The organism is Streptomyces sp. NPDC050535, from assembly GCF_044457665.1.
GTDB lineage: Bacteria > Actinomycetota > Actinomycetes > Streptomycetales > Streptomycetaceae > Streptomyces.
This window is the reverse complement of the sequence record NZ_JBITHE010000016.1, coordinates 1-185,193: the sequence shown is the minus strand read 5'-3', so window position 1 is coordinate 185,193 and position 185,193 is coordinate 1. Positions and strand designations below refer to the sequence as shown.

General features: G+C 70.6%; 157 protein-coding genes, 3 tRNA genes and 1 pseudogene. 75 read left to right on the top strand and 86 right to left on the bottom strand.

Annotation, left to right across the window (positions count from 1 at the left end):
• Positions 1–157: 157 nt before the first annotated feature.
• On the bottom strand, positions 158–1,474 hold the full coding sequence (locus ACIBLC_RS30320) for a sensor histidine kinase (RefSeq protein ID WP_399214496.1): 1,317 nt from the start codon (positions 1,472–1,474) through the stop codon (positions 158–160).
• A 160-nt stretch (positions 1,475–1,634) separates the two neighbouring features.
• On the opposite strand from ACIBLC_RS30320, the gene ACIBLC_RS30315 reads away from it, so the two are divergent.
• From ACIBLC_RS30315 to ACIBLC_RS30285, 7 genes are all read left to right on the top strand, one after another.
• A complete protein-coding gene (locus tag ACIBLC_RS30315) occupies positions 1,635–2,504 on the top strand; it encodes a hypothetical protein (RefSeq protein WP_399214495.1) in 870 nt (289 codons plus the stop codon).
• 26 nt (positions 2,505–2,530) lie between these two features.
• A tRNA-Gln gene (locus tag ACIBLC_RS30310) sits at positions 2,531–2,605 on the top strand.
• A gap of 115 nt (positions 2,606–2,720) precedes the next feature.
• Entirely contained in the window at positions 2,721–4,166 is a 1,446-nt protein-coding gene (glmU, locus tag ACIBLC_RS30305) for a bifunctional UDP-N-acetylglucosamine diphosphorylase/glucosamine-1-phosphate N-acetyltransferase GlmU (RefSeq protein ID WP_399214494.1), read from the top strand.
• A 195-nt stretch (positions 4,167–4,361) separates the two neighbouring features.
• Positions 4,362–5,336, top strand: a complete 975-nt coding sequence (locus ACIBLC_RS30300; RefSeq protein WP_399214493.1) for a ribose-phosphate diphosphokinase — start codon at positions 4,362–4,364, stop codon at positions 5,334–5,336.
• Positions 5,337–5,519: 183 nt separating this feature from the next.
• Positions 5,520–6,101 carry a 50S ribosomal protein L25/general stress protein Ctc gene (locus tag ACIBLC_RS30295; RefSeq protein WP_399214492.1) on the top strand — a complete coding sequence of 194 codons (582 nt, stop codon included), beginning with the start codon at positions 5,520–5,522 and terminating at the stop codon, positions 6,099–6,101.
• An 84-nt stretch (positions 6,102–6,185) separates the two neighbouring features.
• Positions 6,186–6,788 carry an aminoacyl-tRNA hydrolase gene (gene pth, locus ACIBLC_RS30290; protein ID WP_399214505.1) on the top strand — a complete coding sequence of 201 codons (603 nt, stop codon included), beginning with the start codon at positions 6,186–6,188 and terminating at the stop codon, positions 6,786–6,788.
• 85 nt (positions 6,789–6,873) lie between these two features.
• On the top strand, positions 6,874–7,383 hold the full coding sequence (locus ACIBLC_RS30285; RefSeq protein ID WP_399214491.1) for a hypothetical protein: 510 nt from the start codon (positions 6,874–6,876) through the stop codon (positions 7,381–7,383).
• Between the two features lie 66 nt (positions 7,384–7,449).
• On the opposite strand, the gene ppc is transcribed toward ACIBLC_RS30285, so the two are convergent.
• Positions 7,450–10,182 carry a phosphoenolpyruvate carboxylase gene (gene ppc / locus ACIBLC_RS30280; protein WP_399214490.1) on the bottom strand — a complete coding sequence of 911 codons (2,733 nt, stop codon included), beginning with the start codon at positions 10,180–10,182 and terminating at the stop codon, positions 7,450–7,452.
• A gap of 427 nt (positions 10,183–10,609) precedes the next feature.
• On the opposite strand from ppc, the gene ACIBLC_RS30275 reads away from it, so the two are divergent.
• On the top strand, positions 10,610–11,623 hold the full coding sequence (locus tag ACIBLC_RS30275; RefSeq protein WP_399214489.1) for an acyl-CoA desaturase: 1,014 nt from the start codon (positions 10,610–10,612) through the stop codon (positions 11,621–11,623).
• Complete coding sequence (locus ACIBLC_RS30270) at positions 11,620–12,300, top strand: TetR family transcriptional regulator (protein WP_399214488.1); 681 nt, start codon at positions 11,620–11,622, stop codon at positions 12,298–12,300. Before ACIBLC_RS30275 ends, ACIBLC_RS30270 begins: the two co-directional genes overlap by 4 nt.
• Before the next feature lie 116 nt (positions 12,301–12,416).
• Here the strand turns inward: ACIBLC_RS30270 and ACIBLC_RS30265 are convergent, their stop codons facing one another.
• Positions 12,417–13,229 (bottom strand): trans-aconitate 2-methyltransferase, encoded by an 813-nt coding sequence (locus ACIBLC_RS30265; protein ID WP_399214487.1) that lies wholly within the window; start codon positions 13,227–13,229, stop codon positions 12,417–12,419.
• Positions 13,230–13,414: 185 nt separating this feature from the next.
• Between ACIBLC_RS30265 and tamR the strand changes: the two genes are divergently transcribed.
• Complete coding sequence (gene tamR, locus ACIBLC_RS30260; RefSeq protein ID WP_399214486.1) at positions 13,415–13,912, top strand: MarR family transcriptional regulator TamR; 498 nt, start codon at positions 13,415–13,417, stop codon at positions 13,910–13,912.
• Here tamR and ACIBLC_RS30255 read toward each other — a convergent pair.
• Complete coding sequence (locus tag ACIBLC_RS30255; protein ID WP_399214485.1) at positions 13,871–14,638, bottom strand: LuxR C-terminal-related transcriptional regulator; 768 nt, start codon at positions 14,636–14,638, stop codon at positions 13,871–13,873. The genes tamR and ACIBLC_RS30255 overlap by 42 nt on opposite strands.
• A 256-nt stretch (positions 14,639–14,894) precedes the next feature.
• Between ACIBLC_RS30255 and ACIBLC_RS30250 the strand changes: the two genes are divergently transcribed.
• A complete protein-coding gene (locus ACIBLC_RS30250) occupies positions 14,895–15,350 on the top strand; it encodes a GNAT family N-acetyltransferase (RefSeq protein ID WP_399214504.1) in 456 nt (151 codons plus the stop codon).
• Positions 15,351–15,560: 210 nt separating this feature from the next.
• Here the strand turns inward: ACIBLC_RS30250 and galK are convergent, their stop codons facing one another.
• Genes galK through galT form a run of 3 tightly spaced genes read right to left on the bottom strand, consistent with a single transcriptional unit; the run spans position 15,561 to position 18,745 of the window.
• Positions 15,561–16,706 carry a galactokinase gene (galK, locus tag ACIBLC_RS30245; RefSeq protein WP_399214484.1) on the bottom strand — a complete coding sequence of 382 codons (1,146 nt, stop codon included), beginning with the start codon at positions 16,704–16,706 and terminating at the stop codon, positions 15,561–15,563.
• A complete protein-coding gene (gene galE, locus ACIBLC_RS30240; RefSeq protein WP_399214483.1) occupies positions 16,707–17,684 on the bottom strand; it encodes a UDP-glucose 4-epimerase GalE in 978 nt (325 codons plus the stop codon). It abuts the gene before it with no gap.
• Positions 17,681–18,745 (bottom strand): galactose-1-phosphate uridylyltransferase, encoded by a 1,065-nt coding sequence (galT, locus tag ACIBLC_RS30235; RefSeq protein WP_399214481.1) that lies wholly within the window; start codon positions 18,743–18,745, stop codon positions 17,681–17,683. Before galT ends, galE begins: the two co-directional genes overlap by 4 nt.
• Before the next feature lie 179 nt (positions 18,746–18,924).
• On the opposite strand from galT, the gene ACIBLC_RS30230 reads away from it, so the two are divergent.
• The 3 genes from ACIBLC_RS30230 to ACIBLC_RS30220 all read left to right on the top strand — a co-directional run bounded on the left by ACIBLC_RS30230 (position 18,925) and on the right by ACIBLC_RS30220 (position 21,959).
• On the top strand, positions 18,925–20,649 hold the full coding sequence (locus ACIBLC_RS30230) for a sodium:solute symporter family protein (RefSeq protein ID WP_399214480.1): 1,725 nt from the start codon (positions 18,925–18,927) through the stop codon (positions 20,647–20,649).
• Positions 20,650–20,670: 21 nt separating this feature from the next.
• Positions 20,671–20,976 (top strand): hypothetical protein, encoded by a 306-nt coding sequence (locus ACIBLC_RS30225; protein WP_399214478.1) that lies wholly within the window; start codon positions 20,671–20,673, stop codon positions 20,974–20,976.
• A 140-nt stretch (positions 20,977–21,116) separates the two neighbouring features.
• Positions 21,117–21,959, top strand: a complete 843-nt coding sequence (locus ACIBLC_RS30220) for an FkbM family methyltransferase (protein ID WP_399214477.1) — start codon at positions 21,117–21,119, stop codon at positions 21,957–21,959.
• Positions 21,960–22,147: 188 nt separating this feature from the next.
• Here the strand turns inward: ACIBLC_RS30220 and ACIBLC_RS30215 are convergent, their stop codons facing one another.
• The 10 genes from ACIBLC_RS30215 to rsmI all read right to left on the bottom strand — a co-directional run bounded on the left by ACIBLC_RS30215 (position 22,148) and on the right by rsmI (position 35,088).
• Entirely contained in the window at positions 22,148–22,852 is a 705-nt protein-coding gene (locus ACIBLC_RS30215; protein ID WP_399214476.1) for a LuxR C-terminal-related transcriptional regulator, read from the bottom strand.
• Between the two features lie 289 nt (positions 22,853–23,141).
• A complete protein-coding gene (locus tag ACIBLC_RS30210) occupies positions 23,142–24,977 on the bottom strand; it encodes a PQQ-binding-like beta-propeller repeat protein (RefSeq protein WP_399214475.1) in 1,836 nt (611 codons plus the stop codon).
• An 82-nt stretch (positions 24,978–25,059) separates the two neighbouring features.
• Entirely contained in the window at positions 25,060–26,928 is a 1,869-nt protein-coding gene (locus ACIBLC_RS30205; RefSeq protein WP_399214474.1) for a PQQ-binding-like beta-propeller repeat protein, read from the bottom strand.
• A 227-nt stretch (positions 26,929–27,155) separates the two neighbouring features.
• On the bottom strand, positions 27,156–28,964 hold the full coding sequence (locus ACIBLC_RS30200; RefSeq protein ID WP_399214473.1) for an ABC-F family ATP-binding cassette domain-containing protein: 1,809 nt from the start codon (positions 28,962–28,964) through the stop codon (positions 27,156–27,158).
• Positions 28,965–29,020: 56 nt separating this feature from the next.
• Complete coding sequence (locus ACIBLC_RS30195) at positions 29,021–29,929, bottom strand: 4-(cytidine 5'-diphospho)-2-C-methyl-D-erythritol kinase (RefSeq protein WP_399214472.1); 909 nt, start codon at positions 29,927–29,929, stop codon at positions 29,021–29,023.
• Positions 29,926–30,885, bottom strand: a complete 960-nt coding sequence (gene rsmA / locus ACIBLC_RS30190; RefSeq protein WP_399214471.1) for a 16S rRNA (adenine(1518)-N(6)/adenine(1519)-N(6))-dimethyltransferase RsmA — start codon at positions 30,883–30,885, stop codon at positions 29,926–29,928. The genes ACIBLC_RS30195 and rsmA overlap by 4 nt, the downstream gene beginning before the upstream one ends.
• 172 nt (positions 30,886–31,057) lie before the next feature.
• A complete protein-coding gene (locus ACIBLC_RS30185) occupies positions 31,058–32,395 on the bottom strand; it encodes a ubiquitin-like domain-containing protein (RefSeq protein WP_399214469.1) in 1,338 nt (445 codons plus the stop codon).
• Positions 32,396–32,543: 148 nt separating this feature from the next.
• A complete protein-coding gene (locus ACIBLC_RS30180) occupies positions 32,544–33,416 on the bottom strand; it encodes a TatD family hydrolase (protein WP_399214468.1) in 873 nt (290 codons plus the stop codon).
• 96 nt (positions 33,417–33,512) lie between these two features.
• A complete protein-coding gene (locus ACIBLC_RS30175) occupies positions 33,513–33,941 on the bottom strand; it encodes a hypothetical protein (protein ID WP_399214467.1) in 429 nt (142 codons plus the stop codon).
• 280 nt (positions 33,942–34,221) lie between these two features.
• Positions 34,222–35,088 carry a 16S rRNA (cytidine(1402)-2'-O)-methyltransferase gene (rsmI, locus tag ACIBLC_RS30170; RefSeq protein WP_399214465.1) on the bottom strand — a complete coding sequence of 289 codons (867 nt, stop codon included), beginning with the start codon at positions 35,086–35,088 and terminating at the stop codon, positions 34,222–34,224.
• A 106-nt stretch (positions 35,089–35,194) separates the two neighbouring features.
• Between rsmI and ACIBLC_RS30165 the strand changes: the two genes are divergently transcribed.
• The 4 genes from ACIBLC_RS30165 (at position 35,195) to ACIBLC_RS30150 (ending at position 41,118) form a co-directional block, all read left to right on the top strand.
• Positions 35,195–36,934 (top strand): dolichyl-phosphate-mannose--protein mannosyltransferase, encoded by a 1,740-nt coding sequence (locus ACIBLC_RS30165; protein WP_399214464.1) that lies wholly within the window; start codon positions 35,195–35,197, stop codon positions 36,932–36,934.
• Between the two features lie 128 nt (positions 36,935–37,062).
• Positions 37,063–38,709 (top strand): penicillin-binding transpeptidase domain-containing protein, encoded by a 1,647-nt coding sequence (locus ACIBLC_RS30160; RefSeq protein ID WP_399214463.1) that lies wholly within the window; start codon positions 37,063–37,065, stop codon positions 38,707–38,709.
• Positions 38,710–38,806: 97 nt separating this feature from the next.
• Complete coding sequence (locus ACIBLC_RS30155) at positions 38,807–40,483, top strand: penicillin-binding transpeptidase domain-containing protein (protein ID WP_399214462.1); 1,677 nt, start codon at positions 38,807–38,809, stop codon at positions 40,481–40,483.
• A gap of 83 nt (positions 40,484–40,566) precedes the next feature.
• Positions 40,567–41,118, top strand: coding sequence for a YbaK/EbsC family protein (locus ACIBLC_RS30150; RefSeq protein ID WP_399214461.1), 552 nt, complete (start codon positions 40,567–40,569; stop codon positions 41,116–41,118).
• Here ACIBLC_RS30150 and ACIBLC_RS30145 read toward each other — a convergent pair.
• The 5 genes from ACIBLC_RS30145 to ACIBLC_RS30125 form a co-directional block, all read right to left on the bottom strand.
• On the bottom strand, positions 41,107–42,264 hold the full coding sequence (locus ACIBLC_RS30145) for a serine hydrolase domain-containing protein (RefSeq protein WP_399214460.1): 1,158 nt from the start codon (positions 42,262–42,264) through the stop codon (positions 41,107–41,109). The two genes, ACIBLC_RS30150 and ACIBLC_RS30145, sit on opposite strands and share 12 nt — an antisense overlap.
• A 64-nt stretch (positions 42,265–42,328) precedes the next feature.
• Entirely contained in the window at positions 42,329–42,775 is a 447-nt protein-coding gene (locus ACIBLC_RS30140) for an organic hydroperoxide resistance protein (protein ID WP_399214459.1), read from the bottom strand.
• A gap of 174 nt (positions 42,776–42,949) precedes the next feature.
• The gene (locus ACIBLC_RS30135) at positions 42,950–43,714 is read right to left on the bottom strand and encodes an energy-coupling factor ABC transporter ATP-binding protein (RefSeq protein ID WP_399214458.1); all 765 of its coding nucleotides are present in this window, start codon (positions 43,712–43,714) and stop codon (positions 42,950–42,952) included.
• Positions 43,702–44,463 (bottom strand): cobalt ECF transporter T component CbiQ, encoded by a 762-nt coding sequence (gene cbiQ, locus ACIBLC_RS30130; RefSeq protein WP_399214457.1) that lies wholly within the window; start codon positions 44,461–44,463, stop codon positions 43,702–43,704. The genes ACIBLC_RS30135 and cbiQ overlap by 13 nt, the downstream gene beginning before the upstream one ends.
• Before the next feature lies 1 nt (position 44,464).
• Positions 44,465–45,508 carry an energy-coupling factor ABC transporter permease gene (locus tag ACIBLC_RS30125; RefSeq protein WP_399214456.1) on the bottom strand — a complete coding sequence of 348 codons (1,044 nt, stop codon included), beginning with the start codon at positions 45,506–45,508 and terminating at the stop codon, positions 44,465–44,467.
• Between the two features lie 221 nt (positions 45,509–45,729).
• Here ACIBLC_RS30125 and ACIBLC_RS30120 point away from each other — a divergent pair, with 221 nt between their 5' ends.
• The gene (locus tag ACIBLC_RS30120) at positions 45,730–46,089 is read left to right on the top strand and encodes an SsgA family sporulation/cell division regulator (RefSeq protein WP_399214455.1); all 360 of its coding nucleotides are present in this window, start codon (positions 45,730–45,732) and stop codon (positions 46,087–46,089) included.
• Positions 46,090–46,105: 16 nt separating this feature from the next.
• Here the strand turns inward: ACIBLC_RS30120 and ACIBLC_RS30115 are convergent, their stop codons facing one another.
• Together ACIBLC_RS30115 and ACIBLC_RS30110 are read right to left on the bottom strand one after the other, a co-directional pair.
• Positions 46,106–46,357, bottom strand: a complete 252-nt coding sequence (locus ACIBLC_RS30115; RefSeq protein ID WP_399214454.1) for a DUF397 domain-containing protein — start codon at positions 46,355–46,357, stop codon at positions 46,106–46,108.
• The gene (locus tag ACIBLC_RS30110; RefSeq protein ID WP_399214453.1) at positions 46,354–47,199 is read right to left on the bottom strand and encodes a helix-turn-helix domain-containing protein; all 846 of its coding nucleotides are present in this window, start codon (positions 47,197–47,199) and stop codon (positions 46,354–46,356) included. Before ACIBLC_RS30110 ends, ACIBLC_RS30115 begins: the two co-directional genes overlap by 4 nt.
• Before the next feature lie 136 nt (positions 47,200–47,335).
• Here ACIBLC_RS30110 and ACIBLC_RS30105 point away from each other — a divergent pair, with 136 nt between their 5' ends.
• On the top strand, positions 47,336–47,815 hold the full coding sequence (locus ACIBLC_RS30105) for an ATP-binding protein (protein ID WP_399214452.1): 480 nt from the start codon (positions 47,336–47,338) through the stop codon (positions 47,813–47,815).
• Positions 47,816–47,879: 64 nt separating this feature from the next.
• Here ACIBLC_RS30105 and ACIBLC_RS30100 read toward each other — a convergent pair whose 3' ends face one another.
• Together ACIBLC_RS30100 and ACIBLC_RS30095 are read right to left on the bottom strand one after the other, a co-directional pair.
• Positions 47,880–50,096, bottom strand: a complete 2,217-nt coding sequence (locus tag ACIBLC_RS30100) for an MMPL family transporter (protein WP_399214450.1) — start codon at positions 50,094–50,096, stop codon at positions 47,880–47,882.
• A gap of 147 nt (positions 50,097–50,243) precedes the next feature.
• Positions 50,244–50,831, bottom strand: coding sequence for a TetR/AcrR family transcriptional regulator (locus ACIBLC_RS30095; RefSeq protein ID WP_399214449.1), 588 nt, complete (start codon positions 50,829–50,831; stop codon positions 50,244–50,246).
• A 222-nt stretch (positions 50,832–51,053) separates the two neighbouring features.
• Between ACIBLC_RS30095 and ACIBLC_RS30090 the strand changes: the two genes are divergently transcribed.
• Positions 51,054–54,602, top strand: coding sequence for a S41 family peptidase (locus ACIBLC_RS30090; protein ID WP_399214448.1), 3,549 nt, complete (start codon positions 51,054–51,056; stop codon positions 54,600–54,602).
• 142 nt (positions 54,603–54,744) lie between these two features.
• Here ACIBLC_RS30090 and ACIBLC_RS30085 read toward each other — a convergent pair whose 3' ends face one another.
• The 4 genes from ACIBLC_RS30085 to ACIBLC_RS30070 form a co-directional block, all read right to left on the bottom strand.
• Positions 54,745–55,008, bottom strand: a complete 264-nt coding sequence (locus ACIBLC_RS30085) for a hypothetical protein (protein ID WP_399214447.1) — start codon at positions 55,006–55,008, stop codon at positions 54,745–54,747.
• 92 nt (positions 55,009–55,100) lie between these two features.
• Complete coding sequence (locus ACIBLC_RS30080; protein ID WP_399214446.1) at positions 55,101–55,985, bottom strand: SDR family oxidoreductase; 885 nt, start codon at positions 55,983–55,985, stop codon at positions 55,101–55,103.
• Positions 55,982–56,899: an alpha/beta fold hydrolase gene (locus ACIBLC_RS30075; protein WP_399214445.1), complete on the bottom strand. Its 918-nt coding sequence runs from the start codon at positions 56,897–56,899 to the stop codon at positions 55,982–55,984. Before ACIBLC_RS30075 ends, ACIBLC_RS30080 begins: the two co-directional genes overlap by 4 nt.
• Positions 56,896–58,422, bottom strand: coding sequence for a flavin-containing monooxygenase (locus ACIBLC_RS30070; RefSeq protein ID WP_399214444.1), 1,527 nt, complete (start codon positions 58,420–58,422; stop codon positions 56,896–56,898). Before ACIBLC_RS30070 ends, ACIBLC_RS30075 begins: the two co-directional genes overlap by 4 nt.
• A gap of 152 nt (positions 58,423–58,574) precedes the next feature.
• On the opposite strand from ACIBLC_RS30070, the gene ACIBLC_RS30065 reads away from it, so the two are divergent.
• Positions 58,575–59,201, top strand: a complete 627-nt coding sequence (locus ACIBLC_RS30065; protein WP_399214503.1) for a MerR family transcriptional regulator — start codon at positions 58,575–58,577, stop codon at positions 59,199–59,201.
• 81 nt (positions 59,202–59,282) lie between these two features.
• On the opposite strand, the gene ACIBLC_RS30060 is transcribed toward ACIBLC_RS30065, so the two are convergent.
• Positions 59,283–60,095, bottom strand: a complete 813-nt coding sequence (locus tag ACIBLC_RS30060) for an exodeoxyribonuclease III (protein ID WP_399214443.1) — start codon at positions 60,093–60,095, stop codon at positions 59,283–59,285.
• Positions 60,096–60,153: 58 nt separating this feature from the next.
• On the opposite strand from ACIBLC_RS30060, the gene ACIBLC_RS30055 reads away from it, so the two are divergent.
• On the top strand, positions 60,154–60,639 hold the full coding sequence (locus ACIBLC_RS30055; protein ID WP_399214442.1) for a GNAT family N-acetyltransferase: 486 nt from the start codon (positions 60,154–60,156) through the stop codon (positions 60,637–60,639).
• Between the two features lie 91 nt (positions 60,640–60,730).
• Here ACIBLC_RS30055 and ACIBLC_RS30050 read toward each other — a convergent pair.
• From ACIBLC_RS30050 to galU, 7 genes are all read right to left on the bottom strand, one after another.
• Positions 60,731–60,804 (bottom strand) — tRNA-Ala (locus ACIBLC_RS30050).
• 95 nt (positions 60,805–60,899) lie between these two features.
• Entirely contained in the window at positions 60,900–62,210 is a 1,311-nt protein-coding gene (glpR, locus tag ACIBLC_RS30045; protein WP_399214441.1) for a gephyrin-like molybdotransferase receptor GlpR, read from the bottom strand.
• A gap of 173 nt (positions 62,211–62,383) precedes the next feature.
• Positions 62,384–63,118, bottom strand: a complete 735-nt coding sequence (locus ACIBLC_RS30040; RefSeq protein ID WP_399214502.1) for a GNAT family N-acetyltransferase — start codon at positions 63,116–63,118, stop codon at positions 62,384–62,386.
• A complete protein-coding gene (locus ACIBLC_RS30035) occupies positions 63,115–63,660 on the bottom strand; it encodes a molybdenum cofactor biosynthesis protein B (RefSeq protein WP_399214440.1) in 546 nt (181 codons plus the stop codon). Before ACIBLC_RS30035 ends, ACIBLC_RS30040 begins: the two co-directional genes overlap by 4 nt.
• Entirely contained in the window at positions 63,657–64,169 is a 513-nt protein-coding gene (gene moaC / locus ACIBLC_RS30030) for a cyclic pyranopterin monophosphate synthase MoaC (protein ID WP_399214438.1), read from the bottom strand. Before moaC ends, ACIBLC_RS30035 begins: the two co-directional genes overlap by 4 nt.
• 61 nt (positions 64,170–64,230) lie before the next feature.
• Positions 64,231–65,553 (bottom strand): gephyrin-like molybdotransferase Glp, encoded by a 1,323-nt coding sequence (glp, locus tag ACIBLC_RS30025; protein ID WP_399214437.1) that lies wholly within the window; start codon positions 65,551–65,553, stop codon positions 64,231–64,233.
• A gap of 4 nt (positions 65,554–65,557) precedes the next feature.
• Positions 65,558–66,463: a UTP--glucose-1-phosphate uridylyltransferase GalU gene (gene galU / locus ACIBLC_RS30020; RefSeq protein WP_399214436.1), complete on the bottom strand. Its 906-nt coding sequence runs from the start codon at positions 66,461–66,463 to the stop codon at positions 65,558–65,560.
• Positions 66,464–66,556: 93 nt separating this feature from the next.
• On the opposite strand from galU, the gene ACIBLC_RS30015 reads away from it, so the two are divergent.
• A complete protein-coding gene (locus tag ACIBLC_RS30015; RefSeq protein WP_399214435.1) occupies positions 66,557–67,171 on the top strand; it encodes a 5-formyltetrahydrofolate cyclo-ligase in 615 nt (204 codons plus the stop codon).
• Positions 67,172–67,244: 73 nt separating this feature from the next.
• Here ACIBLC_RS30015 and ACIBLC_RS30010 read toward each other — a convergent pair whose 3' ends face one another.
• Positions 67,245–70,001 (bottom strand): penicillin acylase family protein, encoded by a 2,757-nt coding sequence (locus ACIBLC_RS30010; RefSeq protein WP_399214433.1) that lies wholly within the window; start codon positions 69,999–70,001, stop codon positions 67,245–67,247.
• A 320-nt stretch (positions 70,002–70,321) separates the two neighbouring features.
• Between ACIBLC_RS30010 and ACIBLC_RS30005 the strand changes: the two genes are divergently transcribed.
• From ACIBLC_RS30005 to mscL, 6 genes are all read left to right on the top strand, one after another.
• Positions 70,322–71,815 (top strand): potassium/proton antiporter, encoded by a 1,494-nt coding sequence (locus ACIBLC_RS30005; protein WP_399214432.1) that lies wholly within the window; start codon positions 70,322–70,324, stop codon positions 71,813–71,815.
• Positions 71,816–72,147: 332 nt separating this feature from the next.
• A complete protein-coding gene (locus ACIBLC_RS30000) occupies positions 72,148–73,419 on the top strand; it encodes an MFS transporter (RefSeq protein WP_399214431.1) in 1,272 nt (423 codons plus the stop codon).
• 69 nt (positions 73,420–73,488) lie between these two features.
• The gene (locus tag ACIBLC_RS29995) at positions 73,489–73,803 is read left to right on the top strand and encodes an FmdB family zinc ribbon protein (protein ID WP_399214430.1); all 315 of its coding nucleotides are present in this window, start codon (positions 73,489–73,491) and stop codon (positions 73,801–73,803) included.
• A gap of 146 nt (positions 73,804–73,949) precedes the next feature.
• Complete coding sequence (locus ACIBLC_RS29990; RefSeq protein ID WP_399214428.1) at positions 73,950–74,828, top strand: S-methyl-5'-thioadenosine phosphorylase; 879 nt, start codon at positions 73,950–73,952, stop codon at positions 74,826–74,828.
• A gap of 307 nt (positions 74,829–75,135) precedes the next feature.
• Complete coding sequence (locus ACIBLC_RS29985) at positions 75,136–75,720, top strand: hypothetical protein (RefSeq protein ID WP_399214427.1); 585 nt, start codon at positions 75,136–75,138, stop codon at positions 75,718–75,720.
• 141 nt (positions 75,721–75,861) lie between these two features.
• Complete coding sequence (gene mscL, locus ACIBLC_RS29980) at positions 75,862–76,341, top strand: large conductance mechanosensitive channel protein MscL (protein WP_399214425.1); 480 nt, start codon at positions 75,862–75,864, stop codon at positions 76,339–76,341.
• A 118-nt stretch (positions 76,342–76,459) separates the two neighbouring features.
• Here the strand turns inward: mscL and ACIBLC_RS29975 are convergent, their stop codons facing one another.
• On the bottom strand, positions 76,460–76,651 hold the full coding sequence (locus ACIBLC_RS29975; RefSeq protein WP_399214424.1) for a hypothetical protein: 192 nt from the start codon (positions 76,649–76,651) through the stop codon (positions 76,460–76,462).
• Between the two features lie 76 nt (positions 76,652–76,727).
• Between ACIBLC_RS29975 and ACIBLC_RS29970 the strand changes: the two genes are divergently transcribed.
• From ACIBLC_RS29970 to ACIBLC_RS29955, 4 genes are all read left to right on the top strand, one after another.
• On the top strand, positions 76,728–77,975 hold the full coding sequence (locus ACIBLC_RS29970; RefSeq protein ID WP_399214423.1) for a low temperature requirement protein A: 1,248 nt from the start codon (positions 76,728–76,730) through the stop codon (positions 77,973–77,975).
• Positions 77,976–77,991: 16 nt separating this feature from the next.
• Positions 77,992–79,032 carry a P1 family peptidase gene (locus ACIBLC_RS29965; protein ID WP_399214422.1) on the top strand — a complete coding sequence of 347 codons (1,041 nt, stop codon included), beginning with the start codon at positions 77,992–77,994 and terminating at the stop codon, positions 79,030–79,032.
• A 192-nt stretch (positions 79,033–79,224) separates the two neighbouring features.
• Positions 79,225–80,442, top strand: coding sequence for an Ig-like domain-containing protein (locus ACIBLC_RS29960; protein ID WP_399214421.1), 1,218 nt, complete (start codon positions 79,225–79,227; stop codon positions 80,440–80,442).
• Between the two features lie 169 nt (positions 80,443–80,611).
• On the top strand, positions 80,612–81,361 hold the full coding sequence (locus tag ACIBLC_RS29955) for a DUF6227 family protein (protein ID WP_399214420.1): 750 nt from the start codon (positions 80,612–80,614) through the stop codon (positions 81,359–81,361).
• A 277-nt stretch (positions 81,362–81,638) separates the two neighbouring features.
• Here the strand turns inward: ACIBLC_RS29955 and ACIBLC_RS29950 are convergent, their stop codons facing one another.
• The 4 genes from ACIBLC_RS29950 to ACIBLC_RS29935 form a co-directional block, all read right to left on the bottom strand.
• A complete protein-coding gene (locus tag ACIBLC_RS29950; protein WP_399214418.1) occupies positions 81,639–83,783 on the bottom strand; it encodes a fructose-specific PTS transporter subunit EIIC in 2,145 nt (714 codons plus the stop codon).
• A 520-nt stretch (positions 83,784–84,303) separates the two neighbouring features.
• A complete protein-coding gene (gene pfkB, locus ACIBLC_RS29945; protein ID WP_399214417.1) occupies positions 84,304–85,257 on the bottom strand; it encodes a 1-phosphofructokinase in 954 nt (317 codons plus the stop codon).
• Between the two features lie 100 nt (positions 85,258–85,357).
• Positions 85,358–86,119: a DeoR/GlpR family DNA-binding transcription regulator gene (locus ACIBLC_RS29940; protein WP_399214416.1), complete on the bottom strand. Its 762-nt coding sequence runs from the start codon at positions 86,117–86,119 to the stop codon at positions 85,358–85,360.
• Between the two features lie 179 nt (positions 86,120–86,298).
• Positions 86,299–87,825: an MFS transporter gene (locus tag ACIBLC_RS29935; protein ID WP_399214415.1), complete on the bottom strand. Its 1,527-nt coding sequence runs from the start codon at positions 87,823–87,825 to the stop codon at positions 86,299–86,301.
• Positions 87,826–87,927: 102 nt separating this feature from the next.
• On the opposite strand from ACIBLC_RS29935, the gene ACIBLC_RS29930 reads away from it, so the two are divergent.
• Entirely contained in the window at positions 87,928–88,917 is a 990-nt protein-coding gene (locus tag ACIBLC_RS29930) for a helix-turn-helix transcriptional regulator (RefSeq protein WP_399214414.1), read from the top strand.
• A 371-nt stretch (positions 88,918–89,288) separates the two neighbouring features.
• On the opposite strand, the gene ACIBLC_RS29925 is transcribed toward ACIBLC_RS29930, so the two are convergent.
• Together ACIBLC_RS29925 and ACIBLC_RS29920 are read right to left on the bottom strand one after the other, a co-directional pair.
• A complete protein-coding gene (locus tag ACIBLC_RS29925) occupies positions 89,289–90,308 on the bottom strand; it encodes a TetR/AcrR family transcriptional regulator (RefSeq protein ID WP_399214413.1) in 1,020 nt (339 codons plus the stop codon).
• A 466-nt stretch (positions 90,309–90,774) separates the two neighbouring features.
• Entirely contained in the window at positions 90,775–91,773 is a 999-nt protein-coding gene (locus tag ACIBLC_RS29920) for an RNA polymerase sigma factor RpoD/SigA (protein ID WP_399214412.1), read from the bottom strand.
• Between the two features lie 172 nt (positions 91,774–91,945).
• Between ACIBLC_RS29920 and ACIBLC_RS29915 the strand changes: the two genes are divergently transcribed.
• On the top strand, positions 91,946–92,464 hold the full coding sequence (locus tag ACIBLC_RS29915; protein ID WP_399214411.1) for a GNAT family N-acetyltransferase: 519 nt from the start codon (positions 91,946–91,948) through the stop codon (positions 92,462–92,464).
• A gap of 33 nt (positions 92,465–92,497) precedes the next feature.
• On the opposite strand, the gene ACIBLC_RS29910 is transcribed toward ACIBLC_RS29915, so the two are convergent.
• Positions 92,498–93,316 carry a dioxygenase gene (locus ACIBLC_RS29910; protein WP_399214410.1) on the bottom strand — a complete coding sequence of 273 codons (819 nt, stop codon included), beginning with the start codon at positions 93,314–93,316 and terminating at the stop codon, positions 92,498–92,500.
• Between the two features lie 159 nt (positions 93,317–93,475).
• Between ACIBLC_RS29910 and ACIBLC_RS29905 the strand changes: the two genes are divergently transcribed.
• Positions 93,476–93,979 (top strand): MarR family winged helix-turn-helix transcriptional regulator, encoded by a 504-nt coding sequence (locus ACIBLC_RS29905; protein WP_399214409.1) that lies wholly within the window; start codon positions 93,476–93,478, stop codon positions 93,977–93,979.
• 239 nt (positions 93,980–94,218) lie between these two features.
• Here ACIBLC_RS29905 and ACIBLC_RS29900 read toward each other — a convergent pair whose 3' ends face one another.
• Positions 94,219–95,766 (bottom strand): MFS transporter, encoded by a 1,548-nt coding sequence (locus ACIBLC_RS29900; RefSeq protein ID WP_399214408.1) that lies wholly within the window; start codon positions 95,764–95,766, stop codon positions 94,219–94,221.
• Positions 95,767–96,025: 259 nt separating this feature from the next.
• Positions 96,026–96,670, bottom strand: coding sequence for a TetR/AcrR family transcriptional regulator (locus ACIBLC_RS29895; RefSeq protein WP_399214406.1), 645 nt, complete (start codon positions 96,668–96,670; stop codon positions 96,026–96,028).
• Positions 96,671–96,963: 293 nt separating this feature from the next.
• Between ACIBLC_RS29895 and ACIBLC_RS29890 the strand changes: the two genes are divergently transcribed.
• Together ACIBLC_RS29890 and ACIBLC_RS29885 are read left to right on the top strand one after the other, a co-directional pair.
• Positions 96,964–98,238, top strand: a complete 1,275-nt coding sequence (locus ACIBLC_RS29890) for a M6 family metalloprotease domain-containing protein (RefSeq protein ID WP_399214405.1) — start codon at positions 96,964–96,966, stop codon at positions 98,236–98,238.
• 322 nt (positions 98,239–98,560) lie between these two features.
• Positions 98,561–100,252, top strand: coding sequence for an IclR family transcriptional regulator C-terminal domain-containing protein (locus ACIBLC_RS29885; RefSeq protein ID WP_399214501.1), 1,692 nt, complete (start codon positions 98,561–98,563; stop codon positions 100,250–100,252).
• Between the two features lie 120 nt (positions 100,253–100,372).
• Here the strand turns inward: ACIBLC_RS29885 and ACIBLC_RS29880 are convergent, their stop codons facing one another.
• Positions 100,373–100,873, bottom strand: coding sequence for a hypothetical protein (locus ACIBLC_RS29880; RefSeq protein WP_399214404.1), 501 nt, complete (start codon positions 100,871–100,873; stop codon positions 100,373–100,375).
• A gap of 39 nt (positions 100,874–100,912) precedes the next feature.
• Positions 100,913–102,028 carry a M20 family metallopeptidase gene (locus ACIBLC_RS29875; RefSeq protein WP_399214500.1) on the bottom strand — a complete coding sequence of 372 codons (1,116 nt, stop codon included), beginning with the start codon at positions 102,026–102,028 and terminating at the stop codon, positions 100,913–100,915.
• A gap of 298 nt (positions 102,029–102,326) precedes the next feature.
• Between ACIBLC_RS29875 and ACIBLC_RS29870 the strand changes: the two genes are divergently transcribed.
• From ACIBLC_RS29870 to ACIBLC_RS29860, 3 genes are all read left to right on the top strand, one after another.
• The gene (locus ACIBLC_RS29870; protein ID WP_399214403.1) at positions 102,327–103,211 is read left to right on the top strand and encodes a LysR family transcriptional regulator; all 885 of its coding nucleotides are present in this window, start codon (positions 102,327–102,329) and stop codon (positions 103,209–103,211) included.
• A gap of 151 nt (positions 103,212–103,362) precedes the next feature.
• Positions 103,363–103,435: transfer RNA gene (locus ACIBLC_RS29865), tRNA-Arg, on the top strand.
• A 560-nt stretch (positions 103,436–103,995) separates the two neighbouring features.
• Entirely contained in the window at positions 103,996–104,601 is a 606-nt protein-coding gene (locus tag ACIBLC_RS29860; RefSeq protein WP_399214402.1) for a hypothetical protein, read from the top strand.
• A gap of 160 nt (positions 104,602–104,761) precedes the next feature.
• Here the strand turns inward: ACIBLC_RS29860 and ACIBLC_RS29855 are convergent, their stop codons facing one another.
• Together ACIBLC_RS29855 and ACIBLC_RS29850 are read right to left on the bottom strand one after the other, a co-directional pair.
• Positions 104,762–105,493 carry a ferritin-like domain-containing protein gene (locus ACIBLC_RS29855; protein WP_399214401.1) on the bottom strand — a complete coding sequence of 244 codons (732 nt, stop codon included), beginning with the start codon at positions 105,491–105,493 and terminating at the stop codon, positions 104,762–104,764.
• A gap of 314 nt (positions 105,494–105,807) precedes the next feature.
• Positions 105,808–106,686, bottom strand: coding sequence for an enoyl-CoA hydratase/isomerase family protein (locus ACIBLC_RS29850; protein ID WP_399214400.1), 879 nt, complete (start codon positions 106,684–106,686; stop codon positions 105,808–105,810).
• Between the two features lie 699 nt (positions 106,687–107,385).
• On the opposite strand from ACIBLC_RS29850, the gene ACIBLC_RS29845 reads away from it, so the two are divergent.
• The 3 genes and pseudogenes from ACIBLC_RS29845 to ACIBLC_RS29835 all read left to right on the top strand — a co-directional run bounded on the left by ACIBLC_RS29845 (position 107,386) and on the right by ACIBLC_RS29835 (position 110,719).
• Entirely contained in the window at positions 107,386–108,309 is a 924-nt protein-coding gene (locus ACIBLC_RS29845; protein WP_399214499.1) for a glycoside hydrolase family 11 protein, read from the top strand.
• A 39-nt stretch (positions 108,310–108,348) separates the two neighbouring features.
• Positions 108,349–109,344 (top strand): annotated as a pseudogene (locus ACIBLC_RS29840) (polysaccharide deacetylase family protein).
• A gap of 448 nt (positions 109,345–109,792) precedes the next feature.
• Positions 109,793–110,719: a pentapeptide repeat-containing protein gene (locus ACIBLC_RS29835; RefSeq protein WP_399214399.1), complete on the top strand. Its 927-nt coding sequence runs from the start codon at positions 109,793–109,795 to the stop codon at positions 110,717–110,719.
• Positions 110,720–110,724: 5 nt separating this feature from the next.
• Here the strand turns inward: ACIBLC_RS29835 and ACIBLC_RS29830 are convergent, their stop codons facing one another.
• From ACIBLC_RS29830 to ACIBLC_RS29820, 3 genes are all read right to left on the bottom strand, one after another.
• Positions 110,725–111,933, bottom strand: a complete 1,209-nt coding sequence (locus ACIBLC_RS29830; protein WP_399214398.1) for a DegT/DnrJ/EryC1/StrS family aminotransferase — start codon at positions 111,931–111,933, stop codon at positions 110,725–110,727.
• Positions 111,934–112,086: 153 nt separating this feature from the next.
• Complete coding sequence (locus ACIBLC_RS29825) at positions 112,087–113,325, bottom strand: GNAT family N-acetyltransferase (RefSeq protein WP_399214397.1); 1,239 nt, start codon at positions 113,323–113,325, stop codon at positions 112,087–112,089.
• Positions 113,326–113,580: 255 nt separating this feature from the next.
• A complete protein-coding gene (locus ACIBLC_RS29820; RefSeq protein WP_399214396.1) occupies positions 113,581–114,129 on the bottom strand; it encodes an isochorismatase family protein in 549 nt (182 codons plus the stop codon).
• A gap of 247 nt (positions 114,130–114,376) precedes the next feature.
• Between ACIBLC_RS29820 and ACIBLC_RS29815 the strand changes: the two genes are divergently transcribed.
• Positions 114,377–116,521 carry an ArnT family glycosyltransferase gene (locus ACIBLC_RS29815; protein ID WP_399214395.1) on the top strand — a complete coding sequence of 715 codons (2,145 nt, stop codon included), beginning with the start codon at positions 114,377–114,379 and terminating at the stop codon, positions 116,519–116,521.
• 61 nt (positions 116,522–116,582) lie between these two features.
• Here ACIBLC_RS29815 and ACIBLC_RS29810 read toward each other — a convergent pair whose 3' ends face one another.
• The 4 genes from ACIBLC_RS29810 to ACIBLC_RS29795 are packed head-to-tail and all read right to left on the bottom strand — an operon-like array spanning position 116,583 to position 122,356.
• Positions 116,583–117,938 carry a DUF4407 domain-containing protein gene (locus ACIBLC_RS29810; protein WP_399214394.1) on the bottom strand — a complete coding sequence of 452 codons (1,356 nt, stop codon included), beginning with the start codon at positions 117,936–117,938 and terminating at the stop codon, positions 116,583–116,585.
• Positions 117,928–119,403 carry a hypothetical protein gene (locus ACIBLC_RS29805; RefSeq protein WP_399214393.1) on the bottom strand — a complete coding sequence of 492 codons (1,476 nt, stop codon included), beginning with the start codon at positions 119,401–119,403 and terminating at the stop codon, positions 117,928–117,930. The genes ACIBLC_RS29810 and ACIBLC_RS29805 overlap by 11 nt, the downstream gene beginning before the upstream one ends.
• Positions 119,404–119,408: 5 nt before the next feature.
• Entirely contained in the window at positions 119,409–121,538 is a 2,130-nt protein-coding gene (locus ACIBLC_RS29800) for a hypothetical protein (protein ID WP_399214392.1), read from the bottom strand.
• Positions 121,539–121,558: 20 nt separating this feature from the next.
• Positions 121,559–122,356, bottom strand: coding sequence for a hypothetical protein (locus ACIBLC_RS29795; protein ID WP_399214390.1), 798 nt, complete (start codon positions 122,354–122,356; stop codon positions 121,559–121,561).
• A gap of 237 nt (positions 122,357–122,593) precedes the next feature.
• Between ACIBLC_RS29795 and ACIBLC_RS29790 the strand changes: the two genes are divergently transcribed.
• Positions 122,594–123,115, top strand: a complete 522-nt coding sequence (locus ACIBLC_RS29790) for a hypothetical protein (RefSeq protein ID WP_399214389.1) — start codon at positions 122,594–122,596, stop codon at positions 123,113–123,115.
• A gap of 29 nt (positions 123,116–123,144) precedes the next feature.
• Here ACIBLC_RS29790 and ACIBLC_RS29785 read toward each other — a convergent pair whose 3' ends face one another.
• On the bottom strand, positions 123,145–123,843 hold the full coding sequence (locus ACIBLC_RS29785; RefSeq protein WP_399214388.1) for a Crp/Fnr family transcriptional regulator: 699 nt from the start codon (positions 123,841–123,843) through the stop codon (positions 123,145–123,147).
• Positions 123,844–124,004: 161 nt separating this feature from the next.
• Here ACIBLC_RS29785 and ACIBLC_RS29780 point away from each other — a divergent pair, with 161 nt between their 5' ends.
• Together ACIBLC_RS29780 and ACIBLC_RS29775 are read left to right on the top strand one after the other, a co-directional pair.
• Complete coding sequence (locus ACIBLC_RS29780; protein WP_399214498.1) at positions 124,005–124,790, top strand: helix-turn-helix domain-containing protein; 786 nt, start codon at positions 124,005–124,007, stop codon at positions 124,788–124,790.
• Positions 124,787–125,029, top strand: a complete 243-nt coding sequence (locus ACIBLC_RS29775) for a DUF397 domain-containing protein (protein ID WP_399214387.1) — start codon at positions 124,787–124,789, stop codon at positions 125,027–125,029. The genes ACIBLC_RS29780 and ACIBLC_RS29775 overlap by 4 nt, the downstream gene beginning before the upstream one ends.
• Here ACIBLC_RS29775 and ACIBLC_RS29770 read toward each other — a convergent pair.
• Complete coding sequence (locus tag ACIBLC_RS29770; protein ID WP_399214386.1) at positions 124,922–126,163, bottom strand: MFS transporter; 1,242 nt, start codon at positions 126,161–126,163, stop codon at positions 124,922–124,924. The two genes, ACIBLC_RS29775 and ACIBLC_RS29770, sit on opposite strands and share 108 nt — an antisense overlap.
• A 92-nt stretch (positions 126,164–126,255) precedes the next feature.
• On the opposite strand from ACIBLC_RS29770, the gene ACIBLC_RS29765 reads away from it, so the two are divergent.
• The 3 genes from ACIBLC_RS29765 (at position 126,256) to ACIBLC_RS29755 (ending at position 128,705) form a co-directional block, all read left to right on the top strand.
• Positions 126,256–127,260, top strand: coding sequence for an ArsR family transcriptional regulator (locus ACIBLC_RS29765; protein WP_399214385.1), 1,005 nt, complete (start codon positions 126,256–126,258; stop codon positions 127,258–127,260).
• Positions 127,261–127,270: 10 nt separating this feature from the next.
• On the top strand, positions 127,271–127,771 hold the full coding sequence (locus ACIBLC_RS29760) for a glutathione peroxidase (RefSeq protein WP_399214384.1): 501 nt from the start codon (positions 127,271–127,273) through the stop codon (positions 127,769–127,771).
• Positions 127,772–127,847: 76 nt separating this feature from the next.
• Positions 127,848–128,705, top strand: a complete 858-nt coding sequence (locus ACIBLC_RS29755) for a MerR family transcriptional regulator (protein ID WP_399214383.1) — start codon at positions 127,848–127,850, stop codon at positions 128,703–128,705.
• Between the two features lie 129 nt (positions 128,706–128,834).
• On the opposite strand, the gene ACIBLC_RS29750 is transcribed toward ACIBLC_RS29755, so the two are convergent.
• Complete coding sequence (locus ACIBLC_RS29750; protein ID WP_399214382.1) at positions 128,835–130,760, bottom strand: MFS transporter; 1,926 nt, start codon at positions 130,758–130,760, stop codon at positions 128,835–128,837.
• Positions 130,761–130,954: 194 nt separating this feature from the next.
• Complete coding sequence (locus ACIBLC_RS29745; protein WP_399214381.1) at positions 130,955–133,021, bottom strand: serine hydrolase; 2,067 nt, start codon at positions 133,019–133,021, stop codon at positions 130,955–130,957.
• 1,181 nt (positions 133,022–134,202) lie between these two features.
• Between ACIBLC_RS29745 and ACIBLC_RS29740 the strand changes: the two genes are divergently transcribed.
• From ACIBLC_RS29740 to ACIBLC_RS29730, 3 genes are all read left to right on the top strand, one after another.
• On the top strand, positions 134,203–134,958 hold the full coding sequence (locus ACIBLC_RS29740; protein ID WP_399214380.1) for a GPP34 family phosphoprotein: 756 nt from the start codon (positions 134,203–134,205) through the stop codon (positions 134,956–134,958).
• A 425-nt stretch (positions 134,959–135,383) separates the two neighbouring features.
• Positions 135,384–136,241, top strand: a complete 858-nt coding sequence (locus ACIBLC_RS29735; RefSeq protein ID WP_399214379.1) for a helix-turn-helix domain-containing protein — start codon at positions 135,384–135,386, stop codon at positions 136,239–136,241.
• Between the two features lie 248 nt (positions 136,242–136,489).
• On the top strand, positions 136,490–136,699 hold the full coding sequence (locus ACIBLC_RS29730; RefSeq protein WP_399214378.1) for a DUF397 domain-containing protein: 210 nt from the start codon (positions 136,490–136,492) through the stop codon (positions 136,697–136,699).
• 147 nt (positions 136,700–136,846) lie between these two features.
• Here the strand turns inward: ACIBLC_RS29730 and ACIBLC_RS29725 are convergent, their stop codons facing one another.
• Entirely contained in the window at positions 136,847–137,686 is an 840-nt protein-coding gene (locus ACIBLC_RS29725) for a hypothetical protein (protein ID WP_399214377.1), read from the bottom strand.
• Positions 137,687–137,767: 81 nt separating this feature from the next.
• On the opposite strand from ACIBLC_RS29725, the gene ACIBLC_RS29720 reads away from it, so the two are divergent.
• The gene (locus tag ACIBLC_RS29720; RefSeq protein ID WP_399214376.1) at positions 137,768–138,556 is read left to right on the top strand and encodes an SDR family oxidoreductase; all 789 of its coding nucleotides are present in this window, start codon (positions 137,768–137,770) and stop codon (positions 138,554–138,556) included.
• Positions 138,557–138,765: 209 nt separating this feature from the next.
• Positions 138,766–140,322, top strand: a complete 1,557-nt coding sequence (locus tag ACIBLC_RS29715) for a sodium:solute symporter family protein (RefSeq protein WP_399214374.1) — start codon at positions 138,766–138,768, stop codon at positions 140,320–140,322.
• Between the two features lie 127 nt (positions 140,323–140,449).
• Here the strand turns inward: ACIBLC_RS29715 and ACIBLC_RS29710 are convergent, their stop codons facing one another.
• A complete protein-coding gene (locus ACIBLC_RS29710) occupies positions 140,450–141,565 on the bottom strand; it encodes an ADP-ribosylglycohydrolase family protein (protein WP_399214373.1) in 1,116 nt (371 codons plus the stop codon).
• Positions 141,566–141,886: 321 nt separating this feature from the next.
• Positions 141,887–144,517, bottom strand: coding sequence for a tetratricopeptide repeat protein (locus ACIBLC_RS29705; RefSeq protein WP_399214372.1), 2,631 nt, complete (start codon positions 144,515–144,517; stop codon positions 141,887–141,889).
• Positions 144,518–144,623: 106 nt separating this feature from the next.
• Here ACIBLC_RS29705 and ACIBLC_RS29700 point away from each other — a divergent pair, with 106 nt between their 5' ends.
• Positions 144,624–145,145: a DUF2165 domain-containing protein gene (locus ACIBLC_RS29700; RefSeq protein ID WP_399214371.1), complete on the top strand. Its 522-nt coding sequence runs from the start codon at positions 144,624–144,626 to the stop codon at positions 145,143–145,145.
• 52 nt (positions 145,146–145,197) lie between these two features.
• On the opposite strand, the gene ACIBLC_RS29695 is transcribed toward ACIBLC_RS29700, so the two are convergent.
• On the bottom strand, positions 145,198–146,148 hold the full coding sequence (locus ACIBLC_RS29695) for a helix-turn-helix domain-containing protein (protein WP_399214370.1): 951 nt from the start codon (positions 146,146–146,148) through the stop codon (positions 145,198–145,200).
• A 70-nt stretch (positions 146,149–146,218) separates the two neighbouring features.
• Between ACIBLC_RS29695 and ACIBLC_RS29690 the strand changes: the two genes are divergently transcribed.
• Positions 146,219–147,259 carry a saccharopine dehydrogenase family protein gene (locus ACIBLC_RS29690; RefSeq protein WP_399214369.1) on the top strand — a complete coding sequence of 347 codons (1,041 nt, stop codon included), beginning with the start codon at positions 146,219–146,221 and terminating at the stop codon, positions 147,257–147,259.
• A gap of 13 nt (positions 147,260–147,272) precedes the next feature.
• Here the strand turns inward: ACIBLC_RS29690 and ACIBLC_RS29685 are convergent, their stop codons facing one another.
• Positions 147,273–149,858 (bottom strand): bifunctional FO biosynthesis protein CofGH, encoded by a 2,586-nt coding sequence (locus ACIBLC_RS29685; RefSeq protein WP_399214368.1) that lies wholly within the window; start codon positions 149,856–149,858, stop codon positions 147,273–147,275.
• Between the two features lie 482 nt (positions 149,859–150,340).
• On the opposite strand from ACIBLC_RS29685, the gene ACIBLC_RS29680 reads away from it, so the two are divergent.
• The 3 genes from ACIBLC_RS29680 (at position 150,341) to ACIBLC_RS29670 (ending at position 152,891) form a co-directional block, all read left to right on the top strand.
• Positions 150,341–151,873 carry a CehA/McbA family metallohydrolase gene (locus ACIBLC_RS29680; RefSeq protein WP_399214367.1) on the top strand — a complete coding sequence of 511 codons (1,533 nt, stop codon included), beginning with the start codon at positions 150,341–150,343 and terminating at the stop codon, positions 151,871–151,873.
• 253 nt (positions 151,874–152,126) lie between these two features.
• Positions 152,127–152,525: a nitroreductase/quinone reductase family protein gene (locus ACIBLC_RS29675; protein WP_399214365.1), complete on the top strand. Its 399-nt coding sequence runs from the start codon at positions 152,127–152,129 to the stop codon at positions 152,523–152,525.
• Between the two features lie 153 nt (positions 152,526–152,678).
• Positions 152,679–152,891, top strand: a complete 213-nt coding sequence (locus ACIBLC_RS29670; RefSeq protein WP_399214364.1) for a DUF4287 domain-containing protein — start codon at positions 152,679–152,681, stop codon at positions 152,889–152,891.
• A 96-nt stretch (positions 152,892–152,987) separates the two neighbouring features.
• Here the strand turns inward: ACIBLC_RS29670 and ACIBLC_RS29665 are convergent, their stop codons facing one another.
• The 9 genes from ACIBLC_RS29665 to ACIBLC_RS29625 form a co-directional block, all read right to left on the bottom strand.
• Complete coding sequence (locus tag ACIBLC_RS29665) at positions 152,988–153,842, bottom strand: aldo/keto reductase (protein ID WP_399214363.1); 855 nt, start codon at positions 153,840–153,842, stop codon at positions 152,988–152,990.
• 22 nt (positions 153,843–153,864) lie between these two features.
• Positions 153,865–154,572 carry a TetR/AcrR family transcriptional regulator gene (locus ACIBLC_RS29660; protein ID WP_399214362.1) on the bottom strand — a complete coding sequence of 236 codons (708 nt, stop codon included), beginning with the start codon at positions 154,570–154,572 and terminating at the stop codon, positions 153,865–153,867.
• A 28-nt stretch (positions 154,573–154,600) separates the two neighbouring features.
• Positions 154,601–155,521, bottom strand: a complete 921-nt coding sequence (locus ACIBLC_RS29655) for an SDR family NAD(P)-dependent oxidoreductase (protein WP_399214361.1) — start codon at positions 155,519–155,521, stop codon at positions 154,601–154,603.
• 34 nt (positions 155,522–155,555) lie between these two features.
• Positions 155,556–156,308, bottom strand: coding sequence for an SDR family oxidoreductase (locus tag ACIBLC_RS29650; protein WP_399214360.1), 753 nt, complete (start codon positions 156,306–156,308; stop codon positions 155,556–155,558).
• 491 nt (positions 156,309–156,799) lie between these two features.
• Positions 156,800–158,260, bottom strand: coding sequence for an aldehyde dehydrogenase family protein (locus ACIBLC_RS29645; protein WP_399214359.1), 1,461 nt, complete (start codon positions 158,258–158,260; stop codon positions 156,800–156,802).
• Positions 158,257–159,990 carry an amidohydrolase family protein gene (locus tag ACIBLC_RS29640; RefSeq protein ID WP_399214358.1) on the bottom strand — a complete coding sequence of 578 codons (1,734 nt, stop codon included), beginning with the start codon at positions 159,988–159,990 and terminating at the stop codon, positions 158,257–158,259. The genes ACIBLC_RS29645 and ACIBLC_RS29640 overlap by 4 nt, the downstream gene beginning before the upstream one ends.
• 14 nt (positions 159,991–160,004) lie before the next feature.
• Positions 160,005–161,126, bottom strand: coding sequence for an LLM class flavin-dependent oxidoreductase (locus ACIBLC_RS29635; protein WP_399214357.1), 1,122 nt, complete (start codon positions 161,124–161,126; stop codon positions 160,005–160,007).
• A 155-nt stretch (positions 161,127–161,281) separates the two neighbouring features.
• Positions 161,282–162,067, bottom strand: coding sequence for an SDR family NAD(P)-dependent oxidoreductase (locus tag ACIBLC_RS29630; protein ID WP_399214356.1), 786 nt, complete (start codon positions 162,065–162,067; stop codon positions 161,282–161,284).
• Positions 162,068–162,076: 9 nt separating this feature from the next.
• The gene (locus ACIBLC_RS29625) at positions 162,077–163,018 is read right to left on the bottom strand and encodes an LLM class F420-dependent oxidoreductase (RefSeq protein WP_399214355.1); all 942 of its coding nucleotides are present in this window, start codon (positions 163,016–163,018) and stop codon (positions 162,077–162,079) included.
• A 239-nt stretch (positions 163,019–163,257) separates the two neighbouring features.
• On the opposite strand from ACIBLC_RS29625, the gene ACIBLC_RS29620 reads away from it, so the two are divergent.
• Positions 163,258–164,190 carry a hypothetical protein gene (locus ACIBLC_RS29620; RefSeq protein WP_399214354.1) on the top strand — a complete coding sequence of 311 codons (933 nt, stop codon included), beginning with the start codon at positions 163,258–163,260 and terminating at the stop codon, positions 164,188–164,190.
• A 94-nt stretch (positions 164,191–164,284) separates the two neighbouring features.
• Here ACIBLC_RS29620 and ACIBLC_RS29615 read toward each other — a convergent pair whose 3' ends face one another.
• On the bottom strand, positions 164,285–165,511 hold the full coding sequence (locus ACIBLC_RS29615) for an amidohydrolase family protein (RefSeq protein WP_399214353.1): 1,227 nt from the start codon (positions 165,509–165,511) through the stop codon (positions 164,285–164,287).
• 202 nt (positions 165,512–165,713) lie between these two features.
• Here ACIBLC_RS29615 and ACIBLC_RS29610 point away from each other — a divergent pair, with 202 nt between their 5' ends.
• Both ACIBLC_RS29610 and ACIBLC_RS29605 read left to right on the top strand, forming a co-directional pair.
• A complete protein-coding gene (locus ACIBLC_RS29610) occupies positions 165,714–168,668 on the top strand; it encodes a BTAD domain-containing putative transcriptional regulator (RefSeq protein ID WP_399214352.1) in 2,955 nt (984 codons plus the stop codon).
• 228 nt (positions 168,669–168,896) lie between these two features.
• Positions 168,897–169,073: a hypothetical protein gene (locus ACIBLC_RS29605; RefSeq protein ID WP_399214351.1), complete on the top strand. Its 177-nt coding sequence runs from the start codon at positions 168,897–168,899 to the stop codon at positions 169,071–169,073.
• A gap of 146 nt (positions 169,074–169,219) precedes the next feature.
• On the opposite strand, the gene ACIBLC_RS29600 is transcribed toward ACIBLC_RS29605, so the two are convergent.
• Positions 169,220–170,827 carry a FadD3 family acyl-CoA ligase gene (locus ACIBLC_RS29600; RefSeq protein WP_399214349.1) on the bottom strand — a complete coding sequence of 536 codons (1,608 nt, stop codon included), beginning with the start codon at positions 170,825–170,827 and terminating at the stop codon, positions 169,220–169,222.
• A 185-nt stretch (positions 170,828–171,012) separates the two neighbouring features.
• On the opposite strand from ACIBLC_RS29600, the gene ACIBLC_RS29595 reads away from it, so the two are divergent.
• Genes ACIBLC_RS29595 through ACIBLC_RS29585 form a run of 3 tightly spaced genes read left to right on the top strand, consistent with a single transcriptional unit; the run spans position 171,013 to position 173,404 of the window.
• A complete protein-coding gene (locus ACIBLC_RS29595; protein WP_399214348.1) occupies positions 171,013–172,167 on the top strand; it encodes a lipid-transfer protein in 1,155 nt (384 codons plus the stop codon).
• Between the two features lie 2 nt (positions 172,168–172,169).
• Positions 172,170–172,628: a Zn-ribbon domain-containing OB-fold protein gene (locus ACIBLC_RS29590; protein ID WP_399214346.1), complete on the top strand. Its 459-nt coding sequence runs from the start codon at positions 172,170–172,172 to the stop codon at positions 172,626–172,628.
• Complete coding sequence (locus ACIBLC_RS29585; protein WP_399214345.1) at positions 172,625–173,404, top strand: enoyl-CoA hydratase/isomerase family protein; 780 nt, start codon at positions 172,625–172,627, stop codon at positions 173,402–173,404. The genes ACIBLC_RS29590 and ACIBLC_RS29585 overlap by 4 nt, the downstream gene beginning before the upstream one ends.
• A gap of 124 nt (positions 173,405–173,528) precedes the next feature.
• On the opposite strand, the gene ACIBLC_RS29580 is transcribed toward ACIBLC_RS29585, so the two are convergent.
• Positions 173,529–175,847, bottom strand: a complete 2,319-nt coding sequence (locus ACIBLC_RS29580; RefSeq protein ID WP_399214344.1) for a PQQ-binding-like beta-propeller repeat protein — start codon at positions 175,845–175,847, stop codon at positions 173,529–173,531.
• A gap of 198 nt (positions 175,848–176,045) precedes the next feature.
• Positions 176,046–176,840 carry a VOC family protein gene (locus ACIBLC_RS29575; protein ID WP_399214343.1) on the bottom strand — a complete coding sequence of 265 codons (795 nt, stop codon included), beginning with the start codon at positions 176,838–176,840 and terminating at the stop codon, positions 176,046–176,048.
• Between the two features lie 215 nt (positions 176,841–177,055).
• Here ACIBLC_RS29575 and ACIBLC_RS29570 point away from each other — a divergent pair, with 215 nt between their 5' ends.
• Positions 177,056–177,691, top strand: coding sequence for a TetR family transcriptional regulator (locus ACIBLC_RS29570; RefSeq protein WP_383678203.1), 636 nt, complete (start codon positions 177,056–177,058; stop codon positions 177,689–177,691).
• A 199-nt stretch (positions 177,692–177,890) separates the two neighbouring features.
• Here ACIBLC_RS29570 and ACIBLC_RS29565 read toward each other — a convergent pair whose 3' ends face one another.
• Both ACIBLC_RS29565 and ACIBLC_RS29560 read right to left on the bottom strand, forming a co-directional pair.
• Entirely contained in the window at positions 177,891–178,424 is a 534-nt protein-coding gene (locus ACIBLC_RS29565) for a nitroreductase family deazaflavin-dependent oxidoreductase (protein WP_399214342.1), read from the bottom strand.
• Entirely contained in the window at positions 178,424–179,713 is a 1,290-nt protein-coding gene (locus ACIBLC_RS29560) for an acyl-CoA dehydrogenase family protein (protein WP_399214341.1), read from the bottom strand. The genes ACIBLC_RS29565 and ACIBLC_RS29560 overlap by 1 nt, the downstream gene beginning before the upstream one ends.
• A 111-nt stretch (positions 179,714–179,824) precedes the next feature.
• On the opposite strand from ACIBLC_RS29560, the gene ACIBLC_RS29555 reads away from it, so the two are divergent.
• From ACIBLC_RS29555 to ACIBLC_RS29545, 3 genes are all read left to right on the top strand, one after another.
• On the top strand, positions 179,825–181,018 hold the full coding sequence (locus ACIBLC_RS29555) for a thiolase C-terminal domain-containing protein (RefSeq protein ID WP_399214340.1): 1,194 nt from the start codon (positions 179,825–179,827) through the stop codon (positions 181,016–181,018).
• Between the two features lie 129 nt (positions 181,019–181,147).
• Positions 181,148–181,456 carry a hypothetical protein gene (locus tag ACIBLC_RS29550; protein WP_399214339.1) on the top strand — a complete coding sequence of 103 codons (309 nt, stop codon included), beginning with the start codon at positions 181,148–181,150 and terminating at the stop codon, positions 181,454–181,456.
• 14 nt (positions 181,457–181,470) lie between these two features.
• A complete protein-coding gene (locus ACIBLC_RS29545; protein WP_399214338.1) occupies positions 181,471–182,013 on the top strand; it encodes a hypothetical protein in 543 nt (180 codons plus the stop codon).
• Here ACIBLC_RS29545 and ACIBLC_RS29540 read toward each other — a convergent pair.
• Positions 181,978–182,574 carry a GtrA family protein gene (locus ACIBLC_RS29540; protein ID WP_399214337.1) on the bottom strand — a complete coding sequence of 199 codons (597 nt, stop codon included), beginning with the start codon at positions 182,572–182,574 and terminating at the stop codon, positions 181,978–181,980. The two genes, ACIBLC_RS29545 and ACIBLC_RS29540, sit on opposite strands and share 36 nt — an antisense overlap.
• A 249-nt stretch (positions 182,575–182,823) precedes the next feature.
• On the opposite strand from ACIBLC_RS29540, the gene ACIBLC_RS29535 reads away from it, so the two are divergent.
• Entirely contained in the window at positions 182,824–183,249 is a 426-nt protein-coding gene (locus ACIBLC_RS29535) for a pyridoxamine 5'-phosphate oxidase family protein (protein WP_399214336.1), read from the top strand.
• Between the two features lie 78 nt (positions 183,250–183,327).
• Here ACIBLC_RS29535 and ACIBLC_RS29530 read toward each other — a convergent pair whose 3' ends face one another.
• Positions 183,328–184,080, bottom strand: a complete 753-nt coding sequence (locus ACIBLC_RS29530; RefSeq protein WP_399214335.1) for a helix-turn-helix domain-containing protein — start codon at positions 184,078–184,080, stop codon at positions 183,328–183,330.
• A 224-nt stretch (positions 184,081–184,304) separates the two neighbouring features.
• Between ACIBLC_RS29530 and ACIBLC_RS29525 the strand changes: the two genes are divergently transcribed.
• Together ACIBLC_RS29525 and ACIBLC_RS29520 are read left to right on the top strand one after the other, a co-directional pair.
• Entirely contained in the window at positions 184,305–184,982 is a 678-nt protein-coding gene (locus ACIBLC_RS29525) for a DUF4097 family beta strand repeat-containing protein (RefSeq protein ID WP_399214334.1), read from the top strand.
• Positions 184,983–185,014: 32 nt separating this feature from the next.
• Positions 185,015–185,193 (top strand): ATP-binding cassette domain-containing protein (locus ACIBLC_RS29520; RefSeq protein ID WP_399214497.1); only part of this gene is annotated, 179 nt, incomplete at its 3' end.

The window sequence follows — 185,193 nt, the reverse complement described above, 5'->3', positions numbered from 1 at the left end:
GGGGGGGGCGGGTAACACCCCGGCCCGGGGGGGCCCCCCCGGCCCCCCCCCCCCGCCCCCCCCCCCCGGGGGGGGGCGCGGGGGGGGGGGGGGGGTTGTCCGGCCCCCGGGCCCCGACCCACCCACCGGCGTCAGCCACCACCCGACCAGGGACCCGTCAGCCACCCCCGGCCGGAATCACCGCAGACACCCGAAACCCCCCGGCATCCGTAGGCCCGGACACAAAAACGCCCCCCAACGCACCGACCCGCTCCTTCATCCCCAGCAACCCGTTCCCCCCACTGGGCAGCCGCACGGACGAAGCCGCCCCCACCTCCGGCGGACACTCGTTCTCCACCTGCATCGCGATCTCCGACACCCGATGCGCCAACCGCACATACGTCTTCGCCCCAGCCGCATGCTTGTGCACGTTGGTCAGCGCCTCCTGCACCACCCGGAACGCCGTCTGCTCGACCTCCGCCGCATACCCCGGCGAGTCCCCCTCGACCGACAGATCCACCACCATCCCCGCCGCCGCGGACTGCCCCACCAGCTCATCGAGCTCGGACAGCGACGGCCCGTCCACGGAGTCACCGGCAACCCGGGACGCCGCGGCAGCGGCCGCGGCGGCGACGGCCACCGCGGCCAACGGCACCGGCTGAACCCGCGCGTCCAGTCCCCCCGTACGCAACACACCCAGCATCTCGCGCAACTCGGTCAGCGCCTGACGCCCCATGTCCCCCACCAGCGCCGCGTTCTTGACCGCCTTCTCGGGATCCTTCCGCGCGACCGCCTGAAGCGCCGCCGCGTGCACGACCATCAGACTCACCCGGTGAGCCACCACATCGTGCATCTCGCGCGCGATCCGCGTCCGCTCCTCATTACGCGCCCACTGCGCCCGCTCCTCCGCCCGCTCCGCGAGCAACTGCAACTCCCGCTCCAGCGAATCCGCCCGCTCCCGCAGGCTCTCCATCAGCCGCCGCCGCGCCCCGACGTACAGCCCGAGCAGTACGGGCGGAGCGGTCATCCCCAGGGCGGTCGACAGGGAGATGAAGGGAACGAACCAGTCCCCCATCGCCACATCCCCGCGCACCACCCCCTGATGCGCCCGCACGAACGTCACGATGAGCATGCCCGCGAAGGACATCCCCGCCAGCGCCCCGATGATCCGCCGCGGCAGCTCGGACGCGGCGAGCGTGTAGAGCCCGACGAGCCCCATCAGGAAGCCCATCTGGGCGGGCGTGATGGCGATCGACACCAGGACGACGGCGATGGGCCACTTCCGCCGCAGCAACAGCGTCAGACCGGCGAGCAGCCCGAACCCCACCCCGACCGGTACCGGCAGCCCCGCGTCGTGCGCGAACCGGATTCCCTCGATGCCGCACTCGGCCGCGGACGCCCCGGCGAGCCCCGCGTCGAGTACCGCGCCGCGCCATCTGACCCACCACCACGGCCCGGTCCCGGCCGCGGTGTGTTCTTCCCCCGTCGTGGTCATGCCTCCAGCCTACGGTCGCCCCCCGCCCCTTTTCCGGTGAGTTTCGGCTACTGGCCTACACCACACCCCTTAATCAAACAGAAGCGAAACCTACCGATATCCCTCGAACTGCTGAATCGATCACCGTTCGACACCGGAAGCCCGCATTCCGCCGGACGGTATGCCTATGGCAAACGCACACGTACGCGGCAAGTACGCGGACTTCGAGGGGCTGCGGGAGCGGGCGGTCGCTCTACGGCGGGCGGGACGGAGCCTGCGACAGATCCGGGACGAGCTCCAGGTCCACAGCAAGGAGGTCCTTCAGCGTCTCGTCGAGGGCGAGCCACCCCCGGAGTGGACGAAGCGCCCCCGCGCGAAGGACGACCTCAGGGACAGGGCTCGCGAGCTGCGGCGCCAAGGCTGGACGTACAACGAGATCCAGGCAGAACTGGAGTGCGCGAAGAGTTCGGTATCACTCTGGGTACGGGATCTGCCCCATCCCGAACCCCGCTGCTCCCCGGAGGAACAGCGAGCGCGGATGAACGCGGGGCTGGCGAGGCTACGCACTTCCCAGGACCGCGAGCGCGAGGAGACCAAGCGGGCGGCGGCGGCAGCGGTCGGGGACCTCTCCGGTCGCGAGCTGTTCCTCGTGGGCGCCGGCCTGTACTGGGCCGAGGGCGGCAAGGACAAGCCCTACAGCCGCCGGGAGCACATCCTCTTCGTCAACAGCGACCCTGGGATGATCTCCGTGTTCCTCGCCTGGCTCGACCTCCTGCAAGTCGAGCGGGACCGCGTGCGCTTCCGCGTGATGATCCACGAGTCCGCCGACGCGGCCGCCGCCGAGCGCTATTGGGCCAGTCACGTCGGGGCCGAGAGCCGCGCTTTCACCAAGACCACGCTGAAGAAGCACAGCCCGAAGACGGTCCGCAAGAACGTAGGCGACACGTACAGAGGCTGCCTCGTGATCTACGTCAGGCAGAGCGCCGATCTGTACCGTCGCGTCGAAGGCACCTGGTACGGCATAGTGTTGGGTGCCACTTCGGCAACCTGACCCAGTGTCCGGTTTAGCCGAGTTATTCCCCCGTGGTGTAATTGGCAGCACTGTGGCTTTTGGTGCCATCTGTCCGGGTTCAAGTCCTGGCGGGGGAGCCATACCCGGTTCGGGCCCTGACAGCCAAGTCAGGGCCCGCTCTCATGTCCCCCCTGAAACCCCCCGGTATCCTGCGGATGTCCACACCCCAGCCATCCGAAGCCGAAGGGCATACCCGTGAGCGCCAACCGCCCGGCAGCCGTCGTCGTCCTCGCAGCGGGTGAGGGCACCCGTATGAAGTCGGCCACACCCAAGGTCCTGCACGACATCTGCGGCCGCTCCCTCGTCGGTCATGTACTCGCCGCCGCACACGAGTTGGACCCGCGGAACCTGGTCGTCGTGGTGGGCCACGCCCGTGAGCAGGTCACCGCGCACCTGGGCGGAACCGACCCCGGCGTACGCACCGCGGTCCAGGCGGAGCAGAACGGCACCGGTCACGCGGTGCGCATGGGCCTGGAGGAGCTCGGCGGCGTCGTCGACGGCACGGTCGTCGTCGTGTGCGGCGACACCCCGCTGCTCACCGGCGAGACGCTGCGGAACCTCGCCGCGGCCCACACCACGGACGGCAACGCGGTCACCGTACTGACCGCCGAGGTCCCGGACGCGACCGGCTACGGCCGCATCGTGCGAGACGCCGGCGGCGCGGTCACCGCGATCGTCGAGCACAAGGACGCCGACGCGTCCCAGCGCGCGATCCGTGAGATCAACTCGGGTGTCTTCGCCTTCGACGGGCAGCTCCTGGCGGACGCTCTCGGGAAGGTGCGTACGGACAACAGCCAGGGCGAGGAGTACCTGACGGACGTCCTCGGCATCCTGCGCGAGGCCGGCCACCGCGTCGGCGCCTCCGTCGCGGGCGACCACCGCGAGATCGCCGGGATCAACAACCGCGTGCAGCTCGCCGAGGCCCGCCGCACCCTGAACGACCGGCTGCTGACCGAGGCCATGCTCGCCGGGGTCACGATCGTCGACCCGGCCTCCACCTGGGTCGACGCCACCGTCACCTTCGAGCGGGACGCGATCGTGCACCCGGGTACGCAGCTCCAGGGCGCCACGCATCTCGCGGAGGGCGCCGAGGTCGGCCCCAACTCCCGTCTGAAGGACACGACGGTGGGAGCGGGGGCCCGTGTCGACAACACCGTGGCCGACGGCGCGGAGGTCGGCCCGCAGGCGAACGTAGGCCCGTTCGCGTATCTCCGCCCCGGGACCCGTATCGGTCTCAGGGCGAAGGTCGGCACGTACGTCGAGACGAAGAACGCGACGATCGGCGAGGGCACGAAGGTCCCGCACCTGTCGTACGTGGGCGACGCGACAATCGGCGACTACTCGAACATCGGTGCCGCCAGCGTGTTCGTGAACTACGACGGGCAGGACAAGCACCACACCACGGTGGGCTCGCACTGCCGTACGGGATCGGACAACATGTTTGTGGCTCCCGTCACTATCGGGGACGGCGCCTACACCGCGGCGGGCTCGGTGATCACCAAGGACGTACCGCCCGGTTCGCTGGCCGTGGCCCGGGGCCAGCAGCGGAATATCGAGGGTTGGGTGGCGCGCAAGCGTCCGGGAAGTGCCGCCGCGAAGGCCGCGGAGACGGCCTCCCGGGAGCCGGACGGCGAAGCCTGACCGGAAACCGCCACGTCCGACACGGCGTACCGTGATAAATACACACCCGCACCCCCAGCTGGGAAGACCTCTCGTAGTGCCCCTCGCGGCAGGCTCGCACGCGCTGACTCGTGTGAGTCGCACGTGGCCTCTGGCCCGCCCGCGGCCGAGAGGCCCTCTCGCACCCTGCTGAGACACCTCTGAGGAGACAGTGCTGTGACCGGGATCAAGACGACCGGCGAGAAGAAGATGATGTTCTTCTCCGGCCGCGCCCACCCCGAGCTTGCCGAGGAGGTCGCCCACAAGCTGGGTGTCGGGGTAGTCCCGACGAAGGCCTTCGACTTCGCCAACGGCGAGATCTACATCCGCTACGAGGAGTCCGCACGCGGCGCCGACTGCTTCCTGATGCAGAGCCACACGGCTCCGATCAACAAGTGGATCATGGAGCAGTTGATCATGATCGACGCTCTGAAGCGGGCCTCCGCGCGGAGCATCACCGTGATCGTGCCCTTCTACGGCTACGCGCGGCAGGACAAGAAGCACCGCGGGCGTGAGCCCATCTCGGCGCGTCTGATCGCCGACCTGATGAAGACCGCCGGTGCCCACCGCATCCTCACGGTCGACCTGCACACCGACCAGATCCAGGGCTTCTTCGACGGCCCGGTCGACCATCTCTTCGCGCTGCCGATCCTCGCGGACTACGTGGGCGCGAAGGTCGACCGCTCCAAGCTGACCGTGGTCTCGCCGGACGCCGGCCGGGTGCGCGTCGCCGACCGCTGGTGCGACCGTCTCGACGCCCCCCTGGCGATCGTGCACAAGCGCCGCGACAAGGACGTCGCCAACCAGGTCACCGTCCACGAGGTCGTCGGTGACGTGAAGGGCCGCGTCTGTGTCCTGGTCGACGACATGATCGACACCGGTGGCACGATCTGCGCCGCGGCGGACGCCCTGTTCGCGCACGGCGCCGAGGACGTCATCGTCACGGCGACGCACGGTGTGCTCTCCGGCCCGGCCGCCGACCGTCTGAAGAACTCCAAGGTCAGCGAGTTCATCTTCACGGACACCCTGCCGACCCCGGGTGAACTGGAGCTCGACAAGATCACGGTGCTGTCGATCGCGCCGACGATCGCGAACGCGGTCCGCGAGGTCTTCGAGGACGGTTCGGTGACGAGCCTCTTCGAGGAGCACTGAGCCCTGCTCGTAGATCGATTTCTGGTACGGCCTTCCCGCCCCGTAAGCTGTCACAGTTGCTCGGCGAGGGAGGCCGTACCGCTGTGAACGCGGGTACGGCGGTCCGTTATCGACGCGCTCTTCGTAGCAGGCCGATGTTCGGCCGGGTGACCCCCTTCCCCATTTGATCTACGAGGAGTGAACATGGCTGACGTCAAGCTCGCCGCCGAGACCCGTACCGAGTTCGGCAAGGGCGCCGCACGCCGTATCCGTCGCGACAACAAGGTTCCGGCCGTTGTCTACGGTCACGGTGCCGAACCCGTCCACGTCACGCTTCCGGGCCACGAGCTTCAGCTCGCCCTGCGTACCGCGAACGTCCTGCTCACCCTGGACATCGACGGCAAGACCGAGCTTGCGATCCCGAAGGCCGTCCAGCGCGACGCGATCAAGGGCTCCCTCGTGCACGTCGACCTGCTCACCGTGCAGAGCGGCGAGAAGGTCACCGTCGAGGTCTACGTCCACACCGAGGGCGAGCTGGCCCCCGGCGCCTACCTGCTCGAGCACGTGCTGAGCACGCTGACGGTCGAGGCCGAGGCCACCCACATCCCCGAGTCGGTCACCGTCTCCATCGCGGGCCTCGAGGCCGGCGCCGCCATCCTCGCCAAGGACATCCCGCTTCCCGAGGGCACCACGCTGGTGATCGACGAGGACGCGGTCGTCCTCCAGGTCCTGGCCGCCCAGGCGGAGGAGGCCTCCGCCGAAGAGGCCGAGACCACCGAGGCCTGATCCTCACCGAGTCATCGTCTGCCGGCCGCCGCTCCCCCGGGAGCGGCGGCTGACGCGTATCAAGGACGGATGGGAGACACGGACGTGACGACGACGACCGACGCAGCCGCCCCCTGGCTGGTCGTGGGGCTCGGCAATCCCGGGCCCGAGTACGCCATGAACCGGCACAACGTGGGCTTCATGGTGGCCGATGTGCTGGCGGGGCGGATCGGCGGGAAGTTCAAGCGGGCGGGCAGGGCGCAGGCCCAGGTGATCGAGGGGCGGATCGGCCCGCCGGGACCGGCGAACCGCCGGGTGGTGCTGGCCAAGCCGATGTCGTACATGAACCTGTCGGGCGGTCCGGTGAACGCGCTGCGCGACTTCTACAAGGTGCCGCTCGCGCATGTGGTCGCGATCCACGACGAGCTGGACATCGACCACGGGGTGCTGCGGCTGAAGCTCGGTGGCGGGGACAACGGCCACAACGGGCTGAAGTCGATGACGAAGGCGATGGGCGCGGACTACCACCGGGTGCGGTTCGGTATCGGGCGTCCTCCTGGGCGTATGCAGGTGGCCGATTTCGTGCTGAAGGACTTCTCGTCGGTGGAGCGCAAGGAGCTCGACTACCTCGTGGACCGCGCGGCGGACGCCGTGGAGTGTCTGGTCATCGAGGGTCTTGAGCGGGCGCAGAGTTCGTACAACTCCTGACCGTCGGCCCTCGCCGGTGTCGAAAGGTTCGTACAACTCGGGACTTGTCCCCCAGCCGAGTTGACCAAGCGCAGGGTCATGGCCAATGATCCCCGCCATGCCCGCCGTCACCTCGGATCAGAGTTCCCGCCGGAGCGCGTACGCGGCGCTGCGGTTCGGGCGGCTCGCGACGATGGGCACGGTCGCGGTGCTGATCCTGGTCGCGGGTGTGTGGGGTTCCTGGGGTTCGGCCCAGCACGTGATGCTGGGCAGGGGCCGGGAGCACGGCACGATGACGGTCACGGCGTGCGGGGCGGACACCTGCACGGGTCCGTACACGCCCAGGTCGGCGGGATCGACCGCGCGGGCCCGCGTCACGATCGAGGAGTCGGTCGCGGTGAAGAAGGGCCGGGTCTACTCGGTGACCGTGAAGCCCGGCAGCGGTGAGGTCGTCCGCTCGGGTCCCGCCGGGCTCCTCTACTCCTGGGTTCCCTTCGGCGGCGCCCTGCTGCTCGCCTCGGTGGTGGTCGCGGGCGGTCTGCGGCTGACGCGGTCGGCGTGGGTGCTCGCGGGGGCGGGGTTCGTGCAGCTGACGGTGACGTTCCTGACCCTGTGAGCTGTGGGTACGTACGACCGTGCCCCCCGTGCCGTGTCGGCATGGGGGGCACGGTCGTACGCGGTCTCAGCCGGTGTTGCGCAGGCCGGCCGCCACGCCGTTGACCGTCAGGAGCAGTGCCCGGGACAGCAGCGGATCGGGTGCGGAGCCGGCCGCCGCCTCGTCGCGCTGGCGCTTGAGGAGGGCGACCTGGAGGTAGGAGATCGGGTCCAGGTAGGCGTCGCGGATGGAGAAGGTCTGCTGGAGGACGGGGTGGGTGTCGAGCAGCTTCTCTCCGCCGGTGATGCGCAGCACCTCGCGGACGGTGAGCTCGTGCTCGGCGCGGATGGCATCGAAGACGTGCTTGAGCTCGTCCGGTACGAGGGTGTCGACGTAGTGGCCGGCGATCCGCAGGTCGGTCTTGGCCAGCGTCATCTCGACGTTGGAGAGGAAGTTGCGGAAGAAGTGCCACTGCTCGTGCATCTCGTCGAGCACGGTGTCGAGGCCGACCTCGCGCAGGGCCTTGAGGCCGGAGCCGACGCCGTACCAGCCGGGGACGATCTGCCGGGACTGGGTCCAGCCGAACACCCACGGGATGGCGCGCAGTCCGTCGAGCGAGACGCCCGAGCCGGGGCGGCGGGAGGGCCGTGAGCCCAGGTGCAGGTCGGCGAGCTGGTCGACCGGCGTGGAGGCGAGGAAGTAGGTCGGCAGGTCGGGGTCCTCGACGAGGCCTCGGTACGCGGTGTGCGCCGCGTCGGAGACGACGTCCATCGCGGCGTCCCAGCGGGCGAGCGCCTCGTCGGACTGGCGCGGGGCGGTGTGCAGCGCGGACGCCTGGAGGGTGGCCGCGACGGTCAGCTCCAGGTTCTCCCTGGCCAGCGACGGCACCAGGTACTTGTCGGAGATGACCTCGCCCTGCTCGGTCACCTTGATCTCGCCCTCGAGCGTGCCCCAGGGCTGCGCGAGGATCGCGTCGTGCGAGGGGCCGCCGCCGCGGCCGACGGTGCCGCCGCGGCCGTGGAAGAGCCGCAGGCGTACGCCGTAGCGGTGGGCGACGTCGCGCAGCCGCCGCTGTGCGCGGTGGATCTCCCACTGCGAGGTGGTGATGCCGCCGAACTTGGAGGAGTCGGAGTAGCCGAGCATGACCTCCTGGACGTCTCCGCGCAGGGCGACGAGGCGCCGGTAGGAGGGGTCGGACAGCATGTCCTCGAGGATGGTGTCGGCGGCCTTGAGCTCGTCCGTGGTCTCCAGGAGCGGCACGATGCCGATCTTCGCCCAGCCGCCGTGCAGGTCGAGCAGTCCGGCCTCGCGGGCCAGGACGGCGGCGGCGAAGACGTCGTCCGCGCCCTGGCACATCGAGATGATGTACGACTCGATGACCTCGGGCCCGAAGATCTTCAGGGCCCGCTTGACCGTCTCGAAGACGCCCAGGGTCTTGTGTCCGGCGGCGTCCAGCGGAGCCGGGGTGGGGGCCAGCGGGCGCCGGGACCTGAGCTCCTTGGCGAGCAGCTTGGTGCGGTAGTCGCGGGGCATGTCCGCGTAACGCCAGGACTCCTCGCCGAGGCGGTCGAAGAGCTGGCCGAGCGCGTGGTGGTGGGCGTCCGCGTGCTCGCGTACGTCCATGGTGGCGAGCTGGAGGCCGAAGGCGGCGAGGGTGCGGATGGTGCGGTTCATCCGGCCGTCGGCGAACAGCGCGCCGCGGTGCTCGCGCAGCGAGGACTGGATCTGCGTCAGGTCGTGGAGGAGCTCGGCGGTGCCGAGGTAGTCGCGTCCGGCCTCGTGCGGGGTGCCCGTGGCCAGCCGCTTCTTGGTGTTCTCCAGCTTCTGGCGGATGCAGGTGGCCTTGAGCCGGTAGGGCTCCTCGGCGTTCAGCCGCTTGTAGCGGGGGCTGATCTCCGGGAGGCGCTCCAGGTCGGTCTGGAGGGAGGTGAGCAGCTCTTCGGTGGCGCCCGTGTAGCGGATGGAGTTGGAGAGGAAGCCGCGGAGTTCGTCGATCAGCTCCAGGGCGTCGTTGATCCCGTGCTCGTGCTGGAGGATCAGGACGTCCCAGGTGACGTCGGGGGTGACGTTCGGGTTGCCGTCGCGGTCGCCGCCGATCCAGGTGCCGAAGGTGAGCGGCCGGGTGTCGTCGGGGAGGGTCACCCCGACGCGCTCCAGCTCGGCGGTGAGGTCCTCGAGTACGTCGCCCACGGCGCCGGCGTGCAGCTCGTCCAGGTAGTAGATGGCGTTGCGGGCCTCGTCGGCGGGCTCGGGGCGTACGACGCGCAGCTCGTCCGTCTGCCACACCAGGTCGATGTTCTCGGCCAGACGGGTGTCGTAGCGGCGTCGGTCGGCCTCGATGACCGGGGTCTCCAGGAGCGCGGCGATGCGGCGCAGCTTGTTGAGGACGGAGCGGCGCGCGGCCTCGGTGGGGTGCGCCGTGAACACCGGGCGGACGTTCAGGTTCTTGACCGTCTCGCGCAGGTGGTCGGGGTCGGCGTCCTTGAGGCGGTCGGCCGTACGGGCGAGGAGGCTGCCCTCGGCGGCGCGCTTGGCCCGCAGTTCGCGGCCGCGGTGCACCTGCTCGGTGACGTTGGCGAGGTGGAAGTAGGTGGAGAAGGCGCGGACCAGCTTGGCGGCGGTCTCCAGTTCGGTTCCGCGCAGCAGCTCGGCGGCGGCCTCGCCGTCCTCGCGGGTCAGTCGGCGGACCTTCTCGACCAGTTCGAGGAGTTCGGGACCCTCCTGGCGGACCAGGGTCTCGCCCAGCAGGTCACCCAACCGGCGGATATCGGCGCGCAGCTCGCTGCTGGTCGTCGTGGTCTGGTCGTCGGCACTGCTCACAGGTGCGGCTCCTTGCAGTGTTGAAGCTCGTCCGAAGAGTGAAAGCTCGTCTGAAGCTCGGCTGGGAGGGAACCCGGGTGGCGACCGCGCGGCGGGTGCCGCTTAGGAGGGTGGCATCCGGGAATCAATCAGAACGGACCGCGCTGTCCGACCGACTCCCAGGATAGTTGTCCACGCGGACGCGCAGGCTCTCGGGCTCTGGCCGCCGGCCTTCGCGCTGCCATACTTACGACGCCGTAGGTTACGGAAGCGTAGGTAATCCCGTCAGAAAGAGGGAGGACCCTGAGCTCCGTATCGCGGTACCGGGAGGGCCGGAGGCTTCAGGGACGTGTTCCCGGGCACTCGGTTCACCGCTCATTCCGGTATCTGGTTCTCTCCTCTCTCCCCGGACTTCTGTCCTCACCCTCGAACCCCACAGGGGACGCCCATGACCACGAGCTCCGATGTGATCGACGACGCCCCGCAGGCGAACAACGACACCCCGCTCCCCTCCGCCACCCTGGGCGGTGAGAAGAAGGGGTCGCTCGAGCAGTTCGCGCTCCTCCTCTTCATCGTCGTCCCGTTCCTCGCACTGGTGGCCGCGGTGCCCCTGGCCTGGAACTGGGGCGGAGTGAGCTGGCTCGACCTCGGCCTGCTGGTCTTCTTCTACTACCTGGGTTGCCACGGCGTCACGATCGGCTACCACCGCTACTTCACCCACGGTGCCTTCAAGGCGAAGCGCCCGCTGCGGATCGCGCTGGCGGTCGCCGGCTCGATGGCGGTCGAAGGGCCGGTGGTCCGGTGGGTCGCCGACCACCGCAAGCACCACAAGTTCTCCGACGCCGAGGGTGACCCGCACTCGCCGTGGCGCTTCGGGGAGACGCTTCCGGCTCTGATGAAGGGCCTGTGGTGGGCGCACATCGGCTGGATGTTCGACGAGGAGCGGACTCCGCAGGACAAGTACGCGCCGGATCTCATCAAGGACCCGGCGATCCGTGCGATTTCGCGCCATTTCCTGTACTACACGATCCTTTCGCTGGCCCTTCCGCCGCTGGTCGGTGGTCTGGTGACGATGTCCTGGTGGGGCGCGTTCACGGCTTTCTTCTGGGGCTCACTCGTTCGAGTGGCGCTGCTGCATCACGTGACCTGGTCGATCAACTCGATCTGCCACGCGGTGGGCAAGCGTCCCTTCAAGTCGCGTGACCGTTCGGGCAACGTGTGGTGGCTGGCCGTGCTCTCCTGCGGCGAGTCCTGGCACAACCTGCACCACGCCGACCCGACCTCGGCGCGGCACGGTGTGGAGCGCGGCCAGCTCGACTCCTCGGCCCGGATCATCCGCTGGTGCGAGCAGCTCGGCTGGGCGTACGACGTGCGCTGGCCGTCACGCTCGCGTATCGATTCCCGCCGGAATACGGACGGGTCCGACTCCCGCCGCCAGACGGAAGCCGCCGACCCGGCATGATTGACGGCGTGGCGACCGACTCCAGCAGCACCCCGAGCAGCAATGAGAAACCGCGGCGCCCACGCCGTACCCGCATGACAGGCGCAGAGCGCCGTCAGCAGCTGCTGGAGATCGGCCGCACCCTCTTCGCGGCCAAGGGTTTCGAGGGCACGTCGGTGGAGGAGATCGCGGCGAAGGCCGGGGTCTCCAAACCGGTGGTCTACGAGCACTTCGGCGGCAAGGAGGGGCTGTACGCGGTGGTGGTCGACCGCGAGATGCGCCGCCTGCTGGACATGGTGACCAGCTCGCTCACGGCGGGTCACCCCCGTGAGCTGTGCGAGCAGGCGGCCTTCGCACTCCTCGACTACATCGAGGAGTACACGGACGGTTTCCGGATCCTCGTCCGCGATTCCCCGATCCCCCAGTCCACGGGTTCCTTCGCGTCCCTGATCTCGGACATCGCGACCCAGGTCGAGGACATCCTGGGCCGCGAGTTCAAGAGCCGCGGCTTCGACTCCAAGCTCGCGCCGCTGTACGCCCAGGCCCTGGTCGGCATGGTCGCGCTCACCGGCCAGTGGTGGCTGGACGTCCGCCGCCCCAAGAAGGCGGAGGTCGCGGCCCACCTGGTGAACCTCGCCTGGCACGGCCTGGACGGCCTGGAGGCGAAGCCCCGCCTGATAGGACACCGCAAGAGCTGAGGCTCCGCGGCGGGCCTCGACACCCTTTGCGACGCCGGTTGCCGGTTCCCGCCGCCACGGTGGGTGCGCAGGGCGGACTCGACATCACCCTGGACGCCCCCAGGAAGCTGTGAGGGTCAGGCCGCCCGGCTCGCCACGGCGAAGACGCGGCGGAAGGGGAACACCGTGCCGTGTTCCGTGGCCGGGTAGGCCTCGCGCAGAGCGGTCCGGTACTCGGCGACGAAGGACTCCGCGTCGGCCTCCCCCAGCTCGGTCAGGACCGGCCGCAGACCCGTGCCCTGCACCCAGTCCAGGATCGGGTCCTCGCCCTCCAGCAGATGCAGGTACGTCGTCTCCCAGACGTCGGCCGCACAGCCGAGGGCGGTGAGGTGTTCGAGGTAGGCGGCCGGGGTGTGCACGGCGTCGTCGTGGCGCAGGGCGTCGGCCAGGCGGTTCTTCCAGCGGGCGGAGTGGGCGAGTTCGCGCATCAGCCGGTGGCTGGGGGCGTCGAAGTTGCCGGGCACCTGGAAGGCGAAGGTGCCGCCGGGGGCCAGGCCCGCCACCCAGGCGGGGAAGGAGTCGGTGTGCCCGGGGACCCACTGGAGAGTCGCGTTGCTGATGATCAGGTCGTACGGCGTCGCGGGCGTCCAGGTCCGGGCGTCGGCGGAGGCGAAGTCGAGGCGGCCGCCGCCGGAGGTGGGGCCGGCGAGCGCCCGCGCCTTGGCCAGCATCTCCGGGGAGTTGTCGTAGCCGGTGATGTGCGCGGCCGGCCAGCGCTCGGCGAGCAGGGTCGTGACGTTGCCGGGACCGCAGCCGAGGTCGACGATACGGGCGGGAGTGCCGGGCAGGTCGGGGACGCGGGCGAGGAGGTCCGCGAACGGGCGGGCGCGGTGGTCGGCATGGCGGAGGTACTGGCTCGGGTCCCAGACGGGGGCGGTCGCGGCGGGCATGGTGGGGCGCCTCCTCGAAGCACGGACAAAGTCGGACGGAACTCGGACGAAGCCTGACGGAAAAGACCAAAACCTCACGGACGAAGTCCCCGACGAGGGGCACTTCGGGCAGGACTCCAGCCTCACACCCCGGGTATCTTGACGTCAAGAGACTTCACGTCGACACAACCACTACACTGATCGTCATGGAGGACGAGGTCGATCGGCTGGTCGCAGCATGGCGCCGGGAGCGCCCTGACCTCGACGTGGAACCGCTCGAAGTGCTCAGCCGGGTCAGCAGACTGGCCCGGCACCTGGACCGCGCCCGCAGGCTGGCGTTCTCCGAGCACAGCCTGGAGCCCTGGGAGTTCGACGTCCTGACCGCGCTCAGGCGAGCGGGGAACCCGTATCAGCTCTCCCCCGGCCAACTGCTCACGCAAACCCTCGTCACCTCCGGCACGATGACGAACCGCATCGACCGGCTGACGAAGAAGGGCCTGGTGGAGCGGCTCCCGGATCCGACCGACCGCCGGGGCGTGCTGGTGCGCCTGACGGACGAGGGCCGCGACCGTGCCGACCAGGCACTGGCGGGCCTGCTGGAGCAGGAGCGGGCGATCCTGGCGGAACTGAGCAGGGCGCAACGTGGAGAACTGGCGGGCCTGCTACGCCAGTTGACCGCCCCGTTCGACAACATCCCTGGTTAGGTCGACGGGCCCGACCCCGGCACGGCGGGCGAGCGCGACGGCGGCGAGGGTGGAGTGCACGCCCAGCTTCCCCAGCACGTTCTGCATATGGGTGCGGACGGTGTGCGGCGAGAGGAAGAGCCGCTCGGCCACGGCCTTCCGCCCGAGCCCGGCGACCATGCACCGCAGCACTTCCCGCTCCCTCGGCGTGAGGGACTCCACCAGCCGTTCGCTCTCGGTGCGGTGCTTGCGGGCCGCGGTGAGTTCCCGCAGCACCCCGGTGAGCAGGGCGGGCGGCAGATGGGTCTCGTCGCGCAGCACACCCCGTATGACGGTGAGCAGCCGCGACAGCGAACAGTCCTTGGCGACCCACCCCGAGGCGCCGGCCTGGAGCGCGAGCGCGGCCCGGCGCGGATCGTCCTTCTCGGCGAGCACGACGGTCCGCACGCTCGGCTGGCCGGACCGGACACCCGCGACGAGCGAGATCCCGTCCACCAGCCCGTCCTCGTTGCTCTCCTGGACGGGCACGGCCGGACGCATACCGGGCAGATTGCCGCCCAGGTCCGCGTCGACGAGCAGTACGTCGAATCTGCGGCCTTCCGCCGCCGCCCGCTCGAGGCAGCGCAGCGCGGCGGGACCACTGCCCGCCGCGGACACGTCGACGTCGGGCTCGGCCGCGAGGGCGGCAGCGAGCGACTCGGCGAAGATGCGGTGGTCGTCGACGACCAGTACTCGGATGCGAACCACTGAAACCCCCACTGTCGGGGGACGACCGGTGCGGGTACGGCGCCCGAAGTACTCCCGAGACCGCGTCTGCGACTCGGGAGGCGGGGTGCCGCAGCCGCACGGCCGCCGCCGTGCGTAACTGCTACCCCCACTTCGGGCGTCGTACCCGACTGTCTCGCCCCCTGAACAGCACCGGCCCCCACCGGTGCTGTTCACAGAGTAAGGCCGGGGGCAGGGAGGGGAAGGCAATTCACAGAACTGATTGGCCGACCCGTTTATGGTGAGCCTTATGTTTCGTATTGAGACAGGAGACGACAAAGAACGTCGCGATCTGCTCCGCAGGCGGCTGTTGGACACCAACACGGCGGCGTCTCCCGTCCTGCGCGCGCTGCGCGGTACCCCGGCGGAACGCGAAGTTCCGCTGCATGTCTGGGCATTGGACGGTACCGGGGCCCTGGCGGGCGGCCTGGTCGGGCACAGCTGGGCGGCGTGGCTGCACGTGACGTACCTCTGGGTGGACGGCCGGCACCGTGGCGCGGGGCTCGGCTCGCGGCTGTTGTCCGAAACCGAGCGTATCGCCCGGGAAGAACGCGGCTGCGGAAGTGCGCGTCTGGAGACCTGGGACTTCCAGGCCCCCGGTTTCTACCGCAAGCAGGGCTACGAGGTGGTGGCCGTCATCCCCGACTATCCGCCGGGGGTCACGGAGTACACATTGACGAAGCGCCTGGGCTGAGCGAAGCGGTTCTCACCCCCTCCGCCCCTTCCCGTCCCGTTCCTGAGGGCTGCCGCCCCCAGACCCCCGCTTCGCGCTGACGCGCTCGTCCTCAAACGCCGGACGGGCTGAGAATCTTCAGCCCTCCGGCGTTTGAGGAGCGGGGGTTCGGGGGCGGAGCCCCCGAGTGACGGGACGGGAAGGGGCGGAGGGGGCGAAAGAAGCTGGTGTTCAGCTCACCCGCCGGGCGCCCGCCGACGGCACCGCCGGGAACACCCGCGGCGCGGTGTAACCCGCGGCGGCGAAGGCCTCCTCGACCGCCTTGGTGACGGTGTCCACGTCGGCGACCTCCACGAGGACGACCGCCGAACCGCCGAACCCACCGCCGGTCATCCGCGCCCCGAGCGCACCCGCGGCATTGGCCGCGGAGACCACGAGGTCCAACTCGTCGCAGGAGATCCGCAGATCGTCCCGCAGGGAAGCGTGCCCCTCGGTGAGGACGGGCCCGATCCCCCGGACGTCACCCGCGTCCAGCAGGCCGATGACCCGCTCCACCCGGTGGTCGTCCGACACGACATGGCGTACGTACCGGCGTACGCGCTCGTCGGACAGGCGCGCGAGGGCGGCGTCGAGCCCCTCGTACGCCACATCCCGCAGATGCGAGACCCCGAGCACCCGCGCGCCCTCCTCGCACCCTTGGCGCCGCTCGGCGTACTCCCCGTCGCCGAGCGCGTGCTTGACGCGTGAGTCGACGACCAGCAGCGAGAGCCCGTGGGAGGCCAGGTCGAAGGGGACCTGGCGGATGGACAGGTCGCGGCAGTCGAGGTGCAGCGCGTGCCCGTCGGTGCAGCACGCGGAGGCGGTCTGGTCCATGATTCCGCAGGGCACGCCGACGAAGTCGTTCTCGGCGCGCTGCGCGAGCCTGGCCAACTCGGGCCGGGAGAGGCCGAGTTCGTAGAGGTCGTTGAGGGCGAGCGCCGTCACGACCTCGAGCGCGGCCGAGGAGGAGAGGCCGGCGCCGGTCGGCACGGTGGAGGCGAGGTGCACGTCCGCGCCGGTGACCGAGGTGTGGCCCGCCTCGCGCAGCGCCCACACGACGCCCGCCGGGTACGCGGCCCAGCTCGTGTTCGCCAGCGGCACCAGGGAGTCCAGGTGCAGCTCGACGACCGGCCCCTCGATGTCCGCCGAGTGGAGCCGGAGCACACCGTCGTCGCGGCGTGACACCGCCGCCACCGCCGTGTGCGGCAGCGCGAGGGGCATCACGAACCCCTCGTTGAAGTCCGTGTACTCGCCGATCAGGTTGACCCGGCCAGGAGCCGCCCAGACACCCTGCGGGGCAGCTCCGTACAGTTCCTCGAAACCCTCGCGAACCCCCACCTACTGCTCCCTTGCACTGTCTTCGATGTGCCGCGCGAACGCCCACGCGTCCGCGACGATCCCCGCGAGATCCGCGCGGGTCGGGTTCCAGCCGAGCCGTTCGCGGGCGGTGGCGGCCGAGGCGACCAGCGCCGCCGGGTCGCCGCCGCGGCGCGGGGCCAGGACCTCGGGGACCGGGTGCCCGGTGACCTGGCGGACGGTCTCGATGACCTGGCGGACGGAGAAGCCCTCTCCGTTGCCGAGGTTGCAGATCAGGTGCTCGCCCGGCGTGGCCGCCGCGACGGCCAGCAGGTGCGCCTCGGCGAGGTCCGCGACGTGGATGTAGTCGCGGACGCAGGTGCCGTCCGGCGTCGGGTAGTCGTCGCCGAAGACGGAGATCGCCTCGCGGCGGCCCTGCGCGACCTGGAGCACCAGCGGGATGAGGTGCGACTCGGGGTCGTGCCGCTCGCCGCAACTGCCGTACGCACCCGCCACGTTGAAGTACCGCAGGGACACCGCGGCCAGTCCGTGCGCCGCCGCCTCGCCGGTGATCATGTGGTCGACGGCGAGCTTGGAGGCGCCGTACGGGTTGGTGGGCCTGGTCGGCGCGGACTCGACGATCGGCACCTCCTCCGGCTCGCCGTAGGTCGCGGCGGTGGAGGAGAAGACGAGCTTGCGGACGCCCGCGTCGCGCATGGCGCCGAGCAGCGCCATCGTGCCGCCGACGTTGTTGTCCCAGTACTTCTCGGGCTTCACGACGGACTCGCCGACCTGCGAGAAGGCGGCGAAGTGCAGGACGCCGTCGTAGGAGGAGTCCAGCCACTTGGCGGCGTCGCGGATGTCGCCCTCGACGAAGGCCGCTCCGGCGGGGACGCCCTCGCGGAAGCCGGTGGAGAGGTTGTCGAGGACCGTCACCTCGTGGCCGGCCTCGATCAGGTGCTGCGTGACGACACTGCCGACATAGCCCGCGCCACCCGTGACCAGGTACTTCCCACTCATGAACTCGCTACCTCTCGCAGTCGCTGAGCCGCGGACTCCGGCTGGATGTCGTTGATGAACACGCTCATCCCCGACTCGGAGCCCGCGAGGAACTTCAGCTTGCCGGAAGTGCGGCGAATGGTGAAAAGCTCCAGATGCAGCGCGAAGTCGTCGCGGTTGACGCCCTCGAACTCCTCCAGCGCGCCGAAGGGCGCCTGGTGCCAGGCGGCGATGTACGGCGTCGCCGGCTCACCCTCGCCGAAGATCCGGTCGAAGCGCCTCAAGAGTTCCAGATAGACCTGGGGGAACTCTGTGCGAGCGGCCTCGTCGAGACCGAGCAGGTCGGGCACGCGACGGCGCGGGTAGAGGTGGACCTCGTAGGGCCAGTGCGCGGCGTACGGCACGAAGGCGACCCAGTGGTCACTCGTGAGGACGACCCGCGAACCGTCCGCCAGTTCCCGGGCGACGACCTCGTCGAACAGGTTCGCCCCGCCGGCCGCCTCCTTGTGCGCCGCGAGGGAGCGCAGCATCAGCGTCGTACGCGGGGTGGTGAAGGGGTAGGCGTAGATCTGCCCGTGCGGATGCCCGAGCGTGACGCCGATCTCGGCACCGCGGTTCTCGAAGCAGAAGACCTGCTCGACGGAGGGGAGGTGGGAGAGCTCGGCCGTCCTGTCCGTCCACGCCTCCAGGACCAGGCCCGCCTGCTCCACCGTCAGGTCGGCGAAGGACGAGTCGTGGTCGGAGGTGAAGCAGACGACCTCGCAGCGGCCGGAGTCGCCGGCCAGCGAGGGGAAACGGTTCTCGAAGACGGCGACGTCGTACGAGGAGTCCGGGATCTCGCTCAGCCGCTCGCCCTGGGAGGGGCACAGCGGGCATTCGTTCGCCGGGGGGTGGTAGATGCGTCCCTGGCGGTGCGAGGCGATCGCGACCGAGTCGCCGAGCAACGGGTCGCGGCGCACCTCGGAGGTGGTGACGGTCGGGTCGAGCGGGCGGCGGTCGACCGCGTCGCGCACCGTGTCGTCGCGTGAGTCGTAGTAGATGAGCTCACGACCGTCGGCCAGCCGGGTCGAGGTCTTCTTCACAGTCGGAACTCTCCATCCGCGCCCATCAAACCTTCAAACAGAACCGAACACAACAAACCACAATGCACCATCGGCGTCAACATCACAATCAAACAAAGAACATCACCCCTTCTGTTCATTTTCTGAAGATGGAGGCGTAGGTTCCGCTCGGATACGTTCACGCGACGAAGCGAGTTCCCATGCAGTCCCCCACATATCAGGCAGCCGGATCGACCGGTGCCTTCAACCACAGCTACCTCGCCGAAGGGCTCCGTCTCCCCACAAACGCGCTCGACTACACGATTCTGGCGATCTACTTCGTCGTCGTCCTCGGCATCGGCCTCGCCGCCCGCCGCTCGGTGAAGACCAGCCTGGACTTCTTCCTGTCCGGGCGTTCACTGCCCGCCTGGGTCACCGGCCTCGCGTTCGTCGCGGCCAACCTGGGCGCGACCGAGATCCTGGGCATGGCGGCGACCGGCGCGCAGTACGGTGTCGCGGTCGTCCACTGGTACTGGATCGGCGCCATCCCGGCGATGGTCTTCCTCGGCCTGGTGATGATGCCGTTCTACTACGGCTCCAAGGTCCGTTCGGTGCCCGAGTTCCTGCTCCAGCGCTTCGACAAGTCCGCACATCTGCTGAGCTCGGTCCTGTTCGCCTTCGCGGCGGTGCTGATCGCGGGCGTCAACCTGTACGCGATGGCCATCGTGGTCGAGGCGCTGCTCGGCTGGCCGCAGTGGGTGGCCATCGTGGTCGCCGGCTTCTTCGTGCTGGCGTACATCACGGTCGGCGGCCTCTCCTCGGCGATCTACAACGAAGTGCTCCAGTTCTTCGTGATCCTCGCCGCGCTCATCCCGATCACGATCCTCGGCCTGAAGAAGGTCGGCGGCTGGGACGGCCTGTCGGACTCCCTGACCAAGTCCCACGGCGACAACTTCCTCTCCGCCTGGGGAGGTACGGGCATCGGCGACGCCAACCCGCTCGGCGCGAACTGGCTGACGATCGTCCTCGGTCTCGGCTTCGTGCTGTCCTTCGGCTACTGGACGACGAACTTCGCCGAGGTCCAGCGCGCCCTGTCGGCCAAGAACCTCTCGGCGGCCCAGCGCACCCCGCTCATCGCCGCGTTCCCGAAGATCTTCATCGTCTTCCTGGTGATGATCCCCGGTCTGGTCGCCGCCGTCCTGGTCCCGAACATCGGCACGGCGAGCTCGGACCTCCAGTACAACGACGCCATCCCGTACCTGATGCAGGAACTGCTCCCGAACGGCGTGCTCGGCATCGCGGTGACGGGCCTGCTCGCCGCCTTCATGGCGGGCATGGCGGCGAACGTCTCGTCCTTCAACACGGTGTTCACCACGGACATCTGGCAGCGGTACGTGGTGACGGACCGCGAGGACGGCTACTACGTGCGGTTCGGCCGCCTGATCACGGCGGTCGGCGTGCTGGCGTCGATCGGCACGGCGTTCATCGCCTCGTCCTTCTCCAACATCATGAGCTACCTCCAGACGCTCTTCTCCTTCTTCAACGTGCCGATGTTCGTGGTCTTCATCATCGGCATGTTCTGGAAGCGGGCGTCCATGAAGTCCGGCGTCTGGGGCCTGCTCGCGGGCACCACGGCCGCGATGGTCAACTACTTCTGGATCTACAAGCAGGGCGTCATCAGCATCCCCAGCGACCAGGGCGCGAACTTCGTCTCGGCGATCGTGGGCTTCGTGGCGGGCGCGGTGGTCATGGTGGCCGTCACCCTCTTCACGGCCCCGAAGCCGGAGGCGGAACTCGCCGGGCTGGTCTACGGCACCCGCTCCCCGGGCATGGAGGAGGCGCCCGCCACGGGCGACGACGCCTGGTACCGCAAGCCGGCGCTGCTCGGCTGGGGCGCGATAGTCCTCGCCGCCCTCTGCTACATCCCCTTCTCCTTCTCCTTCTGACCGATCGGAGGCCGAACCCCCATGTCTGATCTCCAGCGCGAAGTCACCGATCTGGAAAGCAGGTCGGCGACCGCCGCCAGTCTCTTCGACATCCGGCGCATCATCGGCGGCCTGTTCGTCGTCTACGGCGTCATCGTCACGATCGCCGGCATCTCGCCGTCCGACGCCGACCTGAAGAAGGCCGAGGGCGTCAACATCAACCTGTGGACAGGGCTCGCGATGCTCGCCCTCGGGCTGTTCTTCCTGGTCTGGCTGAAGCTGCGGCCAACCGTGCCGCCGGTGGTCGACGGGGACGAGCAGCTGCCGCCGCCGTCGCCGTCGAAGTAACCCCCTCGTACGGGGCCGGAGTTGAGCTCCGGCCCCGTACGGACCGTTTGTGAGCCGGTCACCAGGGTGACCGTTTACGTTCATCTCCTGGGATCCCCGAAGCAGGCGACAGGCCATGGCCACGGCCCTACGATCGCGTAATGCGCCTCTCCGAGCTCGAAGAAGCCAATGCTCGTACGCTGGCCCACTCCATCAACGTCCGGCCGGTCGCGGCGGGTGAGATCATCCGTGACCACCGCAAGAAGCATCCGTTCCGGGGTTACGTCGAGATCGAATCTCCGTACTGTCCGCCCTTCGTCATGTTCTGTGTGAACGACGACGCGGTGGCCCTGGAGACCCTGTGGAACGGCCATTTCGGGTACGAGCCCGGCAGCCTCGCCACCTGGGCACGGCTGGCCGCGAAGAGCGAGACGATCGCCGACGTCGGCGCACACGTCGGGTACTTCTCGATGATCGCCGCGCTCGCCAACCCGGCCGCGAAGGTGCACTCGTTCGAGCCCGTCGACATGATCCACGCCCGCCTCGCGGTGAACGTACGGAGCAACGGCGCCTCGAACGTGAAGCGCTACCAGGCGGGTGTCTCCAGCGAGGCGGGCTGGGCCGACATCAGCGTCCGCTTCTCCGCGAACCTCCTCTCCACCGGCTCGTCCCTGGAGATGGTCCCCGACGGCGCCGAACTCAAGCGCATCCAGCTGCTGAAGCTCGACGAGGTGTTCGCCGACAAGAAGCTGGACCTCATGAAGATCGACGTCGAGGGCCACGAGATGTCGGTCCTCAAGGGCGCCCGGCAGGTGCTCAAGCGCGACCGGCCGCACGTCATCCTCGAGGCCCTGGTCAACGCACCCCTCGACCCGCTCCTCGACGAGTTCGGCCCGCTCGGCTACGACTGCCACTGGATCGCCGAGGCCGACGGGTCACTCGTCCCCTCGACCGCCGGCCGGCCGAAGGGCACCCGGAACCTGCTGTTCGCGCCCCGCGACTAGAGAACCGGGGACGGCCGACAGGACGAGCGGGGCGGCGGACGGCGGGGCTGGAGGCGAACGCCCCGCCGTAGTGCCTCTCCAGGCGAACGCCCTGCCGCCCGCCGTACGGGGACAGCCGGGGAGCGCGGAACGCGCCACCCCGGCAAGGCCCCGCCGGACCTCGGCGACAGTGCCCGCGGACGGCGCGTCTACCGCGGATCCTGCGGGACGTCGGCGAACGACGGCGCCACCGGTCCCGCCCGGTCCAGCAGCCCCGTACGGGCCGCCAGCGCCGCCGCCTCGAGCCGCGACCCCACCCCCAGCTTCATCAGCACCCGCTGGACATGGGTCCGCGCGGTGGACGGCGCGATGCCCATCCCGGCCGCGATGAGCCGGGTGTCCTCACCGTCGGCGACCCGCACCAGGACCTCCACCTCCCGGGGCGTCAGCATCTGGAGCAGCCGCTGGCCCTCGTCGTCGGGCTGCGCCGCCGGGTTGAGCAGTTCGCTGAAGGCGCCCTGGAGCAACTGCGGCGCCACGGCCGCCTCCCCCGCTCTCGCCTTCATGATCGCGCGCTCGACGCCCTCTATGCGCTCGTCGTGGCGGACGTATCCGGAGGCGCCGGCCGCGAACGCGGCGGCGATGCCGCGCGGGTTCGGAACCGGGCCGAGGACCAGGACCGCCACCTGCGGGCGCTCCCTCTTGATCTTCACCACCGGGTCGAATATCCCCGGCTCGGCTGGTGTCGCCGTACCGATCAGGCACACCTCGGGTGCCCTTGTGATCACCAGCTCCGCCGCCCCCGCGGCAGGCGCCGCGGCGGCGAGCACCCGGTGCCCGCGCAGCTTCAAGGCCGAGGCCAGCGCCTCCGCGAGCAGCCGGTGGTCGTCGACCACCATGAGCCGCACTCCCATCGAGCAACCCCCCAGTTCCCCCAAGCATCCCCACTGGTTCCCCGTGGATTAGGAGCCCCCCGGCTCTCCATCCACCGGAAGCTACACGCTTGTTCGACGTTGCGCTTCCCCTACTGGTGAGAAGTGCCCCGGATTACCGAAATTCCTCGCATTCGGGAGTGATGAGGGGTACGTGAACGGTCCCGCCCCTGAGCAGGGACGGGACCGTGTCCGCGGGTTCGGTCAGCGGGGATCGACTGTGATCGTCCCATTGCCGGCCTTTGTCAGCCAGGGCTTTCCATGAAGGTGTTCAGCTCGTGCCGAACACGATCGCCAGGTACTCCTTGTCGTCCGCGCCGGACGGCTTGCGGGCGTAGACCTGGGACATGTAGAGACGGCCGCCGCTGTACATGATCTCGGCGTAGTCCGGAAGCATGCTGGTCTCCGCCTCGCGGACCGCCTCGGTCGCCGGGTTCTCCAGGAGCTTGGTCTCCTTGAACGAGCTGCCGTCGATGCTCACGACCTGGCCACCCTTGTCGTACGGAGGGCGCTTGTACGCGAGGACGTTGGCGCCGTCCATGCGCAGCGGGGTGATGGTGTAGCCGTCACCCGCGTCCGCGCGCTGACCGGTCTGCTTTCCGGTCGCCAGGTCGAAGGCGACGATCTCGTTGGTCCGGCTGTATTCGGCGCTGCCGTCGTGCTCCTCCGTCGGGATGTAGAGCTTGTCGTCGCCGACCGCCAGCAGCGAGCAGGCCTCGATCTTGGTGATGCCGTCGCACTTGGCGGCGTACTTCTTGCCCGGCGCCGAGATCTTGGCGCGCAGCTTGCCGGTCTTGTTGTCGATGGAGAAGAAGTCCGAGATGCCGCTGCCGTCACCGGCGGAGTCGCCGACGTCGGCGGCCACCACGAGCGGATTGGTCGAGACGACACTCGCGTACTCGATACCGCTGGAGATCTCGTACTCGGAGATCACCTTCCCCGACTTCGGGTCGATGGTCTGGATGTGGAGCTGCCGGTTGCTGCCGTACTCACCGCACTTGCGGACCGCGACGAGGGCGTCGCCGCCGCCGTACCCGGAGTCGTAGCAGGTGTCGGCCGGCTTCGGGGCCCACAGGGTCTTGCCGGTGGAGATGTCGAGGCCGGCGCCGCCGCTGGTGCTGCCGACGGCGACCGTGTTCCCGCTCACGGTGACGTTGCCGAGGCTGATCTTCTGGTCACCGGACTTGACGGTCTTGGTCCACAGCTTCTTGCCCGTGCCGAGGTCGAGGGCCGCGACCTCGCTGCAGCCGTGCGAGGGGGCGTCCTTGGTCGGCATGGCCGGCTCGTAGATGATCGCTGTCCGGTCGGCGTCGTTGGTGTGACGACTGGCCTGGCACACCGGGCCGGGGAGCGGGATGGTCCAGAGTTTGGCGCCCGAGGCGGGGTCGTAGCCCACGATCTCGGCATTGCCGCTCTTGGCATACACCTTGTCGGTGAGCCAGGAGCCGACCGTGGCCACGCTGGAGTCGTCCTTCACAGACGGCGCGGGGACCTGGAAGAGGACCTTGGAGCTGGTGTCGGACGGCACCTTCTCCTTGCCTCCGCCGCCGCCCGGGGTGTCCGCGCCCTTGTCGTCCTTGTCGTCCTTGCCCCCGGTGCCGCCCGTCGTGTCCGAGGAGTTGTTCTTGCTGTCGTCGCCGGAGGAGGAGTTCGCGTACAGGACACCGCCGCCCACGATCAGTGCGACGGCCACCACGGCCGCCACGATGATGACGACCGAGCTGTTGAACTTCCGCCCACCGCCGGCGCCTTGGGGCACCGTCGGGTAGGGCGACTGCTGCGGGTAGCCGTACGGGGGCTGCTGCGGGCCCGGGTAGCCGTAGCCCGGCTGGCCGCCTGCCGGGGGCGGGGTCTGCGGGTAGCCGTACGGCTGCTGCGGCGGAGTGGGCGGGGCCGCCTGCGGATAGCCGTAGCCGGGGCCCTGCGCGGGCGGCGGGGGTGTCGGGGCGCCGAAGCCGCCCGGCGGTGGGCTCTGGGGTGCGCCGAAACCGCCCGGGGGCGGGTCCTGGGGTGCGCCGAAGCCGCCCTGCGGGGGCTGGTTCGGAGGCTGGTTCGGAGGCTGGTTCGGGGGCTGGTTCGGGGGCGGCGGGGGCGGCGGCTGGGTCATGACGTGGGCACCTCGGGTGTGAAGGGGACGAGGGCGACGAGGTCGCGGTGGGGCCGGAGCGGGGCGGAGGAGGAGAGGCCGGTCACGGGCCGAAGGCCAGCATCAGCTTCTCCTGCGCGTCGCCCGTGCCCGTCAGCCGGGTGGTGGAGATGTAGAAGCGCCCGTCCACGTAGTCGACCGCCTTGGAGAAGAAGCCGTTCTCGATCTCCGCGGTGCCCTGTGGGTTCTGGAGCAGCTTCGTGGGCTTGTGGTCGCTGCCGGTCGTCGGGATCGACACGACCTGGCCGCCCGCGTCGTACGACGGCTGGACGTAGGCGATGAGGTTCGTGCCGTCCGTCTTCAGCGGCAGCATCGACTCGTCCGCCGGGGACTTGACGCGCCACTTCTCCTTGCCGGTCTCCAGGCTGATCGCGACGATCTCGTTGGCGCCGGTCGTCGCCTCGGTCGGCAGGTAGAGGGTGTTGGCGTCGGAGGCGGTGCCGGTGCAGCCCTGGAGGTCACGGGCGAGGATCGCCCAGCCGCACTCGGGCGCGAAGGTCTCGTCGACGTCGACCTGGGAACGGAGCGTGCCGTTGTTCTTCAGTGTGGAGATGTTCCACTGGTCCTTGTCCTCGTTGGTGAGGTAGAGGACGACGGGGTCGACGGAGTAGGTGCGCGCGACCTTCCAGCCCTTGGGGATCTTCTTGGTCCACCGGGCCTTGCCGGTCGCCGGGTCGAGCTCCTGCACCTCGTCGTGCTCGTTGTCGGTGCTGGCGCCGCAGGAGGCGACGGAGAGCAGTTTGGCGCCGCCCGTGAACGCGGAGGGGTAGCAGGCCTGCCCGTACTTCTTCTTGTCCCAGAGCTTCTTGCCGGTGGTGGCGTCGTACCCGGTGCCCGACATCGACCGGCCGACCATCAGGGTGTCGCCGACGAGGGAGAGTTCGACGGACAGGGCACTGTCGAAGAGCGCGCCGTCGGCGACCTCCGCGGTCCAGCCCTTCGCGCCGGTGGCGAGGTCGATCTCCTGGAGCTGGTTGCACTTGGCGCTGTCGCTCGCACCGCTCATGTAGGCGATGACGATGCTGTCCGCGGACGTCTTCTGCGGGGTGACCGCGCAGATCTTCTGCGGGAAGGTGAGCGCGTCCCAGGCGGGCTGCCCGTCACCGACGTTGTAGGCGAAGACCTGCTTGTACGCCGCCTTCACCGCGACCTTGTCGGTGATCCACTGGCCGGGTGCGTCGGCGCCCGAACCGGGCGCGTCGGGCGCCTCCTTGTACCAGAGCACCTTCGACTCACCGGCCTGGCGGCCGTCGTTGAGGTTCTCCGGGTCGTCGCCGCCGTCGCCGCTGCCGTCACCCGGGTCGACCGGGTCCGCGGAGCCGGTGGCCTTGCCGTCGTCGCTCTTCTGCGCGACCGGTTTCCTGCCCCCGTCGTCATCGCCACTGTTGACGGCGTACACGGTGCCGCCGATGACGAGCAGCGCCGCCACCGCGGCACCGATGATGATCGCGGGCTTGCCCCGGAAGGGGTTCCTGGAGCCACCGGGCGGCGGCGTGCCGGGTCCGCCCGGGTACTGCGCCTGGGGCGGAAAGCCGTATCCGGGCTGCTGACCGTAGGGACCGGGCTGACCGTAGGGACCGGGCTGTCCGTACGGGCCCGGCTGCTGCCGCTGTCCGTAGGGGCCGGGCTGTTGCGGGTATCCGTAACCCGGCTGCGGGGCTCCCGTGGGCGGCCCCTGTGGGGGCGCGGGAGCGTGCGGAGGCTGCGCGGGCGGTGGCGGAGCGCCCTGGGGCGCGCCCTGCGACGGTCCTTGCGGTGGGCCCGGAGGCGTACCCGGGGGCGTGTTCGGGGGCGTGCCGAAGCCGCCCTCCTGCGCCCGTGGGTCCTGCGGCGGGCCGAAGCCCCCTGCCCCCGGCTGGTCCTGCGGTGCTCCGAAACCACCCTGCGGCGGCTGATTCGGCGGCTGACTCATCAGCGCGTCCCCCTGTTCACTGATGCGGCGCCCCACCGGCGACGTTGGATTCCCGCCATATCCGGTGGTTCTCAGACTTTTCTCAGACGGCCCTTTCTATCACTGTGCGGGGTCATGACACCGGGCCGGTGCTCCCCCTGTTCCCAAGGGAGGACCGGCCCGTAATGGGGTCGTTACGCGCCTTCACGGTGCCTTCACGCCCTGCGCGCACGGCGCACGCGCCCGGCTCAGGCGTCTTCGGCCAGTTCCAGCCAGCGCATTTCCAGTTCCTCGCGCTCCCCGGTCAGCCCGCGCAGCTCGGCGTCGAGTTCGGCGACCTTCGCGAAGTCCGTCGCGTTGTCCGCGATCTGGGCGTGCAGCTTGGACTCCTTGTCGGTGACCCTGTCCAACTGCCGCTCGATCTTCTGGAGTTCCTTCTTCGCGGCGCGGGCGTCGGCGGAGGAGGCGGCCTTCGCGGTGGGCGCGGGCGCGGAGGCCAGTACGGCGGCGGCCGCGACCTCCTCCATCTTCTTGCGCCGCTCCAGGTACTCGTCGATCCCGCGCGGCAGCATGCGCAGCGTGGCGTCGCCGAGCAGCGCGTAGACGTTGTCCGTGGTCCGCTCGATGAAGAACCGGTCGTGGGAGATCACGATCATCGACCCGGGCCAGCCGTCGAGCAGGTCCTCGAGCTGGGTGAGGGTCTCGATGTCGAGGTCGTTGGTGGGCTCGTCGAGGAAGAGGACGTTGGGCTCGTCCATCAGCAGGCGCAGCAGTTGGAGCCGCCGGCGCTCACCGCCGGAGAGGTCCCCGACGGGCGTCCACTGCTTGTCCTTGTTGAAGCCGAACATCTCGCAGAGCTGGCCCGCGGTCAGCTCGCGCCCCTTGCCGAGGTCGACCCGGTCGCGTACCGCCTGGACGGCCTGCAACACCCGCCAGGTGGGGTCGAGTTCGGCGACCTCCTGGGAGAGGTAGGCGAGCTTGACGGTCTTGCCGGTGACGATCCGTCCGGCGACGGGCTGCTTGTCGCCGTCGCTGCGGGCGGCCTCGGTCATGGCCCGCAGGAGCGAGGTCTTGCCGGCGCCGTTGACCCCGACCAGGCCGACGCGGTCGCCGGGGCCGAGGTGCCAGGTCAGGTGCTTGAGCAGCACCTTGGGCCCGGCCTGGACGGTGACGTCCTTGAGCTCGAAGACGGTCCTGCCGAGCCGGGTGCTGGCGAACTTCATCAGCTCGGAGGTGTCCCGCGGCGGCGGCACGTCGGCGATCAGTTCGTTGGCGGCCTCGACGCGGAAGCGCGGCTTGGACGTACGGGCGGGGGCGCCGCGGCGCAGCCAGGCCAGCTCCTTGCGCACCAGGTTCTGCCGCTTCACCTCCTCCGTGGCGGCGATCCGCTCCCGCTCGGCGCGCGCGAAGACGTAGTCGGAGTAGCCGCCCTCGTACTCGTACACATCGCCCTTCTGCACGTCCCACATGCGGGTGCAGACCTGGTCGAGGAACCAGCGGTCGTGGGTGACGCAGACGAGGGCCGAGCGGCGCTCGCGCAGGTGCCGGGCGAGCCAGGCGATGCCCTCGACGTCCAGGTGGTTGGTCGGCTCGTCGAGGATGACCAGGTCCTGGTCCTCGATGAGCAGCTTGGCCAGCGCGATGCGGCGGCGCTCGCCACCGGAGAGCGGGCCGATGACGGTGTCGAGCCCCTGCGGGAAGCCGGGCAGGTCGAGCCCGCCGAACAGGCCCGTCAGCACGTCCCTGATCTTGGAGTTGCCCGCCCACTCGTGGTCGGCCATGTCCCGGATGACCTCGTGCCGGACGGTGGCCTCGGGGTCGAGGGAGTCGTACTGCGTCAGTACGCCGAGGGTCAGCCCGCCGGAGTGGGTGACGCGTCCGGAGTCGGCCTCCTCCAGCTTGGCGAGCATCCGGATGAGGGTCGTCTTCCCGTCGCCGTTGCGGCCGACCACGCCGATACGGTCGCCCTCGCTGACGCCGAGGGAGACCCCGTCGAGCAGTGCACGGGTCCCGTACACCTTGCTGACGGACTCGACATTGACGAGGTTGACGGCCATTTCTCTCCTGACAGGGTGGACGACCGACCTTCAAGACTGACGATCGACCTTCAAGACTAGTGCGCGCCCGGCGTGAGCACGGTGGCGCCCGGTGCCGCCCCGGACGCCGTGCGCACCGTCCGGCAGGTGCCGGAGGCCGACAGCGCCCCGGCGATCCCGGCCGCGGACTCCGGATCGCGGGCGAGGAACGCCGTGGTCGGGCCCGAGCCGGAGACGAGTGCGGCGAGGGCTCCGGCGGCGCGGCCGGCGGCCAGGGTGCGGGACAGCTCGGGGAAGAGGGAAAGGGCGGCGGGCTGGAGGTCGTTGGAGACGGCGGCCGCGAGGGCGGCGGCGTCCCCCTTCGCGAGGGCGCCGAGGAGTTCCGGTGAGGCGGCGGGCTCGGGGATCCGCACGCCGTCGTTCATCCGGTCGAACTCCCGGAACACCGCGGGGGTGGACAGCCCGCGGACGGCGGACGCGAACACCCAGTGGAAGGTCCCGCCGACTTCGAGGGTCCGCAGCCGTTCCCCCCGCCCGAGGCCGAGCGCCGCCCCGCCCACCAGGCCGAACGGCACGTCGCTGCCCAACTCGGCGCAGATCTCCAGGAGTTCCTCGCGCGAGGCGTTGGTACCCCACAGGGTGTCGCAGGCGAGCAGGGCGGCGGCTCCGTCGGCGCTGCCGCCCGCCATGCCGCCCGCGACGGGGATGTCCTTGGCGATGTGGATGTGCACGCGGGGCTCCACGCCGTACCGGCGGCCGAGCTCGATCGCGGCCCGGGCGGCGAGGTTCGTCACATCCAGGGGAACCTGGTCGGCGTCGGTGCCCACGCAGGTGACGCTCAGTTCGTCCGCCGGTGTCACCGTGACCTCGTCGTACAGGCCGACGGCGAGGAAGACGTTGGCCAGGTCGTGGAAGCCGTCGGGGCGTGCGCCGCCCACCGAGAGCTGCACGTTGACCTTGGCGGGGGCTCGTACGGTCACGGTCACTTTGCCGTGGACTCCTCGTTCTCGGCGACGGACCCGGTGACACTCTCGGCGGCGTTCTCCGCGCCGGATCCAGCGGCGGATCCAGCGACGTCCCCGGCCGCACGGTTCTCCGCGATCCGGGCGAACTCCTCGACCGTGAGGGACTCGCCGCGGGCCTGCGGGGAGACACCGGCGGCGACGAGCGCGGCCTCGGCGGCGACGGGGGAACCCGCCCACCCGGCGAGGGCGGCACGCAGCGTCTTGCGGCGTTGCGCGAACGCGGCGTCCACCACGGCGAACACCTCGCGCCTGGCGGCGTTGGTCCTGACGGGTTCGGCGCGTCTGGTGAGCGACACCAGCCCGCTGTCGACGTTCGGCGCGGGCCAGAAGACGTTGCGCCCGATGGAACCGGCCCGCTTGACGTCCGCGTACCAGTTCGCCTTCACCGACGGCACGCCGTACACCTTCGAGCCGGGCGGCGCCGCGAGCCGGTCGGCGACCTCGGCCTGCACCATCACCAGCGTGCGCTCGATGGCCGGGAAGGTCTCGAGCATGTGCAGCAGCACGGGAACGGCGACGTTGTACGGGAGGTTCGCGACCAGCGCGGTCGGCGGGGGGCCGGGAAGCTCCCGTACCTGCATCGCGTCGGCGTGCACGAGTGAGAAGCGGCCGGCTCGGTCCGGCATGCGCGCCGCGACGGTCGCGGGGAGCGCCCCGGCGAGTACGTCGTCGATCTCCACGGCGACGACCCGGTCCGCGGCCTCCAGCAGCGCGAGCGTCAGTGAGCCGAGCCCCGGGCCCACCTCGACGACCACATCGTCGGGGCGCACATCGGCGGTACGCACGATGCGGCGCACCGTGTTCGCGTCGATCACGAAGTTCTGGCCGCGCTGCTTGGTGGGCCGCACACCGAGGGCTCCCGCGAGTTCGCGGATCTCGGCGGGTCCCAGGAGGGCGTCGGAGGTGGGGCTGGTCACCAGGCAAGGGTACGGGTGGAACGGGGTGAGGTGGTCCTTCGCCCCCGCCGCCCCTACCCGTAGTCCTCAGCCCGTCCGGCGTTTGAGGACGAGCGCGAAGCGCGAAAGGGGGGTCTGGGGGCGCAGCACCCCAGGAACGGGACGGGAAGGGGCGGAGGGGGCGAAACCCACCTCATCCCTGTAGCCGCGCCCCACAGTGCGGCCAAGGACTCGCCCCCCGGCGTACGTACAGCTTCTTCGCCCGGAAGGTCTGCTCCGCGGCGGGAGCGTCCTGGGGCCGCCCGGCCCCGCCGAGCCCCTGCCACGTCCGGGTGTCGAACTGGTAGAGCCCTCCGTACGTACCGGAGGGATCCACCGCTCCGGGCCGCCCACCCGACTCACAGGCCGCGAGCCCGGACCAGTCGAGATGATCGGCCCCGCCGACAGACGTGGGCATCGCCCTCGTACCGACCTTCACCACCTGCGCCCGCGGCTCCCGCACCACCTCGGAGCCGACCCGCCGCGGCTTCTCCTTGACGCCGTTGACGGTCCGAAGGAAATACGTGACCCGCCGGACTCCCGGCTGCCCCGCCCGCTCGACCACCTCGGTCCCCCGGAACAGCGAGGGATCCCGCGTCCGCTCCACGGCGAACGGAATCGACTCCTCGCGGACCTCCTTGCTCCCGGTGATCCGCATGACGGTGACGGTCTGCCCGTCGCGGGGGAAGCTCCCGGGCGCGACGGAGGTGGTGTCCTGCCCGTGGAGGGTGATCCCGGCCTCGTCGAGAGCCTCCCGCACGCTCGCCGCGTTCGTACGGATCGTCCGCGCCCGCCCGTCCGCCATGATCGTCACGGTGCGCTCGGTGCGGACGTCGAGGGTCAGCCCGGCGCGCCCGATCCGCTGGGAGCGCGAGGTCGACACGTACGCCCCCTCCGCGCGCACCCCGAGCTGTCGGAGCGCCCCGGCCACCGTCTGCTCGGTCGTCCACACCTCACGCGGCTGCCCGTCGAGGGTGAGGCGCACGGGGCGCCCGTAGTGCACGGCGACCTCGTCACCGGTGGCGAGCGGCGTGCCGGGCGCGGGCGCCACCACGTCGTGCGCCCCCACATCGACGCCCTCGGCGGCGAGCAGTTCGGTCACGTCGTCCGCGAAGGTGTGCAGCGTGCGCGGCTTCCCGTCGACGCTGAGCTCGATCGCCTTGTCGTTGGCGACGAACGCGGAGGTCCCGCCGGCCAGGAACGCGACGACCAGCGCCTGCGGGAGCAGCTTCCGCAGGGATTCGGGGCGCTCACCGGTGCCTCTGCGCCGGGCCGCGCGCCGGGCCTCGGCACGGCCGCCGGACGGTACGGCTGCGCCGTCGGAGACGCTCTCGGAGGCGGCCTGCCGGGGCAGCCGGGGCTCGGTGGGAAGGTCGGACTCCGGCACCTGGGACTCGTACGCCTCGTACGCGGGCTCATACGTGTCCGCGTAGCCGTGACCGTACGGCGGCGCGTACGTCGGGGCGTACGGCTCGTACTGCGAGTTGCTCACGACGGCACGCTCCGGAGGGCGGGTGGAGGAAGACGGTGGGCGACCAGAACCTAGCGGAGCGGTCGTCACTCTCCAAAGCGACTCGGCTACCCGGAGTCGCGACACTGCCCTCGGGTGACCCTGAAGGAACCCCCGTCGGCGTTATCCGTCAGTAATCAAACGCACGCGCGGTGTTCGCGGAGATCGAGGTCGCCAGCGCGTCCTCGCCGATCCCCCGCACCGCGGCCATGGCGCGCACCGTGACCGGAATGAGATACGGCGCGTTAGGCCGTCCGCGGTACGGCGCCGGGGTCAGGAAGGGCGCGTCGGTCTCCACCAGGACGAGTTCCAGCGGCGCCACGGCGAGCGCGTCGCGCAGCGGCTGGGCGTTCTTGAAGGTCATGTTGCCTGCGAAGGACATGAAGTACCCGGCGCGGGCGCACACTTCGGCCATCGCCGCGTCACCGGAGTAGCAGTGGAAGACGGTCCGCTCGGGGGCGCCCTCCTCCTTGAGGACGCGCAGCACGTCCGCGTGGGCGTCGCGGTCGTGGATGACCAGCGCCTTTCCGTGCCGTTTGGCGATCTCGATGTGGGCCCGGAAGGACCGCTCCTGGGCGGCCTTGCCCCCGGGGCCGGTGCGGAAGTGGTCGAGCCCGGTCTCGCCGACACCCTTGACCTGCGGCAGCGCGGCCAGCCGGTCGATCTCGGCGAGCGCCTCGTCCAGCGCGGCGTCACCGCCCGGCGGCCGCTCGCCCTGCCGGGACCAGCCGTCGGGGTCGCCGTGGACGATCCGGGGCGCTTCGTTGGGGTGCAGCGCGACCGTCGCGTGGACGGCGTCGTACGCGGCGGCCGTCTTCGCCGCCCAGCGTGAGCCGTTCACGTCGCAGCCGACCTGGACGACCGTCGTCACACCGACCGAGGCGGCCTTGGCGAGGCCCTCGTCCACCGTGCCGGACTGCATGTCGAGGTGGGTGTGCGAGTCGGCGACGGGCACGCGCAACGGCTCGGGGAGGGGCGGGGCTTCGGTCCTGTCGGAGGGCATGCCCCGATCCTACGAAAGGGGCACGCCCGACCTCACCCGAGCCCGGGACCGGGACCGGGACCGGGCACGCTCAGGGACGTCCGGACCCGCCCGGGGTCATCCGGCCTTGCGGTGCGCGAACGGGTGCAGCAGATCCGAGAGGTGCCAGTGGTGCGGCTCCCGGGGCGGGACCGCCTGCGGCTCCCCGAGGATCTCCTCACGCGCCTCTTCGGACTTCCCCCGCTGCTGGGTCCGCTGCAGGCGCTGGATGGAGTCCTGGACGGAGGACACCTGGCCGGCGCGCATGATGCGCACCACGTGGTTGTCGCAGTTCAGACAGGTGGGCCTGCTCAGCGGCGACGGCACGATCTGTCCGTTCGCGACGTACGTCACGAACTCGGTGCCCTCGGCGTTGAGGTGGTGCTCTATCTCGTACGACTGCTCCCACCCGTGCCCGCAGCGCATGCAGGCGAAGGAGTACGACTCGTTGACGACGGCGGTGGCCGCCGCGCCGCGGGGACCGGTCTGTCCTGCGATCTCACTCATGCCAGCTCCTCTGTCCGCTGGACAAGCACCTCCGGCCGGCGGAGGCGGAGGGACGGTGCGTCCCTTCATCCAGTGGACGCTCCTCCCGGCGCGAGTGCACGGGACCTGTCGAGTGTTGGAGCCGTCTTGGCCTTTCCTTGCCACAACACCCCTGGTGGCGGGCCCGCGCTTTGCTTTCCGCCCTCGCGCTTTGCCCGCCTTTGGCGCAGTACCGGCGCCCTGCTCATGGGCGATCGCGAGGCGGGCGTTCCCGGCGCTTCACGGGTGGTTCCGGTGGGGCCTACGGAGCCTGCGACGCACCGGCCCTGGCCGCGTTCTTCGCCGCGACCACCGCGTCGAAGACCTCCCGCTTCGGAAGCCCGGCCTCCGCCGCCACCACCGCGATCGCCTCCTTGCGCCGCTCCCCCGCCTCCTCGCGCACCTGGACCCTGCGCACCAGCTCGGCGGCGTCCAGCTGTTCGGTCTTCTCGGGGGCGCCCTCGACGACGACGGTGATCTCACCGCGTACGCCCTCGGCGGCCCAGGCAGCCAGCTCGCCCAGCGGGCCGCGCTTGACCTCCTCGTACGTCTTCGTCAGCTCGCGGCAGACGGCGGCGCGGCGCACGGTGCCGAAGGCCTCGGCCATCGCGGCGAGGGTGTCGTCCAGGCGGTGCGGTGCCTCGAAATAGACCAACGTCCGGCGCTCGTCGGCGACTTCACGCAGCCGGGACAGCCGCTCGCCCGCCTTCCTCGGCAGGAAGCCCTCGAAGCAGAAGCGGTCGACGGGCAGCCCGGACAGCGCGAGCGCGGTGAGCACGGCGGAGGGGCCCGGTACGGCGGTGACCTTGATGTCCTTCTCCACGGCGGCCGCGACCAGCCGGTACCCGGGGTCCGACACCGAGGGCATCCCGGCGTCGGTCACGAGCACCACCCGCGCCCCGCCGACCAGCGCCTCGACGAGTTCGGGCGTACGGGCCGCCTCGTTCCCCTCGAAGTACGAGACCACCCGCCCGCCGACCTGCACGCCCAGCGCCTGGGTGAGCCGGCGCAGCCGCCGGGTGTCCTCGGCGGCGACGACATCGGCCCCGGCCAGTTCCTGGGCGAGCCGGGGCGGCGCGTCCGAGATGTCACCGATGGGGGTGCCTGCCAACACAAGGATTCCGTTCACCGCCCCATCCTCGCAGGGACCCGCGGGGACCTGCTCATCCGCAAGCAATCCGGCCGGAAGGGCCCGTGCGCGGGACTCCCACAGAAGGGTTCCCTACGATGGCGCGGTGACCAGTACCGCGTCCTCCACGGACACCCGGCAGGGCCAGGCCGCCGAAGACCAGCGGCCGTCGTGGCAGCAGCGGCTGCGCCGCTTCGGATACACGGCAGGGCCGCCCATCGACGTACGCGAGCGGCTGGTGCCGCCGTACGCCGAGCCCAGCCCGCGCATCTGGACGGCGCTCGGGCTGCGCCAGGAGGCCGCCGAGCGCGTGACGCGCTGGTCGGCGTGGGTGGGGCCGCTCCTGGTGACGCTGGTCGCCGGGCTGATGCGGTTCTGGAACCTGGGCAGCCCCAAGGCGGTGATATTCGACGAGACGTACTACGCCAAGGACGCCTGGGCGCTGTTCAACCGCGGCTACGAGGTCAACTGGGCGAAGGACGCCAACGACCTGATCCTCCAGGGCGACGGCAACGTCCGGATCCCGACCGACCCGGCCTATGTCGTGCACCCGCCGGTCGGCAAGTACGTCATCGGGCTCGGCGAGTGGATGTTCGGGTTCAACCCCTTCGGCTGGCGCTTCATGACCGCGCTGCTCGGCACGCTGTCGGTGCTGCTGCTGTGCCGGATCGGGCGCCGCCTGTTCCGCTCGACCTTCCTCGGCTGCCTGGCCGGCGCGCTGATGGCGGTCGACGGCCTGCACTTCGTGATGAGCCGCACCTCGCTGCTCGACGGGGTGCTCATGTTCTTCGTCCTCGCCGCCTTCGGCTGCCTGGTCGTCGACCGCGACAAGTCCCGCGCCAGACTGGCCGCCGCGCTCCCACCGGACGAGAACGGCTTCGCACGCCCCGACGCACACATCGCGAAGACCACCCGGCTGGGCTGGCGCCCGTGGCGCTGGGGGGCAGGCCTCATGCTCGGCCTGGCCTTCGGCACCAAGTGGAACGCGCTCTACATCATGATCGCGTTCGGCATGATGGCCTTCCTCTGGGACGTCGCCGCCCGCCGCGTGGCCGGCGCCCGGTACCCGCACCTGGTGGCCCTCAGGCGCGACGCGTTCATCACGTTCGTGGCCACGGTCCCGGTCGTCTTCGCCACCTACCTGATCTCCTGGACCGGCTGGATCCTCTCGCCCGACAACGGCAAGGGCGGCTACTACCGCAACTGGGCCGTGACCGACGGCAGGGCGGGCAGCTCGAGCCTGGTCCCCGACTGGCTGCGCAGCCTGTGGCACTACGAGAACGAGGTCTACGCGTTCCACGTCGGCCTCTCCTCCCCGCACACCTACCAGTCGAACCCGTGGAGCTGGCTCGTGCTGGGCCGCCCGGTCTCCTACTTCTACGAGTCCCCGGCCCCCGGCACCGACGGCTGCCCCACGGACGCGGGCGAGAAGTGCGCCCGCGAGGTGCTGGCGCTCGGCACCCCGCTCCTGTGGTGGGCGGCCTGCTTCGCGATCCTGTACATCCTGTGGCGCTGGGCGTTCCGCCGCGACTGGCGCGCGGGCGCGATCATCTGCGGCATCGCGGCCGGCTACCTCCCCTGGTTCATGTACCAGCAGCGCACGATCTTCTTCTTCTACGCCATCGTCTTCGTGCCCTTCCTCTGCCTGGCCGTCGCGATGATGATCGGCGCGATCATCGGCCCCCCGGGCTCCACCGAACGCCGCCGAGTGGCGGGAGCCACCGCGGCAGGCGTCCTGGTCCTCCTGATCGCCTGGAACTTCATCTATTTCTGGCCGATCTATACCGGCCAGGCGATCCCCATCGACAGTTGGCGGTCGCGGATGTGGCTGGACACCTGGGTTTGAAGGCCCGGTCTAACGATCGGGGAACACCGCTCCCACGGGTCACTGCTCGCGCATAGAGTGCGAGGAGACGACCTTTTCTGAACGCGTTCATAAGTTCGGGAAGGAGTCCACGGGGAGGGGATCGCGCGATGCGCAAGGGGGCGAAGACCGTCATCGTCGGCGGGGTGTTCGCGGTGATGGTGGGGGGTGCCGGGTACGGCGCCTACACCGTGGTGAGCACGGTGAGCGGGGACGACGGGAGCACCGGGTCGTCGGGGCCCGGCCCGGTGAAGACCGGGCCTCCGAGCGCCGACGAGGTCACGGAGGCGTCGGAGGGGTTCTTCGCGGCCTGGGAGAAGGGCAACGCGGCCTCGGCGGCGCAGTACACGAACAACGACGCGGACGCCGTACCGGTGCTGACCAGCTACGGCGAGGCCGGGCACATCACCGGGGTGCGGATCACGCCGGGCACGCCGTCCGGTGCGTCCGTGCCGTTCTCGGTCAAGGCGACGGTGTCGTTCGACGGGAAGAGCAAGCCGCTCTCGTACGACTCCGAACTGACCGTCGTACGCGGGCGCACCACCGGGAAGGCGCTGGTCGACTGGCAGCCGTCCGTCGTCCATCCCGAGCTGGAGAAGGGCGACACGTTGGTCACGGGCGAGGCGGCGGACCCGCCGATCGAGGCCGTGGACCGGAACAACGTTGTCCTGACCGCGAAGAAGTACCCGTCCCTGGGCCCGGTCCTGGACGAACTGCGCGGCAAGTACGGCGAGTCCGCGGGCGGCACGGCCGGTGTCGAGCTGGCGATCAGGCACGCGGACGGGAACGCGGGCGACACGACACTCCTGACCCTCGCCAAGGGCGAGCCGGGCAGGCTGAGGACGACGCTCAGCGCGACCGCGCAGGCGGCGGCCGAGAAGGCGGTCAAGGAGTACGACCAGTCGTCCGTGGTCGCCGTGAAGCCGAGCACCGGTGAGGTGCTGGCAGTCGCCAACAACCGCAAGGACGCCTTCAACGCGGCGTTCCTCGGCAAGGTGGCCCCCGGCTCCACGATGAAGATCATCACCGCGTCGATGTTCATCGACAACGGCGTGACCTCGATGAACGCCCCGGCGCCCTGTACGCCGACCGCCGTCTGGAAGAGCCAGACCTTCAAGAACCTCACGGGCATGGAGCCCAACGAGAACGCGAGCCTCGCCAACAGCTTCACGCGGTCCTGCAACACCGCCTTCATCAATCTCATCGACGGCACCGAGGCGCACCCGCTCACCGACGAGTCGCTGACGACCGAGGCGCAGACCCGGTTCGGCCTGGGCCAGGACAACTGGAAGACCGGCATCGCGTCCTTCGACGGCAGTGTCCCCGCCTCCGGCGGCCCGGACCGCGCGGCGAACGCGATCGGCCAGGGCCAGGTCCAGATGAACCCGCTGAACCTCGCCTCGGTCACGGCGACCGCCATCACCGGCACCTTCCGGCAGCCGGTCGTCGTGTCGCCCGAGCTCGACGACCGCCAACTGGCCACCGCCAAGGGGCTGCCCTCGAACACGGTCTCGCAGCTCCGCTCGATGATGAACGCCACCGCGGTCAGCGGCACCGCCGCCAAGGCCATGGCCGGGCTCGGCGGCAGCATCGGCGCCAAGACCGGTTCCGCCGAGATCGACGGAAAGGCGGTGTCCGACAGCTGGTTCACCGGCTACCGCGACGACATCGCGGCGGCCGCGCTGGTCCAGGGCGGCGGCCACGGAGGCGACGCGGCCGGTCCGATCGTCGCAGGTGTGCTACGAAGCGGTGGCTGAAGTCACTCCTCACAGGGCGGGACCCTAGGGTGGTGCCTCTCGTTGAGGAACGTGTGGGCACGGGGGCACCAGGGGATCCAGCGGAGGACATGTAGCTGTGGGCAACAGAAGACGCGTCGCCGAGCGCAAGAGCATCAAGGCGAAGCCGGTCGTCCTGGGCGGAGTGATCGCCGTGGTCGTCGTCGGTGGGGCGTTCGGCGCCTACAGCCTGTACGGCGGTGACGCGGCGGCCGAGGACAGGACGTCCACGGCCGCCGACCGCAAGGACGTCAAGACAGGCCCGCTGTCCGCCGTCGAGGTGACCACCGCGGCCACGAAGTTCCTCACCGCCTGGCAGAGCGGTGCCGTCGCCGGCGCGGCAGCGGCCACCGACGACCCGGCCGCCGCGAAGACGCTGCTGGCCGGCTACACCAAGGACGCGCACATCACCGGCGTGACCCTGACGAGCGGCACACGGTCGGGAGCCACCCTCCCGTTCTCCGTCAAGGGCACCGTCACGTACAAGGGCACCAGCAAGCCGCTCTCGTACGAGTCGAAGCTGACGGTCGTACGCCGGGCCGAGGACGGTGTTCCGCTGGTGAGCTGGAAGCCGTCCGTGGTGCACCCGGACCTCCAGGACGGCGACAGGCTGGTCACCGACGAGTCCGGTACGCCCCCGGTCACCGCCCTCGACAAGCACGGCGGCAAGCTGACCACGGCCAAGTACCCGTCCCTGGGCACGGTGTTGGACGGGCTGCGCGAGAAGTACGGCAAGACGGCCGGCGGCAAGGCGGGCATCGAGCTCCAGGTGATCCGCAAGGCCGCGGCGAAGGGCGGGGAGAAGACCCCGGACAAGACGCTGCTGACGCTCAGCGAGGGCACCCCGGGGACGGTGAAGACGACGCTCAGCCCCACCCTCCAGGCCGCCGCCGAGGAGCAGGTGGCCAAGAAGGCCAAGTCGTCGGTGGTCCTGATGGTCCCGTCGACCGGCGAGATCCTCGCGGTCGCGAACCAGAGCCACGGCTTCAACACCGCCTTCCAGGGCTCCCTCGCCCCCGGCTCCACGATGAAGGTCATCACCGCCTCGCTGCTCATCGACCAGGACCTCGCCTCGGCCGACGAGCAGCACCCGTGCCCCAAGACGTTCACGTACGGCAACTGGAAGTTCCACAACGACGACGACTTCCAGATCAAGAACGGCACGTTCAAGGCGAGTTTCGCGCGCTCCTGCAACACCGCCTTCATCAGCCAGGCGGGCGACCTGGAGAACGACAGCCTCACCAAGCAGGCCCAGCAGGTGTTCGGCCTGGGCCTGAACAACTGGGCGATCGGCGTCTCGTCCTTCGACGGCTCGGTGCCCGTGCAGTCGGCGGCGCAGATGGCGGCCTCGCTGATCGGCCAGGGCGGGGTCCGCATGAACCCGCTGAACATGGCGTCGGTCGCCGCCACGGTCAAGTCGGGCACCTTCCACCAGCCGTACCTGGTCGCCCCGTCCGTGGACAAGCGCACGCTCGCCACGGCCTCCCGCACGCTGTCCGCGGACACCCTCTCCCAGCTCCGCGAACTCATGCGGTACACCGCCGCGTACGGCACCGCCGCCGAGGCGATGTCCGGCCTCGGCGGCGACTTCGGCGCGAAGACCGGCTCCGCCGAGGTCGACGGCCAGAAGAAGCCGAACGGCTGGTTCACCGCGTACAAGGGCGACTTGGCCGCGGCGGGCGTCGTCCAGCAGGGCGGCCACGGCGGCGACACGGCGGGGCCGATCGTGGCGGCGCTGCTGAAGGCGGCGAGCTAGGCGTCCTGGTGGCCGTGGGTGACGGGATCCGTTCCCCGGAACCCGTTCGCCTGCCCGGTACGCCGACGGCTAACGTGCCGGTCATGAGCGCCGCCGAAGAGAACACCACCGATGAGAACACCACCGCGAACGCACCCGAAGAGTCCGCCGCACACCCCCGGTTCGCCGAGGCGCTGCGGGAGTTGGGGCTCGGTGACCTGATCCCGCGGGTCCAGCGCTTCCCGGACGCGACCCGCACCGCCGCCGAGGCCGCCGCGGCCGTCGGCTGTGAACTGAGCCAGATCTGCAAGTCGTTGATCTTCGCGGCGGACGGGGTGCCGGTCCTCGTCCTCATGGACGGCGCCTCCCGGGTCGATGTGGACCTCGTACGGCGGGAGTTGGGCGCGGCGAAGGTGACACGGGCCAAAGTCGAGCTGGTACGGGAGACGACGGGGTACGCCATCGGCGGCGTACCGCCCTTCGGGCACCGCTCGAAGACCCGTGTCCTGGCGGACCGTTCACTGCTCGACCACGAAACGGTGTGGGCCGCCGCCGGCACCCCCTACGCCGTCTTCCCGATGGACCCCAAGACCCTGATCGCCCACGCGGGCGGCACCCTGGTGGACGTACGCGAGCAGTCAGCGTCAGGACAGTGAGGCTCGTACCGCCGCCACCAGCGCCTGGGCCCGCGCGTCCGCCGTCACGCTCTTGCGGAAGCCGTTCGTGACGTAGCCGAGGGCGATGCCCGACTCGGGGTCGGCGAAGCCGAGGGCGCCGCCGCGGCCGGGGTGTCCGAAGGAGCCCGGGGAGAGCAGGGGCGAGGCGGTGCCGTGGAGCATGTAGCCGAGCCCGAAACGGGTGTTGACGACCAGGACGCGGTCCGGCCCGGCGGACTGTTCCGCGCGGGCCGCCGAGACGGTCGCCGGGGAGAACAGCCGTACTCCGTCCACCGGACCGATCAGCGCGGCGTAGAAGCGGGCGAGGCCCTCCGCCGTGGCGATGCCGTTGGAGGCGGGCAGGGCGGCGGCCCGGTACGCGGCGTCGTTCTCGTCCGGCAGCGGGGTGATCGCGGCGAAGGCGCGGCGGGTGAGCGACGCGGGGTCCGCGTAGGCCTCGGAGACCGACCGCTTGGGCCGGGTCCGCAGCCCGCCCGGCGCCACCGGGGCGTCGATCTGCCCGACCCGCCCCACCCGCCCCGCCTCGGAGGCCGGCAGCCCGACCCACAGGTCCAGGCCCAGCGGCCCGGCGATCTCGTCGGCGATCCAGTCACCGATCGAGCGTCCGCTGACCCGCCGTACCAGCTCCCCCGTCAGCCAGCTGTATGTCTGCGCGTGATATCCGTGGTCCGCGCCCGGCTCCCACACGGGCGCCTGCGCGGCCACCGCCGCGGCCCCGGCATCGGGATCCGCCGCCTCGGCGGGCGTCAGCGGCCGGTCCAGGACGGGCACCCCGGCCCGGTGCGCGAGCACATGCCGTACGAAGGTGCGTTCCTTGCCCCGCGCCTTGTACTGGGGCCAGTACGCGCCGACCGGGGCGTCGAGGTCCAGCAGGCCGCGCTCGGTCAGCATGAGCAGTACGGCGGCGGCGACGCCCTTCGTCGCGGAGCGCACGATCTGCGCGGTGCCCGGCTCCCAGGGCGCGCCGCCGTCGACGTCCCGCGTGCCGCCCCACAGGTCGACGACCTTGTGCCCGTCGCGGTACACGGCGACGGCCGCGCCCCGGTCCCCGAGCGCGTCGAAGTTCGCGGCGAACGCCTTCCTGACCGGCTCGAAGCCCTCGGCCACTGTGCCGTTCACGTCCACGTCCGCACTCCTGTCCCACTCGCCGGCAGCGATGGAGGCAACATCCGTCGACCACCCGCGATTCCTACCCCAGCAGGATCGTGACCTCGATGTTGCCGCGGGTGGCGTTGGAGTAGGGACAGACGTCGTGGGCCTCGTCGACGAGCTTGGCCGCGACGTCCGCGTCGACGACGGGCAGCGAGACGCTCAGGGCGACCGCGAGGCCGTACCCGCGCTGCCGGTTGGGGCCGATGCCGACCTTCGCGGCGACCGTGGAGCCGGAGAGGTCGAAGCCCGAGCGACGGCCCACCATGACCAGCGCGTTGTGGAAGCACGAGCTGTAGCCCGCCGCGAAGAGCTGCTCCGGGTTCGTACCGTTGCCGTCCCCGCCGAGCGCCGGCGGCATCGCGACCTTCAGGCCGAGCTGGCCGTCCTGGCTGGTGACATAGCCGTCCCGGCCACCGTGCGCGGTCGCCTCGGCGACGTACATGATCTTCGTCGGGCGGGTGTCGACAGCGGTGCCGTCGATCATGGCGGGACCTCCCCCGGAGCGGGCGCCGAAAAAGCGGGCGATTGCATCGTGCACACATTATCGAGTGACACGAGACACCGGTTACCAGGGGGTAGCAACGAAGGGCGGCCGCGGGTCAGGAGGAGGCCGCGGTCATGGTCGTGGTCGTGGTCGTGGTCGTGGTCGTGGCCATGGTCACGCGCCCGTCGTCACGGAGCGCGGGTCGAACCCGAAGGGCAACTCCAGACGGTGGCTGCGCATCAGCTCGTCGTCGGAGAGCAGTTCGCCGGTCTTCCCGTCGGCCGCGATCACGCCGTCGCTGAGGACGAGGGCGCGGGGGCACAGTTCGAGGGCGTACGGCAGGTCGTGCGTGACCATGAGGACGGTCACGTCCAACGACCGCAGGATGTCGGCGAGTTCGCGCCGCGAGGCGGGGTCGAGGTTGGAGGACGGCTCGTCCAGGACGAGGATCTCCGGCTCCATCGCGAGGACGGTCGCCACGGCCACCCGGCGTCGCTGTCCGAAGGAGAGGTGGTGCGGCGGCCGGTCGGCGAACTCGGCCATGCCGACCTGCTCCAGGGCCCCCCGGACACGCTCTTCCAGCTCGGCGCCCTTCATCCCCGCCGCGGCCGGACCGAACGCGACGTCCTCGCGCACGCTCGGCATGAACAACTGGTCGTCCGGATCCTGGAAGACGATGCCGACCTTGCGCCGGATCTCCGCCATGTGCCGCTTGCCGACCGGGAGTCCGGCCACGGTCACGGTCCCGGTGCCGCCGCTCAGGATGCCGTTGAGGTGCAGCACGAGGGTGGTCTTGCCGGCGCCGTTCGGCCCGAGCAGCGCGACGCGCTCGCCGCGTCCGACGGTGAAGTCGACGCCGAAGAGGGCCTGATGCCCGTCGGGGTAGGCGAAGGCCAGTCCGGCGACTTCCAGCGAGGGAGACAGGGTCACAGGGTCCATCCCAACAGACATACGACGAGCGCGGCGAACGGAAGGGCGAAGGCGTACCTCCACTGTGCCCGGGACGCGGTCACCTCGTCGATGACCGGCATCGAACCGGTGTATCCCCGGCTCACCATGGCGAGGTGCACGCGCTCCCCGCGCTCGTAGGAGCGGATGAACAGCGCGCCCGCCGACTTCGCGAGCACCCCCCAGTGCTTGACCCCGCTCGCCTCGAAGCCGCGCGACTCACGCGCGATCCGCATCCGCCGCATCTCGTCCGCGATGACATCGCCGTACCGGATCATGAAGGACGCGATCTGTACGAGCAGCGGCGGGAGCTTCAGCCGCTGGAGGCCCAGGAGCAGTTCGCGCAGTTCGGTGGTCGAGGCCAGGAGTACGGAGGCGGCGACGCCCAGCGTTCCCTTGGCGAGGACGTTCCAGGCGCCCCACAGGCCGTTCACGCTCAGCGACATGCCGAGCACGTCGACCCGCTCGCCCTGTGCCACGAACGGCATGAGCACCGCGAAGGCGACGAACGGGACCTCGATGAGCAGCCGCTTCAGCAGGACGAGGGCGGGCACCCGCGCCTGGTAGGCGACGCCCGCGAGGAGCACGGCGTACAGCGCGAACGCCCACATCGCCTCGCGCGGGGTGGAGACCACCACGACCACGAAGGCGAAGGTGGCCGCGAGTTTGGTGTGCGGCGGCAGGGCGTGCACGGGCGAGTGGCCATGCCGGTAGAGCTTGTGGGCGTGGCCGGAACCCATCTCAGGCGACCTGGGTGGGCGACGCTTCGGCGGTACGGCGCCTGCGGACCGCCCAGAAGACGCCGGTGCCCGCGACGGCGGTGACGCCCACGCCGATCACGCCCGCGAGGCCGCCGGAGAGCCGGCTGTCGGAGATGTCCTTCACCCCGTAGTCGGCGAGCGGGGAGTCCGCCGCGGCGTGCTCCTCGGCCTTCCTGTCGATGCCCTTGTCGGTGGCGACCTTCTCCAGGCCGTCGGGGTCGGCGGAGGCGTAGAAGCTGACGAACCCGGCGAGGACGAGGGAGGTGACCAGGCCGGTGATCCACACCTTGCGGTGCGAGGTGCGGGCGGCGACGGGCGCCGGTTCGGCCGCGGGCGCGTCGACCAGCTCGCCGTCGACGCGCAGCTTGAGCCGCGGCGTGAGGCCACGCGCGCCGTACACGAGATCCGGTCGTACGGCGATGACGGCACCGACCGTGAGCGCGGTGATCGCGGCCTCGCCGATGCCGATGAGGATGTGGACGCCGACCATGGCGGTGGCGACCTTCTCGATCGCGACGTCCGTGGTGCCGCCGAGCGCGTAGAGGAGGGTGAAGGCGACAGCGGCGGCCGGCACCGACAGGAGCGCGGAGACGAAGGCGGCGGCGGTGATGGAGCGGCGTCCTCGCGGGAGCACCTTCACCAGGCCCCGGAAGACGGCGTACGCGACGACGGTCGTGACGATCGCCATGTCCGTGATGTTCACGCCGAGCGCGGTGAGGCCGCCGTCCGCGAAGAGGATGCCCTGCATCAGCAGCACCACGGAGACGCAGAGGACCCCTGTGTAGGGGCCGACGAGTATCGCCGCCAGCGCACCCCCCAGCAGATGTCCGCTGGTCCCGGCGGCGACCGGGAAGTTCAGCATCTGGACGGCGAAGATGAAGGCGGCGACCAGGCCGGCGAGCGGCGCGGTCCGCTCGTCGAGCTCGCGGCGGGCCCCCTTGAGGCTCACGGCGATGGCACCGGCGGCGACCACACCGGTGACCGCGGAGACTGGGGCGTCTATGAATCCGTCAGGCACATGCACCGTACGAGAATAGCGCCTTGTTGCGAACGTATCGCAAGAGCAAGGCAGCCATGAATAACCGAGCGGGCGTCGGGCAGGAGACATAGCCCCGCGGGCGTCGGGCAGAAGACATGGAGGAGGCCGGTCGTGCGCCCGGGGGCGGATCTCGCGGAGTGTGCGACATTGGAGAGGTGCCGGATTCACAGATTCCGCACAGGTTACGCAGCGTAAGGAGTCGGTTCATGTCCGCCGTCGAACAGTACGCACGCGCCCATATCGTCACCGACACCGCGGACACCGCCGCCGACGAACACCGGGCCGTACCCGTCGCCCTTCGCTACGACCCCGACACCGACCCGCGCCAGGTGCAGGTCACGCTGCCCGGCCCCCACGAGTGGGTCCTCGCCCGCGAACTCCTCGAACAGGGCCTGCGCTCCCCCGTCACCAGCGGCGACATCCGCGTCTGGCCGTGCGGACGCGTCCAGGCCGTCATGGAGTTCCACTCCCCCCAGGGCGTCGCGGTCGTCCAGTTCGAGTCGAAGACGCTGGTGCGGTTCCTGCGGCGGACGTACATGGCGACGGCCACGCCGGTGGGTCGCTGACCCGCGTCGGCAGGGCTCACATCCCCGACGCGTACGCCACGAAGTCCGTCCACGTGGCGGGGTCCACGGTGAGGCGGGGGCCTTGGGTGCGCTTCGAGTCACGGACGTGGATGGCGGCGGGGGCCACGGCTATCTCGACGCAGTCGCCGGGTTCACCGCTGCTGCTGTAGCTGCTCTTGAACCAGTCGAGCGCCACCTCTACGCAGTCGCCGGCCTCGCTGCTGCTGCTGTAACTGCTCTTGAACCAGCGGAGTTCCGTGGTGCTCATAGTCTCCCCAGCACTTGTTCGATGAAGACTTGCGACTCCCTCGGCGTGAGGGCCTGCGCCCGGATCATGCCATAGCGAAGTTCAAGGAGCCGAAGATCCCTGGGACTTGAGACCGGGCGGCCGTTGAAAGCCCCGTCGCAACGCCCGACCGCCGTGCCGTCCTGGAACTTCAGTACCTCGATCAGGCCGTCCATCCCCGCGTGGTCCTCCCGGTCCGTCGGCATGACCTGAAGCATGACGTTCCGCAACCGCGCCACCTCCAGCAGGTGTTCGAGCTGTCGACGCAACACCATTTTCCCTCCGATGGGGCGCTCCAGCGTCACCTGTTCCTGGACAAAACCGAGTGTCGGTGCGGGCTCCCGTTCGAAGATCACCTTTCGGGCCACGCGAGCGTCGGTCTCCCGAGCGATCACGTCTGCCGAGTACGCGGGCTGTCGCGTCTCGAACAGCGCCTTCGTGTACTCCGGTGTCTGCAACAACCCATGGATGTTGTGGTTGCTGTAGAGCAGCAACTCAACCGCCCGCGCCTCCAGCTGAGCCAACTCCCGAACCTTCTTCGGGTACCGGGCCTTCTCCGTGTGCACCCGCAGCGCGGCAACCGCCCCGCTCGCATTGAGCACTTCGTCCGCCTGGTAAAGGAACTCCAGCCGGGGGATCCGCGCCCCGCGCTCGATCTTGCGGATCATGTCCTCGCCGTACCCCATGGCCTCCCCGAAGTCGGCCGCGCTCATCCCCGCGGCCTCCCGGTGGAACCTGATCACGCCGCCGACGACCTCGATCATCGGCGCCATCTCGTCACCGGGTTCGATGCCCCAGCCGGCCTCGTCCACGCTCTCGCTCATCGCCCACCTCCAACGCGCACCCGTACCCGTACGGCACGGGGACAGCCGAGACAGGCCGGGACAAACGCCGGACAGTAACGGTACGTACACGCGCCGCGACTCCTCACCGTACGCAGAGTCGGCCACGCTGAGTGATGTGAATCAAGAAACCGCCGCCCCACGCCCTCAACTCGGCGACCCCATCCGCAACTTCAGCGTCCTTCTGTCCCCCACGCTCCGCGGCGCCCGCCTGGCCAGGCTGCTCGCCGTCGAGCAACTCCGTGGCTGGGAGCTCCCGTTGGAGGCGGCGAGCCAGATCGTCGCCGAGCTGGCGGCCAACGCCGCGACCCATGGGCGGATCCCGGGCCGCGACTTCCGGCTGACGCTGTACGTGGTCGGCGACACCCTCCGCATCGAGGTCACGGACACCCGCGGCGACCGCCTCCCACGGCTCAACCGGGCGGAGCCGCATGCGGATTCGGGGCGCGGCCTCCTGATCGTGGACGCGCTGGCGGACCGCTGGGGCGTGACCTCGGGACTGCCGCCACGCAAGACGGTCTGGGCGGAGCTGGCCGTGGACAGAGCCCCTCGTCCAGACCGCGCGGCGAGTACCTCCTCGGCGTCGAGGCGCGGGTGAGGGCGGACGACGACGGGGCGTCCCACGTGAAACGTGGGACGCCCCGCCAACCGTCGAGCGAGCCTCAGGCGCCGACCAGCTCCCGGTCCTCGCCCCGGCCCCGTCGCTCCTCGTCGAGCTTGCGCAGCCCCTCGCCCTCGACGTCGACGTTGGGGAGGGCGCGGTCGAGCCACTTCGGCAGCCACCAGGCCTTCTTGCCGAGGAGGGCGAGTACCGCGGGGACGATCGCCATGCGGACCACGAACGCGTCGAAGAAGACCGCGATGGCGAGGCCGAAGCCGATCATTTTGATCATGGACTCGGTGGAGCCGATGAAGCCGCCGAAGACGGCCATCATGATGACGGCGGCCGCGGTGACCACGCGGGCACCGTGGTTGAAGCCGGTCACGATCGCCTGGCTGGGCTTCTCGCCGTGGACGTACGCCTCGCGCATCCGGGTCACGAGGAAGACCTCGTAGTCCATCGCGAGTCCGAAGACGACGCCCACCATGAAGATCGGCATCATCGACATGATCGGGCCGGTCTCCTCGACGCCCAGCAGACCGGCGAACCAGCCCCACTGGAAGACCGCGACGACGGCGCCGAGCGCGGCCATCACCGAGAGCAGGAACCCGAGGGCCGCCTTCAGCGGGACCAGGATCGAGCGGAAGACCACGATCAGCAGGAGGAAGGCCAGGCCGACGACCAGCGCCAGATACGGCAGCAGCGCGTCGTTGAGCTTCTGCGAGAAGTCGATGTTCATCGCCGTCGTGCCGGTGACCAGCACCTGCGCGCCGGTGTCCGCCTTGATGTCGCCGGCCTCGCCGCGAATGGCGTGCACCAGGTCCTCGGTGGTGACCGAGGAGGGCTTGGAGTCGGGGATCACGGAGATCGTGGCGGTGTCCCTGGCCTCGTTGAGCGGGGAGGGTGTCACCGACACGACGTCGTCGAGGGCCTTGATCCGGTCGGTCACCGTGGTGACGGCGGCGTCCGGGTCGTCGCTCGCCTTCACGTCCGTGACGATCATCAGCGGACCGTTGAAGCCGGGCCCGAAGCCGTCGGACAGCAGGTCGTACGCCCGGCGCTGGGTCGTGGAGGTCGGCTGCGAACCGTCGTCGCCCAGGCCCAGTTCCATCGAGGAGGCCGGGATCGCGGCGGCGCCCAGGGCGACGACACCGAAGAGGAGGACGGCGACCGGACGGCGTACGACGAAGCTCGCCCAGCGGGTGCCCATGTTGGGCCTGCCCTCCTTCTTGGCGGCCCTGCCCCCGCCGAGCAGCCTGCTCTTCTTGCCCGCGGGCTGGACCCGCTTGCCGGCGTAGCCGAGCAGCGCCGGAATCATCGTGAGGGCGATCAGCACCGCGATCACGACCGTGCCGGCCGCGGCGACACCCATCTTCGTCAGCATCGGGATGTTCACGACCGACAGGCCGACCAGGGCGATGACCACGGTGAGACCGGCGAAGACGACCGCCGAGCCCGCCGTGCCGACGGCCCGCCCGGCCGCTTCCTCGCGTTCGCGGCCCTCGGCCAGCTCGGCCCGGTAGCGCGAGACGATGAACAGCGCGTAGTCGATGCCGACCGCGAGACCGATCATCATCGCGAGCGTGGAGGTGGTGGTGCCGAGGTCGAGCGCGTTCGCCAGCGCGGTGATCGTCGAGACACCGATGCCGACGCCGATCAGCGCGGTCAGCAGCGGCAGTCCGGCCGCGATCAGCGAGCCGAAGGTGATGACGAGGACGACCGCGGCGACCGCGATACCGATGATCTCGGTGGACCCGGTCTCGGGCGTCGCCTGGAGCGCGTCACCGCCGATCTCGACGGTCAGCCCACCGGCCCGCGCCTCCTGTGCCGAATCCTCCAGGGCCTCCTTCGAGGAGTCCTGCAGCTCCATGCCGGAGACCTTGTACGAGACCTGCGCGTACGCGACCGTCCCGTCGTCGGAGATCGACTTCTCCTTGTACGGGTCGGTCACGGAGGTGACTTCGGAACCGTCGCCGAGCGCCTCGACGGCCTTCTCGACGGTCGCCTTGTTGTCCGCGTCCGCCATCTTCTCGCCGCTGGGCGCCTTGAAGACGACACGGGCGGTGGCTCCGTCGGCGCTCATGCCGGGGTTGCGCTGTTCCAGCAGGTCGAAGGCCTTCTGGGCCTCGGTGCCGGGAATCGAGAACGAACTGGTGCCCGCCGCGGGGGCACTTGCCGCGCCGACGCCCGCGAGGGTGAGCAGCGCGACCCAGATCAGCGCGGCGAAGTGCCGTCGCCTGAAGGCGAGTCGGCCGAGTTTATAGAGAAACGTAGCCACGAGGGCGTACTCCCGGTCAGGTCGTGGGATGGCAGGGGCTGGTGCGATCACCCGAGTGGGGGCAGCGGGGATCAGCCCGACGACGTGAGCGACGCGTCAAGGGCAACTGGGGGAAGTGGAGAGGGAATTGCTGGGAGGGGTGAGGAATCAGGCGCCGAGGGCAGGGAGGACCACGGCGTCGATGTACGAGGTGAGATAGGCCTGCGTCGGCGGCAGTTCGTCGATCATGGTGCGGGCGGCGAAACCGCCGATCATCATGTGCACCACGTAGTCCATCGCGGGGTTGTCCGGCCGGATCTCGCCCCGGTCGACGGCTCGCTGCAGCACGCGCCGCATTTCCGCCAGTTCCGGTTCGATGATCAACTCCCGGAAGGCGCGCAGGAGATCGGGATTCCCGTGGATCGCCATGGCCAGACCCCGCATCAGCGCGGAGTTCTGCTCCATCTGGCAGTCGTCGCTATGGGTGACCATCGCGTAGAAGTCGCCCCGCAGGGAGCCGGTGTCCACATCGGCGTGTCCCCGCTTCTGGTGCCCCATCGCCCTGGCCACGAGCTCGGCCTTGCCCCCCCACTGGCGGTAGAGGGTGGCCTTGCTGGACTTGGTCCGGGCGGCGACGGCGTCCATCGTCAGGGCGTCGTAACCGACCTCCCGGAGCAGATCGAGCACGGCCGTGTAGAGCTCGGCCTCGCGCTCGGGCGTGATCCGACTGCGTCGCACCGTTGCGGCTTCAGTCATCGCACTCACCTTCTCCTGCTCCGACAGACTCGACAGACTTTGTCAGACTCCTCAGTGCACCGGACTCGTGAATGCACCTTCGTACGACTCTGAAGATACCCTGAGAGTCAGCGAAACGAAACCGTTTCGTACGTGTCCTGTGTCACGCGTCCGGCACTCAACCCTCTTGTCGACCCGCTCGCACGAGTTGCCGAGGCCCTCCGAGCGGAAAAGCATGGGGAGGTGAGCGACGAGTACGAGAACGCGACCACCGGGGCGAACGCCGCCGGATACCTGCGCTTCCCGCACCTCAGCGGCGACCTGCTGTGCTTCGCGGCCGAGGACGACCTGTGGGTGGCCCCCCTCGACACCCCGGGCCGCGCCTGGCGGCTCACCGTCGACCGCACCAAGGTAGGCCACCCCCGCTTCTCCCCCGACGGCCGCCACATCGCGTACACGAGCTGGCGCAGCCTCGTCCCGGAGATCCATCTCGCGCCGGTGGACGGCGGCCCCGGCCGCCGGCTCACCTACTGGGGCAGCCCCGACACCCAGGTCTGCGGCTGGTCCCCCGACGGCGACATCCTCGCCGTCGCCTCGCACGGCCAGCCCTTCTCCTACTTCACCTGGGCCTACAGCGTCCCCACCGACGGCGCCCCCGGCGGCCGGCTCCCCTGGGGCCCGGTCTCCGACATCGCGGTCGCCGACATCGACGGGGAACGCCAGACCCTGCTGCTCACCGGCACCCCGCCGCACGAGCCGGCCGCCTGGAAGCGCTACCGGGGCGGCGCGACCGGACGCCTGTGGCTGCACGGCAGCCGCCTGCTCGCCGGCCTCGAGGGCCACCTCGACACCCCCATGTTCGTCGGCGGCCGGATCGCCTTCCTCTCCGACCACGAGGGCGTCGGGAACCTGTACTCGTGCGCGTACGACGGCTCCGGCCTGCGCCGCCACACCGACCACGCCGCGTACTACGCCCGGCACGCCTCCAGCGACGGCAGCCGGGTCGTCTACCAGTGCGCCGGCGACCTGTGGATCGTCGACGACCTCTCCCCGGATTCGGTCCCGCGCCGGCTCGACGTACGCCTGGGCGGTCCGCGCGCCGGACGCCGTACGTACCAGGTGCCGGCCGCCCAGCACGTCGACGGCATCTCCGTGGACGAGACGGGCCGGGCCAGCGCCGTCGTCGTACGCGGCAGCCTGTACTGGCTCACCCACCGCGACGGCCCCGCGCGCACCATCGCCGACACCCCGGGCGTACGGGTCCGGCTCCCCGAGATGCTCGGCTCCGGCGGCCAGGTCGCCTACGTCACCGACGCGGAGGGCGAGGACGCCGTCGAGATCGCCTACCTCCCGCGCGCGAGCGGCGCACGCGAGCCGCGCCGCCTCGCCTCCGGCGCACTGGGCCGCGTACAGGAGATGGTGTCGGACCCGCGGGGCCAACGGCTCGCGATCGCGTCGCACGACGGACGGCTGCTGCTGCTCGACGCGAGCGAGGAGTCGGAGGACGCCGCTGGAACCGAGCCCGGGTCTGGGGCGGAGTCCGGGTCTGAGCCCGGGTCCGGGTCCGGGTCCGGGTCCGGGGCGGAGTCCGGGTCCGGGTCCGGGTCCGGGTCCGGGGCGGAGTCCGGGTCCGGGGCGGAGTCCGGGTCCGGGGCGGAGTCCGGGTCCGGGGCGGAGTCCGGGTCCGGGGCGGAGTCCGGGTCCGGGTCCGGGTCCGGGGCGGAGTCCGGGGACGCCTCCGGAACCGGGGCCGGTGGAGGCGAGGTCAGCGGGGCCGGCGGAGGCGGGGTCACCGAGCTCATCCGGTCGGTCAACGGGCCGGTGCGCGATCTGGTCTTCTCGCCGGACGGCGCCTGGCTGACCTGGTCGCACCCCGGGATCGGCCGCTCGCTGCGCCAGATCAAGATGGCGCGGATGAAGGACCGTCTGATCGTCGACGTCACGAACGGCCGCTTCGAGGACGAGAACCCGGTGTTCACCCGGGACGGCCGCTATCTGGCGTTCCTGTCCTGGCGCGGCTTCGACCCGGTGTACGACGTGCACACCGGGGACCTCTCCTTCCCGCTCGGCTGCCGCCCCTACCTGGTGCCGCTGTCCTCCGCGACCCCCTCCCCCTTCGCGCTCAACCCCGACGGCCGCCCGGTCGCCGGCGGTCTGGACCCGGTCGAGGACGAGGCGGGCGACGGCAGCACGGTCATCGTGGAGACCGAGGGCCTGGAGAGCCGGGTGACGCCGTTCCCGGTGCCCGCCTCCAAGTACTCGGCGCTCTACCCGGTCGCGGGCGGCGGCCTGGTCTGGCTGCGCTGGCCGATCTCGGGCGCGCTCGGCGAGACCTTCGCCAACCCCGACGACACCTCCGGCCGTCCCACCCTCGAGTACTTCAACATCGCCAAGGCGAAGAAGTCCGAACTCGTCGAGCATCTCGACTGGTTCGCGGTCAGCGGCGACGGCAGCCGGCTCGTGGTGGTCGACGAGAGCGACCTGCGCGCCGTCCCCTCCACCGAGTCCGGCGACGGCGACTCCACCGTCTGGATCGACCTGCGCCGCATCCTGCACGAGGTGGACCCGCCCGCCGAGTGGCGCCAGGCGTACGAGGAGGCCGGCCGCGTCATCCGCGCCTACTACTGGGATCCGCACATGTGCGGCATCGACTGGGACGCGGTCCTCGCGCAGTACCGCCCGCTGGTCGAACGGGTAGCGTCCCCCGACGAGTTCGCGGACCTGCTCCGGGAGGTGCTCGGCGAACTGGCCACCTCGCACGCGTACGTCTCCGCGGCCCGCCGCAACGAGGGCCCGGCGCACTACCAGCGGTGGCAGGGCCTCCTCGGCGCCAACTTCGTTCGCAGGGAGGATAATTGGATGCTCAAGCGGATCCTCCCCGGCGACTCCTCGGACTCCAAGGCCCGTTCACCGCTCGCCGGTACGGGGATCCGCGAGGGCGCGGTGCTCACCCATGTCGACGGCCGGCCGGTGGACCCGGTCACGGGCCCGTATCCGCTGCTGGCGGGCGCGGGCGGTACGACGGTGGAGCTGACGTTCACCCCGGCGCGGGGCGAGGGACGGTCGCGCCGGGTCGCCGTGGTCCCGCTCATCGACGAACGGCCGCTGCGCTACCAGGACTGGGTGGCCAAACGCCGCGCTGTCGTGCGGGAGTTGAGCGGCGGACACTGCGGCTATCTGCACATCCCCGACATGGGCGGCTCGGGCTGGGCCCAGTTCAACCGCGACCTGCGCCTGGAGGTGTCCCGGCCCGCGCTCATCGTCGACGTGCGCGGCAACGCGGGCGGCAACATCAGCGAGCTGGTCATCGAGAAACTGACCCGCAAGATCCTGGGCTGGGACGTGACACGCGACGCCCAGCCGGTGTCGTACGCCTCCAACGCCCCGCGCGGTCCGGTGGTCGCGCTGGCGGACGAGGCGACCTCCTCCGACGGCGACATGATCACCGCGGCCTTCAAGCTGCTGAAGCTGGGCCCGGTCGTCGGCCAGCGCACCTGGGGCGGAGTCGTCGGCATGACCGGCCGGCACCGCCTCGGCGACGGCACGGTGATCACGGTCCCGATGAACGCCGGCTGGTTCGACGCGTACGGCTGGTCCGTCGAGAACAGGGGTGTCGACCCCGACCTCGAGATCCTCCGTACGCCGCTGGACTGGGCGGAGGGTCGGCACGCCCAGCTGGACGACGCGGTCCAACTGGCCCTGGACCTGCTGCGGATGCGCCCGGCGGCCTCCCCGCCGGACCACTCGGACGTGCCGGACCGGACGAGGCCGAAGCTGCCGCCACGAGGCTGAACGCCTTCGCGGGGCCGAAAGCCAGGCCGCCTTCGCGGAGCTGAACACGGGAGCAGGGGAAACGCGAAAGCGGGCAACGCCGAAGCGGGGCACCCTCGTTGAAGAGGGCGCCCCGCTCGGTAAGGCTCGTGCCGCTCAACGATCAGATGTCGTAGTCCTGGTCGAAGCGGTCCTGAGACTCCTGCTGCGCGCGCTCGGTGTCCGGACGGCCGGGCTCACGGTCCTGCCCACCGCGCTCACGGTCCGGACGGCCCGGCTCACGGTCCTGCTGACCACGCTCACGGTCCGGGCGGCCCGGCTCACGCTGCTGCGAGGAACGCTCGCTCGCCTCGTCCCGGTTCTCGCCCATCTTCTTCTTGGCCTGCTGCTTCATCTCTTCGGCCTTGTCCTGGAACTGGTCCTTCATACCCATGAGTTTTCACTCCCGTTTGTGGGTGAGGGGGTCAAGCCTCGACCAGACTTACACGGGGGCACAAAGCACGCATTTCGATCAATTACTCACGGTGAGGTTCCCTGCCGCTCCTGCTCGTCCGCCACCCCGCCCGCGCCCACGAGCCCCGTGCCCACGCTCTTGAGCCGCGGCTCGAACCGCCGCATCTCCCGCTGCCCGACCGCCGCGATGATGCCGGGGAGGTAGCCGCGGACGCCCTGCATGCCCCGTAGCCACCACTGCGCGTACACATGGCTCGACCGCCGCTCGATCCCGGCGACGATCCGGTCGACGGCGGGACCCAGCGGATACGTCTTGTTGGCCGGCCACGGCAGCCGCTGCCGCAGTTCGCGCATGACGTCGTCCTGGTCGGCCCCGCGCACCATGTCGGTGTCGGTCCAGGACAGGTAGGCGACCCCGACCCGCACCCCCTTGTACGCGACCTCGGCCCGCAGACTGTGCGCGTACGCCTCCACGCCCGACTTGGACGCGGTGTACGCCGTCATCATCGGGGCCGGCGTGATCGCGGCGAGCGAGGCGATCTGGAGCAGATAGCCGCGGCTCTCCATGAGCGCCGGCATGAAGGCGCGGCCCGTCACCGCCGACCCGATGAGGTTGACCTCGATCACGCGCCGCCAGGCCACCGGGTCGGACTCGGCGAAGGGACCGCCGTTGGCCACGCCCGCGTTCGCGACGACGATGTCCACCTTCCCGAACCGTTCCCTCACCTCCTCCGCGACCCGCGCCATCGCCTCGTGGTCGGTGACGTCGGCATACCAGTGCGCGCTCTCGCTGTGCAGCCGCTCCGAGACCTGCTTGAGCTCGTCCGCCTCCAGACCGACGAGCGCGATCCTCGCGCCGCGTGCGGAGAGCTTGCGGGCGAGGAGTTCACCCACACCCCGCGCGGCCCCCGTGACGACCGCGACCTGTCCTTCGAGGCTCACCCTGCTCATGCGCCCTCCTTGATCTGTGCGTAGGTGGTGACCAGTTCGCGTATCCGGGAGGAGACCAGTTCGGGTGCCTCCACCGGCGTCATGTGCCCGAGCCCCGCCAGTTCGGTGATCCCGACGCAGTTCGGCAGCGTGGCGACCAGGGAACGGGCGTGCACGGGGGGTGTCATCCGGTCCGCCGTACCGACCAGCACAGCGGTCGGTACCGCCAACTGCCGTACGCCGTCGTCGAGATCGAGCACATCGAGGACCACCGACCAGGCGTACCGCACCCGCCGCGGACACGCGTGCACGATCCGCGCGCACGCCTCGATCATGACCGGGGACGAACCGGCGCCCATGGTCGCGTACTTGAGGATCCGCCGGGCGAGCGGCGTGACCGGCCCGAGCGGCGCCCGCGAACCGAGGACCGATTTGGTGAGCCGGGTCCGCAGCCGTCCGGCGGGTATCGGCACCACCCGCGACTCGGCGACCAGCCTCGAACTGCCCGTGCTGCACAGCAGAACGGCCGCCGCGTGCTCCCGGAACCGCGACCGCGCCGAGGCCGCCATCAGCGTCATCCCGCCCATGGAGTGCCCCGCCAGCACGGCCTTCTCACCCGGCGCGAGGGTCGCCGCGAGCACCGCCTCCAGGTCGTCGGCGAGCGCGTCCGTACCGCACGCGTCACTCACGGGGCTGCGCCCGTGCCCGCGCTGGTCGTACGCGATGACCCGGTGGTCGACGGCCAGGTCCCGGATCTGCGCCGCCCAGAAGGCGGTTGAGCAGGTCCAGCCGTGCGCGAGGACGACCGCGGGCGCACCCTCGCGGCCGTGCACCTCGACGTGCAGCCGCGCCCCGTCGGCGGAGACGGCGGTCAGCTCGCGCGCGGGAGCGGGAGGGGCGTAGGGCCCTTGGGCCACGTGCGTCAGTCGGCTCATGCTCCGGCCCCCGCCTTCTTCTTCGTGAGTTCCTGGTGTGCGGCTTCCCCCGTCGGCGCGCGCAGCACCTCGTACTCCGCCAGATCGACCCGCCGGGTGGCCCTGCGGAACTCGGTCGTGGTCCCCGGCCAGACGGTCGTGTTGACCCCGTTGGCGTCGAGGTACCAGCTGTCGCAGCCGCCGGTGTTCCAGACCGTGCGCCGCATGCGCTCCTGGACCTGGCGGTTCCAGGCGGTCACGGCATCGGGGCGCGCTTCGAGGGCGACGCGTCCGCCGAGCACGTCCAACTGCCGTACGTAGTCGGCCATGTAGTTGAGCTGGGACTCGATCATCAGGATCATGCTGGAGTTCCCGAGGCCGGTGTTGGGGCCGATGATCGTCATCCAGTTGGGGAACCCGGCGGCGGTGGCGCCGCGCAGCGACTGCATGCCGCCCTTCCAGGACTCGGCGAGCGTGCGGCCGTCCGCGCCGACGACCCGCTCGGCGATCGGCATGTCGGTGACGTGGAATCCCGTACCGAAGACGATCGCGTCCACCTCCGCCTCGCTGCCGTCGGCCGCGACGAGGGTGGAGCCCCTGATCTCGCTGAGGCCGCCGGTCACCAGGTCCACGTTGGGCTGGCCGAGCGCCGGATAGTAGGTGTTGGAGAGCAGGATCCGCTTGCAGCCGATGCGGTAGTCCGGGGTCAGCCGGGCGCGCACCTCGGGATCCTTGATGCCACGGGCGATGTTGTGCCGGGCCAGCCGCTCCACCAGCCCCAGTTCCTCCGGCCGCTTGGTGAACGCCTGGACCTGCAACTCCCTTATCCCCCACAGGAGTCCACGCCTGGCCCGGGCCGTGAACGGCAACCGCCGGTGCAGCCACCGCTCGGCGCCGCTGATGGCACGGTCGACCCGCGGCATCACCCACGGCGGGGTGCGCTGGAAGAGCGTGAGGCGCGCGACCTCCGGCTGGATGGCCGGCACGATCTGAATGGCCGAGGCCCCGGTGCCGATCATGGCGACGCGCTTGCCGCGCAGGTCGTAGTCATGGTCCCAGCGGGCGGAGTGGAAGACCTTGCCGGGGAAGGTGTCGATCCCCGCGATGTCCGGGATCTTGGGATCGGACAGCGGCCCGGTCGCGGACACGACGACGTCGGCGGTCAGGTACCCGCTGCTGGTCTCGATCCCCCACCGCAGCTTCTCCGCGTCCCAGGTCATCATCTTCACCTCGGAGTCGAACCGAAGATGCGGCCGCAGCCGGAAGACATCCGTGACGTGCTCCAGGTAGGCCCGGATGTGCTCCTGCCCGGAGAAGGTGCGCGGCCAGTCGGGATGGGGCGCGAACGAGAACGAGTACAGATGGGACGGCACGTCGCAGGCGCACCCGGGGTAGCTGTTGTCCCGCCAGGTGCCGCCCACGCTGCCGGCCCGTTCCAGGACGACGAAGTCGGTGACTCCCTCACGGCGCAGCCGTACAGCCGCCCCCAGGCCGCCGAACCCCGACCCGATCACCGCCACCCGCACATGCTCGTGCTCGGTCATCCCGAAGCCTCCCTAGCCGCAACCATGCCAGTGAACACTGGCGTAATGGGGAGAGTAGGGCAGGTTCGTACTCATGGGTAGGGGTCGCGGCAGGGAAAGTTACCCACGGTACGACGTAGGGTGCCGACGTGACGGAGAAGCGCGAGTACCGGATGGCGGAACTGGCCAAGGAGGCCGGCATCACCGTGCGCACCCTGCGCTTCTACCGCGAGCGCAAACTGATACCGCCGCCCCGCCGCGAGGGCCGTATCGCGTGGTACGACGACACCCACCTGGCCCGCCTGCGCACGATCTCGGCGCTCCTGGAACGCGGCCACACCCTGAACGGCATCGCGGAGCTCGCGGAAGCCTTCGACCACGGCCGCGACGTGGGTGAACTGCTGGGCCTCGGTGAGCCCACCGAGGAGACCCCGGTCCGCCTCTCCCCCGAGGAACTGGCCGACGTCTTCGCCGGCCAGGCCACCCCGGAGAACCTCGCCGCCTCACTCGACCTCGGCTACCTCGGCACCGACGGCGGCGAGATCGTGCACGTCAGCCGCCGCCTGCTCGAGGCCTCGGCGGCGCTGGTCCGCGAGGGCATCCCCCTGGCGGACGTCCTCTCCACGGCCCGCCGCGTACGCGACCACGCCGACAGCCTCGCCGACCTCTTCATCGGCCTGGTCCTCACCGGGAACCGCACCCCGGAGGACCTCAAACGCCTGCGCCCCCTGGCCAAGAGCGTGGTGGAGGCGGAACTCTCGATGGCCCTGGACCGACGACTACGGGAGCTGCGGCCGTAGCCCTACGGGGCCTGGGTCTACGAGGCCTGATCTACGGGATCTGGGGATCTACGGGATCCCCCGGGTCACCTGATCGACCGATCACCCGATCACCTGGTCGTAGACCACCGTCACCGGCGCGTGGTCCGACCACCGCTCGTCGTGCGTGGCCGCCCGCTCCACGAACCCCTTGACGGCCTTGTCCGCGAGCCCCGGCGTCGACACCTGGCAGTCGATCCTCCACCCCGCGTCGTTGTCGAAAGCCCGCCCCCGGTACGACCACCACGAGTACGGCCCCTCGACGTCGGGGTGCAGCGCGCGCACGACATCGACGTACCCGCCGTCGGACGGGTCGAAGACGCGGCTCAGCCACTCCCGTTCCTCGGGCAGGAACCCGGAGTTCTTCCTGTTGGACTTCCAGTTCCTGAGGTCGGCCTCCTGGTGGGCGATGTTCCAGTCGCCGCAGACCACGACCTCGCGCCCGTCGGCGGCGGCGCGCTCGCGCAGCCCCTTCAGGTAGGCGAGGAACTCGCCCATGAAGCGGACCTTCTCGTCCTGCCGCTCGGTGCCGACCTCACCCGAGGGCAGGTACAGGCTGGCGACGGTGACGCCGGGCAGGTCGGCCTCGACGTACCGCCCACTGGCGTCGAACTCCTCGGACCCGAAGCCGATCCGCACCCGGTCGGGCTCGCGCCGCGTGTAGAGGGACACCCCCGCACGCCCCTTGGCGACGGCGGGCGCGTGCACGACGTGCCAGCCGTCGGGCGCGCGGACCTCGTCGGGGAGCTGCTGCGGCTCGGCCCGCACCTCCTGGAGGCACAGCACGTCCGCCGAGGTCCCGGCGAGCCACTCCACGAAGCCCTTCTTCGCGGCGGCCCGGAGTCCGTTCACGTTCACAGATGTAATAGTCAGCACCCAGGCACGATACTTAATCCATCCAGCCCACCCTACGCATAGAAGTACGATGGTCCGCATGAATATCCGTCCACTCCCCTTCGACCACCCCGACGCGGTCAAGCTCAACGACCAGGTGCAGGCCGAATACGCGGCGCGCTACGGCGACGAGGGCGATGTCACGCCGCTCGACGCGTCGATGTTCGACCCGCCGCTCGGCCGCTACCTCATCGCGTACGACGACCTGGACCGTCCGGTGGCCACCGGGGGCTGGCGCACCCAGGACGAGAACGACGAGGGGTACGCGGACGGCGACGCCGAGCTCAAGCGCATGTACGTGATCCCGGAGGCCCGCGGCCTCGGCCTGGCCCGCCGCATCCTGGCCGCACTGGAGACGGACGCCCGCGCGGCCGGCCGCACCCGCATGGTCCTGGAGACAGGCACCGAACAGCCCGAGGCGATAGCCCTGTACGAGTCGAGCGGCTACGCCCCGTGCACCAAGTTCGGCCACTACCGCGACTCCCCCATGAGCCGCTGCTTCGCGAAGCCACTGCACTCGACGTAGCCGCCGGACAAACAGAAATCCCGCCCAGTTCACTGAACTGGGCGGGATTCCAAGATCCGTTGACGAGCTGACTCATCAACAGGTCGCAGTGTGGACCTGTGGGGATTTGAACCCCAGACCCCCTCGATGCGAACGAGGTGCGCTACCAGACTGCGCCACAGGCCCTTGCAACGAGAGAAACTCTAGCATCCCCATCAGGGTGCCCGGAAATCCGTTCCTGGCTGGTCAGCCAGCGGCCCGGAGTACCCGTCGCGGCACCGTCACTCGTTGGCCGCGCGCGGCCGGTCCCCGTCCTCGTACTGGTCGAACAGCGGGGTGCGACCGCGCTCGCGGGCGCGCTTGGCGGACGCGGCGCGACGGGCGTCACTGCGGCCGTCGTCGGGGCAGTCCGCGCCGTCGACGCCCCCGTCGTCCTCGCACTCCTCCTCGGCACCACGCTCCGCCTCCGGCGCACTCGGCTCGACGGCGCTGGACCGCGCGGAACTCCACGCGTCCGGCGCCCCCAGGTCGACGCTGGAGGTGGCTCGCGGCGCGACCGGCGCGGTCACATACGTCGGCAGCGGAACCGGCACCGGGTCCCAGCTGTCCCCCCGGCCGGGGCCACGCTGACGCTCGCGCTGCTGGTCCACCCACTCCGCGTGGTCGGTCTGCTCGACGAGCGCGCGGCGGTCGGCGGCGAGCGCCGAGAGGCCGGGGTCGGTCTCCGGCTCCGGCACCTCGTCCTGCTCGTCGGCCCCGGTCTCGGCGGACGGCCGCCGTCGCGGCTGCCGCTCCCGCAGCCGCTGCGCCGCGGCCTCGGCCCGGCGACGGTCCATCGTGTAGGTGAAGCGGCGCTTCTCCTGGGCGCGCAGATACACGATGTACCCGCTCAGCATCACCGCCGGAACTCCGGGCGCCCACAGGAAGGCGAGCCCCCCGACGGCCGCCACGATCGCACCGAGCGAAAAGGCGATAAAGATCATCATCGTCGTACGCCGCCGGCGCGCGAGCACCTTCATGCGCCGGGCGCGCGCCGCGGCCTCCGCCGGCGAGGCACGCCGCGCGGCAGAAGCCTGCCGGGGCACGGGACCGGGCTGGGATTGGGACTGATGCTCGGAGTTGGGCCTGGCCGACTGCCGCGGTACGGGTCTGGAGGCGGCCGGCGCCGAGTGCGGCGCGCGCGCCGGTTCCTGCGGCGCCGACTCCGGCTCCGGCTGAACCGAAGGCTGTTCCTGGCGCTCCTGGCGCTCCTGGACCCGCTCCCGTACTTGTGGACGGGGCTGGGCCTGCGCCGCCGGCCGCTGCTGGGCCGGCGCCTGGGTCGGAGGCATGGCGAAGGCCCGGACGTCCACCGAGTCGGTGACGCCGCCCGTATCGGCGCTGGGCTCCCCCTCTTCGGCGGAGCGCGCCCGCAGGTCCTTGGCGTATCGGCGCTCCATGCCCGCCCGTCCGGACAGCAGCCGGATGGCGGTGCTGAAGCGTTCCGTCGGACGGGCTTCGTTCAGCTCGTCCTGCCTACGGAGCCACATCGGCACCAAGTAGGCGGCCCAGGCCCCGACGATGACTGCGTAGATGAGGCCGCTGCTGCTCACGCCTCACACGGTAGAGGGGTTTGCGTGAGGCCATCTGCCAATTGAGTCGGTGTGTCGCACGATCTGGCTGATATTTCGAGCTTTTTTTGTGACCGATGCGATCAGCAGGCCGCCGGGACCGCGAATTTAATGCCCCGAGTCGATCGGTGAGCGATCAATTTCGAACACCTATTTCATTTACTGGCGTTGCCGGGCTTGCTCGGATTCTGCGCTCCCGACTGACCGGGTCCCACCTGTTCGTGTCCTGCCTGTCCGGGTCTGGTCTGGTCCAACCGTGCCTGTTCGGAGCGCATCCGCTCCGCGCGCGCCCGCTGCCAGCGCCCGAGCAACCCCTCGGGGACCTCTTCGGCGGTGAGTGCGAAGACGAGATGGTCCCGCCAGGCTCCGTCGATGTGGAGATAACGTGGCCGAAGCCCTTCCTCGCGGAATCCGAGTTTCTCCACGACCCTGCGACTGGGCCCGTTCTCGGGGCGAATACAGACTTCGACGCGATGCAGTCCGACGGTGCGGAAGCAGTGGTCGGTCGCGAGCGCAACGGCTGTCGGCATCACGCCGCGCCCGGCCACCGACTGGTCCACCCAGTAGCCGACGTGCCCGGAGCACATCGAGCCCCAGGTGATCCCGGCGACGGTGAGCTGCCCGACGAGCCGCCCCTGGTACTCGATCACGAAGGGCAGCATCCGGCCCGCGTTGGCCTCGGCGCGCAGGTGCCGGACCATCTGCCGGTAGGTCGGCCGGTGTGCGATGGGACCGGTGGGCGTGGGCGGCGGAATGGTCGCTTCCCAGGGCCGCAGCCAGTCCCGGTTGCGCCGGTTGACCTCGCGCCAGGTCCGCTGGTCGCGCACCCTTATCGGCCGGAGGACGACATCGCCGTCCACCAGCTCGACGGGCCAGGATGGGGTGTTCAGCTCGCACCCCCGCTGCCGCTGGGTCTGGAGTGGTCGCCGCCGCGGATCTGGTCGACGGCGTGGGTCAGCAGGGGCTCCAGGACGGCCAGTCCGTCCTTCACCCCTCCGGTGGAACCCGGCAGGTTGACGATCAGCGTCCCGCCCGCGACTCCGGCGAGCCCCCGGGACAGCGCCGCCGTCGGCACCTTGTCCCGGCCGAACGCCCTGATCGCCTCGGCGATGCCCGGGATCTCGTGGTCGAGAACGGCGCGCGTGGCCTCCGGGGTCCGGTCGGTGGGCGAGATCCCGGTGCCGCCGGTGGTGACGATGACGTCGTAACCGGCGTCGGCACCGGCGCGCAGGGCGTGCTCGACCGGGTCTCCGTCCGGAACGACCCACGGCCCGTCGACGGCGAAGCCGAAGGACGTGAGCCCGGCCACGACGAGCGGCCCGCCCCTGTCCTCGTAGACACCGGCCGCGGCGCGGTTGGAGGCCGTGACGACCAGGGCGCTGTACGGGGCGACGAGGGCACCGCCGGCCGGCGGCTGGGTCTGGTCCGTCATGCCCGGCTCCAGTCGCCCGACTTGCCGCCCGTCTTCTCCTCCACGCGTACGTCCGTGATGACCGCTCCCTTGTCGACCGCCTTGACCATGTCGATCACGGTGAGGGCCGCCACACTGACCGCGGTGAGGGCCTCCATCTCGACGCCCGTACGGTCCGTGGTCTTCACGGTGGCGAGGATCTCGACGGCGTCGTCCGCGACCGACAGATCAAGTTTGACACCCGACACCGACAGCGGGTGGCACAGCGGGATCAGATCGGGGGTGCGCTTGGCTCCCATGATGCCCGCGATGCGTGCGGTCGCGAGGGCGTCGCCCTTGGGGACCCCCTCGCCGCGCAGCAGCTCGATCACGCGGGGCGAGACCAGGACGCGGCCGCTGGCGCGGGCGGTGCGCGCGGTGACGTCCTTCGCGGACACGTCGACCATGCGGGCGGCGCCTGCCTCGTCGAGGTGCGTGAGGTGGTCCTGTGCAGGGGGTCCGGGGGTCTCCCCCCGGGACGGAACTGTCATGTGCTGCGGCGCTCCCGGTCGGGCCTGTTGTGCGCGACACGGTACCGCCAACCCGGGCCGCTCAGCCGAGCAGGACCACGTCGACCTCGGTGCCGGGCTCGACGGAGGTGTCGTTCTCGGGGACGACGATCAGACAGTCGGCCTGTGCGAGGGCCGCGACCAGGTGGGATCCGGCGCCTCCGACGGGCGTCACCCGGCCGTCCGCGTACGTCCCGCGCAGGAACTGCCGGCGTCCCGCGGGCGAGGTCAGCGCCTTGTCGGTCGCCAGCACCGCCCGCACCGACGGACGGTGGACGTCCTCCAGGCCCATCAGGGTGCGGATCGCGGGGCGCACGAAGAGTTCGAAGGAGACGTACGAGGACACGGGGTTGCCCGGGAGGGCGAGCAGCGGGGTGTGCTCGGGGCCGATGGTGCCGAAGCCCTGGGGCTTGCCGGGCTGCATGGCGAGTTTGCGGAACTCGATGCCGCTGCCCGCCTCGTCCTCGTCGCCGACGGAGGAGAGGGCCTCCTTGACGACGTCGTAGGCGCCGACGCTCACTCCGCCCGTGGTGACCACCAGGTCCGCGCGGATGAGCTGGTCCTCGATGGTGGCGCGGAGCGTCTCGGCGTCGTCGGCGACGGCGCCGACCCGGTAGGCGATGGCTCCGGCGTCGCGGGCGGCGGCGCACAGGGCGAAGCTGTTGGAGTCGTAGATCTGGCCGGTGCCCAACTTCTCTTCGGGCTGGACGAGTTCGCTGCCGGTGGACATGACGACCACGCGCGCGCGGGGGCGTACGCGGACGGTGCCGCGGCCGATCGCGGCGAGCAGGCCGATCTGCGGGGGGCCCAGGACGGTGCCGGCGTCGAGGGCGCGGTCTCCGGCCTTCACGTCGCTGCCCTTGGCGCGCACGTGCGCGCGTGCCTGGGCCGGGCGGTGGACCCGCACCTGTCCGAAGGCGCCCTCGGGGGCGGTGCTGTGGGCTCGCATCCCGGAGACCGGGCCCTCGCCCAGGCCGCCGTCGGTCCACTCCACGGGGACGACGGCCTCGGCGCCGGGCGGCAGCGGGGCGCCGGTCATGATGCGGGCGGCCTGGCCGGGGCCCACGTGGAGCAGCTCGGCCTGGCCCGCCGCGACATCGCCGACGACCGTCAGAACGGCCGGGAACTCCTCGCTCGCGCCCGCGACATCAGCGACCCGCACCGCGTACCCGTCCATCGAGCTGTTGTCGAACGGCGGCAGGGACACAGGCACCGTGACGTCCTCGACCAGCACGCAGCCCTGGGCGTCGAGGAGTTGCAGCTCGATGGGTTCGAGGGGGCGCACGGTCGCGAGGATGTCCTCCAGGTGCTCGGTCACCGACCAGAGGTGATCCTGGCCGGTGACGCGGGTCGCGGCGGTGCTCAAGTCGCTACATCTCCTCGGCTACGTAACTGCGAAGCCAGGTCCGGAAGTCCGGGCCCAGGTCCTCACGTTCGCATGCGAGTCTGACAATGGCACGCAGGTAGTCGCCGCGGTCCCCGGTGTCATAGCGGCGGCCCCGGAAGACGACGCCGTGCACGGGGCCGCCGACCTTCTCGTCGGTGGCGAGCTGCTGGAGGGCGTCGGTGAGCTGGATCTCGCCGCCGCGGCCGGGCTCGGTCTTGCGCAGTATGTCGAAGACGTGCGGGTCGAGGACGTAGCGTCCGATGATCGCGTAGTTGCTGGGCGCGTCGGCCGGGTCCGGCTTCTCGACCAGTCCTGTCACCTTCACGAGGTCGCCCTCGTCGGTGGTCTCGACGGCGGCACACCCGTAGAGGTGGATCTGCTCGGGCGCGACCTCCATGAGCGCGATGACGCTGCCGCCGTGCCGCTCCTGGACCTCGACCATGCGCGCGAGGAGGGGGTCGCGGGGGTCGATCAGGTCGTCTCCGAGGAGCACCGCGAAGGGTTCGTCGCCGACGTGCGGAGCCGCGCACAGGACGGCGTGACCGAGTCCCTTGGGGTCGCCCTGGCGCACGTAGTGCATGGTGGCGAGGTCGCTGGACTCCTGGACCCTGGCGAGCCGGTCGGCGTCGCCCTTCTTCTGGAGGGCCGATTCGAGCTCGTAGTTACGGTCGAAGTGGTCCTCGAGGGGTCGCTTGTTGCGGCCTGTGATCATCAGGACGTCGTCAAGACCCGCCGCCGCGGCCTCTTCGACCACGTACTGGATCGCCGGCTTGTCGACGACCGGCAGCATCTCCTTGGGAGTGGCTTTGGTGGCCGGCAGGAACCGGGTGCCCAGGCCTGCTGCGGGGATGACAGCCTTGCTGATCCTTGGGGGGTGTGACTCAGTCATGTCCGCAACCATATCCGGTGGCTATGTGCGGAATCTGTAGCTCCGGTTAATTCACTCTCATATGAGCGTATTAGGAAGTTACAGGAGCGACCTGTGCGTCACAGCAGTTCTGGTTCTGAGCCTGACAAGCGTACGTTGCGGCGGGAATTCCTCACGGTGAGAAACAGGTTGACGGCCGATGACGTACAGGCGACAACCGTAGCTCTCGCCGCCCGCGCCCTTGAGCTGCCCGAGCTGACGCACGCGCGCACGGTGGCAGCTTACGTCTCGGTGGGGAGCGAGCCCGGAACCCTCGCGCTCCTGGACGCGCTCCGCGCGCGGGGCGTGCGGGTGCTGCTTCCGGTCCTGCTGGCGGACAACGACCTGGACTGGGGTGTGTACGCCGGAGAGAGCTCCCTCGTCCGCGTCCGACACGGCGGAAAGATGGCCCTCTTGGAGCCCGCGGGGGCGCGGCTGGGGCCGGAGGCCGTCCAGCGGGCGGACGCCGTCCTGCTGCCCGGTCTCGCCGTCGACGCCCGCGGGATGCGCCTGGGGCGCGGCGGGGGCTCGTACGACCGCGTACTGGCCCGTCTGGAGCGCGCGGGGGCCGATCCCGCGCTGGTGGTGCTTCTGTACGCCTCGGAGGTCGTCGAGCGGGTGCCCGGGGAACCGCACGACCGGCCCGTCCACGCGGTGGTGACCCCGGCGGGCGTAAGCCGTTTCCGCTGACGTCCTCGGCTGACGCGATGACGTCGAAAGGGCCCTCCACGCGCGCGTGGAGGGCCCTTTCGACGTCATCGCGTCACGACGGTTTCAGGACCAGCGTGTCGTTCGTGCTGTTCTCGACGGCCTTCTCCGAGAAGGACCAATCCAGCAGTTGTCCCTCGGCCCAGATGTCCGTCTGGTCGGTGTAGTGGGCGCTGTAGGCGTGCCCGGAGGCGCCGGTGAGGTTGATCCACTTGGACTTGTCGAGGTCCCCGAGGTTGACCACCATCCGCATGGACGGCACCCAGACGACGCTGTAGCCGCCCGCCGCGTTCCAGCCGGTCGCGTTGACCGTCGCCTCGCCGCCGCTGAGCTTCCAGGGGCCGCGGTTGAGCATGTATTTGAGGAAGCCGGGGCCTTCGGTACCCAGGGTCTGGTTCTTCAGGAAGAGGCGGTGCAGCCGTCCCCAGCTCCAGGTGTCGATGTCCTTGCCGAGCTTGGCGGTCAGCTCCCAGCGGGCGTCGGCCATGGCCCGGGAGAACAGCTCGTCACGGGTGTCGGTGGCGCCGTCGGTCCGCGTCGCGGGCGTCTTCCACCAGTCGTTGTCCTCGTCGTCGATGATGTTGCGCACCACCTCGAACCAGCGGTCGCCACCGTCAGGCTGCGCCTGGTCCGCGGCGCGCTGGCCGCACTCGAGGACCGTCCGGTCCTCGTCGGCGGGCCCGGTGGTGTCGACCGGGGCCACGTTCAGGCACTGGCCCTCGACCCGCAGCTCCTTGGGCAGCTTGTTGCCGAAGGCGAGCTTGAGGATGTTGCGCCAGACCGAGTTGAAGTAGGCGGCCGCGGCGGAGTCGGCATCCTGGGTGTAGTCCCAGCCCTCCAGGAGCTTCTGCGCCTCGCGGACGTCCTTGTCGTCGACGTCGATCTTGAGCAGCTTGGGCACCAGCAGCTTGGCGATCTCGCTGCTGTTGTCGAGCTGCATCTGGCGCATGTCCTCGGTCGAGATCTTGCCGCCGCCCTTGAGCTTCGACTCGATCAGGTCGGTGATCCGCTGGCTGCGCGTTCCGTAGCCCCAGTCCGTGGTGAGCGTGTAGGGGTACTTGTCCTTGTCGACGACGGCCTGATTGGCGGTGACGATGTAGCCGCGCTTGGGGTTGTACTCGTAGGGCAGCTCGGCCTGCTTGATGTAGTCGCCGGTCCAGTCGTACTTGGAGTCCCAGCCCGGCGCCGGGAGCGAGCCGTCGTAGCCGTCGGGGCGGATCGGGATGCTGCCGGGCAGCTGGTAGCCGATGTTGCCCTCGGTGTCGGCGTAGATCAGGTTCTGCGAGGGGACGTCGAAGGACGCGGACGCGTTGCGGAACTCGCTCCAGTCGGAGGCCTTGTCCAGCTCGAAGACGGCGTCCATGGAGTTGCCGGGTTCCAGCGCCGTCCAGCGCAGCGAGATGCCGTAGCCGTCGCCGCGGTCGGGCGCCGCGGTGTCCACGGTGGCCTTCTGGCCGACCTTGACGAGTTCGTCGTCGCGGTCGGACAGCAGGGGTCCGTTGTCGGTCTCCCGGACGACGATCGTCTTGGACTTGCCGCCCGCGACCTTGATGGTCTCCTTGCGGGTGGTGAAGGGCTTCACCTTGTCGTCGACCTGGTAGCCGTCCCCGGTGAGCTTCTCCAGGTAGAGGTCGGTGACATCGACGCCCGAGTTGGTCATGCCCCAGGCGATGTCCTGGTTGTGGCCGATGACCACTCCGGGCATGCCCGCGAAGGTGTAGCCGGAGACGTCGTACTGGCACGTCGCGGAGATCTTGGTGCAGTGCAGGCCCATCTGGTACCAGACCGAGGGCAGCGAGGCCGACAGGTGCGGGTCGTTGGCCAGCAGCGGCTTGCCGGTGATGGTGTGCGCGCCCGAGACGACCCAGGAGTTGGAGCCGATGCCGTCGCCGTTCACTCCGACGGCGGTCGGCAGGTCGTCGAGAACCTCGTAGAGCCCCGAGAGCTGGCTCTCCAGCCCCGTCGGCGCCTCGGTGTCACCCGCCAGCCCGGTGCCCGCCGCGGAGCCCGTCGTCGAGGTGCCGCCCTGGACGTACGCCTGGGTGGCGCTGTCGTACTGGCCCTCCTGGACGATCGTCTCGTTGCGGCTGTACGGGTACTCCGGGTACAGGTCCTTGATCTGCTGCGGGCCGAGACGGCTGGTCATCAGGGAGCGGTCGATCTCCTCCTGCATGTTGCCGCGCAGGTCCCAGGCCATCGCCTTGAGCCAGGCCACCGAGTCGACCGGGGTCCACTCCTGGGGCTGGTAGTCGTTGCTGAAGCCGAGGGCCGCGTACTCCAGGGAGATGTCCTTGCCGTCCTTGCCCTTCAGGTAGGCGTTGACTCCCTTGGCGTACGCCTGGAGGTACTTCTTCGTGGAGTCCGACAGCTTGGTGTCGTACTCCTCCTTCGCGACCCGGTCCCAGCCCAGGGTGCGCAGGAACTCGTCGTTCTCGACCTGCCCCGAGCCGAACATCTCGGACAGCCGGCCCGAGGTCATGTGCCGGCGTACGTCCATCTCGTAGAACCGGTCCTGCGCCTGGACGAAGCCCTGCGCCATGAAGAGGTCCTCGTCGGAGGAGGCGTAGATCTGCGGGATCCCGTAGCTGTCGCGCTTGACGTCCACGGGTCCTGACAGGCCGTCGAGCGTCGTCTCGCCCGTGGTCTGCGGGAAGGAGGCGCGCACCGTGCTGACGCTCCAGTACGCGCCGAAGGCGACGCCTCCGATGATGGCCAGAACCAGGACGATCAAGAACAGTCGGGCTTTGCGCCCCTTCTTCCTGCCGGACTTGCCGGGCTTTTGGCCGGAAGAGGCGGTGGTGTTGGGGGGCATCGCTGTCCTTGCTGTCCTAACGCGAGCGGCAGGCGGGGCTGTGCATTTGACTGAGCGCTGGAGCAACCATAGGCGCAGGGCCCGCCACGCCTTGACGCGGTGTCGGTTACCCGAACGGACGGGCGTTCGATCTTGCCGACGGGAACGTCAAGAAAGCGTCAAGAGTTAGGTAAGGTAATGAAGTACTTGCACTGAAGTGCCCGGGTTCCGGTGTGGTGATCAGAGGGTTCCGATCCGCGTCCGCCGATCCGGGCCCTGCGATCCGTACCGGATCGACGAGGAAGGAACGGCCGCTGACTGTCCACCACCTCAACCAGCTCATGCTCGTGTGCTCGCTCGTTCTGCTCGTCGCGGTGGCAGCGGTTCGGATCTCCTCGCGCAGCGGGCTCCCGACCCTGCTCGTCTACCTGGGTATCGGCGTCGCGATGGGCCAGGACGGCGTCGGCGACATCCATTTCAACAACACCGAGCTGACACAGGTCATCGGGTACGCGGCCCTGGTCGTCATCCTCGCCGAGGGCGGCCTCAGCACGAAGTGGAAGGAGATCAAGCCGGCCCTTCCCGCCGCCACCTCGCTGGCCCTGGTCGGTGTCGCGGTGAGCGTCGCGGTCACGGCCACGGCCGCCCACCTCATGATCGGCCTGGACTGGCGTCAGGCGTTCATCATCGGGGCGGTGGTGTCCTCGACGGACGCGGCGGCGGTCTTCTCGGTGCTGCGCAAAATCCCCCTCCCCACGCGCGTGACGGGCGTCCTGGAGGCCGAGTCGGGCTTCAACGACGCCCCGGTGGTCATCCTGGTCGTCGCGTTCTGCACGGCGGGCCCGGTGGAGCACTGGTACCTGCTGATCGGCGAGATAGCGCTGGAACTGGCCATCGGCGCGGCCATCGGCATCGCCGTGGGCTGGCTCGGCTCCCTCGGACTGCGGCACGTGGCACTGCCCGCCTCCGGTCTCTACCCGATCGCCGTGATGGCCATCGCCGTCGTGGCGTACGCCGCCGGGGCGCTCGCCCACGGCAGCGGCTTCCTCGCCGTGTACCTCGCGTCGATGGCACTGGGCAACGCGAAGCTGCCGCACTCTCCCGCCACCCGCGGTTTCGCCGAAGGGCTCGGCTGGATCGCCCAGATCGGCATGTTCGTGCTGCTCGGCCTACTGGTCACACCGCACGAGATGGGCGACGACATCTGGCCGGCCCTCGTCATAGGCCTGGTGCTGACGATGGTGGCCCGACCGCTCAGCGTCGTACTGAGCCTGCTGCCGTTCCGCATACCGTGGCAGGAACAGACCCTGATGTCCTGGGCCGGGCTGCGCGGCGCCGTGCCCATCATCCTGGCGACCATCCCGATGGTGAGCGGCATCGAGGAAAGCCGTCGCATCTTCAACATCGTGTTCGTACTGGTCGTCGTCTACACCCTCATCCAGGGACCCACGCTGCCCTGGCTGGCCCGCAAGCTGCGCCTCGGCGAGTCCGGGGGCCCCGCCGACCTGGGCATCGAATCGGCGCCTCTGGAGCGGCTGCGCGGACACCTGCTGTCCGTGAACATCCCCCCGGCATCGCGCATGCACGGCGTCGAGGTGGCCGAACTGCGGCTCCCCGCGGGTGCCGCCGTCACCCTCGTCGTCCGCGACGAGAAGTCCTTCGTGCCCCTGCCCACGACCGTGCTGCGACGCGGTGACGAACTTCTCGTGGTCACGACCGATCCCGTCCGGGACGCGGCCGAGCGACGGCTCCGCGCGGTGGGCCAGGGCGGCAAGCTGGCCGACTGGCTGGGACCTGTCGATGACGGCACCGACCGCCGACAGGGAACCCGCTGAGACGGACGTCGGGGCCGCGGAAACAGATCAATGAGGCATCGGGGCGAACGCCGTACGGGACACCAAGGCGAACCGCACCTTAACGGTGGATATTCATTCACAGGCGAACAGCGCCGTGGTGCTCGCTTTCACAGGCGCTGGGCCGATCATCCCTGTATGATGAAGGCATTCTTTGATCGAACCAACTCTGCCTGACGCAGAGCTGGCGCGACCGTATGGCGGCCGCGGTGCCCTCGCAGTGGGCAGCCGGTATCTACCGCAGTTCCGCGCAAGAGGACAGCTCTCGGCGCCCCCCGCACGGGCGCGCTACCAGGTGGCAGAAAGGCACGGCCGTGGCATCCACGGTCACCTCCCGCCCCGGGTACGGACAGCTGCTGCGCACGCGCGGCGCCTGGACGTTCCTGCTCCCCGGCTTCGCCGCACGCCAGCCGTTCGCGATGCTGACCATCTCCATCGTGCTGCTCGTGCAGCACACCACCGGTTCCTTCGGAGCCGCCGGCGCCGTCGCCGCCGCGACCGGTGTCTCCATGGCCCTGTTCGCGCCCTTCACAGGGCGTCTCGCCGACCGGCTGGGTCAGCGGGCGGTACTGCTCCCCGGCGTACTCGTGCACACCCTGTCAGGCCTCTCCCTGACCGCGCTCGCTCTGTCGGACGCACCCCTGTGGGCGCTTTTCGCCGCCGCCGTGCCGACCGGCGCCTCGGTTCCGCAGATCGGCCCGATGGTGCGTGCCCGGTGGGGCGTGAAGCTCCAGGGTTCGCCCCTGCGGACCACCGCGGCGGCCTTCGAGTCCGTCACCGACGAGCTGACCTTCGTGTTCGGGCCCCTGATGGCGACCGCCCTGTGCACCGCTGTGGACCCGGCCGCGGGCCTGCTGACCGAGGCCGCTCTGACCCTGGTGGGCGGCCTCCTGTTCGCCGCGCAGAAGAGCACACAGCCCTCCGTCACCTCAGTCACCCCTGGCGGACACGCGCGCGTGGAGCACGTTTCCGCGCTGCGTGTCCCCGGGGTGCGCGTTCTGATCGTGGCCTTCCTGGGCATCGGATCCGTCTTCGGCGGCATGCAGGTCTCCCTCGCCGCGTTCAGCGAGTCCATCGGCGAGCCCGGCCTGAACGGCGTCCTGTACGGCGTCTTCGCCGCGGGCAACATGCTCTCCGGGGTCGTCTGCGGTGCCGTCGCCTGGAAGGTGGCCCCGCAGCGGCGCCTCGTCCTCGGGTACGCGGCGCTCGCGCTCACCGCCTCCGGGCTGTGGGCCGCCCACTCCGTGGTCGTGCTCGCCGGAATCGGCCTGCTGGTCGGCATGTGCGTCGCTCCGGCCCTGATAACCGGCTACACGCTGGTCGAGGGCCTGGTGCCCGCCGGCGCCCGCACCGAGGCCTTCACCTGGCTGACGGGCGCCGTCGCGCTCGGCCAGGCGGCGGCCGTCACGGTCTCCGGACAGCTGGAGGACCGCTTCTGGGACGGCGCGGGTTTCGTGGTGCCGATGGCCGGAACGGTACTGGCTCTGATAACCCTTGTGGCTCTGCGATCACGGCTGTCGACGCGGCCCGCGAGCCGCACCGTCGCACGTGGCGTCGGTCACCGAGTGCCGGTGGCGGTGGACTGATCTCGCGGAATACGTCACTATGGACCGTCGTTAGCACTCATTGAGTGAGAGTGCCAGGAGGAAGAGCCAGTGCCGACCTACCAGTACCAGTGCACCGAGTGTGGCGAGGGCCTCGAGGCGGTGCAGAAGTTCACCGACGATGCCCTGACCGAGTGCCCCAACTGCGGTGGCCGCCTGAAGAAGGTGTTCTCGGCCGTCGGCATTGTCTTCAAGGGCTCCGGCTTCTACCGCAATGACAGCCGCGGTTCGTCGTCGAGCACCTCGCCGGCGTCGACGCCCACACCCGCTGCCAAGCCGTCGTCCACACCCTCGACCTCTTCGTCGTCCTCCTCGGACTCGAAGTCGTCCGGAACCGGCTCGTCCAGCAGCAGTTCCGCCGCGTAAGGCTTGTTTCTTACGGGACCCTGTCGTCTTAGGACGGCGGGGTCTTCGGCGTTTTCCGGCCGGGCCAGGGCCTGGCCGACGGTTCCCGTCGTCGCCCGGAGGGCGAGGCGGACGGGAATCGTCGGACAGGCTCTAGGGTGCGGTCCATGGCGAACACGGAGAACGCGCAGAGCCCTGCCGGAGAGCGGGCGGCGGACAGGGCCGAGATCGGGGTCATCGGTGGCTCGGGGTTCTACTCCTTCCTCGACGACGTCACCGAGATCCACGTGGACACCCCCTACGGGCCGCCCAGCGACTCCCTGTTCCTCGGCGAGATCGCCGGGCGGCGGGTCGCCTTCCTCCCCCGGCACGGCCGTGGCCACCATCTGCCGCCGCACCGCATCAACTACCGGGCCAACCTGTGGGCGCTGCGTTCCGTCGGCGCCCGGCAGATCCTCGGTCCCTGCGCGGTGGGCGGTCTGCGGCCGGAGTACGGGCCGGGGACACTGCTCGTGCCTGACCAGTTCGTGGACCGTACGAAGTCGCGGGCGCAGTCGTACTTCGACGGGCTCCCCCTGCCCGACGGCGCGGTGCCGAACGTGGTGCACGTGTCGCTGGCGGACCCGTACTGCCCCGTCGGGCGTAAGGCCGCCCTCGAAGCGGCGCGCGGACGGGACTGGGAGCCGGTCGACGGCGGCACCCTCGTCGTCATAGAGGGACCGCGGTTCTCCACCCGTGCCGAGTCGCTGTGGCACCAGGCGCAGGGCTGGTCCGTGGTGGGCATGACCGGCCACCCCGAGGCGGCACTCGCACGCGAACTGGAGCTCTGCTACACGTCGTTGACCCTCGTCACCGACCTCGACGCCGGAGCCGAGACCGGCGAGGGCGTCTCGCACGACGAGGTGTTGAGGGTGTTCGCCGCGAACGTGGACCGGCTGCGGGGCGTGCTCTTCGACGCGGTCGCGGGACTGCCGGCGGACGGGGCGCGGGACTGCCTGTGCACGAAGGCGCTGGGCGGAATGGATCCGGGGTTCGCGCTGCCGTAGCGGGGAGGGTGGCGGTGCGAGGCGGGTGGGGGCGCGGGGAGCTGGGGGCGCATGGGGCTGGGAGCCGTGTGGTGAGCCGGCGGCCTTGCGGTGAACTGGGGCGTTGCGGTGACCGGTGGCGGGTGCCGTGAGCCGGGGGGCCGGTGCGGTGAGCCGGGGGCCGGTGCCGTGAGCCGGGGGCGGAACTTCCCGTTCGGGTGAGGGAGTTGTCCACAACCCGTCGGTGGTCCACGGGCTCCGGCGGGCTCGGCCGCGAAGCCTCATCGTGGGATCACAAGCCGATCTCTCGTCACAGGTGGTGGTCACCATGGCACAGCACTCTCCCCTCCCCGCCCTCACTCCACTCGCCCCTCCGGTACGGCCGCCGGGCGCGGACGCTCCTCCGACCTGCGAGGTGCCGCACTTCGCTCCGGTCCGTGTACGCGGCGGGCGATACCAACTGCGGCGCCTCACCCGGCACAAGCGGCGGGCCGTGGCCGCGGGGCTGGCGGTCACGGCGGCCGCGCTCATCGCGGCGGGCCCTCGTGACACCGAGCGGGCGCGCGGGCATCCGGGGAACACCGCGAATTCGGCCTCCAACTCCGCGTCTGCCTCTACTTCCGCGGCCACGCCCGTACGCGGGCGGCGTGCGGTCGAGATGGTGACGGCGCCGGTGCGGATCGCCGACGCGGCCACGGTGCGGTTGTTGCGGCCGGGCGACCGGGTCGATGTCATCGCGGCGGACAGCGGCGGCGACGCACAGGTGGTCGCGTCCGGCGTGCGGGTGACGGAGGTGCCGCGGGTCGACGCCGACGAGACCGGGGCACTGGTCGTCCTCTCGGTCCCACGGAACACGGCGGCGCGACTGGCTGGAGCGAGCACGACCTCACGGCTGGCGGTGACGCTGTGCTGAACAAAGCGACGGTCGGTGACTCCACAGGTGACGAATCGGCGTCAAGTCCCCCCTTCGAGCTACCTGATTGGACAGGCCGGGCACACCCTGACGTAGGTTGCGGAGCTGTTTGTTCCACAACTTGTGCAGAGGGGCCCCTCGGTGAGCGAAGAGAAGAAACCCAGTGTCCTGGAGGGCTTCAAGGCCTTTCTGATGCGAGGGAACGTCGTCGACCTGGCAGTCGCGGTGGTCATCGGCGCGGCCTTCACCAGCATCGTCAACTCGGTGGTGAAGGGAGTCATCAACCCGCTGGTGGGCGCGTTCGGCACCAAGGACCTCGACCAGTACAGCTCCTGTCTCCAGTCGCCCTGCAAGTTCGACGAGGCGACGGGCACGGCCACGAGCGGCATCCCGATCATGTGGGGCACGGTCCTCAGCGCCACCCTCACCTTCCTGATCACCGCGGCCGTCGTCTACTTCCTGATGGTCCTGCCCATGTCCAAGTACCTGGCCAGGCAGGCGGCCCGCCAGAAGGCGAAGGAGGACACGAAGGAGGTCATCGAGGTGACCGAACTGGAGCTCCTGAGGGACATCCGCGACGCCTTGGTCGCACAGCGCGGTCCGGGGCAGAACGACAACTAGCGTCGCCAGGACTCTGGGCCGGGCGCGGATCCCGGAGGCGGTGGGGCGAGGCCCGGAAGAAGCGGTGGCCCGGGACTCAGAGGTCGCGGGGCGCGACTCGGAGGTGGTGGGGCGGGGCTCAGAGGTGGTGGGGCGGCTTCTCGTCGAGGAAGCGCTTGAGGTCCGCCGCGCTGTCGCCGTCGCCGCCCGGCCGCTCACCCCACCCATGGTCCGAGTCGTCCGAGGACTGCCGGCTCAGCGGGTCGTCGAAGACCAGCGCGGCGGGCTTGGGGTCGCGTGGTTCGGGGGCGGGGGCGGGGGCGGCACTCATGCCCTCAGGGTACGCCCCACCCTCTTGTGAACGCATTCACAAGAATTGCCGGGGCTTTTCTGCTGTCCTTGGCCGTATGACGTCCCGTCCCAGTTCCAGTTCCAGTTCCGGTCCCGCATCCACATCCGCTCCGACGCCACAGGCCGCCGGCCGAGGGCCGTTGCGCAGAATGACCGCCCGTGGCCGCGACGAGGCACACCGGGTCGCGTCACCGCTGGAGCTCTTCTTCGACCTGTGTTTCGTCGTGGCCATCGCCCAGGCCGGGGTCCAGCTGGTGCACGCCGTGGCCGAGGGGCACGCGGGCGAGGGCATCCTCAACTACGCGATGATCTTCTTCGCCATCTGGTGGGCCTGGATGAACTTCACCTGGTTCGCCTCGGCGTACGACAACGACGACGCGCTCTACCGGATCGTCACCCTGGTACAGATCGCCGGCGTCCTCGTCCTGGCCGCCGGAGTGACCCGGGCGGTCGAGGACCACGACTTCCTGTTCGTCTGGCTCGGCTACGTGATCATGCGGTCCGCGATGATCACACAGTGGCTGCGGGCGGCCCGCTCGGCCACGGGACCCGAGAGAACCATGGCGCTGCGGTACGCGGGCGGCGTGCTGCTGTGCCTGATCGGCTGGCTGGGTCTGCTGGTCCTGCCGGAGTCCGGCCGGCCCTGGGTGTTCCTGGTGATGGCGGTCGCCGAGTTGTGCGTCCCGCTCTTCGCCGAGAAGGACTTCACGACGCCGTGGCATCCGCACCACATCTCCGAGCGGTACGGCCTGTTCACGATCATCGTGCTGGGCGAGACGATCGCCGCGGCCACGGTCGCCGTGAAGTCGGGTGCCGACGAGAACGACGCGCTGGGCGAGCTGCTGCCGATCGCCGCGGGCGGGCTGCTGATCGTCTTCTCCGCCTGGTGGATCTACTTCGTGGTGCCCATCCACGGGCATCTGCGCTCCAGCAGACAGTCGTTCCTCTGGGGCTACGGCCACTACCTGATCTTCGCGTCGGCGGCCGCGATCGGCGCGGGTCTGGAGGTCGTGGTCGAGCAGGCGGTCGGCAAGGCCCACATCTCGACGCTCTCCGCGTCCGCCGCGGTGACACTGCCGACGGCGCTGTATCTCCTCGCCGTGTGGGTGCTGCACGCGCGCTACTTCAAGGTGGGGATCGCCCAGCAGGCGGTCCTGCCGACCGCAGCTCTGTTGGTCATCGTGTGCACGTTCCTGGGTGACTGGGCGGTGCTCGCGGCGGGCATCGTGTCGGCGCTCGCGGTGGCGGTCGGGGTGATGCTGACAGCGCGGACGGTCACGCGGGAGGAGGCGGTGGCCGCGTAACGGGAAGACTGGGGCCATGACAGTTGACGCTCTGACGGATGTCGCGGGTCTGCGGGTGGGGCACGCGACGCGTACCGGCGAAGGTTGGCTCACCGGCACCACGGTCGTACTCGCCCCGCCGGGCGGCGCCACCGCGGCTGTGGACGTGCGGGGTGGCGGGCCGGGTACCAAGGAGACCGACGCGCTCGACCCACGCAACCTGGTGCAGAAGGTCGAGGCGGTCGTACTGACCGGCGGCAGTGCGTACGGGCTGGATTCGGCGTCCGGTGTGATGGCCTGGCTGGAGGAACGCGGGCGCGGGGTGCGGGTGGGCGCCGACCCGGCTCAGGTCGTGCCGGTCGTTCCCGCCGCCTCGGTCTTCGACCTGGGACGCGGCGGCGACTTCCGGGCCCGGCCGGACGCGTCGACGGGCCGCGCGGCGGTCGAGGCGGCCGACGCGAGCGAGCCCGGCGCCCCGGTGCCGGAGGGCTGTGTGGGCGCCGGCACAGGAGCGGTCGCCGGGATGATCAAGGGCGGGATCGGCACCGCGAGCACCATGCTCGACTCGGGGATCACGGTGGCCGCGCTGGTGGTGGTCAACGCGGCAGGGTCGGTGATGCAACCGGAAACGGGGGCGCTGTACGGGGAGTTGCTGCAGGGGCGAACGCCGTATCCGTCGGTCGAGGTGCACGAGGCGGCGCTGCGGAAGCTGGCCGAAGCCACCGCGAAGAACGGCCCTCCACCGCTGCACACCACGCTCGCGGTGGTGGCCACCGACGCCGACATCACGCGGGCACAGGCGCAGAAGCTCGCGGGGACAGCGCACGACGGCATCGCGCGCGCCGTGCGTCCGGTGCACCTGCTGAGCGACGGGGACACGGTGTTCACCCTGGCCACCGGCGCCCGCCCACTCGCCGACGAAAACCCCCTCGCGCTCAACGACATCCTCGCGGCGGGCGCGGACGTGGTGACGCGGGCGATCGTACGAGCGGTGCGGGCGGCGGAGTCGGTGGACGGAGCGGGCGGAGTGTGGCCGTCGTACGGGGAGTTGTACGGGGGGCGTGGGGGGCGGGGGTAGTTCCCGCGGGGATGGGGAGGCGGGGGGCGGGGGCGGGGGGGGGAGCCCCCCACCCGGGGAGATCGGGGGATTGTCCCGGTTCTGTCACGTAACGGTGTTCACCGCGGGCTGAGGGAACCCTCCTCCTCCCCGCTCGCTCTTTCTCGGCGTACTGGAGCGGATGACGCGCATCACGAGAAACTGGAGCAGCCCGTGGCAACGCCGGACATGACAGCGCGGCGCGCACTGGGGGCCTGTGCCGCCCTGATGGTCGGCGCCCTCACCCTCACCGGCTGCGGTGGCAGCGCGAAGGCGGACAGCAAGAGCAGCAAGGGCGGTGGGAGCGGGGCGAGTTCGGCCAACACGTCGACGGCGAAGCTCACGATCTCGGCCAAGGACGGTTCGACGGCCGCGTCCATCAACGCGACCGGCGTGCGGGTCAGCGGCGGCAAGCTCACCGATGTGAGGATGACGGTGTCCGGGACCGGGGCGGCGGTGGCCGGGGCGATATCCGCGGACGGCACGTCCTGGAAGCCCGCGGAGCAGCTGGAGCGTGGCACGAAGTACCAGATATCGGCCGAGGCGAAGGATGCGAGCGGACGCACGGCGGCCGCCAACTCCATTTTCACCACGGTCACTTCCGGCAACAGTTTCATCGGGACGTACACGCCCGACAACGGCACCACGGTCGGGGTCGGGATGCCGGTCTCCTTCAACTTCGACAAGGTGATCAGCGATAAGAAGGCCGTGCGGTCGCACATCACGGTGTCCTCCAGCAGTGGCCAGCGGGTGGAGGGGCACTGGTTCGGGGCGCAGCGGCTCGACTTCCGGCCCGAGGAGTACTGGAAGGCCGGTTCCAAGGTCACGATGAAGATCGATCTGGACGGGGTCGAGGGCGCGAACGGCGTCTACGGGGTGCAGAAGAAGACCGTCACCTTCACGATCGGGCGCTCGCAGGTGTCGACGGTCGACGTCAACACGCAGACCATGACGGTCATGCGGGACGGAACGGTCCTGAAGAAGGTCCCGATCTCGGCCGGCAGCCCGGAGCACACCACGTACAACGGGCAGATGGTGATCTCGGAGAAGTTCGTCCAGACGCGGATGAACGGGTCGACGGTCGGTTATGGCGGGGAGTACGACATCCCGGATGTGCCGCACGCGATGCGGCTGACGAGTTCGGGGACGTTCATCCACGGCAACTACTGGTACAACAAGGGCAATCCGCCTTTCGGTCGGGAGGGCACCAGCCACGGCTGTGTGGGACTCGCCGACGCGCAGGGCGCAAATGCGGACACGAGCGCCAAGTGGTTCTACGACAACTCCCTCATCGGGGATGTCGTGACCGTCAAGAACTCCCCCGACAAGACCGTCGCGCCGGACAACGGGCTCAACGGCTGGAACATGTCGTGGAGTGCGTGGACCGCGTGAAGTGCCTTCTGACGAGGGCTTTTTGACGATCGGACGGGCCGCGCGGGAACTTTCCGGGCGGCCTGCCCGTTTTCCAGGCGTACGTTTTCTCGGTTCGCGGACATGATGTCCGACCGAGGGGCTACGGTATGCACCCACAAGGTGACATGCAGCAACGCCGGGAGAAACCTTGAGCGTTCCGTACGAGACAGCAGCGTACGAACCACCCGAGTCGCCCGAGTCTCCGGAGGAGCATCTCGCGCGACTCCTCGGTCGTGCCCTGAACTCCTTCGAACTGCCGGACGAGACGATACGGCGGCTCGACTGTGCGCTGGCGCACGACAGTTCGCTGCACTCCGCGCACCACAGCGCGGGGCTGCACCGCGAGACATACCGGCACACGTGGCTGCTCGCCGACGGCTCGGCGGTCACGCTGTGGGAGCTCGTGCACAACACGGCGCCCGGTAGCGATCCGCAGCACGAGGTGTACGTCGACGACGAGGAGTTGCTCGCCGCCACGGGCCGGCTGCCGTTACCCGTCGACACACCGGATTTCGAACTGGCGGTACTCGTGCATCTGACGCCGTTTCCCGAGCCGCGGCACGAGTACGTGCCCGATGACTCGGCGGATCACGCGCGGCGGTTGCTGCGCCGGGCGGAGAACCCGGACCGGCCGACGGCCGGGATCGGGAGCCTGCTGATGCGCGAGGCCTTCGCGCACCAGATCACCCAGGCCTTCGGCCGCCCCTGCCGCACGGGCCGGCCAGGGATGTCCTTCTCGCTCTACGAGCACGCGTTCCTGCTGCGTGACGGGCAGGAGATCTCCCTCTGGGAGGTCGAGCACACGGCGACGCCGGACCGGCGGCACATGTGCGAGGTGTACGCCACGGAGGACGCGGCACGCGACGCGATGGAGCGGCGCGCGGCCCGGCTCGCCTGACACGAACCGGCAGCGATCGACTCGGCCGACACCAATCGGCAGCGGTCGACTCGGCCGGCAACGGTCGGCAGGGAACAAAACAGCGGGTGGCGGGCAGCAGTAGCCAGCGCGGCGCATGCTCGGCACGCGCCCCCGTAACGGCCACGGCCCGGGACTTCCGTCCCGGACCGTGACATATCCTGCGGATCTGGCGGATGCGGCGAGCGGTTCGCGGATACCCGGCAGACACCCAAGTGGGCAGGCGGTCGGCGTTCCAGGCAGCCGCCACCGGCTCCGTTCAGGCAGCCGCCACCGGCTCCTTTCGCTCGGTCCTCGCCGATATCGGAGCGCCGGCGGCACCCGCACCCGTGCCCTCCGGGGTCTGCTTGCGCATGCCCTTCAAGATGACGACCAGGGCGGTGGTGACGCAGACGCCCGCGGCGATGGCGACCAGGTAGAGGAACGGGTTGCCGATCAGCGGGACCACGAAGATGCCGCCGTGCGGGGCGCGCAGGGTGGCACCGAAGGCCATCGACAGGGCGCCGGTGACCGCGCCGCCCACCATGGACGACGGGATGACGCGCAGCGGGTCCGCCGCGGCGAACGGGATCGCGCCCTCCGAGATGAAGGAAGCGCCGAGGACCCAGGCGGCCTTGCCGTTCTCGCGCTCGGTCTGGGTGAAGAGCTTGCCGCGGACGGTGGTGGCCAGGGCCATGGCGAGCGGCGGGACCATTCCGGCCGCCATCACCGCGGCCATGATCTTCATCGCCGAGTCGCTGGGGCTCGCCACCGCGATGCCCGCCGTGGCGAAGGTGTAGGCGACCTTGTTGACCGGGCCGCCAAGGTCGAAGCACATCATCAGGCCGAGCAGGGTGCCCAGCAGGATGGCGTTGGTGCCGGTGAGGCCGTTGAGCCAGTCGGTCATGCCCTTCTGCGCGGAGGCGATGGGTTTGCCGATGACCACGAACATCAGGAACCCGACGATCGCCGCGGAGATCAGCGGGATCACCACCACCGGCATGATGCCGCGCAGCGCCTTCGGGATGTTGACCTTCTGGATCGCGATCACCACGGCACCGGCGATGAGACCGGCGGCCAGACCGCCGAGGAAGCCCGCGTTGATGGTGAGGGAGATGGCGCCGCCGACGAATCCGGGGACGAGACCTGGCCGGTCCGCCATGCCGTAGGCGATGTAGCCGGCGAGGACCGGGACGAGGAAGCCGAAGGCCACGCCGCCGATCTGGAAGAACAGCGCACCCCAGCTGTCCGCCTGCAGCCACATGAAGTGGTCCATGACGGACGGTGCCTTGTTGACCTCGTAGCCGCCGATCGCAAAGCCGAGGGCGATCAGCAGACCGCCCGCGGCGACGAACGGCACCATGTAACTCACGCCGCTCATCAGCCATTTGCGGAGCTTGCTGCCGTAGCCCTCGCCGGATTCGCCGCCGCGTTCCACCGGCGTACCGGGCGCGGAGCCCGCGGAGACCTCGCCGCGCCCGGCCTTGCCGCGGACCTCGGAGATCAGCTCGGCGGGGCGGTTGATGCCCGCCTTCACGCCGACGTCGACGGTCGGCTTCCCGGCGAAGCGGTCCTTGTCGCGTACGGGCACGTCGTGCGCGAAGATCACACCGTCCGCCGCCGCGATGACCGCCGGGTCGAGCCGGGTGAAGCCGGCCGAGCCCTGTGTCTCGACGACGAGTTCGACGCCGCTCTCGCGTCCCGCGTTCTCCAGCGACTCGGCCGCCATGTAGGTGTGCGCGATGCCGGTGGGGCAGGAGGTGACGGCGACGATACGGAACGGTCGCTCGCCGGAGGTGTCCGGGCTGTGGGAGGTGTCCGGGCTGTCGGTGGCGCCCGGCGCCGGGGCGGGTCCGTCGTCGACGGTCGCACCCGGTGCCGGGGCCACGCTGTCCGTGGCGGTGCCGGCGGAGGCCGCCGCGTTCGACTCCGCCACGGAGTCATGGGAGGCGGCGGAGTCACCGGAGGCGGCGGCCGCGGCGGGTTCGTCGCCGCGGATGAGCGCGGCCGCTGCCGCCGCGTCGTCCACGGACCGCAGGGCGGTGGTGAACTCGGTGTTCATCAGGTGCCGGGCCAGGGACGACAGGATCGTGAGGTGGGCGTCGTCGGCGCCCGCCGGGGCGGCGATCAGGAAGATCAGGTCGGCTGGTCCGTCCGGTGCGCCGAAGTCGACCCCGGCCGCGCTGCGCCCGAAGGCGAGGGTCGGTTCGGTGACGTGTTCGCTCCGGCAGTGCGGGATGCCGATGCCGCCGTCGAGGCCGGTGGGCATCTGGGCCTCGCGGGCGGCCACGTCGGCGAGGAAGCCGTCGAGGTCGGTCACCCGGCCCAGGGCCACCATGCGTTCGGCGAGGGCTCGGGCCGCCGCTTCCTTCGTATCGGCGGACAGGTCGAGATCGACCAGGTCCGCGGTGATCATCTCGCTCATCGCGGGCTCCTTCGCACGCGTATCGCCCGGGGGAAGTCGTGGGCGGGGGCGGGGGTGAGGGTGAGTACGGGGATGGGGACGGGAGTGGTGACGGGGGTGGGTACGGGAGTGGTGACGGGGGTGAAGCGAGGTGCCGGACGGGTGGCGGAGGCGGGACCGGGCAGGTCCCGCCTCCCCTCGGCGACGGGACCGGGCAAGCCCCGCCGCCGTATGGCCGCGGCGAGGAAGGGGAGACCTCGCCGCTTCAGGGCCGGTTCAGGAGGTTCGGGGGGCCGGGAAGATCCAGAGGGCCCAGGAGGTCCGAGAGGTTCGGGGGACCCGGAAGGACCAGGCGGACCAAGCCGACCAGGCGAATCAGAGGGTTCGGGAGGTCCAGGCGGTTCCGGGCCGCCGGCCCCGAGACCGGCAAGGCAGCCTGCAAGGCGGTCGGCAAGGGCGCGCCCCCGGCCGGATCGAGGACCGGCCGACCGTACGGGCCGCCCGGCACCGCGCCCAGCACAGCGCCCCGCACCACGCCCGGTCATGACACCGGCTCCGTCAGTACGCGATCCGTCGGGATCTGCGAGGTGACCGTCACGGCGGAGGGGTCGAGGTCGGCCGGGCCCGGCATCACGCTGCCGGGGAGTTGGACGGCCGCGGCGCCATGGGCGACGGCGGAGGCCAACGCCTTCGGGCCGCTGCCGCCGGCGATCAGGAACCCGGCGAGTGAGGAGTCACCGGCGCCCACGTTGCTGCGTACGCTGTCCACTCGTGCGCTCGCGAACCAGGCGCCCGCGTCGTCCACGAGCAACTGGCCGTCGGCGCCCAGGCTCGCGAGCACGGCGCGGGCGCCCAGCTCGCGCAACTCCTCGGCCGCCTTGACCGCGTCGCCCACCGTGGCGAGGGGGCGTCCGACGGCTTCCGCGAGTTCCTCGGCGTTCGGCTTCACCACGTCGGGCCGCTCGCGCAGGGCCGCGAGCAGCGCCGGTCCTGAGGTGTCCAGCGCGATCCGGGCGCCCGCGGCGTGTGCCCGGGCGACGAGGTCGGCGTACCAGGAAGGTGCGAGTCCGCGCGGCAGGCTGCCGCAGCAGGTGATCCAGTGGGTTTCGCCGGAGCGGTACTGGGCGCGGACGGTCTCCAGGAGGAGTTCGGCCTCGGTGGCGGAGAGTTCGGGGCCGGGGGCGTTGATCTTCGTCAGGGTGCCGTCGGGTTCGGCGACCGAGATGTTCGAGCGGGTGGCGCCGGCGATCGGGACCGGTGCGACCGATATGCCCTGGGCGTCGAGCAGGTCGGCGACGAGCGCGCCGGGCGCGCCGCCCAGGGGCAGTACGGCGATGGTGCGCTGTCCGGCGGCGGCGACCGCGCGCGAGACGTTCACGCCCTTGCCGCCCGGGTCCATGCGTTCGCCGGTGGCCCGGATGACCTCGCCGCGGTCGAGCGACGGGACCTCGTACGTACGGTCGAGGGAGGGGTTGGGGGTGACGGTGAGGATCATGCGCACTCGTTTCTCAGCACACAGCGGTGGCTTGCCACTTGCCGCTGTTCACAGACGGCGTCTCGGGATGCGGGCGCTCGGCTCACGCCCGCGCGGCGCCCTAGACGCACAGCACTTCGGTGCCGCCGCGTTCGATGGCGACGGCGTTTTCCGGGCTCAGCCCGCGGTCGGTGATCAGCAGGTCCACATCGCTCAGGTCGCCGAAGCGGGCGAAGTGCTCCTGGCCGTGTTTGGAGGAGTCCGCGAGCAGCACGACGCGGCGCGCGGCGCGCATGGTCGCGCGTTTGACGGCGGCCTCGGCGAGGTCGGGGGTGGTGAGTCCGTACGGGACGGAGAAGCCGTTGGCCGCGACGAAGAGGACGTCGGCGCGGATCTCGCTGTAGGCGCGGAGCGCCCAGGCGTCCACGGCGGCGCGCGTACGGTGCCGTACTCGCCCTCCGACGAGGTGGAGTTGGATGCCGGGGTGGTCCGCGAGGCGGGCGGCGATCGGCAGGCTGTGGGTGACGACGGTGAGGGTCGCCTCCAGCGGGACGGCTCCGGCGAGCCGGGCGATGGTCGATCCGGCGTCCAGGATCACCGTGCCGTCGTGCGGGAGTTCGGCGACGGCGGCCTGGGCGACGCGGTCCTTCTCGTCGGCCGCCGTGTACTCGCGCTCGGCGAGGTCGGGCTCGAAGTCCAGGCGCCCGGCCGGTATCGCGCCGCCGTGCACCCGGCGTACGAGACCGGCGCGGTCCAGGGTCTTCAGGTCGCGGCGGATGGTCTCCGCGGTGACCTGGAACTCCTCGGCGAGTGACACCACGTCCACCCGGCCGCCGTCACGGGCGAGCCGGAGGATCTCCTGCTGCCGCTCCGGTGCGTACATGTCCGTTCGCCTCCGACTGATGCCCGAATTTGTGGTTTCAATCGGAGGCTACGCCCGGGTTTCCAGAAAGTAAACAGGTTCGGGCATGATCCGGGCGTGAACGGACTTCAGTTGCCGAGGGCAACCCAAAAGGGCCCGACACCTGAGGTGTCGGGCCCCTTCAGTCCTCCAGTCCTCGCTCACGAAACGAGCTCGGCCTCCTTCTCCATGCCGGCGGACGACGCGGCGTCCGCGTCCTCCGTGCCTTCCACATGCTGCGCGGGCCGCTTCGGCAGCGCGAACATCAGCAGGAAGATGGCCGTCATCACCGCGGCGACCCAGCCCAGCGCGTGCTGGAAGGCGTTCACGAAGGCCGGGCCCACCTCGGCCGGGGTCAGCCGGTCCCCCATCGTGCCGAAGAAGACGACGGACACCAGGCCGAGACCCAGCGCGTTGCCCATCTGCTGCACGGTGTTGATGAGTCCGGACGCCGAACCTGCGTGCTCGCGCGGCACCTCGGACAGCACGGCGTCCGTGAGCGGCGCCACGATGAAGCCCATGCCGACGCCCATGACCACCAGGGGAAGCGCCATCTGCCAGGAGGCGATGTCCATGCCGTAGCGCTCGGACTCCCAGATGTAGAGGAGCACGCCCGCGGCCATGGTCAGCGCGCCCGCCTGGAGCACCTTGCGCCCGAAGCGCGGGACGAGCAGTTGCACCGACATCCCGGCCGCCGCCGACACCGCGATCGAGAACGGCACCCCGGTCAGGCCGGCCCGCAGCGCGCTCCACCCCAGACCGATCTGCATGTAGAGCGTCCAGACCAGGAAGAAGATGCCGAGACCGACACCGAAGACGGTCTGCACGGCGATGCCCGCCGCGAAACTCTTCACCTTGAAGAGGGAGAGCTCGATGAGCGGTGAACCGTCGATCCGCGTCTTGCGCTTCTCGTACGCCACCAGCGCCACGAAGACGACCAGCGCGCCGGCCATCGACGCGTAACCCCACAGCGGCCAGCCCAGCTCACGGCCGCGCGTCAGCGGGTAGAGCAGCATCACCAGGCCGAGCGCGACGAGGGCGACGCCGACGAGGTCGAGCTTGAGGGCCCGCGGGGCCTTGGACTCGGTGATGAAGCGGCGGCCCAGGATCAGGCCCGCGATGCCGACCGGAAGGTTGATGAGGAAGATCGGCCGCCATTCGAGGCCGAACAGGTTCCACTCGGTGAGCAGGGCGCCGAGCAGCGGGCCGGACACGGCGCCCAGTCCCACGATCGCGCCGAACAGCCCGAACACCTTCCCTCGCTCGTGCGCCGGGAAGGTCGCGTGCACGATCGACAGGACCTGCGGCACCATCAGCGCGGCCATCGCGCCCTGGAGGAGGCGGGAGGCGACGAGCATCTCCGGGTTCGCGGCGAAGCCGCACAGGGCCGATGCGATCGTGAATCCGCCTATGCCGACCAGGAAGAGCCGCTTACGGCCGTGGATGTCGCCGAGACGTCCGCCGGTGATGAGTCCGGCGGCGAAGGCCAGTGCGTAACCCGCCGTGATCCACTGGATCTGGCTGACCGAGGCGCCCGCCTCCCGCTGGATGGACGGGATCGCGATGTTGACGATCGTGACGTCGACGAGGTCCATGAAGGCCGCGGTCATCACGATCGCGAGTGCGAACCAGCGGCGCCGGTCGGCCACAGGGGCCGGACTGTTGGGAGTGGTCTCGGTGGAGGTCATGGGCTAAAGCTAGGACCCCATTAGGTCAGATCGTGTCCTAGTGGTGCGGCACTCTGGGAAGCATGACGACGGAAGCGACCACGTGACGACGGGGGATCGGACATGACCACGGACACGCCGGCCCGGCTCCTCCAGCTCCTCTCCCTCCTCCAGACACCCCGCGAGTGGCCCGGCGGTGAGCTGTCGGACCGGCTCGGGGTGTCCCGTCGTACCGTCAGGCGGGACATCGACCGGCTCCGGGAACTGGGCTATCCGGTGCAGGCCACCAAGGGCTCCGACGGCGGATACCGGCTCGTGGCGGGCAAGGCGATGCCGCCCCTCGTGCTCGACGACGAGGAGGCGGTGGCGATCGCGGTGGGGCTGCGGGCGGGCGCCGGGCACGCGGTGGAGGGCGTGGAGGAGGCCTCCGTACGGGCCCTCGCCAAGCTGGAACAGGTGCTGCCGTCGCGGCTGCGGCACCGGGTGTCCACGTTGCAGGCGGCGACCACCCCGCTCACCAGCGGCGACGGGGCGAGTATCGCGCCCGAGACGCTGACGGTGATGGCCTCGACCGTGGCCGGCCGGGAGCGGCTGCGGTTCGCGTACCGCGCCAAGGACGGGACACCGTCGCGACGGCTGACCGAGCCGTACCGGCTCGTCTCCACCGGCCGCCGCTGGTACCTCGTCGCGTACGACCTCGACCGCGAGGACTGGCGCACGTTCCGCGTCGACCGGGTCGCCGAGCCCCTCGCCACCGGGGCGCGCTTCACCCCGCGCGAGTTGCCGACGGGGAGCGCGGCGGAGTTCCTCCGGCAGTCGATGTACCGGCGCCGGCAGACGTACGAGTTCGACGTCACCTTCGCCGCACCCGCCGCGTTCGTCGCCACCCGGCTGCCCGCCTGGCTCGGAGTACCCGAGCCGGTCGACGACCACAGCTGCCGGCTGCGTTCCTCCGCGGGCGACGCCGTCGAGTGGCTGGCGGTGCGGCTCGCGATGGTCGACTGCGAGTTCACGGTGCGGGCGCCGACGGAACTTGTCCGGTGCGTACGGGAGTTGGGGGCACGGCTGACACGTGGGGCGAGCGGGGTGTCGGAGGGCGGGGCAGAGGGCTGAGCTGAGCCGGGGGGGGCTGAGCTCAGCAGGGGGCTAGGGATCACCCCGGGCGGGCGGGCATCGGGCCGGGAGGGGCGGACGGGACTTGCCGGGGGTACGGGGATCCGGCCGATCGGGAGCGAGCCGCATGAGACTCGCCGGGGCGTACGGGCATCGGGCCGCCTGGGAGCGAGCGGGGCCCGACGGGGCGAACGGGGATCCGGCCGCGTGGGAGCGGACGGGACCCGCCAGGGTGTCGGGGGCTCGCGGCGCGTGCGTGCTACCGGGCGCGGCTCGGTAGCGCGGCCAGTTCGCCGCGACCAGGTCGCCTCGGTCAGATCTCCGCGGTCAGGTCGCCTCGGTCAGATCTCCGCGGTCGGCCGGATGGTCGGTCACTGGGTGTGCCACGGGAAGTCGTGAAGGGTGTCGAGGTTGCGGACCGCGAGCGCGACGGGTCCGGCGGGTCCGTCCGCCGGGTCGTCGCCGGCGGCCCAGGCCTCCACCGCGAGGCGCACCGCCGCGCTGGCCACGGCGGCGCTGAGCCGGAGTCCGGGAGAGAGGGGCGGGGGTACGTCGGACGGCCGGGCGCCGGGCGCATCCGCATCCGCATCCGCGGGGTGGACCACCGCTTCCGGCGCGGTCGGGTTCCGCGCCGCCAGCACCTCCGCCAGCGTCCGTTCCGCCGTGTGGCATGCCTCGCCCCACACTCTCAGCAGGGCGGGGCTCCCTTCGGCCAGCCGGAGCAGGGAGCGGACCCACTGGAGGGACTCCGGGCGCACCCCGACGCCGGGCGTCATCGTCTGGACGACCCCGTGACGGAGTGCCTCGGCGACGCTCAGGTGGGCCGGGGCGTCGCGGACCGTTTCGGCCCATTTCTGGGCACCGGCGGCGAAGAGGGGACCGAGGGATTCCTCCTTGCTCGCGAAGTAGCGGTAGAAGGTGCGCGGGGCGATACCGGCGGCGCGGGCGATGTCCTCGGCGCGGGTGGCGCGCAGGCCCTTGCGCATGAAGAGGCCCGCGGCGGCCCGGGCGATCTCCATACGGGTGGCGGCCTTGCGCCGCTCGATCAGCGAGGGGCGAACCTGCCCGTCGGACGAGGAGCTCGGGGCGGCGGCACGGTCGCCGGGCGCCTGGCCCGGCGACCGGCCGGCCGAAGCGGGAGCCCGATGCCCGGCGGACACCGGCCCGTAGGACATCGGCTCCGGAGACTCCGGCCCGGCGGAGGCCGGGTCCCCGCTGTCGGCTTCCTCCGCCTCGGAAGCCGAGGAAGAAGCGGAGGTAGCGGCACTCGGGCGAGCGGCCGGAGTATCCGTGGACATCCGTCCGCCGGAACCCGCGGACGCCGAATCCACCGGATCCACCGAGGCCGCCGCCTGCGACGAGGCCCGGGCCACACGTTCGGTACCGGTCACGAACGGCAGGTTATGCCCCTGTGGCACAATCTGCCATTCGGGTCACCCCGGGGTTCAGGTTCGGGGTGGCCCGTCAAACGACCTGCCCGGAGACCGCCTTCCACGCGCGAGCCACCCGGGCCGTCCGCCGCTCTCGCCCCCGCCATCCACCCCGTAAATGGAGCCGAGCCCCGACGCCAGGGGGGGGAGGCGTCGAAGCTCGGCTCTGGAAGAGTCCCGGCGCGGGGGGGGAGTGCGTCGGGACTCGGCTTAGGGGGTCAAGGGCGTTTGCCCGGGACCCGGAGGCCTAACCCTGGGTCCTGAAGTCTTGTTCCCAGAGCTCAGTCACTTGAAGCGGCCTTAGATGGCCATCTCCGGTCAGCTTGTGGCCGACATCTATCGGTTCCGAAGAGCGGACCGCGCCGGCAAGGCACCGGACCGCGTGGAGGAAGGTCCACCTGGACCATCCTCCACCTCACCGTACGCCTTACGCGACCGCGTCGAAGCCCGTGTCGCGTGCGAGCTTCTTCAGTTCGAGCAGTGCGTGCTTCTCGATCTGGCGGATCCGCTCGCGGGTGAGGCCGTGTTCCTTGCCGACCTCGGTGAGCGTGCGCTCCCGGCCGTCCTCGATGCCGTACCGCATCTTGATGATGGAGGCCGTGCGCTGGTCGAGGCGGCCGATCAGGTCGTCCAGCTCCTCGCTGCGCAGCAGCGTCATCACCGACTGCTCCGGAGAGACCGCGGAGGTGTCCTCCAGGAGGTCACCGAACTGGGTGTCTCCGTTGTCGTCCACCGCCATGTTCAGCGAGACCGGGTCGCGGGCCCAGTCCAGGACGTCGGAGACGCGCTCCGGTGTCGAGGCGAGCTCGGTGGCGATCTCGGCGTGCTCCGGCTCCCGACCGTGCTCGCGGTTGAACTCGCGCTGCACGCGCCGGATCCGGCCGAGCTCCTCGACCAGGTGGACGGGGAGGCGGATCGTGCGCGACTGGTCCGCTATGGAGCGGGTGATGGCCTGGCGGATCCACCACGTGGCGTACGTGGAGAACTTGAAGCCCTTGCGGTAGTCGAACTTCTCGACCGCGCGCACCAGGCCCGCGTTGCCCTCCTGTATGAGGTCGAGCAGGGGCAGGCCGCTGCGCGGATAGCGCCGGGCCACGGCGACGACGAGGCGCAGGTTCGAGCGGATGAAGACGTCCTTGGCCCGCTCGCCATCGGCGACGAGCGCCTCCAGCTCCTCGCGGGACGCGTCGGCCTCGGCCTGCTCCTCGCCTTCGAGGATCTGCCGGGCGAACACACCCGCCTCGATGATCTGGGACAGCTCGACTTCCTTGGCGGCGTCGAGCAGCGGTGTACGCGCGATCTCGTCGAGGTACATGCCGACCAGGTCGCGGTCGGCGATCTCGCCGCCTACGACGCGAACACTGCGTGCCGCGACGCTGGTCTCGCCGGAGGCGGACTGACGACGGGCGACGGCACGGGTTGCCATGCGTGCTCCCTTGCGATGGTGGGCTTGCGGGTCGGTCCGGACACTTTGGGCTCACCTTCCCGGGTGCCCTGCATCCGATGGAAACAACGACTGGAATCCGGACAGAATTCCCAACCCGCCCCTCGATTTTTCTGATCATGCAGTACCCTGTCCCGCCACAGAGAGGGACCAGATGATGTCAGAACGTACAGAAGTGCAGGTCAGGCCAGGGAAAGAGGCCGATCTCGATGCCCTCACGGCCATCTACAACCACTACGTACGTGAGACGCCCATCACATTCGATACCGCTGTCTTCACGTCGGAAGAGCGTCGCCCGTGGCTGCTCTCCCACCCTGAAGACGGACCGCACCGCCTGATGGTTGCCAGCGACGCGAACTCACAGGCGATTCACGGGTACGCCACGAGCAGCGCGTTCCGCGCGAAGCCGGCGTACGCCACCTCGGTCGAGGTCACCGTCTACCTCGCCCCCGGCGCGGCCGGCCGCGGTATCGGCACACTTCTCTACAAGGCTCTCTTCGCGGCCCTGGCGGGCGAGGACGTGCACCGCGCCTACGCGGGCGTCGCACAGCCGAACGAAGCGTCCGTGCGGCTGCACGAACGCTTCGGCTTCCAGCATGTCGGCACCTACCGGGAGGTGGGTCGCAAGTTCGGCCGGTACTGGGACGTGGCCTGGTACGAGAAGGAGCTGTGACGGACCCCGTGACCTCCTCGGGCCCACCCGTCCTCAGCCGAACTGCACCGATCGCTTAGCCATCCCGAGCCAGAACCCGTCGATCACGGACTTCTGCCCGTCCAGCTCACCGGCCGCGTCCGCCGCGCCCATGGTGACGAAGAGGGGCGCGAAGTGCTCGGTGCGCGGGTGGGCGAGCCGGCCCGCCGGGGACTTGCGCTCGAAGTCGAGCAGCGCGTCCACGTCACCGGCGTCCAGCGCGCGGTGACCCCAGTCGTCGAACTCGCTCGACCACGACGGCACGCCGCCGCCGGTGTGCCGCAGGGCGGCGAGGTTGTGGGTGAAGAAGCCGGAGCCCACGATCAGCACGCCCTCGTCACGCAGCGGTGCCAGCTTCCGGCCGATCTCCATCAGCCGGACCGGGTCGAGGGTCGGCATGGAGATCTGGAGGACCGGGATGTCGGCCTCGGGGAACATCTCCACCAGCGGCACGTACGCGCCGTGGTCCAGTCCGCGGTCCGGGATGTCCTGCACCGGGATGCCGGGCGCGCGCAGCAGCTTCCGGACGGACTCGGCGAGTTCCGGGGCGCCCGGAGCCTCGTAGCGCACCTGGTAGAAGTGCTGGGGGAAGCCCCAGAAGTCGTACACCAGGGGGACCGTCTCGACGGCGCCGAGGGCGAGGGGAGCCTCTTCCCAGTGGGCGGAGACCATCAGGATCGCCTTGGGGCGCGGCAGGTCGGCGGACCAGGCGGCGAGCTGGCCGGGCCATACCGGGTCCTCGGCGAGCGGCGGGGCACCATGACTGAGGTAGAGGGCGGGCATGCGCTCCCGCGGGGCACGCTCTTCGGCGGTGACAGACGTGGCGGCGGGCATGACGGCGACTCCCTCAGGACGGGTTCGATGGCGGGAACGGGCGCGCACTGGACGGGCATCCTCGATACTTCGAACTCGATACTTGAACTCTCAATATCAACACCTGACCATAGTCCCCATTTGTTTAATTTTCAAGAAAGGGCTCGTACAGTGGAGTCCATGAACACGGCATCCGCTCAAGAGACGCGTTGGCTCAGCGACGAGGAACAGCGCACCTGGCGTGCCTACATGCACGCCTCCACGCTCCTCGAGGACCATCTCGACCGCCAGCTCCAGCGCGACGCGGGCATGCCGCACGTCTACTACGGCCTGCTCGTACAGCTTGCCGAGGCGCCGCACAGGCGGCTGCGGATGACCGAGCTGGCCATGAGCGCGAAGATCACCCGGTCCCGGCTCTCCCACGCGGTGGCCCGCCTGGAAAAGAACGGCTGGGTGCGGCGCGAGGACTGCCCCTCCGACAAGCGCGGCCAGTTCGCGGTCCTGACGGACGACGGCTACGACGTCCTGAGCCGGACCGCGCCGGGCCACGTCGCCGCCGTACGGCAGGCCCTCTTCGACCGGCTCTCCCCCGACCAGCAGAAGTCCCTCGGCGAGGCCATGAGGATCATCGCCGAGGGGCTCCAGCCGACGGACGCGGGCGCCGACCTGCCCTGGCTGCGCTAGGGGGGCCGTTCGGAGCCGCAGCAGGAGCATGAGCCGTAGCGGCAGCCGTAGCCCTCACCCTGGCCCTCGCCCGGGCAGGAACATGAGCCGTAGCCGGGTCCGGACGCGGGTCCGCCCCGGCTCCGTTGCGTTCGGAACCGGGGCGGACTCTGGGATTCGTACGGACAAGGCGTCCCCACCCCTCGTCCGTACGCGCAGTACGAGGTACCCGGGGTACTACGGGGTACGAGCGGCCGGCGTCAGTGGGCGACCACCGGAACCCTGAACTCGTCCTCGGCGTCCTCGCCCGCACCCGAACCGGAGGTCGCGGACATGTCCGGGCGACCGGTGTTGATGAAGGTCGCGGCGACCGTCGCGGCGACCACGAGGATGCCGACGGCGAACCAGATCGCGTTGGTGTAGCCGTGCACCTGGCCCTGGAGCTGGACCAGCTGCTGCTGGGACTGCGAGGTGGCGGACCCGATGTGGTCCTTGATGTACGACGTGGTCGCGGACGCGGCGATCGTGTTGAGGAGCGCCGTGCCGATCGCGCCGCCGACCTGCTGCGAGGTGTTGACCATCGCGGAGGCGACACCGGCGTCACGCGGCTCGACACCGTAGGTGGCGAGCGACATGGCGGGCATGAACGCGGTACCCATACCGAGGCCGAGCAGGACCATCGCCGGCAGCACGGTGCTGGCGTACGACGTGTCGAGGTCCAGCTGGGTGAGGAAGAGCATGCCGGACGCGGCGACCAGGAAGCCCGGCGCCATCAGCAGGCGCGGCGGGACCCGGGTCATCAGTCGGGTACCGATCTGCGTGGAACCGACGATCATTCCGCCGATCATCGGCAGGAAGGCGAAGCCGGTCTTCACCGGCGAGAAGCCCTTCACGATCTGCAGGTAGTAGGTCAGGAAGAGGAACAGGCCGAACATCGCGATGATGGCGAGGCCGAGGGAGAGGTAGACGCCACCGCGGTTGCGCTCGGTGAGCACGCGCAGCGGGAGCAGCGGGGCCTTGACCTTGGACTCGGTGAAGACGAACGCGGCCAGCAGGACGGCGGACGCGACGAACAGGCCGACGGTCACGGAGTCGCCCCAGCCGTCGGACTCGGCGCGGGTGAAGGCGTAGACGAGCGTGACCAGGCCGAGGATGGACAGGATCACGCCGGGGATGTCGAGCGGCGAGCGGTTGCGGCCGCCGGCCGGCTCACGGATGACGAAGTAAGCGCCCGCGGCGGCGATGATCGCGAACGGGATGTTCACGAAGAACGTCCAGCGCCAGTCCATGTACTCGGTGAGGACACCGCCGAGGATGAAGCCGACGGCGCCACCGCCACCGGCGATCGCACCGTAGATGCCGAACGCCTTGGCGCGCTCCTTGGCGTCGGTGAACATCACCGCGAGCAGGGAGAGCGCGGCGGGCGCGAGCAGCGCGCCGAAGGCACCCTGCAGGGCGCGGGCGCCGAGCATCATCGCCTCGGTGGTGGCCGCGCCGCCCAGTGCGGAGGCGCCGGCGAAGCCGATCAGGCCGGTGACAAAGGTGCGCTTGCGGCCCCACAGGTCGGCGATACGACCGCCGAAGAGCAGCAGACCACCGAAGGCGAGGGCGTAGGCCGTGATGACCCACTGCCGGTTGCCGTCCGAGATCCCCAGGTCCTGCTGGGCGGAGGGCAGCGCGATGTTCACGATGGTGGCGTCGAGGACGACCATCAGCTGGGCGAGCGCGATGAAGGAGAGCGCTTTCCAGCGGTTGGAATGCGCTTCGTCGGTGTCGGACATTGCTGTCGACTTTGCTGTTTCAGACATGGGAGTACCCACTCCGGGACTTCGTAGCGAAAAGAACGATGAGTGATGAGTAAGCGAACTGATGGGGACGGCTCGTCGACGGCTGTGGCGACGGCCGGAAGCGTTGGGCCGGCGAAGACCGGTACTGACTGTTGATGACCGGTGGTGGCCGGTGGTGGCCGGTGACGGTCAGCGTTGGCCAGTGATGTTCAGTGTTGTCCGGTGATGACTGGTGCTGTGCGCGGGACTAACCGGTCAGGTCGTCACCCGCACTGTCCGATCACGCTCGTCGCAGTCCCTCCATGGTCGCGGCCGTACCCGGCAGTTCGGAGCGGGCCGGGGCCCGCAGTCCGTCCAGGAACAGCTGGAGGTGACGGTGTACGAAGCGGTCGAAGCCCTGGCATGCCGTGCCGGGCAGCGGTCGGGTGAGCTGGGTGACGGCGACCATCAGGTCTCCGACGGCGACGTCGGTACGCAGTTGGCCTGCCACGCGGGCGCGCTCCATCATTCCCTCGACCAGGGCCTCGATCCGGTCGCGTGAGGCACGCAGATCCGGGTGGTTCTGGTCGAAGTTGCCGGAGAGCATCGGGCACAGGGCACCGAACCGCTCGTCGACACAGGCGTGCACGAAGCGGCTCAGCGCCTCGAACACGTCGGCGTTCTCGGCGAGCGCCAGCTCGGCCTGCTCGGCCGTACGGTCCATGACCGTGCAGACGACCTCCCGGACCAGTGCGTCGCGGTCGGGGAAGTTGCGGTACACCGTGGCGTTGCCGACGCCGGCCCGGCGGGCGATCTCGTCGAACGGCACCTCGGGGCCGAACTCGATGAACATCTCCTGGGCGGCGACGACGATCCGCTCCCGGTTGCGCAGGGCGTCGGCGCGCGGCCGGGGCACTCGGCGCTGCGCTCGGGTTGCGGTCTCCACGGCGTACTCCTTGCAGGTCTCGTAGGTCTGTAGGTCTGTAGGTCTGTAGGTCTTGGAGGTCTCAGAGGTGTTTGCGATCCGGGGAATCGCTCCCCGTTTCACTCGGACACCTGGCTAAACGGGGAAACGATCCCCGGTTATTTCCCACCCTCACTGTGACCTGAGTCACACTTCCGCGACCGAGAAACCCACGATCGGGCTCATCCAGCGCGCGCCCGCGCACCCCTCACCACAGGGTGATCGAAAGGGTGCAGCCGGTGACCGGCGGCTGTCGTCGAGCGAAGGGCTCCCGTATGCAGCCGACCAGCCGTCGGATACGCCCGCGCCGCGTGGCCTCGCTCGCCTCGGTGGCCGTTCTGACGCTGGCGGTCAGCACCTCCGCCGGCACCGGACATCTGACGGCGGGCTCCACGACGGCGGGCTCCATCGCGCTGGCCCGCTCCACGGCGCTCGGCTCCTGCATGATCAACGGCGCGCTGGGCGTACAGATGGGCGAGGGCATCCCGACGCCGCCCGGCTACGCCCGCTCCACCGGCACCGTCCGCGCCCTCACCCTGATGGTCGACTTCTCCGACGCGCCCGGTCAGGGCAGCGCGCTCGACCGCCTCGCGGAGTTCTTCCCGCAGACCCAGGAATGGTTCAGGACCGGCTCGTACGGCCGCCTCGACTACCGCCCCGAGACCCCCGTACGGCACTGGCTGCGGATGCCGAAGCCGTTCAGGGCGTACGGCATAGAGCGCGGCGCGCCCTTCGACCCCGGGTACCGCGAACTGGTCCAGGACATCGTGACCACCGCCGACCCGACCGTGGACTTCCGCTCGTACGACCTCCTGAACGTGCTGGTCACCCCCAACGCCGGCCCCTCCGCCCTGGACACCGTCCTGTCCGTGACCTTCGCCGGCAACACCGAGGCGCCGGTCGCCGACGGCGTCCCGGTCTCCAACGCGTCCTTCGTCTACAGCCGCCAGGACGACGGCTCCGGCTCCTACGGCGAAACGGGCTACCGGGTACTCCCCCACGAGAACGGCCACACCTTCGGCCTGCCCGACCTCTACACCCAGGACGGCGGGGGCGCGGTCGGGCACTGGGACATCATGAGCGAGGACTGGGGGGCCGGCAACGACCTGCTCGGCTGGCACAAGTGGAAGCTCGGCTGGCTCGACGAGACGCAGGTCGGCTGCGCGTCCGCGCGCGGCACCACGGAGTACACGCTCACCCCGCTGGCCAGAACCGGCGGCGCCAAACTCGTCTTCGTACCGACCGGCACCAAGACCGGGTACGCCCTCGAACTGCGCACCCGGGACGGCAACGACGTGGCCGTCTGCCGCCCCGGCATCCTCATCTACAAGGTCGACGCGAACGTCGACACCGGCAGCGGCCCCATCACCGTGTACGACTCCCACCGCGACAGCGGCGGCTGCACCCGCTCCCCCAACGTCCACGCCGAGCTCTCCGACGCGCCCTTCGCCCCCGGCGAGACCTTCAGGGACCCCAGGACCGGCGTCGCGATCAGGGTTACGGGAGTGGATCTCGCGGGGAACTACCGGGTGTACGTGACCCGACGCTGAGCCGGCCGGGCCCGCCGGTGCGGCACTGACCTGCTCAGGAACCACTCAGGCCCCGCTCACAACCTGCCGAGGTGGCCGGGCAAGCACTACCGTGTCTCTTCTGAGAGCCGCAAACGGAGAGCCCATGCCATCAAACGTCGTGCCGGCCCCCGGGGACGAGACCGGGGACGAGGCCGAAACCGAGGACCCGGCCGAGGACGGGAACGGAAGCGGGCCCGTCTCCTACGGGAGCGTGTCGCACGGAACCGTGTCGAAGGGGAATGTGTCGAACGGGAACGCCGTGGCCGGGGGCGTGGTGCCCGCCGAGGCCGTCGCGCCGCTGATGCGCGGTATCGCCGTGCTGCGGCGGCTGACCGAGGCCGACGGGGTGTCCAGCCTCAGCGGTCTTGAGCGGGCCACCGGGCTCGCGCGTTCCACCGTCGACCGGATCACGGCGACCCTCGCGCGCATGGGGTACGTACGGCTCGACGGCCGGGACGCCCTGCTCGCCCCCCGCCTGATGGAACTCGGCAACGCCTATCTCGGCGCCCTCCGCCTCCCCCGCCTCCTGGACGCGCACGCCGACGCCCTCGCCGACGAACTCGACGAGTCGGTGTCCCTCGCGGTCGGCGACCGGGACGGCATCCGCTTCATCCACCAGGCGACCCGGCGCCGCGCCATGTCCCTGAGCTTCCGCATCGGCGACCTGCTCCCCGCCGAACGCACCGCGCCAGGACCCCTGTTCGCCGCCGAGTGGGGCGAGACGGAGTGGGCGCGATGGCACGGACGCCGGGCGGCCGATCCGGAGGACCGCGGATTTCCGGCCGTACCGGCGCGGAGCCGGCCGTTCGCCGACGCCCCGTCCGGGCCCTCCGGCTCCGCGGACCGCGACCGTGCGGGGCGCCCCGGCGGTTCCCGCCCCGCCCCGCCCCGCCCGGCCCCGCCGGCCCGGCTCGCCACCGTCGGCGACGACTTCGAGGCGCGTACGGAGGAGGCCCGCAAGGACGGCTGGGCACTCGACGACCAGCTCATCGAGCCGGGGCTCGTCGCCCTCTCCATGCCGGTACGGGAGGCGGGGCGCGTCGCCTGTGTGGTGAGCGTGGTCAGTCACACCAGCCGGCACACCGCGGCCGACCTGCGCGACACGCTGCTGCCCCGGCTGCGGGCGGCGGTGTCCGCGATGGAGCGGGAGCTGCGCGAGGCACCGCCCGCCGAACCGGCCGCCCCCTCCGGCCTCGCCACCTGGACCGGCGCCTCCAAGCAGGAACTGGGCCGGGAGTTCATCGAGTCACTGGCCCGCGGCCTGACCGTGATCACCTCCTTCGGCGAGGGCCGCGCCGAACTGACCCTCACCGAGGTCGCCCAGGCGACGGGCCTCGCCCGCGCGACCGCCCGACGCGCCCTGATCACCCTGGAACACCTCGGATACGTCACCGCGCACGACCGCGTCTTCCGGCTCACCCCGCGCGTCCTGGGCCTCGGATTCCCTCCGCTGTCGCGGACCACGCTCCCCGACATCGCCGTCCCCCACCTCACCGAACTCTCGCACCGGCTGCACGAGTCGACGTCGCTCGCCGTGCTGACCGGCGACGAGGTCCAGTACACGGCCCGCGTCGCCACCAACCGCGTGATGAACGTCAACGTCGTCGTCGGCACCCGGCTGCCCGCGTACGCCACCTCGCTGGGCCGCGTCCTGCTCGCCGGCCTCCCCGACGCCCACCTTCCGGAACTGCTCCCGCTGACCCCTCGTACGATCACCGATCCCGCACGTCTGCGGGCCGAACTGGACCGCGTACGCGAGGCCGGATACGCCCTGGCCGACGAGGAGTTGGAGGAAGGGCTGCGGGCCGTCGCCGTCCCCGTGCGCGACCGCGGCGGGCGGGTCGTGGCCGCGGTGAACGTCGCCCTGCACAGCAGCCGCCGTACCGCCGAGGAGTGCGTCCGCGACATCCTGCCCGAGCTGCACGCCACGGCGGGCCGGGTCGAGGCGGATCTGCGGGTGGCGGGGCGGTTCCGGCGGGTGCCGGTCGGCTGACGATCGGGGAGGCGTCGGCTTCGGCTGACGATCGGGGGGCGTCGGCTGTCAGGGGGTGGTGGTGCCGGTCGGCTGAGGATCGGGGAGGCGTCGGCTCTCAGTGGATGGTGGTGCCGGCTGTCAGTGGATGCCGTTCTTCGCCGCCTGGGTCAGTAGGGCCTCCACCAGGGCGGGCCGGAGTCCCAGGATCACGAATCCCAGGTCGCCGGAGCCTCGGCGTGCGAACTCGAGCCGGTGGAAGGACATGAGGAGCGACTGCGCTTCTATCCGGTTCAGCGCGGTCACCCTGTTCCAGGCCACCACATCCCGCACGCCGCCCAGCAGGTTGGTGACGACGAAGCCGTCCGCGTAGAGGTGGCACCTGTTGATCCCCAGCCTGGCGGTCGCACGACGCCAGGCCAGCGTGAGACCGAACACGGCGAGCAACACCCCCACCATGACCGCCCCCTTGGTGAACGCCGCCGGGGGTCTCCTGATGACCAGGCTGCCGAGGAAGACGACGGCCACCGCCACGACAATCCGCCGCGTGAGCTGCGCGAGACCGCCTCCCACCCCGGCAATGGGATAGTTCCCCAACTTCTTGCCGAGGTCGAACCCGAGCCTGTCAACGCGCTGTCGCACGGTAGATCATCTCCTTCGTCGCCTTAAGATCCACGTCGGTCACGGTCGCGCCAACGGCCTTGTCCGCGAGATGAGTTGGGCCAGCAGCCGGGCACGGGGGATCATCCGCGCGACGTCGACGTACTCGGTGTCCGCGTGGGCGCCGGCGCCCACGGCACCCAGGCCGTCCAGCGTCGGACAGCCCACAGCCGCCGTGTAGTTGCCGTCCGAGGCGCCGCCGACGGCGATCCCGCGCAGCGGCTTCTCGCCGAGTTCCGCGGCGATCCGGGAGGCGAGGGCGAACAGTTCGGCGGTGGACTCCGGTTCCATGGGCGGCCGTTGCGCACCGCCCAGCACCTCCAGCCGGGCTCCGGGCGTCCGGGCGGTGAGCCCTCGCATGAGCTCGTCGATCCAGCCCTGGGCCATCGGCGTCGGCGCGCGCACGTCCACCGCGACCCGCGCCAGCGCGGGCACCGTGTTGCGCGAGCTGCCGGCCGACAGCAGGGTGGGCGTGACGGTCGCGCAGCCCAGGACGGGGTGGGCGGCGCCGACGGAACCCATCGCGGAGCCGATCCCGGCGATGGACAGCACCTGGTGAGCCGCCTCTACGGCGGCGTTGATCCCCTTGTGGGGTTCCTGACCGGCGTGCGCGGCCCTGCCGTGCACCACGACCTCGTACCGTGAAGTGCCCTTGCGGGCCGTCTTGAGCGCGCCCTCCTCGTCCCCGGCCGCCTCCAGCACGAAGGCGGCCGCGCATCCCCGCGCGGAGTCCTCGATCAGCCGGCGCGAGGACGCGGAACCGACCTCCTCGTCACCGTTGACCAGCACGCACACCCCGTCCGGGGAGGTCAGGGAGGCCAGCGCGTGGAACATCTGGACCAGGCCCGCCTTCATGTCCAGGACCCCCGGGCCGCGGGCGATCCCGTCATTCACCGACCAGGGGTGCTCCTGGAGCGAGCCCATCGGCCACACCGTGTCGTGGTGTCCCACCAGCAGGACCCGCGGGCTGCCGAAGGTCCACCGCAGGTGGGTCACCCCGTCGACCACGACCGCCTCCGGCTCGGCCCCCAGCAGCCTCGCCCCGAGGGCACCGACCACCTCGGCGCTGTGCGCCACCGCCGCGTGGTCGGCCGAGAAGGACTCGCACAGCACGAGCTCCTCCAGATCGGCCAGCATCGCCGGCAACGCGAGCACGGCCCGCCGGGTCACCGGTCCCGCCCCATCTCAACTCCCTTTCGGAACAACACACTTCCCCCTTGTACTCGGATCTCGTGGGTGTCGTCGGAGCGGCGGCGCCCGGTCCCCCTCTGCGGGGCGCCGCCGCCGCGTGAACGACGTTAGGACGGGGTGTGGCATTCCACCAGCGACTGGATTGCATGGGATCTATGCGGATGGGGAATGCCGTGGGGGAGGATGAGGATGCCTGGAGAGGCCTTTGCCCCTTGGCGCATGGACGGCGGGAGGGATCTGAAGGGTGTTCCAGATCGATGCGCTGCGGCTGCTGGTGACCGTGGCCGAGACCGGATCGTTCACGAGAGCGGCGGTCCGCCTGAACTACACGCAGTCCGCGGTGTCCCGACGGATCGCCGCGCTGGAGGCGGCGGCGGGCGGAGCGCTGTTCGAACGGCTCCCCCGTGGAGTACGGCTGAACCCCGCCGGCCGCACGCTGCACCGGCACGCCCTGGAAGTGCTCGACCGGCTGTCGCGGGCGGAGCGGGAGCTTGCGGTACTGCACGCGGGGCACGGCGGGCTGATGCACCTGGGCGCGTTCGCCACGGCCAACATCTCGCTGGTACCCACCGCCCTACGGGCACTGCAGGACGCCAGGCCGGATGTCGAGGTCGTCGCGGTCGAGGGCTCGACGGACACGCTGATGGGGCGCCTGGCGGACGGGGCGCTGGACCTGGCCGTCGTCAGCGACTACCCGTACGGGCTGCCCTCGGCGGACGGGGTCACGACGAGCGTGCTGTGCGAGGACGAGTTGTTCGTCGCCCTCCCGCGCGAACACCGCCTCGCTTCGGCGTCGATGGTCGACCTGCGCGAACTGCACGACGAGGCCTGGATCCACAGCGCGTACGGTGACCGCCCCACGATGCTCGCCGACGCCTGCGCGCGGGCGGGCTTCACACCCAGGAAGATCATCCGGATCGCGGAGTGGACCGGTAAGTTCGGCTACGCGGCCGCCGGCCTGGGCGTGGCCCTGGTCCCCTCCCTGGCCGCCAGCGCGGTCCCCGCCGAACTCGTCCTACGCCCCCTCACGGACCCGGCCCTACGCCGGACCGTCCACGTGGCACTACCCGCCACCCCGCTACCGGCGGCCCTGAAACTCCGGGATCTACTACGCGAAGCGGTCGCCTGACCCTCCCCCTCTCACCGATCCCCACCACGCAGCCCCCCAGGAGGGGCAGCCCCGAGCACCCACGCCCCCACCCACCTGCCCCTTATACCGACGACCCCCGCCCACGCGCATCCGCTACGCTGTCCCTGGTCGCACGTTGTCACGTCGCGCTGCCTTCGTAGCTCAGGGGATAGAGCACCGCTCTCCTAAAGCGGGTGTCGCAGGTTCGAATCCTGCCGGGGGCACAGCATTAAGGGCCAGCTCAGGAGGGGTTTCCTCTCGGGCTGGCCCTTTGGCTTGTTTGGCTTCGGGCCACTCATGTGCCACTAAGTCCGCATGGAATCCACATCTCCAGACGCAGGTAGGTCTCCCCGGTCCTCACGGATCATCGCATCGAGGCGGTCAGCGATGGCCCGATCACGGGCACTGGTCATGTGCCGATAGATCAACAGCAAGCAGCTAAAAAGCCACGTGTTCACGCGTAACGAAAAGCTGAGGCAGGAACGGCTGGACGCCAACTCTGCCCATGCTGGTGCACCAATCAACTACCGATTCAATCTTGTGACCAAGAAGCCATGCTGAGCGTACAGATGCTCACGGATCACGAGTCGGTGAGTCAGACACGAGCCAAGCTGGGGACAACATCAGCCGCTTGGCAAGCATGCCCAAATGACACCGCTATCGCAGCTCCCCAAGCGGGGAGCGTGGACCCGACTCCGCCTCCGCGACCACTCAGCCGACGCCTGGCAAGGGCTGCTGTCGGCAGGTGCGCAAGCGCGTACGCCTCGCTGGCAGACTCCGACCCATGAAGCAGCCTGTCCTCCTGTCTTTGACCCCGCGGCCCATGTCACCGCTCCGCGGTGACGAGCCAATCATCGGCGTCCCGGACGCAACCGTGGTCGACTTCTGGCGGTTCGCCATGCCGGACCTTCGCATGAACAACACACGCGGTCTGCTCGCCGAATTCCTGGTCCACCAAGCGGTCGGCTCACACGAGCCCCGGGTGGAATGGGCCAGCCACGACGTCGAAACTGACGACGGACTGCGCATCGAAGTCAAGGCTGGTGCCTACCTGCAAGCCTGGGAGCAGCGCTCACCGTCGCAAATCCGCTTCAGTGGGATCCGCGCACGCACGTGGTCACGCGATGGCGGCTACTCAGAGGCAAAGTCGTACAACGCCGACGTCTACGTCTTCGCCGTCCAGACCGCCCGTGAACACGCGGTCTACGAACCACTCGACACGGCTCAGTGGGAGTTCTACGTACTCCCCCGCCCAGTAGTCGCTGCCCTGGACTCGGACAGCGTCAGCCTGGGCGCGGTTCACGCGGCGGGCGGTTCCCCAGTGTCCTTTGCCGCCCTCAACGACTGCATCCGGTCGACTGATCCTCGCACCGGCACGACTGGCGGCTGACGAGCGCAGTCTGTGCCCTATCCGTGCCATGTATGCAACACCGGTACCTCGCGGTGGGGTATTCGCCCGCTGCCTCGGCCAGTTAAGCCGCAGCTCAGCCGGAAGGTCTCCCAGTCTCTCTCCTAAAGAGGCTGAAGAAGCGCGGTGGAGCTGTCTGTTGTCAGTCCGCGCCCGTCCACGCATCTGGGCGGGGCGCCAGTACTACGGAGACCACCGCACGGGACAAGGTCATGACATCGCCGACGAATCGGAGGCGGCCGATGCCGAGTCGGCGCAGTGCCGGACCATGGTCGGCGGCGACGACGAGTGAGACAGCGAGCAGAAGAAGTCGCCACAAGGCCATTACCGGGCGGCGCATCGCGCGGGGCAGCTCCGCCAGGAAGGCGTGCAGTCGCTCGCAGTGGAAGGGCACGTGGCGCTCCTCGTCGGACAGGATCCGTCCCGCCACATCCGAAGTGAGCGCGTCGTCGGTGCCGTCGCGCAGGGCCCGGTAATAACGCAGCGCCACTACTTCCGCGATCATCAGCACCAGCAGTTCCATGCGCAGGCCCATGAGACGCCGCAGCCGTACGAAGGCCGTGTCGCTCCAGTGCCCGGTCAACGTCGGCACGCCCCCCGCAGCCAGCAGACTGGCCAGCAGTCGGGCATGGTTCTGTTCCTCGGCAATGAAGAGCCGGACCGCCTTCCCGTAGTCGGCATCGCCGACCTGGTCCGCTTTGCCGACGAGGTTGGCACCGTCACCGTCTTCGCCGACCTGGAAGCGCTGGATGCTGGTCCACACCGCCGTATGCAGCGTCGCGCTTTGCCCCCAGTCCGGCTCGCCCTGGGTACGCCTGCGCTCGCGCTCGTCCTCGAAACGCCTTGTCCACTTGGCGAAGCCGCCGGTAGGCACCCGGTCTCCCCTCTACGGGACACACCCGTGCCCCGGAGAGGGACGACGCAGTCGGACACCAAACCGTTCCAGTGCTGCCAGGCGCCCACCGTTCTCCAATGCACATGCACGCGCCGTGCGAGAGACCTGCCGGTCCCCTCGTGCACAGCCACTTCCCCAGTGCAGGTTGGCATCAGTGGCTGACATCAACGTCGTCGGACAATCATGGATCTGGGTAGTCAGAGGTGGATCAGCAACCGCCCCGGAACACGACCAGGAGAGGTTTCCTCTCGGGCTGGCCCTTTGGCGTTTCCGGTGCTGCGCCCGGGAGGGCCTCACGGCACTTCATCGTCGGGCGCCGGGTTCAAGTGGCCCAGGGCGTCCCCCAGGTCGAGTTCCGTGGTGCTGCGGGTTTGGAAAACCTGTTCGAATAGTTCTGCTGTGCGGTGCTGGGTCTGGTCGGTTCGGACGAGTTGTTGGAACAGGGCGGCGTCCGCGCGTACTTCGGCGGGTGTGGGGAGGCTGACGGCGTTGATGGCGGACTCGGCGGCGATCAGCGCGTCTTGGGGGAAGCCGCTTATGCGTGTGGCTAGGCCTGCTACGAACTCGTCCAACTCGGCGTCGGGGATCGCACGGTTGATCCATCCGTAGCGTTCGGCGAGGTCGGCGTCGAAGTCTGCCGACGTGAGTACGGCTTCCAGTGCACGGCCCCGGCCCAGCAGGCGGGTGAGGTGCTGGATCGCGCCCGCGCCCGGGGGTGCGCCGATTCCCACTTCGGGCTGGCCCAGGACGGCGTTCTCCCGGGAGGCGAAGCGCATGTCGCAAGCGAGGAGGAACTCACTGCCCGCTCCCCTGGCACGGCCGCGCAGCTTGGCGATGGTGACGACCGGGAGCCGGCTCAGCTTGCGGAACAGCATGCCGAGGGAGGCGTCGCCGGGGCCGCCGGCCTTCGCGGCCTCGGCGGTGTACTCGGGGACTTTCGTCATGTCGACGTGCGGGAAGAAGAAGTCGGCGTCCGCACTGTCGAAGATCACCACATGGGGGGCGGCCGGACGTGACAGTTCCTTGATCAGGGTGACCAGGTCCCGTACGACCTCGGGACCGATGAGGTTCATCGGCGGCGCGTCGAACGTGGCGTACAGGACAGCACCGTTACGCCCGGTCCCGGTCCCGGTCCCGGCCCTAGTCCTGATGGTTTCGTACGAGGCTGTCATCTCGGACCTCCTCATCGCTCGGCACCGTCCTCATAGGGGACCGGTTGGTGCGGAGTGAGGGATCTGGGGGCAGATCTCGTGGAGTGCTCTCGAGCAGGGTGGTGCTCGGCCCGAACCCCTCGCGCCCCAGCTCAGCCCCCCATTCGAGGCCGGGCAGTGGCCTTTCGGCCCCACCTACCATGCTATGCCGCCCCTCGTGGGCGGGCTCCTCGAACGGGTCGGAGCGAGCCGATCGGGACTCTTCGAAACATTCGAAGAAGTGTCCTCGCATTTTGATCTCACCGTCGCAGGTGCCTTTACCGCAGACAATCCAGTCAGCGGGATACAGCGTTTGAACTGGCTGAATGTCTGCCCCCGAGGGATCTCTCGTCCTCGAATGTTTCGTCTTGACTGCCGAAACAGTTGACAGTTGACAGGGCCAGATCAACACTGTTCGCCGTTGGCAGAGTTCGACTCCTGCCGATGCGGGCCGCAACTCTGCCCGGCCCCCGGGGCGGTCGCCGTCAGCGGAGGTTCAGCGTCGACCTCGCAGGCGCGTGTCACGTCGCCTGGCCCCCATCGGCCTCATGAGGACGAGGAGGAAGCAATCGCATGAGCAAGTCACCCGCACACCCGACGGGCCGTACGACCGGCCGCCACTTCCGGTTATCCAGCTACTTCAGGCCGCGCTTCAGGCTGCTCATCAGCAGTGCCTGCACCATGCTGCTGGTCGCCGTGGCCGCGATGGCCCTGCCCGGCACCGCCCACGCCGACACGGTCGTCACCACGAACCAGACCGGGACCAACAACGGCTACTACTACTCGTTCTGGACCGACTCCCAGGGGACGGTCTCCATGAACCTGGGCTCCGGGGGCAACTACAGCACCACCTGGAGCAACACCGGGAACTTCGTCGCCGGCAAGGGCTGGGCCAACGGCAGCCGCAGGAGCGTGACCTACTCGGGCTCCTTCAACCCGTCCGGCAACGCCTACCTGGCCCTCTACGGATGGACGTCGAACCCGCTCGTCGAGTACTACATCGTCGACAACTGGGGCACCTACCGGCCCACGGGAACGTTCATGGGCACCGTCACCAGTGACGGCGGTACGTACGACATCTACAAGACGACGCGGTACAACGCCCCGTCCGTCGAGGGCACCAAGACGTTCGACCAGTACTGGAGTGTCCGGCAGTCGAGGAGGACCGGCGGCACCATCACCACCGGCAACCACTTCGATGCCTGGGCCCGCGCCGGAATGCCCCTCGGCAGCTTCAGCTACTACATGATCATGGCGACCGAGGGATACCAGAGCAGCGGGAACTCCAACATCACGGTGGGCGAATCGGGTTCGGGCGGGGGTGGAGGCGGGGGCGGTAGTAGTTGCTCCGCGACGCTCTCCGCGGGCCAGTCGTGGAGCGACCGCTACAACCTCAACGTCGCCGTCACCGGATCCACGGCCTGGACCGTGACCATGAACATCCCATCCCCCGCCAAGGTCCTCTCCACCTGGAACACCAGCGCCACCTACCCCAACGCCCAGACCCTCACCGCCAAACCCAACGGCAGCGGAAACAACTGGGGCGTCACCATCCAGCACAACAACAACCACACCTGGCCAACCGTCTCCTGCACCACAAGCTGACCCTCGAAAACCCCCCACGATGTTGAAGGAGCACTCGGCATGAGAACCCGGAGAAATCGGAGAGCCCGTCTCCCGTTACGTTCCCTGATCACCAGGCTGGCTGTCGTCGCCCTGGCTGCCGCGAGCACTCTGACCGTCCACGCCGCCGCTCCCGCGCAGGCCGCCGCCTGCAACGGATACGTCGGGCTCACCTTCGACGACGGCCCGTCCAGCAACACCCCGGCCCTGCTCAACGCGCTCACGCAGAACGGGCTGCGGGCCACGATGTTCAACCAGGGCCAGTACGCCGCCGCCAACCCGTCCCAGGTGCGGGCCCAGGTCAGCGCCGGAATGTGGGTCGGCAACCACAGCTACACCCACCCGCACCTGACCACGCTCGGTCAGGCCCAGATCGACTCGGAGATCTCCCGGACCCAGCAGGCCATCGCGAACGCGGGCGGCGGTACGCCGAAACTGTTCCGGCCGCCGTACGGCGAGACCAACGCGACGGTGAGGGCGGTCGAGGCCGGGTACGGCCTGACCGAGATCATCTGGGACGTCGATTCGCAGGACTGGAACGGCGCCAGTACGGACGCGATCGTGGCGGCCGCCGGCCGGCTCACCGGCGGCCAGATCATCCTGATGCACGACTGGTCCGCCAACACACTCGCCGCGATCCCGCGGATCGCGCAGGGGCTGACCGCACGCGGCCTGTGTGCCGGCATGATCTCGCCAACCACCGGCCGTGCCGTTGCTCCTGACGGTGGATCAGGCGGGGGCGGGGGCGGCGGCAGTTGCTCCGCCACGCTGTCCGCGGGCCAGTCGTAGAGCGACCGCTACAACCTCAACGTCGCCGTCACCGGATCCACGGCCTGGACCGTGACCATGAACATCCCCTCCCCCGCCAAAATCCTCTCCACCTGGAACACCAGCGCCACCTACCCCAACGCCCAGACCCTCACCGCCAAACCCAACGGCAGCGGAAACAACTGGGGCGTCACCATCCAGCACAACAACAACCACACCTGGCCAACCGTCTCCTGCACCACAAGCTGACCCTCGAAGACCCGCCTGAATACCCCCTGAAGATCCGAAACACCGCACCTGTGGCGCGACGGCTGTGGCCGCCGCGCCACACTGCCGCGTCCAGTGGCGCACCGAGGGTTGCTCGACGTCCGGACCTCCGTGGTGCGGCGTGGAGGCATAGCCTTTCGCGGGACTGGGGAGCGCGGCGACGAGCAGTGGCAGGACGTCGGTCGCCACGCCGAGCGACATCCACACCTGGTGGGGACGACGGCCCTCCAACGGGCTGTCGGGGCAGCGGGTCATCTCGTACGGAAACCAGTGCAGGCGGTCCCTCACCCATCGCGCCAAGATACGGAACTTCGAGGACGTACGGCCAGGGAGTCGACCTCGAACTATCCGAGCACGACCCGCTGGCACACCCCCTGCCCCGGTCCGCCTCGGCGCTTAGCCCCATGCCCACTTGGGCACCCTCACCCCCATGCGGCCGCGATGGAAGCGCGCGGGACTGGCGACTGGGCTCGTCCTGGTGGTGTGTGGTTACGTCTTGCTGCTGTGGCGGGGGCCCTGGTGGCTGGACGGGCGGCATCTGCGGGCCGACAATCTGGAGGCGGCGGACGGTGTTGTCGTCACCGGTGTTCGCACGGCTCTGGTTGCTCTGGGGGCGGGAGCAGTCGCGGCGGCCGGTCTCTACTACACCGATCGCAGTTTGCGGCATACGCGGGAGCGGGACCGCGAGCAGGCGGAGCTCTCGCGAGAGGCGCAGGTGACCGACCGCTATGTGGAGGCCATCAAGCTGCTGGCGTCGGATCGTACGGTTGAGCGTCTGGGCGGCATATACGCCCTCGAACGCATCATGCGTGACTCCCCCAAGGATCACCTGACGGTCGTCGAGGTGCTCGCCTCGTTCATCAGGGAGCACACGCTCCTGGGCACCGCGGGAGAAGCGCGGGTGCGGGCCGACCCTCATCCGACCGAATACGTGCAGGCGGCGTTGACCGTGCTGGGGCGGCGCCCGGTGACGCACGAACCTTTCCGCATCGATCTTCGGCAGACCGATCTGAGGGGCGCCGACCTCAAACAGGCCCGGCTGGACCGGATCCGTCTGGGCAGCGCGGAACTGAACGGCTCCGATCTCACCGAAGCGCGGCTGGAAGACGCCTGGCTGCAGGAGACCTGCCTCGAAGGCGTCTGGCTGGACCGCGCGTACCTTGGCGAGGCCAATCTGCGCGCGGCCAACCTGCAGGGGGCCAGTCTCGTGGACGCCGATCTGTCGAACGCCAACCTGATCGGGACGGACCTGTCAACTGCGCGCGGTTGCACGACGGAGCAGGTTGCCGCTGCCGCCGCGATCGACGAGGCGACGAAGCTGCCGATCGGCGTCGTGGCCAAACCGGCGCCCGAATAGGCCCGTTACGACTGAGTGGGGGCCGGGGTCAGGGTCGGTGGGGGTGCTGGGGCTGTTTGTTCCCTGGTCAGGGCTGTGGTGATTTTGTGGGCCAGGAGGGGGTCTGCCGGGAGTACGTGGGAGGCGAACCAGCGGGCTGCCGCCGGGGCGGGGGACGGTTCTACGAACTCGGCGCCCGCGTAGTCGTCGAGCGGGGGGTCGTAGACGTAGCCGGAGACCACGCCGTGGCGCACCAGGCGGGTGATGAGGGTGTCGCGGTCCTGGACCAGGAGCGGGGCCCGGAAGAGAGGGAGCGGGGCGTCCACCGGCATCCGGTCACGGAGTGCCGGGGAGGCCCAGGGTGTGTCCGAGAGGAGGGCTACACCGGCGCCGCGTTTGGTGAGGTTGGCGTCGAGGGCTGCCATGCGTAGCTCCAACTGTCCGCGTACCAGGACTCCGTGGCGGGACCGGAAACCGTGCAGGTCGACGCGTACCCAGGGTTCGTACGCGGCGAGGCTCGGGGGTTCGAGTCCACAGGCGGAGAGGCGTGGCCGGTGGAGGGGCATGCGGTAGGCGTCGCGTTCGAGCAGGCCCAGGCGTTGCAGCGTTCGCCAGACGGGGCGTACCAGGTGGAGGGTGCGTACGGTGGATCGCGCCAGGGGGCGGAGGGTCGCGGTGAGGTCGTCGCGGAGGCGGCGTGGTGCGAGGAGTTCGTCGCGCAGGGTCTCCAACTCCCTTCGGGCACGCGCGTCTTCGACGGCCAGGAAACCGCCGGCCGTCGACGCCACATGCTTGGACAGGCTGAAGGCCGCCGCCCTTCCGAACGTCCCGATCGGCTGCCCGTCCACCCGTGTGCCGATCGCGTGCGCCGCGTCCTCGAACAGCGGGATCCCCAACTCCTCGCACCGGCGGCGCAGTTCCACGACCTGGTCCGGGATCCCGTACAGGTTGGTGGTCAGGACGGCGTCCACGTTCCGCCAGGTCGACTCCGGTACGGCGGCCGGGTCTATGTTGCCGTCGCACACGGACACCGGAGCCATCACCGGGCGCAGCCCGGCCGCGAGGACGACGAAGAGGATCACGTCGTCGTTCACCGGTGACATCAGCACCCGTGCGCCGGGCGCACACCAGCGCCGTAGCGCCAGGTACAGGGCCAGTCTGGCCGAGGGCGTGTAGACGCATTCCCGTCCGAGCCGCCGTGACATCGTCGCTGCGAGCCGCGCTCCGTACGACATCGTCACCTCTTCCGTTCGCGTCCGTCGTTCCGTTTGGAGGGTTCGACGGATTCAGTGAGGGCACAGCGCGCAGGGCCGACCCCCGGCATCGCGCGCCGACGACGAGGGCTGGGGGGGGGAGAGGTGAAGGGTGGTGGGGGGCCGATAACGGTCTCAGCGGGGTCGGGGGTCCGTTCGGGTCGCGGCCGGGCGGGCCGAGGTGCGCAGGGTGCCGGCCGTCTTCAGGAGGCGGTCCGCCGGTTCGCGCAGCCTGGGGTGGGCCAGGACCGTGTTCCGCAGGCCGCGGACCGGCCTGCGCCACAACCGGTGTGCCGCCGCGACCGGGTTGGGCCGGGTCGCGAACCCCTCGCCCACGCGCAGCTCGCGGGTCTTGAGCCAGTCCTTGTACTCCTTGTCGCCGCGCCCCATGTCCATGAGCCGCACACCCTGCCGGCCGGCCGCCTCGGCCATCCGCAGGTGCATGATCAACCCGGGCGAGTAGTAGCGGAGTTCGGGGTCGTACGCCGTGAACCAGGCCGCGAACACGGTGCGCGAGGTCGGTCCGAAGTGCGCGGCCACCGGGCGGTCGCCCGCGTACACCACGGACAGCATGCCGGTGAAGTGTTCCTCGCGGACGTGGAAGAGGTGGTCGACCAGGTTCACGATCCACGGCCGCGCGAAGCGGTCCATCCGTCCCGTCCTGCGGTACTGGGCGGACTTCCACTCCATGAGCCGGTGCAGCATCCGCGGGTCGCGCTCGTCGAAGACGAACCGCATCTCGCCCAGGTCCCGGCCCAGGCGGCGTTCCTTCTTCAGTGTCGTCTTGGCCAGCCCCGGGTACGCGCCGCGCAGCCACTCCGCGTAGCCGCCTTCGCCGACCTTCAGGTCGAGTACCGGTGAGGCGAACGTCCCCGTGACGTATCTGCCGAAGGGTCTCTGCTCCTCGACGAGGTGGTCGAACTCGAAGACGGACAGCCCGCAGGCCTTCAGCAGTCGCTGGGAATCCCAGGTGACCCCGGGGCGGTGCACCAGGGCCTGGCAGTCGGAGAGGCCGAGCCCGATGGCCCGGCCGACGCCGAAGGCGTTGCGCTCGTACGGGAGGAAGCCGACGGGCTCGCCGTTCTCGTGCAGGACCGCGACCCGTGCGCCGCTGCGGTGCCTGCCGACTCCGGCGGCGAACTCCGGTGCGAGGAAGGGGTTCGCGTAGTGGGGGGACTCCTCCATCGCCCGGTGCCAGGCCTGGACCAGCGAGGGGCCCAGCTCCTCGGGTCGGTGGATCGTGATGTCCGGCCCGGCGGACCGGGCTGCTTCGACGGACTGATCGGCCCGGGTGTCCTGAGCGCCCTGACCAGCATGATTTGACTGACCTGTCTGATCTGGCTGGCCTGACTGCGTGGATTGCCTGGATCGCATGGGCGACCGCTCCCCCAATTCCCCCATGACGCGCCGTCCGCGTCCTGTCACTTCCTTGATCGATTCCCTGGCCGGCTGCTAACTGTTCGGCGGAGCTCAAACGTCGCGAAAGGTACGCACGCTGTCAAGGGTGCCTGTCGTAACGGAAGGGTGCGGATCGGATGTCGCGGTCGCCCATTCCCAGAAAGTCCGTCGTCGGAGAGACCGCCGTCGGGAAGACCGTCCGCAGAAAGACCGTTCTCGGAAAGTCCGTCGTCAGAAAGACACTTCCGCCGTGTCCGTGGTCCTCCCGCGGCGGCCCGGGGCCCGCTGCTCCTGCCAGTACAGGTTGGTGTGTGCGACGACCTGGGCCGGAGGCGGTGCGCCGTACGCCGTGAGGTCTTCCGTCGTGTGGGCGTCGGCGACCAGCGTCACGTCGTAACCACGGACGAAGGCGCCGTGCAGGGTCGAGCGGACGCACGCGTCGGTCTGGGCGCCCGTGACGACGAGCCGGCCCACGCCGCGCTCGGCGAGCAGCGCCTCCAGCTCGGTGTCCTCGAAGGAGTCGCCGTAGAGCTTGTGGACGAGCGGCTCGGCGTCGGCGCGGACCAGCTCCGCCACGTACTGCCAGCTTTCGCTGTCCCGCTTGAGCTGGTCGTCGGAGTGCTGCACCCACACGACGGGCACGTCCTCCGTGCGGGCCTTCTCCAGCAGTGTGTTGATGTTCGCGATCACGCCGTCGCGGTCGTGGACGTCCGTCATCGCCCCGTTCTGGACGTCGATCACGAGCAGCGCGGTGTTCGGCCTGTCGGGCAGGATCGTCATGGGAGCCTCTCCGTCTCTGGTCCCACCACACTAGGCCGGGCCAGTGACAACGGCCCGGGGTCGCGCGGACGGCCGTACGCGACCGCCCGGTTCCCGGTGGCGCCTTGGGGTTCGGCGGGAGCGCGCTGTGCGCTCGCTGTGAGTTCCCTGATTCTCATTCTTCCCTCAGTGCGGGCTCACCGACGCCCCAGACGGGGGCGCGACGTTCGTCTCCCAGCCACCCGTCTCCCACCCTGGAGTGCGCGTCATGACGACCCTCGCCCCGCCGACCCGCGACGAAGGGGTCCGGCAGCACTCGCACCGGGCCGGGCCGCCCGCCGACGGAGGCGTCAGGCCCCGCGTCCGCAGGCTGTTCACGGGCCCGCCGGACGACCCGCGCTGGGCCAGGCCCGCGCTCTGGGCGATCCTCGTCCTGGCCGTCGGCCTGTACGCCTGGAACGTCTCCTCCATCACCGGCAACAGCTTCTACAACGCCGCCGTCTACAGCGGCACCAAGAGCTGGAAGGCGTTCTTCTTCGGCGCCCTGGACTCGGGCAGCTTCATCACCGTCGACAAGCCGCCGTTCGCGCTGTGGGTGATGGGCATCTCGGCGCGCGTGTTCGGCTTCGGTACCTGGCAGTTGGCGCTGCCGATGGTCGCGGTGGGTACGGGATCGGTGGCACTGCTGTACCGCATGGTCAAGCGGGACTTCGGCGCGGTGGCGGGCAGCGTCGCCGCGCTGGCGCTCACGCTGACCCCGATCACGGTGGCGATCAACCGGGACACCAACCCCGACCCGGTCCTCGTCTTCCTGATGCTCCTCGGCGCGGCCGGGCTGATGAAGGCCGTGCGGGGCGGACGGCTGATGCCGTTGGTGTGGTCGGCGGTCGCGATCGGGTTCGCGTTCAACACGAAGATGATGCAGGCGTACGTCGTCCTGCCGGTCTTCTTCCTCGTCCACCTCTGGGCCGCCAACGCCTCGCTCGGCAGGCGGATCCGCAACCTCGCCGTCGCCACGGTCGCGCTCGTCGTCTCCAGCGCCTGGTGGATGGTGGTCGTCGACCTGTGGCCCGCGTCCTCGCGCCCCTACATCGGCGGTTCGACCGACAACACGGTCTGGGACCTCGTCATCGGCTACAACGGCTTCGGCCGTGTCTTCGGGGCGAGTTCGTCCGCGGGCGGGGCGGGGAACGGCGCCAGTTTCGGCGGAACCGCGTCCGTCTACCGGCTGTTCAACGACATCATGGGCGGCCAGATCTCCTGGCTCATCCCCTTCGCCCTCATCGCCCTCGTCGGCGGTCTGGTGCTGCGCGGACGGGCTCCGCGTACGGACGCCAAGCGCGCGGCGCTGCTCCTGTGGGGCGGCTGGTTCGTCGTGCACTACCTGACGTTCGCCCTCGCGGAGGGCACCTTCCATCCGTACTACGTCACCGCCATGGCGCCCGGTGTCGCCGCCCTGGCCGGTATCGGCGGCGTGATGCTGTACCGGGCGTTCCGGGACGGTCCGGCGGCGAAGTGGGGCTGGGTCCTGCCGCTGGCCGTCGCGGTCAGCGCGGCCTGGGCGGTCGTCCTGCTCCAGCGGGTCTCGGGCTCCGGGACGCTCTACACCGTCGCCGAGACCGTGGCCGGTGTCGCGGGCGCGGCCTCCGTACTCGGGCTGCTCGCAGGGCGGTTCTTGAAGCGGCGGCGACTGCTGGGCCTCGCGGCACTGGCGGCGGTCGTCGCCCTGCTCGCCGGTCCGGCGGCGTACTCGGTCTCGGCGGCCACGAGCGCCTCCAGCAACGGCACCAACCCGACGGCCGGTCCGAGCACGGGCGGCGGTATGGGTGGCGGCGGCGCGGGCGGAGGCATGGGCGGCGGCGCGCCGTCCGGCTCCGGTACCGGCACCGGCGCTGCGGGCAGGAGCGGCAGCGCGCCTACCGGCAACGCGCCGAGCGGTACCGGCGCGGAGTCCGGAGGCACCGCGCCCTCCGGCAGCGGATCCGGCGGTACGTCGTCCAGCGGCGGTCAGTTGGGCGGAGGAGCCGGCGGCGGTACTCAGGTCAGCTCCGAGATGATCACGTACCTGGAGAAGAACCAGGACGGCGCCAACTGGCTGGTGGCGGTGGCCACCGACCAGACGGCGGCCTCGATCATCCTGGAGTCCGGCGAACCCGTCATCTCCATGGGCGGCTGGTCCGGCACCGACAACGCCATGACCCTCGCCAAGCTCAAGTCCCTGGTGAAGTCCGGCCAACTGCACTACATCGTCGTCAGCAGCGACGGCGGCCAGGGCACGGACTCCGAGATCACCACCTGGGTCGAGGCGAACGGCACCGCCGTCAACTCCTCGTCCTACAGCTCCGGTTCCACCACTTCTTCTACGTCGAGCAGTGGGGGCCTGTACCGCCTGGACGCCTCCGACGTCAGCTGAGCCAACCGTCCATCCCCGATGGGCGGGCCACCGGACACCCCCTTCCGGCGGCCCGCCCCTCTCAGTCGCCCCGCTCCCGAAGAATCCGGGCCGTTCGAGTGTCGAGGTCCTTACGGAAGCGGAGGGCGCGCTCGGCGTGAGCGAGGCGGTATTCGTGTTCGAGGTGCTCCATGCGATCGGTCGTGTCCAGTTTCGTGCGGTGACGCTGCACCTCGTACTCCATGGTGGCGCAGGCGTGCTGGACCTGGAGGTCGTCGGAGTGCAGTCGACGGCTCGCTGCGAAGCGAGCGGTGACCAGGCGGTCGTACGTCGTGGAACCGCTCATGAGTTTGGCCAGGACGGGCATGGCGTCGACGACGAGGAGCAGGAGGTGCAGCACGAGGGCCACAGAACCGGCATACCAGTCGGACCAGGCGACGGCCTTGAGCGCGTGCGCTCTGGTCAGGATCCCGTCGTCGTCGAGGTCGGTCGCCCGCTGCCGCGTCTTGGTGTCGATGGCGCGCTGAAGAGCGGGCTGGTACGCCTCGGCGGCCGTGTCCTTCTTCGCGGCCAGGGTGTGGCCGGCCGCCACCAGCGCCGCCAGGTCGCTCTCGTACTTCTTGATCTCGCTGGTCGCGCGGTAGGCCGAGGAGTCCGCGCGGGCGCGCTCACACGTCTGGCTGACGTCGGCGTAACCACGCCACCAGATCCATTTGCCCCGGGCGCACTCGCGCTGCTCGGTGGCCATCTTGCGGTTCAGAGACCTGTTGATCGAGTCGACCTCAGTCCGCATGGCCTTCGTCCGGGCAATGTTGCTCTTGATCTGTTCGCCCAGTTCGACCGGTGAACCCGGCACCTTGAGCTGGTACTCACCGCATTCGGTACGGTCGGTGGTCCGCTCGCCGCCGGTGGGGTTACAAGACACGAGCATGCCCCGGTAGTCCGCGACCCTCCGTTCGTTGCCGACCGCGATCTCCTGCCGGATCTCCCTGTCGAAGATCTGGAAGAGGAGCGGTTCGGCGATGAAGATACCGAGGAGTACGGAGAGCGCCAGGCGGGGCAGCAGTATCCGCAAGGGGCTCTTGGCCGTCAGCGCGCCGTGGGTGCTGGACACCAGCCAGCTGTCCAGGGCGAGGATCAGCCATAGCCAGACCCCGGCCACCACGATTACGGCGGGGAACGGAAGGTCGGGCCGGATGGTGGCGAGCGCGACGGCCATCGAGACGCCAGCAAGCAGGGCGGTGTTGACGACGATGACGCCATACCAGGTGTATCGAGGCCGTTCCTCCGGAACCCAGTCCAGTACGTCCTCGCGGATGCCGATCACCCGGCGCAGCCGCACCGCGAGCCCCGCCTCGGGTCGCGCGGGGCGGAAGGGCACGGTCATCTCGGCGAGCGGAGCCCGGTCGGCAGGATGGACCGGCAGATCAGTGGCCAACGTGCGCCTCCATGTCACCGGTACCGAGGTCGCTGTCGCTGTCGTCGCCCTCGTCCGGGCCCGGATCCGGGTCCTCGTCGCTCTCGTGGTCCGCCTCGACGTCGACCACGTCGACCACGTCGGTGTCCGTGGGCCGCTTGTCGCGCCGTTCCTCCGACGCCGTGTGTACCGCCGGGCCCTGGGCGAGTGCCGGAGCACCGTACTGGGGGATCTCCCCCACGCTGTTGATGAAGGCACCGGGGTCGACGGCGGTGTTGTCGACCAGGCCGCGCTCGATGAGCAGCTTGCCGATGTCTCGGTTGACCTCGAGACGCTTCTCCGCCCAGTCGCGCTGCTCCTTACTCAACTGCTGCGCGTCCTCTCGGCGCTCCGCGTGTTCGCTCTGCTGGTCCGCGCGCTCCAATTCCTTCCTCTTGTCGTCCCGTTCGACCTGCCAGCGCTGATCGTCCCGTTCGAGGGTGGCCCGTCGCTCGTCGTACTCCCTCTCGAGCTTCGTCAGGGCGTCCTCCCGGTCGGTGCGGCGCGCCTCCGCCGCGCGCAGCCGGTCGGCGAAGGTGTCGGCGGAGATGTCCCCGTTGCGGTAGGCGTTCAGGTCGGCGGCTATGGGGTCGTTGCCGATGACCCTGAGGTCCTCAGTCATCTCGTCGCGGACGAACCCGTTCTGCCGCGCCTTCAGCGTGAGGTCGTGATGCTGCTCCTCGGCGCTGACGACGTGGTCGTAGCGCGTGCGCAGCGTCTCGTACTCCTGACGGTTGTGCTCCTTGCGCAGCGCCTCCTCGCGCCGGATCTCCTCGCGATCCCGCTCCTTCTCGGCCAGGGCCAGGGCTCGTTCCCGCTCCACCTCCTCCCGGAGGCGGTCCTTCTCCCGGGCGCGCCTGGTCTCCTCGACCTCGCGTACGTGCGCGGCGAGTTCCTCGGGTGACAGGACCTCCACCGCACGGGGGTACGCCTTCAGGCCCGAGACGATGTGCGGCCGCATCTCCTGGTACGCGGTCAGCCGCGCGTCGATACGGCGGCGCACGAGGGCCGAGTCGACGATCGACAGATCGCCGCCCTGCTCGATAAGACCGGGGACCGCGCGGAGATAGTCCAGGAGCAGCGCCTCCACGTCGGTGACCCCGTCCCGTACGACCGTGCGCGCGTCCGAGACCGTGCAGTGGAAGGTCGTCCGCACGGTGAAGTCACCCCCCTCCGCGGACGGGATGCGCATCTCCACGACGACGGGCACGCCGACGCTCCGGTCGACAACCGTGACCGAACTCGCGGCGACCACCACCGGATCGTCGGGCCGCAGCCCGCCGTGGTCCTCGATGTACTCCTCGCCGACCCGGAAGATCCGCACCTCGTGCGCGGCCAGCAGCGGCAGGTCGTCCTCGCCCCTGACGGGACGCTTGTTGAACCACCCGCCGCCTTGCCGCGGCCGTCCGTACTCCCGCTGTTCGACGAACGGGTAACTCTCAGCCATGTGCGTCAGTCCTCCGTGCTCAGTACGGTGGTGAGGAAGGTGTCGATGAGTGCCGCGGTGGTGTTGCCGGAGCGGACCGCGGCGGGGCGCAGGGCCGCGGCGAGGAGCCGGCGTTCGTCCGGCGGGAGCGCGGCGCCCACGCTGTGGCCGAACTGCCCGGCGGTGGCCTGGGGCTCCTCGCCCACGGCCGACAGCGCGCGCAGGGTGTCGTACAGAGCCCGCAGCGCCAAGGTCCGCCGCGGCCGGTTACACAGCACGCCCGCCCACAACTCACCCAGCTTTCCTATGAGTTGAGGCTGCCGCTCCATCAGCGTGGCGCACACGGGCTGCCCCGTGCGCAGGTCGCCCACCCTCAGGACGGCCAGGACTGCGTCGAAGGTGTTCTCCCTCAGCTGGGTGGCGACGGTGGTCCTGCGCTGGACGCCCAGCCGGTGCGCCAGGGCGCGGAAGACCACGCCACCGTCCTCCCGGCACTCCGCGAGTACGGCGACGAGGTCGGCGAGGGCGAACATCGCCTCCTCGGACTGGCCGCTGCGCCGGCTGATCAGATGCCACAGCAGCTTGACGGCGTCGGTGGGAAAGCGAACCCCCAGTTCCCCGCCGAACGCGGCCACCGCCGTCGAGCGCAGCCCCGGGTCGCGGGACAGGACCCAACTGCGGGCGAGGGTGAGCGCGGTGGCGTCGAGGTTCTCGTCTAGACACATCCAGCACAGGACCAGAGTGGCCATGGACTGCCCGGCGGGGCCCGCCTCGCCGTGTGCCCAGGGCTCCAGATAGGACTCGGCGACCTCGTCGAAGGCGGGCCTGGCGAGCAGGGCCAGACCGGAGGCGACGGACAGGTGCAAGCCCGTTCCGGGGATCAGGATGAGCTCGGTCAGCCAGTCCTGTACGCCGTCCCAGTACGCCTTCGAGTGGTTCGTCCACAGCTCCTCCAGGACCCACTGGCGGTACTGCGGACTGGGGAAAACGAGCACGGTCCGGGTGAGCGCGCCGTGCTTCTGCTCCTCGGTCGCAGCCAGCAGGTTGCGGGTCAGGGAACGCCGTCGGTCGACGGCGGGCTGGGCCCCGGCCGACTGCGCCGCGGCGGGTTGCGTTGCTTCCGGGAAGGCCGGGAAGGCCGGTGCGATCCGGGGTTCCAGCCGTTCCTGCCACGACTCGAACTCGCGGTATCCGGCACCGATGGCGAAGGCGAGTACCGTCACCTCGGCGGTCTCCTGGAGCGAGCGTTCCACGGCGAACCACTCGCGCACGGGTTGCGCCGCGCTGCTTCCGTATTCCCGCCACACTCCGGCGGGGTCGGCACCCCGCGCGATCCGCGCCGCCGCGGCGGTCACCTCCGCGATCAAGCACTCAGCGGGCAGCAGTTCGACGGCCTCTTCGACGACGGTGCCGGCGCAGCCCGCCTTCCGCAACCGCAGCCGCAGCACGTCCGCCAGATCCGGTGCGCTCCAGGGCACATGGCGTACGGACTCGGGTGGTTTACCCCTGATGGTGTGCACGGTGGTGACCACCAGGTGTGCCTCCTGGTCGCGCACCGCGTCCCGTACGCGCCTCCAGTCGAAGTCCGCGGTCCCGGACGAGCCCTCGTTCATCCGGTCGAGCAGCACATAGCCGACGCCCTTCTCGAAGGCGGGGCGACCGGTAGCGAGTTCGTCCAGGCTTCGGCCGGGCGAGAGCACCACGTACTCCGTTCCGTCGGCGACAGCATTGAGGAGCGCCACGGCGCCCGAACGCTTGCCCACTCCGGGCGGCCCGACCAGCACCACCACACTGTCCCGGTCCAGGTCCGCCACCGCCTCGTCGAAACAGGGTGGTTCGACGTACGACTCCAGGATCGTGTCCGCCTCGCCAGCGTCGAGCCGTCCGACGGCCGTACGGCGGGCGTTCGGGTTGTCCGCGCCACCGGGGCCGCCGATGCCGAAGTGCGCCTGACGGGCGTCGAGGGCGCCGAGGAAGTACTGGTTGACGTTGTGGTGGGGCGCATTGTGGTGAGGCGCCGGATTCGGCCGGTCGGTGCCGGGCTGCTCGTCCCTGGACTGTTGGACTTCGGGCTGCTCGTCTCCGGGCTGTTCCACTCCGGCCGCGCCCTCGGGTTTTTCCTGCTCAGGAGGTTCTTCGCGCTGTTCCTGGTTCATCCTCTGCCGTCAATCGGGGGTCATTTGGAGATTCCGAAGACGGCGCCCTGTGCGTTCACGGTTCCGTGAAAAGTCTGAACGACCGTGTCTGGCGCAGTAGTTGGAGCACTCTGGGGGCGCGCGACTACTGGTTCACCACCCTTCGCAGCGCCCGCGCCCTCCTCACGCCCCGAAACGCTCCCCGCGCCGCCGTGCAGTTCAAGCCCTCGCACGTCATGTCCGGGCACCCAGATCCAGGCCCGGCCCATGTACTCTTTCTCCTCGATCCGTACCTGGAGGAACTCCTGAGACCGGATGGTGGTGTACGCCTCGCGGACCACGTCGTTGAAGACGGTGGCCGAGACCGCCACGGCCAGGCAGGCGTCCGGCGCGGCGGCAAGGGCGGACCTCAGCACCGCGCTGTCGCAGATACGGCCGATCTCGACCGGCGCCCTGCCTGCGAACCCGTTGGCCGCGGGGGACGCCGTACCAAAGTGCACGGCTGCCCTGAGCCGCAGCCACGCCTCGGGCACCCGGCCGTGGTTGAAAGCCCGCAGGCCGGCGTCGAGGTTGCGCATGAACGTGTCGATGAGGGCCGGTTCGGAGGCGCCCTCGGGCAGCACCGCGAACACTGAGTCCCCGGCCTCCTGCGTGACCCACCGCTCTCGTTCCAGCCCTGCCGCGTCGGCCGCCTGCCCGAGCAGTCGGTAAATCGCCTCCTGCAACTGTGTCTGCGTCAGTACGTCGACGCCGCCATATCCCTTCGCGTCGACCGCCAGCAGCAGTCTGCGCCCGAACGTTCCCATGCCGCCCGGTCCGCCCGCACCGTTCATCGTCATGACGCCCCTCGTGTCCGTACTCACTTACCGTTAAGGACTCTTCTCGTGGAATCGGCGTCCGCGCTCCCCCCACCCGCGGACACCGGTACACGCCAGTCGTACACGGCCCGCGCGGGCCGGACCCCGTGGAAGTACGGGATGCAGCAAGATGCGGGAATCCATAGAAGTGACTGGTTCGCACACCGGAGCAGGTGCCTACTTGAGGGGTCGCACCCGTCGACCCGAGGAGGGACCCGTATGCCGCCCGCCGGTGCCACCCCCGACAACCGTCCCGCGCAGTACATGTTCACTACCCTGCAGACCACCCATCAGCACGCGGACACCAAGGCCGGGATCCTGGCGGCCGCGCAGGCCGCACTGGTGGGCACAGCGGACTCATGGAGCGGGCAGGCCCTGCGCACCGTGGAGCGGGGCGGAGCGACTGGCGTGCTGGCCGGGACGCTGTTCACTCTTTTCGTCTGCGGGATGTTCGGAGGCGCGGTCTGTCTGGCGGCGGCCCTACGGCCTCGTGTGCAGCACCCTGGAGGCGTCAACCGATACAGCTTCGTCCACCTCTCCACCGGCCCGGACATCCTGCCCGCCGAGAACCCGGGTGGCGCCGACGAGACCGTGGACCGGCGGGAGTTGTCGCAGACGGTGCGGTTCCTCGCCCGCGTCGCGCTGCGCAAGTACCGATTCCTCACCGGCGCCGTGGTGTGCACGACGGTGATGGGCGCCAGTGCCGGGCTGTCCGTGGTCCTGCGCCCGGTACTGACCTGACGCCGCACCCGGCCGCCGGGCGGCCCGCGTCACTCCCCGTGCGCAAGATCGGCCACCTGCCGGAGCCGAGGCAGGTCGCAGATGGTCGTGGACCGGTATCCGGTCTCCAGCAGGCCGTCCTCGCGCAGTTCGCGCAGTCCCTTGTGGATGGTCGTCTCTGCGGCTCCAGTCAGCGCGGCCATCTCCGGCTGCGTCAGCCGGCAGCCGATGACCACACCACCGTCCCCCCTGCGCCCGTACGCGGTGGCCAGTTCCACCAGGAGCCGGGCCAGCCGTACCTTGGCCGGATAGCCACGGAAGTCCAGCCGCCGCCGGTTGGCCCACCGCAACCGGTCCGAGACGATGCCCGTCAGTGCGATGGCCACTTCCGGGCGCCGCGTCAACAGGCTGTGCAGGATGCCGTGTTGCAGCAGGCGCGCGGTCATCGACCCGCACGCCGTCACCGTGGCCGAGCGCGGTGCCCCGTCCATCGACGCCATCTCGCCGACCGTGTCACCGCCGACACGAACTGCCAAGAGCGATGTCTCGCCGTTCTCCACCGTCGCAGTCACCTTGGCGAACCCGGAAAGAAGCAACAGGACGTGTCTGTCCCGGGCGCCTTCGCTCAGCAGCACCTCCCCCGCCTCGAACCGTGCCTCGACGCCCAGACCGAGTAGTTCCTGCCGCGCCGCCTGCGGCAGCACGCCCAGCAGACTGCGCGCGGGCCAGTCCTCGGAGTTGTGCGACACGATTCCCCTCAGGCCGGTCGGCGACTGCGTCTCAATCCTGCCGCGAAACCCGTACGGATTCCTTTGTACGGGTGTGCCGGGGTGAACGTACGCTTTTAGGTGGGGAGTTCATCCTCGTGAACAGCGGGAGCGGCAAGAGCTGTAGGAAGAACGCATCGGCCATGAAGATGGTGGGGGCGCTGATCGGGGTGTTCCGGCGAACAGCCGGGTACACCCAACGGGAGCTAGCCGAGCGGTTGAGGGTGGACGGGCAGACCCTCGCCTCCATCAAGCAGGGCAGACGGTCCCTGAGAGCGGAATACGCCGAGTTCCTTGACGAACTCCTCGACGCCAAAGGGGCGTTGTCCGCCGACGTGGCGAACATGCCCGAGGTGGATCTGTTTCCCCGGTGGGCCGAGGAGTACATCGACCTGGAGCGGGAGGCGCTGGCGCTGTCCTCGTATCAGAACCAGGCCCTGCCGGGGCTTCTGCAGCCCAAGGAGTATGCACGCGCGGTCTTCCAGAACGATGTCTCCGTCCTCTCCGGGGACGAGATCGAGCAGCGAGCCGCAGCACGCATGGAGCGACAGGATGTCCTGCACCAAGCGAACCCAACGACTGCGAGTTTCATCATCTCCGAGGCGACACTCAAGGACCGGCTCGGCGGCGAGGAGGTCTACGCCGAGCAGCTTCTTCGCCTTCACGAGTGGACCGATCTGCCCGGAGTCACGGTCCAAGTCATGCCGCTGGGACGCGATTTCCATGCCGGGCTCTCCGGCCCGTTCGTGCTCGTCGAAACCGCGGACCATCAGCGCTTCGCCTACGTCGAGGGACAGCTCAACGGCAGGCTCATTGCCGACCCCGACGAGGTCTCCGTCCTCGAACGCAAGTATGCGATGCTGCGGACACAGGCTCTCAATCCTCAGGAGACCAAGAGCCTGTTGGGCCGTTTACTAGGAGAGCAATGAGCACCGCATTGCAGTGGTTCAAGTCCAGCTACAGCACCGAGCAGGGCGGTGACTGCCTCGGAGTCGCGTACGCCTGGCGCGAGTCGAGCTGCAGCAGCGAACAGGGCGGCGCCTGCCTGGAGTTCGTCGCCTCACCGCGTGCCGTCCACGTCCGGGACTCCAAGAACGCCGACGGCGGCCCCGCCCTTGCCGTCACCCCCGCCAGTTGGACGGCGTTCCTGACGCTTGCCCGCGGCTGAGAGCGTCGCGGTCGCCGCGAGGGACGTCGCTGCCATCAGGGTCATCGCCGTCGCGGGCGAGGTCAGTTGAGCCACCGCTCCCGCCAGCGCCGCGCTCACGCCCTGCATGGTGAGCATCCCGGAGGAGTGCAGACCCAGGGCGTGGCCGCTCAGTTCCTCGGGAGTGAGGGCCATCAGGCGTTCCTGCTGGATCAGGCTCGAGCCGAAGCCGACGGAGGCGAGGGCGACGCAGGCCGCCGCGATCGCCGTACCCGGGCGAAGGGCGAAGAACAGGTACGGCCCGGCCAGGAGCAGCAGGAACGGGATGCCCAGCCGGCGGCGGACCGGCGGCGGCAGGAAGCGGCCCGTCGTCACGTCGCCCACGAACATCCCGAACGCGCCGCAGGCGAAGAGCAGGCCCGCCCGGTCGGGGGCGTAGGACACGTACAGGGACTCGCAGCCGACGACGAGGCCGTTCGGGATCCACAGGAGCAGGTACGTCGTGCGGCGCGGGGGCGAGGACCACAGCAGGGCGTTCGTACGCCAGGTCTGCGCGACGGACGGGCGGCCCTCGGTACGCGGTGCGCGTCTGCTCAGGCCGAGCCGGGTGACCAGGGCCGCGGCCAGGTACAGGGTCACCGCGACCACCAGCGTCGCCCTCGGTGACAGCACCACCATCAGCACGCCGCCCGTCGCGAAGCCCGCGATCTGGGTGAGGCCGCTCGCCATGTTGAAGACCGAACGCCCCAGCAGGTAACCGTCCTTGGACAGGATCTCGTTCAGCAGGCCCCAGCGGACCCCGCCGCCGAGCGAGGAGATCAGGCCGAGCATCGCGATGACGGCGAAGAGCGCCCAGAGGGGCAGGCCGGGCGTCGCCATCACCGCCGTGCCGACGGCGAAGGACAGCGCGATGCCCGTCATCGTGGAGCGGGGCGGCAGCCGGTCCGCCGCCGACAGCAGAGTGGTCGCGCCGACCACCTGTGCCAACTGCGGCCCGAACATGCTCACCGCCGACAGCAGAGGTGACTCGGTCGCCTTGAACACCAGCGTTCCGATGGCCAGCGCGCCGATCGTGGAGGCCGCCGAGTGGAGCGAGGAGGAGAGGAAGAGAGGAGTGAACTCCCGGGTGCGGAAGAGATCGGAGTAGCTGCGCATGCGCGGAGTCTGTGGTGCGGGGTGCGGCGGCCGTTATTGTTTCGCACAGGAGCGAAACATCAGGACATCAGGGGTGTGGGGAGGGCGTTCGCGTGGGCTGGTGGCAGGTCAACGCCGACACCCTCGCCGGGAGCCGCTTCGTGCTGTCGCCGCTCGCCGAGACCTTCGCGAGCCTGAAGATGCTGCACGCGGCGGCCGCCTCGCACCCCGGAGAGCAGGCCTGGCTGAGCGCCCATCTCCCCGCCTACAAGCGGCACTTGGCCGCCGACCCCGTCACCGCGCTGCTCATCCGCTCCGGGCTCGGCAGGGACTGGATCGCGGACTTCCTCACGCCCACCCCGCACGAGGACCTGACCGCCTTCGAGGACGAGGTGGCGCGGGTGCGCGCGGTCTCCCCCGCCGACGCGCGCGCCCACCTCACGCTCTCGCTGCGCGGCCCGCTCCCCGCCCGCCTGGACCGCGACGACCTCCCGGAACGCGCCGCGGACCTCCTCACCCACGTGTGGGAGGAGGCCGTACGCCCGTACTGGGCCCGGCGGCGGCGCGTCCTGGAGGCCGATGTCGTCGCGCGCACCGCGCAGCTGAGCCAGGGAGGCTGGGCGGCGGCGCTCGGCGCGCTGCGGCCGGGGATGCGGTGGCTCGGCGACAACCGGCTCCAGGTGAACGCCCACGAGTACCCGCCCCGCGAGATCTCCGGCGCGCGGCTCTTCTTCGTACCGGTCACTCCGCAGCGCGTCGGGTGGGTCTCCTGGGAGGAGCCCCACCGGTACGCGGTGATCTACCCCTGCGCGGGCGCGCTGGCCGGCGATCCGGGCGGAGCGGCCGTGCCCGCGAGCCTGGGCGCGCTGCTCGGACCGGCCCGCGCCGCCGTCCTCGTACTCCTCGACTCCCCGCTGTCCACCACCCAGCTCGTCGCCGTGACCGGGCAGCGGCTGGGGTCCGTCGGACGCCACCTGAAGGTGCTGCTGGACGCGCGGCTCGTGGAGCGGCGGCGGGCGGGACGGTCGGTGCTGTACTCGCGGACGGCCACCGGCGAGGTACTCGTCACAGCCCAGCGGGACCGCTCGGACGGGGAGCCCTTCACCTACCGGAGTTAGGCTCCGAGCCATGACTACTGACAACTCTGTCCTCGATGTCGAGATCGATTCCCTTCAGGGCGGTTCCGCTGACCTCGGGCAGTACCGGGACAAGGCCGTGCTCATCGTGAACGTGGCCTCCAAGTGCGGTCTGACCCCGCAGTACGCGGGCCTTGAGCGGCTCCAGGAGCGGTACGCCGCGCAGGGCTTCACCGTGCTCGGGGTGCCCTGCAACCAGTTCATGGGCCAGGAGCCCGGGACCTCCGAGGAGATCGCCGAGTTCTGCTCGGCGACGTACGGCGTGACCTTCCCGCTGACCGAGAAGGTCGACGTGAACGGGGACGCGCGGCACGGGCTCTACGAGCGGCTGGTGGGGACCGAGGACGCCGAGGGACACAGCGGGGACATCCGCTGGAACTTCGAGAAGTTCCTCATCGGGCGCGACGGCACGGTGCTGGCCCGCTTCTCGCCGCAGACCGAGCCGGAGTCGGCGGAGGTCGTCGCCGCGGTGGAGAAGGCCGTCCAGCGCTAGGTGCTCCGTTGACCTTGCCCCTGGGGCAGGGACCAGCGTCCTGTGTCACCGGGCGGAAGGCGCCCGGTGACGGAGGATGGGGCTCGTGGACCAGGACCTGCTCACGATCGGCGCGTTCGCCGCCCGGTCGCGGCTCTCGCCCAAGGCGCTACGGCTGTACGACCGGCTCGGGCTGCTCGCCCCGGCGTACGTCGACGAGGTCAGCGGCTACCGCTACTACCGCGCCGACCAGGCCGAACGCGCCCGGACGGTCGCTCTGCTGCGCCAGCTCGACATGCCCCTCGCGCGTATCGCCGAGGTCGTCGCGGCCGAGGGTTCCTCGGCCGCCGCGCTCCTCACGGCGTACTGGGCGGACGCGGAGGCGCGGTTCGCCTCGCAGCGGACGCTTGCCGAGTTCCTCCGTGGACGGCTTTCGGGAAGGAGCTCCGAGATGTACGGGAAGTTCGTGGTCGAGACGGTCGAGGTGCCCGAGCGGGTGGTGCTGGCGGAGACGCGGCACACCCTCGCCGCCGAGTTGCCCGCGTGGATCGGGGCGTCGCTGGGGCGGCTGGAGGAGGGGGCGCGAGCGTGCGGCGGGGTGACCGCGGCGCCGTTCGTCGTCTACCACTCCGAGGTGTCCCAGGAGAGTGACGGGCCCGCCGAGTCGTGCGTGCCCGTCGCCGACGAGGCGGCTGCGCGGGCGTGGGCCGCCGCCCAGGGGCGGGCTTGGGAGACGCGTGTGCGGGTCGAGCCCGCGCGGCGGCTCGCGTACACGCGGATCACCAAGGCGCAGGTCGCCCATCCGCAGATTCTCGCCGCGTTCGAGGCGGTCGAGGCGTGGGTCGCCGGGCAGGGGCTGTCGTACGACGGTCCCTGTCGGGAGGTGTACTTCGCGGACTGGGACGCGGCGGGGCCGGGGGACGCGGTGTGTGATGTGGCGTTTCCGGTGAGGTGACGACCGGGGCGGGGCGGGGTGGGGTGGATTTTTCGCCCCCTGCGCCCCTTCCCGTCCCGTTCCTGGGGCTCCGCCCCAGACCCCGCTCCCAGGACCCCGCTCCTCAGGCGCCGGAGGGGCTGAAGGGTCTCACTTCAGCTCTTCCGGGCACGGTGTGCCCCGTGGGAGTTGGTAGGGCGCCGCCAGGCGGTAGGTGCCCGGTTCCGGGGCGAGGAGTTCCGTCCATGTGTCGCCGGACGCGTTCTCCTCGGCCTGGGTCAGGCAGCCGTTGATGTTGTCGTACGTCTTCGGGGTGCCGTCGGCGCGGTCCTTGGAGACCTCGGTCTCCCGCGGGGGTTCGAGGCTCTTGCCGTCGGCGTCGACGATGCTCAGCCACGGGGAGTACGGGATGCGGATGAGGATCCGGCCCGCCTTCTTCACCTCGAGGGTCATCTCGCCCTGTTCCGCCCGGTCGACGACGGCGTTGGGCTCGGCGAGCGGGGCGGGGTCGGTGACGGTGAAGAGCTGCCAGTTGGCGTCGCCCCAGATCTGCTTGAGGTACGGCATCCCGCGCTGGACCAGCTCGCGTTCGCGCTCGCCGCCGTCGCCGTCCAGCTCCCCCTTCGGCAGCACCACGTAGTGCACGGCCCAGCGCTGAAGCCACTCGTGGTAGTTCGCGGAGTTGAGGGTGTCGTCGTAGAAGAGGGGGTTGCGCTCCATGTCGGCCTGGCGGTTCCAGCCGCGGGCGAGGTTGACGTACGGGGCGAGGGCGGAGGCCTCCCGGTGGGAGCGGGAGGGGACGACCTCCACCCGGCCCTTCTCGGCGTCGACGACCTGGAGCTCGTTCACCAGGGGGGCGAGTTCGCGCGCCCAGGACGCCGCCGGTGTCGTGTGCACGACGTCGTCGACCGACTTGAAGCCGATCCACCCGGTGAACCCGGCGAAGGCGAGCACGATGGCGTACCACTTGCGCGAGCGCGGCACGGTGAAGGGCAGGGCGGCCATCAGCGCGACGCCCGTGAACAGCATCGCCAGGCGCGTGATGTTGGAGCCGATCTGGGAGCTGATCAGCCAGACGAGGAGCACCGAGAGGCCGTACACCACCGATGTGATCCGTACCGTCTTCCACTCCTTGGGGACGAGGAAGTAGACGGCGACGGCGGACGCGAAAGGCAGCGAGGCCGAGCCGACGGCCATCGGCTGGGTGCCGGAGAAGGGGAACAGCCAGGCCGACAGGGCCACCACGACGGCCGGTGCGATCCCGAGGGCGTACGCGCCCGGGCGGCGTTTCTGGAGGAAGAGGGCCACCGCGACCAGGCCGACGAACAGGCCGGCCACCGGCGAGGAGGCGGTGGCGAGCGCGGCGAGCGGCGCGGCGCACAAAGCCTTCGCCCAGCGTTTGTAGCGCCAGCGGTAGGGCCAGCAGAAGACGACCGCCGCCGCGGCGAGGCCGAACACCATGCCCAGGCCGTACGTCACCCGGCCCGAGGCCGCGTTGCAGAGGAGGGCGAACACGCCCGCGAGAGCCGGCCACAGCGGCTGCCGGACCGCCCGGCTGCGGATCAGGATCAGCGTCAGCAGGCCCGCCGAGATCGTCCCCGCGATCATCATCGTCGTACGGACGCCGAGCACCGACATCAGATACGGCGACACCACGCTGTACGACACCGGGTGCATCCCGCCGTACCAGGCGAGGTTGTACGCCGAGTCCGGGTGCTGCCCCACGAACTCCGCCCACGCGTCCTGCGCCGCGAGGTCCCCGCCACTGTTCGCGAACGTGAAGAACCAGACGACGTGAAGTACGCCGGACAGGGCTGTCACGAAGAGGATGGGGTGCCGGAGGAGACGCCCGCGGAGACGGGTCAGCGGGGTTTCGCGGGGGGTGGACGCCTTGTCGCGCGTACGGGATTCGGCGTCGGGGGTGCGGGGTTCGGCCTCGGCCGTACGGGGGTCGCCGCTCTCCCCCGAACCGGGTTCGCCGGTGTGGGTGATCGCGGGCAGTGGTATTCGGGAGCCCGCCGATCCTGGGCTGCCCGGATCGGCGTCGTCGGCGTGTTTCGGCTCCGCTGTCGCCACTGCTAGGCACTCCCGGTATCCCGTTTTCCGTCTCGGCCGGGACCCGTGGCCCGCGACCAGCCCCGATTTCGCGACGCTAGCACGCACCCCGCCGGTGAGCGCCCGGGTGGGGCGTCATCAGCGGGGTGCGGGGCGTTCGCAGGGCGTTCACGAGGTGTTCGCGGCATTCGTCGCGCACCCCGGCGTACGCCCGCTCAGGCGACGCGGGTCAGCTTCGCGCCGAATCCGGGCTCGGCGAGGTCCGACTGGAGGGCGACGGGGATCGTCACCGCGTGGTCGGAACCATCGCCGACCGTCAGCTCGCCGACGACCGTGCCCGTCTTGCCGGAGTGCGGAACCGTATCGCCCTCGGCGGTGCCGATGGCGAGCTTCGTCTTCAGGCCGGGCCAGCCGACCGCCGTCATGTCCTTGGTGGCGACGACGGGGGTCCGGCCGCCGAGCTCGTCGTCCACGTAGCCGACGACGTCGCCCTTCTTCACCACAGTCGCCGACGTCAGGCTCTGCTGGACCTTGTCGATCAGCTTCTGGCTGTTGGTGAGCGCCAGCTGGAGGCTGTCCCAGACCTTGCCCGTGCCCGCGTTCTGGCCGAGGACCGCGCCGTAGACGGTCTGCGTCTTGCCCTTCACGGTCTTGGTCGCGGCCCACACCAGGTTGCCGCCCGCCGGCGTCGACGAACCCGTCTTGAGGCCGGTCACGCCGACCTGCCTCACGAGCAGGTCGTTGTTGTTGTAGATGGTGCCGTCGAGCCCGGGGATCTTCGCACTGGCCATCCCGACGATGCCGGCGAACACCGGGTCCTGCATGACCTCCTTGGCCAGCTTGAGCTGGTCGGTGGCGGTGCTCACCGTCGTCTTCTCCAGACCGCTCGGGTCCGTGTACGTCGAGTTCGTCATGCCGAGCTCCTCGGCGGCGGCGTTCATCTTGCCGACGAAGGTCTTGTTGTCGGAGTCCCAGCGGGCCAGCAGCCGCGCCGCGTTGTTCCCCGACGGGATCATCAGCAGCTGGAGCATCTGCCGCTCCGTGAACTGCTGCCCCTTCGTCATGGCCGCCGTCGACTCGTCCACGTTCTTCGACTCGTCCTCGGCCTGCTGGTCGACGGTGATCTTCTCGCCGCCCTCGTTCCCCTTCAGCGGGTGCTCCTGGAGGATCACGTACGCCGTCATGATCTTCGCGACGCTCGCGATGGGCGTGGCCGTCTGCTTGCCGTCGGTGCCGAGGCTGCCGACGCCCTCGACCTCGATCGCCGACTGGCCCTGACCCGGCCAGGGCAGGTCGATGGTGCCGCCCTCGAACGTGTAGGTCGAGTCGGCGGTGAGCGCGAGCGCCGCCGCCGGGAGCGGGCGTACGGCCTGCGCGACCGCGAAGATCACCGCGAGCAGCACGACCAGCGGTGTCCAGATCTTGACCCGCCGCACGATCGTCCGCACCGGCGTCTGCCGGGGCGGCGGCGTGTTCGTCAGCTCCGCCAGCAGGTCCAGCGGCGGCTTGGGCGGCAGGGGCTGCTGGGTGGTGCGCTCGGGGCCCACCTGAGGAAGCGCGGCGGTGCCTCCGGCTGCCACCGGGGCGTCCTTCGCCTTCTCCTCACCGGGTACGTCGAGGGGCTTGAGGGCGACGAACTTGCTGGTGCGTTCGGCGGGGGTGACTGGGCTGGGGGTCGGTGTTTTCGTGCCGCCCAGCTTGAGCATGGTGGTGGGTTGGTCCACGGCCGGGGCGGGGGCCGGGGCCGGGGGGCGTGGGGCTTTGAAGACGGCGGTGGGCTGGTCTACGGGGGGGTGCTTGGGGGTGGGGGCCGAGGTGGAGGGCTTGGCGGGTGAGGGCTCATCCGAGGGGGGCTTTGGGGCGTCCTGGGGAGCGTCCTGCGGGGCGGCGTCGCTTGGGGTGCCCTTCGGGCTGGGGCGCTTGTCCTCGACCTTGTCCTCGGGCTCGGCCTCGGGCTCGGCGGAGGCTTCGGCTGAGTCGCGCTCGGCGGCGGGTTCCGCGTCCGCGCCGCGCACGGATGCGCTGTCCGCCTTGGCAGCGGCATCGCGGGGCTCGGCGTCCGCCGTGGGCTTGGCGTCGGCGACCGCGTCGGGCTCAGCGGCGATGCCTGTGCCGTCGCCGTCGCCGTCGCCGCCTACAGGCTGCACGTCCGTGCCGGCACCGGAGCCGGGCTCGACATCCGCCTCAGTACCCGCGCCAGCACTGGCACGGGCGACAGGCTCGGCGTCGCGCTGAGGGCGGGCAGCCGCCTCGGCTTCGGCTTCGGCTTCGGCTTCGGCCACAGGCTCGGCGACCGTTCCGGCATCGCGCTCAGGCCGGGCAGCCGCCTCGGGCTCGGTACCCGCGTCGGCACGGTCTACAGACCCGGCATCCGCCTCAGGCTCAGCACCCGGCCCCGCACCGGCACTGGCGCTAGCCCCAGCACGGGCGACAGGCTCCACATCCGTGTCGGCACGGTCCGCAGGCTCGGCATCCGCAATGCCTCCGGACTCAGGTTCGGTATCGGCCGCAACCGCGGAACCCGCGCCGACGCCGGCGCCCGCAACAGACTTGGCGGCACCCTTCGTCGCCGTGCCCGCGGTTCCGCCAGAACCCTTCGCTTTGGCAAAAGCCTTACCCTTGGCATCCGCCTCGGACCGGGTTTCGCCCCCCGGCTCCTCGTCGGCGACGCTCGCATCAGCGGCGGCGGAGTCGTGGCTCCCGGAGGGGCGATCACTCCCGGCGTCCGGCTCCTCGTCGACGCTGTCCGCGCCCCGCGAGGACACCTCACCGGACGCGACGGACGCGCCGGCCTTCGTACCCGGGGCGCTCTTCGGGGACTCCCCGGCTTCCCCGTCGCCGTCGTCCGCTCCCGCGACCCACGCGGCGACCGCCTCCCGGAGTCGCGCGTCGCCGGGGGGACCGTCCCCGGAGCCCTCCGGGCCGGCCTCCGCGGCCCGCTCCGGACCCGGCGAACCGGCATCGGAACCGGAAGCGGGGCCGGAGCCGTCCGCCCCGCCCCGCAGCTCCCGCGTCGAGAACACCGCCGTGGCCTGATCGACCCGTACGGTCGCCGCCCGGGCCACCGCCAGGCGCGGGTCGACCGGGGCCGAAGCCGGTCCCACTCCCCGCGCCGGACCCGGAACCGCGGCCGCGGTTCCCGTCGTCGGTTCTCCCGACGACGCCGACGACTCGTGCTGCTTCGACCTGCCGGGGGACTCGCCCGCCACCGATGCCTCCTCCGTGCGGCGCACGCCCGCGGTGCGCCTATCCGAACCGTGTAACCGCAAAAACCCGTTAAACCCTTGAACCGCCGCCCGGACACCGCTGTCCGAACCATGTACCAGTGTCCTGTGTGGGGGCTTGTCCTCTGCGGTAGACGAGAACGACATACCTACTGGTTCCACTACGAAGCGGTCACGCCCTCTCGACAGATGAATGTGAGAGGGGTCACCCTGTCATTCATCCACGCGGGGAGGCATGGATGGGCAGGAGCCGCAGATCAATTCCGGAAGAGCTTCTTCTGCTGGCGCTGGACCCGACCACGGGTACCACCGCACAGCCGCAGTCGCTCGACCTCGGTCTGGCCGGAGCACAGCTAGTGGAGCTGGCGCTGGCCGGACGGATAGCCCCGGACGGGGATCGTATCGCCGTGGTGGTACCACGGCCGACTGGAGATCCGACACTGGACTGTGCGTTGGAACTGCTTCGCCGACGCGGAGCACCCGTACGCGCAGTGAACTGGATTGGCGGACCCCGCCTGGGGCTGCGCCAGACCTATCTCTCGCATCTGGAGAGGTGCGGCATGGTTCATGCCGTGGCCGGCCAGATGTGCGGGGTGCTGCCGACGACTCGCTACCAAGCGACGGACACGGCGATCAGCCGGGAGATCAAGGCCCGGCTGGACAGCGCGATCCGCACCGGCGTTCCGCCGGACCCACGGACCGCGGCGCTCGCCGCACTGGCCCACGCGGTCGGACTCGGCAAGCACCTGTATCCGGGTAACGAGGGACGCTCGTCCCGCTCCCGGCTACGGGATCTGATCAGGCACGACCCCATGGGCGGCCTCGTGGCCCACGCGGTCATGGACGTCCAGAACGGTGTGGCCGCACAGCCACGCCGCAGCCCGGCACCGGCAGGCCGTCCGGCCAGCGCCGGAGTCAGGTCCGCACCGGAGCCCGCCCGCGGTGTTCCGATGCAACCGCGCCACGGTTCCATGGCGCGCGCCGTGGCCCACTGAGCCGCAGTACCCACGGCACGACAGCAGGACCGCAGGACCCGTTCGACAGCATCACCAGCGCCGCACCGCAGTCCCCAGGATCCGGTTCGGGAGCCGCTGGCTCGCGCGGGGCGATGAGACCGTACGTCCGGACGACGACACGGCCCCACCGCCCCGCGCGGCCGCATGTAAGGACGTTTTCCGGGCCGCGGACCGGCGTCCACACGGACGCCTGCGGGAACGTCCGCGCACACCGACCGCGCGCTCATCCGCATATTCGGTCGCGCGAACGCCCGCCGCCCGGGCCACTCTTACCAGCCAGATCCCCGAACTGGCGCCTACGCAGGGCATATCCACTGTTTCCCAGCGGTAGAAAGCACCTTGGTGGCAGTCTGCTCAACAGCAGATACGCAAAGTAGAGGTTCGCAGCCGGAGGTGCACGTCCCGTGGCGTCTAGTGTCAATCCCACTGTCCGGCGACGTCGGCTGGGCCAGGAGCTGCGCCGGCTCCGGGAGCTCAAGGGCATGACGGCCGAAGAGGTGGCCGAGCGGCTGCTGGTCTCCCAGTCGAAGATCAGCCGCCTGGAGAACGGGCGGCGCAGTATCAGCCAGCGCGACGTCCGCGACCTGTGCGGGGTGTACGAGGTCGAGGACGTCCGCATCGTCGACTCCCTGATGCAGATGGCCAAGGACTCACGCCAGCAGGGCTGGTGGCACTCCTTCGGCGACATCCCGTACAGCGTCTACATCGGACTGGAGACGGACGCCGCCAGCCTGCGCGTGTACGACCCCCAGGTCGTCCCCGGGCTGTTGCAGACCCGGCCGTACGCGGAGGCCCTGATCGCCGGCGCGCTGCCGGAGACCGCCACCGGCGAGATCGAGAAGCGTGTCCAGGTGAGGCTGCGCCGACAGGAACGTATCTGCGCCCCGGAGAACCCGCTCCGCCTGTGGACCGTCCTCGACGAGTCGGCCCTGCGCCGGGTCGTCGGCAACCGCTCGCTGATGCGCGACCAGTTGGAGCACCTCGTGGAGCAGTCGCAGCTCCCGCACGTCACCGTGCAGGTGATCCCCTTCGAGATGGGCGCGCACCCGGGCCTGAACGGGCAGTACGCGATCCTGGAGTTCCCCGACGCGGCGGACTCCAGCGTCGTCTACATCGAGGGCGTCACCAGCGACCTGTACCTGGAGAAGGCGAACGACGTCCAGAAGTACAGCGTGATGTACGAGCATCTGCGGGCCCAGGCGCTGAACGTGGAGCAGTCGCGGCAGTTCATCGCGGACATCGCGAAGGAGTACGCACGCTGAGGCTCCCAGGGCTTCCAGAGGCACCCTGCGCCGCGAGGGTGCCGGACTCTACACCTTCGTCATGCCGGAGCGGAAGCTCCATTGGAATATGCCATCCGGTCGAGTGAATACTTCAGTCGACTGCCGATGTTGGCGAGTAGCGTCGATCACGCCATCGAGCAACAACGTTGGCGCAAACCGAACCGCGGGTTCCGGAAGGAATCCGCTGTGCGGTGACAGCAACTCAACAACTGGCTACCGGAGCGAACATGGCTATCCAGCAAGGCGCCCAGAACACCTGGACCAAGTCCTCGTACTCCACCGGCAACGGCGCATGCGTCGAGGTCAAGTCCCCCGTTCTCGCGGCGATGGCCGTCCGGGACTCCAAGGTCCCCGAAGGGCCCACGCTGGCGTTTCCCGCGAACTCGTGGAACGCCTTCGTCACCGAGGTGAGCCGGGTGTCCTCCGCCCTCGCCTGATGCACGGACACCACCTTCACCACCGCAGGACCACAACCGCACCGACCAACCGCATAGCACCACCGACAGAGCCCTCTCGACCGGTCCGCCGTCCTGGCCGAGGGGGCTCGGCCATTTCCCCGCGGCCCGCTCCTTTCCCGCCGCGCGCTACCGGAGCCGGTCCACGTACTTGTCCGTCCCCGGGACGGTGGGAAGGAACGGCGCCAGCAACTCCACCTTCCCCAGGCCCGATTCGGTGACCGCCGCGTCCAGCCCCGTGAAGTACCCCTCCCAGCAGTCCGGCGGGTCCGCCTCGAGGAACCACAGCAGCGTGAGGCGCGTGTCCACACCCTCGACCTGCTTGACGTACGTCATCCGGTCGCCGGGGAGCGGGGTCGGGCGGAAGATCGTGACCAGGGCAGACGGGGAGCCGGCGAGGCGCTTGGGGAGGTGCCGGGAGCGCAGCCACTCCAGCAACTCGGCCCGCTGCTCGGGTGATTCGGCGTCGATGACCTCGAGCACCAGGCCCGCGTACGGGTGGTCCAGGGCGTGGAAGTCCCGGGGGCCCGCGGCTCCGTCCCGGTAGACGGTGGCCTCGTGGTCCTGGAACGCCGTGAACACGTGGGTGCGGTCCTGGTAGACGCGCCCGTCGCGGTTGAGCCGCTTGTTGATGCCGACGGTCCACTTCATGTGGTCGTCGTAGCGGCCCTCGGTCACCCAGTACGTGGAGAGGTAGCAGCCGGCCGTGACGGGCTGGGCGACCGCCGACTTCTCCGGTCGGCGCAGGAGTTGGAGGTCGCGGGTGGCGACCCAGCGGCGGCCCGCGTACATCCAGGGCATCGCCATCGCGCCGGCGTAGTAGTGATCGTCCTCGTACCAGCGGTTGTACGCGTACTCATGGCCCGGGTGCGGTTCGACCATGGTGATCAGGGCGTGGCCCGGGCGGACGCCGTACGGTCCGACGGCCGCCAGTTCCGCGTACACCTCGCCGCGGGTCTCCTCGCTCACGTCGCTCCCCTTCCTTCCTCCGTTGGACGCCCATACTCTGACGCCCCGTCAGGAAATGTGCCATAGCCGGGGAGGCCTCCGATGTCAGCACTGCTCGCGGGCAGGACCATCGTCGTGTCGGGGGTCGGGGCCGGGCTCGGCCATCAGGTCGCGGCGGCCGTGGTGCGGGACGGCGGCAACGCGGTGCTCGGGGCGCGCACGGAGGCGAATCTCGCCAAGTGCGCGGCCGAACTCGACCCGGACGCCGCGCACACGGCCTACCGGGCCACCGACATCACGGACGAGGGGCAGTGCGAGGACCTGGCCGCGCTCGCGGTGGAGCGGTTCGGGCGGATCGACGGTGTGGTCCATGTGGCCGCCTGGGACAGCTACTTCGGCGGTCTCCAGGACGCCGACTTCGCCACCTGGCAGTCGATCATCGACGTCAACCTGCTGGGGACGCTGCGGATGACCCGTGCCTGCCTGCCCGCGCTGAAGGCGGGTGGCGGCTCGGTGGTCATCGTCGGTACGCAGTCGGCGGTGGCCGCGCCCTCACAGGTGTGGCAGGCGGCCTACGCGGCCTCCAAGGGCGCGCTGACGAGTGCGATGTACTCGCTCGCCAGGGAGCTCGGCCCGCACCGGATACGCGTCAACACCGTGCTGCCGGGCTGGATGTGGGGCCCGCCGGTCCAGGCGTACGTCCAGTTCACCGCGCACACCGAGGGCGTACCGGAGGCGGACGTGCTGGCGCGGCTCACCGAGCGGATGGCGCTGCCCGAGCTGGCCACGGACGGGGACGTCGCGGATGCCGCGGTGTTCCTCGCGTCCGACCGGGCCCGGGCGATCACCGGACAGTCGCTGCTGGTGAACGCGGGCGAATTGATGCGGTAGCCGCCGATGTGACACCCCTCAGCTGTCCATCCATGTGAACCGAGGTCAACAACCAGAACATTTTTACTCCCTCTTGACCATACGGGCTGTTGTCGCCGCCATGTCACCGAACTCACGATGAGCGGGCACTTCGCGGCCTCCTCGGGCTGCGTCGGCGAAGTGCCGTGCATGTCATCGCAGTTCACAAGGCGGACCCCGGGAGGGGGCATATGAACAGTCTCGACTGGGCCGTGCTCATCGGTTACTTCGGTGTGATGGTCGCGATCGGATTCTGGTCCCACAAGCGGGTGGACGACGTCAGCGACTTCTTCACGGCCGGAGGGAAGATGCCGTGGTGGCTGTCCGGCATCTCCCACCACATGTCCGGCTACAGCGCGGTGATGTTCACCGGGTACGCGGCGATCGCCTACACCTACGGCGTCACCTCGTACGTCACCTGGTCCTTCCCGATCGCCATCGGCATCGCGATCGGCGCGAAGACCTTCGCCCCCCGGCTCAACCGGGTGCGCTCACGGCTGCACGTGGCCTCGCCGCTCGAGTACCTGAAGAACCGTTACAACCTGCCCACCCAGCAGGCCCTCGCCTGGTCCGGTGTGCTGCTGAAGATCGTGGACGTCGGCGCGAAGTGGGCCGCCATCGCGACCCTGCTCTCCGTGTTCACGGGCGTCTCGCTGAACATGGGCATCCTCATCACCGGCGCGGTGACGGCCGTCTACTGCACGGTGGGCGGACTCTGGGCCGACGCGCTCACCGAACTCGGCCAGTTCGTCATCCAGTTCATCGCCGGTATCGCGATGCTCGTCGCGGTCCTCGCCGAACTCGGCGGCTTCAGCCAGCTCTGGAACGTCTGGGACGCCCCCGCGCTGGACGGCCACACCAAGCCGCTGGCCGGCCCGTACCTGATGGTCTTCCTGATCGCCTACCTCTTCATCAAGACCTTCGAGTACAACGGCGGCATGTGGAACCAGGCCCAGCGCTACATGGCCACCGACTCCGCGAAGTCCGCGACCCGTTCGGGTGTGCTGTCCGCCTCGCTCTGGCTGATCTGGCCGCTGGTGCTGTTCTTCCCCATGTGGGTCGCGCCGCTGATCATCAAGACGGACGTGCCGGCGGACTCGTACGCGCTGATGGCCGAGAAGCTGCTGCCGCACGGGCTGTTGGGGCTGGTCATCGTCGGCTTCTTCTCCCACACGATGGCGATGTGCTCCTCCGACGCCAACGCGATCTCCGCCGTCGTCACGCGCGACATCATGCCCGCCGTGTCGAAGAAGGCGCGCGAGTGGGACACCCGGGCCGGGCTGCTGGCCGCGCGCCTGAGCACGCTGCTCTTCCTCGGCCTTTCGATGTCCATCGCGACGCAGGTCAACTCCGACTTCTTCGGCGACATCATCACGGTGGTCATCAAGTGGGTCGCCGGGCTGATGGGCCCGATCGCGATCCCGCTGATGCTGGGCCTGCTGCCCTGGTTCCGCAAGAGCGGTCCCACGGCCGCCCTGATCAGCTGGGGCGTCGGCCTGGTCACCTTCTGGCTGGTCAACTACCCGATCAACTGGAACGTCGACGGCGGTGTGCCGTTGCAGTACCAGGTGTCGATCCCGCTGGCGGTCTCGCTCGTGCTCTACATCCTGATCGGATACGTGAAGCCGGAGGACACCCCGGAGCGGGACGAGCTCATCGCGAAGATCAACAGCGATGACGGTGGCTCCGGTTCGGCGGCGGCGGCCATCCCGAAGCAGGCGGACACGACCAGCCCGTCCGGCGTTTGAGGACGAGGCCGTCCAGGCCGACCGCGGGGGTCCGGGGGCGCAGCCCCCAAGTACGGGACGGGCAGGGGCGGAGGGGGCGAAAACCCTCCGCCCCCAGCCCTCAGTCATCGGCCCCCGGGGAACGTCCTCACGCCCGCGGATAGCGGGTGAGCCACCCGGGAGAGGACCCGCCGGGCCCGTGCAGCGCCGGCCCCTGCGTCATCTCCATCGCGAAGTCGTCCGCCAGGACGAGCATCGTGGGACGGCCCTCCAGTTCGGCCAGCCAGGCCGGCGGGAGGGCCGTTTCGCCGTGCAGGGCACCGAGCAGCCCTCCGGTGAGAGCGCCCGCCGCGCCCGAGGGCCCACCGTGGTTCACCGCGAGGCACAGCCCGTGCCGGATGTCCTCGCCGACCAGGGCGCAGTACACGGCGACGGCGAGCAGTCCCTCGCCCGCCCCGTCCCCCGCGAGTTCCTCGACCCGGGACGGCGTGGGCATGCCCTGCCGTACGGCGCCCAGCGCGTGCTGGAGGGCCTCCGTGACCGGCTGGTGCCCGGGCCGCGCGGCGAGCATCCCCAGGGCGCGCTGCACGGCCCCGTCGAGGTTCTCGCCGCGGGCCAGCCCGTGCACGATGACGGCGTACGCGCCCGCCGACAGGTACGCCGTGACGTGTCCGTGGGTCTGCGCGGCGCACTCGACGGCGAGCTGCATCACGAGCTGCGGCTCCCAGCCGACGAGCAGCCCGAAGGGCGCGGAGCGGGCGGCGGCCTCGGGGCCGGGCTCGCCCGGGTTCTTGGGCGCTTCCAGCGTGCCCATCGTCTCGTCGCCGAGGCCGAGCAGGCAGGAGCGGGCGGGGTCGCGGCGGGCGTACAGCCACTCCTCGCGGGCCAGCCAGCCGTCGTCCTTGCGGCGTTCGTCGGGGCCCCAGTCGCTCTGGGTCGCGGCCCAGCGGCGGTAGGCCCGGTGCAGGTCGGTGGGCGGGTGCCAGGCGCCGGTGTCCCGGCGTACCTGGGCGCGGATCAGGCCGTCGAGGGTGAACAGCGTGAGCTGGGTGAGGTGGGTGACCGATCCCCGCCTGCCGTGCCCGAAGGCCAGGTCGGTGAGACCCTCGGCGCCGTACGCCTCCCGGATCTCCTCAAGCGAGAGCCCGCCCAGCGGCGCCCCGAGCGCGTCGCCGACGGCCGTACCCAGCAGCGTTCCCCGCACCCGGCTGCGGAAGTCCTGCTGTTCCGCACGGCCCCAGACGGCACCGGCTGTCACACCCACCGAGACCTCCCAGCCACCGTCCGCACGTCCGACTGCTCTGCACTGTAATCGAACGGGAACGGTCGGTTGAGAGCCGGAACGGTATGCGAAATGTCGCCCGACTGGTCACTGTTAGCGAGCTTTGGCAGGTGTTCGGCGGGGTTCTCCCAGGGGGTGTCGTTCGGATCGGCCCGGATCAGGCCGCGGCGTCCGGTGCGGTGCGTCGCGAGGCGGAGCGTCATCCGCGTACCGGGCGTACTCGGGATGCGACAACGCGGCGAGGTGCCGTGCCAGGCGCCGCTGACCCGGACTGATCCGAACGACACGCCCTGGCCGCCGGGGCTACCGCGGGCCCCGTTCCCGAGCGGTCGCACGCACCGCGTCGACCTGGTCCAGCAGCGGAGCGGGACCGGGCCCGTCCGCCACCGGCGCGGACCGCGTGAGCTCGACGGCGCGGTCCAGATCGGCATGGGCCTCGGCGAACCGTTCCAGACCGATCAGGGCGCGAGCACGGCATACGAGGATCTCCGCGTCGTCGCCCCGGAGGGGTCCGGCCCGGTCGGTATCGGCCAACGCCCGCTCGTAGTCGTGTCGTTGGAGGTGGAACTCCGCCCTCTTCCGCAACGCCCAGGCGTATCGCGGCCGGAGCGCGATCGCCCGGTCCAGGTCCGCGAGCCCCTCGTCGAGCCGGCCCAGCTCGCCGCGGCAGACACCCCGGCTCGCGTACGCCGACGCGTACTCGTCGTCGAGTTCGATCGCCCGGTCGTAGTCGGCGAGTGCCTCCGTGTGGCGGCCCATCGAGCGGAAGGCGTCGCCGCGCTCGCAGAGGCCCCAGGCCCAGTCGGGGAGCAGATCGGCGGCCCGTTCGAGGTCGGCCATCTGGTGTTCGCGCTCCCCGCGGGCGCGCCACACCCGGGCCCGGCGTGCCAGCGCCCAGGCGTAGTCCGGTTTGAGTTCCAGCGCCCGGCCCAGATCCGCCAGGGCCTCGTCGAGTTCGCCGCGGCTCAGCCGGGTGGCGCCACGGGACGCCCAGGCGAAGTCACGTGTCGAGTCGAGTTCGATCCCCTTGTCCAGGTCCCTGACGGCCGCGTCGTAGTCCCCCAGGACGCGGTGGTACTCACCCCGGATGGAGAACGACCGGGCGTCGTCCGGCGCCAGGGCGATGGCCCGGTCCAGGTCGCCGATCCCGGCCGGGTAGTCGCCCGACTCGGCACGGCTCATCGCTCTGCTCCGGTAGGCCCGTGCCAGCCGGGGATCGAGGGCGATGGCCCGGTCGAACTCCGCCACCGCCTGCTCGTGGGCCCCGGCGTGCCGCAGGACGCCGCCTCGCACGGTGCGGGCGAACGCCTGGGTGGGATCGTCGAACCCGGCCCTGTTCAGCAGCAGTTGGAGACCTGCCGCCAGGCCGCCTTCCTCGAACGCCGCCGACAGCTCACGCCCCCACCGTGTCAGGGTCTCGGCGTCCGCGTCCTGCCCTGCCTCCCACAGGGCCCGTGCCCAACGCCGCGCGGGCGCGTCTCCTCGGTCACAGGCGTCGACGACCTCGCGCAGCACGACCGGCAGCGCGGCCCGCGCCCCCGCGCACAGCAGGTGGTACGACTCCGCGAGCCGCAGCTCCCGCCACCCGTCGTCCGCCCACAACTCCCCGGCGTCCAGGTGCGCTTCGGTCTCGGCCCGCCACTGGCCGAACGTCCGCGCGAGCCGGGTGTGCCGTTCGGCCCACCCGCGTGGAGAGGTCCGCCGCTGGAGCCGGAGCATCGGGGCGCGTACGACGTCGTGGTACTGCATCCGGTCCCCGCGGTCGCTGACGAACGGCAGCCCCCGCAGCCAGCCGAACAGCCCCTCCGACTCCTCCTCCGGGCAGTCCACGGCGGCCCGGAAGACGTCCGCGTCCAGCCGCCGGGGCAGCGCGCAGGCGAGCGCGGCGGCCCGCCGCACCGGGTCCTGCTCCCACTTCAGAAAGTGTTCCACCGCGTCGGCGCTGGGGTCGCCCACGTCGTCCGGGCCGGCCGGTCGCGCCTCCGCCAGCGTGGACACCAGCACCGGCAGCCCGCCCGTGAGCCTCAGCACCTCCTCGACGACCGGCTCGGCGACCACGCCCTTGTCGGCGAGCAGCCCCCGGGCCTCCGCGTCCGTGAACGGCCCCAGCGGAAGGTCCGCCATGAAGTCGGCGAAGCCGCCCCAGCGGGTGGTGTCGAAGGCCTGCCGGCCCGCTGTCACGACCACGGCGTTGGCCGGCAGCGAGCCGCCGTGCCGGTCCGTGGTCATCACGTCGTAGAGCCAGCCGTCCAGAAAGGACCCGGTCCGCTCGTACGTGTCGAGGAACAGGACGAGCCAGGGGACCTGGGCGGCGACGTCGGCGAGCTCGGTGAGCAGCACGGGCGTCAGGACGCGCTCGGGTGACAGCACGAGCTGCACGTCCTCCTGGTTGCGGAAGCGGGCACTCAGCCCGGCACGCAACCGGTCGGCTCCCTGGGCGAGTTGTGCCGGATCGACGGCTCCGGCGAGCGCGCCGACGCCTGGCACGAGTCCGAGCCCGACGAGGCTCGCGCGGGCGGCGGTCATGCTCGCGGCCGACGGCTCGGGGCCAAGCGTCTCCACGACGGTGGACTCGGCCTCGTGCCGGCGCTCGCGATGGGTGGCGAGCAGCCGGTCGAGTTCCTTGAACCGGTGCCCCTGCCGGGCGAAGCGGTCGCTGATGGCCGCCATCGCCTCGGGCACACTGCCCACGCTCTCGTCGACGTACGCGGTCAGCGCATCGCGCTCGCGCGCGATCTGCTCCAACTCCCTTACGAGAAAGGTCTTTCCGACCCCCGCGTTCCCGTGTACGTGGAACAGGAAGCGGTGCCGTTCGTCCTCCGGGGGGAGGTCCAGGTTCTCGCGGAAGGCGGCGCGTTCCGCGCCGCGGCCGACGAAGCCGCGGCGCCCGCGGTCCCTGATCAGCTCCCGCATCGTCGGCCTCGCCCGCACCATCCGCCCGACTCCTCCGCCTCGTCTGCCTGGACCGGGCTCCAGTCTGTCCCAAACACCGGAAAAGGGCCGGGTGTTGGCCGTGCGAGGTGTCGGCCATAGTGGGCACATGCCGCTCTCCAGAACCCCTCACTCCACCGTCCTCCACCTCACCTCCACCCTCCTCACGGCCACGGTCGCCCTCTACATCACCCTCGTCGCCTTCGGGAACATCACCGACTTCGGTACCAACCAGGAGTTCGTCCGTCATGTGCTCGCGATGGACACGACGTTCAAGGACGACGACGTGATGTGGCGGGCCGTCACGTCACATACCTGGCAGGACGTGGTGTACGTCGCGATCATCGTCTGGGAGACGCTCGCGGCCCTCGTTCTCCTCGCCGGCACGTATCTGTGGGCCCGGCGTGACGACACCCGGGCCCGCTCGGTCTCCACCCTCGGGCTGCTGATGCTGATGCTGCTGTTCGGTGCCGGTTTCGTGGGCGTCGGCGGGGAGTGGTTCTCCATGTGGCAGTCGGGCGACTGGAACGGTCTCGACGCCGCGATGCGGGTGTTCGTGCTGAGCGGGATCGTGCTGTTGGTCATTCACCTGCCGGCGGGGCGGCGCGCCACCGATCCGGCCACCGGATGACGTACGCCCCGCGGGTTCTTCGCCGGTCCCTGCCGTGGTCTCCCCGCGGGCGTCAGCCCGCGGGGCGGCTGCGGAACGTGCGCCGGTAGACGTCCGGGGGCACGCCGAGGGCCCGGTGGAAGTGCCGGCGCAGGGTGGCCGCGGTGCCCATGCCGGTGCGGGAGGCGATGAGTTCGACACTGTCGTCGGTGGTTTCGAGGAGTTCCTGGGCCCGGTGGATGCGCTGGGTGTGCAGCCAGCGCAGCGGAGTGGTGCCGGTGGCCGCGGCGAAGCGGCGGGTCAGGTTCCGGGTGCTCATGTTCACCTGGCGGGCCAGGTCGGGCACGGTCAACGGCTCGTGCAGCCGCCCGCTCACCCAGTGCAGCAGCTCCGCGAACGCGTGGCCGGTGTCGGCGACCGCCGGTACGGCGATGAACTGGGCCTGGCCGCCGGCGCGACGGGCCGGGACCACCAGCCGGCGGGCCAGCTCGTTGGCGACCGCGGCGCCGTGGTCGGCGGTGACGATGTGCAGGCACAGATCCATCCCGGCGGCCTTGCCCGCCGAGGTCAGCACGCTCCGGTCGTCGATGTAGAGGACGTCCGGGTCGACCTCGACACGGGGATGACGGGCCGCGAGCAGGGCCGTGTGCTCCCAGTGCGTGGTGGCGCGGCGGCCGTCCAGCACTCCGGCCGCGGCCAGCACGAACGCCCCGGTGCACAGGGACACGAGCCGGGCCCCTCGGTCATGGGCCGCGCGCACGGCGTCCACCAGGTCGGCCGGCGGGTCGGCCTCGACATCGCCGCAGGCCGGCACGATGACGGTGTCCGCGTCCGCGAGCGCGTCGAAGCCGTGCGGGGTGTCGACCCGCAGCCAGCCGCCGGTCAGCCGGGCCTCCGGCGGCGCGCAGACCCGGAAGTCGTACCAGTCGTCGGTCAGTTCGCGGTCGACGCCGAACACCTCGCAGGCCGCGGCGGCCTCGAACAGCATCGCCCCGTCGTAGACCGCCAGCATCACGGACGTCACGTCCGAAAGTGTACGCATCTCGTCGTTTCGGCCACTCGTACCCGGCGTCCAAGGCCATGATCATGGCCGTATGAACACGAAACAGCGGACGGTCGCGGTCGTCGGCGCCTACGGGCACACGGGCGCCTTCGTCGTCGGGGAGCTGCGCCGGCGCGGCCACATCCCCCTGCTCGTCGGCCGGGACCCGGCCAGGCTCCAGGCCGCCGCCCGGGCCCATGGCGGGGCGGAGACCCGGGTCGCGTCCCTCGCCGGGCCGGATCCGTCGTCCCTGGACCGCGCGCTGGCGGGCGCGGAGGCGGTCATCAACTGTGCCGGCCCCTTCGCCGACACCGCGCTTCCCGTCGTCGACGCGGCGCTGCGCGCCCGAATCCCCTGTCTGGACGTGGCCGCGGAGCAGGCGACCGTCCTGGAGACCTTCGAGCAACGTGCCGACCAGGCCCGTGACGCGGGGGTGGTGGTCGCCCCGGCGATGGCGTTCTACGGCGGTCTCGGCGACCTGCTGGCCGACGCGGCGATGGGCGACTGGCCGGACGCCGACGACCTCACGATCGCGATCGCCCTCGACAGCTGGCAGCCGACCGAGGGCACCCGCAGGACCGTGCGGCGCAACGCCGGCCGCCACCTGGTCTTCACCGGCAACCGCCTCACCGCGCCCACGGGGCCCGCACCGGCGTACACCTGGCGGTTCCCCGGCCCGCTGGGCGACCAGCAGGTCACCGAGCTGTCCACCGCCGACCAGGTCACCGTCTCCCGCCATCTGCGCGTCCCGGAGATCCGGGTCTGCATGACCCAGGCGCCGCTCCGCGACCTGAGCGACCCCGCGACTCCCCCGCCCACCGCGGTGGACGCCGACGGGCGCTCGGCACAGACCTTCCTCGTCGACGTGGTCGCGCACAGGGCCGGCACGCGACGACGCGCCACCGCGTCCGGCCGGGACATCTACGCGGTTACCGCACCCATCGTCGTGGAGGCCGCCGAGCGGATCCTCGACGGCCGGGCCCGCCGGACCGGCGTCGCCGCGGCAGCCGAACTCTTCGACGCCCCCGACTTCCTACGCGCCCTCGATCCGACGCACCTGAGCTTCACCGCGCCCGGGCTCCACCACGCCTGACCTGCCCCCGCGCTCAGTCCAACACCGGTAGCAGTTCCGGCAGATGACCGTCGGAAGCCGCGGCCGACGTCTGGCGTTCCTGCGGGACCTCGCCGTAGAACGTCGTGCGCGGCTTCGCCGGGCGGCCCGCCGCCTCGGCCACCGCGACGAGTTCCCTGACGGACTTGTAGGAGCCGTAACTGGAGCCCGCCATGCGGGAGATGGTCTCCTCCATCAGGGTGCCGCCGAGGTCGTTGGCGCCGGAGCGGAGCATCTCGGCCGCGCCCTCGGTGCCCAGCTTGACCCAGCTGGTCTGGATGTTGGGGATGTGCGGGTGGAGGAGGAGACGGGCCATGGCGATGACCGCGCGGTTGTCCCTCATGGTGGGGCCGGGGCGGGCGATCCCCGCGAGGTAGACGGGCGCGTTGGTGTGGATGAAGGGGAGGGTGACGAACTCGGTGAATCCGCCGGTCTGTTGCTGGATGCGGGACAGGGTGCGGAAGTGGCCGAGCCAGTGGCGGGGCTGGTCGACATGGCCGTACATCATCGTGGAGGAGGAGCGGATACCGAGTTCGTGGGCCGTCGTGACGACCTCGATCCACGTCGCTGTGGGGAGTTTGCCCTTCGTCAGGACCCAGCGGACCTCGTCGTCGAGGATCTCGGCGGCGGTGCCGGGGATGGAGTCGAGGCCGGCCTCCTTCGCCGCCGACAGCCACTCGCGGATGGACATGCCGGTGCGGGTCGCGCCGTTCACCACCTCCATCGGGGAGAAGGCGTGCACGTGCATGCCGGGGACGCGTTCCTTCACCGCGCGGGCGATGTCGAAGTAGGCGGTGCCGGGGAGGTCGGGGTGGATCCCGCCCTGCATGCAGACCTCGACGGCCCCGACGTCCCAGGCCTGTTGGGCGCGGTCGGCGACCTGGTCCAGGGACAGGGTGTAGGCGTCGGCGTCCGTGCGGCGCTGGGCGAAGGCGCAGAAGCGGCAGCCGGTGTAGCAGACGTTGGTGAAGTTGATGTTCCTGGTGACGATGTAGGTGACGTCGTCGCCGACCGCCGACTTGCGGACGTCGTCCGCGATGAGGCAGAGGGCGTCGAGGGCGGGGCCGTCCGCGTGCAGCAGCGCCAGCGCCTCGTCGTCGCTCAGGCGGGTCGGGTCGTCGGCGGCCGTCGCCAGCGCGGCCCGTACGTCCGTGTCGATGCGGGACGGCACCATCCCGGGCGCCGCCGCCTCCCGCAGTGCCTCCCAGTCGCCGTAGACGTGGTCGTAGTCCTCGCGGCGGTCGCCGGTGCGGCCCTCGGTGTCGATCGACACGTGCAGGTCCGTACGCCCGGACGAGGTGAACGCCTCCTCGGGCTCCTGCCACGGGTGCCCCTCGACGACCGCGTCCGGCAGGGCGAGCCCCGACGCCGGATCGGCCAGCGCCCGTACGTGCGGCAGCAGCCGGGGGTCCAGCCACGGCTCGCCCCGCTGCACGAACTCCGGGTAGACGCAGAGGCGTTCGCGCAGTTCGAAGCCCGCCTCGGCGGACTGCCCACGCAGCAGGTCGATCTTCGGCCACGGGCGCTCCGGGTTCACGTGGTCGATCGTCAGCGGTGAGACCCCGCCCCAGTCGTCGATCCCCGCGCCGATCAGCCGCGCGTACTCGGAGTCCACCAGGTTCGGCGGCGCCTGGAGGCAGGCCGCGGGGCCCATGATGTGCCGGGCCACGGCGACCGTGGCGACCAGCTCGTCCAGCTCCGCGTCCGGCATGCCGCGCATGGCCGTGTCCGGCTTGGCGCGGAAGTTCTGGATGATCAGTTCCTGGATGCCGTGGTACGCCCTCGACACCCGCCTGAGCGCGAAGAGGGAGTCGGCGCGCTCCTCGTACGACTCCCCGATCCCGATCAGGATCCCGCTGGTGAACGGGACGGAGGACCGGCCTGCGTCCTCCAGCACCCGCAGCCGTACGGCGGGCTCCTTGTCCGGCGAGCCGTGGTGCGGGCCGCCCGGTTCGGACCACAGGCGGGTGGCGGTGGTCTCCAGCATCATGCCCATCGACGGGGCCACCGGCTTCAGCCGCTGGAAGTCGGTCCAGGTCATGACCCCCGGGTTGAGGTGGGGCAGCAGGCCCGTCTCCTCCAGGATGCGGATCGAGATGGCCCGTACGTACGCGATCGTGTCGTCGTACCCGTGCGCGTCCAGCCACTCGCGCGCCTCGGGCCAGCGGTCCTCGGGCTTGTCGCCGAGGGTGATCAGCGCTTCCTTGCAGCCGAGGGCGGCCCCGCGGCGGGCGATGTCGAGGACCTCGTCCGGGGACATGAACATCCCGTGGCCGGCCCGGCGCAGCTTGCCGGGGACGGTGACGAAGGTGCAGTAGTGGCATTTGTCCCGGCACAGGCGGGTGAGCGGGATGAAGACGCTCTTGGAGTACGTGATGACGCCGGGGCGGCCCGCCGCCGCCAGGCCCGCGTCCCGCACCCGGGCGGCGGACGCGGTGAGGTCGTCGAGGTCGGCGCCGCGGGCCTGGAGCAGCACCGCGGCCTCGGTGACGTCGAGGGCGACGCCCTCACGGGCACGTTTGAGGGCGCGACGCATGGAGTTCTCGGTCGGGCCGGTTCCAGAGGTCGCGGAAGTCGTCATCCTTCGAGCATACGATCGCGGTGATCAGGGGCTACAGCACGCGGGCGTATTCCTCCACCACGGCAGGGCGATGCGGCGGGGGCGTTACAGGCTGCCACTGGCGGGGCCCCGCCCACTCGGCTACGGGCACGGGCGGCCGTCGGCTGCCACCGGCCCCTGAGGGGCGGGGATAGCCGGCGGCCGGTGCGGGCATGGCTATCCGTAGGCCCCGCCATCGGCCCGGGCGAGCGCCGACGGCTACCGCCACGGCCCACCCCCACGCGCTGCGCGCCACCCGCCCCACTGCGGGCACACCGGCCACACCAGCCACACCCCCCGCACGAAGCCACGCACCGGGCACGTCCTCTGTGTCTGAGCGAAAGGTGTGGATCCCTTTCCCTTGTACCGCAGTTCACGGCCGGACACGACCCTGTACATGCCACCCGCACGGCATTCCCCAGCCCCACCACGCATGTCGGTCACGACGTCTTGGGAGCAGCAGCATGTGTGAGGACACGCACGGCACGGACGGAATCGACGGCATGGGCAGACGCGCTCTGATCGTGACGGGAGGGGCCGCCGCGCTTACGTTGGGAAGCGTGACCTTCTCACCGGGGTACGACGCGGAAGCGGCGAGCGAGCAGGAGACGAGGACGGTGCGCGGCACGCTGCCCACCGGCTCGCCGGACTTCGTGTACCTCCCCGTCGAAGTGCCGCCCGGCGTGCGGGAGATCAAGGTCGCGTACAGCTACGAGAGGCCGTCCGTCCCGGCCGGCACCCAGGGCAACGCCCTCGACATCGGCGTCTTCGACGAACGCGGCACCGAGCTCGGCGGCAAGGGCTTCCGCGGCTGGTCGGGCGGCGCCCGCACGGAGTTCTTCATCCGCGCCGACGAGGCGACGCCGGGCTACATCCCGGGCCGGGTCCACGAGGGCACCTGGTACATCGCCCTCGGCCCGTACACGGTGTCGCCGCAGGGACTGCCTTACGTGATCACGATCACACTGACGTACGGGGAGCCCGGCGCCGTCGTGAGGCCGGTGTACCCGCCCTCGCGTGCCAAGGGCAGGGGCCGCGCCTGGTACCGCGGCGACTGCCACCTGCACTCCTGGTACTCGGACGGCCGCCGCACCCCGGCCGAGATCGCGGCCCTCGCCCGTGCCGCGGGGCTGGACTTCATCAACACCTCCGAGCACAACACCCAGTCCGGGCACGCCCATTGGGCGGACGAGGCGGGTGACGACCTGCTGGTCATGCTCGGTGAGGAGGTCACGACGCGCAACGGTCATGTCCTCGCCCTCGGCACCGACCCCGGCACCTTCGTCGACTGGCGTTACCGCGCCCGCGACAACCGGTTCGGCAAGTACGCCCGGGAGATCCGCCGTTCCGGCGGTCTGGTCGTCCCGGCCCACCCGCACGCCACCTGCATCGGCTGCAACTGGAAGTTCGGCTTCGGGGAGGCGGACGCGGTCGAGGTGTGGAACGGCGCGTACACCGCCGACGACGAGATCGCCCTCGCGGACTGGGACGGCATGCTGGTGGCGTCGGTGCGGGAGGGCCGTGGCTGGATCCCGGCGATGGGCAACAGCGACGCCCACCGCGACCCCGACCCGGTCGGCACCCCCCAGACGGTCGTCCTCGCCGACGACCTGACCCGCGAGGACATCCAGGCGGGCATCCGGGCGGGCCGCTCGTACGTGGCGGAGTCCAGGTCGGTGTCGCTCGCCTTCACGGCGTCCGGGTCGAAGGGCGAGCACGCGGGCATCGGGGAGCGGCTGAAGGTCGGCAGGGACACCCCGGTCACGATCCGCCTGGAAGTCACCGGCGCACCCGGCTGCACGGTCCGTTTCGTCACCGACCAGGGCGTCCTGTTCACCGGCGCCCCGCTGCCGGCGGACGGCTCCGGCACGGTCGAGTGGCGTACGACGGCTTCGTACGCGGCGTACGTACGGGCCGAACTCCGCCACGCGGTCCTGCTCCCGCCGCTGCCGGGGGCGCTGGCGGCGTTCACGAACCCGATCTTCCTGGGGCGTTGACCGGCCCGCTCGGTCAACGCCCCGCCCTCTCGCGAGCGCACTCCGCCCACGGCAGCTTGCCGCCCCTGCCGCGCTCAGGGCGAGGCCTGCCTCCACGTCGCCGCCACCGCGGACACGGTCCAGCCGACCGAGCGCGGCGACCCCGCCGGGGGCATACTCTCGGCCCACCCGGACACCTCCGGCGCTCTCCTCCGGGCACTCGAGAAGAAGCCAGAGCCGACCTCCGGAGTCCGCCAACGAAAAGAGCCCTCATATGCCGCGACACCACGAGCTCAAGTTCCGCGTCGTCACGTCGCTTCAGCGGCGGGTCGGGAACCCGGTCATGAAGCTGCTGCCGACTCAGACGCTTCTGGAGACCACGGGGCGGAAGTCGGGGCTGCCGCGCCGGACGCCGGTCGGCGGGCGGCGCGTCGGGCGGGAGTTCTGGATCGTGTCGGAGTACGGCGAGAAGTCGCAGTACGTGCGGAACATCAAGGCCGATCCGAGGGTCCGGGTCCGCGTCAAGGGGCGTTGGCACCACGGCACGGCCCACTTGTTGGCCCAGGACGACGCCCGCGAACGGCTCAGGTCTCTGCCCCGGTTCAACAGCGTCGCGGTGCGCGCGGTCGGGACGAACCTGCTGACGGTGCGGGTTGATCTGACGGACGGCTGAGCCGAAATGTGACGCGGCACACCTCCAGCGGCCGATGATCCGAGTCGCGCCCACCGGTCCTACGAGTGACAACACCGCCCCGCGGCCGGACGGACGTGGCGCGGCCAGAGCAGTCCAGGAACATCGAGCGCAGACAGACGGGACACCGCCGACATGACCGACACCGTCAAGGGCCCTGCCGGCTACTTCCCTTCCATCGAGAAGAAGTACGGCCGCCCGATAGCGGAGTGGAAGGACCTTGTCCGCTCCTCGCCGCTGACCAAGCACATGGAGCTCGTGAACTGGCTCAAGGCCGAGCACGGTCTGGGCCACGGCCACGCCAACGCCCTCGTCGCCCACACCCTCGCGGAGACCCGCGACAAGTAAGCCGCCCACCACGGGCCTGATGCGGGTCCGCAGCACCTGGCACCTGGACGGCGTACGGGTCCGCAACGCCCGGCAATCGCACGGCGCGCGGTGCCGTCAGCCCTCTCGCCGTTCTCCCTGCTCGAACAGCCCGTCGAGGCGGGCCAGTTGCCCGGGGGTCGGTCGGAGGCGGGTGGCGGCGAGGTTCTCCTCCAGGTGGTCGACGCGGGCGGTGCCCGGGATCGGGAGGATGACCGGTGAGTGGGCCAGGAGCCAGGCCAGGGAGAGCTGGGTGGGGGTGGCGTCGAGTTCGGAGGCGACGGCGGCGACCTCGGCCCTCGCTCCGGAGTCTCCCGCCGCGACCGGCCGCCACGGCAGGAACGCGATGCCCGCCGCCTCGCAGGCCGCGAGAACGGGCTCGTACTCCCGGTCGAGCAGGTTGTAGCGGTTCTGGACGCTGGCGATGTCGACGATCTCCCGTGACCGGTCGAGTTCGGTGACGGTCACCTCGGACAGACCGATCCGGCCCACCTTGCCCTCGGCCCGGAGCTCCCGCAGCGTGCCGAGCTGGTCGGCGAGCGGGGTCTCAGGATCGATGCGGTGGAGCTGGAGCAGCTCGATCCGGTCGACGCGGAGCCGGCGCAGGGCCGTGTCGACCTGAGCGCGCAGCACGGCCGGGCGGCCGTCAAGACCCCACTCGCCCGTCGACTCCGAGCGCGCGACACCGACCTTGGTGGTGATCAACAGCCCGTCCGGGTAGGGGTGCAGGGCCTCGGCGAGGAGTTCCTCGTTGGCTCCCCAGCCGTACAGGTGGGCGGTGTCGATCAGCGTGACGCCCAGTTCGACGGCCCGCCGGGCGACCCCGATGGCGGCCTCGCGGTCCGGTCCCGGACCGGTCGGCAGCCGCATGGCTCCGAACCCGAGCCGCCCCACGTTCAGGTCGCCGCCGATGCGAAACGTGGCCTGTGTCATCCGCTCCCCTTCACCCTCACCGTCACTCGTTCGAGAGGCGGTTCAGCCACTCTGTCAGGAGCGTCGTCTCGGCCGGGGTGAGGGTCGGGGGCGTCGACTGGTGCAGGAGGGCGTTGAGACGGGCGGCCGTGGCGGCGACGTGGGCCCTGTCGGTGTCGGGAGCCGGTGCCGTGGGGGAGTTCATCGCGTCCGGCGTGAAGACCACCGCGTGCACCGCGTCCCGCACCCGCCGTGCCACCGTCGCGTCGGGGAAGGTCGCCGGGCGGGAGACCAGCATCAGGGCGACGCCGACGTTCGCGGACATGATCATCTGTGCGGCGAGCTCCGGGGCGAGACGCAACTTGCCCTGTTCGGCGGCTCGTCGGAGGTCGGAGGTGAGGATCCGGTGGGACTCCAGGGCCGCGGCCGGGGGTGTGCGCATCGCCGGGGAGTTCATCAGGCGGTAGAGGTTCGGGTTCTGGAGGGCGAACTCGGTGTGGCTGTCCCAGCCTTCGCGCAGGTCCTGGACGGGGTCCGTGCCGGGGGCGCGGTCGCGCTTGGTCGCCAGGTACTTGTCCCAGCCGTGGTCGACGACCGCCGACAACAGGCCTTCCTTGTCCCCGAAGTGACGGTAGAGCGCCGGGGCACCGACCCCGGCCGCCTCGCAGACCGCCCGGGTCGAGACATCACCGTCCGGGGACTCCGCGACCAGCCTGGCCGCCACTTCGAGTATGCGCGCTTTCGTACTCACGACAGCGACGTTAACGGACGTCACGTGGTCAGACTCCCGGCCGGCCGGCGAGGTGCGGGGCCAGGAGGTCGTCCAGGCCGATCCGCTCCAGGAACTCGGCGCGGACGCGGTCCGCGACGAGGCTGACCTCCTCGGAGCCGTCGTTCGCCGGGTCGACGTGCACCCGGAACGGGCGCTTTCCGTGCGGGGTGCCGACGACCTCGACGATCGCGTCGGCCACCTGGGACACGTCCGCGTCGGCGGGCGCGAGGGCGGCCAGGCGTTGCGAGACCTGGTCCATCAGGCCCGCGTAGCGCTCCTCGTACGCCGGGATCACGGTCTGTTCGGCGGGGTGGCCGCCGGTGGCGAAGTGGTTGGTGCCGGAGGTGAAGGAGCCCGGCACGACGATGGTCGTCTCGATGTCGAAGCGGGCCAGTTCGGCGGCGTACGACACCGCGAGCGCGTCCATCGCGGCCTTCGCGGCGAAGTACGGCCCCAGATACGGCGGGGTGCCGCCGCGCGTGGACGAGGAGCCGACCCACAGCACCAGGCCGTGGCCCTGTGTCCGCAGGTGCGGCAGTGCGGCCCGGTTGACCCGCTGGGTGCCCAGCACGTTCGTGTCGTACACCGCGGCCAGTTCCTCCGGGGTGAAGGCCTCCGTCGGGCCGGTCACCATGTGGCCCGCGTTGTGCACGACCACGTCCAGGGCGCCGGCCTCGGCCAGGATCGTGGCGACCGCCGCGTCCGCCGACTCCTGGGAGAGGACGTCCAGTTCGACCGTACGCAGGTCCACCTGGTGTTCGGCGGCGTGGGCCGCGGCCTCGGTGACCCGTTCAGCGTTGCGGCCGGATATGTCACGCATCGCGGCGTAGACGGTGTGCCCGGCGCGGGCGAGCGCGCGGGCGGAGAGGGCGCCGAAGCCGGAACCGGCTCCGGTGATGACGATCGTCCTGCCTGTGTCGGTGGACATGACTGAACTCCTGTGGGATCGAGGGAGGTTGCGCTTACGCGATGCCGCCGTTGGCGCGGAGCACCTGGCCGTTGACCCAGCGGCCGGCCGGACCGGCGAGGAAGGCCACGACCCCGGCGATGTCCTGCGGGGTGCCGAGGCGCTCCAGCGGCGGCTGCGCGGCCATCCGCGCGATGGTCTCCTCGTCCTTGCCGTCCAGGAACAGGGCGGTGGCGGTGGGGCCGGGGGCGACGGCGTTCACCGTGATGTCCCGGCCGCGCATCTCGCGGGCGAGGATCAGGGTGATGGCCTCGACGGCGCCCTTGGTGGCGGCGTACGCGGTGTATCCGGGGATCGCCAGTGCCAGGACCGTGCTGGAGAAGTTGATGATCGCGCCGCCCTCGCGCAGCCGGCGCGCGGCCTGCTGGTCGACGACGAACGTGCCGCGGATGTTGGTGCGGTGCATGCGGTCGAGGGCGTCGAGGTCGAGGTCCACCAGCGGGGACAGCGTCATGACACCGGCCGCGTGGACGACGACGTCGACCCCGCCGTACGTGCTCTCCGCCGTGTCGAAGAGGGCCGCGACCTCGGTCTCGTCGGCCACGTCGGCGCGGACGGCGATCGCCTGGCCGCCCGCCTCGGTGATCGCGGCGACGGCCTTGCCGGCCTCGGCCTCGTTGCCCGCGTAGTTGACGACGACCGCGAACCCCTCGGACGCCAGGCGTTCGGCGGTCTCCCGGCCGATCCCGCGGGACCCTCCGGTGACGACGGCGACGCGGCGGGTGGAGGTGCTGGGCTGCTCACTCATGAGGTGCTCCTTGTCCCGGTGGGGCAGCGGCTTCCGCTCCCCGACAGAAACAACGCTACCACCGTTGCGGTATCGACGCTACCCGTGACCGTAGCGACGCTACGGTCACGGGCGGGCCGGCGCTCTCCCCGGTCCAGGAGCTGGTGCGGACCGGGCCCCGAGCAAAGGGCGCATCCCAGCGCTCAGGGCTCCGCACGAAGGTTCCTTCGGCTCGACCGGGTGGGCGAAGGGCGAGCCCCGTCGCGATCCGCCGGTGTCCCCGTGGCGAACACGGGCACCGCGGCGGACCCGGAATCGGGGCTGCCGGGCCTCTTCGACGTCGGGTTGCCCTGACCCGGCGGGCCGGGCAGGGGTGAACCGCCGGGCCGGCGGTGACCCGCCCAGCCGCGGGTTTCCGCCGAGCTACGAGTGACCCGCCCGGCCAAGAGCGGCCCGCCCGGCCGAGGGCCGCCGCCGAGCCGAGGGCCGCCGCCCGGCCAGGGCCCCGCTCCTCACCCCTGCCAGACGATCGCCTGCACCTCGCTGTACGCGTGCAGGGCGTACGACCCCACGTCCCGGCCGACCCCGCTCTTCTTGAAGCCGCCGAACGGCGCCTCCATGTTCCGTCCGACGGTGTTGACGCCGACGCCGCCCGCGCGGAGCCGGCGGGCGACGCGGAAGGCGCGGGCCACGTCGCCCGACCAGACGTAGTCGATGAGCCCGTAGTCGCTGTCGTTGGCGAGGGCGATGCCCTCCTCCTCGTCGTCGAAGGGCAGGACCACGACGACGGGGCCGAAGATCTCCTCGCGGACCACCCGCATGTCCGGGGTGCAGTCGGCGAGCAGGGTCGGAGCCACGTAGAAGCCGCGGTCCAGAGGTGGCCGCACGCCGCCCGTGACCACCCGCGCGCCCTCCTTCCGGCCGAGTTCGACGTACGACTCGATCCGGTCGCGATGGGCGGCGGAGATCACCGGACCGACCACCGTCCCCGGCTCCCGCGGGTCCCCCACCGTCAAGTGCGAGGCGTACGAAGCCAGTTGCTCGACGAACCGGTCGTGCAGGCCCCGTTGCACCAGCACCCGGGTCGGCGCCGTACAGATCTGCCCGCTGTAGAAGGAGAACGTCGTGCCGATCCCCGACACCGCCGAGTCCAGGTCCGCGTCGTCGAAGACGACCGCCGCGCCCTTCCCGCCCAGCTCCATCAACTGCCGCTTCATCCCGCGCCCGCACACCTCGGCGATGCGCTGCCCGACGGCGGTCGAACCGGTGAAGCTGACCATGTCCACGTCCGGGGAGTCCACCGCCGCCTCGCCGACCTCGACCCCGGTGCCGCTGACCACGTTCACGACGCCCGGCGGCACGCCCGCCGCCTCCAGGGCCTCCGCCATCCGGTACACGGACAGGGGGTCCTGCGGGGCGGGCTTCACGACCACCGTGTTGCCCATGGCGAGGGCGGGGGCGATCTTGCCGGCCGGGTTGGCCCAGGGGTTGTTGTACGAGGTGACGCAGGTGACGACGCCGACCGGCTGGCGTACGGCCAGGGCGCCCAGCACGGCCGCCCCGCCGAACGGCCCGGCCTCGTTGATCTGCGGTGGCAGCGGCTGCTCGACGGGCTCGGGCTTCGCGTACCGGCGGAAGCGGGCAATGCCCACGCCCACCTGCATCGCCCGCGCGGTGCCGGTCGTGGCGCCGCTCTCGGCCTGGGCGAGTTCGGCGTACGGGAGGAGGTTGCGCCGGATGATCCCGGCCGCCCGGCCGAGCACGGCCGCGCGCTCCTCGGCGGGGGTGCGCGACCACGGCCCGAAGGCCTCGCGGGCCGCGGCGGCGGCCGCGTGCGCCTGGTCCCGCGAGGCCTCCGGCGCCCGCCCGACGACCTGCTCGGTCGCCGGGTCGGTCACCTCGTAGAACCCGTGCTCGGGCGCCACCCACGAGCCGCCGACGAACAGCCGTTGTTCGTGGGCCCCTTGGCTCACTTGGTGCTCACCGTCTCGGTGTCCCGCCCCGAGCGCAGCACCTTTCCCGGCACGGCGCCGGTCGGCACGTCACGGCGTATCGCCTCGACACCGTTGACCCACACGGCCGTTATGCCGATCGCCTTCGAGTCCAGACGCGGACTGTCGCCCGGCAGGTCGTGCACCAGAGTGGCCTTGCCGGCGTCGATCCGCTCCGGGTCGAAGAGGACCAGGTCCGCATGCCACCCCACCTCCACGCGTCCACGCCCGCGCAGCCCGAAGAGCCGCGCCGGGTCGTCCGTCAGCATCTTCACGGCCTGCTCCAGCGCGACGAGTTTCCGCCCGCGCAGGCAGTCACCGATGAAGCGGGTCGTGTACGGGGCTCCGCACATGCGGTCCAGATGGGCGCCCGCGTCGGAGCCGCCGAGCATGACGTCCTCGTGCCGCCAGGTCTCCTGCCGCAGTGTCCAGGAGTCGGGGTCGTTGTCGGTCGGCATCGGCCAGAGCACCGTGCGCAGTTCGTCGGCAGCGCAGATCTCCACCAGGCACTCGAAGGGCTCCTGGCCGCGCTCGGCGGCGATGTCGTTGACGACCCGCCCCGTGAGGCCCTCGTTCGCGGCACTGTAGGTGTCCCCGATGACGTACCGCCCGAAGTTGGCGAGCCGCCGGAAGACGCCCGCCTCCTTGCTGCCGGCCCTGCGCAGCATCTCGGCCCGTACGTCCGGCTCGCGCAGCCTGGCGATCCGCTCGGGCACGGGAAGGGCCAGCACCTCGCCCCAGCCGGGGATGAGGTTCAGCGCGCAGAAGGTGCCGAGCGACATGTTCATGGGGGTGAGGATCGGCATGGTGAGCGCGATGATCCGGCCGCCGGACTCGCGGGCGCGTTCACTCGCCTCCAACTGGCGCGGGACCCGCTCGGGGACGGAGGCGTCGATCGTCAGCACGTTCCAGTTGAGAGGGCGGCCCGCCGCGGCGCTCATCTCGACGAACAGATCGATCTCGTCGTCGCTGAACTGGTCGAGGCAGCCCGCGACGATCGCCTCGATCTGCGTGCCCTCGTGTTCGCCCACCGCGCGGGAGAGGGCCAGCAGTTCGGCGGGTTGCGCGTGCCGTGAGGCGACCGGCTTCCCGTCGCCGTCGGAGTGGGTGGAGGACTGGGTGGTGGAGAAACCCCAGGCTCCGGCAGCCATCGCCTCGTGGAACAGGGCCAGCATCTCGGCCAGTTGCTCCTCGGTCGGCTGCCCGCCCACCGCGTCCGCGCCCATCACGTACCGCCGCAGCGCGCAATGCCCCACCATGAAGCCCGCGTTGACGGCGATCCGGCCCTCCAGCGCGTCCAGGTACTCCCCGAATCCGTGCCAGCTCCAGGGTGCGCCCTCCTCCAGAGCCACCAGGGACATGCCCTCGACCTTGGACATCATCCGGCGGGTGTAGTCGGCGTCCTCGGGCCGGTCCGGGTGCAGAGGGGCCAGCGTGAAGCCGCAGTTGCCGCCCGCGACGGTCGTCACCCCGTGGTTCAGGGACGGGGTGGCGTAGGGGTCCCAGAAGAGCTGGGCGTCGTAGTGCGTGTGCGGGTCGACGAATCCGGGAGCGAGGACCAGTCCGGCGGCGTCCTCGCTCGTCCGGGACGGCTCGGTGACCGCGCTGTCGATCACGGCGATACGGCCGTCCCGTATCCCCACGTCCGCGGTGTACGAAGGGGCTCCCGTCCCGTCCACGACGGTCACGCCCTTGATCAGATGGTCGAGCATCGCGCGGGAACCCCCTATGCGGCAGCCTGACGGAACCTGGTCGTGCGGTGCACCGGATCGGTGTCGATCTTCGGAATCACGTGCTCGCCGATCAGCCTGATCGACTGGAGCGTGTCCTCCTTGGGGATCCCGATCGGCACCCCGAAGCTGAGCTGGTCGGCGCCCGCCTGCTCCCACCGCTTGCACTGGGTGAGCACCTCGTCCGGGTCACCGCAGATCAACAGCTCCTCGGAGATGAGGAGTTCGATGATCTCCTCGTTGAACTCGGGGAGGGTCTCCGGCCAGACGGGGAAGCCCTCGGGGCGCGGGAAGGTGTCGTGGTAGCGGAAGACGAGCGACTGGAGGTAGTGCAGCCCGCCGCTCGCCGCGACCCGTACGGCCTCCGCGTGCGTCGGCGCGCAGATCGCCGTCGAGGTCACCATCACGTTGTCGTTGACGAAGTCCCCGACCGGCCGCGCCTCGACGATCGCCGTCTTGTACTGCTCAAGCACCCACTCCATGTCGGAGACCTTCTGCACACTGAAACCGAGGACCCCGAGACCCTTGCGGGCGGCCATGGCGTACGAGGGCGGCGACCCGGCGGCGTACCACATGGCGGGGTGCGACTTCCCGTACGGCTTGGGGAGGATCTTGCGCGGCGGGAGCTGCCAGTGCTTGCCCTGGAACCCCGGGTACTCCTCCTGGAGCCACATCTTGGGGAACTCGGCGATGGTCTCTTCCCAGATCTCCTTGGTGTAGTTCATGTCGGTGACGCCGGGTATGAAGCCGAGGATCTCGTGCGAGCCCGCGCCCCGGCCGCTGCCGAACTCGAAGCGGCCCTCGGTGAGATGGTCGAGCATGGCGACCTTCTCGGCGACCTTCACCGGGTGGTTGACCTGGGCCAGCGGGTTGAAGATCCCGGAGCCGAGGTGGATGCGCTCGGTGGCGTGCGCGAGGTATCCGAGGAAGACGTCGTTGGCCGAGAGGTGCGAGTACTCCTCCAGGAAGTGGTGCTCGGAGGCCCAGGCGTACTTGAAGCCGGACTTGTCCGCCTGGATGACGTACTCGGTCTCCTCCATCAGCGCCTTGTGCTCCGCGAGCGGATCGGTCTCGGCCCGCTTGCCCACGTATCCCTGTACAAAGAGCCCGAATTCCAAGGAGGTTCACCGTCCCCACGTCTCTGTCCGACGTCTCCGCATCGCTGCCGGACGTCGTGATCTGACGATCCGTCAGATTCATCTGCCGCCGACTGTTCCACCGCGCCCGTGAGGCGTCAATAGCTGACGTCGCGTCAGCCGACGGGGGTGGGCCCTCAGAGGACGCTCACCCCCGCGAGCCAGCCCCCGTCGATCACGAAGGGCTGCCCGGTGATGTACGAGGAGTCCTCACCGGTGAGGAAGAGGGCGAGCCGGGCCACCTCCTCCGGCCTGCCGATCCGGCCGAGCGGCACGAGCTTGCGGTACAGCCCGTCGAGCGCCTCCGAGGCCGCCGCGCTGTCGGCGGGGTCGGTGTCCGGGTCGAGTTGCGCCGGGTTGCTCATGGCGGTGTCGATGGCGCCCGGGCACACGGCGTTGACCCGGATCCTCTTCGCGGCGAGCTCCAGGGCGGCGACCCGGGTCAGGCCCACGATGGCGTGCTTGGTCGCGGAGTAGGCGCCCACCATGGCCATTCCGGTGAGTCCGGCGTAGGAGGCGGTGTTCACGATGGTGCCGCCGCCCGCCGCGGCGATCTCGGGCGCGACGGTCTTGATGCCGAGGAAGACGCCGACCTGGTTGACCTGCACGACCCGCTGGAACTCCTCCAGCGGGGTGTCGACGAGCTCGTTGAAGCGCAGGATGCCGGCGTTGTTGACGAGCCCGTCGATCCGCCCGTACGCGCTCGTGGCGGCGGCGACCGCGGCCTGCCAGTCGGCCTCCTGGCTCACATCGAGGTGCACGTACCGCGCGCCGATCTCCTTGGCCAGGGTCTCCCCCTGGTCGTCGAGCACGTCCGCGACGAGGACCTCGGCGCCCTCCGCCACGAAGAGCCGTGCCTCCTGCTCGCCCTGCCCGCGCGCCGCGCCGGTGATGAGGACGACGCGTCCGTCCAGCTTGCCCATGACTCTCCCTCAGTCGAGTTGCGGAGCGACTTCGGCGCCGAACGCCGCGATCTGGTCGGTGAGTTCGCTGCGGCTCCGGCTGCGGAACCGCACCTGTATCTGGTGCACACCCATCGCGCCGTACGCCCGCAGCGAGTCGGCGAGTGCCTCGGGCGCCCCGTGCAGCGTGCGCCGCCCGACGTCCCAGCCGGGCGTGCCGACGTACAGCGGCTCCGTGATGGCACCGATGGTGACGGGGTCCTCGATCCCCGCGCCCTGCCTGATCCGGTGCAGTTCGGCGATCTGCTCCGGCAGCCGGTCACGCGGATCGCCCTGCGGCAGCCAGCCGTCACCGCGCAGCGCGGCCCGGCGTACGGCGGCGGGCGAGGACCCGCCGACCCAGATCGGCACGCGTTCCTGCGCGGGCCTCGGGAGCTGACCGAGCCCTTCGAAGTCGTACAACTTGCCGTGGTGCACGGGGTATTCGTCCGGCCCGAGCGCGGCCCTGAGCGCGTCGACGGACTCGTCCAGGATCGTCCCCCGGCGCCCGAAGTCCACCCCCAGCACCTCGAACTCCTCCTGTACGTGCCCGGCCCCGACGCCGAGGATCAGCCGCCCTCCGCTCAGGTGGTCCAGGGTCGCGTACTGCTTGGCGCTGACCAGCGGATGCCGCAGCCCGACGATCGCGACATGGCTGAGCAGCCGTACGCGCTCGGTCACGCCCGCGAGGTGGGCGAGGGTGGCCACGGGGTCGTACCAGACGGTGCTCATGGCGGTCGCCAGCCGGCGCGGGATGGCGACGTGGTCGCAGCTCGCCAGATACGCGAAGCCGGCCCGCTCGGCGGCCCTGGCGATCGCGACGAGGTCGGCCGGCCCCGCCCCCGCCTCCCACGCCTCGGCGTAGATGGTGCTCTGCGACTGGATCGGGAGCTGCATCCCGTAGGCGAGTCGCCCTTCCGGCAGTACGTGCATCGGCACCCCTTGGAGACTGACGGTCCGTCAAGTTCGTTACACACCGGCCATAGTCGTAGCTGACGGGTCGTCAGACAAGGGCCGGGAGGGCAGGGACTGTCCGCGTCCGGCGAGCAATTGCCGGGGCTCGTCGCGGTCGCGTCTCAGGGGCGTAACCGGGTGAGGGCGGGCCGGAGGGGGCGCGTACTGCCCGGTGAGGGTTCCGGGGGGTCCGGAGCCGACGACCCGAGGAGAACCCGATGCTCCGCAACGGCAACCGCACCCGCAACCGCTTCGCGATGATCGCCGCTTCCGCCGCCGCCGGCGCCATGCTGCTGACCGCCTGCGACGGAACCGGCACCGACGCCGCCACCTCGACGGGCCGGGAGGTCGCGGACGCCGACGCCGCCACCGCGCGGAGCCTGAACCTCCTGAACGGCACCGCCAGGCAGAACAGCGCCAAGCCCGACACCGGCGACTGGGCCAACTCCCCCGGCAAGCCCGCCTCCAGGCCGGTGGCGCGCAGGTGGGTGCAGCTCAGCGCCTCCCGCGCGGGCGCCCTCGACCCGGTGGTCGTCAACGGCGCCGGTTTCACCCTCTACCGCTTCGACAAGGACACCGCCGACCCCTCCAGGTCCAACTGCGACGGCGACTGCGCCACCACCTGGCCGCCCGTCCTCATCTCCCCCGGCGGCAGGATCTTCATCGACGGTGTGGACAAGTCCGACGTCGGCGTGGTCAAGCGCACCGACGGCACCCTCCAGGTCACGCTCGGCGGCTGGCCGGTCTACCGCTTCAGCAAGGACCTCAAGCCCGGCGACACCAACGGGCAGGGCGTGGGCGGGACTTGGTTCGGTGTGACGCCCGACGGGCAGAAGGCGGGCGCACCTTCCGAGGAGACGGCCGCTCCGGAGGAGAGCCGGGGCGAAGGACAGGGCCAGGGCGACGCCGCCACCAGCGCCGTCCTCTTCGACGACCCCGGCTTCGCCGACAACGGCTCCCAGGGCCTCGCCGGCCGGGGCTGCCAGAACGTCTTCCGCGACGACGTGGCCTCCTCCATACAGGCCGCCGGCTCCCTGAAGATCTGGACGGACGCCGACTGCGAGGGCGAGTCCGAGGTGATCGACGGTGACGTAGCGGACCTGGACACGATCGGGTTCGACAACGACGTGTCGTCGGTGTTCTTCGGCTGACCCCGCTCGCAGTAACGGTGCCGAGAGGCCGTACTCCCCTGACCGAGAGGGGGAGCACGGCCTCTGTCCGTGTCCAGGGCCTGTCAGAGAGGCCCTACGCACCCTCCCCCGGCCACAGCCCGGCGTCCGTGAGCCCCAGCAGGTCGATCGCGTTCCGCCGCACGATCTGGTCCACCACGTCCGCGTCCAGGTGCCCCATCTGGGCCTCGCCGACCTCACGGGACTTGGGCCAGGTGGAGTCGGAGTGCGGGTAGTCGGTCTCGTAGAGCACGTTGCCCACCCCGATGGCGTCGAGGTTCTTCAGCCCGAAGGCGTCGTCGAAGAAGCAGCCGTAGACGTGCTCCGTGAAGAGTTCGGACGGCGGCCGGTGGACCTTGTCGGCGACGCCGCCCCACCCGCGGTTCTCCTCCCACACGACGTCGGCGCGTTCGAGGATGTACGGGATCCAGCCGATCTGGCCCTCGGCGTACATGACCTTCAGGTTCGGGAAGCGCTCGAACTTGCCGCTCATCAGCCAGTCCACCATCGAGAAACAGCAGTTGGCGAAGGTGATGGTGGAGCCGACGGCGGGGGGCGCGTCGGCGGAGGTGGACGGCATCCTGCTGCTGGACCCGATGTGCATGGCGACGACGGTGCCGGTCTCGTCGCAGGCGGCGAGGAAGGGGTCCCAGTCGTCGGTGTGGACGGACGGCAGTCCCAGGTGCGGAGGAATCTCGGAGAAGGCGACCGCCCGTACCCCGCGGGCGGCGTTGCGGCGCACCTCCGCCGCCGCCAGCTCCGGGTCCCACAGCGGAATGAGGGTGAGCGGTATCAGCCGTCCCTCGGCGGCGGGACCGCACCACTCCTCCACCATCCAGTCGTTGTAGGCCCGCACACACAGCAGGCCCAGTTCGTGGTCCTTGGCCTCGGTGAAGGTCTGTCCGCAGAAGCGGGGGAAGGTCGGGAAACAGAGGGCGGACTGGACGTGGTTGACGTCCATGTCGGCGAGACGCTGCGGCACGTCGTACGAACCGGGCCGCATCTGCTCGTACGTGATGACCTCGAGCTTGATCTCGTCCCTGTCGTACCCGACCGCGGTGTCGAGGCGGGTGAGGGGCCGGTGCAGGTCCTCGTACACCCACCAGTCCCCTATCGGTCCGTCGTCGCCCGGGTTGCCCATGACGGGTGCGAACTTGCCGCCGAGGAACGTCATCTCCCTCAGCGGTGCCCGCAGAATGCGCGGGCCTCTGTCCTGGTACTTCGACGGGAGCCGGTCCCGCCAGACGTTGGGGGGCTCCACCGTGTGGTCGTCCACCGAGATGATCTTCGGGAAGGTCTCCATGTCCAGTACGGTAGCGCCGATCTGACGGCCCGTCAGCTACCTGGTCGGGGCCCGCTGGATTGCGGGGACCCCGTGTGGACCCTGTGAGAGTCCGCGAGGCTCGGCAACGTGGCCTGTGATCGCTGTCTCGCAGAGCTGACGCATCCGCCATGAACAAGGCAAACTGGCGTCCTAGTACCAACGGTTCGGCAGGGGGACAGCGATGGACGGTGTGCCGCGAGTACCGGAGCAGCGGGGCCGCGCCGAATCGGCGGCGTTGCGCTTCGCTGTGCTCGGCCCGGTGCGCGCCTGGCGCGGGGAGGAGCCCCTGCCCGCGGGGTCTCCGCAGCAACGCGCCCTGCTGGCGGTCCTGTTGCTGCGCGAAGGACGTACGGCCACGGCCGGGGAGCTGATCGACGCCCTGTGGGGCGACGAGCCCCCCGCCCAGGCGCTGGCCACCGTCCGTACGTACGCGTCACGGCTCAGGAAGACGCTGGGCCCCGAGATCCTGGTCAGCGAGGCGGGCGGCTACGCGGTCCGGCTGGCCGGCGGCGGCGGAACGCTCGACCTCGCCGTCGCCCAGGAGCTCGCCTCCGACGCCGAGAAGGCCCGCGGCGCGGGCGATCTGTGCCACGCCCGCGAGGTGCTGAGGCGGGCGCTGGACCTGTGGGAAGGGGAGCCGCTGGCGAACATGCCGGGCCCCTCCGCGGACACCCAGCGCGCGCGGCTGGAGGAGTTCCGGCTCCAACTCCTCGAATCCTGCCTGGACATGGACCTGGAGCAGGGCTGTCACGCGGAGGCCGTGTCGGAGCTGACCGCGCTCACGGCGGCGCATCCGCTCCGGGAGCGGCTGCGCGAGCTGCTGATGCTCGCCCTGTACCGCAGCGGGCGGCAGGCCGAGGCCCTCGCCGTCTACGCGGACACCCGGCGCCTGCTGGCCGACGAGCTGGGCGTGGACCCGCGAGCGGGCCTGAAGGAACTCCAGCAGCGGATCCTCCAGGCGGACCCGGGCCTGGCCGAACTTTCCGCGCCGGCCGCCGAGCCCGTGACGGCACCGGTGCGTCCGCACCAACTTCCGGCCACGGTCACCGACTTCACCGGCCGGCTGTCCTTCGTGGACGAGCTGAGCGACGTCCTGGCCTCCGCCTCCTCCGACACCGGCCGGGTCATGGCCGTGTCCGCGCTGGCGGGCATCGGGGGCGTCGGGAAGACCACCCTCGCCGTGCACGTGGCACACCAGGCCCGCGGCGCCTTCCCCGACGGGCAGCTCTACGTGGACCTCCAGGGGGCCGGGGCGCGGTCGGCCGAGCCGGAGACGGTGCTCGGCGCGTTCCTGCGCGCCCTGGGCACGGCCGACACCGCCATCCCGGACTCCCTCGAGGAGCGGTCGGCGCTGTACCGCTCGGTGCTGGACGGGCGCCGGGTGCTGGTGCTGCTGGACAACGCCCGCGACGCCGCCCAGGTGCGCCCGCTGCTCCCCGGCACGGAAGGGTGCGCGGCCCTGGTCACCTCCCGGGTGCGGATGGTGGACCTGGCCGGGGCGCACCTGATCGACCTCGACGTGATGTCGCCCGAGGAGGCCCTCCAGCTCTTCACGAAGATCGTGGGCCGGGAGCGGGTCGAGTCGGAGCGCGAGGCCGCGCTCGACGTGGTGGCGGCCTGCGGCTTCCTGCCCCTGGCGATCCGTATCGCGGCCTCCCGACTGTCCGCGCGCCGCACCTGGACGGTGTCCGTACTGGCCGCGAAGCTCGGCGACGAACGCCGCCGCCTCGACGAACTCCAGGCGGGCGACCTCGCGGTGAAGGCGACCTTCGAGCTCGGCTACGGCCAGCTCGAGCCCGCCCAGGCCCGCGCCTTCCGCCTGCTGGGCCTGGCCGACGGCCCCGACATCTCCCTGGCGGCCGCCGCCGCGGTCATCGACCTGCCGGTCGAGGCCACCGAGGACCTCCTGGAGTCCCTCGTCGACACGTCGTTGCTGGAGTCGGCGGCGCCCGGACGTTACCGGTACCACGATCTCGTACGGCTCTACGCGCGAGCATGCGCGGAACGGGACGAGGAGCCGTCCAGCGAGCGGGCCGGTGCGCTGTCCCGGCTGCTGGACTTCTACCTGGCCACCACCGCCGGGGTGTACGCGATCGACCGGCCCGGGGACCGGCTGGTGGACCACCTGGAGACCACGCGGTACCCCGGTCTCACCTTCGCGAACCGGCACCAGGCGCAGGACTGGCTGTACGCCGAGGCCGTCAGCACCCTGGCGTGTGTACGGCAGTCGACGGGACCCGGCACCCTGCCGCGCGCCGTCGACCTGCTGTGGGCGGCGTGCGACCTGGCCGAGTCGGGGGCCAACTCGAAGGAGTACGAGACGATCGCCGCGGCCGCGCGCTCCGCCGCGCAGGAGATCGGTGCCACCCGAGCGGAGGCCCGGGCGCTCACGACGCTGGCCTTCGTGAACCACATCACCGGCCGCTTCGATCCGGCGGACCAGGCGGCGGCCCGCGCGCTGGAACTGGCCCTGGCCGCCGACGACCCGCTGACCAGCTGCTGGTCCTCCAACATCCTCGGTGTGATCGCGCTCTACCAGAACCGGCACGAGGACGGCGAGGCCCACCTGACGCGTGCCATCGAGAACTTCCGCGCGTGCGAGGACCGCCCCGGCGAGGCGAGCGCCCTGTGCAACCTCTCGCGGATCCACCTGGCCACCGGCCGCACCGAGAGCGCGGTGGCCCTGGCCCAGCAGGGCACGGACATGTACGACGACATGGACCACGCGCTGAAGGGCGCCAACGGCCGGTACGCCCTCGGGCTCGCGCTCACCCAGAGCGGCCGGCTCTCCGAGGCCGTCGACCGTCTGGAGGAAGCCCTCGATGTGTTCCAGGACAGCCGCCAACGGCTGTGGGAGGGCATGACGTTGTTCCGCCTCGCCGAGGCCGACCTCGCCGCCCGCAAGCCCGCGCAGGCCGCCGCGAACGCCGAGCTGGCCCTGACCGTGCTCCGGGGGATCGGCGGGGACTGGCGCCGCGCCAATGTCCTCACCGTGCTCGGCCGCGCGCTGAGCGGGATCGGGCAGAGCGGTCGCGCGCAGGTCTGCTGGCACGAGGCGCTGGACGTCTTCGAGTCGCTGGGCGCCCCGGAGAGCTCCGAGGTACGGGCCCTTCTCAAGCCGCTCGCCGTCGCCTGAGCCGGGGCGGCCGGGGGGTCGGCCGGGCGTTCATCATTCGTTTATCGCCGCGCGTCACTCTCAACTTGTCAATCCGTCGCGTCGGGGGGCAGACGGGATGGCGGATGGCCGCACCTCTAGGGTGTACCGGCCCAGGAGTGCCCGCCCGGCAACCCTCGGGGGAGTTGCCGGGCGGGCCCTTCCCCGACATACCGCTAGTGCATCGAAAAACTGCCAGGGGAGCCAGTCATGACCGACGAGAACAGCACCGAGAACGTCCACGCCACCGACGAGCCGGTCGCCGGCACGGAGAACGTGCACGCCACCAGCGAGCCGCTCAAGACCAAGACGAACCCGATCGCTCCCGGTGAGGACACCGGCGACGCGACGACGGACAACGTCCACGCCACGGGCGAGCCCGTCTAGGACTTCCACCGCACGGGGATCGGCCGCGACGGCGCGGAGGGGGAGCCGTCGCGGCCGACGTGCGTCCAGGGTCGGGCACCGGCCCGGTCAATCCGCCCGTACGTGCCTACCGAGACATCAGGCCCGGACATCCACGCCCGGTCAACTCACCGCGGGGGCCGCGCCCGCAGCTCCCCCTTGACCACCTTGCCGCCGGCGTTCCGCGGCAGCCCGGGCACGAACTCCACGCCGCGCGGCACCTTGTAGTTCGCCATCTCGCGCCGGGCCCAGGCGATCAGGTCGTCGCTCGTCACCACGGACCCCGGACGCCGTACGACGTAGGCCTGGCCGACCTCTCCCAGGCGGCCGTCCGGCACCCCGATCACCGCGACGTCGGCCACGTCCGGGTGCAGGCCCAGGAGTTGCTCGATCTCGGCCGGGTAGGCGTTGAAGCCGCCGACGATGAACATGTCCTTGATCCGGTCGGTGATACGGAGGTTGCCGGCCTCGTCGAGCACGCCGACATCCCCTGTCCGCAGCCAGCCGTCCGCGTCGAGCACGGCTGTCGTGGCCGTCGGGTCCTCGAAGTAGCCCTCCATGACGTTGAATCCGCGGACGAGGACCTCGCCGGGAGTGCCCGGTGCCAGCGACTCCCCCGCCGGACCCACCACCCGTACCTCCGTGTCCGGGATCGCCCGTCCCGAGGTCGAGGCGATGACGGTCGGGGCGTCCCCGCGGCGGCACATCGTGACGATTCCGCTGGCCTCGGAGAGCCCGTAAGCGGTGAGGACCGTGTCGATCCGCAGCTCCGACCTGAGGCGCTCCACGAGGCGGAGGGGGACCACGGCGGCGCCGGTCACCACCAGGCGCAGCGCCGACAGGTCGTAGGCGTCACGGGAGGGGTGGTCCAGGAGCGACTGGTGGAGGGTCGGCGGGCCCGGGAGGACCGATATCCGTTCCGAGGCGATGTTCGCCAGGACCGTGTCCACGTTGAACACCGGTTGCGGGACCATCGTCGCGCCGCGCATCAGGCAGGCCACGATGCCCGCCTTGTAGCCGAAGGTGTGGAAGAACGGGTTCACGATCAGGTAGCGGTCGCCCTCGCGCAGCCCGGCCAGTTCGCTCCAGATCGCGTAGCCGCGCAGGGTCTGCGCGTGGGTGATCACCGCGCCCTTCGGGCGGCCCGTCGTGCCGGACGTGAAGACGATGTCCGAGGGCGAGGATCCGGCGAGGCCTGCCTCCCGTTCCCGGATCTCCGCCGTTCCCACGCCCTCCCCCGCCGCCAGGAAGTCCTTCCAGGTACGGAAGTCGGCGGGGGCGTCGTCCGAGAGCACCACCACCTGTTCGAGGTGCGGGAGACCGGGGAGCGGGCCCGCGCCGTCGCCCTCCCCGGCGGCCCGCCGCAGCGACGCCACGTACGAGGTGCCCAGGAAGGTGCCCGTGACGAAGAGCAGCCGGGCCCGGCTGCGGGCCAGTACGTAGGCCGCCTCCGTCCCCTTGAAGCGCGTGTTCAGCGGGACCAGGACCGCGCCCGCGGACACCGCGCCCAGGGCGGAGACGATCCAGTCGAGGGTGTTCGGGGCCCAGACGGCCACCCGGTCGCCCTGCTGGACGCCGTTCGCGAGACAGGCGGCCGTCGCGCGTTCGACTCGGGCGCCCAGCTCCTCGTACGACACTCGCGTGCGGCCCTCGACGACCGCCTCGGCACCGGCGTACCGCTCGGCCGCGGACCGGACCAGTCCCGGGATGCTGCCCCACTCCAGGTCTCCGCGCATCTCACGCCTCCCCGCACCCGTAACGCATTAGCTGACTGACCGTCAGATTAGCTGTAGCCTGACGCCCTGTCAGCAGTCGGGACTCCGTGCGGAGGTGCGCGCACATGGCAAGGACCGGGACAAGGGCGGCGACGGGGGCGGCGGCGCGAGGGGCGAAAAAGCCCGCGCCCAGGGCTTCGAGGGCGATGCCGGGGAACGGGATCAAGGACGCCACGGCCATAGCCGGAATCGGGCAGACCGCCTTCGCCCGCCAACTCCCGGAATCCGAGAAGACTTTGGCCTGTCGGGCGATCCTCGCCGCGCTCGACGACGCCGGGATCAAGCCCGCCGAGGTCGACGGGCTCGCCTCCTACACCATGGAGGAGACCGACGAGGTGGAGGTGGCGAAGGCCGCCGGGTTCGGTGACCTCACCTTCTTCAGCAAGGTGGGCTTCGGGGGCGGCGGTTCGTGCGCCACCGTCGCGCACCTCGCCGCCGCGATCGCCACCGGGCAGGCCACGGTCGGTGTCGCCTGGCGGTCCCGGAAGCGGGGCAGCGGACCCCGGCCCTGGAAGAACACCGCGGTCCAACTCCCTACCCCCGCCCAGTGGACCCGCCCCTTCGGGCTGCTCAGACCCGCCGACGAGATCGGCATGCTGGCACGCCGCTACATGCACGAGTACGGCGCGACCCGCGACCACCTCTTCAACGTCGCCCTCGCCTGCCGCAACCGCGCCAACCAGAACCCGGCCGCGATCATGTACGAGCGCCCCCTCACCCGCGAGATGTACATGACCTCCCGCTGGATCAGCGAACCGCTCTGCCTCTTCGACAACTGCCTGGAGACGGACGGGGCGTTGGCCTGTGTCATCGTCTCCGCCGAGCGGGCGCGCGACTGCCGGCGGCGGCCCGTGTACGTCCACTCCGCCGCCCAGGGTCTGCCCGCCCAGCACCACGGCATGGTCAACTACTGGAACGACGACCCGCTCACCGGACCCGCCTGGACCGCCGCCCGGCACCTGTGGAAACACGCCGACCTCACACCGGAGGACGTGGACGTCGCGCAGATCTACGACGCGTTCACACCCCTCATACCGCTCTCCCTCGAGGGATACGGCTTCTGCGGGAAGGGCGAGGGCGCCGGGTTCACCGAGGGCGGCGCGCTGGAGATCGGCGGGCGGCTGCCCCTGAACACCGGCGGAGGCGGCCTCTCCGAGGCGTACGTGCACGGCTTCAACCTCATCAACGAAGGGGTGAAGCAGTTGCGCGGCACGAGTACCGCCCAGGTGCCGGGCGCCGCCACCTGTCTGGTCACGGCCGGCGAAGGGGTCCCGACCTCCGCCCTCCTGCTGAGGAGTTGACCATGAGCGACGACCGTTCCACCCTGCTCTCCCCCGTCCCCGACGACGACGGCGCCCCCTTCTGGCAGTACGCCGCCCAGGGCGAACTCCGCGTCCAGGCCTGCGCAGACTGCGGCGAACTCCGCTTCCCGCCGCGCCCCTGCTGCCCGCACTGCCACTCCTTCGCGAGCGAGTGGCGGCTGATGAGCGGACGCGGGCGCATCTGGTCGTACGTCGTCCCGCACCCGCCGCTCCTTCCCGCCTACGCCGCGCAGGCGCCGTACAACGCGATCGTGGTGGAGCTCGCGGAGGCTCCGCGGATCCGGCTCGTGGGGAACCTGGTGAGCGAGGCCGGCGCGCCGCTCAACTCCGTCGCGCCCGAGCGGATCCGGATCGGCGCGCGCGTACAGGCCGTCTACGCCGAGCTCGCCGGGGCGCCCGTGGCCATGACCGTGCCCCGCTGGATCCTGGAGCGGTCATGAGCGGCAACGGCCTGCACGTCAGTACCGACAAGGACACCGGCGTCGCCGTCCTCACCCTCGACCGGCCGGAGAAGCTCAACGCCATCGACATCACATTGGCCTCGGAACTCGCCTCCGCCTGGCGGGAGTTCCGGTTCGACGACTCCGTGCGGGCCCTCGTCGTCACCGGGGCGGGGGATCGGGCCTTCTGCACCGGGGTCGACCGGGGCGCCGACGTTCCGCAGCCCAACTCCCCCTACATGGTGGACGATCCGCTCATCGCCATCGGACCGAAGGCCAACGACCTGTGGAAGCCGGTCGTCGCGGCCGTCAACGGGATGGCCTGCGGAGGCGCCTTCTATCTGCTGGGCGAGTCGGAGTTCGTCGTCGCGGACGAGACGGCGACGTTCTTCGATCCGCACACCACGTACGGGATGGTCAGCGCGTACGAGTCCATCTATCTGGCGCAGCGGATGCCGTACGGGGAGGTGGCTCGGATGGCGTTGATGGGGACCGCCGAGCGGGTTTCCGCGCGGCGGGCGTACGAGGTGGGGCTGGTGTCCGAACTCACCTCTGCCGGTGGGGCGCTGGCGGCGGCCGTGTCGTGCGCGGCGGTGATCGCGTCGTATCCGACCCTGGCCGTCCAGGGGACCGTCCGTGCGCTGTGGTCGGCCCAGGAGGCCGCCCGTGCCCAGGCCCTCGCCCACGCGCCGTATCTCATCTCCCTCGGCAACCTGCCGCCGGCCCACCAGACGGACCTGTTCACGGCCCGGCGCGGGGACTACCGAACCCGCTGAGGGGTTTTTCGCCCCCTCCGCCCCTGCCCATTCCCGTCACTTGGGGGCTCCGCCCCCAAACCCCCGCTCCTCAAACGCCGGAGGGCTGAAACTTCCCTCAGGGGCGGAGGGGGCGAAAAACCCCTCAGGCCGTGCGGGCCGTCCCCGTGCCCTTCTCCGCGTCCAGCGCGTACACGCAGCGGTCCTTGCTGCACGCGTACACCACGCCGTCCTTGACGACGGGAGCCCCGGTGATCTCACCGCCGGTGGCGAGCTTCCACCGCAACCGCCCGTCGTCCGCCTTCAGCGTGTAGAGCAGATGGTCGGTGGACCCGAAGTGGATGCGCCCGTCGGCGACGGCGGGGGCGCCCACCAGGTCGCCGCCCGCCTGGAAGCGCCACTTGGGGGTGCCGGTGACCGCGTCGAGGGTGTAGAGCCCCTTGCCGCTGCCGACATGGACGTGACCGGCCGCGACGAGCACGGGCTCGATCGACGCCCGGGACTCCGTGGCGATCCGCCAGCGGTCCCGGCCGTCGGTGGCGTCGAGGGCGTACACGGTGCCGAGGTAGTCGGCGAGATAGACACCGCCCCCGGTGACTGCGGGCCCCGGCACGAAGGCGGGCGGGCAGAGGAAGACGGCGGGCGCCTCGAAGTGCCAGCGGACGCGGCCGTTCGCCACGTCGACGGCGAGGACACGGGTGCCGGCGGAGACGTACACGTACCCGTCGGGCCCCTGACTGATCCGCACCGGAACACCCCCACAGGAGGCGGCGTCCCCGATCGGATAGGACCAGCGCTCCTCGCCGGTACGGGCCTCCAGGGCACGCAGCCGGGCGTCCTGCCAGACGTACACGGTGCTGTCGTGGACGGCGGGCCCGGCCTCCGCGGACTCGAAGTCGGTCTGAGCGCCGGAGATCTCCCACAGTTTGTGGCCGTTGGCGGCCTCCCAGGCCTGTACGCCGCCGCCGCGCGTGCCGGTGACGACGGTGCCGCGGTCGGCCTTCAGGGAGTACACCCAGGCGTCCGTCGACAGCCGCCACAGGTCGCCGCCCTCCCGGGCGTCCAGCGCGAAGAGCGTGGGGCCGTCGGAGGCGTGGATACGGCCGTCCGCCACCGACATGGACCAGGCCACGTCGCGCGTCTTGAAGCGGCGCCGGCCGGTCGCGACGTCCAGCGCGTGCACCTCGAAGGAGGTGACGTAGACGAGGTCGTCGGCGACCGCGGGCGTACCCCACACGTCGTTCGACATACGGAAACGCCACGGCCGCCAGCCGGCCGGGGAGTCCGGCGCGGGGGGCGCGACGACCGGCGCGGGGTCGGCGCCGTTCACGCCGGGGCGTGGCCGGGACCAGGAAGCGGCGAGGCCCGCCTCCGGAGGGGGTGCCTTGACGGCGGCGGCACGCGCGTCGGCGACCCGCGGACCCGGCCCGATGGGCACCTGGCCGCCGGCGAGCCGCACGGGGCCGCTGTCCGGCGCCCCGACGGCCACAGGGGCGTGCGCGGGCGGCGGCGGAATGGCCCCGCGCCCCCCGCTGCGGCCTCCGGACGGCGACGGTTTCACGGGCGGACGGCCTCCGCGGCGCGCCTCGATCAGGCTCACCGCGCGCTCGGGCAGCCACGCCGACGCCGTACCGCTGTCGTCGGATCCGGAACCGAAGAGGTGCGGTGCGAGCTGGGCCTGGAGGTCGGCGGGGTTGGGGCGGGCCGCTGCCTCCATCTGCATGCAGGACTCGATGAGGGGGCGCAGCTCGGCGGGCAGGCCTTCGAGGTCGGGGCCCTCCCTGAGCAGCATGAAGACGGTCTCGACGGGGTTCGCGCCGTGGAAGGGGGCGTGGCCGGTGGCGGCGAAGACGAGCATCGACCCGAGCGAGAAGACGTCGCTCGCGCCGGTCACGCTGCGCGAGTCCTTCGCCTGCTCGGGCGACATGTACGCGGGTGTGCCGACGGCGACGTTCGTCATGGTCAGCCGGGTGTTGGAGACACCGGACGCGATACCGAAGTCGATCACCCGGGGTCCGTCCTCGACGACGAGGACGTTCGAGGGCTTGAGGTCGCGGTGGACGAGACCCGCACCGTGGATGGACTGGAGCGCCTCCGCGACACCGGCCGCCAGCCAGCGCACCGCCTGGGCCGGCATCGGCCCGCACTCATTCACTATTTCTTCCAGCGAGGGAGCGGGCACGTAGGCGGTGGCCAGCCACGGCACGGCCGCTCGCGCGTCGGCGTCGACCACGGCCGCCGTGTAGAAGCCGGACACGGCCCTGGCCGCCTCGACCTCGCGCGAGAAACGGACCCGGAACAGCTGGTCCTCGGCGAGCTCCGTCCTGACCGTCTTGATCGCCACCCGCCGGCCGGAGGCCGAGCGCGCGAGATAGACCAGCCCCATGCCGCCGGCACCCAGCCGCCCCAGCACCTCGAACGGCCCGATCCGACGCGGATCGTGCTGCGTCAGCTGATCCACCACTTGCCTGCCACCTCCCCGTACGAGCCACGTCATCCACGTGTGAACGCGGCCTCGTGCAGCGTCTCACCACCGCACCGCCATGGCGGTACGCACCCCGATTCTTCCTGTCCGGGGCGATGGTTGCGAACCCGAGGGCGGATCGGGGTGTCTTGGGGCAAAATGACCGCACGTTCAGGGGTGTGGACCCTTACGCCCCGGTCAGGACCGCTGAAGCAGGGCGAACGACGCCCCCTGATTGTCCGTGACCACCGCCACCCGCCCGTACGAGGCGTCGAAGGGCGCCGCCTGGACCCGGCCGCCGAGCCGGCTCACCGTCCCGAGTACGGCGTCACAGTCCTCGACGCCGAAGTGGACCAGGAAGTGGGGCGGCATCTCGGCCGGGAAGACGTCGGACACGGGGGCCCTGCCGAAGTCCGGGGAGGCGTCCGGGCCGAAGAGCGCGTCCAGGAAGAGCGTGCCGTAGAACTGGTCGACGGCCGCGGTGTCCCGGGCGTACAGCTCCGCCCAGGAGAAGGTGCCCGGCTCGTACCGCCTGCCGAAGCCCGGGTGGCCCCCGGCCTGCCACAGGCCGAAGACGGCGCCTTCCGGGTCGGCCGTGAGGGCCGCCGTGCCGAGGTCGCCCACCGGCGTCGGCGCCGTGATGACCTGGCCGCCCCCGGTCCTGATCCGGTGGGCGAGCGCGGTGGCGTCCGGCGTCGCGAAGTACACGGTCCACACGGTGGGCATCCGGCCGTCCCGCTTGGGGACGAGGGCGGCGACGGGTTCGCCGTCCCGGTGGGCCCACACGGCGCCCCCGCCCGCGAAATCCCCGCCTGCCGGGGCACGGGACCCGTCCGGGCCCTCGGAGCCGTAGCCCTCCTCGAAGGTCCAGCCGAAGAGTTCGCCGTAGAAGCGCCTGCCCGCCGCGACATCGGCGAGCCGCGCGTCGATCCAGCAGGGGACGCCTTCGGGGTAGACGGCTGGGCCTGCGGGCAAGGGGGCGGATTCGGCCATGCGGCCAAGCTAACGGGCCCGCACGCATCCCGCAGGGCAGGCGCACCCCTTTGTGCGGCGGCGCATGCGCACCCCTTCGCGAACAGGCGCGTCGACCTTTGCGAACAGGCGCGTCAACCGTCGTGAACCCCTGTGGCAGGCAGCCGCACCCCATTTGCAGTCGGCCGAATCGCGCTCCGATCACCCCTCGGTAAGCTGACGGCATGACAGGACAAGTGCGTACCGTCGACGGCCGCGTGGCCGGGCGGCGTGGGCAGGCGACCCGGCAGAAGCTGCTCGACTGCCTCAGCGAGATGCTCAGCTCCTCCCCTTACCGGGACGTCAAAGTCATTGATGTCGCCCGGAAGGCGGGCACTTCACCCGCGACCTTCTACCAGTACTTTCCGGACGTCGAAGGTGCCGTCCTGGAGATCGCCGAGCAAATGGCCACGGAGGGCGCCGGGTTGACCCAGTTGCTCGACGGCCGTTCCTGGGTCGGCAAGGCCGGATGGCAGACCGCGCAGGAACTCGTCGACGGGTTCCTGGAGTTCTGGCGACGCAACGACGCGATCCTCAGGGTCGTCGATCTGGGCGCCGCCGAGGGCGACAAGCGGTTCTACAAGATCCGTATGAAGATCCTGAACTCCGTGAACAACTCCCTTACGGACACGGTCACCGAGCTCCAGTCCAAGGGCAAGGTCGACAAGGACGTGAACCCGGCGGCGATGGCCGGTTCGCTCGTCGCCATGCTCGCCGCGGTGGCCTCGCACCAACGGGGATTCCAGTCGTGGGGCGTCAAGCAGGCTGAACTCAAGCCGAATCTCGCGCTGTTGGTGCATCTGGGTGTGACTGGCAAGAAGCCCACCAAGTAGCCCACCACGCAGTTCGCTTCCCCTTCCTGTCATGCGGGCGGCAGTCCACCGATGCGGACTGCCGCCTGCTGCGCTGTGCCCGCGGGCGAACGGGCGGGCGGAAGAGGTCGCGGGTGGTGGTCGCGAGAGGTCGCGAGAGCCGACGGCCGGATCGGCGCCGCGCGATACGGCCGTCTCAGCGGCGCACGATCCGGCCGGCTCAGCGCCGCACGATCCGGAACAACCGGATCTCCCGGTCGATCCGCTGCTGATAGGTGACGTACGGCGGCCAGAACGCCACCGCCGCCTTCCACACCTCGGCCCGCTCGTCCCCTGCCAGGAGACGCGCGGTCACGGCGATGTCCTCGCCGTTCCAGTTGATCCGGGCGTCCGGCCGCGCCAGGAGGTTGGCGGTCCAGGCGGGGTGGTCCGTGCGCCCGAAGTTGGAACCGACGAGGATCCAGCTCTGCGGTCCCGCGACACCCGCGGGGGCCGTCTCGGGCATACAGGCCAACGGCGTACGCCGCTCCAGTCCGCTCCTGGCGCCGCGCGCGGTGAGGATGATCCCCGGCAGCATCCGCGCGCTCAGCAGCACCTTGCCGCGCGTCAGCCGGTGCACCGCACGGTCCAGTGCGGGAATGACGTGCGGCGCGACCCGCGCGAACGTCCGGGTCGAGGAGACCTTCTGCACGAGCCGCACACCGGGAACCCGGCCGCCGCTCCCGGCCCCCGCCTTGGCCCTGCCCCTGGCCATCAGACAGCCACCCCCGCACGGCTCCCGCTGCCACTGCCGCTTACACCATCGGCACCACAATCGAACAGGTGCGCCATATCGGCGGCGTGCCCCCGCAGCCGGTGCACCGGCCCGAACAGCAGCTCGTCACCGGCCGCCCTCTTGAAGTACAGGTGGGCCTCGTGCTCCCAGGTGAACCCGATACCGCCGTGCAGCTGGATCCCCTCCGACGCGGCGGTCCGCAGCGACTCCAGCGCCTGGGCGAGCGCGAGCCCGCCCACCCGCTCACCGCCGGCACCGGTACCGGCCGCCCACGCCGCGTAGTACGCCGCCGAGCGCGCCGCCTGTACCCCGACGTACACATCCGCCAGCCGGTGCTTCACCGCCTGGAACGAGCCGATGGCCCGGCCGAACTGCTCCCGCTGCCGCACGTACTCGACCGTCCGCTCCAGCGCCCGGTCCGCGGCGCCCACGGCTTCGGCGGCGAGCACGGCGGCGGCCACGTCACCGGCACCGGCGAGCGCTCCGGCCACATCGGCGTCCTCGTCACCGAGCAACTCGGCGGCCACGTCGCGAAGTTCGACCCTGGCCAGGGGCCGCGTCTCGTCGAGAGCCGTCTGCCGAATCCGCACAAGCCCGTCGACAGCCTCCGCCCGCGCTCGTCCGGCGGCCCCCGTCTGCTCCCGTAACGCGCCCCCCGCCTGCGCCCGTACGAGGAACAGCAGCGTCCGTGTCCGTACGAAACCCCCTGTGTGCGCGGCCACCACGAGCAGTTCCGCGCTGTGTCCGTCGAGCACCTGGGCCGCCTGCCCGTAGAGCCGCCACCCGCCGTCGACCCGCCGTGCCTGCACGCCGCCCGAACGGCCTCCCCCGGCCCAGTCCCCGTCGTTGTCGCCGACCAGGCCGAGCGCCGTCGGGAGCCGCGCGCCCGGCACCGCGAGGGCCGCGGTCAGCTCGCCGGAGGCGAGGCGCGGCAGCAGTTCGGCGCGCTGGGCCCCGGTGCCCAGGGCGAGGATCAGCGGGGCCGCGAGGACGGCCGTGGCCAGGAGCGGCGAGGGTGCCAGGGCGCGCCCCGACTCCTCGCAGGCGAGGGCGAGTTCGGTGACGGAGCAGCCGACGCCGCCGTACGCCTCGGGCAGGGCGAGTCCAGGCAGCCCGAGCTGCTGTGCGAGCGCGTCCCAGAGCGCGGAGTCGTACCCGGCGGAGCTTCGCACGGCGGCCCGCACCTCCTCCAGCCCGCACCGCTTGACCAGCAACTCCCTCAGCGTGCGCCGGATCTCCTCCTGCTCGGCGGTGAAACGGGCGTCCATGGCGGCCTCCTCCCCAGATCTGACGGACCGTCATATTAGGCCCGCACCAGAGGAATGCACAGGCCCCTGACACCCTCCCCGGCCGGCACTACCTGATGTACCGTCAGATTCATGACGCCAGGAACTCCCAGGACTTCCGGTAAGCGCAAGGTGGCCGTGGTCGGCGTATCCCTCTCCGACTGCGGGCGCGTCGACGAGGCCACCCCGTACGCCCTGCACGCCCAGGCGGCCCGGCGCGCGCTGGCCGACTCGGGTCTTGGCCGGGAGCTGGTCGACGGTTTCGCGTCGGCGGGCCTGGGAACGCTGGCGCCCGTCGAGGTGGCCGAGTACCTGGGGCTGCGGCCCACCTGGGTCGACTCGACCTCCGTCGGCGGCTCCACCTGGGAGGTCATGGCGGCCCACGCGGCCGACGCGATCGCGGCCGGCCACGCGAACGCGGTCCTGCTGGTCTACGGTTCCACCGCCCGCGCGGACATCAGGGCGGGCCGCCGCACCGGCAACCTGTCCTTCGGCGCCCGGGGCCCCCTCCAGTTCGAGGTGCCGTACGGCCACACCCTGATCGCCAAGTACGCGATGGCCGCCCGCCGCCACATGCACGAGTACGGCACGACGCTGGAACAGCTCGCCTCCGTCGCCGTCCAGGCCCGCGCGAACGCGGCGGCGAACCCGGAGGCGATGTTCCGCGACCCGGTGACCGTCGACGACGTCCTGTCCGGCCCGATGATCGCGGACCCCTTCACCAAGCTGCACTGCTGCATCCGCTCCGACGGCGGCGCGGCGGTCCTGCTGGCGGCCGAGGAGTACGTACGGGACTGCCGTACCGCTCCTGTCTGGGTTCTCGGCACCGGTGAGCACGTCTCGCACACCACCATGTCCGAGTGGGCGGACTTCACCGTCTCCCCCGCGGCGGTGAGCGGCCGCCTCGCCTTCTCCCGCGCCGGGGTCCGCCCGGACGAGATCGACCTGGCCGAGATCTACGACGCCTTCACCTACATGACGCTCGTGACCCTGGAGGACCTCGGCTTCTGCGAGAAGGGGGAGGGCGGTCCGTTCGTGGACGCCGGGAAGGGCCGGCTGCTGGTCGGCGGGGAACTGCCCGTCAACACGGACGGCGGCGGGCTGTCGGCCCAACACCCCGGTATGCGAGGGCTGTTCCTGCTGGTGGAGGCCGTACGGCAGTTGCGCGGCGAGGCCGGGGACCGCCAGGTGACTAAGGCCGGCGGGCGCCTTCCCGAGCTGGCGGTCGCCTCGGGGACGGGCGGGTGGTTCTGCTCCTCGGGGACGGTGGTGCTGGGGCGGGGGTAGGCCGCGACCGACCCCTCGGATCCTCAACGCCATCACCGTGTACGGCACTTCACTCGCATGTCGGACAGTCCGTGGGGTAAGCGGGAGATCCGTAGGCAAGTGGTGAGGCGACTGGAGAGGGGCCGGTTCATGGCAAGGCGGGGATCGCCACAGGCATCATCCGAACGCGGTAACGGCGTCGAGGACCGTGAACCTGTCCAGGGCCACGAACTCGGTGACCTCGAACCCGGCACCAGGCAGCGCGCTCAACTGCGTTTCCGTCTCGCTGACATCGCGTGGACGGCGTTGTGCACGGTCCTGCTGCTCTGGGCGATCTCGGGCATCGTCGGCGCCGCGCGGGGCACGACCGGGTGGGCGTACAGCGTCGTGGCCTGCGTACTGCTGGCCGTCACGGTGGCTCTGCGCGTCACGACGTTCCGGCGCAGAGCGCGACTGTGAGGGGTCTCTGAACCATGGAGAGAATCCACGTCTTCCTGGGCAGGCATCTGTGGCTTCAGATCGCCCTGTCCGTCCTCTGCGCCGCCGCCCTGGTCATGCTGGTGTATCCCGGTGACTCGGCGCTGTCGGTACTCCTGCGCGTCGCGCTCACGTCGGTCGGCGGGGTGTTCGTCGTGTTCCTCGTCCGGCGCAAGGAGAAGCGCGCGGCGGGCGGCTCCACGAACAGCCTTGTCTCGCTGGACGGAAAGCTCCGCAGGGGCGAGGTTCCCACGGACCCGGAGGAGCGGGACGCCATGGGCGCCCTGGTCGGGCAGCGGCTGCACCGCACCCGGCACCGGGTGGCCGCGCTGGTCTTCCTCGCACTGCTCTTCTGCTCCGTCACCGCGGCGACGGCCATGACGGCGGGCCCGCGGCAGACGGTCGGTTTCGCCCTGCTCACCGTGGTCTTTCTCGCCTGGTCCATCGGCAACAGCAGGCTCCAGCACCGACGGCTGCGCCGCATGGACGAGGTCCTGAACACCTCAACCCACCGAGAGAACCAGGAAGTTCGGCGCTGACCGGTTCTGACGTATCGCCCTGACCGGCGTCGGCGTCTTCGCCGGCGCCGGTGTCCGGTTCCGGCGGCCGGCGAAGACGAACAGCCGCAGCACCAGGAAGCGCCCGATTCCGGCAAGTCCGGAGGCGCTGAGGTAGACGGCCTGTTCGGTCAGCGTCCCGGGCGACGACTGCGCGAGGTGCAGGGCGAACATCGCGGCGGAGGTCACCGCGTACGCCCCCACGGCCGATCCCGCCGACTGCCAGTGCTGGCGCCATCCGGCGCGCCGCCCGGCCCCGAAGGTGAAGCGTGCGTGCAACTCCGTGCACAGGAGGGTGGACGCGATGGTGACCAGCGCGTTCGCCACGGCCCAGGGCAGCGACCCGGCGAGCTCCGCCACGGCTGCGCTGGAGAGGAGACCGACACCGCCGCCGCAGAGCACGAAGCGGGCGAAGGAGGCGAGCGGGCCGGGAGCCGCTGGGGTCACCGGCGCCGGCTCGGATTCCCGCACCGCGCACGCCGACACGGCGAGCGCCGTCTCCGCGCACGTCGTCACCGGCTTCGACGAGAGCAGCGACTTCATGGGAGGGGTTTCCTTCCGGGCGGGGCCGTGAACCTCTGGGATCAACTGGGTTCAACAATGTCGTCGCCCGCTCCTCCGCACGAGGAGGTGCACTACCCAACTCATGGTGTAGCTAGCCCTACCACCGGCCGGGGGTCGCCCCGGAATCGCCGGTCACCCGGAATACGGAACGGTGCCGGGCACGCTGACGCGGACATCCACTGTTCGCGCAGTACGTCCGCACACGTCCGCAGCACGGAGGAGACCGACATGGCCCTGACCCGCGCAGAGCGCGAAGCCTTTCTCGCCGAACCGCACATCGCCGCGATCGCGGTCGACGCGGGAGAAGGGAGGGCCCCGCTCACCGTACCGATCTGGTACCAGTACGAGCCCGACGGCACCGTGTGGATCATGACTGAGCGGGAGTCCCGGAAGAACGCGCTGATCAGCGCGGCGGGCAGGTACTCGCTGATGGTCGACCGGCTCGAACCCACCATCCGGTACGTGTCGGTCGAGGGGCCGGTGATCGACACCACCTCCGCCACCCGCGAGCAGCTCCAGGAGATCTCTGCCCGCTACCTCTCGGCCGACAAGGTCGACGGCTACGTCGACTCCGCCTGGAAGGAACACGACACCTACGTCATCGTCCGCATGCGACCCGAACGCTGGGTGTCGTCCGACCTCGGCACGCTGTAGGCCGCCGGCCCGGGCGGACGGCACGGCGCGAGCCGTCGGCCGGGCGGCATCCGCCGCTGACCGACGGCCGCTTGTCTGTCAGTGATCCGCGTCCGGCTCGGCGGTGCCGCCCGAGGCCGTCTCAGGTTTCGCGTGGAGGATCTCGCGGGCCTGGTCCGCGGCGCGGGCGGTGCTCTCGCTGACGAAGTCGAGGAAGCGGGCGATGTTCTCCAGGCGGGCGCCGGCCGGGGTACCGGGCCCGAGGGTGCCGACTCCCTGCCGTGCGGTGTCGACGATCTGGGCGATGGACCGGGCGCTGGCCATCATCGACTGGTACCAGACGTCGGCGTCGACGACGTAGCGCTCGCGGCGGCGTTCGTCCCGTTCCCGGCGGATGAGGTCCTGGCTTTCGAGGAACGCGACCGCCTTGGAGACGGACGCCGGGCTGACCTGGAGGCGCTGGACGAGTTCGGACGCGGTGAGGCTGCCCGCGTCGGTCGTGCAGAGGCAGGCTTGCACCCGGGCCGTCATCTTGGGCATGCCCGACTGCATGAAGACGGTGGTGAGCGTCTCCACGTACTCACGCACGGCCTCGGGGTCGCGTCCGTGGTCCTGCGGGGCCGCCTCGGGCCCGCGGGGCACGGTCCGACCACGCCGGTGGGCGCGGTGCTCGGTGGCGCGGTGGGCGAGGTCGGCGCGGTAGCCGGTGGGGCCGCCGTTGCGCATCACCTCACGCGTGATGGTCGAGGTCGGACGGTCGAGCTGTCTGGCGATCTCCGCGTAGGCGAGGCCGTCGGCCAGCCCCAGCGCGATCTGCTGACGTTCCTGCTGAGTGAGCCTGCCGCCCGGCATTCGCGATCTCCTTCGTACTCCTCGAATGCCCCCACCATAGCGTTCACTCTCAATCCATTGCAACGCGAGGATAGCCGCTGTTGCATTAACTCTCAGCACCATTGCAACGATTACTCGGCTTTCACCTGCGTCGATGCAAGTCAGGTGCAACAAGAGCGTTGTCGAAACTGTAAATGCAACGTAGCGTTTCAAACATCAGAAACAAGGAACCGAAGGAGAGCACGATGCAGAAGTTCGACACCACCGCCCCGGTCTCGGTCGTCCTCGACATTCCCGCGGGACGCATCCGCCTCATCGCCGCGGACCGGACCGACACCACGGTCGAGATCCTGCCCGCGGACGCCGCCAAGGGCCGCGACGTGAAGGCGGCCGAGCAGACCGAGGTCGCGTACAGCGAAAGCGACGGCGTCCTGCGGATCGAGGTCCCGGCGGCGAAGAACCGGATCCTCGGCACCTCCGGATCCATCGAGGTGACGGTCCAACTGCCCACCGGTTCCCGCGTCGAGGCGAAGGCGGCCAGCGCCGAGTTCCGGGGCGTCGGACGGCTCGGCGACGTCGCCTTCGAGGGCGCGCAGGGCTCGGTCAAGCTCGACGAGACCGGGAGCGCCCGCCTCACCGTCCTCGCCGGTGACATCTCGGTAGGCCGCCTGGGCGGTCCCGCGGAGATCAGCACCCAGAAGGGCGACATCGGTATCGCCGAGGCCGCGCACGGCACGGTCACACTGCGCACCGAGCACGGCGACATCTCGGTCGGCGCCGCGCACGGAGTCTCCGCCTCCCTGGACGCCGGCACCGCCTACGGCCGGGTCCACAACGCGCTCAGGAACACCGACGGCGCCGCCGCCGGCCTGGACATCCACGCGACCACCGCCTACGGCGACATCACCGCCCGCAGCCTCTGACCGTCGCCCGAGTCTCTGAAGGAGCACTCCCCATGACCAACCTGGCCATCGCGGCGAACGGGCTGCGCAAGTCGTACGGCGACAGGACCGTCCTCGACGGCATCGACCTGGCCGTCCCGGCGGGGTCGGTGTTCGCGCTGCTCGGCCCGAACGGGGCGGGCAAGACCACCGTCGTGAAGATCCTCTCCACGCTCATCGGAGCCGACGGGGG

What these genes read in the sequence shown, in the direction of transcription:
- ACIBLC_RS30320 (WP_399214496.1), bottom strand. Translation starts at nt 1,474, where the DNA reads ATGACCACGACGGGGGAAGAACACACCGCGGCCGGGACCGGGCCGTGG.
- ACIBLC_RS30315 (WP_399214495.1), top strand. Translation starts at nt 1,635, where the DNA reads ATGCCTATGGCAAACGCACACGTACGCGGCAAGTACGCGGACTTCGAG.
- ACIBLC_RS30295 (WP_399214492.1), top strand. Translation starts at nt 5,520, where the DNA reads ATGGCTGACGTCAAGCTCGCCGCCGAGACCCGTACCGAGTTCGGCAAG.
- ACIBLC_RS30285 (WP_399214491.1), top strand. Translation starts at nt 6,874, where the DNA reads ATGATCCCCGCCATGCCCGCCGTCACCTCGGATCAGAGTTCCCGCCGG.
- ACIBLC_RS30275 (WP_399214489.1), top strand. Translation starts at nt 10,610, where the DNA reads ATGACCACGAGCTCCGATGTGATCGACGACGCCCCGCAGGCGAACAAC.
- ACIBLC_RS30270 (WP_399214488.1), top strand. Translation starts at nt 11,620, where the DNA reads ATGATTGACGGCGTGGCGACCGACTCCAGCAGCACCCCGAGCAGCAAT.
- ACIBLC_RS30265 (WP_399214487.1), bottom strand. Translation starts at nt 13,229, where the DNA reads ATGCCCGCCGCGACCGCCCCCGTCTGGGACCCGAGCCAGTACCTCCGC.
- tamR (WP_399214486.1), top strand. Translation starts at nt 13,415, where the DNA reads ATGGAGGACGAGGTCGATCGGCTGGTCGCAGCATGGCGCCGGGAGCGC.
- ACIBLC_RS30250 (WP_399214504.1), top strand. Translation starts at nt 14,895, where the DNA reads ATGGTGAGCCTTATGTTTCGTATTGAGACAGGAGACGACAAAGAACGT.
- galE (WP_399214483.1), bottom strand. Translation starts at nt 17,684, where the DNA reads ATGAGTGGGAAGTACCTGGTCACGGGTGGCGCGGGCTATGTCGGCAGT.
- ACIBLC_RS30230 (WP_399214480.1), top strand. Translation starts at nt 18,925, where the DNA reads ATGCAGTCCCCCACATATCAGGCAGCCGGATCGACCGGTGCCTTCAAC.
- ACIBLC_RS30225 (WP_399214478.1), top strand. Translation starts at nt 20,671, where the DNA reads ATGTCTGATCTCCAGCGCGAAGTCACCGATCTGGAAAGCAGGTCGGCG.
- ACIBLC_RS30220 (WP_399214477.1), top strand. Translation starts at nt 21,117, where the DNA reads ATGCGCCTCTCCGAGCTCGAAGAAGCCAATGCTCGTACGCTGGCCCAC.
- ACIBLC_RS30215 (WP_399214476.1), bottom strand. Translation starts at nt 22,852, where the DNA reads ATGGGAGTGCGGCTCATGGTGGTCGACGACCACCGGCTGCTCGCGGAG.
- ACIBLC_RS30210 (WP_399214475.1), bottom strand. Translation starts at nt 24,977, where the DNA reads ATGACCCAGCCGCCGCCCCCGCCGCCCCCGAACCAGCCCCCGAACCAG.
- ACIBLC_RS30205 (WP_399214474.1), bottom strand. Translation starts at nt 26,928, where the DNA reads ATGAGTCAGCCGCCGAATCAGCCGCCGCAGGGTGGTTTCGGAGCACCG.
- ACIBLC_RS30200 (WP_399214473.1), bottom strand. Translation starts at nt 28,964, where the DNA reads ATGGCCGTCAACCTCGTCAATGTCGAGTCCGTCAGCAAGGTGTACGGG.
- ACIBLC_RS30180 (WP_399214468.1), bottom strand. Translation starts at nt 33,416, where the DNA reads ATGCCCTCCGACAGGACCGAAGCCCCGCCCCTCCCCGAGCCGTTGCGC.
- ACIBLC_RS30175 (WP_399214467.1), bottom strand. Translation starts at nt 33,941, where the DNA reads ATGAGTGAGATCGCAGGACAGACCGGTCCCCGCGGCGCGGCGGCCACC.
- ACIBLC_RS30160 (WP_399214463.1), top strand. Translation starts at nt 37,063, where the DNA reads ATGCGCAAGGGGGCGAAGACCGTCATCGTCGGCGGGGTGTTCGCGGTG.
- ACIBLC_RS30150 (WP_399214461.1), top strand. Translation starts at nt 40,567, where the DNA reads ATGAGCGCCGCCGAAGAGAACACCACCGATGAGAACACCACCGCGAAC.
- ACIBLC_RS30140 (WP_399214459.1), bottom strand. Translation starts at nt 42,775, where the DNA reads ATGATCGACGGCACCGCTGTCGACACCCGCCCGACGAAGATCATGTAC.
- ACIBLC_RS30135 (WP_399214458.1), bottom strand. Translation starts at nt 43,714, where the DNA reads ATGGACCCTGTGACCCTGTCTCCCTCGCTGGAAGTCGCCGGACTGGCC.
- cbiQ (WP_399214457.1), bottom strand. Translation starts at nt 44,463, where the DNA reads ATGGGTTCCGGCCACGCCCACAAGCTCTACCGGCATGGCCACTCGCCC.
- ACIBLC_RS30120 (WP_399214455.1), top strand. Translation starts at nt 45,730, where the DNA reads ATGTCCGCCGTCGAACAGTACGCACGCGCCCATATCGTCACCGACACC.
- ACIBLC_RS30115 (WP_399214454.1), bottom strand. Translation starts at nt 46,357, where the DNA reads ATGAGCACCACGGAACTCCGCTGGTTCAAGAGCAGTTACAGCAGCAGC.
- ACIBLC_RS30110 (WP_399214453.1), bottom strand. Translation starts at nt 47,199, where the DNA reads ATGAGCGAGAGCGTGGACGAGGCCGGCTGGGGCATCGAACCCGGTGAC.
- ACIBLC_RS30095 (WP_399214449.1), bottom strand. Translation starts at nt 50,831, where the DNA reads ATGACTGAAGCCGCAACGGTGCGACGCAGTCGGATCACGCCCGAGCGC.
- ACIBLC_RS30085 (WP_399214447.1), bottom strand. Translation starts at nt 55,008, where the DNA reads ATGAAGGACCAGTTCCAGGACAAGGCCGAAGAGATGAAGCAGCAGGCC.
- ACIBLC_RS30080 (WP_399214446.1), bottom strand. Translation starts at nt 55,985, where the DNA reads ATGAGCAGGGTGAGCCTCGAAGGACAGGTCGCGGTCGTCACGGGGGCC.
- ACIBLC_RS30075 (WP_399214445.1), bottom strand. Translation starts at nt 56,899, where the DNA reads ATGAGCCGACTGACGCACGTGGCCCAAGGGCCCTACGCCCCTCCCGCT.
- ACIBLC_RS30070 (WP_399214444.1), bottom strand. Translation starts at nt 58,422, where the DNA reads ATGACCGAGCACGAGCATGTGCGGGTGGCGGTGATCGGGTCGGGGTTC.
- ACIBLC_RS30065 (WP_399214503.1), top strand. Translation starts at nt 58,575, where the DNA reads ATGGCGGAACTGGCCAAGGAGGCCGGCATCACCGTGCGCACCCTGCGC.
- ACIBLC_RS30055 (WP_399214442.1), top strand. Translation starts at nt 60,154, where the DNA reads ATGAATATCCGTCCACTCCCCTTCGACCACCCCGACGCGGTCAAGCTC.
- ACIBLC_RS30035 (WP_399214440.1), bottom strand. Translation starts at nt 63,660, where the DNA reads ATGACGGACCAGACCCAGCCGCCGGCCGGCGGTGCCCTCGTCGCCCCG.
- moaC (WP_399214438.1), bottom strand. Translation starts at nt 64,169, where the DNA reads ATGACAGTTCCGTCCCGGGGGGAGACCCCCGGACCCCCTGCACAGGAC.
- galU (WP_399214436.1), bottom strand. Translation starts at nt 66,463, where the DNA reads ATGACTGAGTCACACCCCCCAAGGATCAGCAAGGCTGTCATCCCCGCA.
- ACIBLC_RS30010 (WP_399214433.1), bottom strand. Translation starts at nt 70,001, where the DNA reads ATGCCCCCCAACACCACCGCCTCTTCCGGCCAAAAGCCCGGCAAGTCC.
- ACIBLC_RS30005 (WP_399214432.1), top strand. Translation starts at nt 70,322, where the DNA reads ATGCTCGTGTGCTCGCTCGTTCTGCTCGTCGCGGTGGCAGCGGTTCGG.
- ACIBLC_RS29990 (WP_399214428.1), top strand. Translation starts at nt 73,950, where the DNA reads ATGGCGAACACGGAGAACGCGCAGAGCCCTGCCGGAGAGCGGGCGGCG.
- ACIBLC_RS29985 (WP_399214427.1), top strand. Translation starts at nt 75,136, where the DNA reads ATGGCACAGCACTCTCCCCTCCCCGCCCTCACTCCACTCGCCCCTCCG.
- ACIBLC_RS29975 (WP_399214424.1), bottom strand. Translation starts at nt 76,651, where the DNA reads ATGAGTGCCGCCCCCGCCCCCGCCCCCGAACCACGCGACCCCAAGCCC.
- ACIBLC_RS29970 (WP_399214423.1), top strand. Translation starts at nt 76,728, where the DNA reads ATGACGTCCCGTCCCAGTTCCAGTTCCAGTTCCGGTCCCGCATCCACA.
- ACIBLC_RS29965 (WP_399214422.1), top strand. Translation starts at nt 77,992, where the DNA reads ATGACAGTTGACGCTCTGACGGATGTCGCGGGTCTGCGGGTGGGGCAC.
- ACIBLC_RS29950 (WP_399214418.1), bottom strand. Translation starts at nt 83,783, where the DNA reads ATGAGCGAGATGATCACCGCGGACCTGGTCGATCTCGACCTGTCCGCC.
- pfkB (WP_399214417.1), bottom strand. Translation starts at nt 85,257, where the DNA reads ATGATCCTCACCGTCACCCCCAACCCCTCCCTCGACCGTACGTACGAG.
- ACIBLC_RS29940 (WP_399214416.1), bottom strand. Translation starts at nt 86,119, where the DNA reads ATGTACGCACCGGAGCGGCAGCAGGAGATCCTCCGGCTCGCCCGTGAC.
- ACIBLC_RS29935 (WP_399214415.1), bottom strand. Translation starts at nt 87,825, where the DNA reads ATGACCTCCACCGAGACCACTCCCAACAGTCCGGCCCCTGTGGCCGAC.
- ACIBLC_RS29930 (WP_399214414.1), top strand. Translation starts at nt 87,928, where the DNA reads ATGACCACGGACACGCCGGCCCGGCTCCTCCAGCTCCTCTCCCTCCTC.
- ACIBLC_RS29920 (WP_399214412.1), bottom strand. Translation starts at nt 91,773, where the DNA reads ATGGCAACCCGTGCCGTCGCCCGTCGTCAGTCCGCCTCCGGCGAGACC.
- ACIBLC_RS29915 (WP_399214411.1), top strand. Translation starts at nt 91,946, where the DNA reads ATGATGTCAGAACGTACAGAAGTGCAGGTCAGGCCAGGGAAAGAGGCC.
- ACIBLC_RS29910 (WP_399214410.1), bottom strand. Translation starts at nt 93,316, where the DNA reads ATGCCCGCCGCCACGTCTGTCACCGCCGAAGAGCGTGCCCCGCGGGAG.
- ACIBLC_RS29905 (WP_399214409.1), top strand. Translation starts at nt 93,476, where the DNA reads ATGAACACGGCATCCGCTCAAGAGACGCGTTGGCTCAGCGACGAGGAA.
- ACIBLC_RS29900 (WP_399214408.1), bottom strand. Translation starts at nt 95,766, where the DNA reads ATGTCTGAAACAGCAAAGTCGACAGCAATGTCCGACACCGACGAAGCG.
- ACIBLC_RS29890 (WP_399214405.1), top strand. Translation starts at nt 96,964, where the DNA reads ATGCAGCCGACCAGCCGTCGGATACGCCCGCGCCGCGTGGCCTCGCTC.
- ACIBLC_RS29885 (WP_399214501.1), top strand. Translation starts at nt 98,561, where the DNA reads ATGCGCGGTATCGCCGTGCTGCGGCGGCTGACCGAGGCCGACGGGGTG.
- ACIBLC_RS29875 (WP_399214500.1), bottom strand. Translation starts at nt 102,028, where the DNA reads ATGCTGGCCGATCTGGAGGAGCTCGTGCTGTGCGAGTCCTTCTCGGCC.
- ACIBLC_RS29860 (WP_399214402.1), top strand. Translation starts at nt 103,996, where the DNA reads ATGAAGCAGCCTGTCCTCCTGTCTTTGACCCCGCGGCCCATGTCACCG.
- ACIBLC_RS29850 (WP_399214400.1), bottom strand. Translation starts at nt 106,686, where the DNA reads ATGACAGCCTCGTACGAAACCATCAGGACTAGGGCCGGGACCGGGACC.
- ACIBLC_RS29845 (WP_399214499.1), top strand. Translation starts at nt 107,386, where the DNA reads ATGCTGCTGGTCGCCGTGGCCGCGATGGCCCTGCCCGGCACCGCCCAC.
- ACIBLC_RS29835 (WP_399214399.1), top strand. Translation starts at nt 109,793, where the DNA reads ATGCGGCCGCGATGGAAGCGCGCGGGACTGGCGACTGGGCTCGTCCTG.
- ACIBLC_RS29830 (WP_399214398.1), bottom strand. Translation starts at nt 111,933, where the DNA reads ATGTCGTACGGAGCGCGGCTCGCAGCGACGATGTCACGGCGGCTCGGA.
- ACIBLC_RS29825 (WP_399214397.1), bottom strand. Translation starts at nt 113,325, where the DNA reads ATGCGATCCAGGCAATCCACGCAGTCAGGCCAGCCAGATCAGACAGGT.
- ACIBLC_RS29820 (WP_399214396.1), bottom strand. Translation starts at nt 114,129, where the DNA reads ATGACGATCCTGCCCGACAGGCCGAACACCGCGCTGCTCGTGATCGAC.
- ACIBLC_RS29815 (WP_399214395.1), top strand. Translation starts at nt 114,377, where the DNA reads ATGACGACCCTCGCCCCGCCGACCCGCGACGAAGGGGTCCGGCAGCAC.
- ACIBLC_RS29805 (WP_399214393.1), bottom strand. Translation starts at nt 119,403, where the DNA reads ATGGCTGAGAGTTACCCGTTCGTCGAACAGCGGGAGTACGGACGGCCG.
- ACIBLC_RS29800 (WP_399214392.1), bottom strand. Translation starts at nt 121,538, where the DNA reads ATGAACCAGGAACAGCGCGAAGAACCTCCTGAGCAGGAAAAACCCGAG.
- ACIBLC_RS29795 (WP_399214390.1), bottom strand. Translation starts at nt 122,356, where the DNA reads ATGACGATGAACGGTGCGGGCGGACCGGGCGGCATGGGAACGTTCGGG.
- ACIBLC_RS29790 (WP_399214389.1), top strand. Translation starts at nt 122,594, where the DNA reads ATGCCGCCCGCCGGTGCCACCCCCGACAACCGTCCCGCGCAGTACATG.
- ACIBLC_RS29780 (WP_399214498.1), top strand. Translation starts at nt 124,005, where the DNA reads ATGAAGATGGTGGGGGCGCTGATCGGGGTGTTCCGGCGAACAGCCGGG.
- ACIBLC_RS29775 (WP_399214387.1), top strand. Translation starts at nt 124,787, where the DNA reads ATGAGCACCGCATTGCAGTGGTTCAAGTCCAGCTACAGCACCGAGCAG.
- ACIBLC_RS29770 (WP_399214386.1), bottom strand. Translation starts at nt 126,163, where the DNA reads ATGCGCAGCTACTCCGATCTCTTCCGCACCCGGGAGTTCACTCCTCTC.
- ACIBLC_RS29760 (WP_399214384.1), top strand. Translation starts at nt 127,271, where the DNA reads ATGACTACTGACAACTCTGTCCTCGATGTCGAGATCGATTCCCTTCAG.
- ACIBLC_RS29755 (WP_399214383.1), top strand. Translation starts at nt 127,848, where the DNA reads ATGGGGCTCGTGGACCAGGACCTGCTCACGATCGGCGCGTTCGCCGCC.
- ACIBLC_RS29740 (WP_399214380.1), top strand. Translation starts at nt 134,203, where the DNA reads ATGGGCAGGAGCCGCAGATCAATTCCGGAAGAGCTTCTTCTGCTGGCG.
- ACIBLC_RS29730 (WP_399214378.1), top strand. Translation starts at nt 136,490, where the DNA reads ATGGCTATCCAGCAAGGCGCCCAGAACACCTGGACCAAGTCCTCGTAC.
- ACIBLC_RS29720 (WP_399214376.1), top strand. Translation starts at nt 137,768, where the DNA reads ATGTCAGCACTGCTCGCGGGCAGGACCATCGTCGTGTCGGGGGTCGGG.
- ACIBLC_RS29715 (WP_399214374.1), top strand. Translation starts at nt 138,766, where the DNA reads ATGAACAGTCTCGACTGGGCCGTGCTCATCGGTTACTTCGGTGTGATG.
- ACIBLC_RS29705 (WP_399214372.1), bottom strand. Translation starts at nt 144,517, where the DNA reads ATGGTGCGGGCGAGGCCGACGATGCGGGAGCTGATCAGGGACCGCGGG.
- ACIBLC_RS29700 (WP_399214371.1), top strand. Translation starts at nt 144,624, where the DNA reads ATGCCGCTCTCCAGAACCCCTCACTCCACCGTCCTCCACCTCACCTCC.
- ACIBLC_RS29690 (WP_399214369.1), top strand. Translation starts at nt 146,219, where the DNA reads ATGAACACGAAACAGCGGACGGTCGCGGTCGTCGGCGCCTACGGGCAC.
- ACIBLC_RS29685 (WP_399214368.1), bottom strand. Translation starts at nt 149,858, where the DNA reads ATGACGACTTCCGCGACCTCTGGAACCGGCCCGACCGAGAACTCCATG.
- ACIBLC_RS29680 (WP_399214367.1), top strand. Translation starts at nt 150,341, where the DNA reads ATGTGTGAGGACACGCACGGCACGGACGGAATCGACGGCATGGGCAGA.
- ACIBLC_RS29675 (WP_399214365.1), top strand. Translation starts at nt 152,127, where the DNA reads ATGCCGCGACACCACGAGCTCAAGTTCCGCGTCGTCACGTCGCTTCAG.
- ACIBLC_RS29670 (WP_399214364.1), top strand. Translation starts at nt 152,679, where the DNA reads ATGACCGACACCGTCAAGGGCCCTGCCGGCTACTTCCCTTCCATCGAG.
- ACIBLC_RS29665 (WP_399214363.1), bottom strand. Translation starts at nt 153,842, where the DNA reads ATGACACAGGCCACGTTTCGCATCGGCGGCGACCTGAACGTGGGGCGG.
- ACIBLC_RS29655 (WP_399214361.1), bottom strand. Translation starts at nt 155,521, where the DNA reads ATGTCCACCGACACAGGCAGGACGATCGTCATCACCGGAGCCGGTTCC.
- ACIBLC_RS29650 (WP_399214360.1), bottom strand. Translation starts at nt 156,308, where the DNA reads ATGAGTGAGCAGCCCAGCACCTCCACCCGCCGCGTCGCCGTCGTCACC.
- ACIBLC_RS29640 (WP_399214358.1), bottom strand. Translation starts at nt 159,990, where the DNA reads ATGCTCGACCATCTGATCAAGGGCGTGACCGTCGTGGACGGGACGGGA.
- ACIBLC_RS29630 (WP_399214356.1), bottom strand. Translation starts at nt 162,067, where the DNA reads ATGGGCAAGCTGGACGGACGCGTCGTCCTCATCACCGGCGCGGCGCGC.
- ACIBLC_RS29625 (WP_399214355.1), bottom strand. Translation starts at nt 163,018, where the DNA reads ATGCACGTACTGCCGGAAGGGCGACTCGCCTACGGGATGCAGCTCCCG.
- ACIBLC_RS29620 (WP_399214354.1), top strand. Translation starts at nt 163,258, where the DNA reads ATGCTCCGCAACGGCAACCGCACCCGCAACCGCTTCGCGATGATCGCC.
- ACIBLC_RS29615 (WP_399214353.1), bottom strand. Translation starts at nt 165,511, where the DNA reads ATGGAGACCTTCCCGAAGATCATCTCGGTGGACGACCACACGGTGGAG.
- ACIBLC_RS29610 (WP_399214352.1), top strand. Translation starts at nt 165,714, where the DNA reads ATGGACGGTGTGCCGCGAGTACCGGAGCAGCGGGGCCGCGCCGAATCG.
- ACIBLC_RS29605 (WP_399214351.1), top strand. Translation starts at nt 168,897, where the DNA reads ATGACCGACGAGAACAGCACCGAGAACGTCCACGCCACCGACGAGCCG.
- ACIBLC_RS29600 (WP_399214349.1), bottom strand. Translation starts at nt 170,827, where the DNA reads ATGCGCGGAGACCTGGAGTGGGGCAGCATCCCGGGACTGGTCCGGTCC.
- ACIBLC_RS29595 (WP_399214348.1), top strand. Translation starts at nt 171,013, where the DNA reads ATGCCGGGGAACGGGATCAAGGACGCCACGGCCATAGCCGGAATCGGG.
- ACIBLC_RS29590 (WP_399214346.1), top strand. Translation starts at nt 172,170, where the DNA reads ATGAGCGACGACCGTTCCACCCTGCTCTCCCCCGTCCCCGACGACGAC.
- ACIBLC_RS29585 (WP_399214345.1), top strand. Translation starts at nt 172,625, where the DNA reads ATGAGCGGCAACGGCCTGCACGTCAGTACCGACAAGGACACCGGCGTC.
- ACIBLC_RS29575 (WP_399214343.1), bottom strand. Translation starts at nt 176,840, where the DNA reads ATGGCCGAATCCGCCCCCTTGCCCGCAGGCCCAGCCGTCTACCCCGAA.
- ACIBLC_RS29565 (WP_399214342.1), bottom strand. Translation starts at nt 178,424, where the DNA reads ATGGCCAGGGGCAGGGCCAAGGCGGGGGCCGGGAGCGGCGGCCGGGTT.
- ACIBLC_RS29560 (WP_399214341.1), bottom strand. Translation starts at nt 179,713, where the DNA reads ATGGACGCCCGTTTCACCGCCGAGCAGGAGGAGATCCGGCGCACGCTG.
- ACIBLC_RS29555 (WP_399214340.1), top strand. Translation starts at nt 179,825, where the DNA reads ATGACGCCAGGAACTCCCAGGACTTCCGGTAAGCGCAAGGTGGCCGTG.
- ACIBLC_RS29550 (WP_399214339.1), top strand. Translation starts at nt 181,148, where the DNA reads ATGGCAAGGCGGGGATCGCCACAGGCATCATCCGAACGCGGTAACGGC.
- ACIBLC_RS29545 (WP_399214338.1), top strand. Translation starts at nt 181,471, where the DNA reads ATGGAGAGAATCCACGTCTTCCTGGGCAGGCATCTGTGGCTTCAGATC.
- ACIBLC_RS29540 (WP_399214337.1), bottom strand. Translation starts at nt 182,574, where the DNA reads ATGAAGTCGCTGCTCTCGTCGAAGCCGGTGACGACGTGCGCGGAGACG.
- ACIBLC_RS29535 (WP_399214336.1), top strand. Translation starts at nt 182,824, where the DNA reads ATGGCCCTGACCCGCGCAGAGCGCGAAGCCTTTCTCGCCGAACCGCAC.
- ACIBLC_RS29530 (WP_399214335.1), bottom strand. Translation starts at nt 184,080, where the DNA reads ATGCCGGGCGGCAGGCTCACTCAGCAGGAACGTCAGCAGATCGCGCTG.
- ACIBLC_RS29525 (WP_399214334.1), top strand. Translation starts at nt 184,305, where the DNA reads ATGCAGAAGTTCGACACCACCGCCCCGGTCTCGGTCGTCCTCGACATT.